The sequence below is a fragment of the Chryseobacterium piperi genome, from assembly GCF_002285635.2.
GTDB classification, from domain to species: Bacteria; Bacteroidota; Bacteroidia; order Flavobacteriales; family Weeksellaceae; genus Chryseobacterium; species Chryseobacterium piperi.
Window position 1 is genome coordinate 2,306,853 of record NZ_CP023049.2, and the last position, 230,686, is coordinate 2,537,538.

201 protein-coding genes, 10 tRNA genes, 3 rRNA genes and 1 pseudogene (2 of these 215 only partly in view) are annotated in these 230,686 nt (G+C 35.2%); 89 read left to right on the plus strand and 126 right to left on the minus strand.

Going from position 1 to position 230,686, the window contains the following annotated elements:
• The 3 genes in view from glmS to CJF12_RS10005 are tightly spaced (at most 23 nt apart) and all read right to left on the minus strand, a layout consistent with a single transcriptional unit that may run on beyond the window.
• Window positions 1–328, minus strand: the 5' end (the start) of a protein-coding gene (gene glmS, locus CJF12_RS09995; RefSeq protein ID WP_034682105.1) for a glutamine--fructose-6-phosphate transaminase (isomerizing). It extends 1,526 nt beyond the left edge of the window; 328 of the gene's 1,854 nt are visible here — the first part of the coding sequence; the start codon lies at window positions 326–328; its stop codon lies beyond the left edge, outside the window.
• A 23-nt stretch (window positions 329–351) separates the two neighbouring features.
• A complete protein-coding gene (locus CJF12_RS10000; RefSeq protein ID WP_051887187.1) occupies window positions 352–1,917 on the minus strand; it encodes a DUF4270 domain-containing protein in 1,566 nt (521 codons plus the stop codon).
• Between the two features lie 20 nt (window positions 1,918–1,937).
• On the minus strand, window positions 1,938–2,708 hold the full coding sequence (locus tag CJF12_RS10005) for a glycogen/starch synthase (protein ID WP_034682109.1): 771 nt from the start codon (window positions 2,706–2,708) through the stop codon (window positions 1,938–1,940).
• A 171-nt stretch (window positions 2,709–2,879) separates the two neighbouring features.
• Between CJF12_RS10005 and panC the strand changes: the two genes are divergently transcribed.
• Window positions 2,880–3,728, plus strand: coding sequence for a pantoate--beta-alanine ligase (gene panC / locus CJF12_RS10010; protein ID WP_034682112.1), 849 nt, complete (start codon window positions 2,880–2,882; stop codon window positions 3,726–3,728).
• Between the two features lie 98 nt (window positions 3,729–3,826).
• Here panC and CJF12_RS10015 read toward each other — a convergent pair.
• From CJF12_RS10015 to CJF12_RS10025, 3 genes are all read right to left on the minus strand, one after another.
• A tRNA-Lys gene (locus tag CJF12_RS10015) sits at window positions 3,827–3,899 on the minus strand.
• A gap of 56 nt (window positions 3,900–3,955) precedes the next feature.
• A tRNA-Leu gene (locus CJF12_RS10020) sits at window positions 3,956–4,038 on the minus strand.
• Window positions 4,039–4,073: 35 nt separating this feature from the next.
• Window positions 4,074–4,146, minus strand: a tRNA-Lys gene (locus CJF12_RS10025).
• A 115-nt stretch (window positions 4,147–4,261) separates the two neighbouring features.
• Here CJF12_RS10025 and CJF12_RS10030 point away from each other — a divergent pair.
• Window positions 4,262–4,777, plus strand: coding sequence for a shikimate kinase (locus tag CJF12_RS10030; protein ID WP_034682114.1), 516 nt, complete (start codon window positions 4,262–4,264; stop codon window positions 4,775–4,777).
• Here the strand turns inward: CJF12_RS10030 and CJF12_RS10035 are convergent.
• Window positions 4,772–5,215 carry an RNA-binding S4 domain-containing protein gene (locus CJF12_RS10035; protein WP_034682116.1) on the minus strand — a complete coding sequence of 148 codons (444 nt, stop codon included), beginning with the start codon at window positions 5,213–5,215 and terminating at the stop codon, window positions 4,772–4,774. The two genes, CJF12_RS10030 and CJF12_RS10035, sit on opposite strands and share 6 nt — an antisense overlap.
• A gap of 54 nt (window positions 5,216–5,269) precedes the next feature.
• On the opposite strand from CJF12_RS10035, the gene CJF12_RS10040 reads away from it, so the two are divergent.
• Window positions 5,270–5,998, plus strand: a complete 729-nt coding sequence (locus CJF12_RS10040) for a hypothetical protein (protein WP_034682118.1) — start codon at window positions 5,270–5,272, stop codon at window positions 5,996–5,998.
• 42 nt (window positions 5,999–6,040) lie between these two features.
• On the opposite strand, the gene CJF12_RS10045 is transcribed toward CJF12_RS10040, so the two are convergent.
• The 5 genes from CJF12_RS10045 to CJF12_RS10065 form a co-directional block, all read right to left on the minus strand.
• Complete coding sequence (locus tag CJF12_RS10045; protein WP_034682122.1) at window positions 6,041–7,558, minus strand: FMN-binding glutamate synthase family protein; 1,518 nt, start codon at window positions 7,556–7,558, stop codon at window positions 6,041–6,043.
• 52 nt (window positions 7,559–7,610) lie between these two features.
• A complete protein-coding gene (mtaB, locus tag CJF12_RS10050) occupies window positions 7,611–8,957 on the minus strand; it encodes a tRNA (N(6)-L-threonylcarbamoyladenosine(37)-C(2))-methylthiotransferase MtaB (protein WP_034682124.1) in 1,347 nt (448 codons plus the stop codon).
• Window positions 8,958–9,425: 468 nt separating this feature from the next.
• The gene (locus tag CJF12_RS10055) at window positions 9,426–10,022 is read right to left on the minus strand and encodes a hypothetical protein (RefSeq protein ID WP_034682126.1); all 597 of its coding nucleotides are present in this window, start codon (window positions 10,020–10,022) and stop codon (window positions 9,426–9,428) included.
• Window positions 10,023–10,308: 286 nt separating this feature from the next.
• The gene (locus CJF12_RS10060; RefSeq protein WP_034682128.1) at window positions 10,309–10,833 is read right to left on the minus strand and encodes a DUF1572 domain-containing protein; all 525 of its coding nucleotides are present in this window, start codon (window positions 10,831–10,833) and stop codon (window positions 10,309–10,311) included.
• Between the two features lie 113 nt (window positions 10,834–10,946).
• Window positions 10,947–11,744: a hypothetical protein gene (locus tag CJF12_RS10065; RefSeq protein WP_034682131.1), complete on the minus strand. Its 798-nt coding sequence runs from the start codon at window positions 11,742–11,744 to the stop codon at window positions 10,947–10,949.
• A gap of 200 nt (window positions 11,745–11,944) precedes the next feature.
• Between CJF12_RS10065 and glgP the strand changes: the two genes are divergently transcribed.
• Window positions 11,945–13,618, plus strand: coding sequence for an alpha-glucan family phosphorylase (gene glgP / locus CJF12_RS10070; protein ID WP_034682134.1), 1,674 nt, complete (start codon window positions 11,945–11,947; stop codon window positions 13,616–13,618).
• Window positions 13,619–13,797: 179 nt separating this feature from the next.
• Here the strand turns inward: glgP and CJF12_RS10075 are convergent, their stop codons facing one another.
• Window positions 13,798–13,983, minus strand: a complete 186-nt coding sequence (locus tag CJF12_RS10075) for a DUF6496 domain-containing protein (protein ID WP_034682136.1) — start codon at window positions 13,981–13,983, stop codon at window positions 13,798–13,800.
• A gap of 10 nt (window positions 13,984–13,993) precedes the next feature.
• Window positions 13,994–14,467: a hypothetical protein gene (locus CJF12_RS10080; protein ID WP_034682138.1), complete on the minus strand. Its 474-nt coding sequence runs from the start codon at window positions 14,465–14,467 to the stop codon at window positions 13,994–13,996.
• A 120-nt stretch (window positions 14,468–14,587) separates the two neighbouring features.
• On the opposite strand from CJF12_RS10080, the gene CJF12_RS10085 reads away from it, so the two are divergent.
• Window positions 14,588–16,717 carry a S9 family peptidase gene (locus CJF12_RS10085; protein ID WP_034682141.1) on the plus strand — a complete coding sequence of 710 codons (2,130 nt, stop codon included), beginning with the start codon at window positions 14,588–14,590 and terminating at the stop codon, window positions 16,715–16,717.
• A gap of 147 nt (window positions 16,718–16,864) precedes the next feature.
• On the opposite strand, the gene CJF12_RS10090 is transcribed toward CJF12_RS10085, so the two are convergent.
• Complete coding sequence (locus CJF12_RS10090) at window positions 16,865–19,339, minus strand: TonB-dependent receptor plug domain-containing protein (RefSeq protein WP_051887188.1); 2,475 nt, start codon at window positions 19,337–19,339, stop codon at window positions 16,865–16,867.
• 292 nt (window positions 19,340–19,631) lie between these two features.
• On the opposite strand from CJF12_RS10090, the gene CJF12_RS10095 reads away from it, so the two are divergent.
• The 5 genes and pseudogenes from CJF12_RS10095 (at window position 19,632) to recG (ending at window position 27,549) form a co-directional block, all read left to right on the plus strand.
• Entirely contained in the window at window positions 19,632–21,287 is a 1,656-nt protein-coding gene (locus tag CJF12_RS10095; protein ID WP_034682143.1) for a peptide MFS transporter, read from the plus strand.
• A gap of 134 nt (window positions 21,288–21,421) precedes the next feature.
• The gene (locus CJF12_RS10100; protein ID WP_034682145.1) at window positions 21,422–23,173 is read left to right on the plus strand and encodes a peptide MFS transporter; all 1,752 of its coding nucleotides are present in this window, start codon (window positions 21,422–21,424) and stop codon (window positions 23,171–23,173) included.
• Window positions 23,174–23,280: 107 nt separating this feature from the next.
• Window positions 23,281–24,754 (plus strand): annotated as a pseudogene (locus tag CJF12_RS10105) (peptide MFS transporter).
• A 44-nt stretch (window positions 24,755–24,798) separates the two neighbouring features.
• Entirely contained in the window at window positions 24,799–25,332 is a 534-nt protein-coding gene (locus CJF12_RS10110) for a thioredoxin family protein (RefSeq protein ID WP_034682148.1), read from the plus strand.
• Window positions 25,333–25,464: 132 nt separating this feature from the next.
• Entirely contained in the window at window positions 25,465–27,549 is a 2,085-nt protein-coding gene (gene recG / locus CJF12_RS10115) for an ATP-dependent DNA helicase RecG (protein ID WP_034682150.1), read from the plus strand.
• 598 nt (window positions 27,550–28,147) lie between these two features.
• Here recG and CJF12_RS10120 read toward each other — a convergent pair.
• The 4 genes from CJF12_RS10120 to dapA form a co-directional block, all read right to left on the minus strand.
• Window positions 28,148–28,597: a response regulator gene (locus CJF12_RS10120; protein WP_034682151.1), complete on the minus strand. Its 450-nt coding sequence runs from the start codon at window positions 28,595–28,597 to the stop codon at window positions 28,148–28,150.
• Window positions 28,590–29,171 (minus strand): helix-turn-helix domain-containing protein, encoded by a 582-nt coding sequence (locus CJF12_RS10125; RefSeq protein ID WP_034682153.1) that lies wholly within the window; start codon window positions 29,169–29,171, stop codon window positions 28,590–28,592. Before CJF12_RS10125 ends, CJF12_RS10120 begins: the two co-directional genes overlap by 8 nt.
• 292 nt (window positions 29,172–29,463) lie before the next feature.
• Window positions 29,464–29,970, minus strand: a complete 507-nt coding sequence (locus tag CJF12_RS10130) for a GNAT family N-acetyltransferase (protein WP_034682224.1) — start codon at window positions 29,968–29,970, stop codon at window positions 29,464–29,466.
• Between the two features lie 102 nt (window positions 29,971–30,072).
• Window positions 30,073–30,945 carry a 4-hydroxy-tetrahydrodipicolinate synthase gene (gene dapA / locus CJF12_RS10135; protein WP_034682156.1) on the minus strand — a complete coding sequence of 291 codons (873 nt, stop codon included), beginning with the start codon at window positions 30,943–30,945 and terminating at the stop codon, window positions 30,073–30,075.
• Between the two features lie 107 nt (window positions 30,946–31,052).
• Between dapA and CJF12_RS10140 the strand changes: the two genes are divergently transcribed.
• From CJF12_RS10140 to recO, 4 genes are read left to right on the plus strand one after another with little or no spacing between them, the layout of a single operon-like run.
• On the plus strand, window positions 31,053–31,808 hold the full coding sequence (locus CJF12_RS10140) for a 5'-nucleotidase C-terminal domain-containing protein (RefSeq protein WP_034682158.1): 756 nt from the start codon (window positions 31,053–31,055) through the stop codon (window positions 31,806–31,808).
• A complete protein-coding gene (locus tag CJF12_RS10145; protein WP_034682160.1) occupies window positions 31,808–32,755 on the plus strand; it encodes a bifunctional metallophosphatase/5'-nucleotidase in 948 nt (315 codons plus the stop codon). Before CJF12_RS10140 ends, CJF12_RS10145 begins: the two co-directional genes overlap by 1 nt.
• A gap of 1 nt (window position 32,756) precedes the next feature.
• Window positions 32,757–35,030, plus strand: a complete 2,274-nt coding sequence (gene porZ, locus CJF12_RS10150; RefSeq protein WP_034682162.1) for a type IX secretion system anionic LPS delivery protein PorZ — start codon at window positions 32,757–32,759, stop codon at window positions 35,028–35,030.
• Window positions 35,030–35,716: a DNA repair protein RecO gene (recO, locus tag CJF12_RS10155; RefSeq protein ID WP_034682163.1), complete on the plus strand. Its 687-nt coding sequence runs from the start codon at window positions 35,030–35,032 to the stop codon at window positions 35,714–35,716. The genes porZ and recO overlap by 1 nt, the downstream gene beginning before the upstream one ends.
• Before the next feature lie 267 nt (window positions 35,717–35,983).
• Here the strand turns inward: recO and CJF12_RS10160 are convergent, their stop codons facing one another.
• From CJF12_RS10160 to CJF12_RS10175, 4 genes are all read right to left on the minus strand, one after another.
• A complete protein-coding gene (locus CJF12_RS10160; RefSeq protein WP_034682165.1) occupies window positions 35,984–38,641 on the minus strand; it encodes an MGH1-like glycoside hydrolase domain-containing protein in 2,658 nt (885 codons plus the stop codon).
• A gap of 68 nt (window positions 38,642–38,709) precedes the next feature.
• Window positions 38,710–39,519: a glucose 1-dehydrogenase gene (locus CJF12_RS10165; protein WP_034682167.1), complete on the minus strand. Its 810-nt coding sequence runs from the start codon at window positions 39,517–39,519 to the stop codon at window positions 38,710–38,712.
• Window positions 39,520–39,593: 74 nt separating this feature from the next.
• Window positions 39,594–40,067: a GNAT family N-acetyltransferase gene (locus tag CJF12_RS10170; RefSeq protein ID WP_034682168.1), complete on the minus strand. Its 474-nt coding sequence runs from the start codon at window positions 40,065–40,067 to the stop codon at window positions 39,594–39,596.
• A 5-nt stretch (window positions 40,068–40,072) separates the two neighbouring features.
• Window positions 40,073–40,690: a DUF1684 domain-containing protein gene (locus tag CJF12_RS10175; RefSeq protein WP_034682169.1), complete on the minus strand. Its 618-nt coding sequence runs from the start codon at window positions 40,688–40,690 to the stop codon at window positions 40,073–40,075.
• Between the two features lie 138 nt (window positions 40,691–40,828).
• Between CJF12_RS10175 and CJF12_RS10180 the strand changes: the two genes are divergently transcribed.
• Window positions 40,829–42,409: a GMC oxidoreductase gene (locus tag CJF12_RS10180; RefSeq protein WP_034682170.1), complete on the plus strand. Its 1,581-nt coding sequence runs from the start codon at window positions 40,829–40,831 to the stop codon at window positions 42,407–42,409.
• Here CJF12_RS10180 and CJF12_RS10185 read toward each other — a convergent pair.
• Both CJF12_RS10185 and CJF12_RS10190 read right to left on the minus strand, forming a co-directional pair.
• Complete coding sequence (locus CJF12_RS10185) at window positions 42,406–43,272, minus strand: AadS family aminoglycoside 6-adenylyltransferase (protein WP_034682171.1); 867 nt, start codon at window positions 43,270–43,272, stop codon at window positions 42,406–42,408. The two genes, CJF12_RS10180 and CJF12_RS10185, sit on opposite strands and share 4 nt — an antisense overlap.
• Before the next feature lies 1 nt (window position 43,273).
• On the minus strand, window positions 43,274–43,675 hold the full coding sequence (locus tag CJF12_RS10190; protein ID WP_034682172.1) for a hypothetical protein: 402 nt from the start codon (window positions 43,673–43,675) through the stop codon (window positions 43,274–43,276).
• Window positions 43,676–44,597: 922 nt separating this feature from the next.
• On the opposite strand from CJF12_RS10190, the gene CJF12_RS10200 reads away from it, so the two are divergent.
• Window positions 44,598–45,038, plus strand: coding sequence for a hypothetical protein (locus CJF12_RS10200; protein ID WP_034682173.1), 441 nt, complete (start codon window positions 44,598–44,600; stop codon window positions 45,036–45,038).
• Between the two features lie 25 nt (window positions 45,039–45,063).
• Here CJF12_RS10200 and CJF12_RS10205 read toward each other — a convergent pair whose 3' ends face one another.
• From CJF12_RS10205 to CJF12_RS10245, 9 genes are all read right to left on the minus strand, one after another.
• On the minus strand, window positions 45,064–45,441 hold the full coding sequence (locus CJF12_RS10205) for a hypothetical protein (protein WP_034682174.1): 378 nt from the start codon (window positions 45,439–45,441) through the stop codon (window positions 45,064–45,066).
• A complete protein-coding gene (locus tag CJF12_RS10210) occupies window positions 45,441–48,119 on the minus strand; it encodes an RHS repeat domain-containing protein (RefSeq protein WP_131329497.1) in 2,679 nt (892 codons plus the stop codon). The genes CJF12_RS10205 and CJF12_RS10210 overlap by 1 nt, the downstream gene beginning before the upstream one ends.
• A gap of 20 nt (window positions 48,120–48,139) precedes the next feature.
• Window positions 48,140–49,057: a DUF6443 domain-containing protein gene (locus CJF12_RS10215; RefSeq protein ID WP_051887190.1), complete on the minus strand. Its 918-nt coding sequence runs from the start codon at window positions 49,055–49,057 to the stop codon at window positions 48,140–48,142.
• Window positions 49,058–49,061: 4 nt separating this feature from the next.
• Window positions 49,062–52,223: a hypothetical protein gene (locus CJF12_RS10220; RefSeq protein ID WP_034682176.1), complete on the minus strand. Its 3,162-nt coding sequence runs from the start codon at window positions 52,221–52,223 to the stop codon at window positions 49,062–49,064.
• A gap of 9 nt (window positions 52,224–52,232) precedes the next feature.
• A complete protein-coding gene (locus CJF12_RS10225; protein ID WP_034682178.1) occupies window positions 52,233–53,867 on the minus strand; it encodes a T9SS type A sorting domain-containing protein in 1,635 nt (544 codons plus the stop codon).
• A gap of 468 nt (window positions 53,868–54,335) precedes the next feature.
• Window positions 54,336–55,841: a malate dehydrogenase (quinone) gene (gene mqo, locus CJF12_RS10230; protein ID WP_051887191.1), complete on the minus strand. Its 1,506-nt coding sequence runs from the start codon at window positions 55,839–55,841 to the stop codon at window positions 54,336–54,338.
• Between the two features lie 205 nt (window positions 55,842–56,046).
• Window positions 56,047–57,135: an NAD(P)-binding domain-containing protein gene (locus tag CJF12_RS10235; RefSeq protein ID WP_034682180.1), complete on the minus strand. Its 1,089-nt coding sequence runs from the start codon at window positions 57,133–57,135 to the stop codon at window positions 56,047–56,049.
• Between the two features lie 10 nt (window positions 57,136–57,145).
• Entirely contained in the window at window positions 57,146–58,168 is a 1,023-nt protein-coding gene (locus CJF12_RS10240; RefSeq protein WP_034682182.1) for an LLM class flavin-dependent oxidoreductase, read from the minus strand.
• 153 nt (window positions 58,169–58,321) lie between these two features.
• Window positions 58,322–59,362: an NAD(P)H-dependent glycerol-3-phosphate dehydrogenase gene (locus CJF12_RS10245; RefSeq protein ID WP_051887192.1), complete on the minus strand. Its 1,041-nt coding sequence runs from the start codon at window positions 59,360–59,362 to the stop codon at window positions 58,322–58,324.
• Window positions 59,363–59,588: 226 nt separating this feature from the next.
• Here CJF12_RS10245 and CJF12_RS10250 point away from each other — a divergent pair, with 226 nt between their 5' ends.
• Entirely contained in the window at window positions 59,589–60,620 is a 1,032-nt protein-coding gene (locus tag CJF12_RS10250) for a peptidoglycan DD-metalloendopeptidase family protein (RefSeq protein ID WP_034682184.1), read from the plus strand.
• Window positions 60,621–61,050: 430 nt separating this feature from the next.
• On the opposite strand, the gene CJF12_RS10255 is transcribed toward CJF12_RS10250, so the two are convergent.
• The 5 genes from CJF12_RS10255 to CJF12_RS10275 all read right to left on the minus strand — a co-directional run bounded on the left by CJF12_RS10255 (window position 61,051) and on the right by CJF12_RS10275 (window position 64,979).
• Window positions 61,051–62,226 (minus strand): MBL fold metallo-hydrolase, encoded by a 1,176-nt coding sequence (locus CJF12_RS10255; protein WP_034682185.1) that lies wholly within the window; start codon window positions 62,224–62,226, stop codon window positions 61,051–61,053.
• Window positions 62,227–62,238: 12 nt separating this feature from the next.
• A complete protein-coding gene (locus CJF12_RS10260) occupies window positions 62,239–62,892 on the minus strand; it encodes an NAD(P)-dependent oxidoreductase (RefSeq protein WP_034682187.1) in 654 nt (217 codons plus the stop codon).
• 59 nt (window positions 62,893–62,951) lie between these two features.
• Window positions 62,952–63,362, minus strand: coding sequence for an Rrf2 family transcriptional regulator (locus tag CJF12_RS10265; protein ID WP_034682190.1), 411 nt, complete (start codon window positions 63,360–63,362; stop codon window positions 62,952–62,954).
• Window positions 63,363–63,429: 67 nt separating this feature from the next.
• On the minus strand, window positions 63,430–64,380 hold the full coding sequence (locus CJF12_RS10270; RefSeq protein WP_034682192.1) for a hypothetical protein: 951 nt from the start codon (window positions 64,378–64,380) through the stop codon (window positions 63,430–63,432).
• A gap of 164 nt (window positions 64,381–64,544) precedes the next feature.
• Window positions 64,545–64,979 carry an FKBP-type peptidyl-prolyl cis-trans isomerase gene (locus tag CJF12_RS10275; protein WP_051887193.1) on the minus strand — a complete coding sequence of 145 codons (435 nt, stop codon included), beginning with the start codon at window positions 64,977–64,979 and terminating at the stop codon, window positions 64,545–64,547.
• Between the two features lie 131 nt (window positions 64,980–65,110).
• Between CJF12_RS10275 and CJF12_RS10280 the strand changes: the two genes are divergently transcribed.
• The gene (locus CJF12_RS10280; RefSeq protein ID WP_034682193.1) at window positions 65,111–66,109 is read left to right on the plus strand and encodes a catalase family protein; all 999 of its coding nucleotides are present in this window, start codon (window positions 65,111–65,113) and stop codon (window positions 66,107–66,109) included.
• Window positions 66,110–66,342: 233 nt separating this feature from the next.
• Here CJF12_RS10280 and CJF12_RS10285 read toward each other — a convergent pair whose 3' ends face one another.
• The 6 genes from CJF12_RS10285 to CJF12_RS10315 form a co-directional block, all read right to left on the minus strand.
• Window positions 66,343–67,305, minus strand: coding sequence for a TerC/Alx family metal homeostasis membrane protein (locus CJF12_RS10285; RefSeq protein ID WP_262485059.1), 963 nt, complete (start codon window positions 67,303–67,305; stop codon window positions 66,343–66,345).
• A gap of 250 nt (window positions 67,306–67,555) precedes the next feature.
• Window positions 67,556–68,167: a TerD family protein gene (locus CJF12_RS10290; protein WP_034682195.1), complete on the minus strand. Its 612-nt coding sequence runs from the start codon at window positions 68,165–68,167 to the stop codon at window positions 67,556–67,558.
• 240 nt (window positions 68,168–68,407) lie between these two features.
• On the minus strand, window positions 68,408–69,328 hold the full coding sequence (locus CJF12_RS10295; protein ID WP_131329499.1) for a hypothetical protein: 921 nt from the start codon (window positions 69,326–69,328) through the stop codon (window positions 68,408–68,410).
• A 39-nt stretch (window positions 69,329–69,367) separates the two neighbouring features.
• Window positions 69,368–70,456: a toxic anion resistance protein gene (locus CJF12_RS10300; RefSeq protein ID WP_051887194.1), complete on the minus strand. Its 1,089-nt coding sequence runs from the start codon at window positions 70,454–70,456 to the stop codon at window positions 69,368–69,370.
• A 5-nt stretch (window positions 70,457–70,461) separates the two neighbouring features.
• A complete protein-coding gene (locus CJF12_RS10305) occupies window positions 70,462–71,016 on the minus strand; it encodes a TerD family protein (RefSeq protein WP_034682199.1) in 555 nt (184 codons plus the stop codon).
• A 711-nt stretch (window positions 71,017–71,727) separates the two neighbouring features.
• Entirely contained in the window at window positions 71,728–73,266 is a 1,539-nt protein-coding gene (locus CJF12_RS10315) for a SulP family inorganic anion transporter (RefSeq protein WP_034682202.1), read from the minus strand.
• A 577-nt stretch (window positions 73,267–73,843) separates the two neighbouring features.
• On the opposite strand from CJF12_RS10315, the gene CJF12_RS10320 reads away from it, so the two are divergent.
• From CJF12_RS10320 to CJF12_RS10330, 3 genes are all read left to right on the plus strand, one after another.
• Window positions 73,844–74,272 (plus strand): transposase, encoded by a 429-nt coding sequence (locus tag CJF12_RS10320; RefSeq protein WP_034682204.1) that lies wholly within the window; start codon window positions 73,844–73,846, stop codon window positions 74,270–74,272.
• 6 nt (window positions 74,273–74,278) lie between these two features.
• Complete coding sequence (locus CJF12_RS10325) at window positions 74,279–74,605, plus strand: hypothetical protein (protein WP_034682206.1); 327 nt, start codon at window positions 74,279–74,281, stop codon at window positions 74,603–74,605.
• A gap of 178 nt (window positions 74,606–74,783) precedes the next feature.
• Window positions 74,784–75,239 carry a VOC family protein gene (locus CJF12_RS10330; RefSeq protein WP_034682208.1) on the plus strand — a complete coding sequence of 152 codons (456 nt, stop codon included), beginning with the start codon at window positions 74,784–74,786 and terminating at the stop codon, window positions 75,237–75,239.
• Between the two features lie 451 nt (window positions 75,240–75,690).
• On the opposite strand, the gene CJF12_RS10335 is transcribed toward CJF12_RS10330, so the two are convergent.
• From CJF12_RS10335 to CJF12_RS10385, 13 genes are all read right to left on the minus strand, one after another.
• Complete coding sequence (locus CJF12_RS10335; protein ID WP_228379060.1) at window positions 75,691–76,791, minus strand: slipin family protein; 1,101 nt, start codon at window positions 76,789–76,791, stop codon at window positions 75,691–75,693.
• Between the two features lie 721 nt (window positions 76,792–77,512).
• A complete protein-coding gene (locus tag CJF12_RS10340) occupies window positions 77,513–77,902 on the minus strand; it encodes a cyclic-phosphate processing receiver domain-containing protein (RefSeq protein ID WP_051887195.1) in 390 nt (129 codons plus the stop codon).
• 23 nt (window positions 77,903–77,925) lie between these two features.
• Complete coding sequence (locus CJF12_RS10345; RefSeq protein WP_034682211.1) at window positions 77,926–78,411, minus strand: ribonuclease H-like YkuK family protein; 486 nt, start codon at window positions 78,409–78,411, stop codon at window positions 77,926–77,928.
• Between the two features lie 205 nt (window positions 78,412–78,616).
• Window positions 78,617–78,698: transfer RNA gene (locus CJF12_RS19920), tRNA-Cys, on the minus strand.
• Window positions 78,699–78,767: 69 nt separating this feature from the next.
• Window positions 78,768–78,839, minus strand: a tRNA-Pro gene (locus tag CJF12_RS19925).
• Between the two features lie 236 nt (window positions 78,840–79,075).
• Window positions 79,076–79,149 (minus strand) — tRNA-Lys (locus tag CJF12_RS10350).
• 5 nt (window positions 79,150–79,154) lie between these two features.
• Window positions 79,155–79,230: transfer RNA gene (locus CJF12_RS10355), tRNA-His, on the minus strand.
• A gap of 794 nt (window positions 79,231–80,024) precedes the next feature.
• The gene (locus CJF12_RS10360) at window positions 80,025–81,044 is read right to left on the minus strand and encodes a tetratricopeptide repeat protein (protein ID WP_034682213.1); all 1,020 of its coding nucleotides are present in this window, start codon (window positions 81,042–81,044) and stop codon (window positions 80,025–80,027) included.
• On the minus strand, window positions 81,037–82,692 hold the full coding sequence (locus CJF12_RS10365) for a hypothetical protein (RefSeq protein WP_034682215.1): 1,656 nt from the start codon (window positions 82,690–82,692) through the stop codon (window positions 81,037–81,039). Before CJF12_RS10365 ends, CJF12_RS10360 begins: the two co-directional genes overlap by 8 nt.
• On the minus strand, window positions 82,682–85,066 hold the full coding sequence (locus tag CJF12_RS10370) for a hypothetical protein (protein WP_034682216.1): 2,385 nt from the start codon (window positions 85,064–85,066) through the stop codon (window positions 82,682–82,684). Before CJF12_RS10370 ends, CJF12_RS10365 begins: the two co-directional genes overlap by 11 nt.
• Window positions 85,057–85,797 carry a hypothetical protein gene (locus CJF12_RS10375; protein WP_034682217.1) on the minus strand — a complete coding sequence of 247 codons (741 nt, stop codon included), beginning with the start codon at window positions 85,795–85,797 and terminating at the stop codon, window positions 85,057–85,059. The genes CJF12_RS10370 and CJF12_RS10375 overlap by 10 nt, the downstream gene beginning before the upstream one ends.
• A complete protein-coding gene (locus tag CJF12_RS10380; RefSeq protein WP_034682218.1) occupies window positions 85,770–86,903 on the minus strand; it encodes an AAA family ATPase in 1,134 nt (377 codons plus the stop codon). Before CJF12_RS10380 ends, CJF12_RS10375 begins: the two co-directional genes overlap by 28 nt.
• On the minus strand, window positions 86,900–87,550 hold the full coding sequence (locus CJF12_RS10385; RefSeq protein WP_228379061.1) for a hypothetical protein: 651 nt from the start codon (window positions 87,548–87,550) through the stop codon (window positions 86,900–86,902). Before CJF12_RS10385 ends, CJF12_RS10380 begins: the two co-directional genes overlap by 4 nt.
• Before the next feature lie 96 nt (window positions 87,551–87,646).
• Between CJF12_RS10385 and CJF12_RS10390 the strand changes: the two genes are divergently transcribed.
• Complete coding sequence (locus CJF12_RS10390) at window positions 87,647–88,405, plus strand: IS5 family transposase (RefSeq protein ID WP_095591055.1); 759 nt, start codon at window positions 87,647–87,649, stop codon at window positions 88,403–88,405.
• Between the two features lie 191 nt (window positions 88,406–88,596).
• Entirely contained in the window at window positions 88,597–89,307 is a 711-nt protein-coding gene (deoD, locus tag CJF12_RS10395) for a purine-nucleoside phosphorylase (protein WP_034687577.1), read from the plus strand.
• A gap of 232 nt (window positions 89,308–89,539) precedes the next feature.
• On the opposite strand, the gene CJF12_RS10400 is transcribed toward deoD, so the two are convergent.
• A complete protein-coding gene (locus CJF12_RS10400; protein ID WP_034687578.1) occupies window positions 89,540–89,962 on the minus strand; it encodes an ester cyclase in 423 nt (140 codons plus the stop codon).
• A gap of 644 nt (window positions 89,963–90,606) precedes the next feature.
• Between CJF12_RS10400 and CJF12_RS10405 the strand changes: the two genes are divergently transcribed.
• Complete coding sequence (locus tag CJF12_RS10405) at window positions 90,607–92,754, plus strand: outer membrane beta-barrel family protein (RefSeq protein WP_034687579.1); 2,148 nt, start codon at window positions 90,607–90,609, stop codon at window positions 92,752–92,754.
• A gap of 86 nt (window positions 92,755–92,840) precedes the next feature.
• Here the strand turns inward: CJF12_RS10405 and CJF12_RS10410 are convergent, their stop codons facing one another.
• From CJF12_RS10410 to CJF12_RS10480, 15 genes are all read right to left on the minus strand, one after another.
• Window positions 92,841–95,045 carry a prolyl oligopeptidase family serine peptidase gene (locus CJF12_RS10410; RefSeq protein WP_034687580.1) on the minus strand — a complete coding sequence of 735 codons (2,205 nt, stop codon included), beginning with the start codon at window positions 95,043–95,045 and terminating at the stop codon, window positions 92,841–92,843.
• Window positions 95,046–95,144: 99 nt separating this feature from the next.
• Entirely contained in the window at window positions 95,145–95,987 is an 843-nt protein-coding gene (locus CJF12_RS10415; RefSeq protein WP_034687581.1) for a thiopeptide-type bacteriocin biosynthesis protein, read from the minus strand.
• A 6-nt stretch (window positions 95,988–95,993) separates the two neighbouring features.
• The gene (locus CJF12_RS10420; RefSeq protein WP_034687582.1) at window positions 95,994–98,231 is read right to left on the minus strand and encodes a lantibiotic dehydratase family protein; all 2,238 of its coding nucleotides are present in this window, start codon (window positions 98,229–98,231) and stop codon (window positions 95,994–95,996) included.
• Between the two features lies 1 nt (window position 98,232).
• Window positions 98,233–100,437 carry a prolyl oligopeptidase family serine peptidase gene (locus CJF12_RS10425; RefSeq protein ID WP_034687601.1) on the minus strand — a complete coding sequence of 735 codons (2,205 nt, stop codon included), beginning with the start codon at window positions 100,435–100,437 and terminating at the stop codon, window positions 98,233–98,235.
• 98 nt (window positions 100,438–100,535) lie between these two features.
• Entirely contained in the window at window positions 100,536–101,411 is an 876-nt protein-coding gene (locus CJF12_RS10430) for a hypothetical protein (protein WP_051887394.1), read from the minus strand.
• The gene (locus tag CJF12_RS10435; protein WP_034687583.1) at window positions 101,411–101,986 is read right to left on the minus strand and encodes a hypothetical protein; all 576 of its coding nucleotides are present in this window, start codon (window positions 101,984–101,986) and stop codon (window positions 101,411–101,413) included. Before CJF12_RS10435 ends, CJF12_RS10430 begins: the two co-directional genes overlap by 1 nt.
• Window positions 101,987–102,199: 213 nt before the next feature.
• Window positions 102,200–102,511, minus strand: a complete 312-nt coding sequence (locus CJF12_RS10440) for a hypothetical protein (RefSeq protein ID WP_034687584.1) — start codon at window positions 102,509–102,511, stop codon at window positions 102,200–102,202.
• Window positions 102,512–102,664: 153 nt separating this feature from the next.
• The gene (locus CJF12_RS10445) at window positions 102,665–102,958 is read right to left on the minus strand and encodes a hypothetical protein (RefSeq protein ID WP_034687585.1); all 294 of its coding nucleotides are present in this window, start codon (window positions 102,956–102,958) and stop codon (window positions 102,665–102,667) included.
• 62 nt (window positions 102,959–103,020) lie between these two features.
• On the minus strand, window positions 103,021–104,271 hold the full coding sequence (locus tag CJF12_RS10450; protein ID WP_095591132.1) for an alpha/beta hydrolase: 1,251 nt from the start codon (window positions 104,269–104,271) through the stop codon (window positions 103,021–103,023).
• A gap of 10 nt (window positions 104,272–104,281) precedes the next feature.
• Window positions 104,282–104,695 (minus strand): PH domain-containing protein, encoded by a 414-nt coding sequence (locus CJF12_RS10455; protein WP_034687589.1) that lies wholly within the window; start codon window positions 104,693–104,695, stop codon window positions 104,282–104,284.
• 58 nt (window positions 104,696–104,753) lie between these two features.
• Window positions 104,754–105,695, minus strand: a complete 942-nt coding sequence (locus tag CJF12_RS10460) for a sporulation-delaying protein SdpB family protein (protein ID WP_034687591.1) — start codon at window positions 105,693–105,695, stop codon at window positions 104,754–104,756.
• Window positions 105,689–106,255: an SdpA family antimicrobial peptide system protein gene (locus CJF12_RS10465; protein ID WP_034687592.1), complete on the minus strand. Its 567-nt coding sequence runs from the start codon at window positions 106,253–106,255 to the stop codon at window positions 105,689–105,691. Before CJF12_RS10465 ends, CJF12_RS10460 begins: the two co-directional genes overlap by 7 nt.
• Window positions 106,239–107,069, minus strand: coding sequence for a hypothetical protein (locus CJF12_RS10470; RefSeq protein ID WP_034687594.1), 831 nt, complete (start codon window positions 107,067–107,069; stop codon window positions 106,239–106,241). Before CJF12_RS10470 ends, CJF12_RS10465 begins: the two co-directional genes overlap by 17 nt.
• Window positions 107,070–107,395: 326 nt before the next feature.
• On the minus strand, window positions 107,396–108,160 hold the full coding sequence (map, locus tag CJF12_RS10475) for a type I methionyl aminopeptidase (protein ID WP_034687596.1): 765 nt from the start codon (window positions 108,158–108,160) through the stop codon (window positions 107,396–107,398).
• A gap of 504 nt (window positions 108,161–108,664) precedes the next feature.
• Entirely contained in the window at window positions 108,665–109,678 is a 1,014-nt protein-coding gene (locus CJF12_RS10480; protein WP_051887395.1) for a hypothetical protein, read from the minus strand.
• A 1,165-nt stretch (window positions 109,679–110,843) separates the two neighbouring features.
• Between CJF12_RS10480 and CJF12_RS10485 the strand changes: the two genes are divergently transcribed.
• Window positions 110,844–111,683: a hypothetical protein gene (locus CJF12_RS10485; protein ID WP_131329593.1), complete on the plus strand. Its 840-nt coding sequence runs from the start codon at window positions 110,844–110,846 to the stop codon at window positions 111,681–111,683.
• Window positions 111,684–111,855: 172 nt separating this feature from the next.
• Here the strand turns inward: CJF12_RS10485 and istB are convergent, their stop codons facing one another.
• The 4 genes from istB to CJF12_RS10505 form a co-directional block, all read right to left on the minus strand.
• A complete protein-coding gene (gene istB, locus CJF12_RS10490; protein WP_034681199.1) occupies window positions 111,856–112,599 on the minus strand; it encodes an IS21-like element helper ATPase IstB in 744 nt (247 codons plus the stop codon).
• A 41-nt stretch (window positions 112,600–112,640) separates the two neighbouring features.
• On the minus strand, window positions 112,641–114,200 hold the full coding sequence (gene istA / locus CJF12_RS10495) for an IS21 family transposase (protein WP_034681614.1): 1,560 nt from the start codon (window positions 114,198–114,200) through the stop codon (window positions 112,641–112,643).
• 143 nt (window positions 114,201–114,343) lie between these two features.
• Window positions 114,344–114,844 carry a hypothetical protein gene (locus tag CJF12_RS10500; protein ID WP_095591136.1) on the minus strand — a complete coding sequence of 167 codons (501 nt, stop codon included), beginning with the start codon at window positions 114,842–114,844 and terminating at the stop codon, window positions 114,344–114,346.
• A complete protein-coding gene (locus tag CJF12_RS10505; RefSeq protein ID WP_095591137.1) occupies window positions 114,841–115,125 on the minus strand; it encodes a hypothetical protein in 285 nt (94 codons plus the stop codon). The genes CJF12_RS10500 and CJF12_RS10505 overlap by 4 nt, the downstream gene beginning before the upstream one ends.
• Before the next feature lie 138 nt (window positions 115,126–115,263).
• Between CJF12_RS10505 and CJF12_RS10510 the strand changes: the two genes are divergently transcribed.
• Window positions 115,264–116,022, plus strand: coding sequence for an IS5 family transposase (locus CJF12_RS10510; RefSeq protein ID WP_095591055.1), 759 nt, complete (start codon window positions 115,264–115,266; stop codon window positions 116,020–116,022).
• On the opposite strand, the gene CJF12_RS10515 is transcribed toward CJF12_RS10510, so the two are convergent.
• From CJF12_RS10515 to CJF12_RS10525, 3 genes are read right to left on the minus strand one after another with little or no spacing between them, the layout of a single operon-like run.
• Complete coding sequence (locus CJF12_RS10515) at window positions 115,982–116,881, minus strand: RHS repeat domain-containing protein (protein WP_051887358.1); 900 nt, start codon at window positions 116,879–116,881, stop codon at window positions 115,982–115,984. The genes CJF12_RS10510 and CJF12_RS10515 overlap by 41 nt on opposite strands.
• A gap of 9 nt (window positions 116,882–116,890) precedes the next feature.
• Entirely contained in the window at window positions 116,891–118,003 is a 1,113-nt protein-coding gene (locus CJF12_RS10520) for a hypothetical protein (RefSeq protein ID WP_034686446.1), read from the minus strand.
• 5 nt (window positions 118,004–118,008) lie between these two features.
• The gene (locus CJF12_RS10525) at window positions 118,009–119,475 is read right to left on the minus strand and encodes a hypothetical protein (protein ID WP_131329565.1); all 1,467 of its coding nucleotides are present in this window, start codon (window positions 119,473–119,475) and stop codon (window positions 118,009–118,011) included.
• A gap of 132 nt (window positions 119,476–119,607) precedes the next feature.
• Here CJF12_RS10525 and CJF12_RS10530 point away from each other — a divergent pair, with 132 nt between their 5' ends.
• The 7 genes from CJF12_RS10530 to CJF12_RS10560 all read left to right on the plus strand — a co-directional run bounded on the left by CJF12_RS10530 (window position 119,608) and on the right by CJF12_RS10560 (window position 125,267).
• On the plus strand, window positions 119,608–119,856 hold the full coding sequence (locus tag CJF12_RS10530) for a helix-turn-helix domain-containing protein (protein WP_034686448.1): 249 nt from the start codon (window positions 119,608–119,610) through the stop codon (window positions 119,854–119,856).
• Between the two features lie 168 nt (window positions 119,857–120,024).
• A complete protein-coding gene (locus tag CJF12_RS10535) occupies window positions 120,025–121,167 on the plus strand; it encodes a phage portal family protein (RefSeq protein ID WP_034686450.1) in 1,143 nt (380 codons plus the stop codon).
• Entirely contained in the window at window positions 121,151–121,834 is a 684-nt protein-coding gene (locus tag CJF12_RS10540) for a hypothetical protein (protein WP_034686451.1), read from the plus strand. Before CJF12_RS10535 ends, CJF12_RS10540 begins: the two co-directional genes overlap by 17 nt.
• 104 nt (window positions 121,835–121,938) lie before the next feature.
• A complete protein-coding gene (locus tag CJF12_RS10545) occupies window positions 121,939–123,816 on the plus strand; it encodes a sialate O-acetylesterase (protein ID WP_034686453.1) in 1,878 nt (625 codons plus the stop codon).
• A gap of 15 nt (window positions 123,817–123,831) precedes the next feature.
• Window positions 123,832–124,311 (plus strand): phage holin family protein, encoded by a 480-nt coding sequence (locus CJF12_RS10550; protein WP_034686454.1) that lies wholly within the window; start codon window positions 123,832–123,834, stop codon window positions 124,309–124,311.
• Window positions 124,280–124,837, plus strand: a complete 558-nt coding sequence (locus CJF12_RS10555) for a hypothetical protein (RefSeq protein ID WP_099668556.1) — start codon at window positions 124,280–124,282, stop codon at window positions 124,835–124,837. Before CJF12_RS10550 ends, CJF12_RS10555 begins: the two co-directional genes overlap by 32 nt.
• 4 nt (window positions 124,838–124,841) lie before the next feature.
• Window positions 124,842–125,267: a M15 family metallopeptidase gene (locus CJF12_RS10560; RefSeq protein WP_034686460.1), complete on the plus strand. Its 426-nt coding sequence runs from the start codon at window positions 124,842–124,844 to the stop codon at window positions 125,265–125,267.
• 155 nt (window positions 125,268–125,422) lie between these two features.
• Here CJF12_RS10560 and CJF12_RS10565 read toward each other — a convergent pair whose 3' ends face one another.
• The 6 genes from CJF12_RS10565 to mce all read right to left on the minus strand — a co-directional run bounded on the left by CJF12_RS10565 (window position 125,423) and on the right by mce (window position 128,752).
• Window positions 125,423–125,962 carry a DUF2335 domain-containing protein gene (locus tag CJF12_RS10565; RefSeq protein WP_034686461.1) on the minus strand — a complete coding sequence of 180 codons (540 nt, stop codon included), beginning with the start codon at window positions 125,960–125,962 and terminating at the stop codon, window positions 125,423–125,425.
• Window positions 125,963–125,969: 7 nt separating this feature from the next.
• Window positions 125,970–126,197, minus strand: coding sequence for a hypothetical protein (locus CJF12_RS10570; protein WP_034686462.1), 228 nt, complete (start codon window positions 126,195–126,197; stop codon window positions 125,970–125,972).
• 423 nt (window positions 126,198–126,620) lie between these two features.
• A complete protein-coding gene (locus tag CJF12_RS10575) occupies window positions 126,621–126,848 on the minus strand; it encodes a hypothetical protein (RefSeq protein WP_034686463.1) in 228 nt (75 codons plus the stop codon).
• A gap of 8 nt (window positions 126,849–126,856) precedes the next feature.
• On the minus strand, window positions 126,857–128,110 hold the full coding sequence (locus CJF12_RS10580) for a site-specific integrase (protein ID WP_131329567.1): 1,254 nt from the start codon (window positions 128,108–128,110) through the stop codon (window positions 126,857–126,859).
• Window positions 128,111–128,217: 107 nt separating this feature from the next.
• A tRNA-Ile gene (locus CJF12_RS10585) sits at window positions 128,218–128,291 on the minus strand.
• Between the two features lie 65 nt (window positions 128,292–128,356).
• Window positions 128,357–128,752, minus strand: a complete 396-nt coding sequence (mce, locus tag CJF12_RS10590; protein WP_034686467.1) for a methylmalonyl-CoA epimerase — start codon at window positions 128,750–128,752, stop codon at window positions 128,357–128,359.
• Window positions 128,753–128,843: 91 nt separating this feature from the next.
• On the opposite strand from mce, the gene rbfA reads away from it, so the two are divergent.
• The 7 genes from rbfA to CJF12_RS10625 all read left to right on the plus strand — a co-directional run bounded on the left by rbfA (window position 128,844) and on the right by CJF12_RS10625 (window position 136,743).
• Window positions 128,844–129,203: a 30S ribosome-binding factor RbfA gene (gene rbfA, locus CJF12_RS10595; protein ID WP_034686469.1), complete on the plus strand. Its 360-nt coding sequence runs from the start codon at window positions 128,844–128,846 to the stop codon at window positions 129,201–129,203.
• 3 nt (window positions 129,204–129,206) lie between these two features.
• Complete coding sequence (locus CJF12_RS10600; protein WP_034686471.1) at window positions 129,207–130,412, plus strand: ABC transporter permease; 1,206 nt, start codon at window positions 129,207–129,209, stop codon at window positions 130,410–130,412.
• A gap of 50 nt (window positions 130,413–130,462) precedes the next feature.
• Window positions 130,463–132,241: an endonuclease gene (locus CJF12_RS10605; RefSeq protein ID WP_034686473.1), complete on the plus strand. Its 1,779-nt coding sequence runs from the start codon at window positions 130,463–130,465 to the stop codon at window positions 132,239–132,241.
• Between the two features lie 58 nt (window positions 132,242–132,299).
• Entirely contained in the window at window positions 132,300–133,037 is a 738-nt protein-coding gene (locus CJF12_RS10610) for a shikimate dehydrogenase family protein (RefSeq protein ID WP_034686475.1), read from the plus strand.
• A 74-nt stretch (window positions 133,038–133,111) separates the two neighbouring features.
• On the plus strand, window positions 133,112–134,914 hold the full coding sequence (locus CJF12_RS10615; RefSeq protein ID WP_034686476.1) for a DUF349 domain-containing protein: 1,803 nt from the start codon (window positions 133,112–133,114) through the stop codon (window positions 134,912–134,914).
• 59 nt (window positions 134,915–134,973) lie between these two features.
• Window positions 134,974–136,005, plus strand: coding sequence for a bifunctional diaminohydroxyphosphoribosylaminopyrimidine deaminase/5-amino-6-(5-phosphoribosylamino)uracil reductase RibD (ribD, locus tag CJF12_RS10620; protein WP_034686477.1), 1,032 nt, complete (start codon window positions 134,974–134,976; stop codon window positions 136,003–136,005).
• A gap of 135 nt (window positions 136,006–136,140) precedes the next feature.
• Entirely contained in the window at window positions 136,141–136,743 is a 603-nt protein-coding gene (locus tag CJF12_RS10625) for an IMPACT family protein (protein ID WP_034686479.1), read from the plus strand.
• On the opposite strand, the gene CJF12_RS10630 is transcribed toward CJF12_RS10625, so the two are convergent.
• Window positions 136,740–137,450 carry a zinc metallopeptidase gene (locus CJF12_RS10630; protein WP_185097171.1) on the minus strand — a complete coding sequence of 237 codons (711 nt, stop codon included), beginning with the start codon at window positions 137,448–137,450 and terminating at the stop codon, window positions 136,740–136,742. The two genes, CJF12_RS10625 and CJF12_RS10630, sit on opposite strands and share 4 nt — an antisense overlap.
• A gap of 105 nt (window positions 137,451–137,555) precedes the next feature.
• On the opposite strand from CJF12_RS10630, the gene CJF12_RS10635 reads away from it, so the two are divergent.
• The 18 genes from CJF12_RS10635 (at window position 137,556) to CJF12_RS10715 (ending at window position 155,845) form a co-directional block, all read left to right on the plus strand.
• Window positions 137,556–138,686, plus strand: coding sequence for a hypothetical protein (locus CJF12_RS10635; protein ID WP_034686481.1), 1,131 nt, complete (start codon window positions 137,556–137,558; stop codon window positions 138,684–138,686).
• A gap of 184 nt (window positions 138,687–138,870) precedes the next feature.
• Complete coding sequence (locus tag CJF12_RS20030; RefSeq protein ID WP_165569125.1) at window positions 138,871–139,047, plus strand: hypothetical protein; 177 nt, start codon at window positions 138,871–138,873, stop codon at window positions 139,045–139,047.
• A gap of 121 nt (window positions 139,048–139,168) precedes the next feature.
• Window positions 139,169–139,540 carry an NADH-quinone oxidoreductase subunit A gene (locus CJF12_RS10640; protein WP_034686482.1) on the plus strand — a complete coding sequence of 124 codons (372 nt, stop codon included), beginning with the start codon at window positions 139,169–139,171 and terminating at the stop codon, window positions 139,538–139,540.
• Window positions 139,541–139,636: 96 nt separating this feature from the next.
• A complete protein-coding gene (locus CJF12_RS10645) occupies window positions 139,637–140,197 on the plus strand; it encodes an NADH-quinone oxidoreductase subunit B (RefSeq protein ID WP_034686483.1) in 561 nt (186 codons plus the stop codon).
• Window positions 140,198–140,202: 5 nt separating this feature from the next.
• Complete coding sequence (locus CJF12_RS10650) at window positions 140,203–140,697, plus strand: NADH-quinone oxidoreductase subunit C (RefSeq protein ID WP_034686484.1); 495 nt, start codon at window positions 140,203–140,205, stop codon at window positions 140,695–140,697.
• 72 nt (window positions 140,698–140,769) lie between these two features.
• Complete coding sequence (gene nuoD / locus CJF12_RS10655; protein WP_034686486.1) at window positions 140,770–141,993, plus strand: NADH dehydrogenase (quinone) subunit D; 1,224 nt, start codon at window positions 140,770–140,772, stop codon at window positions 141,991–141,993.
• Window positions 141,994–142,117: 124 nt separating this feature from the next.
• Window positions 142,118–142,627, plus strand: a complete 510-nt coding sequence (locus CJF12_RS10660) for an NADH-quinone oxidoreductase subunit NuoE family protein (RefSeq protein WP_034686487.1) — start codon at window positions 142,118–142,120, stop codon at window positions 142,625–142,627.
• A gap of 12 nt (window positions 142,628–142,639) precedes the next feature.
• A complete protein-coding gene (nuoF, locus tag CJF12_RS10665) occupies window positions 142,640–143,998 on the plus strand; it encodes an NADH-quinone oxidoreductase subunit NuoF (RefSeq protein WP_034686488.1) in 1,359 nt (452 codons plus the stop codon).
• Window positions 143,999–144,874 carry a hypothetical protein gene (locus CJF12_RS10670; RefSeq protein ID WP_034686489.1) on the plus strand — a complete coding sequence of 292 codons (876 nt, stop codon included), beginning with the start codon at window positions 143,999–144,001 and terminating at the stop codon, window positions 144,872–144,874.
• A 41-nt stretch (window positions 144,875–144,915) separates the two neighbouring features.
• Window positions 144,916–145,914: a 2Fe-2S iron-sulfur cluster-binding protein gene (locus CJF12_RS10675; protein ID WP_034686490.1), complete on the plus strand. Its 999-nt coding sequence runs from the start codon at window positions 144,916–144,918 to the stop codon at window positions 145,912–145,914.
• Between the two features lie 94 nt (window positions 145,915–146,008).
• Complete coding sequence (gene nuoH / locus CJF12_RS10680; RefSeq protein ID WP_034686491.1) at window positions 146,009–147,070, plus strand: NADH-quinone oxidoreductase subunit NuoH; 1,062 nt, start codon at window positions 146,009–146,011, stop codon at window positions 147,068–147,070.
• 100 nt (window positions 147,071–147,170) lie between these two features.
• The gene (locus tag CJF12_RS10685; protein WP_034686493.1) at window positions 147,171–147,728 is read left to right on the plus strand and encodes a NuoI/complex I 23 kDa subunit family protein; all 558 of its coding nucleotides are present in this window, start codon (window positions 147,171–147,173) and stop codon (window positions 147,726–147,728) included.
• Window positions 147,728–148,225, plus strand: coding sequence for an NADH-quinone oxidoreductase subunit J family protein (locus CJF12_RS10690; protein ID WP_034686495.1), 498 nt, complete (start codon window positions 147,728–147,730; stop codon window positions 148,223–148,225). Before CJF12_RS10685 ends, CJF12_RS10690 begins: the two co-directional genes overlap by 1 nt.
• A gap of 4 nt (window positions 148,226–148,229) precedes the next feature.
• Entirely contained in the window at window positions 148,230–148,559 is a 330-nt protein-coding gene (gene nuoK / locus CJF12_RS10695; RefSeq protein ID WP_034686496.1) for an NADH-quinone oxidoreductase subunit NuoK, read from the plus strand.
• A gap of 3 nt (window positions 148,560–148,562) precedes the next feature.
• Complete coding sequence (gene nuoL / locus CJF12_RS10700) at window positions 148,563–150,476, plus strand: NADH-quinone oxidoreductase subunit L (RefSeq protein WP_034686497.1); 1,914 nt, start codon at window positions 148,563–148,565, stop codon at window positions 150,474–150,476.
• Between the two features lie 2 nt (window positions 150,477–150,478).
• Window positions 150,479–151,972 (plus strand): complex I subunit 4 family protein, encoded by a 1,494-nt coding sequence (locus CJF12_RS10705; protein ID WP_034686499.1) that lies wholly within the window; start codon window positions 150,479–150,481, stop codon window positions 151,970–151,972.
• A gap of 121 nt (window positions 151,973–152,093) precedes the next feature.
• Entirely contained in the window at window positions 152,094–153,473 is a 1,380-nt protein-coding gene (locus CJF12_RS10710; RefSeq protein WP_034686501.1) for an NADH-quinone oxidoreductase subunit N, read from the plus strand.
• Window positions 153,474–153,547: 74 nt separating this feature from the next.
• Window positions 153,548–155,845 carry a hypothetical protein gene (locus tag CJF12_RS10715; RefSeq protein WP_034686503.1) on the plus strand — a complete coding sequence of 766 codons (2,298 nt, stop codon included), beginning with the start codon at window positions 153,548–153,550 and terminating at the stop codon, window positions 155,843–155,845.
• Window positions 155,846–155,973: 128 nt separating this feature from the next.
• On the opposite strand, the gene CJF12_RS10720 is transcribed toward CJF12_RS10715, so the two are convergent.
• Entirely contained in the window at window positions 155,974–157,149 is a 1,176-nt protein-coding gene (locus CJF12_RS10720; protein ID WP_034686506.1) for a Pycsar system effector family protein, read from the minus strand.
• Window positions 157,150–157,175: 26 nt separating this feature from the next.
• Here CJF12_RS10720 and CJF12_RS10725 point away from each other — a divergent pair, with 26 nt between their 5' ends.
• A complete protein-coding gene (locus CJF12_RS10725; RefSeq protein WP_034686508.1) occupies window positions 157,176–160,892 on the plus strand; it encodes a metallophosphoesterase in 3,717 nt (1,238 codons plus the stop codon).
• A gap of 187 nt (window positions 160,893–161,079) precedes the next feature.
• Here CJF12_RS10725 and CJF12_RS10730 read toward each other — a convergent pair whose 3' ends face one another.
• From CJF12_RS10730 to ruvX, 6 genes are all read right to left on the minus strand, one after another.
• Window positions 161,080–162,081, minus strand: a complete 1,002-nt coding sequence (locus CJF12_RS10730; protein WP_034683537.1) for an IS110 family RNA-guided transposase — start codon at window positions 162,079–162,081, stop codon at window positions 161,080–161,082.
• A gap of 590 nt (window positions 162,082–162,671) precedes the next feature.
• Complete coding sequence (locus tag CJF12_RS10735; RefSeq protein WP_034683538.1) at window positions 162,672–163,550, minus strand: NHL repeat-containing protein; 879 nt, start codon at window positions 163,548–163,550, stop codon at window positions 162,672–162,674.
• A complete protein-coding gene (mazG, locus tag CJF12_RS10740; protein WP_034683594.1) occupies window positions 163,550–164,323 on the minus strand; it encodes a nucleoside triphosphate pyrophosphohydrolase in 774 nt (257 codons plus the stop codon). Before mazG ends, CJF12_RS10735 begins: the two co-directional genes overlap by 1 nt.
• 303 nt (window positions 164,324–164,626) lie before the next feature.
• Complete coding sequence (locus CJF12_RS10745; RefSeq protein WP_034683539.1) at window positions 164,627–165,187, minus strand: DUF5606 family protein; 561 nt, start codon at window positions 165,185–165,187, stop codon at window positions 164,627–164,629.
• Between the two features lie 75 nt (window positions 165,188–165,262).
• Window positions 165,263–165,835, minus strand: coding sequence for a peptide deformylase (def, locus tag CJF12_RS10750; RefSeq protein WP_034683541.1), 573 nt, complete (start codon window positions 165,833–165,835; stop codon window positions 165,263–165,265).
• Window positions 165,832–166,248: a Holliday junction resolvase RuvX gene (ruvX, locus tag CJF12_RS10755; protein WP_034683542.1), complete on the minus strand. Its 417-nt coding sequence runs from the start codon at window positions 166,246–166,248 to the stop codon at window positions 165,832–165,834. Before ruvX ends, def begins: the two co-directional genes overlap by 4 nt.
• A 114-nt stretch (window positions 166,249–166,362) precedes the next feature.
• Here ruvX and CJF12_RS10760 point away from each other — a divergent pair, with 114 nt between their 5' ends.
• The 3 genes from CJF12_RS10760 to CJF12_RS10770 all read left to right on the plus strand — a co-directional run bounded on the left by CJF12_RS10760 (window position 166,363) and on the right by CJF12_RS10770 (window position 169,596).
• On the plus strand, window positions 166,363–166,842 hold the full coding sequence (locus tag CJF12_RS10760) for a SixA phosphatase family protein (protein WP_034683596.1): 480 nt from the start codon (window positions 166,363–166,365) through the stop codon (window positions 166,840–166,842).
• A gap of 251 nt (window positions 166,843–167,093) precedes the next feature.
• On the plus strand, window positions 167,094–168,146 hold the full coding sequence (locus CJF12_RS10765) for a T9SS type A sorting domain-containing protein (RefSeq protein WP_034683544.1): 1,053 nt from the start codon (window positions 167,094–167,096) through the stop codon (window positions 168,144–168,146).
• A 112-nt stretch (window positions 168,147–168,258) separates the two neighbouring features.
• Window positions 168,259–169,596, plus strand: coding sequence for an IS1182 family transposase (locus CJF12_RS10770; RefSeq protein WP_095591141.1), 1,338 nt, complete (start codon window positions 168,259–168,261; stop codon window positions 169,594–169,596).
• Window positions 169,597–169,773: 177 nt separating this feature from the next.
• On the opposite strand, the gene CJF12_RS10775 is transcribed toward CJF12_RS10770, so the two are convergent.
• On the minus strand, window positions 169,774–171,318 hold the full coding sequence (locus tag CJF12_RS10775; RefSeq protein ID WP_034686763.1) for a serine hydrolase: 1,545 nt from the start codon (window positions 171,316–171,318) through the stop codon (window positions 169,774–169,776).
• Between the two features lie 126 nt (window positions 171,319–171,444).
• Between CJF12_RS10775 and CJF12_RS10780 the strand changes: the two genes are divergently transcribed.
• The 4 genes from CJF12_RS10780 (at window position 171,445) to CJF12_RS10795 (ending at window position 173,829) form a co-directional block, all read left to right on the plus strand.
• Window positions 171,445–171,939 (plus strand): metallophosphoesterase family protein, encoded by a 495-nt coding sequence (locus CJF12_RS10780; RefSeq protein WP_034686760.1) that lies wholly within the window; start codon window positions 171,445–171,447, stop codon window positions 171,937–171,939.
• Between the two features lie 7 nt (window positions 171,940–171,946).
• Window positions 171,947–172,441, plus strand: coding sequence for a Smr/MutS family protein (locus CJF12_RS10785; protein WP_034686758.1), 495 nt, complete (start codon window positions 171,947–171,949; stop codon window positions 172,439–172,441).
• Window positions 172,442–172,459: 18 nt separating this feature from the next.
• On the plus strand, window positions 172,460–173,176 hold the full coding sequence (locus CJF12_RS10790; RefSeq protein ID WP_034686756.1) for a DUF3822 family protein: 717 nt from the start codon (window positions 172,460–172,462) through the stop codon (window positions 173,174–173,176).
• 74 nt (window positions 173,177–173,250) lie between these two features.
• Window positions 173,251–173,829: an RsmD family RNA methyltransferase gene (locus CJF12_RS10795; protein ID WP_034686753.1), complete on the plus strand. Its 579-nt coding sequence runs from the start codon at window positions 173,251–173,253 to the stop codon at window positions 173,827–173,829.
• A 62-nt stretch (window positions 173,830–173,891) separates the two neighbouring features.
• Here the strand turns inward: CJF12_RS10795 and murI are convergent, their stop codons facing one another.
• From murI to CJF12_RS10820, 5 genes are all read right to left on the minus strand, one after another.
• The gene (murI, locus tag CJF12_RS10800; protein WP_034686751.1) at window positions 173,892–174,722 is read right to left on the minus strand and encodes a glutamate racemase; all 831 of its coding nucleotides are present in this window, start codon (window positions 174,720–174,722) and stop codon (window positions 173,892–173,894) included.
• 60 nt (window positions 174,723–174,782) lie between these two features.
• Complete coding sequence (hemW, locus tag CJF12_RS10805) at window positions 174,783–175,907, minus strand: radical SAM family heme chaperone HemW (RefSeq protein WP_084675677.1); 1,125 nt, start codon at window positions 175,905–175,907, stop codon at window positions 174,783–174,785.
• Window positions 175,908–175,957: 50 nt separating this feature from the next.
• Window positions 175,958–176,905, minus strand: a complete 948-nt coding sequence (locus CJF12_RS10810; protein ID WP_034686746.1) for a PorP/SprF family type IX secretion system membrane protein — start codon at window positions 176,903–176,905, stop codon at window positions 175,958–175,960.
• Between the two features lie 51 nt (window positions 176,906–176,956).
• Entirely contained in the window at window positions 176,957–178,021 is a 1,065-nt protein-coding gene (locus CJF12_RS10815; protein ID WP_034686743.1) for an RluA family pseudouridine synthase, read from the minus strand.
• Window positions 178,022–178,092: 71 nt separating this feature from the next.
• The gene (locus CJF12_RS10820; protein WP_034686740.1) at window positions 178,093–179,205 is read right to left on the minus strand and encodes a PASTA domain-containing protein; all 1,113 of its coding nucleotides are present in this window, start codon (window positions 179,203–179,205) and stop codon (window positions 178,093–178,095) included.
• 155 nt (window positions 179,206–179,360) lie between these two features.
• Between CJF12_RS10820 and CJF12_RS10825 the strand changes: the two genes are divergently transcribed.
• The 4 genes from CJF12_RS10825 to CJF12_RS10840 are packed head-to-tail and all read left to right on the plus strand — an operon-like array spanning window position 179,361 to window position 181,890.
• Window positions 179,361–180,353 carry a D-alanine--D-alanine ligase gene (locus CJF12_RS10825; protein ID WP_034686738.1) on the plus strand — a complete coding sequence of 331 codons (993 nt, stop codon included), beginning with the start codon at window positions 179,361–179,363 and terminating at the stop codon, window positions 180,351–180,353.
• 1 nt (window position 180,354) lies between these two features.
• Entirely contained in the window at window positions 180,355–180,819 is a 465-nt protein-coding gene (coaD, locus tag CJF12_RS10830; RefSeq protein WP_034686736.1) for a pantetheine-phosphate adenylyltransferase, read from the plus strand.
• Between the two features lie 35 nt (window positions 180,820–180,854).
• Complete coding sequence (locus CJF12_RS10835; protein ID WP_034686734.1) at window positions 180,855–181,208, plus strand: four helix bundle protein; 354 nt, start codon at window positions 180,855–180,857, stop codon at window positions 181,206–181,208.
• A gap of 49 nt (window positions 181,209–181,257) precedes the next feature.
• Window positions 181,258–181,890, plus strand: coding sequence for a trimeric intracellular cation channel family protein (locus CJF12_RS10840; RefSeq protein WP_034686732.1), 633 nt, complete (start codon window positions 181,258–181,260; stop codon window positions 181,888–181,890).
• Between the two features lie 60 nt (window positions 181,891–181,950).
• Here CJF12_RS10840 and CJF12_RS10845 read toward each other — a convergent pair whose 3' ends face one another.
• On the minus strand, window positions 181,951–182,520 hold the full coding sequence (locus CJF12_RS10845) for a hypothetical protein (RefSeq protein ID WP_034686730.1): 570 nt from the start codon (window positions 182,518–182,520) through the stop codon (window positions 181,951–181,953).
• 75 nt (window positions 182,521–182,595) lie between these two features.
• Window positions 182,596–183,090: a dihydrofolate reductase gene (locus CJF12_RS10850; RefSeq protein ID WP_034686727.1), complete on the minus strand. Its 495-nt coding sequence runs from the start codon at window positions 183,088–183,090 to the stop codon at window positions 182,596–182,598.
• Between the two features lie 74 nt (window positions 183,091–183,164).
• Between CJF12_RS10850 and CJF12_RS10855 the strand changes: the two genes are divergently transcribed.
• From CJF12_RS10855 to CJF12_RS10875, 5 genes are all read left to right on the plus strand, one after another.
• Window positions 183,165–183,773: a LemA family protein gene (locus CJF12_RS10855; protein WP_034686725.1), complete on the plus strand. Its 609-nt coding sequence runs from the start codon at window positions 183,165–183,167 to the stop codon at window positions 183,771–183,773.
• A complete protein-coding gene (locus CJF12_RS10860; protein ID WP_034686721.1) occupies window positions 183,770–184,201 on the plus strand; it encodes a TPM domain-containing protein in 432 nt (143 codons plus the stop codon). Before CJF12_RS10855 ends, CJF12_RS10860 begins: the two co-directional genes overlap by 4 nt.
• The gene (locus CJF12_RS10865) at window positions 184,182–184,979 is read left to right on the plus strand and encodes a TPM domain-containing protein (RefSeq protein ID WP_034686719.1); all 798 of its coding nucleotides are present in this window, start codon (window positions 184,182–184,184) and stop codon (window positions 184,977–184,979) included. The genes CJF12_RS10860 and CJF12_RS10865 overlap by 20 nt, the downstream gene beginning before the upstream one ends.
• A gap of 136 nt (window positions 184,980–185,115) precedes the next feature.
• The gene (locus CJF12_RS10870) at window positions 185,116–185,637 is read left to right on the plus strand and encodes an NAD(P)H-dependent oxidoreductase (RefSeq protein WP_034686717.1); all 522 of its coding nucleotides are present in this window, start codon (window positions 185,116–185,118) and stop codon (window positions 185,635–185,637) included.
• A 14-nt stretch (window positions 185,638–185,651) separates the two neighbouring features.
• Window positions 185,652–187,538 (plus strand): monovalent cation:proton antiporter-2 (CPA2) family protein, encoded by a 1,887-nt coding sequence (locus CJF12_RS10875; protein ID WP_034686715.1) that lies wholly within the window; start codon window positions 185,652–185,654, stop codon window positions 187,536–187,538.
• Window position 187,539: 1 nt separating this feature from the next.
• On the opposite strand, the gene CJF12_RS10880 is transcribed toward CJF12_RS10875, so the two are convergent.
• Entirely contained in the window at window positions 187,540–188,358 is an 819-nt protein-coding gene (locus tag CJF12_RS10880; protein WP_034686712.1) for a head GIN domain-containing protein, read from the minus strand.
• Between the two features lie 59 nt (window positions 188,359–188,417).
• Between CJF12_RS10880 and CJF12_RS10885 the strand changes: the two genes are divergently transcribed.
• Window positions 188,418–190,559: a M3 family metallopeptidase gene (locus tag CJF12_RS10885; protein ID WP_034686710.1), complete on the plus strand. Its 2,142-nt coding sequence runs from the start codon at window positions 188,418–188,420 to the stop codon at window positions 190,557–190,559.
• A gap of 124 nt (window positions 190,560–190,683) precedes the next feature.
• On the plus strand, window positions 190,684–191,061 hold the full coding sequence (locus CJF12_RS10890; RefSeq protein WP_034686708.1) for a YchJ family protein: 378 nt from the start codon (window positions 190,684–190,686) through the stop codon (window positions 191,059–191,061).
• A 66-nt stretch (window positions 191,062–191,127) separates the two neighbouring features.
• Here CJF12_RS10890 and CJF12_RS10895 read toward each other — a convergent pair whose 3' ends face one another.
• Window positions 191,128–191,628: an FKBP-type peptidyl-prolyl cis-trans isomerase gene (locus tag CJF12_RS10895; protein ID WP_034686706.1), complete on the minus strand. Its 501-nt coding sequence runs from the start codon at window positions 191,626–191,628 to the stop codon at window positions 191,128–191,130.
• Window positions 191,629–191,737: 109 nt separating this feature from the next.
• Window positions 191,738–191,989, minus strand: coding sequence for a VF530 family protein (locus CJF12_RS10900; RefSeq protein WP_034686704.1), 252 nt, complete (start codon window positions 191,987–191,989; stop codon window positions 191,738–191,740).
• 204 nt (window positions 191,990–192,193) lie between these two features.
• On the opposite strand from CJF12_RS10900, the gene CJF12_RS10905 reads away from it, so the two are divergent.
• The 3 genes from CJF12_RS10905 to CJF12_RS10915 are packed head-to-tail and all read left to right on the plus strand — an operon-like array spanning window position 192,194 to window position 196,929.
• Window positions 192,194–193,399 (plus strand): metallophosphoesterase family protein, encoded by a 1,206-nt coding sequence (locus CJF12_RS10905; protein WP_034686701.1) that lies wholly within the window; start codon window positions 192,194–192,196, stop codon window positions 193,397–193,399.
• A gap of 2 nt (window positions 193,400–193,401) precedes the next feature.
• Window positions 193,402–196,440, plus strand: a complete 3,039-nt coding sequence (locus tag CJF12_RS10910; protein WP_034686700.1) for an AAA family ATPase — start codon at window positions 193,402–193,404, stop codon at window positions 196,438–196,440.
• Between the two features lie 48 nt (window positions 196,441–196,488).
• A complete protein-coding gene (locus CJF12_RS10915) occupies window positions 196,489–196,929 on the plus strand; it encodes an STM3941 family protein (RefSeq protein WP_034686699.1) in 441 nt (146 codons plus the stop codon).
• 78 nt (window positions 196,930–197,007) lie between these two features.
• Here CJF12_RS10915 and CJF12_RS10920 read toward each other — a convergent pair whose 3' ends face one another.
• Window positions 197,008–198,033: an LLM class flavin-dependent oxidoreductase gene (locus CJF12_RS10920; RefSeq protein WP_034686696.1), complete on the minus strand. Its 1,026-nt coding sequence runs from the start codon at window positions 198,031–198,033 to the stop codon at window positions 197,008–197,010.
• A gap of 158 nt (window positions 198,034–198,191) precedes the next feature.
• Between CJF12_RS10920 and CJF12_RS10925 the strand changes: the two genes are divergently transcribed.
• Window positions 198,192–198,998 carry a hypothetical protein gene (locus CJF12_RS10925; protein WP_095591236.1) on the plus strand — a complete coding sequence of 269 codons (807 nt, stop codon included), beginning with the start codon at window positions 198,192–198,194 and terminating at the stop codon, window positions 198,996–198,998.
• Between the two features lie 503 nt (window positions 198,999–199,501).
• Here CJF12_RS10925 and CJF12_RS10930 read toward each other — a convergent pair.
• On the minus strand, window positions 199,502–201,640 hold the full coding sequence (locus CJF12_RS10930) for a S9 family peptidase (protein ID WP_034686692.1): 2,139 nt from the start codon (window positions 201,638–201,640) through the stop codon (window positions 199,502–199,504).
• Window positions 201,641–202,015: 375 nt separating this feature from the next.
• Here CJF12_RS10930 and CJF12_RS10935 point away from each other — a divergent pair, with 375 nt between their 5' ends.
• Both CJF12_RS10935 and ygiD read left to right on the plus strand, forming a co-directional pair.
• A complete protein-coding gene (locus tag CJF12_RS10935) occupies window positions 202,016–202,528 on the plus strand; it encodes a YceI family protein (RefSeq protein WP_034686689.1) in 513 nt (170 codons plus the stop codon).
• A 76-nt stretch (window positions 202,529–202,604) separates the two neighbouring features.
• A complete protein-coding gene (gene ygiD, locus CJF12_RS10940; RefSeq protein WP_034686687.1) occupies window positions 202,605–203,432 on the plus strand; it encodes a 4,5-DOPA-extradiol-dioxygenase in 828 nt (275 codons plus the stop codon).
• 141 nt (window positions 203,433–203,573) lie between these two features.
• Here the strand turns inward: ygiD and CJF12_RS10945 are convergent, their stop codons facing one another.
• The 3 genes from CJF12_RS10945 to hutH all read right to left on the minus strand — a co-directional run bounded on the left by CJF12_RS10945 (window position 203,574) and on the right by hutH (window position 207,226).
• Window positions 203,574–205,052, minus strand: a complete 1,479-nt coding sequence (locus CJF12_RS10945) for a S8 family peptidase (protein WP_034686686.1) — start codon at window positions 205,050–205,052, stop codon at window positions 203,574–203,576.
• A 115-nt stretch (window positions 205,053–205,167) separates the two neighbouring features.
• Window positions 205,168–205,614: a GNAT family N-acetyltransferase gene (locus tag CJF12_RS10950; RefSeq protein ID WP_034686685.1), complete on the minus strand. Its 447-nt coding sequence runs from the start codon at window positions 205,612–205,614 to the stop codon at window positions 205,168–205,170.
• Window positions 205,615–205,738: 124 nt separating this feature from the next.
• Window positions 205,739–207,226, minus strand: a complete 1,488-nt coding sequence (gene hutH, locus CJF12_RS10955; protein ID WP_034686683.1) for a histidine ammonia-lyase — start codon at window positions 207,224–207,226, stop codon at window positions 205,739–205,741.
• 125 nt (window positions 207,227–207,351) lie between these two features.
• Between hutH and CJF12_RS10960 the strand changes: the two genes are divergently transcribed.
• Both CJF12_RS10960 and uvrC read left to right on the plus strand, forming a co-directional pair.
• Window positions 207,352–208,116, plus strand: a complete 765-nt coding sequence (locus CJF12_RS10960; protein ID WP_034686682.1) for a hypothetical protein — start codon at window positions 207,352–207,354, stop codon at window positions 208,114–208,116.
• 89 nt (window positions 208,117–208,205) lie between these two features.
• Window positions 208,206–209,996 (plus strand): excinuclease ABC subunit UvrC, encoded by a 1,791-nt coding sequence (gene uvrC / locus CJF12_RS10965; RefSeq protein WP_034686681.1) that lies wholly within the window; start codon window positions 208,206–208,208, stop codon window positions 209,994–209,996.
• Between the two features lie 60 nt (window positions 209,997–210,056).
• On the opposite strand, the gene CJF12_RS10970 is transcribed toward uvrC, so the two are convergent.
• Both CJF12_RS10970 and CJF12_RS10975 read right to left on the minus strand, forming a co-directional pair.
• Entirely contained in the window at window positions 210,057–210,875 is an 819-nt protein-coding gene (locus tag CJF12_RS10970) for an anti-sigma factor (protein WP_034686679.1), read from the minus strand.
• Between the two features lies 1 nt (window position 210,876).
• Window positions 210,877–211,446: an RNA polymerase sigma factor gene (locus tag CJF12_RS10975; protein WP_228379114.1), complete on the minus strand. Its 570-nt coding sequence runs from the start codon at window positions 211,444–211,446 to the stop codon at window positions 210,877–210,879.
• A 90-nt stretch (window positions 211,447–211,536) separates the two neighbouring features.
• Here CJF12_RS10975 and msrB point away from each other — a divergent pair, with 90 nt between their 5' ends.
• Window positions 211,537–212,073 (plus strand): peptide-methionine (R)-S-oxide reductase MsrB, encoded by a 537-nt coding sequence (gene msrB / locus CJF12_RS10980; protein ID WP_034686678.1) that lies wholly within the window; start codon window positions 211,537–211,539, stop codon window positions 212,071–212,073.
• Window positions 212,074–212,162: 89 nt separating this feature from the next.
• On the plus strand, window positions 212,163–212,732 hold the full coding sequence (locus CJF12_RS10985; protein WP_034686677.1) for a fasciclin domain-containing protein: 570 nt from the start codon (window positions 212,163–212,165) through the stop codon (window positions 212,730–212,732).
• A 145-nt stretch (window positions 212,733–212,877) separates the two neighbouring features.
• Here the strand turns inward: CJF12_RS10985 and CJF12_RS10990 are convergent, their stop codons facing one another.
• The 4 genes from CJF12_RS10990 to CJF12_RS11005 form a co-directional block, all read right to left on the minus strand.
• Window positions 212,878–214,215 (minus strand): IS1182 family transposase, encoded by a 1,338-nt coding sequence (locus CJF12_RS10990; protein ID WP_095591145.1) that lies wholly within the window; start codon window positions 214,213–214,215, stop codon window positions 212,878–212,880.
• Between the two features lie 143 nt (window positions 214,216–214,358).
• Window positions 214,359–215,117, minus strand: a complete 759-nt coding sequence (locus CJF12_RS10995; protein WP_034687952.1) for a hypothetical protein — start codon at window positions 215,115–215,117, stop codon at window positions 214,359–214,361.
• Window positions 215,118–215,128: 11 nt separating this feature from the next.
• Window positions 215,129–216,211, minus strand: coding sequence for a putative type IX sorting system protein PorV2 (locus CJF12_RS11000; protein WP_034687954.1), 1,083 nt, complete (start codon window positions 216,209–216,211; stop codon window positions 215,129–215,131).
• Between the two features lie 13 nt (window positions 216,212–216,224).
• Window positions 216,225–217,103 carry a DMT family transporter gene (locus tag CJF12_RS11005; RefSeq protein ID WP_034687959.1) on the minus strand — a complete coding sequence of 293 codons (879 nt, stop codon included), beginning with the start codon at window positions 217,101–217,103 and terminating at the stop codon, window positions 216,225–216,227.
• 194 nt (window positions 217,104–217,297) lie between these two features.
• Between CJF12_RS11005 and CJF12_RS11010 the strand changes: the two genes are divergently transcribed.
• Both CJF12_RS11010 and CJF12_RS11015 read left to right on the plus strand, forming a co-directional pair.
• Complete coding sequence (locus tag CJF12_RS11010; protein WP_034687961.1) at window positions 217,298–217,822, plus strand: GNAT family N-acetyltransferase; 525 nt, start codon at window positions 217,298–217,300, stop codon at window positions 217,820–217,822.
• Window positions 217,823–218,107: 285 nt separating this feature from the next.
• Entirely contained in the window at window positions 218,108–219,736 is a 1,629-nt protein-coding gene (locus CJF12_RS11015; protein WP_034687963.1) for an acyl-CoA carboxylase subunit beta, read from the plus strand.
• A 321-nt stretch (window positions 219,737–220,057) separates the two neighbouring features.
• Here the strand turns inward: CJF12_RS11015 and rrf are convergent.
• The 9 genes from rrf to CJF12_RS11060 all read right to left on the minus strand — a co-directional run.
• Window positions 220,058–220,165: ribosomal RNA gene (rrf, locus tag CJF12_RS11020) — 5S ribosomal RNA — on the minus strand.
• A 147-nt stretch (window positions 220,166–220,312) separates the two neighbouring features.
• A 23S ribosomal RNA gene (locus tag CJF12_RS11025) occupies window positions 220,313–223,076 on the minus strand.
• 208 nt (window positions 223,077–223,284) lie between these two features.
• Window positions 223,285–223,358 (minus strand) — tRNA-Ala (locus tag CJF12_RS11030).
• A 91-nt stretch (window positions 223,359–223,449) separates the two neighbouring features.
• Window positions 223,450–223,523: transfer RNA gene (locus CJF12_RS11035), tRNA-Ile, on the minus strand.
• 210 nt (window positions 223,524–223,733) lie between these two features.
• Window positions 223,734–225,250: ribosomal RNA gene (locus CJF12_RS11040) — 16S ribosomal RNA — on the minus strand.
• The 16S, 23S and 5S rRNA genes sit together here with 2 tRNA genes alongside, the layout of an rRNA operon.
• A gap of 766 nt (window positions 225,251–226,016) precedes the next feature.
• The gene (locus CJF12_RS11045; protein WP_034688261.1) at window positions 226,017–227,687 is read right to left on the minus strand and encodes a sodium:solute symporter family transporter; all 1,671 of its coding nucleotides are present in this window, start codon (window positions 227,685–227,687) and stop codon (window positions 226,017–226,019) included.
• A complete protein-coding gene (locus CJF12_RS11050; protein WP_034688260.1) occupies window positions 227,684–228,736 on the minus strand; it encodes a UDP-glucose--hexose-1-phosphate uridylyltransferase in 1,053 nt (350 codons plus the stop codon). Before CJF12_RS11050 ends, CJF12_RS11045 begins: the two co-directional genes overlap by 4 nt.
• Entirely contained in the window at window positions 228,729–229,907 is a 1,179-nt protein-coding gene (gene galK, locus CJF12_RS11055; protein ID WP_034688263.1) for a galactokinase, read from the minus strand. The genes CJF12_RS11050 and galK overlap by 8 nt, the downstream gene beginning before the upstream one ends.
• 25 nt (window positions 229,908–229,932) lie before the next feature.
• Window positions 229,933–230,686 carry the 3' portion of an aldose epimerase family protein gene (locus CJF12_RS11060; protein ID WP_034688258.1) on the minus strand. Its footprint extends 206 nt past the window's final position, so the window shows 754 of its 960 coding nt (coding positions 207–960); its start codon lies off the right edge, out of view — the gene reads right to left on this strand; the stop codon is at window positions 229,933–229,935.

The window sequence follows — 230,686 nt, forward strand, 5'->3', positions numbered from 1 at the left end:
TGGTATCATAATTCTCGATGATTCCATTATGGATGATTGCAATTTTATTATTATTAGATAAATGCGGGTGAGAGTTTCTATCACTTGGTACCCCGTGAGTTGCCCAACGTGTATGTCCCATCCCCATTTTCGCAGTCCCTTTCAGTTGACCAGATATATTAACAAGATCGTCAACCTTTCCTTTTGTTTTTTCAACTTCAAATGAATTGTTTGTATTTTCCAACACAATTCCCGCACTGTCATACCCTCTGTATTCTAGTCTTCTAAGACCATTAATAACTATTTCATAAGCGTCTTGAAAGCCTGTGTATCCAACTATTCCGCACATAATTTATTTGGTGTTTTCTATGTTTATTTTGTACCGTAAGTAACTCTTAACTTTATTTGATTGGCATTGCCTGCATCAGAACCAACAAAAACGGCTCTATCTCTTGAGAAAGATCTTGCTGTATATTTAGTCCCTAGGAATCCTGTATTATCTGAATTATTCAGGAAGCCTCCTAAATCAATTCTATAATATTTAAATTCATTACTCACTCCTGTTTCTACTAAGTCTTTCAAAGATTTAGTGACCGTAAACTCATAATAAGCAGGATTTTTATCTAAGTTAAATGTCTTATACATTGCATATCCCGGAGCACCTGCAAGCGTAGTCAGATCAGTAGTAAATGTGGTTTTAACCGGACTGCTTGCCGTCTCTTTATCCTTTTGCAAAAACGTAAAAGAGTTTGGTTTTTTATATTTATTATCCCATGCTGAATCATCAGTATATATTCTGATTTTAGCACTGATGATAGCGGCCTTATCATTTTGGTATAAGGTTTTTAATTTTTTAATTTCTGAATCCGGAATTTTCACCCCTATAGAAGGTCCTCCCATTCCCTGTGCATATAGTTTTTTATCACCTGTTTCTCTATTTCCAAGAGTAGATGAAGCTGTTTGCAATGGAGATCCTGTTCTGTCATACTGATATTGTCCAATATGGGTATTTCCATTTCCTAAATTAAATGTATAAGCTGTCTGCGGCCTCGTTGTAGTTCCATTTTCGACTTTGTCATTTTTATAATACATGATCAAATCCACATTAGTTGGAAGGAACTGAAACAAATATCCGTCTTCTTCCTGAACAGAAATTCTAAGACCTCTAAAGTGCCTGATAAAGTTCGAGGCATCCATAAGCTCAGGTTTCCCTTTTTTATCAATAATTTTTTCTTGAAATAGAGTTTTAGCATTATCCAATTGAATTCTTATCCCAGGCGTAGGGGTGGTAAACAATTCACTATTATCAGAATCTTTGGTAATTGTAACTGTGCTTACCTTACCATTAAATACCTTCGTACCAAGCACAGTAGAATTATAAGCAAATACAGCATTTGATTTAACGCTGTCAGTAGGTGATCTTAAGAAATCAGTGACTTCATTAACATTAATTGTCAATGTCTTTTTCGCCTTTCCAAATTTATCAAGAATGGGATATGATTTTATTTCCTTTTTTGCAGGTATACTTCCCTCTGGATAAATATAGTTTTCGTCCGTTATCGTCGTAAGAGAATCAGCGGCATACGTATTTTGAGGATATTTTATTACTAAAACTACAGAATCTACTTTAGCATTAGTACCAAAATCAGGATTGTATGAAGGTAATCTCACCTGGGTAATGTAAGAAGCCTTTTGCATTCCAAACTGATCTTCTTTAAAGGCTCCAAGGACTGCAGCAGCCAATTGCGTCGCATCACTTTTAATGCTGTCATTATTGATAATGTTAAAGGCAGTAACATCAAAAAGTTGCTCTTTGCCCTGAGCTGCATCATCTACAAACAACTGTTCTCCTAAAGAATCCGGATCCGGTTCACAATTATAAAGTAATACACTACCGAAAATTGCCAAAAAAATCATGGCAAAAGTTCTTTTAATCATATGAGTCATTAAATGTCTTTTTAATAAAGTTTGTTTATAGAATCTACATCAAGATATTCTGATTTAGGAGTTGATGTCTCGTTGAATGCTTTATCTAAATCTCCATCCAAAAATTCATCTCCTTTTACCACACCGTCAACATAGTTCATGCTTTCAATAACGAAGCTTTGAAAGCTTGGTTTATCTAACGCTTTTAATCCAGAAATATTGTCAAACTCTAATTTTTCTCCTATTTTTTCATTAAGAGGTGCGTCTTTCTCATTGTATAAGGAAAGAACAATTTTAGCGTCTTTAAAATAAGTATCGGATTTGTAGTACGTTTTGAGATAAATAGGGACAAAAGAAGCCATCCAGCCATTTAAGTGAATAATGTCCGGAACCCAGTTCAGTTTTTTGATGGTTTCTATTACTCCTCTTGCAAAGAATATTGCTCTTTCATCGTTATCATCAAAAGCAACACCTTCGTCATCAAAGTAATATTGTTTTCTTTTGAAATACTCTTCGTTATCGATAAAGTAGACCTGAAGTCTTTCCCCCGGAAGCGACGCTACTTTAATGATTAGAGGTTGGTCCAGGTCATTAATGATAATATTCATTCCTGAAAGACGGATCACCTCATGAAGCTGGAATTTCCTTTCACTTATTTGTCCAAATCTTGGCATAAAAACTCTTACATCATTGCCTTCATTGTGCATTTTAAGTGCCATTTTGTTTACCACAGTAGCCATATTTGTATCTTCCTGATATGGATACATTTCTGTAGTAATGTACAGTATTTTTTGATTCGGCATAAATTTCTATCTAATTTTTTGTAAAAATGCTTTAATGTGCAAAATTACAAAAAAACATCCAACATTATTTTAATTAACATTATTTTACGATAATTCCCTTTTCCAAATTATCAAAAACGCAGTTTATTATCTGATATTTTTAGTATTTTTGAATTGCTATTAAAATAAATTATGGAAGTTTTAAAAAATAAAAAAATACTTCAGGATTTCATTGAAAGACAGAAAGAAATGGGGAAAAGAATTGGATTCGCCCCTACTATGGGTGCCCTCCACAATGGACATCTTTCGCTGTATGAAATGGCCAGAAACGAAAATGACCTTGTAATTTCTTCAATTTTTGTTAATCCAACCCAGTTCAATAATCCTGAAGATCTTGAAAAATACCCTCGGGATATCAACAGAGATCTTCTTATTTTAGAAAATTCCGGATTGGTCGATGCTGTTTATATTCCGGAAGTAGTAGATATTTATCCTGAAAAAGCAGAAAGCAAACATTATGATTTTGACGGATTGGAAAATGAAATGGAAGGCAAATCAAGGCCCGGCCATTTTGATGGAGTGGGAACAGTAGTAGAAGAGCTTTTCAAACAAATACAGCCCGACAATGCTTATTTCGGAGAAAAAGATTTTCAGCAATTAGCCATTATTAAGAAAATGATTGAAAAAAAGCAGCTTCCTATTAAAATCACGGGAGTTCCTATCTACAGAGCAGACAATGGTCTTGCATTAAGTTCAAGAAACCAAAGACTTCACGAAGACCGAAAAGAAGCATCAAAAGTCATTTATGAAACATTAAAAAAAGTACATGATTGGTTTAGAGTGATTACCGTTCCTGAAATCAAAGAAAGAGTGATTGATATATTTGATGAGCAACAAGGCATGAAGCTTGAATATTTCATGATTGCTAATGAGAACACCTTAAAAGAGACTGATTTCTTTTATAAAGATCAGCCTTACAGAGCTTTTATAGTTGTGGTTGTAGATGGAGTAAGATTAATTGACAATATGCATCTCAATTAAGAATAGAACATAAAAAATCAAAGGCTTCCTGAGGGAAGCCTTTGAACACCAAATCACAAAATATTAATATGAAAAAAATTTACTTTTCAGTAAACTTGTGACCCGGCTGGGATTCGAACCCAGGACCCATACATTAAAAGTGTATTGCTCTACCAGCTGAGCTACCGAGTCGGCCACAAATTTTAAATCCCTAAAATAGGTGTTCAAAACTTATATTTTTTTTGCAGTGCCTGCGACTGGACTCGAACCAGCACATCCTTAGGAAACCACCCCCTCAAGATGGCGTGTCTACCAATTTCACCACGCAGGCAAAAAAATTACAAAATCTAGTAATATTTTTGCTAGTGACCCGGCTGGGATTCGAACCCAGGACCCATACATTAAAAGTGTATTGCTCTACCAGCTGAGCTACCGAGTCGGCCACTTATTTAAACAATTTTCATTTAAGTAATGTCCCTTGTTTTAAGTGGTGCAAAGATATAACTTTTTTTAATTTCTCAAAACTTTTTCGCAAATTTGTTTAAAAATATTTCATGATAATTTCACTGGTTGGATACATGGGTTGTGGCAAATCACACATTTCCAAAATTTTAAGCGAAAAAATTAATTTTAAATTAATTGACCTGGATAAAGAGATTTCTAGACGAACTCAATTAACTATTCCGGAAATCTTCGAAAAAAAGGGTGAGATCTACTTTAGAAAGCTGGAAAGGGAAGCATTGGAAGAAATTCTTGCAACGGAAGAAAATCTCATTCTAAGCCTTGGTGGAGGAACTCCTGTTTATTATAACAATATGGAGATTATTAACAACAACTCTAAAAGCATCTTTTTAAAAGCTTCTGTCAATACATTAACAGAAAGGCTTTCAAAACAAAAAGAAAAAAGACCCTTAATAGCCAATATTCCTGATGAAAGCCTCCCTGAATTTATTGCCAAGCATTTATTTGAGAGAAATGCATTTTACAGCAAGTCACTGATTAGTGTCAATACAGATTCGAGAGAACCTGAGGATATTGTAGATGAAATTATCGAAAAGCTTTATTTATAAATCTTTTTCATCTTCTTCTGCGTCATTATTCTCACCGAAAAAGTCATCCCAGTCTGTAAAATCTGAAGCAATATCATTACCTACATAATCGTCCATGTCCCTTCGGTCTTTTTTAGTAGGTCTCCCCTCACCTCTGGTTCTATAATAATCTTGGGTCATTTTGCGGAGTTTGAGCAATTCGTATTGCTCTTTGTCGGTGACATCTTTGATATGCAGAGGTACCAGCTTAGCCCCCATTCTGCTTTTAGGAATTTGAATGACTTTAATTTTGTAGTCGATCTGATTTTTACGGATTTTGATCACATCCCCTTCTCTTACCTCTTTAGAAGACTTGACAACAGAGTCTCCAATGGAAACTCTGTTTTTCTTAATCTCCTCTGTTGCAACCGTTCTCGTTTTATAAAAGCGAATGCTCCATAAAAATTTATCTATTCTCATAATTTTTTATACTTTTGCCGTTATATTATTTGTAAAGTAATTAAAGTTTTTGAAATGAAAAAAATATTTTTATATATCCTTGCCGGATCTTTGTGTTTTTCTGCATGTAAAAAAGATGATGATCCTCAAACCTTTGTAGAACCTGATGATGTTGCAGTTCGAAATACCTATGATGATCAAGCGATCCAAAAGTTTTTAAATGACAACTATTTGGATAGTCAAGGAAATATAAAAGCGTTTAGCGTTTCTGATACTATTGATGATCATGAGAAGAAATTATCCGAATTAAACCCTGTAAAACTTCCTTCAGGAGTAGTTTACGTGGTAAGGGCAGGTGCACAGCCTACACCAGGGAAAGCAATTGGTGGTACTGACGTCCTTAAAATGATGATAAGAACGAATCATTATCTTGCAACCAATACAGATGGAACCGTTGCTCTTAACAGCCCGGGTGTGTTTGTAAATACAATCAATAATTCCGGATCTCCGTTATCTGACCCTATGTGGTATTATGTTAAGGAAAAAACTATGACTGAGGCCAGTAAAGATAGAAGCTTTTTTGAAATTGAAGGATTTCAGGAAGGTCTAAAATACTTTAAAAGCTTTGTAGATAAACCAGATGGAGACCCTTATAACTTGCAAGGGGTAATCCTTGTTCCATCCCGAGCTGCTTTTGCAAGAAGTCCACACTATAATTATACCAACACTTCTCTCCAAAACAGAACATTTGTTTTCAACTTTCAAATCTACGACACTAAAACAAGGCTACAAAGCCAAGAGTAAAAATACAAACGCTTCAATCTACATTGAAGCGTTTTTTTATAATTAAATTCCTGCTTTTTCTTTCACATTTCCTAAAATATCCGGAAAATAAAGATCAGAAAGATGGTCGAATTCGTCTCCCCTCATAAACATAGAAGCATCTACTTCTTCGTATGAGCTTCTTCCGGCTGCTCCAATTAGCTCATTGCATGTATGCAACGTATTTTTATGGAAGTGATATACTCTTTCACTTTTATCGGTAACATCCAATCCTTTGACCAGCATCTTATCCTGAGTGGCAACGCCGGTAGGACAATTATTATTGTTACATCTTAATGCCTGTATACAGCCTAAAGAAAACATAAATCCTCTGGCATTGTTACACATATCAGCTCCCATTGCCACAGCTCTTAGAATATCCAGACTTGTCAGAACTTTACCGCTCGCAATCACTCTGAGTTTATTTCTTACATTGTAATTTTTCAATGTTTTGTTCACAAAAATTAAAGCCGGCTCTAGTGGCATCCCCACTCCATCTGAAAATTCCGGTGGCGCTGCTCCTGTTCCTCCCTCAGCTCCATCAATAGTAATAAAATCCGGATAAATTTTTAATACATTCATCTGGACGCAGATATCTTCAAACTCTTTGGTATCACCAATACATAATTTAAAACCAACAGGCTTACCTCCGGAAAGCTCTCTCAACTGCTCCACAAACCTCAACAGTCCTGCAGCATCTGAAAAAGAAGAATGAGATGGTGGTGAGATAACCGTCATCCCCGGAGTGACGTGACGGATTTTCGCAATTTCGGGGGTATTTTTAACTCCCGGTAATACGCCTCCATGTCCAGGCTTCGCTCCCTGAGACAATTTGATCTCGACCATCTTTACATTGGGAAGTGTAGCATATTTTGTAAATAATTCCGGATTAAATTTTCCTTCCTCATCTCTACACCCAAAATATCCGGTTCCAATTTGCCAGCATAAATCTCCTCCTTCCATATGGTAAGGAGAAATCCCTCCTTCTCCTGTATTGTGGTAAAAATTACCCTTTTTAGCCCCTCTGTTTAACGAAATCTGAGCCCTATCACTCAAAGCTCCAAAACTCATGGCCGAAATATTAAATAAAGAAGCATGATAAGGCTGTTTACACTGCTCTCCTCCTACCCATACTCTAGGCAGTTCTTCAGACGGCGATTTAGCATAAATAGAATGTTTAATTCCTTCATATTTTCTTTGATTAACTTCTAACTGTGTTCCAAAGGCCACCGTATCACTAAGATTTTTAGCCCTTCTGTACACTGCAGAACGCTGATTTCTTGGAAAAGGCTTTCCATCCGTTTCTCTTTCAATAAAATATTGCTGCATTTCAGGGGAAATACTTTCAAAAAAATACCTGAAGTATCCTAAAACCGGAAAGTTCCTTAGAATAGCATGTTTTGACTGATAGGCATTGTAAACACCTAATGCATAGATAGCGGATAAAAGAGTTGGGATCCAATAATGCGCTTCGATTAGTAAAGCTATCATCCATGTAGCAATTACTAATACAATTCCCCAAGATAAAAACTTATCTCTCATAGAATGTAGTATTTAAAGTTAAAATAAATTTAGTAGAAATTTTGCAAAGAGACTACGCCTTTGCTAAAAAACTTTCGTAAGAAGACTGCACAGAAACCGTGCCATCTGACAAGACTTTTTCTAAATTTAGAAATTCAATCTGATTAACGGATGCCTGATCAAAATCTTTTTGAACCCTCACATAGTTTTCTGTGAAGCCAAACATCTTTCCGTCTTTATTTTCATGCTCCCAAAGTACAGGGAGCGTCTTGCCTAATTGGGTCTGATAAAATGACATTTTCTTCTTTTCAGAAAGAATACGCAACATTTTATTGCGTTTTTTTCTTTCAGGAATAGGTACAACACCTTCCATATTTGCTGCTTCCGTATTTTCTCTTTCAGAATAAGTAAATACATGCAGATAACTGATCGGAAGCTCATTCAGGAAATTATAGGTTTCCATAAACCTTTCTTCTGTCTCACCGGGAAATCCAACAATTACATCTACACCAATAGCAGCGTTTGGCATTACCTCACGTATTTTATTGACACGATCTCTGTAAAGCTTCGTCAGATAACGGCGTTTCATCTTTTTCAATACATCATCACATCCGGATTGAAGCGGAATATGAAAATGAGGAACAAAGCTTCTGCTTTTAGAAACGAGCTCGATGCTTTCGTCTTTCAGAAGATTAGGCTCAATGGAAGAGATTCGTATTCTTTCAATTCCCTCAACCTGATCAAGTTCTGAAATTAAGTCTAAAAAAGTATGTTCGTGTCTTTTATTTCCGAACTCACCTTTTCCGTAATCCCCGATATTAACCCCTGTTAAAACTATTTCTTTAATATCTCTACCAGCAATTTCCCTGGCATTCAATAAAACATTTTCAATGGTATCTGAACGAGAAATTCCTCTGGCTAAAGGAATGGTACAATACGTACATTTATAATCACAACCATCCTGAACTTTTAAAAAAGCTCTGGTTCTGTCACCAATAGAATAACTTCCAATAAAGAAGTCGGTTTCTTCAATTTCACAAGAGTGAACAATTCCTTCTTTTTCTGACTTTTCAACATCATCAAGATAACTCAATATGTTAAATTTTTCTTTGGCTCCCAAAACCAAATCAACACCAGTAATCTGTGAAATTTCTTCAGGCTTCAGCTGTGCGTAGCACCCTACGATAACTACTAGCCCTTCCGGATTAGCTTTCATTGCTCTTTTTACGTGAAGTTTGCATTCACGATCTGCATTCTCAGTTACCGAGCAGGTATTAATTACGTAAACATCTGCTTTCTCATCAAAGCCTACCTTATCATAACCTGCATCTGTTAATTGGCGGGCAATAGTAGATGTTTCTGCAAAATTTAATTTGCAGCCAAGGGTATGAAACGCGGCAGTTCTATGAAAATTTGACATTTTTCCGTCCTAAATTTTATGGGTGCAAAGATAGTAATTTAAATAAAAACTCTAAATCGATTCAATCTATTGTTTATATTCGTTCTTAAGTTTCCATATTTGTTTCCAAGTTAAGCTTTACCTATCTATCAATTATATGTTTTCAAAACATTGTTTATAATAATCTTCAAGAATTTATACGATTGCATTTAATTTAGGTTTCTAATAATTTTTCATAAAAAATTATTTATTATTTTAACCCAAATTTCACACAAAAGAAAAAGCCCCATAATGAATGAGACTTAAATCAATGCGTATTTAAAAATTATTATGTTAATCTATTTCTCATTTCATTTTGGGTAATTAATAAAAGATAATTTATTTCAAGCATTTACTCTATTCAATAAGAAATAGATAAATTTAATATCGTGTATATTTTCAACAAAACCAATATCCTTAGTTTCTATAAACCTAAGGCATATTACTTTCTTAATTAATTCTAGTTCGAACATAAAAACCTATTCCTTCATATACCCATGCACTATTTCCATTTCCTAACTCATTAAAATTTGTAGTAAAAAAATGGTTACTACGACGACGGCCTCTATATCTATAGACAGGTGAATTCCCATCATAATCTGATCTTGCAGCCAAACCTAATACTCCTTCATTTACCCAGTCACTATTATTATCCACTTCATTACTCTGAGTAAGGAGCCGATCACCATTTCTTCTGTTATACCATCTTGTGATTTTATAATCAGGTGAATAAGCAGGCCATACACTCTTAGAATCCCCTACACTGCCTAGTACACCTCGATCTTCATAATTTAAATTGTTTCCTTCTGCCCGATCTAAAGTATAAAGATGATCAACTTTATTACTATTATAGAATACATATACTGGTATATTTCCTAGATTATTGGGTATTTGCGAAACAGAGAGAGAGTTTTGCTGGTTTTTTGTAAATGCAATGCTCTCATTATTTGGTGCTAAAGTAACATCATCATTCATTTCACTAGAGCAAGAGATAAGAACAAAGAATAGTGCCAAAATAGCAACAAAACCCATGTTGATTTTTTTCATAATACTGTATTTAAAAATTTTATATAATGGGCGTAAAATTATAAAATCTCTATAAAGTGACAAAAGGTTTTGTAACATAAAGAGCTATAATAGCTTATTTTTCTATCATTAAAATCTTATTTATTTTTTTTTAATTATTAGCTTTTAATAGGTTGATAATTTACTCTCTTTTTTATAATTTCAATCATTTTGACATACCATTATTACTCCAAATAATTTAATTCAAAAAAAATCAGGAAATAATTCCATCTTTTTTGTTTATTTTCTAATTTCAACTACGATTATCTTAATTTGTTCCTACAAACCTATTTTTTAATTCATCATTAAATTCCTGAGATTTATTTCTTGCGATAGAAAGCGTTTTCCACGCTTCATTCTTCATCATCTTGGCCATATAAACCAACTGTCCTATATGATAAGGATAATGAGCTAGCTGACGCAAAAAGGCATCAATAACTGAATGCGCTTCCCCTCTGATATAAATGGTTGCATATAGATTATCATCAGTGATTTGTCCCAAGGCATTAAAAAGACAACTCCACCCTTTTTCCCAAAAACTAATAACCTCCTGCTTCGTTGTAAATGTATTAATAAATTCTTCATCCCGGTTTCTTCCAGGTTTTTCACCATCTTCCGTTAAAAAGTTAGTCCATCTTGAAAGCATATTTCCTCCAATATGCTTAACTATAACAGCAATTGAGTTGCTCTCTTCATTAAATTGCCAGAATATCTGTTCGTCAGAAAGTTGTTCAAATGCCTTATCTCCGAGCTGTTTATAATATTCAAAACGTTTGATAAAAAGATCTTTCATACCATAAAAAAATAAGAACTAAGTTAATATTTTTCCAGTACATAGCAGCTAAATGTATTTACACTTTAGAATAAAAAGTATTTCATGAATTGTGGAACTAGTTATTACTTCTATTACTTGATGCTTGTAATATTTCCACAGAGGTTTTCAAGGTGAAATATTTTATGAAACGGACTTTTGACCTCATTCAGATGTTCTCTATCCTGGATAAAGGTATATCTGGAAGCAATGGAGTTCATATCTGAAACAATGACCAGCCAACACTCATCTACAGAGGTATCATAGTAAGGGAATTTTTCATTTTTCTTCTCGATCAGTTCTAAAATTTTCTCGGAACAAAGCTCATCAAACAGGTTCATATTATATTCATGGGTAATGAATACGTTTCTTCGATGAAAAGATTTTCTCAGACTTTTAACACACCCTACAGGTTTATTTCTTTTGATACTTTTATAGATGGAAAGAACATTTTCCTGTTGTTCTTCCGGAATATCAAATTTTATATTTGAATGAAATTCTAAAAAATAAACACCACGATATTTCGTAGTGTCCTCTTGTTCTAATAGTATTTCTGCCTGACGGAAAACCTTATTTAAATTGCTTTCCACCTTTTTCATTTCTAAATGATTGATTACCTCAGTAAGCTCTATCCCAATCTTTTTGTCATTAAAATTAGCAATAAAGTCGGGGCTTTCACAGGTAAGGTTTTCGAACTTAACTTCAGGAAAATGGTGCATAAAAGAATTGAGCAATAAAATTTCAGCTTTCTTCTTGTATTTTTCACGATCGTGAAGCTGAGATTCATCTATTTTACGGTGATACTTTTCTATCGGCTTTTTTTTCAAATGTCGATTGAGATAATATAAGTTTAGATTTTTGATTAAATCTTCATCTGAAAATACCTTTTTCATGTCTGCTTTTTTATTATGATTAAATAAAACGTGGACTCTACAATTTCATGTTAGAAGTTTTTGATTATCAAAAAATTACACTTAAAGGTAAGTAAAAAAAATATTCAATAGATACTTTTAAAAATAATTTATCAAATATTTAATGTAGGCTTTATTTTCATAATCGATACCTTTGCCTTTTTAATACAAAATCGTGATTCATGGATTTTAAAAATTTTAAAATACCTTTCAGCATCAACCCTCAATATTCTACAAAAGTTGCCTATTTTTCAATGGAATTCGCTATTGAACAGGTCTTAAAGATATATTCAGGAGGACTTGGCTTTTTGGCAGGATCTCATATGAGAAGTGCTTATAATCTAAAGCAGGATCTTATAGGAATTGGTATTCTTTGGAAGTTCGGGTATTATGATCAGGCCAGAAATCATGATCAGACTTTACAACCGGTATGGACTAAGAAAATGTACAGTTTTCTGGAAGATACAGGAATTAAATTCCAGATTGAGATCCACAGCGCACCGGTGTGGGTAAAAGTCTGGTATCTGGATCCTGAGATTTTCAATACCGCCCCAATGTTTTTTCTATCCACAGATGTTCCTGAAAATGATCACATCTCAAAAACAATCTGTCATAGGCTCTATGACGCCAACGAATCTACCAAGCTTGCCCAATATATTTTATTAGGAAAAGGAGGTGCCAGATTACTGGATGAAATGAATATCGAAAGAGATACCTATCATTTAAATGAAGCCCATGGTCTTCCTGCCGCATTTCATTTATTAAAAAAATACAACGGAGATTTAAATAAGGTAAGGGAAAAATTGGTTTTTACTACCCATACTCCGGAAGAGGCAGGAAATGAAAAACATAATCTCAAATTGTGTTATGATATGTCTTATTTTTCAGGGTTTAGCATGGAAGAGGTTAAATGTATTGAAGGGGCAGACGATGATCGTTTCAACCATTCTCTTTGTGCATTAAAGATGGCTAAAATTGCCAATGGGGTTTCTAAACTTCACGGAACCGTTTCCCGGGCAATGTGGAATAAATATCCGGGTATCTGTGAAATTAAATCGATTACCAATGCACAGGAATTCAAATACTGGGCAGACAAACGTCTTTACAATGCTAAAGATGAAAATGACGAAACGGTATTTGATTACCGTAAAAAACATTTAAAAAGGAGACTTTTCAAAATTGTTGCAGATCAGACAGGAAATTTATTCAATCCCAATATTTTCACCATTGTCTGGGCAAGGAGATTTGCAGGGTACAAACGTGCAGATATGCTGTTACATGATAAGGAAAGGTTTTACAGATTACTTAACCATCCGCAATATCCTGTTCAGATCATCTGGGCCGGAAAGCCCTACCCCATGGACTATTCTGCAATTTCCACTTTTAACACCCTTGTTGAAGAAAGTAAGAATCATAAAAATATGGCAGTTTTAACAGGCTATGAGCTTTCTTTAAGTAAATCTTTAAAGCAAGGTTCTGATCTTTGGTTAAACAATCCAAGAGTTCCAAGAGAAGCATCTGGAACTTCAGGAATGACAGCAGCGATGAACGGATCTGTCAATTTATCAACCGATGACGGATGGATTCCCGAATTTGCAAAACATGGAGAAAATTCTTTCGTAGTACCAAAGGTTGATTATTTAAACATGAGTATTTACGAACAAGACAACTATGATCTAAATGCCTTATATGAAATTCTTGAAAATGAAATCCTTCCTACGTATTATGATAATATAAACAAATGGAGAAAAATCCAATACAACTCAATGAATGATGTTAAGGATCAATTTAATAGTGATAGAATGGCTGATGAATATTATAAGGAGCTTTATACCTACTCAGGGATAGAATTGTAAAATTGTAGAATACGAAAGGGCAAAAGGGCGGAAAGGCCGAATTGCAAAACTGTGAAATCGTGAAATTGTAAAATCGAGGGAGGTAATAAGGAATTGAGGTTTTGTACTCCTTTGTGTATAAATATTTACAGATTAAAATAAACGTTGCCGGAAAAACTTTCCGGCAACGTTTATTTTAATCAATCTTTTTTCTTTTTAGGCACTTTGAGTCCTTTTTCTCTGGCTTCGGAAATACCTATAGCCACTGCCTGCTTTCTGCTTGTCACTTTATCTCCGGAAGAGGATTTTAATTTCCCTTCTTTGAATTCGTGCATTACTTTTCCTACTTTGTCCTGAGCTTTATCGGAATATTTGGTCTTGCTCATGATGTTATTTTTAAGATTTTGGTAGGGATACCCCTAGTTCATAAACTTTAGCATGCTTCAAATATTTTGAGCGCTCTCTTGAAGTGACCGATTCAAGGTGATCATTTTTTATCACAATAATTGGATCTTCCGTATTTTCAATTTCAAAATTGGCGAAATATCTTTCTTCAGGGCTGGTTTTATCATTTTTAGCCTTTATCTTTTGTAGTTCCTCTGCATATTTTTTAAATCCGGGATCGGAAGAATGGATAAATTTATATTCATCTCCCGCATCCACGTAATAATGAAGCTTTTTTTCAATCAGTCCGGCTTCATCGGTAATCTGTGGATTATCATTTCCATCTTTAAAGCTTACCTCTACTAAAGTTCCTCCTTTTTTCTGTGCACATCCTTCCGCATCTTTGAAACTTGAAAACCCCGTGTAAATAATTTGATCACTAAAAACGTAACGGTTCAGCTTCTGATTGTAGGCATTCGTTTCCATAATTATTATTTTAATTTGATTTATAATAATACATTCAATTTTTTTGCCAAAGCCTTACATTAAAAAGCTTTTTTGTGCATTTGATAAAATTATTATCTTTGAATCTCTTTAAAATTAGAAATGAAAAAATTCCTATTAACGCTTACTGTCGCTGCAGCTTTTCAAAATGTATCGGCACAAGAAATCACATTAGATAAAATATATTCAGGGTACTACCGTGGGAAAGGCATTGCCGGAATCTCCTCAATGAAAAACGGAGAAAATTATCTGGTTATAGAACAAGGCGGAATCGCAAAATATTCTTACAAAAATTCTCAAAAGGAAGGAAATATTGTAGACGGCCAATATCAAAGCTATGAATTTTCTGATGATGAGTCGAAAATTCTCCTGCTCAAAGAAAGCCAGCCTATTTACAGACATTCTTTTTTAGGAAAATTTGATATAAAAGATTTAAAGTCAGGAAAGGTCATCAGTCTGAATAACGGAAAAAACATTCAGGAGCCAAGATTTTCACCAGATGCTTCGAAAGTAGCATTTATCGCTGAAAATAATTTATTTTTCCAGGATTTGAATTCAGGAAAAATCACTCAGATTACTACTGATGGAAAGAAAAATTCAATCATCAACGGATTAGCAGACTGGGTATACGAAGAAGAATTTGGGCATGCAAGACAATTTGAATGGACCAAAAATTCTGACGCCATTGTGTTTGTAAAATCAGACGAAAGCCAGGTTCCTGAAATTTACATTCCACTTTACGGCAATTCATTGTATCCAACAGAAATGCGTTATAAATACCCTAAAGCAGGTGAGAAAAATTCATTGGTATCAGCACAATTGTATCGGATTGATTCAGGAAAAGCAGTGGCACTAAATCTGGGCTCTTTTAAAAATTATTACATTCCTAACGTTTTTCAAACTGCAAAACCGGACGAAATCGTTTTAATTACTTCTGAAAGAATTCAAAATGCTTCGGATGTTTTAAAAGTTAATACCAAAACAGGAGCTGTTCAGAAGTTATTTACCGAAACTGATGAAAAATGGATTGAGACAGACAGCCCTACACTGGAATTTCTTGAGGACGACTCATTCCTTTGGGGTTCGGAACGAGATGGACATCGGCATTTATATTGGTATGACAAAGATGGCAAGTTGAAAAAACAAGTTACCAAAGGAGATTGGGAAGTAACCGATTATTATGGCTACAATCCAAAATCTAAAGAAATTTATGTTCAGACGACAGAAAAAGGCAGCATCAACAAAGTAATTTCCAAGATTAACATTGAAAATGGCAAATCTCAGCTGATTTCTAATGCTGAAGGTAATAACTCAGCTAATTTCAGTAAAAATTATAATTATTTTATTGAAACCTCTTCTACTGCTTCAAAACCATATACTTTCGTATTAAAAGACGGAAATGGTAAAACAGTAAAAGAACTTCAGAATAATAGTGATCAACTTCAAAAACTCAAAGCTGACAATTTTATTGAAAAAGAATTCATCACCATTCCAAATGCAGCAGGCGACCAAATGAATGCCTGGATCATAAAGCCTAAAACCTTCGATCCTAAGAAGAAATATCCCTTATTTATGTTCCAGTATTCAGGGCCAGGTTCTCAACAGGTTTCCAATTCATGGGACAACGGGAATACTTTATGGTTTAATCATTTGGCGCAGAAAGGATATATTGTAGCTTGTGTAGACGGACGTGGAACCGGATACAAAGGTGCAAAATTCAAAAAAGTAACCTACATGAATCTTGGGAAATACGAAATTGAAGATCAGATTACTGCCGCAAAATGGTTTGGAAACCAATCTTATATTGATAAAACCAGAATTGGAATGTTCGGATGGAGCTTTGGTGGATATATGACAAGCTTAGCAATGACTAAAGGAGCTGACGTCTTCAAATTAGGAATTGCAGTTGCTCCGGTAACGAATTGGAGATATTACGATTCAGTATATACGGAAAGATTCTTGAGAACACCACAGGAAAATGCTGATGGATATGATAAAAACTCTCCGACAGAGTACGCCAATTTACTTAAAGGAAAATTCTTACTCATCCACGGTACAGCTGATGACAATGTTCATTTCCAGAATTCCATGGAATTCTCTGAAGCATTGATTCAGAATAAAAAACAGTTTGACTTTATGGCTTATCCGGATAAAAATCATGGTATTTTTGGAGGAAACACAAGGCCTCAGTTATATCAGAAAATGACCAACTTTATTGTAGAGAATTTATAATCTATTTATTATAAAATTTTAAAACCTTCCAAACGAGTTTGGAAGGTTTTTTATTGTAGTCAACTTATGAATTTAGCTTGCGGCCATAGTCTTTAGCCTATTGTGATGATGTAATTTATATCCCATTTATTAAGAAATATGATTATCTCAGAATTTTATATTATAGCCTAAAGTAAATCTGGTACCGAAGATGTTGAAATGCTGAGAATCATACGCCGCCTGAGGATATCGTCCATTAAAAGTAACGGCATTATATGCCTGATCATAATCCTCAGGAGATACATTCACGAGCCTCCATCTTGGAATAACATTAAAGACATTAAGCACACCTACATTAATGGTATTTTTATCATTGATATGAAAATTGATCATCAAATCGGTAGTCATTCTGGTTCTGAATTGCAGGTAAGCCATAACAGCTTCATTAGGAGCATTCCATCCAGCGTAGGCATCTGGAGAAGTTCCATCATTAACAAATTTAGCCGTTCCAAATATGGTATTATTTACCGAAAAATTCCATTTCTGGATAGTGTAGTCAATTCCAGCGACTCCTTTGAAAGCAGGGCGCGAAGTTGTTGTAAGTGCTTCTTCCATCCGATTAAAAAAAGGATCCTTCCCTTCTCTTTCCTGATTTAAAGTTTCAAGCATTCTTGATTGTCTTAAGATTTTGGAGTAATTCACATTCGCAGCAAGATTAACAGCCATTTTCCCTTTACCTAAAGCGATATTTCTGTAATTAGCTACCATATCAGCTCCAATCGTTTGGGTGTTAATACCATTGATAAAGAAACTTGCAGAAGCGACATTAGCTATTCCAAGATCTCTCATTCTTGAACTCAAAAGAATTCGGTCTCGAATAGTAATCCAATAACCATCAATCGTCACTGAAAAATTTTTGTTAGGCTGAATACCAAATCCTGATGTAAAATTAAGCGATCGCTCCGCAGTAAGCTTTGGAATCCCTACTTGAGTCGCTTCAGGACTAACATTACTGAATAATCCTTCTACAAATACGGATCCATTAGTAAAGGAAGCCTGATTCGTAGAAAGGTATATCTGCTGTAAAGAAGGAGCTCTGAAGCCTGTAGAAGCAGAAGCTCTAAAAATAAGTTTCTTTCCGATAATATCCTGCCTTAAACTACCTTTCCATACAAAAGCACTTCCAAAATCACTGTAATTTTCATACCGGACAGTAGCATTAAGAGCTGTTTTTTCTGAGAAGTCAAAGGCCGCATCTGCATACACTCCAATATTGGAACGGGAAAACTTTCCAGCAGAAGAAGCATTCATACCCGGGAATGAGATTGCTCCGGGAACCGGCATATAAGAAGCCAGATCACCAGCATATATTTCATACCATTCTCTTCGGGCTTCAGTACCAAAAGCAATGGCAAACAAGTCCGAAAAACGTCGGTTAACATCAATATTTCCTACCAGATTATTAAATCTGAAGCCACCAGGACTAAAGCTGGTAGGGCTATTGAGTCCCAGCTCAGGATTAAAGGTATTTCTTACCGTATATAAAATTTCGTTTCCTCCTGTTGTGGCACTGATATCAATAGCCCAATCGCTGAGGGTTTTGGTTTTAAAGCCTAAAGTTCCTCCGTAATCGGATATATTTCCCTCGAAAGTTGGACCGAAACCAATATAACCATCCATAGAATTAGGGACAGGAGCTAGAGGGTTATTTTCAGGCCCTACCCAATAGGATGGGCGATAATTGGCAAAGCTATTCACCTTCTTGGCAACATAAGAAGCATTTCCGTAGAACCTGCTTCTTTCAGAGACAGGAACCATCGCATTAGCCAAAATACTCATGCTTGTTTTTTGTGGCATTGCATTTTTATTTTGTGCATCGGGAAATCTGGTAAGGTATTCATCTACAGTAGCCTGAGGTACTCCAAAAGTTTGCGCTTCCCATTTGGCATTTACTCTGCCATTTCGATAGGCATAATTATTATTTTGCAAGCTTGTAGCAATAGTAATAAAACCTCCTTTTTTGAAGGTTGTTCCGGTAATAGCATTGAGATTTTGAGAAAAACCATCTCCCTTAGAATATAATCCTGCATTAAAATTAACCTCCGAAAAGCTGATATTATCTTTTAAAATAACATTCACTACGCCAGCAATAGCATCAGATCCATATTGAGCAGAAGCTCCATCCCGCAGGATTTCAATTTTCTTTATTGCAATATTGGGAATCGAAGAAAGATCTGCTCCTGTCTCTCCTTTTCCAATAGTATTTTGGGTGAAAATAAGGGAGGATTGGTTTTTTCTTTTGCCATTAACCAGAATAAGGGTTCTTGAGGATCCTAAATTTCTTATTTCATAAGGATCAAGTAAGGAGGTCGCATCTTGCACAGCAGCACTGGTAGAATTAAAGGAAGGGATTCTGTATTGTAAGGCCTGATCAACCGTGTTATAGCCCGATGACTGTAGAATGGTCGCATCAATAGCATCAATGGGAAGAGGAGTAGATATACTTGATCGAGGAGCTACTCTTGTACCGACCATGATCACTTCATCAATAGATTTTTCTTTGTTAAGACTGTCTTTGTTTTGTGCATAAAGAACGCCCATATTCCCAAGGAGGAATGTAATAGCAATTGAATATTGTCTCATACGCTTTGTATTTTTTTTAAATTATCGTTATTTCAAATAATTAACATTTTTAATAATTTTTAAGCGACAAACATACAATAAAAACATATTTATTATAAAACTTTATGATAATTTAACAAAATAAAATCAAAAATAACTCATTAATTAATTTTAGTAAAAGACATCACAGAGAAAATTAAATACTAGATTTTTAAACATCACTATTAATTTCATTAATCGTTTTGAGAGAATATTATTTATTTTATCAATTAAAATTAAAAACTTATTTTTGGGGAATTTGAAATTTGAATATATGAAGACTAAACATCCTAAGGGCCTGCCTTTTCTCTTTTTTACTGAAATGTGGGAACGTTTCGGATATTATTTGATTCTAGGTATTTTCGTCCTTTATGTCATTGAGCCCACAGGATTAAAAGGAGGCCTCGGACTTCCCGACAAAACAGCTGATGATATTTTCGGAACCTACATCGCTCTGACTTATCTTACCCCCTTTATTGGTGGTTTTTTAGCCGATAGAGTTTTAGGATACATTAAATCTATCTATCTGGGAGGAATCTTAATGGCAGCAGGATATATCGGGATGGGTATTTTCAAAGATCTGCCACTATTCTACACTTCTTTAGCATTAATTATCATAGGAAATGGCTTTTTTAAGCCAACGATTTCTACTCTTTTAGGAAATCTTTATTCGGAAGAACCTTATAAAGCAAACAAAGACTCGGGGTATAATATTTTCTATATGGGAATTAATATCGGAGCATTTATCTGTAATATTATTGCAGCCTTCATGCGTAATAAATTTGGCTGGGGAGAGGCATTCATTACTGCCGGAGTAGGGATGCTCGTCGGCATGGTCATCTTCACCATTGGAAGAAAGCATTATATCCATGCGGCACAGATGAAACCAGTTCAGGAAGGAGATACTAAGCTTTCAGAAATTTTAATGAAGGTATTTTTGCCTGCTATCATAGCCGGAATGATCGGATGGTTTATTCCTAATAATATTTTCGGAAGCGATAGTACCGACGCCTTCATATTTGCATGCCTCCCTGTTATTTATTTTTACGGATCGCTTTACTTCAAAGCCAAACCCGGAGAGAAAACATCAATTGGAGCTTTATTATCTGTATTCCTAATCAGTATGTTTTTCTGGGCAGTTTTTAAACAAAACGGAACAGCCTTAACAAGATGGGCCAACTATTATACTGACAGAAGCGTACCCGCTTCTATAGAAAAACCTTTGGAAAACATCTATATGGTGGACGGGAAAAGCTACAAAGACAAGGAGGTTCCTGCTTATGATGACCAGTACCAATCACAAAAAGACAAAGATGGTAAAACCATCAAAACAATCGGAAAAGATGTTTATTTTAAAAACATCTCTCCTGAACAACGGGCAACATTAGAGAAAAACCCTGAAAAACAGGTATTTCTTTACAATACAGAGTTATTCCAGTCTATCAATCCGTTTTGGGTTATTGCTCTAACCCCAGTTGTCGTTGGATTCTGGGCCCTACTTCGAAGAAAAGGAAAAGAGCCACTGACACCAACAAAAATTGTTTTAGGGCTATTTATCTCAGCTTTATCCTGCCTGGTGATGGTTTTAGCCGTAATGGCCGGAGATAACGGAGCTGTAAAAGTTTCCCCGTGGTGGCTGGTAGCCGGCTATGGAGTCATTACAGTAGGGGAACTCTGCCTTTCACCAATGGGGCTATCTTTTGTATCCAAACTTTCTCCACCAAGAATCACCGCATTAATGATGGGAGGATTTTTTCTTGCTAACTCTGTAGGAAATAAACTTTCAGGTATTTTAGCAAGTACATGGTATAATTATGATAATAAAATGAATTATTTCCTTGTCAATTTCGCATTATTAATTTTTGCAACATTATTAGGTCTTTCAATGTTAAAAAGATTAAATAGAATCATGAAAGAAAAAGGACATTAACGCTCCTTTTCAGATATAAAATTAAAGCCGTAGCTAAGTTCTACGGCTTTTTTATTTAAATATAAAATTAAAACCTTGCCAAAAACTCAAAAAAAACTATATTTGCTAGTCTTAACAAAAAATTAACAATAAGAATGGATAATATTGAAGCATTAAGTCCGAAACCGGATGAATTTGTAGAGAATAAAGGTTCCAGACATCCAAAAGGATTATGGGTTCTTTTCGGAACAGAAATGTGGGAACGTTTCAACTTTTATGGAATGAGAGCATTACTTACCTTATTTATGGTAAACTCTCTCTTAATGAAGGAGGCTGATGCATCTATTATTTATGGAGGTTTTCTTGCTTTATGTTATTTAACACCACTTTTAGGAGGTTTTATTGCAGATAAATATCTGGGAAATAGAAACTGTATTATCTTAGGAGGGAGCCTTATGGCCATAGGGCAATTTTTACTTTTCCTGAGTGCATCTACATTTTCTGAAAGTTTAGGGGGAGCAAAAACCTTTATGTGGTTAGCTTTATTCATTATTATTTTCGGAAATGGTTTCTTCAAACCGAATATTTCTTCAATGGTGGGAAGCCTTTATCCTAAACAAGAAAAATCTAAATTAGACTCTGCTTTTACCATTTTCTATATGGGTATTAACATTGGAGCATTTTTGGGTCAATTTATTTGTCCTTACTTAGGAGATGTTAAAGACTCTGAAGGAGTTAGAGATATTTTCGCTTTCAAATGGGGGTTTCTGGCTGCATCCATTGCAATGATCATTGGAACAGTAACTTTTTTCATCCTTAAAAATAAATATGTTGTAACTCCTGAAGGCAGACCAATTGGAGGATTGCCTAAAAATAGTTCAAGTGCAGATTTTGAAGAAGGAGAAACTCAAACTGCAAAATTCTCAGGACAGTCTATAGGAATAGCAACTGTATTATTTGTTGCTCTTTTCTTTGTATTCAGATATATTTTGGTAGGAGAATTTGGATTCAATTCGGTAGGAATGGGACAACTTATCAAAGGGCTTATTTATCCGTTTATTTATGCTGCAGGGATCTCTTTAGCATTTTTGATCATGAGCTCTGCTGAAAACAAAGTGGAAAGACAGAGAATCTGGGTAATTTATATCGTTTCGTTCTTTATTATTTTTTTCTGGGCTGCTTTTGAGCAGGCAGGTTCTTCATTAACATTTATTGCAGATAACCAAACAGACAGGAGTATTTTTGGATGGAACATGCCTCCATCAATGGTACAGATTTTCAATGGAATGTTTGTTGTAGCATTGGCGTTGCCTTTCAGTATCCTTTGGGACAAATTAAGAGCTAAAGGAAAAGAACCGGTTTCTCCAATGAAACAAGCGATAGGTCTAGCTTTAATAGCTTTAAGTTATTTTATTATTGCCTATAACGTAAAGGACTTAGGAAATACAGGCTTATTAGCGATCAAATGGTTAATGCTATTGTATTTAATTCAAACCATGGGAGAGCTTTGTTTATCACCCATCGGATTATCATTGGTAGGTAAGCTTGCCCCAAAAAGATTTGCGTCTTTATTATATGGAGTTTTCTTCATTTCTAACGCTGCGGGTTATGCTTTGGCAGGTTCTTTAGGAGCTATTATACCTGCTACAGGAGACAAGTTTGTAAAAGCAGAAAAACTAGGTGTAAACCTTCAGGATGTTTTAGACAAAAAAGTAACACTTACTCCTGAACAAATGGCATTATTTGAAAAAGAACAACTACCTATTGCCAATACAACTTTTGCTGGCGTAGAAATTCATAATTTATTTGAATTCTTCATGGTATTTGTAGTACTTTGTGGTATTGCATCGGTAATCCTTGCTATACTTTCAACAAGATTAAAGAAAATGATGCATGGCGTAGGCTAGTTTCATTAATAAAATACTATAAAAAACCTCTGCTAAGTCAGAGGTTTTTTTATAAATTAGCACGCTGTTTCAAAATGAAGTAGCCTATAGATTATTTTTCAATTACTATGTATACATTAGAAGAAATACAAAATTTTAAAGGAAAGTATCCTAAGCAGCTTTGGACGCTATTCACAGTAGAAATGTGGGAGCGTTTTTGTTTTTATGGGATGCGTGGAGTTCTTACCATCTTTATGGTAGATCAACTAGGCTTATTAGAAGATAAGGCCAACTTACAATATGGAGCCATACAGGCTTTCATTTACGCTTTTACATTTATCGGAGGTATTTTCGCTGACAAAATCCTGGGATTCAAAAAATCTCTGGTATTTGGGGGGGGCTTATTATGACGATAGGTAATCTTATCATTGCTTTATCTCCACATGATTTCTTTTATTTTGGAATTACTTGCTCTATTATCGGAACAGGATTTTTCAAACCCAATATCTCGTCAATGGTAGGGGAACTCTACAAAGAAGACGACCCAAGACGGGATGCCGGATATGGACTTTTCTATGCGGGAATTAATATCGGAGGACTTTTAGGTGGTGCATTATGTGTTTACCTGGGAAAATACCACTCATGGTCATGGTGTTTCCTTGCTGCTGCAGTCGTGATGATTCTGGGTCTGGCTACATTTTTCGCTACTAGAAAAACGCTAGGTCCTATTGGAGATTCTCCCTTACAAATTCTACCTAAGTCAAAAAGAACTTTACCTGAAGTAATGGTATATATTGGTGCGCTACTAAGTATGCCTCTGATTTTCATTATGGTAAAAAATACAATTATACTGACTATTTTATGTATTTAATAGGCATCGTTGCTGTTGGCTATTTTATCTTTGAAACACTAAAGCAAACCACACCTTACCAGAAAAAGCTTGTTGCCGCTTTCATATTTATTTTCATGTACTTTTTGTTCAACTCTATTTATGAGCAAAGTGGTGGATCTTTATCTCTATTTGCTAAAGACAACCTTGTCCATAAGCTATTAGGTTTTGGAATGGATCCCAATGTCATTAACAATAGTGCCAACTCTTTCTTCATCATTATATTTAGTCCACTTATTGGTCTGGCATGGGTAGGATTAAATAAAAAGAAACTGGAACCCAATACCATCAATAAATTCGGAATTGGATTTCTATTTCTTGCCGCAGGTTTCTTTTTATTCTACAGTTTAAGATTCTTTGCCGGTGCAGATGGAAAATCCTCTCTTAATTTATTTACCTTCACATGGTTAGTAATTACTTTTGGAGAGCTGTGTTTAGGTCCCATAGGAATGTCTATTATAACAAAATTATCTCCTAAGAAGATGTTTGGTATGATGATGGGTTTGTGGTTCTTAGCAAGTGCTTTCGGGCAATTTGCAGCCGGAAAAATCGGTGCCAGCTTTTCTGAAGCCAACGTAGGAAACACCAACATGAGTAAGCTAATTGCTTATACTGACGGATATAAGACTCTGGGTATTTATGCATTAGTAGCCGGAGTGGTACTGATTTTGATATCCTCATATGTCAGAAAACTAATGCAAGACGTAAAATAAAACATAAGCTTATTATGCTTATTTTTATTAATAATTAAAATTGTATGAAAAAAATACTAAGCATAATAAGCCTTTTATTAATAACCTTTAGTTTTGCCCAGATAAAATGGATGACCATTGAGGAAGCATTAAAAGCCCAAAAGCAGAGCCCCAGAAAGATCCTTGTTGATTTCTATGCAGACTGGTGCGGGCCATGCAAAATCATGGATAAAAAAACGTATGGACATCCCGTGATTGCTCAGATTTTAAATGAGAATTACTACCCTGTTAAATTCAATGCTGAAGAAAAGAAAGATATTCAAATTTTTGGAAGAACCTTTTCAAACCATAATAAAGACCAGAAAAAGGGAAAAAATTCTTTACATGATTTCACTCAATATATGAATGTCTCAGCAGTTCCGAGCACTGTATTTTTAGATGAAAAAGGAGGTCCTATCACTATTTTACAGGGAGAATTATCCGCTAAAGAGCTTGAACCTTATCTGGAGCTTATTTCAAAAGAGCTTTATAAAAAGATAAAAACAAGAGAACAATGGGAAGACTATCAGAAGAAATTCAAATCTAAAATAAAGGATTAACCGGAAATTTATGTTTCCACCTTCCAAAATACATAATTAAGACTTTCAATTTTTTGGAAGTTTTTTTTATTTTACCGAAATTCGGACTTTTATTTTTTCATTCACAAGTCAAAACCTGAATCCAAACTAAAATTGAATCTTGAAACTTCCATAGAATACGTTAAAGGAATCGGTCCTGAAAAAGCAAAACTCATTAAAAGTGTTTTGGGAATTTCGATTGTAGAAGATCTTCTTAACTTCTACCCTCTTCGCTATCTGGATAAAAACAAAGTATACAAGATAGCCCAGCTTCGGGAAAACAATCTCGATATACAGCTCAAAGGAAAAATCACCCATGTTCAGGAAATCCAAACTGGAAAAACCAAAAGACTTACGGCAAAGTTCAATGACGATAGCGGAACTATGGATCTGGTATGGTTTCAGTATTCAAAATGGCTTAAAGAACAATTACCCATTAACCGTGAAATTTACATTTTTGGGAAAATAAATATATTCAATAATCAGTTTTCCATGCCTCATCCGGAAATTGAGATTGAGGAAAAAAAAGAAAATGATAATCGGCTCAAGCCTATTTATCCAAGTTCAGAAAAACTAACCAAACGTGGATTAAATCAAAAGTTTTTTCAGAATGTTCTGAGAAATATCTGCAAAGAAATACCAAATCTTATTCAGGAAAATTTACCTGATTATTTAATACAGTCTTTTAAGTTCTTATCGAGACAGCACACTTATTTAAATATCCATTTTCCTCAAAATTTAGATTATTTTGAGAAAGCTAATTACCGGCTGAAATTTGAAGAATCATTCTTCTTTCAGTTAGGCTATGGCTTAAAAAAGCTTCATCATAAAAGCCAATCTTTCGGAAATCCTTTTCCTATTGTTGGGGATTATTTCACCAATTTTTATGAACATCATATTCCATTTGACCTCACCAATGCTCAAAAAAGAGTTTTAAAAGAAATTCGTTTGGACATGAAAAAGCCTATTCAAATGAATCGTCTTTTACAGGGCGATGTAGGCTCTGGAAAAACAATGGTAGCCCTTCTTACCATGCTCATTGCTATGGACAATGGTTTTCAGAGCTGTATGATGGCTCCAACAGAAATTCTGGCGCAACAGCATTATAACGGCATAAAGGAATTATTGGAAAAAACAGATATTAATATACGTCTGCTAACCGGGTCTACAAAAGCTGCCGAAAGAAAAATTATTCACCAGGAGCTTGAGAATGGAGAACTGTCTATTTTGGTGGGAACCCATGCCGTTCTAGAAGATAAAGTAAAGTTTAAAAATCTTGGGATCGCAATTATCGATGAACAGCACAGATTTGGTGTTGCTCAAAGAGCAAAACTTTGGGCTAAGAATAAGATTCCACCCCATATTTTGGTAATGACCGCCACTCCTATCCCAAGAACTCTTGCCATGAGTTTTTATTCTGATCTGGATGTTTCTGTGATTGATGAAATGCCTGTGGGAAGAAAGCCAATCATCACTGCCCATAGACGCGAAAAAGACAGGACCTTTGTCTATAATTTCTGTCGTGACGAAATCAGAAAAGGCCGGCAGATTTATTTTGTTTATCCATTAATTGAAGAATCCGAAACATTGGATTATAAGAATTTAATGGAAGGTCTAGACCATGTAATGAATTCTTTCTCAGATTATAATGTTACGATGCTTCATGGCAAAATGAAACCTGACGAAAAAGATGCTGCTATGAATTATTTCGCTTCCGGAAAGGCAGAAATTATGGTGGCTACCACTGTAATTGAAGTCGGGGTCAATGTTCCCAATGCTTCTGTTATGGTCATCGAAAGTGCTGAAAGGTTTGGATTATCACAACTCCATCAGCTACGTGGGCGCGTTGGCCGTGGAGCTGAACAAAGCTATTGTATTTTAATGACTTCCGATAAACTGTCTGCTGAAAGTAGAACCCGTATCAAAACAATGACAGAAACTAATGATGGTTTTAAAATTTCCGAGGTAGATATGCAACTTAGGGGGCCAGGTGATATTTTAGGCACCCAGCAAAGTGGTGTTGTAGATTTTAAAAGATTAGACCTGGTAAAAGATTCAGCCATTATCAAAACTACCAAAAAAGCTGTTGAAAAAATCCTTGAAACAGATCCTCTCTTAGCAAAACCTGACCATCAGATCATAAAAAATTATTACCTAAAATACTACAAAGGGAAAAATAAATGGAGCAAAATTTCATAAAAAAACCGCAAAAAGAAAATGATCTTTCCGCGGCCCCCTTATAAAACTGTTATTTAGAAGAAATTACTTTTTCCAATTAAAAAATTTATTTAGTAGAATGCTTACTGATGTTGTGAAATGGGCATGAATTGAAAATATTTATAACATCTGTCTTGCGCTATAAGCTGCTACTAAATAAATTGTAAAAAACAAAATGAATTATGTTTCCAACTTACTTATTATAAAAACTAACTGTGTTTGTTAAAGAATTTCAAGAAACGAATATAATATTCTCTAACTTTCAAGTTTTCATGATTGTACCGTTTTGTTTAAAGATCTTCTACGCTTTACGCTGGAAATTAATAATCCATTTTGTTTGACTAACATTGTGATTTACATAATTTAGTTTCCTAAACAGAAACAATTATTATTCACATTTATTATTGTCATTTATGATTAATTTGTGTTAGCTTTTTTGCTGATACAAATTTCATTAATTGAGGCTAATAAGCACTTATATGATTACATTGAATCGTTACAAAATTTTCACCTTTGTGTGAATATTATATATTATAAATATAAATTTATTGTTACAACAAGGCATTTTCCAGTTCCCTGTCTACCCAATTTTTAAAATAAAATTATCTTTATTAAGCCCTGATGTTTGATACTGCCAATTAAGAGTTATAACATCAGAAACCACTCTTTTTAAATCCTTATAATTATCCGGCTTTTTAATATAAATATTAGCTCCCTTTACGAGAATTCTTTCTATATCTTCTTCCGGTAAAGAATCAGAATATATTGCCGTAATCATATTGCTCAATCTCAAATCTATTTTTATCTCTTCCAGACATTCCAAACTACTTTTCTGAGAAATAGTATAGTTCATCATGATCATTTCAGGAATAAAAGCCTCAGCATTATTAAGATATTCCATCAAGTCCTTTCCATTTTGAAAAGATTGAACTTTCACGGCAATCTTTAAGTCTTTAAATATATTTTTAAATAAAATAATATTTCCTTCATCATCATCGGCAAGTATGACATTTAAATATTCTTTATTCATATAGCATTTTATTTGTGCTTCCTACACTTTGCTCTTTTCGTCTTTTTACAATAATCTTCTGAAACTGAGAAGGTGTAATTCCTGTGGTGTTTTTAAATTGAGTACTAAGATGAGCTACGCTGGAATAATTAAGTTTGTGAGCAATCTCAGTAAGATTAAGCTTATTATTAATAATCAGCTCCTTAGCATATTCTATTTTTTGTAAAATAATGAAGTTTTCGATCGAAGTATAGGCTACTTCAGAAAATAAGTTAGACAAATATCCATAACTATGCTTTAATTTTTCCGAAATATAGATTGAAGCTTTCACAGCTACAATATGATCTGAAAAAACCAATTCTACGATAGCATCTTTAATTTTTTGGACCAAAGCTATTTTTTGGCTTTCTATAATTTCGATGCCATAATCTTCCAGTTTCTTTTTGAAAATAGTATGCTGCTCCTGGGTGAATGATTCATAAAATTCTACTTCACCAAAATTCAGCAAGCGATATTTCAAACCTTGTTCTTTAAGTTTTTCATCCAACACTTTTTTACAAAGAGCATTGAAATCAAATTTCACATACATTTTCATCCCAGTATAAGTGTGTTAATTAATTTTGTAAATATAATATTTTATTTCATACAAAAGTGAAATAGCATAAAAAAATTAAAAAAACTTCATAAACGCAAAAAACTCCTGTATTTAAGAATACAGGAGTTTAAACACTAAGGATGAAAAAAATATACTGATAAAAAGCTAAGACAGCTTAAAACCAAGCATATGAATGTATTATTTTGAAGTGATTTGGTTCTATTGCAAATATGATTAAAAAATACAGTTCACTTGTTATAGAATTATAGGATAATGTTACACAATTATAAGTCTATAACTTGTGAATTATATACTCCATAAGAAAATCATCCATAACAAAGCCTCTTCCTATATCAAAAACGCCTTCATCATATACGGTATACCCCTGGGATTCATAGAATTTTCTTGCTGCGTTATGCTTATTCACATTAAGAATAATTCTGTTATTCCCACTCTCTAAAGTTTTCTGATTTAAAAAAAGAAGGGCTTCTTTTCCAAATCCTTTCCCTTTACTTTCAGGAACCAGATAGATCCGATGGAGCTTCGTCGTCCCATTTTCGTAATTATGTTCATATCCTATAAAGCCTTCAGGTGAGTCATCAGCTTCATCTATAATTAGATAATAATGGTAATGGGTACTTTGTAAATGGTTAGAAATTTCTTCTGTAGAATACATGGTGCTCAACATGTATTCCATCTGCTCATCAGAAAGTATATCTGAATAAGCATTTTCCCACGATCTTCGGGCTAAATCCTGAATTAAAGGGATTTCTTTTTCTGTTGCTTTAACTAATTTCATGATTTTTTGATTAAAAAAAGTGAAAAGCCGCAACCTTTCACTCATATTATTTATTTTTTAATAAATTGTGAATACAATTCACAATTTGACATTCAGGGTTAATTAAATCCCAGCCATTTCAGCTTTTATCTTGTTGTGCAGACCTTCGGATGCTACCACAAGAGGAAGTCTCAGATAGTTCTTGATGATTCCTTTCTCTGTTAAAATCACTTTAATCCCGCACGGATTTCCTTCAGCGAAAATCAGCCTCGTAATTTCCACAAGTTTATTATGAATTTCGTAAGCTTCTTTTACCTTACCATCTAACCCCAACTGAATCATGGTAGAAAATTCTTTAGGGTAGGCTTGTCCAATCACAGAAATAACACCATCTCCTCCTGCTAATGTAACAGGCAATGCAAATTCATCATCTCCCGATACCAAAGAAAACCCTTCTGGTTTCTTTCTCAAAATATCAAAGTACTGAAGAATATTAGGAGCTGCCTCTTTGATCATGATCAAATTAGGAAATTCCTTTGCTAAACGAATTGTAGTTTCAGCTTCTATATTCTGTCCTGTTCTCGAAGGAACATTATAAATAATGATGCTTTTCCCTGTAGAAGCAAGCATTTTATAATGCTGGTAAAGACCTTCCTGATTCGGTTTATTATAATATGGAGAAACAGATAAAATAGCTTCAAAAGATGATAAATCTGTTTCTTCAATTTGTTTTTTAACTTCCAGAGTATTGTTTCCACCGATTCCTAAAACCAATGGAAGGCGTTTATTATTTACCTTAATGATATGATCTACAACCTGTTTCTTCTCTTCTTTAGACAATGTTGCTGCTTCCGCTGTAGTTCCTAAAACTACTAAATAATTGGTTCCGTTATCAATGTTGTATTCAACAAGTTTTGTTAAACTGTCAAAATCAACGGATAAATTTTCATTAAAGGGTGTTACCAAAGCGACACCTACTCCTTTTAAAATGCTCATCTGTTAAAATTATTTTTTTCAAATTTAATAATTTACACCAAGAATTTATAATAAATAATAATGTTTTATTATACATATAATTATATTTGCATATACTTAAAGAAATTATGAAAAATAAATTCTTATTACTAGGAATTGCTTTGGTTTCGTTCACCTCTTGTAAAACAACTTCTTTACAAGTCGCTAATGTACAGACACAAAAAAATATTTCTATTAATAAAGAGCTGAAGAATGATGAGGCATTTATAAAAGTAATCGAGCCCTATAAACAAAAGCTGGATAAGGAAATGAACCAGAAAATTTCCCATAGTAATGTAGATCTTACCAAGCAGGGAGATAATAGTAACCTGGGAAACCTTTTAGCTGATTATACTTTTGAAGGAGCAGACGAATGGACAAAAAATCATCTCAAAAAAAATGTTGATGCTGCACTAATTAATATTGGCGGAATCAGGACATCGATTGGGAAAGGTGATATTTTGCTCAAAAACGTTTTTGAAGTAATGCCTTTCGAAAATGAAGTAGTTATTGTTAAAATGAAAGGAACTGACCTTCAGGGATTATTTCAATATTACGCAAAAAATCAGGTAAACAATCCTGTTTCTCATTTATATATAGAAACCAGTAACGGACAGCCAGTCAAAACCTTCATTAATGGCAAAGCAGTAAATCCTGATCAGGATTATTATATAGCCACATCCGATTATCTTGCACTAGGTGGTGACAATATGAGTTTCTTTGCAAAAGGAGAATCAATCCCAACGGGAATCAAAATGAGAGATTTATTCATTGATTATTTCAAGAAAAACTCAGAGGTTGTTCCGAATACAGATATTCGTTTAAATTTTATTGGTAAGAAGTAATGGACAGAAAAAGTTTTTTAAAAACAATAAGTGGTGGAACTTTAGCAATGGCTTTAGCACCCAATATGATGATGGCAGAGGATTTAAAATTAAATAGCTTATCCTCAAATAAACTTACTATCCTTCATACCAACGATCAGCACAGCAGAATTGAACCATTCGACGAAAGCTATACAAAAAATCCCAATCAAGGGGGATTTGCAAGAAGAGCAAGTTTAATCCAGCAAATCAGAAGCCAGGAAAACAATGTATTATTACTAGATTCCGGGGATATTTTCCAGGGAACTCCATACTTCAATTTCTTTGGAGGTGAACTTGAGTTTAAGTTAATGTCCATGATGAAATATGACGCTTCTACCATGGGTAATCATGATTTTGATAATGGGTTGCAAGGGTTTCTAAAGGTTTTACCTAATGCTCAATTTCCATTTATCTGTTCTAATTATGATTTTAAAAATACTGTTTTAGATGGAAAAACATCACCCTATAAAATCTTTAACAAAAATGGAATTAAAGTAGGAATTTTCGGAGTCGGAATTCAACTGGAAGGACTTGTTGGAAAAAAACAATACCAGGAAACAGTGTATTCAAATCCGATTGATGTTGCGCAACACTATTCAAACTTTCTGAAAAAAGAACAGAGATGTGATCTTGTCGTGTGTCTATCTCATATCGGTTATGATTATAAAGATGAACCCAACAAGGTAAGTGATAAAATATTAGCCGCTAACACAGAAAATATTGATATTATTTTAGGTGGACATACCCATACCTTCTTACCCGAGCCCCAAACTTTTAAAAACAGGCAAGGAAAAAATGTTCTGGTCAACCAGGTTGGATGGGCAGGACTTCTGCTAGGAAGAATAGATTTTTACTTTGACTCTAATAAAAACATACAACAAATCTCCTGGAATAATCAGGTTATAGACAGCAGCATAATAGCATAATATGAAAAAACTCTCTCTAATTTCCCTTGGTATTTTAGCATCCGTTCAATTTTTAAATGCCCAGATTATCTCTTCAAAAAAATGGTCGGATTTATTTTCCTACAATAATGTGATCGCCATGAAAGAGGATCATGGGAAAATAGTGGCAGCAGCAGAAAACGGAATTTTCTATTATACTATTTCAACAGGTGAAATTACGAAGTTATCCAAAGCCAATGGCTTACATGAAGTGAAAATATCGGCATTTGACTACAATCCACAAACTAAAATCGGACTGGTAGGCTATGAAAATGGATCTTTGGACGTCATTACCCAGAACGGAATTACTTATGTTGTTGATATTCCTATTGCCACCGGATACAACGGAAGCAAGAAAATCAATCATATTTCTATTACAGGAAACAAAGCTATTATTTCAGTTGGATACGGAGTTTCCATCTTTGATCTTAAAAAAAAGGAATTTAATGACTCTGCATTCTTTTTGTCAGGAGGACAGTATGAAGCGAGCAACGAAGCAACCATCCTTGATAATAAAGTCTTTTCTGTAACCAATACGGGATTGAAAAGTCATGAAATGAACACTACCTTCCCGGTATATTCTACATGGACAACGGAAATGCCCGGTACATTTACCCAGATTGATTCAGAGTCTGTACTTAGTTTTTCCTCGGCCAGTACAGTATACATTTATAACAATGGTACCTCTACCCCACTTTCTCAAACGTTTGGAAATGTACAAGATGTAGTGGTTAATGCAAATAACATTGTGGTAACGGACCAGAGCAGAATATATACCTTTAACACCAACGGAAACTATACTGGAGTGGCAAGTTTTGGAGAAGATTGTAATACCGCAACCACAGTAGGCTCTAAAATATATGGAGGAACAATATTTTCAGGGATTAAGGACGAAAGCAACAACTCATTTAAACCTGATGGCCCTTATTATAATTACGCTTACAAAATAAATTTATTTGGTGAAAACCAGCTTTTGATATCAACTGGTGGTAGAGAAGGAAGATTCAATACTCCTTTGGTAAATCTTAAAAATCCAGGGTTTTACTATTTCAATGGAATGCAGTGGATTTACCCATCTTATTTTATCGGAACTACTCAGAAATTCAGCATATTAGATGTAGTTGCCAATCCAAGCAATCCGGAAGAGATATACTTCACTAATTATAATTATACACTGGGAGGTCAGGGTATCTACAAAATGAAATATAATAGTAGTAAAAAAGACTTTGACTTCACAAAGCACTATAGCTTATCTCCTCCCCAAATTGCCCTACGACGTCCTGTTGGATTAACTTACGATGATCAGAATAATTTGTTCACGACCATTGCATTTATGGAAAATAGCTCTATCGCAGTCGCTGCTTATGACAAAGCTGCGGACGATTTTGTTATAAAAGACCTGGGAGTTTTAAGTAATGGTATTCAAAAAGCTTTATATTACGAAAATCTATTATGGGTTCCTATGCCAAGATCAAATAACTTTTTGGTGTATGATTATAAAAAAACACCAGCCAACATTTCGGATGATACTCCTTATATGTTAAGCCAGTCCAATGGTTTTCCAGCTAATTCGAACGGCTCTATTTCGGTTGCTTTTGATAAATCAGGAGATGCATGGATCGGATCGGATACAGGGTTGCGAATATTATCTAATGCCGCATCAGCAATCAGAGAGCCTAACCCTTCAGTAAAACCGATTATTATTGAACAAAATAACCTTGGAGAGGAACTTTTCCGTGATTCGCAGATTTTACAGATAGAAGTGGATGCAGGAGATTATAAATGGATCTCAGTAGATGGTGGTGGGGTTTATTATATGTCTTCAGACGGGCAACGAACAATAAAACATTTTACAAAAGAAAATTCGCCATTACCAACCAATAGCATTACCGATATAAAAGTAGACAGAAAAACCGGTAAGGTATATTTTGTATCTTATAGTGGAATTGTTACTTATCAGGGCGATGTTGCGGATGTGACTTCTAATTTTGGAAACGTTCTGGTGTATCCGAATCCCGTGGTCTATTCTAATTTTAAAGGAAAGGTTACAATTAAAGGTTTAGCAGAGAAAACCAACATCCGGATTACCGATACTGCAGGAAATGTAATCCATTCAGCAGTGGCAAGAGGTGGATATTATGAATGGTATCTTAATAATCAAAGAGGTGCAAGAGTAGCTTCAGGAATCTATTTTGTATTAATGACTAATGAAGATGGTTCTGACAAAGCTACCGCCAAAATAGCAGTAGTCAATTAATGAATTCGCAAAAGGGATTTTTACTCTCATTTATAAAGTATGGTGAAAATGACGCTATTTTGCATTGTTTCACTGAAGAAGATGGCTTCCAAACCTATTTTCTAAAAGGAATCTATTCCAAAAGAAATAAGAAAAAAGCATTATTACTGCCTTTGAATCAGCTTTGCTTTTCTATCAATTTGGGAAAAAGCAGCGGTATACCCTCCGTTTCAAAGTTTGAACTGGTAAAAAACAGTGACATCTATACGGATATCAGAGTCAATACCGTTATTTTTTTTATTTCTGACTTTTTAAATCAGATTCTTAGAAATGAACAGAAGAATCCCAATCTATTTTTCTGTATTAATGAATTTATTGATGAGCTTTCTTTAAAGAATTATCAATCCCATTTGATCTTCCTAATTAAGATTTTAAAAATCCAGGGAGTAGCCCCTCTAATTGACAACAATCAATATCTTGATCCGGAAACAGGGACTTTTTCACCTCATCAGGTTCACCAACTGTTCAACCTTGAGATTTCTACTATGTGGAGATGTATCGTTACTTTTGAAAATCCTTATGAAATGAAAATCCAATCGGCATTAAGAAAAGATTTTCTCGATAGTATTTTGGTATATTACCATTACCATATCACCGATTTCAGGATTCCTGCTTCTTTGGAAGTGATTCAACAGATATTTGGATGATTGTTGAAGCGTAAAATCGCAAAATCGCTGAATTGCTGAATCGCTTACTCACTGTTTTCATTTACAAATTCTCCGTTTTGATTTTATAGATAACTGTGCAATTGTAAAATCGATGAATCGTGAAATCGTATACGAACTGTTTTAATATACATTATTGGCCATTTTGCCCTTTAGCTAACTTTCCACATTCACCATTACATATCAAAAGTACTTATTTACAAAAATATCAACGATTCATCGATTGCACGATTTTACGGTTTTACAATCTCACGATTTTGCATCTTCCGGCATTTCCGTTTGAGATTCGGCAATTTCTTTTTTAGGAAACTTGGGTTGAAGAATTTTCGCAATTAATCCTGTCCACCCTGTTTGATGGGACGCTCCTACTCCACGGCCGCTATCTCCATGAAAGTATTCATAAAACAGAATATAATTTTTAAATTCAGGATCTGTTTGAAATCTTGGATATTGGCTATTAACCGGACGATTTCCATTTTCGTCCTTTAAAAATATCTTCGATAGCCTTTTACTCAAAGCATCTGAAATTTGCTCCAGGTTAAGATAGTTCCCACTGCCTGTAGGGTATTCCACTAAAAAATCAGGACTATAATAAAAGAAAAAGCTCTGCAGGCTCTCAATAATCAGAAAATTAATAGGAAACCATATAGGACCACGCCAATTACTATTCCCTCCAAAAAGACTGCTATCACTCTCTGCAGGAGTATATTTCACAGTGTAATCTATACCATTAAGATTAATGTTGTAGGGATGCTTCTCATATTCTTTTGATAAAGCACGCACCCCATAATCACTTAAGAATTCGTTAGGATCAAGCATTCTTTTCAGTAATCTTTTTAAACGATGTCCTCTTAAAAGTGAAAGCAAATGCTTTGAATCCTGCCCTTTGACTTCCCAATGAGAAACCAAAGCTGCCAGCTCAGGTTTATTTTCCAAAACCCAATGCATTCTTTTTTTAAAGTTAGGAAGCTTCTCAATCACCTCATCATCGATCACCTCAACCGCAAACATAGGGATCAAACCAACAATGGTTCGCAATTTAAGATACATATGGCTGCCGTCACTGGAAGAAATAGCATCATAGAAAAATTCATCTTCATCATCCCACAATCCAAAATTCTCATCTCCCATATTATCGAGGGAATGCGCAATCGCAAGAAAATGTTCAAAAAATTTCATCGCCATTTCTTCATACACATTATTGTATAAAGCTAATTCCAGAGCGATTCTCATCATATTGAGGGCAAACATAGCCATCCAGCTTGTTCCATCTGCTTGCTCCAATCGTTCTCCATTGGGAAGTACACAGTTCCTGTCAAAAACACCGATATTGTCAAGCCCCAAAAATCCTCCTTCAAAAATATTATTTCCGTTGCTATCCTTTTTATTTACCCACCATGTAAAATTCATGAGCAGCTTTTGGAAAGCACTTTCCAGAAATTGCAAATCCGGTTTTTCGTTCAGATATTCATCGATTTTAAAAACCTTGAAAACAGCCCATGCATGAACGGGCGGGTTAACATCACTAAAGTCCCATTCATAGGCTGGAAGTTGACCATTCGGATGCATATACCATTCGAAAAGAAATAGCTTTAACTGGTATTTTGCAAAATCAGGATCAATTAATGCAAAGCTAATGGTATGAAATGCCAGATCCCAGGTGGCATACCAGGGATATTCCCATTTATCAGGCATGGAAATAACATGTTCATTATTGAGATGTTTCCAATCATAATTTCTTATTTTCTCCCGGGATTTAGGAGGGGCTGGTTGTGCAGGATCTCCTTTTAACCATTTTTCAACATTATAATGATAGTACATTTTATTCCAGAGCATTCCCGCAAAAGCCTGTCTTTGAATCAACTTTTCATCATCAGACTTAATTCCTTTCTGAATTTCAGCATAAAATTCATCTGATTCTTGTTGTCTCTTATCAAAAACTTCCTTAAAGTCTTTAAATGGCTCTACTAAATCTTTATCAGAAATTCTGAACTCGAATATTTTTGTTTCTTTTCCTTTAAAACTTTCATCAATCAAAAAACAGGCTTTTGTTCCAATATGATTAGGGTTAACCGATGAGGAATTTCCATTAATCACAAAATCATTTATCCCGTCTTTGCAATATTTAGAATCGTTGGGAGATTGATATAGCCTTTGGTTATTTGTCTCATTGTCACAGAATAGGGTTTTTAAAGATTTTCCAGCATACACATTTTTTATTTCAAGATCTTTATGCCGGACTTTGATAGAGGTTTCTTCTTCCGAACTTAATTCAGGTTTGTAATTATCATATCCCCAGTTCCATGTATTTCTAAACCATACTGTAGGTAATATAACCAGCGGGCTCTCTTTTTCAGCTTTATTGGTAACCGTTATTTTTACCAGAATATCATTCTGACTTTCTTTAGCATATTCAATAAAAATATCAAAATATTCATTTTGATCGAAAATTCCGGTATCAATCAGTTCATACTCCGCTTCTTCCTTACTTCTTCCGGCATTGGCTTGTAATAAATCTTCATAAGGGAAAGCATTCTGAGGATATTTATACAACATCTTCATATAGGAATGTGTAGGGGTAGAATCCAGATAATAAAAGTATTCTTTTACATCCTCTCCATGATTACCCTGCCCATTGCCTAAGCCAAAGAAACGTTCTTTAATGATTTTATCCTTTTTATTCCAGAATCCAACGGAGAAAACCAGTTTCTGGAAATCATCACAAAATCCACAAATCCCTTCTTCCCCCCATCTGTATGTTTTGGCTTCAGCTATATCATGGTTCGTATAATTCCATGCATCTCCATCGGCACTATAATCCTCACGAACAAGCCCCCATTGTCTATTGCTGACATAAGGACCCCACTTTTTCCATGAAACGTCTGAAATTCTCTGTTTTTCGGTCATACGATGTATTTATGAGTAATGAGTAATAAATAATGGGTAATAAAGCTAACTACTGATCAGTATTAGAATTATCCTCCTGTAGAAAAGCTTTCAAACGTGGTCATTCCACCATCTACAAAAATGCTTGTACCTGAAATATAGTCAGCGAGATCACTTGCTAAAAAGGCAGCCAGATTTCCGATATCTTCAGGTTGTCCTATTCTATTATAAGGAATCAGGTCAAGAAGAGCATTCAGAGCTTCGGGAGTATCCCAAGCATTTTTATTGATAGGAGTCTGAATGGCTCCCGGACAGATCGAATTAACACGTATTTTATCTGCTCCGTATTCCTGAGCCAGAGTCTGCATCAGCATTCTTATTGCTCCTTTACTGGAAGCATAGTTAACATGACCTGCCCATGGAATAATTTCATGAACTGAACTGATATGAATAATCTTTCCACAAGCTTTAGAACGGGACAGATCTATCCCACGACGTAAAAATTCTTTAATGGCTTCCCGTGAACAAAGGAACTGCCCTGTCAGATTGATTCCTATCACCGTGTTCCATTGATCAAGTGTCATTTCAGTAAACTTAGCATCTTTCTGCACACCGGCATTATTGATCAGAATATCCACCGTTCCGAATTCAGCAACCACATCCTGAAACATTTTAACCACCTGGTCCTCTTTAGAAACATCACAGGCATACGTAATTCCTTTTCCTCCTGCATCAGTAATTTCTTTTAGAACAGCTTTGGCTTCATCAGTCGATCTTTCTGAAGAATGATTAACAATAACTGTTGCTCCAGCTGAAGCTAATGATTTTGCAATGCCACTACCTATTCCACTTGACGCTCCTGTAACGACAGCTATCTGATTCTGAAGGGATATTTCCATAAGTTTTGTATTTGGTGTTACTCAAAGTTAGTGGAAAGATCGCGTCAAGCAGTAAACTTTGCTTTAAAATTTTCTTAAAGTTTTTTATACATGAGGTATTGTGTTCCGCTCCTTCCCATTCTGGTCTTCCCATCAAAAGAATAGCCTACCTTGAGGTAAAGATCGTATGCCGATGTATTGTTTTGATTCACTGCCAGAACAATTTCATCACAATCTTTAAAGTTCTCCCTAACAAAATCATCTACTTTTATCATGGCTGTTTTTCCTATTCCCCTACCCTGAAGTTCAGGATTTATAGATAATGACCGTAGGAGTGCCGAATTGGGATTATCGGTCAGTTCGAGCTTATCATCTCCGAAATCCAGCACAAAATATCCAGCCGGTTTTTCATCTTCAAAAATTGTTACAGAAAACCCCTGACCGTCATTTCTTTCTTCGATTCTTTGTAAGGCAAATTCAGCCGTTGATGTATATTGCGATTGTTGTTCGTCCAAAGTATAATTAACTCCGGAAAAATCTTCAGGCTTATAGAAGTGTAAACTAACCATACTTTTTAATGATGATAAATGTCGTTGTACATCACTCCTGCCCGGATTTCTATAGGGAGTTTATTCTCATCGGGAACGATTGGGCAGTTGTAATCGTAGGCATTGTAGGCACAATAAGGATGGTAGGACTGATTGAAATCCAGAATAATTGTATTTCCTTTCGGAATTTTTAAGTCCATATACTTGCCTCCTCCATAAGTTTCTTTTTCATTAGTAGCATCACGAAACGGAAGGAAAAGATAGTCTTGATATTTTTTCTGCTTCAGTAAATCCAAACTTTGATATAATGTTAGCGTATAGGGCTTCCCGTCCAGTTCAAAACTGGCTTTCCCATACTCTTTATATAGTTTTGTTTTTCCGGATGAAGTAGGAATTTCAAAGGGTTGCGCATTTTCAGTTCTGATCAGTTTTGCATTCACCCTATACTTCATATCAATTGGGAAAAAGGGATGTTCTTTAAAATTGGTAAGGTTATCTCCACGTAAAGGTGATTCTTTAGGATTTAAATACTCAGCATTCAGCTCATCCTGAAATTTTTTAACCTCTCTTTCTTCTTTTGACATTGTCTTTTGAGAAAAGACAAGTAATGGCAGCAGAAAGAATACTACAATATATTTTTTCATGAATATCAAATTAAAGAATAAAACTATGAATTTTTCCGGATATGAATCTTAAAATTATACTAAAAACTTCCGCTTTATTTTCAATATAATTTATGAGTTTTTTTGTTTTTCTAGCATACTTTTTGAGAAATAAGGAATATGGATAGAAAAAAATTCATTACCACCAGTGCCTTAGGAATATCAAGTCTTTATTTCTTAAGCAGTAACCTCCTTTTCGCGTCCCGGCCGAAAGCTTACCGGCAAAAGGATCCCATAGAAACTCCCGTCATTATAATTGGCTCCGGATATGGTGGTGCTGTGGCAGCTTTACGTCTTTGTGAAGCAGGAAAAAAAGTACTCATGCTGGAAATGGGATTGAATTGGGAAAAGTCAGGAATTCCTTATTCCAATCTATTAAAGCCAGGAAAAAGTGCAGCATGGCTAAAAAAGAAAACCATAGCTCCTTTTATGAACATTTTCTCTTTAACCCCTTTTACAGGGACTCTTGACCGATTGGATTTTGAAAACATCAACATTTGGGTAGGAAGAGGTGTCGGAGGAGGATCTATTGTTAATGGTGGTATGGCCGTGACTCCTAAAGAAAGTTATTTCAAAGAAGTTTTTCCGCAATTGGACACTGAAAAATTCTATCAGTCCTATTTTCCGTTAGCCAGAAAAGAGCTGAAAGTAAATACTATTGATGAACAGTTTTTAAAGGACTGCCCTTATTATAAATTCACCAGAGTTGGAGAAGAAGAAGCACATAAGGCAGGTTTTAAAACAATCAGAGTTCCGAATGTATATGATTTCAAGTATATGGAAAAGGAGTTTAAAAATGAGGTCCCCCGTTCAGCACTTAATACCGAAGTTATTTATGGGAATAATTATGGTAAAAACAGTTTGGATAAAACCTATCTGAAAAAAGCATTAGATACCGGAAACCTTGAAATCCTTGACCTTCATTATGTCGATTCTATTCAGCTTAATCCTGATAAAAGCTATACCCTCAATGTTCAAAACATCAATACATCAGGAAATGTAGAAGTTGAAAAAGTCTTTCATTGTCAAAAGCTGATCCTGTCAGCCGGTACAATGGGAACTTTAAAACTACTGATGCGTTCTAATGAACTGAACCAGCTTCCTATTGAAAAAAGTGTCGGAAAAAACTGGGGAAACAATGGGAACTTTATGACGGGAAGAAACTGGGTGAGACCTTTATCAGGAGGTACCGGTGTACAGCAATCCACAATTCCCGTAGGAGGTGTTGACAACTGGGATGACAAAGACCACCCTTTCTTCACAGAGATTGCACCATTACCCATGGGGATGGATGTTGCCACTGCATTGTATTTAATGATCAACAGAGTAGATAAAAAAGGAAAAGTTTCCTATAATGGAAAAACCCAACAGCTTGTTCTAGACTGGGATGTTTCCAACACACAAAAAATGAGAGAAAATGCAGATTATTTTATCAAAAAAATGAATAAGGCTAACGGTGGAACGAGAAGTCATTTTCTTTTCAAAAATGGGTTTGGACCTAATGTATGCTATCATCCTTTAGGAGGATGTGTGCTGGGTGAAGCCACCAATGCTTACGGGAAATTAAACGGTCACGAAAATCTTTTTATACTGGATGGGTCATTGATTCCCGGAACAATTGGAGTAAACCCTTTTGTCACTATTGTTGCCATAGCAGAATATTGTATGGAGAATTTAATTCAGCAGGATGAGTTTACTTAGTATTTCTCTTTTATTTCATTAAGGTATTTTCTAACTTTATTTTCCATTTCCAACGGATATGGAGAACCAATTTTCTTAGCAAGGAAAGTCCCTACTTCATGTACCAGATCTGCACATGCAAATAATGCATTCCAATTGTCCTCAATACTACTTCCTGAAAAAGTAGCTTCTACTTGCTTCCAAAGTTCAGGGGAGAGATATTTTTTGAAAAGCCTTCCATGCTTATTAGTCGTGATATTATTCCATTCTTTTTCACTGGCAATATACCATTCAAGCATAGGAACTAAATAATCTGTTCTGATAACATCTTCCATCATGAACTTTGCATAAAAAATGTCATCACGTTTAAGACATTTGGCCACATAAGTCGTATCCCACCAAAAATCATTGATCAATTGCTGAAACCTTTGTTCCGTAGGCTTCTTTATCATGATAGACTGATGTGTAGGAGGTTTGAGTTCTTTTGTCAGATCATCTTTATCTATCAGCACTTTATAACCTACATCCCAATCTTCAGGAAGTGTCTCTCCATCAACTTCCTTAATAAATTCGGACTTTTCGTAGAGCTTAAAATCTACTTTAACATGGTCTTCATACAATACCATTTTCATAGCATGTTTCCCGTCAAAAAAAGTTTCATCCTCTTCTACCATAGAAATAGGCGTTCCAAAGCATTCAATCCATTTTTTATCAGATTCATAAGGCTTCATACCTTCAAAAACCAGCTCAACATCCAGATCGCTAAAATCATCTACAGGAGCATAGGGATTCACCAATGAACTGGTCAATAAAACAGTACGGATATCCGGATTCTCTTTCGCCCAGTTTATAATCTGCTTCAGCTTCTCTTCTCTTGCCTTCATGTTAATAGGATTCTGAAATTTTCACTCTATAGACATCCATGGCATTTCTTTTAATCGATTCTACAAAAAAACCGCCTTCTTCAGGAATTACTTCCTTCAGATCAAAACTCTTACAATCTTTGGGCAAGCCTGAGAATATCAAGGTAAACCAAAAGTCCCGCATAAAAGGAACAGGAGTCCAATTGGGAAATATGGTAATATTTTCAGCGTGAATGAGCTTACTTTGATGCTCTGATTGGTTATCAAGAAGATACGTTGTATTCCAGATCCTGATCAGATTCCCCAAAAATGGTGATGCCGGGAAACAACAATGCACAATGACCTGTTTCTCTTCTTCTACATTCGTTTTAAGAGATTCCAGAAGCTCTTTAGCAATAATAGGCTTTACAATTATTTCTTCCACGTTTCTTTTATAAGTGATGGGTAATCAGTAATGAATAATATCCTGCAAATTTATTTAATTTTAAGTTGATATGGATCTATTGATTGAATTATGATTATGTTAAGGATTTTTTTATCAACTGGTTTTTATAGTTGACTAACCAAACTCTGATATTTTACATGTCGTATATTATCTATAAAAAGTTTATTATGCTTTTTGTTTTTATCTGGTGATTATGTATTAAAAAAGTAAGCCACTAAACTATAAAAGAGTCCTTTTATGATCAGCTCAAAGTCAAGGACTTTGCACGATTAGAGTTTTTTAAATAACAAACGATCGCAAATTGCGACCGTTTTGTTTATTATTCTATTTGGACACGATCGAGACGATCGCGCCAGCTAGGGGAATTGTTCCGAATTATAACCCATCTCTATTTTGCTAAAGTCCAAGCCCTTTTTTGCAAGTAATCTTTGGCAGGTTTGCTATGTCAAACTCATTTGACAAACGCACATATTCCTTTTCATTCAAACAACAAACTCGTATTTCTTTTATCAAATTATTTTGACTACATTTGTACATATACAGTAAAACCAATTGACTTTAAGCAATTATTATGTTGAACATTGGAGAACGTATCATACAATTTAGAAAACAGCAAAATCTTTTCCAAGACGATCTAGCAAAGAAGGCGGGAGTATCCCGTACCATTAATTGGTAATTACGAACGTAATGCCAACACTCCTTCTATTGAGGGAAGTTAGCCAAGATCTTTAATGTAACTGTGGATTTTATGATTGGTGAAGGCGAACTGGCCGCTCTGGATAGGCATCTGCTAAAACATATTGAAGATATCGAAAAATTGGACGAAGACACGAAAAAACACCTGTTCTTCATCATTGATAACATCATACAAAATTATAAAACCCAAAAAGTTTTTAAATAAATGAAAAAGATTATACTTTCTTCTCTTCTTCTGACCGCTTCTTTTACTCTAGCTCAGGAACTAGATCCTCCCCCACCTGCAACCCCTACAGTAGAAAACAAAATTTTCATTGATGAACTAATCAAAGTAACCAACTTTGAAAAATATTTTTACAATTATTGTAAAAATAAAATTGAACAAACTGCTAAAGAAAACAATTGGGACGAGAAGAAAAAACAAGAGATAATTAAGAGTATCCATTTTGAACAATTTAATAACACAATCTATAATACATTCGCTTTATATTCTAAAGAAGAACTTATGAATATAACAGGTCTATTTAAAAGTTTAAATAATAAAAGCTATCCTCAATTAGTTCCTATGAGTTATGTTATTCAACATAATTTGGAAGGATTTGTAATTGATTTAGCACAAGGTGATTACTTATTTTTAAATAAATAAAAGCCGCATAAAGCGGCTTTTATTATTACTTTATTGCCCAACTAGGCAATTCTTTCCAGTCTCCTGGTGGAGGTGATTTTATATTATCGGGAACAGGAATGTCAATTAATATTTTCGCATTCTTAATATTTAAACTATCATATTTAACTAAAAACCTTTTTCCCAAAAATTGCTCTCTCTCCCCATCTCTTATTATTCTAGTATAAGAACTTATGAGGTTTCCGTGAAGATAAAAACTACAATCTGACCAATTTTTACCTCCCATTTCAATACTTTCGATTTTTGCTATTGAATATTTTAGATTCTTAGTAAGGGATTCTTCTCTTTTATTATTTCTTAAAACAAAATAAGCAATAAAAGCAATAGCAGCGATAATCCCTATTCCATTAATCACATATTTCATTATTTCGTTTCTTTAGGTTTTAAAGTTTCATTTACAAATCCTTTTGTTGTTTGAACTGTATATTCACTTACATTTTTTATAACAGTTTCTGTGGCTCCAGTAGTTTTTAATGAATTTGAAATACCTTCGCTAGCCTTTCCTGCTGCAGCTCCTAATAATATATCCATTATAACTGATCTTCCACTTTTATTTCCTGTAATACCATATATGTTATGCTCTCCCGTTTTTAAACTATAGTCAGCTAAACCTCCTACGAGATTCCCAGCTCCTGGAGTCATAAAAGTATCTGCTCCAAAGTCATATAAATCTACATCCCCTGTCGAAGCCGCTTGAGAAGTAAGACTAATAGTCGCTTTTGTAAATATTGCCTCTGTTGAAAACAGAACAGGAAGAGCCTCCAAATACAAAGGAAAAGCTGTAAAACCTGCCATAAATTTACCAAAGTCATTTACAGGCTTCATATTTACAGGTGCAGTATCGGGAGCTATTTTTGAAATACCATCTATTGTATAATTTCTATTCAAACCTAATACAACTTCTTGACTACGTCCAATACCAGAACCATTACTTCCTAAATATGTTGTATAAATATTATTTGTTCTGCCATTGGAATAATCAGAATATCCAGCCGTCATTGCCTGTCTTTTTGAAGTAATGTCACTCCTCCAATGCCACCCCCAAGAATCTTTCACCCAATCGTACGGAGCACGTCCATCAGGATCCATATAACGAAGCGGATTATTAAAGCTAAAGGTGTATGGCGACCAGCTTGTCATCTTCTCAGCTAGCGGATCCACAACTCCCCATCTTCCAATATCTGCCATATAAAATCTCGCTCCATAATCATACATCCCGGTTTCAGTTTGTAACTCTTTCCCGCTGTACTTATATTGATAAGCAGAATTCCCTCCTACATTATTATATCGTTCATGCTTGAGTCCAAATGGATAATAATTATTTTCCTCTATTGCTTCTGCTCCCGAGCCATTATTGGTATAGCTTAATCTTATATTTCCTAAATGATCAGTATAATTGTAAATATACTTATTTTTTGCAAAATCATAATAGCCTTCGGCTGATGGAACAAATTGCAATACCCCGTCTTGGTATTGGAATCCATCTAGATATTCCGTTTGACTCACCTTTGGGCTTACACCTCCAGAGATCTGCTTTCTCACCTTAACTCCATCTGCACGATAAATATAATTCGTTATTTGGCTTAATGAGCCTGTACCCATCATTAAATTATTAGGTAAATTCAGATAATTATAGACGATCTTATTGATTCCTTTGTCCAACTGATTAATCATTCTGCCATTGTTGTCATAGCTAATGGTATTACCCAATGCATTATATCCGGAGGGATTATTTGCAATATTTGATGGTAAAGTAATACTTGATAATCTATTACTTTGATTATTGCTTTCATAATTATAAACCAGATTATCAATAACTTCAGCAGTCAATCCTGAAGCAGGCTTAGAATTTCTTTTCAGCGTGGTAATATTACCATTAAGATCATAAGTCAGCTCTTCATTAAAAAATTGATTTTGAACAACAGAGGAATAAGGCTCTGAATAGAGTCCTTTGCTCAATCGGTTTAATCCATCATATTGATAATTATACCTTCTTAATACCCCATCATTGAAAGTCGCCCAATCTACTTCTGAGATATTTCCATTGAACCTTCCTGAACCGCTTGCAGGAAACTCAGGACTATTGTATTTAATAGAATACCCAAACAATCTTCCGTTAAGGTTATGCGGATCATTAATATGAGTCATCCAACCCCGGATATTGTATTTATAATCCATTTGCTCAAGGGGATTAGCAATAGCTACACCTCCTACTCTTTTAGATTGCAATTGAGACAGCTCATTATAATCATTTTGAGCTAAGATTTCTTCCGGTCTGTTGTCAACCTTATGTTTATGAATTTTTAATCGGTTCTGATGGTCATACGTGAAGGTTTCTGCGATGACTCTTTTAGCATCAGTGGTAAGTCTTTTATGTTCTGTAGTGACCTTTTGCGGAACACCTGCAAAATCCAGTTGAGAATCAGTTTTGGTATACCCTCCTAAATGATTAATAGAATAGGCACTAATAACTCTCCCTCTATTATCATAATAACTATAGTTTTTAGTCCAATTATCATCTTCAATATTTTTAACCAGAGTCATGACAGGGAGACTCTTCGTACTCACTGAATTGGCTGTTGCATTATCTGTTATAGCTGTGGAAGGTCTTGGCGGATTAAAGCTATAAGGAGGATACGTATCATAATAATTAACACTTAAAAGCTGGCTAATAGCATTAGGATAACTGGATGATCCATTATCATAATATACTGCCATTCCATTTTGGGTAAATCCTACCGTAGTGTTAGGAGTTCTTGTAACATTGTTACCTTCCTTTGCATCTGCCAAAGACTGCTCAGCAGCCCTTCCCGCAAGTCCATAGGCTTGAGAAGAAGTATAAATCCCGGTGTATGCTACTCTCCCAAACGCGTCATACTTGGTAAACAGCCATTGTTTAGAAGCTCCCATCATTGCATCCTGGGTCATAATCAATCGATCCCGTTTGTCATATATCATATACTCCCAGGCTTTACCAGGAAGTTTCTTAAGAACAAGCCTGCCTCTTCCGTCATACCGGTATAAATAGCATAAGTTCCCCATCACAGAATTTACATTGGCTATCACAGCTGCCTGGGTGGAATTACAAAAGCCAGCTGGTTATATTCATTATATACATAATACGTATCTGCATTTTCTGAAGCATTAATACTCATTCTGCTTAGAATAAGCTGCCCCTGCCCGTTTTTGAATTCTATTGTTTTATTTCCATCTTCGTCGGTCACTATATTTTTATATAACTGCCCAACTCCATATGTCCCTGATTGACTAATAGCAGACGCAGTAGCTCCATTTGACCAACTTGTGGTAGTCACATATTTTTTAACTTCACCAGCAATATTAGCATCATATTGAAAGGTAACGGGCTTATTGGCCCATGCAGTTCCTACTTGCCTTTGTTCCAGTATTCTGTCCAAAGGAGAGTTTTCTAAGATTTTTTCAGCATAAATCTTTTCTTGTCCATAAATACCGGTTTGAGTAGCATTCGCTAAAGGATTAGAAATTATAGCTCCATTGGAAGTACCGGATTGAGGAACAGGAAGGAAGTCTTTCACCTGTCTTCCGAATCCATCATATTCAATATGAGTTACTACATCTTTTCCTGTGGGGGAAGCTTTGATATTAATAACTTGTTTTGGCCTTCCCAAACCATCAAAATATTGAATGATTTCTGACCTTTTAGTACAATTAGCATCCAGACACCTGGTAGTCAATATATAATTTTCGGTAGAATTCATCCCTATGGCAGGGGTTGGATCTACAGGAGTAATTCCACCTCCGGGATTAGGGGCAGAGGCTATATATGCCCGAAAAGTGCCTATATTGGCAGAATTAGCCATAAAACCCGATAAAAGTCTTATACTTGAAGGTGCTGTTACTACTTTATTCTGTTCTGTAACAACGGTATTTAATATTCTTTGAGAATGAAATACAGAAGTTCCCAAGAACAAGATTACCCATTGAAATATCTTTTTCTTCATTCTCTTAGTTTTTATAATTGTATTTGAATTCTTTTACCAGATTTCCTGTTTTGGAATCCTGTCTTATTTCTTTTAATCTATTGGCTGCATCGTAGACATACACTTCCCTGATTCCTGATGGAGGGGTAATGCTGGTCACTCCGATTAAAGGGTCGTAAGTATACGTCGTAATCTGATAATTGAATAAACCCGAATTCTTTCTGAAGTTGTCTAACGCGGTAATCAGGGCTCCTTCTTTACTCGGATCAGCTTCATCATCATTAGAAGCATTCACAATGGTAGTGATCAAGGATTGAGTAATATCAGATAACTTAGCACCTTCTATTTTAGCGATAGGCTGGGTTTGGTTATATCCCCAGATAATGGTTGTTGAAACTCCAGCTTTTGTGGTATATTGTTGTAAATTACCTTTGGGGTCATATAGATCATAAATAACTTCATTAAACCGTTCGTTAGCAGAAGGAAGCTCTGTAACCCCAAAACCATTTGCAGGCGGAGCAAATGTCTCATTTTCGTAATATAATAGACTTCTTTTAGGTAAAACCAAAGTTGTTGTAGAATTATACTCATAAAGCGACTGTATTCTATTTTGAAATATATTATTCTTATAATTGGTTGTAACAATAGGAATTCCCGACATATTTTTTAAAAGCATAAAAGAAAGAAATGGATAAGGTCCAACATTCTGTTGTGGTTGATTACCATGTCTTAAATCTCCTGCATATTGATATTTTTTCTCCAAAACGTCTCCTTCAGGGTAAATTATTTTTTCTTTTGTTAGATTTAAATGATTATTACCTTCATAAAACATTTCAGTGATCGTTTTTGAGTTTGAAGTCGGAAAAATATCTTCAGATTGATTTTTTTTAGGTACGAATGATCCTCCCAATTGTTTAAAAAAGTATTTTGTTCTTAATCGATCTGTTACATGTGTAACATAATTACCTGGTATTGTTTCAGCAATATCTGTAAATTCTGTAGTAGAGGTTTTTAGTTTAACAAAATTTTGGTCATAAAATTCCTGCTTGTATAATTTACTCCTCTTATAATTATTAGATCGGTAAGGTAGATTAATATTTCCTATATTAGCCGGAGCAAAAGTAGTAGGATCAACATTATTATCTACTTCCTTAAAAATCTGACTATCAGGATGAGTTTTAAAATCTGTAAAATAATATTTTGTATATCCTTTATTATTTTCTATTTCTGTAACCTCAGAATATAAAACAGGAGAAGAATTCATTGTAGTTTCAATAAGATTATCCGAATACACTTCTACATTTTCAGTTGTACTATATCCATTTTGGTTTCTATGATAGATATAATTCCTATAATAATTGGATAATATTCCACTTGATTTTGTATTCAAGCTGTTTGGATTATAGTTACTTATATATTTATATTCTTGAGTTCCTACTTGAGTTCCATCATTAGAATAATTAAAGATTTTACTAATACGTCCTCCGCCTACAATATCCTCTGACTGGACTAGCACGTTTTTAAATTGGGATGCATAATTTCGGTCTAATTTTTCACTATATTTTTGAGGTTCATATACAAATTCACTTTTCCCTTTGGTAGGGTATACAATCGATTTTAAAAGTGTTACAGAACATAAGTCAGGGTTTGCATCCCAAGTATTTCCTGTAAATGTAAACTCACCGGTATTTCTATTCACCGTAAAGTTAGGAATAGGTCTGGGCTTCGGTTTATTATTCCAATACCCCCAATAGTCAGTAGTCCCAATATTTTCGACAGGAAGATTATCTTTGTTATAGTAATCAAAACTATATTCTTGTAAAAAATCCTGTGATAGTGGTTCTTTTCTAAATAGTTTAATTTTATCTAAAAAGAAATAATTTTTATGTCTATAATAATTCAGCTCTACTTCTTTTACACTTTTCCCTGCATTATCATAAAAAGTAATCGTTTTTAATTTCAAAGAAGGAATTGTATATCCTAAATATTGATCAAATCTTTCGAATTTAAACTTCACAATTTCCTTACCATCTAATACAATTGAGCCAGGCATACTCTTTTTAGTTGCAGAAAAACTATTGGTTGCTCCACTACTGACATGAGAACCATTCCCCCAATAAATTGTTCCATCCCAAAATACAGTATGTCCTGTACTAGTATTATAATTATAATTAGATTCCTGAATATAATGCCTAGTGATATGGTGTTGATCAAACATCAATAAAAATGGTTCCTGGACGCTACCTACTAAGTTTCCGGTTCCTCCATTACAAAAGCTCCTTTCACTTAGTTTCATATTCGAAGGAAGATATTTAATTTCCAATACCTTGGAGTTTGGGTATTCTATCTTGTACAAGTTCCATGAAGTAATTGTAAAAGGAGAATCTAACTGAGGAGAATCTTGTAAGAGATTATAGGAAACCTCAAGATTATCATATTCTCCTCCAAAATAATATTTTATGCCTCTACCATCTGTAATTGTTATAGTTGTTAATTTAGTTTTACAACGATTTATATCAATCTTTGAAGTATATTGTTTAGATTCTAGTCCTGAAATATCTATTTCTAAATTTGGAGTATCTGAAATAATGATAGGTTTCTGATTATTTCCAATAAAAAAATACCCACTCACTCCCATAAAGTTAAAATTAAACTTATCTGGTTCAAGCTCATAAGAATATGCACCACATTTAATACCTTTCCCACCATTTCCTATAGGAAACATGGAATAATTTTGATTATAAATATCTGTATTTAACTTATTACATATTCTTACCCCCTCCAAATATCCAAGTAAATTATTCGAAGGAGTAAATGGCCAGTCCGAAGCTAGGTCGTCAGCAACTCCTCTTACCTCTCGACTTATGCTTCCTCCAAAATATAAAGACCAATCTAGTCCTACATAATTTGATTGTTTTGAAGGCATAAACCCTGTTCCATAATATTTTATGTCAATATCCAATCCGTTCTCATTATAAATATTTCCATAGCTAAATAAATTGATATCATATGAAATATTCCCTGTATTTAGACTTACAGGAACATTTCCAAATCTTTCCATATCATTGGTTTGAGGAGATTTGACTACGGGCCCCTGAGGAATATTAAGTATTTTTATTTCTTGTGCCTTACAAAAAAGAGTTAGCAAAACCAAAAGACCTAATAGTATTTTATTATTATTTCCCATATTTCTTATTTATTTCTTAATCAGTTTAGCACTTGCAGTTTTATTAGTATCCGTTTTTACAGTAACCAGATAAGCTCCCTGAATTAAATTCTGGGTATTCAGCTTGGTTACTCTATTCTTAGTTTTAAGGCTTTGTAATTGTCTTCCGCCCATATCGTATATGCTAATCTCAGCCTCAAACAATCCAGCTTTTAAGCCTTCAAATCCAATCTCCACATACGCGAAGTCAGATACCGGGTTCGGATAGATTTTAATGTCTTGCTTTTCAATTAACTGATCAAGTTGTTTATCTCCCAACTTGACAATCTTCCAATTCTCCTTTCCTAATTCCTCTGCGCTGGTTCCTGCTAAAATGATCGAACCATCTTTATTCAATTTTAAATCTGAAAGTCTTTCCTCTTTTTTCCTCTCTTTTCCCTTAACATGCTTTCTCCACTGTTCATTTCCATCCTGATTCAGGTAAAGCATCCAAAAGGTTTCATCATTGGATTCTATTCTTCCTTCTGCCTGGGTATATCCACCCAACAATATTCCTTTATTAGTTGCTGGTTGAGAGTTGCTAGTTGAGAGGTTACCAATAGTATTCATACTCATTAGAACGTCTCTGTTTCCCAAATTGTAAGATTTTTGCCATTGTTCATTTCCTCGTTCGTCTAATGAAACTAGCCAAAGATCGGTTCCTTCTTCAATCCCTACGGTCTTGTTTCCTGATCTCTCAGATCTGGATTCTCCACCAATTATATATCCGTTTGATGTTAAAGCAAGGGTTCTTACATGATCATCTCCCTTTCCTCCAAGATTCTTTTCCCATTCGACTTTTCCATCTTTGCTCAACTTTATGATCCAGTAATCACCTTCTCCGAAATTCTCAGTGGTTTTGGGGTAACGAGATACGGGATTCGAGTTCGTTGAGCTTTGACTTTCGGAACCCGAAACCCGAAGCTCGGAACTCCTGGAATATATCCCTAACAAAGCACCTCCATCTTTCGTAGGAATCATTTTTTCTACTTCATCCAATCCTCTTCCACCTAAAATGAGCTGTGAAATTTCTTTTCCGTTTTTATCGAGTCTGGTGATCCATACATCTTTGGAACCGTAACCTTTAGAGGCATTTTGTACATTACCAGCTACAAAGAATCCTAAATCTGTGGTTTGAATAACAGATCTGGCTTCTTCATCAGAACTTGTTCCTAATGTTTTCTGCCATAATTCATCTCCGAATTCATTGATTCTAATCAGCCAGATATCAGATCCTCCTTTGGAGTCTTCTTTTTTATCAAGACCTTTCCCAGAGTATGAGGTTCCAGCTAAAAGCGCTCCTCCTTCCTGAGTATTAACCGTTGCAGAAAGGTAATCATGGTTGTTTCCTGAGAAGTATTTCTCCCAAACCTGTTCTCCCTGCTGATTGAGTTTCACCAAATGAAAATCGTAACCGTTGTTTTGGGTAGAACTTCCAGCAGCCATCTTCTGGCTTCCAGTCTGAATCGAACTTCCTGTAATTAAATATTGCTGATCAATGGTTGTCGTTACCTGGCTTAGAAAATCCTGACTAGAGGATTTGATATTTTTTTGCCACAGTGTTTCCTGACCGGATACAGTCAGAATGGTACATATCGAAAATGCACTCAAGTAGAATTTCTTCATCTATAAATTTTTGTGCTTTTTTAACTTTTTTAATTTGTCGTAAAAATAAGCTTTTTACTTCACCATCAAAAGATCTACTCAAATATCCCATGCGAGTTTTATCATTAAAATATAGCATAAAACCGTCTTGCAGTAAAAAGTTGTATAATAACAGTCGTGAATAAAAAAATATGTGTTGTAAATAACCTGAGTTCGGGATAAGAGTGTATATCGTCAGATCGAGTATTTTTTGTAATACAGACTGAAAGTTTCCGAATGTAGTTCAGAAGAAAAATATATCGAGATCTGTTAGAGTAAAGGTTTCTCGATACGGTTTTTTACAAAAACCTACTCGAAATGACACCATTATCATTCAACAAACCTTAACCCGAACTCAGGTTAAATAAAAAAATCTCCTCCGTCAAAATTAACGAAGGAGATCTTAGCTATAAAGAAAAAGAGCTTTATCAATAAAATCTTTTATCTATCCTAATATTCCAGTTCAAGCTTTTCCTTTGTATAATTTCTCACTTTTTGTGTCAATTCAGGATTACCGGATAACTTCTGTCCATAAGAAGGAATCATTTCCAGCAATTTATCCTTCCACTCTCCGTGAAGTTTTTCAGGGAAACATTTTTCTAGGACATCCAACATAGCATATACAGCAGTGGAAGCACCTGGTGAGGCTCCTAATAAAGACGCAATTGTCCCTTTTTTGTTGACTACCACCTCTGTTCCGAATTCCAGTTTACCTCCATGTTTGTCATCTTTTTTAATAACCTGAACCCTCTGTCCTGCTACTTTCAGTTCCCAGTCTTCTTCATTTGCATCTTTGATGAACTCTCTTAGATGTTGTATTCTTTGAGCTTTAGTCATAGCTACCTGTTGAATAAGGTACTTCGTCAATGGAATATTATGCCACCATGCACCGAATAATGATCTCAGGTTTTTGGTATTCACACTTTCCGGAAGATCAAGATAGCTTCCCTCTTTTAAGAATTTGGTTGAGAAGCCTGCAAATGGTCCGAAAAGAAGTGCTTTCTTACCATCAATAATCCTTAAATCAAGATGGGGAACGGACATAGGCGGGGCGTCTACTGTTGCCTGTGTATATACTTTAGCCTGATGTTTTTCTACCAGCTCCGGATTGTGGGTTACCAGCCATTGACCGGAAACCGGGAAACCGCCGTAACCTTCACTTTCTTTGATATCTGAACTCTCCAGTAAAGGAAGTGCATAGCCTCCTGCTCCAATAAAAACAAAATCTGCAACGACTTCCTGCTTATGATTATGAATTCTGTCTTTAACCTTCATTTCCCATTGTCCATTTTCTCTCGGATCAATATCTTTTACTTCATGATACAGGAAAACCTCAACATTGGAATCTTGCAGCAGGTGTCTGCCCATTTTTCTTGTAAGACTTCCGAAATTGACATCAGTTCCTAAATTCATTTTAGTGGCCGCCATTATTTCAGAAGTATTTCTTTTACTCATTACCAAAGGAATCCACTCTTTCAGTTTTTCATGATCGGTTGAAAATTCCATTCCTGAAAACAAAACTGATTCTGTCATGGTATCGTGGCGCTTTTTAAGATATTCTGCATCGTTCTCACCAAACACCAGACTCATATGTGGACAGGAATTGATAAAGTCTTTAGGATCCTTGATATAGCCTTTTTGAAGTAAATAAGACCAGAACTGCTTTGAAATCTCAAACTGTTCTGCAATACTTTCTGCTTTAGAAATATCAATAGTCCCATCTGCTTTTTCAGGCGTATAGTTTAATTCGCAAAAAGCTGAATGCCCGGTTCCTGCGTTATTCCATGCGGCAGTACTTTCCTTGGCAAACCTGCCCAGTCTTTCGAAGATGGCGATCTCTAAATTAGGATCAAATTCATGGAGTAATGTGGCTAAAGTGGTGCTCATGATACCACCACCTATGAGTACAACGTCGTATTTTGGTTTAGGCGTTCTGCTTGTAAGCAAATGTGACATAACATTAAATTTATTACGAATTTCGGGAAAAGTTTTAAAAACAGAAACGTGTTTAAGTATTTTAACATAAAAAATATTAACAAGATTTAGACGGTACCTGCATTAGAAAAAAGGTGAAATTTGGGATTCAATTTTGATGGAATTTAGATGTATTCACCAACATATTGATGAAATTATTGTATAGATTCCATTGGTAGATGAGAATCTATACAATAATCCCTAGAGTTCTAACCAATTCTCTTGCTGCAGCACTTCCTGCTCTGTTCGCTCCAATCGTTGAAGCAGAGGGCCCATAACCTACTAAATGAATTCTCGGTTCTTTTGAAACCTCGGTTGCCAGTCTTCCAGACATGATGATACCACCTCCTTCTTCTTTAGGCAAAACAGCATCTAAATGGGACAATGACCAATGGAAACCTGTATTCCAAAGAATAACATCTGCTTTTTCTTGCTTTCCATCTTCCCATTTAACGCCTTCTTCAGTGATTTCGCTAAACATTGGAAATCGTTTAAGAACGCCTCTTTTTTGCATGTCTTTAATTTCATCAGTAACAGGTAATCCCGTTACCGAAACCACCGACGTTGGCAGTAATCCGCTTCTTACCCGTTTATCAACCATGGAAACAGCCAAACTCCCTGCCATATCATCAAAAGGCCCTTCCCGGAATTCCGGAGGCCTTCGTGTAACCCATGTAGTGGTGGTTACTCTTGAAATTTGATCCAGCAATTGAATCGCAGAAATACCACCACCCACAATGATTACATGTTTTCCTTTGAAATATTCCACATTCTTAAAATCCCGGGTATGCAGTTGTTCACCCTTAAAAAGCTGAGCACCCGGATATTCCGGAATGTAAGGGTTTTCCCAGGTTCCTGTAGCATTGATAATACCTAATGCAGAAAATCCGGTAGATGATGTATCAATATAGAACCTTTCACCATTCAAATTTACTTTCTCAACTTTCACCGGCCGATACACCTGTAATCCGAACTCTTTCTCATACAAATCATAATAATGCGGAACGGCAACATTAGCCCGGACTTCAGTCTCATCTCCTTCAATAGTTTCTTCGAAAGACATTCCCGGCAAATCATGAATACGATTTACCGTACCCAAGGTCAATGAATCCCAACGGGATTGCCACGCGCCACCCGCAGAAGGTGCGCCATCCAGAATAATAAAATCCTGACCGATTTTCAATCCCATTTTTTTGAGATGATATGCAGTAGAAAGTCCGGCTTGTCCTGCTCCGATAATTGCAATTTTTGTTTTATACCAAATTTTCCCTGCCATTTGACCTTTTTTAGCGCCAGCCCAATTCAGGAGCAATATATTTCAAAATGGATTCAAGTACATGTACATTGTAATCCACTCCCAATGTATTAGGAATTGTCAACAATAAGGTATCTGCTTCCTGAATTGCTTCGTCTTGTGCCAATTCTTTAATGAGTTGTTCTGGTTCAGCGGCATAACTTCTCCCGAAAATAGCACGTTGGTTCCCTTCTAAAACCCCTATTTGATCTGTTCTATTGGCCTCTTGCCCGAAATAAGATCTGTCCTGGTCATTGACTATGGCGAAAATGGATCGGCTCACAGAAACTCTTGGTTCACGTGTGTGTCCCGCTTTTTTATAAGCTTCTCTATATAAGCGGATTTGTTCAGCTTGCTGAATGTGAAAAGGTTTTCCGCTTTCGTCAAATTTTAAGGTAGAACTCTGCAAATTCATACCAATTTCTCCTGCCCATACTGCGGTAGCATCCGAAGCAGAGCCCCACCAAATGCGGTCACGTAATCCTTCGGAATGTGGTTCTATCCGTAACAATCCGGGTGGATTGGGAAACATTGGATTGGGATTGGGCTGTGCAAAACCTTCTCCTCTTAACAAGTCAAAAAACTCCAACCCCTTAAGGCGTCCCATATCTACATCTGTTTGGCCTTCTTCCAAATCATATCCGAAATATTTCCAACCATCAATAACCTGTTCAGGTGAACCTCTACTAATTCCTAATTGTAACCGACCTTCAGAAATCAAATCTGCAGCACCGGCATCTTCTACCATATAGAAAGGGTTTTCATAACGCATATCAATTACCCCTGTTCCTATTTCAATTTTTTGGGTTTTGGCACCAATAGCTGCCAACAAAGGAAACGGTGAAGCCAACTGATTAGCAAAATGATGTACCCGAAAATACGCTCCATCAACCCCTATTTCTTCTGCAGCTACTGCTAAATCTATGGATTGTAACAGCGTATCACTTGCTGTCTTGGTGTCATACGAAGGATGACTTCCCCAATGTCCGAACGATAAAAATCCTATCTTTTTCATTTATCTAATTTACAAAATGTAATCTCCCGGAATATTATCATATGTTAAGTTTGAAATAAAACTGATTCTTGCTAACTGTATTTAAGAAAGTAATATCCTAATAAAAAACATCAGCAGATTTGCTGATGTTTATATTCTAATTTTTAAATCGTTTTAATTCAGTTTTGCCGTCAATTTTTTAAATTGTTTCTCAGCATTCTTTCCTTCATATAAAATAGCGTAGATCGTATCTACAATCGGAAGCTTAAGGTTTTTCTGTTTTGCAGTCTTATAGATAGAATTTGCTGCGTAATATCCTTCCGCAACCATATTCATCGACTGAATTGCAGATTTTACGGTATATCCTTTTCCAATAAGGTTTCCTAAACTCCGGTTTCTTGAGAATAATGAATACGCCGTTACAAGCAGATCTCCTAAATAAGCACTTTCGTTAACATCTCTTGGGGCTTCATAAATTGCTTCCAGGAAAGTTTCCATTTCACGGATGGCATTTGAAACAAATACCGCAGTAAAATTGTCACCGTATCCTAACCCGCTTGCAATCCCTGCTCCGATGGCAAAAATATTCTTAAGAATAGCGCTGTATTCATTTCCTAAAATATCTTTACTGGAATGAACCTTAATAAAGTCTGAATTGAAAACATCAACCAGCTTTTCGGATATTTCATCTTCTACCGTTGCTATAGTCAGGTAGGAAAGTCTTTCCATTGCCACCTCTTCTGCATGACAAGGTCCTGCAATCACTGCCTGATTCCTGAAACCAATCTGAAACTCATCCCTAAGGTAATGTGCTACTACATCATTTACTTTCGGGATAATACCTTTAATGGCAGAAACAAAAATTTTGTCTTTGTAATCACAGGTCATTTTATCCAATGTATCTGAAAGATAAATCGATGGTGTTGCCAAAACCACCACATCGCATACTGAAACCAGCTCATTGATATCTGTGGTTAGCTTTAAATTTTTAAGATTAAAATTAACGGCAGTTAAGTAGGTTGGATTATGTCCCCGAAGCTCAATCGCTCCTTTTACAAATTCACTTCTTACACACCAGTGTACTACTTTACAGTTTTCAACAAGCATTTTTACGATCGCAGTTGCAAAACTTCCACTTCCTACCACCCCTACGGAAACCTCATTTTTACTCTTTTTCGGATTTGAAGATTCTGAAATTGTTTTCTTTTTCGCCATAATTGAAATGTGAACTGCAAATATATTAAAACAAAGAATTATCAAAGCTTTTGTCCCCATGATAAAATCCAATTTTCTGAAAAAATTAACACTTCAGTACAATTAAATAAAGAAATCAACGTTAAATATTGAAATAAATAAATTTTAATTAAAAATAAATCACAAAGCTTATTTTTAATTAAATTTGCAATCTTTGAACCGTTTTTTAATACTAAGTGAAAGAAATATGAAGAAATTTCTAAGCAGCAAAAAGAACGTAAATATCCTCTTAGGAGGGCTTTTACTAGTAGTTTTTGCACAAGGCATTTTTATAGCCAAGTTATCTTCTGAAAAGGATGACAAGATGTATGAAGTGAATCTTGTAAAAATTAACACTGAAAGAGACAGTGTCGATTACTTAAAAATGAAAACAGATCTCACTTTAGTGGATCAGACTGTAGCACAGCTTAATTCATTCCTAAAATCAAAAGATGTTTCGAGTGAAAAGCTGATGTTTCTAAGCAAAGACAGTATTTCCAATTCTGTCTATCTCGCCAAGCAGGCCAACAGATACAGCCAATATTTAATGGATTTACAGAAAAAGCTGATGCAGGTTCCTTTAGGAATGCCTACTGATGGTTATATTTCATCCAATTTTGGAATCAGAAAAAATCCGATCCCCTTTAAAACGGTCTACGCTTCAGTCAGAACCAATGCAGTAGAGGCAAAACCAACTATTGCTGCCACTCCAAAACCTGAGGTAAAAGCTGAACCTGTAGAGAAAACTATTGAACTCACGGACAGCTATGGAAATAAAAGAGAAGTAAAAGTTATGGTAACTCCTAAAACGGCTTCTGCTCCGGCAGCTTCCACAGTTCCCAATTCTACAAAATCCATTGCCACAACAAGTACTCCATCTAAATCAGCTCCAATGGAAAGAAATAATCCACCTGCAGAAGCCGATCAGATGCAGTTCCATAAGGGACTTGACATTGCAGTTGCTTATGGTTCTGATGTAAGAGCCTCTGCCGCCGGAACCATTATTTTTTCGGGGCAAAAAGGAGGTTATGGAAACTGTGTGATCGTTTCCCATGGAAATGGTTTGGCCACCCTATACGGCCACTTATCCGAATTAATAGCAAAAGTGAATGACAAGGTAAAAGTGGGACAGGTAATCGCCAAATCAGGAAACTCCGGACGTTCTACCGGGCCTCATCTTCATTATGAAGTACATAAAAACAATACTCCGGTCAATCCAAAATTGTTTATGAATCTATAATAAAAAACGGCTATCTTTTGACAGCCGTTTTTTATTTTCCAGAAGAGCATATACTCTTTTTAAATTGTAGTAAAGAGATCTGAATAATCTACGAGAGTCTTACACACGCAAAGATTTATTTTCTACCTTCTCAATTTAAGTAAGCAAAGAGAGAAGATCAACAAGTTGATCCGATAAAGCTAATGATAACAATGTATCTTTTAATGAAAGGATATATACTATTAAATTTCACCTTTTTAAATGCAGTAAAAATATCTGCGTAATCTGCTAAATCTGCGAGAGTTTTATATATACAAAGATTTATCTTCTATACTCTCTATTTAAGTAAGCCAACGATAGATCAACCTGTTGATTTGATAAAACTAATGATTACATTATCTCTTTAATTAAAAAACTTGGCTGCCATCTGGCAGCCAAGTTTTTATATCTATTATTTTAAAATTTTGAATGGAACTTTGAAATGATTGAATGATCCATCTTTACCAGCGATATTCGTATAGATGATATTTTTATTATAATCCTGAATATGAGTAACATTTTCTCCGGTCTTCGGTTCATGCCAGTAGACCATGAATATATTTTTCGCTATTTCTGTAGCCGTATACTGAACCGTATCGGAAATTCCTTTAAAGCTCCCGGTTCCTGTAAAAGACATCGTTTGATTATCTTTATAATCCAATACAAATTTTCCTTTTCCGAAATCCACGTCAACTTTTCGTCCGATAGCCGGATAAGGAGATTTTAAATCCCAGTTCATCTCACCCAGAAATACCTTTACCCCCATTTCCAACTCATCTTTTCCCGGAAGATCTGGATATTGCTTAACCATGTATTGTACAATGGTATCTGAAGTTTTGTTTTCCGTGACTGCTTTCTTATAATTCTCCAGGTAATTCTTAACGAAGTCCAATGATTGCGGACTCAGGTTCTCTTTTGCAAAATGAGAGGGAATGACCTGTTGTGGTTGTAATACCTTCATCGCATCAATTTGACCAATCCATTGATCCAGCGCTTCTTTATTCTGTGTATCTGCCATCCATAGGTGGGAATCAATGGAAACGGAGATTCCACCTGCTATTGTTTTTAATGATGGAATCCAAAGAAAACCGTGAGCCGGATCTTCAGGGTTTTGCTTAATCTCAATTTTATTCCCTTCCAGATCAGGAATGGTATTGACGGCTTCCGGAATGATAATTTTAGAGGGTGCATCTGTTTTCAACTGCGGCTTCCATACTGCTAATTTATCATCCTTTGATGCTGAAATCAGATAAGCAGTTTGGGCTGTGGATATAATTTTCACATTAGGAAATGCTTTTTTAATAACATCCAATCCAAAATAAAAATCGGGATCACTATGTGAAATAAAAACTGTTTTCAGATTTTTACCCGTCGCTTTGATTTCCTTAACTAACTGCTCTGCATATTGCTTTTGAAACTGGGCATCGATCAGCATGGCATCCTTATCTCCATAAACTATAGTCGATGTGATCGGAAAAATAGCTTTAGTCCCCGGATTATAGACCTTTATCTTCAGCGTTCCTGCTAATCCAAAGCTTATAAAACCCATTAAGGTAAGTAATGATAATAATTTCTTTCTTAACATCATTCTATATCTTAATTAATATGCAGCAGTAAAACGTTCACGGATGTGATTATTTTGCTCCAATTCGTCTACCAAAGCTACCGCTACATCTTCTACTGAAAGAATGCTTCTTCCGTTTTCATCAAAAACCGGAGTTTCTAAAGAAGTTCTGTATTTTCCTGTTCTGATTCCTACATTGGCCTGATTCATTTCGATGGCCGGACTAAAGAACGTCCAGTCTAATGTGTTGTTTTCTTTGATCTTATTAAGATAGTCTCTTGCTGCCGTTGCTCCCGGTTTATACGCTTCAGGGAAATCTGGAGTATCCACAATTTGAACATGATCTGGTGTATAAAGACTTCCTGCCCCACCTACAACGATCAATCTTTTTACGCCTGATTGCTCAACAGCTTTTTCAATATTTTCAGAACCTGTCAGAAAATCGTGGTAAAGGTTTGGATTGGTCCATCCTGCATTATATGTACTGATCACCGCATCGGCCCCTTGTAAACCCTCTGCTAATTGACCTACATTATTTACATCAATGCTTTTTGCTTTTACTTTTTCATTCTGCTCAACTTTAGAAGCGTCTCTTACAATAGCTTCAACCTCATATCCTCTGTTTTCTAATTCTTTCACAACATGCGAACCTACAAATCCTGTCGCACCAATTACTGCTACTTTTTTCATAATATTTATTTTTAAAATTAATTGTAATAAAGTTCGTTACATTTAAGGGTAAAAAAATTTTATTTGAATTGATCACAAAATTCCTGCAATGTCTTATCTCCTAAAAATTGAATTACCAACTCTTCTGTTTCATTGAATAATGTATTCAAATGATTATTAATCTCCTTTCCTACAGTACACGCAGGATTGGGATTTTGATTTTTCTTTCCGAGGACTTCAGTATTTTTTACTGCTGAATAAATTTCGGAAATACTAATTGACTGTGCACTTCTGGAAAGCTGGCTCCCGCCTTCTTTTCCTTGTCTGCTAATGACCAAACCGGCTGCTCTTAAAACACCTATTTCTTTACGAACGACTACAGGGTTGATATTAATACTCCCTGCCATCCATTCAGAAGTTAACCACTCCTGAGGACTTTCAGCCAATAAGGTCATAATATGTACTGCCGTAGCAAATCTTGTATTGTTCATTGTAATTACATGACAAAGGTAAAACAAATTTTTAACTGTAACAAATATTATTACAGTTAAATTTTTCTTAAAGAATCAATTTGTCTAAATCCAGCAAAAGATAATTGATATTTTGATTAATCGTTCGTGTTGCAGACTGCATTTGATTCAGCATGGCAGCCCGATTCTGGAGATCATCTGCACGGTAAAATCCGCCATCACTAAAAATTACAGAACTATCCGCCGCATTTTTATTGTCATCAAACTGATAATGCAGCCATCGTTGTTTCATATTCCGGATAATGGAAGAAGCTTCTTTATTGGAAAATTTCTTTTCGGTATACATGTACCAAATAAACGGTGGGAAATTCGGAGACTCCAGTTTCTCACGCCAGATGTCGCGCAGCAGATTCCGCTGATGAATAAATTCAACCTTTTTCCCTTTAGGATTAAGTGTTGCCAAACCAAAACCAGCTCCTAAAGCACCCCCGCTAATATCTATAGCACTACTCCATCCTTGGTCTTTCACTATCCCACCCGCAATAGATGCTGCAGCCCCTGCGGCAATAGAGTATAAGATAAGTTTGTTATTTCTGGAAGCGTTGAGATTATCCACATAACTTCCTATCTGCGCCACCCGCTCTCCTTCACAATCAAATTCTGCGGCTACTGCATCCAGCTCTGTCAGTGCAATGGTAATCTTACTATTGATTTTCGTTTTTAGCTGTAACACCCTAACCTGGGCACTTAATGAAGAATCTTTTTTAAGTTCCATAATTTTATTCACCTCATCGAGATTATCCAAAGCATTTAAAATAAGAATACTTTGATCAGAAAACGTGCTTTTAAGCTCCTTATTAGCGGCTAAAATAGAGTCTGAATTATAAGATGGAAGTTTCTTGGTATAATTATATTGGAATGGCGCTTTGCAATAGCTGTCCTTTAATGTGAGAATATTCTGCTTAATGGCCTGATTTTTCTTTGAAACACATGAAGTTATGATGCTAAAAATAGCAAAAAGGTAAAGTAGCTTTTTCATTCAGTCTATTTTGTGCAATAGGTTAATTACAAAAACACAGCAGATTATGGTTTAAAATAATCTCCAAGCTGTTCAATCAACTTAAATCTAAAATACGAATTTAATATAAATAAAAAAATTTACCCGAAAATCAGGTAAATTTTAAGCTTTATTTAATAAGATCATTATTTGATCCCCAACAATTCAACTTCAAAAATAAGTGTACTATTAGGTCCTATTTCTTTGCTGATCTGTTCTTCACCATAGGCTAAATTTGGAGGAAGAAATAATCTCCATTTGCTTCCTACAGGCATCAGTTGAAGCGCTTCCGTCCATCCTGAAATAACACGGTTCAATGGAAATGATGCAGGAGTTCCTCTTTTTACAGAGCTGTCAAAAACATCACCATTAATTGTAGTTCCATGATAATGGCATTTAACCGTATCCTTTGCCTTGGGTTGCGCACCATTACCTTCCGTAATAATTTCGTATTGCAAACCGCTTGGTAATGTTACAACTCCCTCTTTTTTAGCATTTTCTTCCATGAAAGCTTTTCCAGCATTCAGGTTCTTTTCAGCCAATTCTTTTTTGCGTTTAAATAACATATCTGCTACTCCCATTACTTATTTTTTTACAAAGATAAACTTTCTAAAAACATTGAAACAATCCTGTTAAAGAAGATGAAACACTAAAATAACATTATTTTAACATGGAATCCAAAACTTGGTGTTATAATTGAATTTAAAAATTAATGCCAAGTCCAAAATTATATAATAAGCAATTTAATGAACTGACCGAGGAGGAAAAGGAACTCCTTGAAATTAACAAAAAAAGTATTTCGGATTTTGTTGAACAGTCATCTACCATCAGTGATGTGAATTATGCTACAAGGAATGCCCATGCGAAAACCTATGCTGTCTTAAAAGGAACGTTTAAGGTGAATTCAGAAATCCCCGATGCGCTTCTCCCTTTTTTCGATAATGAAAAATACGAACTGATTATCCGTCTTTCCAATGCACAAATGAAAATAAAGAAGTCTAAAAAAGACTTCCCTGCTTATGGCTTTTCAGTGAAGATAAAAGATGAAAACGGAGAGTTATTGGCCAATTATCCATTAGTAAATTTCCCTTTATTTCCTGTAAATTCAGTCAGTACCTTTTTAAAATTATTTACTTCACTTAATCATTTTTTCATTAACAAATGGAGTAGTTTATTTCCATTAATGATCCAAATGATTAAAGCAATACCATCCGTATTCACTTATTCCTTTTTAAAAAATACATTCCGACTGATCGGTAAAAGAAATGACTTTTTTCTATCATTCGATTATCATTCTGTCGGGGCTTATCGTCTGGGCGACTACATGATCAAAATAAAACTCAAGCCAAGATCTCCTGAAAAGAACTTTGGAAAAAAAATAAGTACAAAGGAGGCTATTGAAAGCTATTTTAGCTCACATGATTATACAGCAGATGTATTGATCCAGTTATGCTATAATTTGAAAGATCAGCCTATCAATAAACTCAATCGTGAATGGAAAAACTCACCTTTTATAAAAATCGGAGAGGTGAAAATCGAAAAAAATACATTATCAGATCCCCTTACCAGCGATAATGAACTGCTATCTTTTAATCCGTTTGAAAGCAAAACAATTTTCCAGCCTGTAGGAAAAATACAAAAGCTACGTGATGAAGCGTATAAAGTTTCGGTACAGACCAGACGAAAAATCAATAAATTGTTACATGGATAAGTTTGTGATTATTTATGATTCAAGGATTCAAGGATTCAAAGATTTAAAAATTAAAAGATTAGAACCATTTTCCTCTTCTACTTAGAAATTAAAACATGAAAACTCATGTTAAGTAAAATTTTTGGCCACCAATACACCAATAAATGAATTCCTGCATTCGTGGCTAAAACAAAAAAGAAGCGATCTCACTGTTGAGACCGCTTTCTTTTATTATTTTCTTTTCTATAATATTATTATTCTCCTAGCTTTTCTTTTTCATCTTCCTCCTTATCCGGGAATATCAATGACAAAACAACTGAGATGATCAATACCCCACCAACAATTCCTAGCGAAATCGGAGACGAAATATGAATCCACGGTGCTATCAACATTTTAACTCCAATGAAAGTTAAGATAATAGCTAAACCATATGGCAGCTTGCTGAACATATGAATGAAATTCGCCAATAGGAAATATAATGATCTAAGTCCTAAAATAGCGAAAATATTAGAAGTATAAAGAATAAACGGATCATCGGAAATAGCAAAGATTGCAGGAATCGAATCTACCGCAAAAAGCACGTCTGTAAACTCAATTACTCCCACCACAACTAAAAGTGGTGTTGCCATTTTAATTCCATTTTTAACAGTGAAAAATTTATCCCCGTCATAATTATCTGAAACTTTCCAGAAACTTTTGATCAGTTTCGCTCCTGCTGTATTACTGAAATCTTCATCTTCATCATCACCTCCGTCGCCCCATGATTTAATACCTGCATACACAAGGAATAAACCAAACAACATCATCACCACATTAATATGCACTCCTTTACCTAAAATGTGCATCTCAGGCAGATAAGTCAGGTTGATAAGACCAACTCCGGCAAAAATAAATATGGCCCTGAATAATAACGCCCCAATAATTCCCCAAAACAAGACTTTGTGGTGCAAATATTTTGGAACTTTAAAGAAGCCAAAAACGAGAATAAATACGAATAAGTTATCTACAGAAAGAGCTTTTTCAATCCAATAGGCAGCCTGATATTGAGTAAATTTCTCTATTGCCAGGGCATGGCCATCCGACTGGTTGAAGACCCAGTATACAATTCCTGAAAAAATCATGGATAATGAAATCCATATCACTGACCATATCGTAGCTTCTTTGGATGAAACCTCATGGCTCTTTTTATTAAAAACTCCTAAATCCAGAAGTAACATGACAACAACTGTTATCGCAAATCCCCACACCAGCCCGGGATGCAGCTCTAAAATACTTTGATGTTTTTCCACTTTTTATTATCTGTTATTATACGATAAAAGCAATAGCTGCACAAAGTACAAGTATTGCTATTTTTTACTATTGCATAAATACAATTAATTTCAATAATAAGTCAATTCCATCTTAACCAATTTTAGAAAATCGTTCAGATTTTTTGCCTCTTGAATATCAATTGTTTATTCTATATTGTTATAAATATTTTTGCTGAACTGTTTGAATAGTCTGTTCCAGTTTTCTGTCAGCAGTAGGATCTCCAACAGCATTGAACTTCCATTCTCCATTTCGCTTATAAAAGACACCCATTACCATAGCAACATGCCCGCTAAAAGATTTGTCGTTCCCAATATCATATTTGGCAAAAACTTCTTTTACATTCGTAGGTGTTCCCTCGTAGATACGGATCGAAGCAAAAGGAATGGTTCCGAAGTCCTGCCCCCTGTAGCTATTAAGCACCAAAGCAACATGCTCAACACTAGTATCCAATTGATTGAAATCCACCATAATCACTTCATTATCAAGTCCATCATCACCATCTACATCACCAGTTAAATCATCTCCGCTGTGTCTTACTGAACCATTTCTAGATTTCAGGTTTCCAAAGTAAATAACTTCAGTCGGATTTTTATTTGAATCATATAAGATACAGCTCGCATCTAAGTCTACTGCCTCTTTTTTAGTTCCAAAGAAGAAGCTTTTTTTCTCGATCGCCCCCCAGTTTATTCCAACACAAGCTTGGGTAAGGGTCGTTCCGTTTTCCTTTGTCAGGTTAATTCTTTGACCTTTTTGTAAGTTAATAGCCATCTTTATATTTTAGTTATTTTTTTAATAGCAAAATTGCTAAACTGCTGAATTGCAAAATCGCTTTCTATTCTACCTTATTTTGATGGTAGTGGTTTTTAATTATTTTATGAATGTTAAGTTGCTAAATTGTTAAATCGCAAATTTGCAGAATCGTTACAATGAAATACTCCCTTTTATAATTAGCAGTATTTAAACGATTTTACAGTTTACCAAATTCGCAATTCCGCCTTTTCGCCCTTATCAATTATTCAAATTCAAATTAAGCATCGCCCGAAGAATATTGGTTTCTTCGTTGACGTCAAATATTTTACTCATGATATCAACACTTTCTAAATTTCGCAGATAGTCCTTTAAAACAGACTCCACATCTTCCGGTAAGCTTCGCTTTCTTTCACCAATACTTTCTTCCAGTTCTTCATTCTTCTTTTTCAACTGATTCATGATTAAAACCTGATTGGATTCATTTCCCGATGTATCCAAAGAAGCAAGTTCTTCACGAATCAGATATAATCTCTTTTCTTCAACATTAAAAATAAAATGCTCATCAGACTGAAAAAATCTGAACAGTTCATATTCGTTCTTATCAATAAGATACCCGCATATGAAACGAACTTTAAAATTCTGAATATTAAGTTTACCCAAAAGCTTTCTTTCGATTGAATAGTCCTGATACTGATAAGACGGCGCCTGTGGTAATTTCAGCTTTGACTCATCAGCTTCGGTTCTGTAAAATTCTGTTGCATATCGCTTATGAAAATACAAAACATCATTCCAGTTTAATCTGGATTGATCTTCTGTAAGATCCTTGTACAGGTTTCTTAAATGCTGGGAAAATATACCACTGTAGATTTTCCGGTCTGTTTCAAAATGATCAATCTTCTTTTCTTCAAAAGACGAAATGTATTGATTGTTGATATTAATCTCATTAATAATAGCCAGCAAATCGTTTTCCTTTTTCTTTTTAATTTTGGTCAACAATTCTATCAGGCTGTCCGTATATTGCAGGTGGAATAACTCAAGCTTCTGATAATCCAGTGTCTTGTTTTCGTTAAATAAGTTATGTATAATATCTGTTTTGATGTAAATGGATATTATATCAACATTTTCAAAGAAATTTGAAAGAAGTTTAAGTCTTGTTAATCTTCTTTTACTTTGAGACATTATGATTACTGCTTCATCATCCACTGGTATATTCTGTTATTAACCTCTAATATTTGCTTTCAATTCACTTTCCAACGTCTGAAGATCCTGATCCAGTTTTCTTCTGTTTTCCGCTCCCTGTTTCTGGATCTGTTTAACTTCATTCAACGTGTTAATAAGCATTGACGTCGTTTCTTTCAATGTTTCAGCAGATACGATGGTTTGCTCATTGGCCTTCGCCACATTTCTTGAGTTCTGTCCAAGACGTTCAGCATTCTTTCTCAAAATCTCTTCTGTTGTAGAAGATACTTTCTGCTGAATTTCTATATTTTGTTGCTGTCTGTGCATCGCCACTGCCAGTGAAAGCTGATTTTTCCACACCGGTAAAGTCGTGGTAAGAATAGTCTGCGCTTTCTCTGCAATTGAAACGTTATTATTCTGTACCAATCTGATTTGTGGAAGAGACTGCATTATAATCAAACGAACCACTTTAAGATCTGCCATTCTGCGGTCTAATCTTGCAATAAAATCTCTTTTATCAGCAATCTGATAATCGGCATAATTCTCAACATTTGCTTCCATTTCAGCAAGCTCTTCAGAAGCTCTTTGCATTCTCAGATTTCCTGCAATCACAAGATCTTCAATCTGCTTGATAGAGTTTACATTACTGTCAAAAATTGTTTGTAATACAGCATTATCTTTTGTAGAAGTGATAATTCCTGCATTCACTTTATAAGAGATTTGGTCAATATTGTTGACAATCTTATCGTATTTGGTAAATAGATTTTCTACCTGCGTCATCATTTTCTTCATGAATGGAAGCCTGCTCAAAAAGCCTTTGACTTTATTTCCATTCAATTCATCTACATCTACATAGTTAAGTTCGATCAATAAATTATTAATCAGCTCACCTACTTCTCCTGAATTTGATCTTCTGACATTTCCTAAAAAGCTATCACTCTGGTTGGCTAATGTTTTTTGAAGTTCAGATCCATAATTAACAATAGAGCCGGGATTGGTCTCATCAATAGAATTTGCCATCATTTCATATTTCTGGCGCTCTTCTCCTGCTAATTTTTCTAAATTCACGTTTCCATCTCTATCGACTAAACCGGGATTGGGATTGGGGATTGGTTGAATATCTGACATAATTATTATTGATAAATTGATACAAACTTCTCAAGTCCCTCTCTTTGCCCATTTCCTACTGCCTCAAACTTCCATTCTCCGTTTCTGTTATAAATTCTTCCGAATTCAACAGCCGTTTCAATAGAGAAATCTTCATCCAGTTCATATTTTAAAAGCTCTTCATTCGTATCCGAATTAAAAATTCTGATAAAAGAATTTCTTACCTGTCCAAAATTTTGTTTTCTTGATTCAGCTTCATGAATTGTAACAACAACGATAATTTCTTTTACAGCAGGATCAATTTTCGTTAAATCAATTTTAACCTGCTCATCATCGCCATCGCCATCACCTGTTAGGTTATCACCTGTATGAAGTACTGCTTTATCAGGAGACTCAAGGTTGTTATAAAAAACAAAATGATTGTCTGAAACCAATTTTTTGTTTTCTCCTAATAAAAATAAAGAAGCATCTAAATCAAAAGCTGCTCCTGTAGAAGTGTTATTAGTATCCCATCCTAAACCTACAGTAAATTTTGGTGCATTTATATTTTCTCTTTGTCCTTTTTGCAAATTAATAGCCATAATATAATTCTGTTTGTGTTAAAGTGTTTATGTTATATTTCCGTATTCTTTTATATTAAATAATAATTGCTGATTGTCAATTCCAGCTGATCACCCATATGTTCTCTTTTAGTATAGACGTAAGATATTCAAAATTACTTGAACTCAGGATGAAATTTTATTAGGGTAAGCCAAAGATCAAAGGAAAAATGATGATAGCTATGGATGTCGATATCTGTTTTCAAAATGATGCTCATTAAGTTTTATATAAAGCTTTTCTTGAAAACGATCAATTACATGGATTCATGTTTTCATCATTAGCTTTTATCAATATTTTTCAATTCCACCCAAAGATAATTTTTTTAAAATTAATGCCTCTTTTTTTATAACTTTTTAAGATTTCAGTCTTTAACTTTTAACTAAAAAAACATATTTATTTTGAAAGATGTTTCATCAATTTTGCATTTTACAATTAACCCAAAAACAGAAAGACAAACTTTTAATAAGTTTGTCAATGTAATATTTCAATTATGATCTCGAAATTATTGAAATGCTTGTTTAGTCAGAATATTTAAAATAACGTGACTTCGGATTAAAGATCTTTGAATCTTACTACGGTCATTTCGAATAGGCTTTTGTTCTGAACTACGTTTGCAGACTTTCAGTCTGTATTTCGAAAATATTCGATCTGACCACTCCCTCTCTTATCCGAATTCAGGTTAAAAAATAGCCTCACCTTTCAGGCATTACTTTATAGGTAGGGTCATCCTGGATGCTCACATCAATGACTGCTTCTGCATTTTTCAGGATCTTTCTACAGTCTTCACTTAAATGGCGCAAATGCAATGTTTTATTGTATTGGTGATAGCGCTTAGAGAGTTTATCTAACGCGTCAACGGCACTCATATCAACAACCCTGCTCTCCTTAAAATCTACGATTACCTTATCCGGATCGTTGGCCGGATCAAACTTATCTGCAAATGCAGTGACAGAGCCAAAAAATAAAGGCCCAAATATTTCATAATATTTGACCCCGTTGTCATCAATATATTTTATCGCCCTGATTCTCTTTGCGTTATCCCATGCAAAAACCAAAGCAGAAATCACTACGCCAACTAAAACAGCCAAAGCAAGATTGTGTAATACAATCGTTATTAAAGCCACCGTTATCCCAACAAATATGTCAGACTTAGGCATTTTATTGACAATCCTAATGGAAACCCATTGAAAAGTACTTATGGCAACCATCATCATTACCCCCACAAGAGCAGCCATTGGTATCTTCTCAATAAAGGGAGCTCCAAATAAAATAATACCCAGAATCGTAATGGATGCAATAATGCCTGATAATCGGGCTCTGGAGCCGGCATTGAGATTAACTAAAGTTTGTGCCACCATGGCACAGCCTCCCATCCCTCCAAAAAAACCATTGGTCATATTAGCAATTCCCTGGGCTATGGATTCCCGGTTCGCATTCCCTTTGGAATTGGTAATTTCATCAACCATAGATAGGGTAAGTAAAGACTCTATTAATCCTACACCCGACATGATCAAAGCATATGGAAAAATAATATTTAGTGTTTCTAATGAAAAGGGAACTTTCGGAATATGAAATTGAGGCAGATTTCCACTGATATGTCCTATATCCCCCACGGTCTTGGTATGAATACCTAATCCAAAAACCAGAGCAAATACAATGATGATAGCAATTAAAGAAGCAGGAACCGCTTTGGTAATCTTTGGAAAAAAATAAACAATACCAATAGTTAGAGCTGTGAGTCCGGCCATATTATATAAAGAAGCACCCTGCAGCCAGCTTACCACTCCATTACTATCTGTCATTTTAAATTGTTCAACCTGAGCCATAAAAATAATAACCGCCAAACCATTTAGAAATCCATACATAACAGGTTGAGGAATTAAACGGACAAATTTCCCCAGCTTAAAAACACCTACCAAGATCTGGAAAATTCCGGCAAGAGCTACTGCTGCAAACAAATATTCCACTCCATGAGATTTGGCCAAAGCAATCAACACTACCACTGTTGCACCGGCACCACCGGAAACCATTCCTGGGCGTCCACCAAAAACAGCCGTAATCAGCCCCATAAGAAAGGCAGCATATAGTCCTGTGAGGGGCGATAAACCTGCCAGGATAGCGAATGAAAGAGATTCTGGAATCATCGTCATGGCTACGGTAAACCCTGCTAACAGTTCATTCTTATAATTTATTTTTTTAGAGAAACTAAAAATATTTGTATAGGTATCCATAATTCTGAGCAAAGGTAAATACTTGAAATATTACAACTAATCATCAAATTTTCAAAATTGCATAAACGAATAAGCATTATTCATAATAATTCACAAATAAAGTTATATTATTAAAAACACAAAGGATTAAAACCTTAATTTTTCCGTAAAAAACATTTTTTAACAATATTTTTCGATTTATCTTTTGGTTCGATTTCTATTTTTTCTATATTTGGGAGCTAATAGGTTGATTATTTCTTATATATCTTTAATTTGTAAATAATATTTGAGCAAATTGACCTAAATGTTAAAAAATTAATCAACCATATTCAATAATATAAAGAAAAATTACATGAAAAAGCTTTAGGTGATATATTATTTCTACTTATAGATATATACAATCTGAAATACATCACATACTAAATAAAGACTACATAACTGACCGAGTTATCGATAAAGCTGTAATGAACAATTACTTTGCAAAGTTTTTCAAACTCTAAGTTTTGCTATTCTAATGCCTATTTCAAAATATATCAAACAGGAGAACATAATCTTTCTTAATGCCCCCATTATTAATATTAAAATTTTTATTTAGTAAATGTTATACAAAGATATACATATAGGACAATTCATTAAAGAGCGTGTTGAAGATAAAGAAATTACCATCGAAAGGATTTGTAATTTTTTAAATAAAGACGAAGAGTTTGTTGAAAAGGTTTATGTCAGCAAATCAATAGACACTGAGGTTTTACTGCGTTTTAGTAAATTACTGGAATATGACTTTTTCAGACTATACAGTTCCCACCTTATTTTATATGCACCTCCAGCTGCAGTTAATAAAAACACTGAGAAATCAGAGAAAATTCCTTATTTCCGAAAAAATATCTACACTCAGGAAATCAAAGAATTTATTATCAAACGAATTCAATCTGGAGAAATGAGCCTGGGTGAAGTCATCAAAGAATATTCTATTCCTAAAAGTACGCTTCACCGCTGGATGCAAAAAATTGATACACCTAATAAATAGAATATAATGCGACCTAATTACAGTAAAATTTATCAGGACATGCTCCAACTGGAGTACCCTGATAAGCTGAAGGAGCCAAAGATTAAAGAATTACTCAAAAAACTTAATACCACTGAGGATGTACTTAACCTTAATGAAAGACTTTTTGAGCAATCCAGAGAAAGGGCTCAAAACAATCAGAAGCTAAAGACTTATGATAAAAAAACAATGCTTAAGCTGTTACAGTACCAGAAAAAGCATGGGTTTTCTACTAGCTATATGTCTAAAACATACAAAATAAGCAGAACCACAATTGCTAAGTGGAGAAAAAACTTCGAGGAGGAAATCAACTAATACAAAGCCGATAAATGATTTATCGGCTATTTTAATGCTTTAACTTAAAATATCTATAATTCACTTCGTATAAAGGAATCACAGGTTAAGCATCTTTTCAGAAATGCTTCTTATTTTTGTATTCCATTACAGGTAGCCCGACCTATCTTTATCCTCATTAACTTTAAATAAAAGCATCATGATCAAAGGATTATATGAAACACATATTCAGGTAAGCAATTTAGAAAAGTCTATCCAGTTTTATACTGAAGTGCTGGATCTGAAACTCGCTCACTTAGATGAAACCAGACCTATTGCCTTTTTATGGATTGGAGATGGTAAAGGTTTTATGCTCGGATTATGGGAACAAAAAGAGAATATACAGCCCAGACACTTTGCTTTTTCCTGTGAACAGGAGGATATTTTAAATTATTCAGAAGAGTATTTAAAAAGCAGAAATTTAAAACCATACAATTTTTTAAAAGATGGAATGAGCCAACCCATGGTTTTTGCCTGGATGCCTGCTTTAGCTATATACTTTAATGATCCCGACGGCAACCAACTGGAATTCATTTCTATTCTGGAAGGAAAATCAAAACCTGAGCTAGGGGTCATATCTTATGAAGAGTGGATTAGCAAACAACACGAGAATTAATTTAGCCACGAATTCACGAATGATTTTATGAGTAATCTATTAACTGTTGGGCTTTTTTGTTAATTTGTTCCGAAGGCATATTATCTTTAGTGAAAAAGTTTCCAATTTATTCTTGCATTCATTGCTAAAACAAAAAAAGAAGCGATCTCACTTTTGAGACAACTCCTTATTTTTTATAGAATATATCTTCAATATTTACTGTAGTCTTGACCGGATTCGAAACCGTATTCCCTATTGGCATTACGGCTATAAATACGCTTCCCTATTTTCCCTTACAATTTCGATGCATCTGTAAACTCTACCCATTAGTCCGCGTGGATTTAACCGGAATATCCGTAAACTCCACGTTCAGAAATTTTAACGCAGGCTTTTCCTTTTAAGCTACAAGACTTTTTTAATAAACCGGCTTCGTTTTTAATGAAGCCAGTCTTTATAATAAAAGCTATTGGTTTTATCTTGCAAAAATTTCTTTCAGCTGAGAAACAATACTACTGTTTCCGGAAACCGTAATATCTCCGATTTTATCTGCAATCTTCTCCATATATTCCATTTCCTTCAACTTCCATAATACTTCGTTTTCTTCCATCAGTTTTGCAGTATTCAGTAAACTTCTGGTAGAAGCTGTTTCTTCACGGCGCATAATGCTGTTGGCCTGAGCTTTTTTCTCAGCAATTAAAACCTGATTCATAATCTCCTTCATTTCACCGGTGAGAATGACATCCCTGATTCCTGCATCTGTAGCTCTCAACCCAAGGTCATCAGCTTTGTTACCCAGATTATCCAGAATTTCTTTTCCTACACTATCTTTTTTCAATAGCAACTCATCCAGCGTCAAAGCCCCTACAAATTCACGCAAAGCCAATTGCATTAGGATATATAATTGCTTATCATATTCTTTATTGTCCATCAATGCTTTCATAATATCTTCCACCTGATAGCGTACATAGAAATTGATGCGAAGCATCGCCTTGTCTTTTGTTAAAAGTTCCTGGCCTGCAATTTCCATTTGTTGCATACGGGTATCAATGCTTTTAACTTCAACAGAGTCTTCATTCACCCAGAAGTAATACGTTCCTGCTTCAAGAATTTTTGCCATCTTTCCATCGATAATCAACAATCCTTTAGACTGATTGGTAATCACAAATTTTCTGACAAGATTTTTCAACTTTGCATTTTCCAAAATCGTTTTAGAAATTTTTTCTGTAATCTCAACTTTCGTCAAATCAATTCTTTGAAATGATCTATTCATCACGCCTTTCCAAGCAGCATATTGCCCTACATGCAACACTTCTTTAAAGATCCCATTTTCATATACCAACACAAGCTCGCCATCTTTCACTTCAATAAGATCCAGCATAGCATTCAGTTCTTCATTCTTTAATAAAAGAAATAAATCATCATTCACTTGTAATAGGGTCTTCATTTCATAAATTTCTACAGCCTTACGACCCAAAATCCAACGATTCCCTTCTTTTAAAATTTCAATCAGATTCCTGTTTTTAAAAACCAGACCTACCTGATAGGCTTTAATTTGTACATTTCTAAACATCATATTATATTTTTAAGGTTATTCAATTATAAAAAGGGAAAAACTGAGTGTTTCTCTTCCAAAAAACAGCGGAAACAAAGTATTTCAGAAAAAAAATCCAATTCAGAATAAGTATTTTAACTCACTTTCTAAACATTCAGGTTTTTAGCATATTCTCCCGTCATCATTCACGCAAAAACTCTATTCTTTTTAGAATATATGGCTAATCCTCATTATTCATTCACTGCATTTTTATTTCAGAAAATATCTTTCTTACAGGCTTTTTCAAAATGTTGACTGAACAACTGAAAAAACTCAGATTTTTCCATAAGGAATGTTTTTTAAAGAGAAACATTAACTCTGTCAAAATAGATTTTGAGTCTATTTAACCTACGTTAAAAGTGTAGTGCTCTAACCAACTGAGCTATCTCATTCGAAGTGAGAGTGGGAATCGAACCCTCGCAAAAATGCTATTACTCTAACCGAACTGAGTTATATTCCCAAAAGAAATAGAAGGATTCGAACCTTCGACCCATAGCACATGGTAGAAATTTTTTGGAAAACTCCTCAAACCTTCAAGTCAAGCTGAACAGAATACAATCATGTTTCTCAACAAATTATTCTGCAATGGTGCTATACTGAAACACTCAACAAGACTTCCCTGATATTTTGATTAAAGTTTGTTTTTCGAAACTTTAATATCGTTTCATTTTGATAATGCAAAGGAATTACTCAAGTACGTAACCTATCTGCGTAATAAAATTTTTTGATGATTTTTAAAATTTTCCAATAAATTCATCATATTATCCCTGCCTACCGGATTCATTGAATGACTATAAAACTCCGGTAAATTCATCTGATGGTCCATGCAATATTCAATCAACCATTTGGCACAATCACATCCGGTTTTCTCAGCAAATTCTGAAATATCAACATCGAAATAATGTATATCAGCCAGATCATGATCAAAAGAGATCATATCAGGAAGGCCATCTTCTAAGATTCTCTTAACAAACTCTTGGTAATTCCTAACAATATACCAGTCTTCACGAAGGAATATTTCCTGATTTGTATAGTCATAAACTTCACTTGGAAATCTGATATCATCGAGAAACAAAAGCTTTATCATTTTCATAAAGTAGATATTAAAACATTATATTAAACCATCATATCAGCGCAATTGGAACTCGCAAAAGCATACGGTTTAGCTTTGAATACATAGCCCATTCCTAAAATATAGCCCATCGCATCCTTTAAGGCGACATTGGATTTAAAATCAGGATCAGTATTGATATCTGCGTGTACCTCCATTTCCACTCCATACGTATCCAAAACAGAACAGATAGCATAAGCAATTTCCACAGACTTATTTACCTCATTGAGCATCCGTTCCTTAATGCTGATAGTTTGTATTTCCTTTTGTTTTCTAATAAAGGTAAACGCTCCTTTTCCCTCGCGAATAATTACTACTGCTGTAGCATAGCTGATGATACCTCCATAGACATGAGAATCTGATCCCACACAAACTTTCAGTCGGTACCCATTAGCTTGTTCACGGATGATGGCTTCTTCTATCAACTGTATGATAGGTCTGTGGAAAAATTTTCCAGTCATATTTTGCCATATTTCTTGTTGCGTTTCCATTTTTTACATTTTTAAATTCTATATTTTTTTATAATTGATAACTATAATTGATGAGTAATCAGTCATGTTTGGCTTTTTGTTTTGAAATAGCCTTTCTTTTTTGGAGTCAGAAAAAGCTTGTCTGAATTTTTTTGTTTGATATAAGAACTTCTACGCTCGACAAACTTTTGCTTTTCTCCGGAACTAATCTCATCTTAGTTATTTGAGATGGTTATGGGATTTGAACCCACTCAGCTTACGCAACGGTTTTGCAGACCGCCCCGACTCTCCCACTTCGGCGAACCATCAGATTTTGTTAAATGATTATTAACAATTGACCTGGAATTTATCTAGTCTTTTTTACATGAACTCAATTGTCTGGAAAGCAAGATTCGAACTTGCAACCTCCCGCGTCCAAGGCGGGTAAACAACCATCGTTATCTTTCCAGTTTTAAGGCTCAGTTTCCAATTTCTTTTCCGAGAGACAGTCGGAGCCAAAATCTTCCATGAACCTTTTGCCGCCTATGTGAGAATCGAACTCACAGTTCCCAACAAATGCCGGACAGGTTAACCATTACCTCAATAGACTTTTTTGCGGAGAGCAAAAGAATTGAATCTTTACTACTGTCGTAAAACTTTTTAGCAGTAAGCCTCAACAAACCAATATTTACCTGCTCTCCTTTTGTAATCCCAGAAGGAATTGAACCTTCAACCCCCGGTTTAAAAGACCGGTGCTCTAACCAATTGAGCTATGAGATTATTTTTGGGGGTATCTTCGGGGATCGAACCCTGTTCTCCGGTGCCACAAACCGACGCTTTACCAAATAAGCTAAAGAAACCATAAAAAAAGCACCTCTTTTTGGGAGGTGCTGTTGTATATATTAAACGTACTGAATCATTAGCTGATCCATGTATATAAGCACCTTTTATTTATCAATTCACTATTAAGAAGACACGCGCATTTTTTCGGCTCCTGTCCTTGTAATCTTGAATGCGGATTAAATATGTAATGTATTTGCTTCATTATATTTTCGTTTTTAAAGACTCTTAAAATTCTGAAAACTTGTTGTTTTCAATTTTCGATTGCAAAGTAACTATGATTTTTTTAAACTCACAAATAAACACAAGATATAATTAACTGAAAATCAATTATTTAAACCAAATAAAAAGAAATAGAAATTCCTGTCCGCAAAATCTTGCAGATACTTAATTGACCTAAATGACTGTCTCTCATCGGTTTGCTTATCACACTATTTTATGGTATTAAAATTTCATCGTTAATTAAAAAATTTCATTTTTATACTTATTTTTTCCATTCTAAATAATTTTCACCTTAAAAACACAAAAAACGCCTCGATAGTCGAGGCGTTTTTGCAGTATGTTGATTAAATATTTTACAAGTTTATAGTAAATAATTAACAAAGTCAGCATATTTCGCCCCATATCCTATCTTACATTCATAGCTAAACAACCTCCCTATTGAAGGCGCATTGGATAGATTTTTGTTGGTATGTATACTTTGTTTTGTCATAATTTTAATGCTGCAAAGATAGTATTTTCACTTATACAATCACGATTCTTAAAACTCCGAACCATTTTATTGATCAGAAAATTAATAGAAAAATCTTTTAATCTTAATACCTAAACATCTTATTCCTTCCCGTCTTATATCTCGAAATATCTTTTAAAATAACCTGATCATCTGGATTGAAATATTTCAATTCATTAACGATTTCAGAGCGGGTATCTATTTTCTCTGCAATAATTTCATAAGCAATATTTCGTGTAGTAGCATGAAGTTCCGGGCTCCTTTTAAATTCAAGTTTCATAGCTTCCAGGTAAATGATTTTTTTATCAGCTGGAGTATGTTCGTATAAAGTCCGAATCTGGTTTTCTAATTTTTTGATATCAAAAATATTGGCAAAATAATTATTAAGACAATTGAATGCATCTTTATTTTCTTCCCAGCCTTTTAATAATACTTTTTGCGCTTCATCCGGAGTTTCCATTTTTTTTCTATAAATCAAAGAAGCCTTTACCATCTGGTTATTATCAACATAATCATCTGCAACCATTTGATAGTAGATACGGGCATTTTTTACATCATTCATCTCTTTATATAAATCGCCAACTTTTTCTTTCTGCTCTAGTTCTTTATAAAGATCGATAGCTTTACCATATTGTCTGGCTTTTTCATAACATACCGCTGCTCCAGATCTGTTATTAAGCTTTTTGAGATAAATCACGGCTGCTTCATTATAGAACCCGTTGTCTTCTAAAGTTTTTGCAGCCCGGTAATGGTCCTGTAAAAGATTCATATACACTTTGGCAGCTTTTTTATATTCTTTTTCGGCAATGTATTTTTCGGCAAGTTCTTCATATTTATTCCTGATCCTGTCGAAAAGTGAGGTTTCCAGATAGAAATTACCTCCTCTACTTCCTCTTTTTCCAGAACTATTGTTACCTCGCTCTTTATCTCTTAAACTGATCATCACCAAAAAAATCATGACAGCCACTACCATAAAGATCACAAGTGTTCCTATAACACTCCAGAAACTCTGATGGAAAAGCTGCGCCAATATCCCTAAAATTTTCAGAAATACCAGAATAAAGAAAGCTCTTATGAATTTGTCTATAAATTTCTGCTTATTCATCTTCATCTGATTTTAAAATCGTTTTATCTTCACTAAACAGCCTGTAAACAAGAAAAACAACACAAACAATAAATATCCATACAAACCAATTATATCCAAACATTTCAATCAATGGATAGAAAAGATAGATAAGCATAGCAACCAATACAATGACTAAAAAGATTTTAATCCCATTAGGCACATTGCTTCCTCCAACGTTTAGAGATCTTTTCCTGAAAAAATAGGAATAAAGACCTACCCCTCCCACTATAAGAAGAATAAGCAAGATAATTTCAGAGAAAGAGATTTTTTCAGAATCAGAGTTCCCGGAGCCCTGTGTTTTTTGAGTATTGGTATTTCGATTATTTGATAAATTAGAATCAATCTGGTCAATGGTTCCATACAAACGTCCTAAAGAATCTTGCATTAAAACCTGCTTTTTCCTCCAGATACTTTTTACAATACCATTATTAAGGGGCTTATTCGGATTGGCTTTTTTGAGAGAATCAGAAATTTTACGGTGAACCGCTTTTGATTTATCTTCAATATGCTTTTCTATTTTTTTCTTGTAAATCTTCTTAAGAAAATCTCTGGTCTGATTTTCTTTGGTTCTGTATTGTTCAACTTTTTTTTCTACTTCGGCTAACTTTTCTGTTTTCGGATCTTTAGAAGCTGCAGCATATTCATTCATCAATGCTCTTCTTTCGCCCTGGTACAGAGAATCGATTTTCATATCAATTTCTGTAAGGCCAGATTCAAAAGCCAGCTTTTTAGGTTGCTGGTTTTTAAGCATATCCTGTGAAATTACTTTTCCTGAGGAAACAGCATCGGTATTTTTTTCAGCCTGAGAACCTGTAAAACCGATCACGACCCTTCCAATAATAATCACAATCCAAAACGCCCATAATACCCATCGATAATCTCTTGTCCCGGTATTCCCACCAAATAATCTTCCCAGCCAGCTATTATTGAATCTAAATCTCCCGAATCCATCTCCGCGAGAAGTTCCCATAATATCCAAAGGGACCCCCAGATCTACGGCTCTATCAGGATATTTTTCAATATATTTTAAATATTTTTCAATTTCTTTTTTATTACCTGCCATCACTTTTTTCATATCAAAAGGCAGATTCTTCATCCACTCTTCTTCTTTCTGTGATTTCTGAAGCCCTTCTATCACCTTTTCATCGTCCATGTCTACAACATAGCGCTCGATTTTCTTAGGAATTGTCACCCCATTCAAAGGTTTTCTGACAGTAAACCCCGCTTTTTCAGGCTCTTCAAGTAATGAAATCCAGTTGATTGGCTCCGAAAGCTTTACAAGTCCAAATTCGGGATGCATAATCAGAAATTCAGCGTCTATATTTTGCCAGTCTTCCTGTTGTACCTTCGGATAGAATATGGTATTTTCAGGAATGAACAACCGGTCATCTACAGACTGGAAATAGGAGTTTTGCCCAATTGCTTGAGGAGCCTGATCAGAAAAGACCACCAGACAGCCATACAGCAAATTCGGTTCGGCAGAAGGAATAGCAAAAGTTCTTACTTGTGTAATATTAATCTCCAAGGCTTCCATCTCATAAAGCCAGGTGGAAGGAGAAGCGCCTTTGATGAAAATCGCTTTTTTAGGATACGTATTTTTAGGAAATGGTTTAATTCTAAGTTCCATATTCCAAAATTTGATTAATAAATGGCTCTAAACAATCAGAATACATATCCTCCATTTTCTTCATTTTAAGCAAGGTCGTCTCCGGTAAATAATATTCTGCTCCACCAAAACCGGTATTAGTTGCCAGAGATAGCAATTCGTATTCTGAGGAAGGGATGTAAAAGACAGGGATATTTTTATTACTGCTTATAAAGGTTAGCATCCCACGGACATCAGTAATCACCTCGCTTCCATCTGAAAAAGTAAATTTATTTTTATATTGGCTGGCTAAGGTTTTTATAGCATATTTATTTCTGACCAGAGTAAGTGAATTTTCATGTAATCTGGTTATTCGGTTACTTGAAATAACAAGGTCATTTTCTGAATTGATCCCCACATTACTGAAATTATTTAAAATCCTAACTCCTGTGTCTCGTAGCTTATCAATTTCAATCCCAACCTTAGAATCATTTTTGGCAATTTCTTTATCATTTTTTACCGATTCAAAAGAGAGGCTTCCATCGATATTGATTTCATAAATCCAGGCAGCTTCCGGATGATACAGGTAGAAGTGCTTATCAAAATAAACTAGTTTATAATCTTCCGGAATATTTTTTCCGGTCAGGTTAAGCTCAGAATACTCTTTCGTATCCAGATTAAGTTTAGAAATTAATTTTTTATCCTGCTGATACTGACATAATATAAAATGCTGCTGTTTATTTCTCGCCAGTGCAAACTGCCCTCTTGGTTTCACAGAAATATCTTCTATCAAGACTTCACATCCGCGATGTATTCTGTAATGATCATAATAGTCTTTATTGTAATAATTATCTGAAAGATAGGTTCTGAGTAACTGCCTTTTATTGCTTAAAATAAAAAATTCCCCTTCATATAAAAAGGTCGCAATCTTTTTAATCGGAGTGGGAAATAATATGGGATAATTCTTCGGAACATCGGTCTTTTTTCCGTGTGCAGACTGATGATCTGTTTTTTGTTTCCGCTGTGGAGGATTTGCCCATAGTTCTTGTAAAGGAAGGACAATCTTCTGAATATGCTTCCGGGTTCCTTTATAGTGTTTATAAAAATGAAGTACTCCGTCCGGTGAAGTGGTCACTAAAAATTTCAGCCGGTCTCGGTTTTCATGAATGACTCGCTGGAGGCTTTCATGAGCAAGATTTTCTTGATTGGTAATGAAAAATACTTCAAGATCCTTTTCTGTATGCTCTTCCTGAAAAAACTTATTCAATGTCTGTGAAATGTCTAAAACAGGGCTGACCAGATTCAGTCCTTCGACTACATCTTCTATCTTGTCCAGTGAAACAGAAGTAGCCGTTTCACCCAAAGTAAATACTTTACATGCTGAATGAGCTTTCGGATGTTTAATCACAGCGAGCGCTGACGCAAAAGCTAAAACTTTAGGTGTTCCCCAGTTTTTAAGGGATGTATCGATCAAAATAATCCGTTCGAAAACATTTTCTTCAGGAGGTATTTCACGTTGAATATAAAGGGTTTCATTATTAGCAATCCGGTTCATAAAAACCTCATCTTCATTCGCAAATTCAGACAAAAGCATTCTATGGAATTCTCCTTTATTCGTCATATCTGATATTCCCCCTATAGGCTGTTCTCCCGGAGACAGGTGGCGCATCGGAATTTTAAGCCCACTCCAGATTCTCTTCACAAGGCTTCCTATCTGAAATGTTCTGGGATCATCAATCAATTCCCTGATAAAATCGTTTCCGGTTTCTATGGTTGTTTCTTCTTCTATCACCTCATCATTCAGTTCAGGCTCATCAATAAAACCTTTCATCGCTCCAATGATAGATTCTGTGGTAGGAAACTTCTCGTTCAGCCATACCAGAATCCGGGTATCCCGAATTACATATAATGCTTGCAGAGGTATTTTATCTGCACATTCGGAAAGGGCGTGAGGTTTCCTTGCAAACTTCTTCAATAGAAGCTCTGCTCGCTCCGGTGCAATCCGGTTATGTGAATTTTTAAATAAAGTTTGCAAAAGACCAATTTTGTTTTGACCTTTCTTATATGATTTTCCAAGTCGGTTCAGGTTTTCAAGAAATTGTAAAATAGTATCAACCTCCAGACTGGCATTTACCTTTTTTTCTATTTTTTTCAGATAATATGCCAGTCCGTCAAAATTCAGATATCCCTCCTGTGTAGCATAAAGTACCAAAAGCAAAGCCCCGAAAGGAGGAAGACCCTGAGGCTGTAATTCCTTTAAAACTTCCATTACATAAGGCCTGTATGCGATTGCCCCTACATTAGGGATAGAAATCAGATTATTTTCATGGTATCCTGAATCATCATGGATGTCCTCATCTGTGATCCACTCCCAGAAGTATTCCTGATACGATTGAAAATATTGATTCAATTCCATTCTTTTGCTTTTTCAGTGAGTCGGAATGAGCTTACAGAAAGTTTCCGGAAATCATCTTTAGATATGGGCTGATAATTGCCACTTTCAGTCCATAGCAGCCATTGCTTCAATTCAGGGTTATATTTTTGCTGAAGAAGAATACTTAGGTTTTTAAATTCAAAATCAAAACCAGCAGGTAAAAGATGCCCATCTCTTTCCCAATAAGCTTTCCCGGGAAAACTTAGCAACGGAGTTCCAAGAAACAATGCATAATCATTGATAATAATCCAATCTATTTTATTCAGCTTAAATTGGGGAGTAGCTGCAATGCGATCTTTAATATCAGATACCAAACATAATAATGCTACAGCAGATTGTTCTTCTTCGCTTGATTTTAATTTAACTTTCACCTTTTCATGAATTCCAAAAAAATTCTGATTAGATGGTGGAAAGGTAAGTCGTAACGCTTTATCAATTGGAGACCACAGCAAAGCTGTTGGTACTTTTTTACTTGGAATCAAAGCTCCTCTCCTGAACAATAGCCCATCTCTCAATTCATAAAGTAAAAAGTTTGGCAATTGCTTCAGGTCCGAAGAATCTGCCTGCTCATCTGCAAACCCTTTCAGCCAGATCGTCTCAGCATCTAAAGCAATCTGACCCCCTTTCCAATCACGGATCGAACCCAGAAAATCTTCATCAGCACGAGGCAACTCAGCCCAAAATACTATACACTTTGAAGAATCTTTTGCCATAGACTTTCAATTTCTTGTTGAATAAATTGTTTCTGTTCCTGGTTTTTTATCCAGTCACAACGGGTTTGAAGATATCTTAATTTATCTTTAATCACATTCTGCTCTTCAAAACTTAATGTTCCGCTATTCCATTTTTCAATCAGAATGGTAACATCTTTCATAACTTCTTCAGGATTGGGCGTTCTATTTTGTAAAGCCTGTGGATGGGATTTTTGATGATCATCTTTTTCAATCGTCCTGTTGATGATCCCCTCTAAAATTTCTATTTGTTCTTCCGTATCCCAAATGTGCTTTAATACCCATAGATCGGAAAGAGTTGCTTCATTTCGTCCACAAATCAGAGCGCTCGCAGCAATAAGGTTCTGCAGCTTTACAGCTCTACGGTCAGAAATAGCAATTCCTGTATTCCGGAGATTGATGATCGTATTTAAATACACTTCATAAATCGGTTTCAGATCAATTGTCCTGCAAAGACCTTGCAGTGCTATGATCTCTTCGGTGAGGATTTCAGGAATTTCAGTTTCAATAGTATTTTCTAACTTTCTTCCAGCCAAAAGTACCTGCTGAAGAAGCTCCGGATTAACATAATCAACATTGATCCTGATCAGAAAACGATCGAATAACGCATTTAAGGCTTCATCTTCCGGAAGAGCGTTACTCGCTCCTACAAACATCAGCGCCGGTAAATGTTTTGTTTCTTTTCCACGTTTAAAAATCTTCTCATTTAATGCCATTAAAAGGGAATTCAAGATAGCAGAATTAGCATTGAAAATTTCATCCAAAAATACCAATGAAGCTTCCGGCATCATTCCTTCGGTATTGGTCAAAAGCTCACCTTCCTTCAGCTTTCTGATATCAAAGGGACCAAAAATTTCGTTCGGTTCGGTGAAACGCGTTAATAAATACTCGAAATTTTTACCGTCTTTTACCGTTTGCGCCAACGTTCTTACAATAGCAGATTTTGCGGTTCCCGGAGGTCCATATAAAAAAGCATTTTCTCTTGCCAAAAGGCATATTCCCAGCAAATCAACCACGTCATTTTTCCCTACGAAAGTATTTTTTACATAGTCGAGTACCGTATTGAGTTTTGTAATATTCGGGATCATTTATTTTTTTCGTTAATTATTTTTAGCTCTCGCCAGAACTCATTTTTATAGATTCCGAATTCCGCGATAAGCAATTGGTTAATATAAGGGATCTCAGCCAATTGATAGGCTCTTTTTTCAACAATCCTTTCCAGATATAATTTCTGGTAAGTTTTATCTTCTAGCTCCTTTTCCCAATCTGTTTTTTCAAGATTAAGATCATACCCTATGCCTGAGTAATGAAACTCAGACAAAATATTTTCCAGCAGTCCGATCAAAGGATCCTCAGAATCTAAATCCCGGAGTGCTGTAATGATCTGAGGCAAAAATCGCAACGTTAGATCTGCAGATAGGATGGAGCTAACATTCCTTATCCAACTAAACTGAGGAAACAGCTGGCTTAAATCTTTAGCCGTATTCTCTCTGACTAAATATAACTGTGCAGCATGATAAAGAATCTTCGCCGACCAAATTGCAGCGTCTTTATGATAATTGATGCTCTGTGATAAAAATTCCAGTCTTTCTTTTTCAAATTCAGATTCAAAATAATCTACTGCATCGGCTTCTTCTTTTTTTGATACGGTATACCTATCTGAAAAAATAGTAATGCATTCTTCTTTACGAAGAAGAAATAGGGTATCTAAAAAGGAAGATTTATTTTCCAACATCTAAGAGCCTGTTTAAAAAAGTAATAATAAAAAATAGTAAGGGTTAAAAGTTGCATAAAAATTGTCATTTTAGAGTTGCAAAAGAAAAAAACATCAATGTATCCAACAGACTTAACCCAAACTCAGTGGCAATTTATAAAAAAAGCATTAGATTTTGATGACAGAAAACGAAAATATGATTTGGTTGTCATTTGGAATGCTATCAGTTATTTAGTAAAAACAGGCTGTCAATGGAGACTTTTACCTCATGATTTTCCCAAATGGCAATTGGTTTATTACTATTATTCAAAATGGTCAAATCTGGAGATTTTCGATTTATTATTATCAAAATTGAGAGAGGAAGTACGACGAAACAGGGGTCAGAAAGCGCAGGCAAGTTTAGGAATTATTGACAGTCAAAGTGTTCGTTGGGGAAATAACCGTTCACTCAATGGCTTTGACGGAGGTAAAAAAATAAAAGGAATCAAGAGACACGTTGTGGTAGACAAAAATGGTTTTTTGTTAGCCGTAATGGTAAGTGTAGCCAATGTTCATGACAGTAAGGCTGCATTGTTACTGATCAAAACACTGCGATATTTACTAATTCCGCTTCAGGTAATCCTGGCGGACGGAGGTTATAGAGGAGAGATTATTGAGGAAATAAGAATTAAGTTTAATTATATCATTCAGATCGTAATGCGGAGTGACAAAAAAGTAAAAGGGTTTGAGCCAATTCATAAACGATGGATTATAGAGCGTACATTTGCTTGGTTTGATAACGATAGAAGATTATGCAGAAATTATGAACTCTTAATGGAATCCTCTGAAAACATGGTCAAATTATCCGCCATAAAATTATTACTGAATAAAATTTAAACAGACTCTAACAAAAATAAAATTATTTCTCTGAGAATAAAATTTTTATATGCATGATTCATCATTAAATATCATTTGTTCCTCAGGCTAAATTCAAAGATAAAAAAGAACAGGAAATGAATCCTCTTATTCCTCGGAGTGGGATTGTCAATCTAAAAGTTATTATCTTTGCCCTCATTCAAAATAATATTATGAGTATTCACATTAGTGCAAAAAAAGGAGAAATTGCTAAAGTTGTATTGCAGCCGGGAGATCCGCTTCGCGCACAATATATTGCAGAGAACTTTTTAGAGGATGCAAAATTAGTCAGTAAAACAAGAGGTATCTTGTATTATACGGGACTTTATAAAGGAAAGGAAATTACAGTTGGAGCAAGCGGAATGGGCTTTCCAAGCATTGGTATTTATTCGTACGAGTTGTATACAGAATATGATGTAGAAACTATTATCCGAATCGGTACCTGTGGTGCTTACACAACAGATTTGAAAGTTTTTGATATTTTAAATGTTGAAAAGGCAGCGAGTGAGAGTACGTATGCAAAATATGCCTGGGAAATTGAAGGCGATATTCTTTCTCACCAGGGAAGTATTTTTGATGCTATTAATACAACTGCAGAAGAACTTTCATTAAAAACCAAAGCAGTTAATATCCACAGTAGTGATATCTTCTACAGAAAAGATCTAACTACTCCAGCAATTGCAACAGAATATAATTGTCCGGCTGTTGAAATGGAAGCTTTCGGATTATTCGCTAATGCTCAGCATTTAGGGAAAAACGCAGCTACAATTCTTACGGTAACGGATATTATTCCAACACACGAAAAGATTTCAGCTGATCAAAGAGAAACAGCATTGAAACCAATGATCGAGCTAGCGTTAGAATCTGCTTTGAAAGTGGTTTAATAGCTACGAAGGCAAAAGGCGGAATTGCGGAATTGCAGAATCGCAAATTTGTAAAATCGTAAAATCGTTTAAATATGGTAAACTATAAAAGAAAGTATTCTATTTAATGTTTTTAACAGCTCATAACGATTCAACAGTTCAACAATTTTAGCCATTTAGCCAAAATAATAAAAAGAGCTCACTTAATCAGTAGGGCTCTTTTTTAATGGTTGAAAACAAGATTTTCAATTGACTATTCATTATTTCTCAACTGCGTTAAAACAGCTGATAAGTTGTTAATTCCCCAATGTTCAACATACTTACCATTTTTAAGACGGACGATATCAATAACATCGATGCTTATCCTTCTGCCAGATGGTCCAATTCCCAGAAAGTCTCCGGTATGCGTTCCTGAAATATTCTTTCTCGTGGTCACCAGATCATCCTCTGCAACCTGTTGAAGAATCGTAACCTGAATATCAGGCATTGCAGGCCGTAAAACGGAATTAAAAGTATGAATCATACCCTGTTTTCCATTATCAGCCCCCTTTGGGGCAGAATGGTTGATAAAATGCTCATCCATTAACTCTTCAAAGACCTCAACATTACCATTTTCAATCACTTCCTTATTAAAACGTTTTACTATTTCTTTATTTTTATCACGGTTAAAATTCATATCGCAATTTATATATTAACATTTTTCGTAAATATATAGATTTACAATGAAAATTTTACCAGCCTCATGGAGAATACAAAAATGGATTCCGTATTATATTCCAAGAATAATTAGGGAGCTTCTGTAGCTATTTTATTAGCTGAAATTGTAATTTCTACAATGTTTCTTAATCATTGACAAATATTTGCAGTAATCTGCAGGAGCGCTACCGGCATGTTTTTAAAAAAATAACTAAAAATGTTCAGGCGTACTGAAAGAAAGGCCGTATCAATGATATTTCTTACAACAAAAGAGAGGTTTCATACAATTTTTTAATCTTTATAAAAGATAAGTTTGCCTTGTCAAAATTTACCGAAGCATATATAAATAACTGTTTTGTTAAAACAGTTATTCGTCTACAGGATTTACCCTGATTCCGATAAATCATCCGGAACCTGAGTGGTTCCATTTTTTATAATAAGGGAAAGCCTGCTCTACGAGCAGGTTTTTTTTACAATTCTTTGCAAAAATAAACTTCACTCTTCTTTTTCATACTATTTCATTTTCATTATACTGTCTTTATTTTATTTTCCTGTTTTTTCACCATTCGGTGTAACACATTTACGGCGATAATTGTCTTACTAATTGAAACCCCTTATATTATAATGAAAAGACTAATATCTACTATCGCTATATTAACCGCTCCTTTAGCTTTAGCTCAGGTAAAAAAAGATACCATAAAGCAAAAAGACATTGAAGCCGTTTCTATTACAGTCAGGAAACCGACTGTTGAATCTAAGACAGACAGAACTGTTTTTAATGTTGCGAACAGTTCTATTCTGGCTGGAAACACAACTTGGGATGTCCTTAGAATGACCCCCTTGGTCAGCATTGATAATAATGATGCGATCAAAGCAGAAGGTGAAAAAGTCACCGTCTACATCAATGACCGAAAATCTGTTTTTACAGGAAAGGAATTAAAAGAATATCTGGCTACTATTCCTGCAGATAATCTAATGAAAATTGAAGTGATCACCAGTCCTTCTTCACGTTATGAAAGTGCGGGATCAGTCATCAATATTGTTTTGAAAAAAAGAGATGATGAAGGAATGAAAGGTAGCGTTACCTTAAACAACAGACAAAACAGAAAAAATTCTCAGTATACCAATTTTAATCTAAATTATCATAAGAAAAAATTTACTCAAACCTTTATTGGTAGCTACAGTGACAACACCTGGGCTCAGAATAACTCGAATATTTACAATTTATATGAAAATAATGCGGTCAGAGATTTTACTACCAAAAATATAGATCGGAGCAAAAGTCCTTCTTTATCTTCTACATCAGAATTTGAATTGAATGATAAGAATAATGTTGGAGTTATTCTTGAATATTACCAAAGCAAAAGGTCTTCTTTCTCAGATGCGGAAGGGACGAATTATGCCAATGATATGTTTCAGGATTCCTATAACAGGATTCAGGATTTAACCGGATTAAGCCGTACGTTAGGAACCAATGTCTTTTATAAATACTATGATAAGGAGAAAAACAAAATTTTAGATATTAACCTTGGAACTAATTACGATTCTCAGAAAGACATGAGTGACCTGACCACCAGTACAACGACCACTACCGGAACAACACCGGGTCAGATAGGAATCGATTCCCATAATCAAACCCGTAATTATTATCTAAAAGTAGATTACACCCAGCCTTTGGGTAAGTCAGGAGGAACTTTTGAGGTAGGAGGTAAAATGGATTTCAATAATAATGTAGCTCCATATGATCTCTCTGTACTTACGAATAATGGTATTGTACGAACTTATGATAACTTTCATTATGAGGATAATATCAGCTCTCTTTATGCCACGTACAGCAAAACCTTTTTCAAGAAGCTGGAAACCAGAATAGGGCTACGTTATGAATACATTACCTTCAAAGTAAGGCAAGATGTGGCCCGTACCTCACGAAAAGATTCTTATGGTACTTTTCTTCCCAATATATTGTTGAAATACAACTTTTCAGACAAGTATGACCTGAGTCTTACTTATAACCGTAATATCTGGCGTCCATGGTACACGGAATTCAATCCATTCCTTTTACCCAATAGTGATGGGTTTTACTCCAGAGGAAATATCGACTTGCAGCCTAACCCAAGTGACAGGCTTTATATGAAATTTGGAATTTTAAAAAAATACTTTATTTCCGCAAGGTATATGTATACGGATCAGGATTATTGGACTACTTATGCTACTGAAAATGGAAGAACCGTTACCTACCCAGGGAATTTCAGTGGAAAGGTTCAAAAGTATTATGTTTTTGCAAACATCAACCAGACATTTTTGAAAAATAAACTAAGTGTCAATGTTGGCTTTGGCTGGTATTATATTGATAACAGTGATTTTAACGAAAAGAATAAACTGGAGGGCGATAAATACATCAGCTATTGGGGTGGATCGACCAATATCTCGTATACCAATCTTTTTAACAAAAATATTAACCTGAGTGCATGGGTAGAGGTGTCTAATCAGAACAATGGAAATTCTTATGCTAACAACACCAACGTTTTCCATAATATTTCTGTGACCAAAATATTCCCGAAAACCCAAATGGAAGTCAGCTTCCAGCTGATGAATATTTTTAAAAGGCCTAATTTTGATTCAACAACTTTCAGTCCTGCCGGAACTTTTAGAAATTCCACACAATCAGACTGGTATGGTTTTTCCCTTTCATTTGTAAAACGATTTGGAAATCAGAAAGTAAAGACCAACACCAAGACGGATGTCGAGAAAAACGGCGGCGGCGGAAAGTAAAACAGACCATGTTTCCCATATTATAAAAAAGAACTTTTTGAAATTTCAAAAAGTTCTTTTTTATAATAAATAGTTTCAGTCTATTTTTATTCTTTTATTTTTTCTGTGGGCTGATACCCCGGAAGTCCCAGCTGCCACGCTACGAAAGCAAAAATACTTCCCATATTAGCGTAAGCACGTGCAAGATCAGCACCGCCTATATGTCCTCCTTCGTAATCTATTTTTAAAAGTATCGGGTTATCAGAAGCATCATTTGCCATTAATTTGGCCGCAAACTTTGCAGGCATCCATGAAACAACACGACTATCATTGATTCCTGTTGTGATCAAAGTAGCAGGATATTTTTCTCCTTTTTTAATATGATGGAAAGCATCCATTGCTAATAAAGCCTTGAACTCATCCGGTTTTGTTACCGTTCCAAATTCAGGAACATTCCCGGGACCATTAGGAGCGATTTCACCTCTGATAGCATTGGTAGATCCTACATCAACGACCGCAGCCTTAAACAAATCAGGTCTTTCCATAATAGCCATTCCCGAAGTAATACCACCTGCACTACCTCCCCATATCGCTACCTTTTCCTTTGAAGTATAGCCTTCTTTAATCAGGTATTCAGTACAATCTATTAAATCTCTCCAGGTATTGGGTTTCGTCTGTTTGTAACCGGCTTTATGCCAGCTTTCTCCTTTTTCCCCACCACCTCTTACATGGGCAATAGCAAAGATACCTCCTTTCTTAGCCCACATCAGATAGCTCCTGGCAAAGAAAGGGGCAGATAAAATTCCATAACTGCCATATGCCTGTATAAAAACAGGAATATTCCCTGTCTTTTTAAGGTTTTTATCATAAATCAAGGTCAAAGGTACTTCTACTCCATCCCTTGCTTTAATGATTGCTTCTTCAACAACAGCACCGTCAAATTCAGGATAAGCAATCAACGGAACCAGGTTTTCTTCTTCGAATCGGTTCGTTTTTAAATCATATTTTAATCGCCTCGTTTCATTCGCCCATCCTGAACAATAGATCCAGACATCTGAATAGTCCTTTCCTTTAGTCTCTATCGATATACTCCCGACAACAAATGGTAATGGAATAGGAATATCTTTCCCATTTCTGTAAAGATAAAACCGGGCATCAACTCCATTTTTCGTAGTGGTATAATATACCCCATCTTTTGTGACCTCAAAGCTCTTTATCGTCTCCTCTTTTTTCTCCGGAACTAAAATTTCAGGATTTTTGAAATCCGGTTTTTCAAGATTGGTTTTACAAAGTTTAAAATTGGGAGAATTATATCCCGACATAAAATAGACTTCCTTTCCCACAGGTTCTTTATCGTATACTTTGTCTGCCTTATAGTACAGAGGCTTCCAACTTTTAATACCTTTATCAAAATCTTTTCTATCAATAATAAACGTATCAGTAAAAGCATCTACATCACCCAAATTTCCAATAAAATAAGGGTCTCTCTGATTGAACTGTACGATACCCGGAAATCGGCCTTCATCTATATCCAATTCCGGATTATTTACTCTTGAAAAAACATTTTTCCGTTTTTTGGGATCTTCTCCTAATCTATAGAGAGTTACTTCTGTATTTTTTGTGTACTCCGGCGAGTCTGAATCTATCACCGGAAAGTAGGTATAAAAAAAGCTGTTATTATCTTCCAGCCATTTTACCTGTCCCACTGAGGTAGGTTCAAGGTTAGTAATTACCTGGGGATAGATATGTTTTGTTTTAACATCCATAATGATCACTTCAGAAGTTTCTTTTCCATTTTCGGATAAAGAAATAGCAATCTTACTTCCATCCCAGCTTGGACTTAGAAAATTAATCGTGAAATTATGCTTCTGTTTTGATGTGGGATCAAATGAGGAAATAAAAGCAGCCGGATCATATAAAAACTCTTCTTTTCCTTTAAATCCTTTTCTGTAATATAATTTATGAAATTTTTCGTCTCCTGCTTTTTTCAAATAGAAATACAAATCTCCACCTGTTATTTTTAGATTAGATACCTGATACCCGCTTCTTTTGTCAAATTTAAGTCTTTCATCAACAAAATACTTTTTGTAAGGTAGCTTATCCAGTATGCCATCGGCATAATCTGCCTGAGATTTCATCCAGTTTATCGTAGCCGGATCCTGTAGATCTTCCAGGTTTCTGTATTCATCAACTATTTTCGTTCCGAAATATTCATCAGTAACCGGTTTAGAAGGTGCTAAATTCGATTTTTGTGCTTGAACGAAGGCACAAGAAGCAAAATAAGCGAGGACTATAACATATGCTCTTTTCATTTATTTTTTTAACTGGAAATTTGTTTTTTTAATCTTTTATTTGGGATATATTCAATATCGTAAGGCAAAAGTAAATATATCCCATCAGATATCGAAACCCTAATTAGAAAGCCTGTAAGCAATACTCTTATAATATCTCAGCATATAATCATAAACGATCATTTCAAACAATCTTTGATTAGAGATAAACAACCTGTTGATACTCATATGAAAGATACTTTGGAAAAAACTCTGCATCGATAGCCCCAAAGATTGCTCTTGATGATGATTTAGAATACTCTGTAGTACTTCACTACTTTCTTCGATATTAGTGATAATCTCATCCCGTTCTTCTGAAAATTCTTCAGATTCTATAAATTTTAAAAACTTTGGTTTGAATTCTCTATATTTTTTATCCAGCTGGCTATTCAGTTTTTTGTCGGCATTAAACTCATTTTTAAAAGCATTATTGGAATATTTGATCCATTCCAGCCTTTCCTCAATGGTAAGGTGTAGTCTATCCAGCATTGTATCTATATAAAATAGACTGACCATAATTTTTTCTACATCTTCATAATACAGACATTGCAGAACCCATTCACTGTTTTTATGAAATAAGCTTTCAGCATCTTCTATGGTATTCTCACCATATCGTTCAATTTCCTTAGTATAAGTGTCAATTAAAACATTTGATATCTCACCGCTGTCTATATATTTTTTCAGGACCTTGTTAACCTCTTCAAGTACTGTATCATAGTATTCACTTCGGTTGAGCTTCAGTCTAAATCTCAGATGTGGCTTCGGATCATTATAACGAATAAAAAACCACTTAGAAATATAATTTTTCTCTTGAAGTGTTTGTATTAAGGAACTAAAAAGCTCTTCCAAAATAATGTCGGCCATTTTTATACCGGTATATATTTTCAGGTATAACCACTCGCTTCCGGGAATAAATTTTCTCATAGCTTCTTAATTTTCTTTATACATCGGAAAAATAAACTGGTGCATAAAATCACTGTTTTCATTATATAGAAATTCTTCAATAACAATCGATTTCAGATTTTTTATGGTATCAACGAGGACTTTGGCCAGATCATAATTTTCAAGATTAATGGTAAGTTTATTATCCGACTGCACCCATTGTATCCATTGCGGGATGTTTCTTTTTGCTCTCCATATTCTTAATTCTGACAATAGCTCCTCTTTATTATCAGCTTCGTAGCTTTCAAATATTGAAGATTGGGCGATTTCTTTTTCTGTAATTTTCCACCAGGCTTTGGAGAGAATCGCATTTTTATATTCAATTCTAGGCAAAAATTGATATATGTCTTTTAAATCCCCCCAATTAAAATAAAGTCCAGGTCTTTTATTCTGAGAGTGCAAATCACATAGGAAATGATAAACCGGTAAAGAGTTAGCCGAATAATTATGTGCATTACTTAAATACGGCTTGATCTCTTTGTTTAACCGCTTAGATCGTAAAACAATCCTATTATTTTTCAAAGAAATATACAGGTCACTGACAGGTATTTGGTGGTCGTCAGCTAGGACTGATTGGGCAAGGTATGGAATTTCATACTGCCTTAGCATAGGCCTTCTGATCACATTTCCTATTCGTGCTTCGGGCAAATGAATCACCTCAGCCAGGATACAATCAGGGTTCAGCTCTTCTTCTTTTATAGCAATTGTTTTTGTAAGGTTTTGTACTTGTGATTTTTCAGAACAAAATCTTGCAATTAAATTAGCAGCATTGCCTGATCCCAAATCTACTACCAGCTTTTCCTGATTATTTTCTGAAACCATCTCTGCAATAAAAGAAATGGTATCCGGTAAATCATCCCATTTTGCTTCAAAGTCTTTGAAATCTTCATCAAAAAGTTCAATGGAATATTTACGGTCTACCCAATTTTCCTGCAATTTTTCATTTAAAATTTGTTGGAAAGGATTAAGCTGAATTTTTACAGGTTGTTTTTCCTGAGAACCGGGCAGTACTAAGTCTTCTAAATAGGGATGAACTCCCTTGATCGGATGATCCTGTCTGTAACCTAATCCTACCTCGGTATCCAGAACATAAGCTAAAGGCATCTCCTGATTTTCAAATCTCTCCTGGAATGCTTTTTTAAACTTGTCTAAATAAGTTTCTTTTTGGGATAAGGTTATTTTGTTTAAAAATACGATGGTTTCTTTTAATCTTTTTTTCCATTCAGAAGATAAGGTTAATGTATCTCCGAAATAGAGATCGGTCTGAAAAAGATATTTTTGCTCGTATTCAATTTGGGTTTGTCCTTTCGAAATTAAAATCGATTGAATCAACTTTTCAATTTCATGATAATCTGAAGTTGAATTTCCAACATTTAAGTCTAGTTTATTTAAATGCTCTCTGATTAAAACTAAAATCTGGGTTATTTCTTTTTCTCCTATTTTGTTTAAAACAGCAATCAATACTTCTAAAAAATCAATACCTGACACATTAGGCTCCAGCTCGCTTACCAAAACCTGATTGTCTATCAGCTCTTCTACAAATTCTATAGCTTCTTCCTCTGTTATTTCTTCATTAACTAAAATAGCGGCAAGCTGCGAAATGGTTTTGCCTTGTTTTGAAAAATCTAAAATGGACTTTAATTCCTCAGAGAAAGGGGCAGAAGAAATAATATAATCTCTTTTGCCTTCAGCATACTCATATTCTATATACCGAATAGTATCACCAACGGTATAAATACTATTATTGGAATAAAATAACAGTTGATTCTTTATCGTCGGAACATTAGTAAAACAATCGGATAAGCTCACTAAGAAATGCATATCCAGTTTAGTATCTCTAATAATATTATCCTTCAATAATCGCTGTTCTTTAGCGAATGGATTGAATGTTTCCTGAGCAAACCTCCCTAATCCCACTCCGGTAAACAGACCGAAAGGAATGGAGCGTGTGCTCATTCTAATATAGTATTTTAATAGGCTATTTTTTAGCTTTTGTGATTTTTTAGGTAAGTGTTCTTTTTCTGAATTGAGCCAATCCCTGAGTTCTCCATGTAAATATGGAGAAGCAAGATAAATAGCTTCCTGAAAAACAGGATGCGTATATATTTCTTTTAAATCTACATCAGAAATCTCGTCTTTATCTGTATTCTCATGAAATTTACTGCGTGAAAATAGTGGAGTTCGAAAAATATACTCCTCGAAAAATTGATAAGGAATACGTGACATTTTATTTCTTGTTATGTTTTTTAGGTTGGTAATCGGGGTGTCCTAATTGCCAGAAGGCAAATGCAAATATATCGGACACGTTTGCATATCGTTGAACCACCGGAATATCTCCTCCATGTCCTCCCTTATAATCTATATTTAATAAAGAGGGGTTACCAGATGTATTGCTCGCTAATAATTTTGCAGAAAATTTAGCTGACTGCCATGGCGCTACTCTCGGATCATTAATTCCCGCTAATATAAGGGTGGCAGGATATTTTTGTCCTTTCTTAATATGCTGATACGAATCCATTTCCAATAATGCCGGAAATTCCAAAGGAACAACAGGATTTCCATACTCTTTCATACTCGTTTTCTGAATACCATTATTATCAAATCTGATCGTATTCAGTACTCCTGATTCCAAGATGGCCGCTTTGAATAGCTCAGGCTTTTCCGTTATCGCTCTTCCAATAGCGATGCCTCCAGCACTTGCACCCCAAATGGCAATTTTCTTTGATGACGTCAACTTCTGATCTATTACATATTCAGCACAAGCAATCAGATCTTTCCAGGTATTAGGCTTTTTGTCCTTTTGACCATCCATATGCCATTGAACTCCCTTCTCTCCACCTCCTCTTACATGGGCAACTGCAACGACACCACCCTGGGCGGCCCATAATAAATAGCTTCGGGCAAAGAAAGGTACAGCCGATTGTCCAAAGGCTCCATAACAATCTATAAGCAATGGGTTCTTTCCATTCTTTTTAAGATTTTTATTATAAATTAAAGATATTGGAACTTCTGTTCCATCATAAGACTTCACCGAAATTTCTTCTACTATAACATCTTTAAATTCAGGATATTCAATAACAGGTGCAAGATCTTCCGGTTGAAAGGTATTCGTGGAAAGATCATATTTAAAACGTTGTTCCTCATTAGCCCATCCGGAACATGTTACCCATATATCAGAAGAAGATTGTCCTTTTACCTGTAAGTCAACACTCCCTGAAGCATAAGGAAGTTTTATTAAACTATCTTTCCCGTTTTGATATAAATATAATTTTGCTTCCACCCCATTTTTAGTCGTTACATAATAAATACCATCTTTCGTAATGGCATATTGCTTCATAACCTCATCTTTTTTTTCAGGAACCAATATTTCCGGATCTTTAAAAGCTCTCGTAAGAATGTTTGTTTTGCATAGTTTATAATTAGGAGAATTATATCCTGATAAAAAATAAACATCATTTCCGGACAGTTTGATAGAGCTTACTTTACTTTCTTTATCATATAGTGGCTTCCAACTCTTTTTTCCCTGTAATAAATCTTTCTTGTCAATAAAAAACGTTTTTCTAAAGTTTTCCGCATCTACCAATATTCCAATATAGTATTGATCATTAGAATTAAAAGTCAGTACGGCAGGATATTCATCTTTACTGATTTTTAAATCAGGGTTGTTAAGATTTGAAAATACATCATGCAGATCACCCGGATTTTCACCTATTCTATAAAGAATAGACTGGGTATTTTTTCTAAATTCTTTGGATTGTAAATCAACATCCGGATAATAAACATAGAAAAAGCCGTTGTTATCATCCAGCCATTTAATTCCTCCAATATTAGAAGGATTCGTATTGATAATGGTTTGCGGATACACATATTTCTTATCAACATCCATTATAATCACTTCTGATAATTCTTTTCCTCCCTGGGTTAAAGAAATAGCGACCTTACTTCCATCCCAACTAGGACTTATAAGATTGATAACAAAGCTCTTTTTAGAGTCGTCTATTGACTTTTTTGAAGAAATGAAATTTTCCGGATCATAAAGCAATTCTTCTTTTCCATGAGCTCCGTTTTTGTAATACACTTTTGCTTCACCATCCGCAACATTTCTTTTTAAATAAAAATATCGATCATTATTGGTTATTCTTAAATCATAGACAAAGTAACCCTGTCTTTTATCAAACTCTATTCTCTTGTCTGAATAGTAGCTTCTATTCGGTATAGCAGCTAAGACAGAATTGGTATAATCCGACTGAGATTTCATCCAGCTTATGGTAGCCGGATCTTTTAAATCTTCTAAATTTCTATAATCGTCTACTATTTTAGTCCCAAAATAATCATCAGTATCCGGCTTGGAAAGTGCTAAATTTGTTTTTTGTGCATCAATAAAAGTACTAGAAACAAACTGAGCGAAAATAATAAAATGTATTCTTTTCATGTTATTTAACTCACCATACAAAGAAAGGAAATATTCTTTGACATTGACAAGAAAAAAGGCCATAGAAATGGCCTTTTTAAAAGTATATAATGTAGATCTTAATAATTATTGCCCGCCAGCTGTTTTCTGACATCATAGGCTTCCTCATTATTAAAGCTAAACATCAAAGTCAGATTCCATATGATCATGATGGCACTAAAAAAATATAGATTCAGTATAAATGCAATTCCTACATGCATCAGTATCGTTAAATATATCCAGTATTTAGAAGTTTTAGATTGCCATACAAAAAGCGGATAAGCCAGCTCTAAAATAACCGTTAGCAATCCACAAATTGTTAGAAAAATAGGATAATCCCCTAAAAAAGTAATATTATAGTTATTCGTTGCGAATGGAAGGTTGATTGCTTTCCATATATTCTCTCCATTCCACCAGTTCAGCCCGATGATCTTATCAAAGCCTGCAAAAAAGTAGACGATAGAAATATGGATTTGAAATAGCCTTTTAAAAGGCGACAAAGCTAAAGATGATACTTTAGATGGAATAATAATAAGATAAAAAAGAGAAATACTCGTAAAGTAATCAATACCATAGGTATAGTAAACATTACTCTTAGCCAATGCAATTTGTAAAAATAATAAGATGAGTGCAGACATATTCTGTTGATACCCCAATAATAGAATTCCAGCAAATAGTAAAAACGCGATTTTAAAAGATATAATTGTTATGCCGGGATCAATACCCATCTGATCAAAAAACATGATCATTTTAGGAAGGTTAATGACGTAATCCGGTATGTAAATATCAGAAACCCTATATTCAATTACTCCGTCATTGATAGAATATAGATTATTAAAATCAGGTAGTATGGACAGGAAATGAACAATCACCAGCAATGATATTGCAACTCTGAAAAATACCAGCCAAAAGTTATTCTGTTGCTTTGTGAAAAAAAAAGAGAAAATTCTGTCCATTATTTTACGTATTTCATTTCATTCGTTAAATAGAGTTCTGTTTTGTTTTTACCCCGTAAATATTCTTTTAATGTCGGATAATGATAGAGATAAACCTTGAGGTGTATATTGTATTTACCATCGTACTTATTATAAATATATTTTGATATTTCTTTTAGGACGATATCCACATACTGATCAAACATTTTATTCTTTTCATTCGTAAGTTTGTCCAGAAATAGTCTATTCAAAGAAGTAAACCTGATACTCGCCTCTTTTGTATTTAATTTAAATTTCTGAGTATCAAATATTCTTCCGTCCTTATCACAAAGGTCATACATGATAACAAAATCACTTGACACATTAGTTCCAAAAAAGCCATATCCGGTTTCAAAACCGGTATAAGAGTTAAAGACTCTTAAGGGCTTCATTTCATAAAGATGACTAATCGTATTATTTATGGCAGTATTTTTATCATATTCTTTATAATAACTGTAGAAACTATCCAGTGTTGTTTTTACGGCTGACAACAGGACTATACATATTATTGAAAGAGTAATGATTAAATAGACTCTCTTCTGTAAAATTGAATTCATATTTTTTTATAAACATCTTTATAACATAATATTTCCCGAACAATACATCTCTTTCACAAAGAATCTATTATCCGGGAAAGTATAGTAGGTATATCATTGATATTGAAAATAAACGATCATTTTGTTTCCAATTCATACTAATCAAGCTCCCATGAAAGTATGTGTTGAGAACAATACTATTTGCAATACCCGGTTATCCTTGTAAGGTTTTGATTATTTATAAGTATTAATTAGCTTTTCAAGCTTTGTCATCTTTCCGGTTCCTGTACCGGGATCTGACACAATGATTACCTGAGCATTCGTTTCAACTGTAACCTGATTATTTATAGTTCCTGGAAAAGCTGTTGCTGAAGAACCTAGTACAATAGTACTTTTATACCCTCTTAGTTCTTTAACATTCCCAGAATTAGCCTGATTGGTCATTTGAGAATTCAGGTCATCAAGTCTGCTTGAGTTCGCCTGTGTAAATGAAGACCCTACCACTACAGCTAAAGCTGCAGAAAATAAAATTGTACTTTTTTTCATGGTTAATTTAATTTTTATCCGAACCAGAATCTTGATCTCTGTCCGGTATTTTATATATTAATATTATTTAAAAAATTGAAATAAGTATTTTGCAATTCAGCAACCCTCCGGACAAGAATATTTTTATCATTCTGCCCCTTAGATTATTGCAGCCTACTTATAAGTTTTAATTAGTTTTTCAAGCTTTGTTGTCTCTCCTGTACTCGTAGTTGCATTGATCGCATAATTCTTTGTAACAAGCACACCTGCTTCAGCGGTTGCTAAAACTCCATCTATTACAAGGTTTAGATATTGCCTATAGCCCTTTATGTCCTTGGAATAATGAAACTTCCCTTTAGGTGTCGTATTCAAATCCAGATCCTGAAGTTTACTTGAATTGGCTTGTGTGAATGAAGAGCCTACAATCACTGCTAAAACAGCAGAAAATAAAATGGTACTTTTTTTCATGGTTATTTTATTTAATTTTACCTACTTTCAGTTTTTTCGTCGCTGTTTCGGTATTTCCGACATTAATTTAGAATGAAGTTTTTTAGATCTGTTAAAAACAAAGGATCAACATTTCCTTTTATCTCATAATCCTTCGGGGAAGGAATTCCTGAACCGCTAATAAATAAATGGCTTAGGCCGGGATAAAATTTAAACATGGCGGACTTATTATTTTTCAACTGATTCTTCCAAAGTGTAAAGTCTTTTTCCGTTACCTGATAATCTCTTCCCCCTTGTGCAAAAAACATAGGAACTTTTATGGATTGTACAGCTTCGAGCGGTTTATAGTCAACAAGATATTTCCAATATGTAACTGACCACCCCATTGGAAGTTCCTCGTTTGAAGCTTTTAACGTAAATTTATCCGAATTCAAAAACTCTACTTCTTTTTTCATATTATACACATCCCGATCAGAAACTGATGTAGGATCGATTTTATGAAGATATTCAAATTGCTCAACGATCAGGTTTTGTAGTGGTGTTGCATTTCCGGACATGAAAATATATTTCGAAGCACGGGCTCTCTTAGCTATTTCAGGCATCAAATAAGCACCTTGACTGTGTCCTAAAATAATAATCTGGTAATCTTTAAAGTTTTTGTTATTTTTAAAATAGTCCGAAGCATTTACAGCATCATTAATCGTTTCCTGCTCTACCGTCGACTGATCATTAAACGTTTCCGGATTCGAATATGTTCTTTTATCATATCGGTAGGAAGAAATCCCATTATTAAAGAGGTATTCAGCAATATCCTTAAATGGTTTATTTTCACCAATTGTTTCATCTCTGTCCTGAGGACCGGAACCGTGAACAAAAATCACCAGCTTCTTCTGATTGTTCTGAACAGGCTGTAAAAGAGTCCCTTTTAACTCAATACCGTCACTTTTTATATGTAAAGAATTTAAATCATCTTTTTCAAATGTTTTATGCGGAACAAAAAAGAGACCTGATATTTTATTCTCACCATCAAAGCTGATTTGAATATCCAATTTAGATTTTTCAAATTCTGAATAGTAGTAATAAATAGCATTGTCATTATTTACTTCAATCACTTTTCTGAAAGCACCAAGTTGTCCCTGCATTTGTTCAGCAATGGATTTCAGCCCTTCCGTTGAAATCTGACCTGAGACTGTAGCATTAAATAAAGAGTATGCCTTTTCAGCATTTTTTTTAATAAACAACTCTTCAATAAAAGTATTTCCAATAGCTTTTCTGTCTTGTGAAAAAAATAATACTGGCAACAGTATGAAGAGGGTCTTAAATAAATTTTTCATACGGATACAATTAATAGTTACCGTTTACTTTTATTTGTGGATTGAGATTTAGCAGATCGGCAATTAATTCATCATTACTTTCCGGGGCAATATAAATGGTATCATATCGATACTGTATGATCAATCCTTTTTTTGCCAAAGCAGGTTTATTTCCCGCCCACATCGTCTTTCCAACAGTGATTTGGCTTATATCATCAATATTTATGCTTCCCCTCAGAAAGCCTGAGCGATAAAATAACCGATTCCCTTCGATTTTATAGCCGGTATCAAAGTAAATCCACAGCAGCAAATACAAAGGAATAGCTAAAATAAGAGTGTTAAGAATTCTATCATCTTCTGATAAATAACACCCTATTACAGGAATCAAGACAAAAATTATAATGATATATATAAATCCTTTTTTATTAGCCTTATAAACTTTCATATTCTTATTTTTAACTATAACTGGTGATCAAGTCAGTATAAAGACAAGCCGTTTAATATTAATCAGCCGTACTTACTTTTGATCTATTGAATACCAGCATGAGGCGCTTAAAATTTTTAAATCTAAAATCCCGATAGGTAGGATAAAGATATAATATTAAGCCTGCACTAATTGAGAAGAAAAAGGAAAAAATTCCATGAGAGAGGATAATCATAAAATGAAAAACCAATGCTATCGCTAAAACAGTTTTCCGGTATCGCTCACTGGCAAATAAACCTAAAAACAATGATAGCTCCAGAATCAGCACGCCATACGTTAATCCACTTACGAAAAAAGAATCCTTTAAAAAATAATTAATAAAATCCAGATAGGCCGGAACTCCAAAAAGAGAATGATTAAGCCAATAATATAGCGCCGTTCCGTCTACCCATTCATTATTATCAAATTTCCCTACGGCCGCATGAAAATAGATGATCGCAACCTGAAGGCGAATTATATAAATAAAGCATATCGATATCAGATTAGTCACTTTCGCTTCTTCTTTTTTATGTTGCCAATGATTCTTTCTATTATCAAAAAAGCAAACCGGAATTAAAAGAAAAGATAAAATGCTCGCTATCTGATCACCCCCATCAATAATGGCTGCTGAATGGATAAAGCTAAAGGATATCCACCAGTGCAACAGTGAGGTAATCTTAATAAAATAGCCACTGATAACCAATGCCAGACATACAATTGCACAGCACTTCATTAGCATTAAATGATTTTCACCAAACAGATAGAAAAAACTGATTTTACTGGAAAAATCACTCTTAAGAATAGGAGCAATAAAGACTCCGGAAACTTTTTTGATGAAGATCGTGTCAACAGGGTTGATGAGAAGGGTTAGTAATGTTCCTAAAGCCATTAAACTTCTTGAAAATCCTACAACATTGGTATATGGAGAATTCTTTGCAGAAAAAGACCTAAGCTTATTTTCTATATCATTTATTTTCAACATTTCACTTTTAATTTAATAACTCTTGCAGGCATTTTAATTTTCTTTTTGGATTTACTCCAGGCCCACGGTACTATAGAATGATAGACAATTACATAATCCCCACACAAAACAGGAGTTTCTATTGGATTTTTAATTTCGATAAATCTTTTGGGAATTTCTCCCAAAAGATTTTCATTATAATTCCATGTGGTTGCAGAAAAGTTTTTCTTGTCTATAAGATTAGTAAGAACATCTGCCTCAAGGCCCAGCTTTGATACCTTCCGCGATAAACCTATATAATTCTTTATATCGGCATGCCTCTGATCAATTTTCATTAACTTATTGTTCTCTATCCGGTAAATGTAAACCTGTTCCTCTCTTGAATCTCTGGTAAAAAATGCCCATCCTTGAGGAGCATACATTAAAACTTCTTTAACGTAATCAAGATTGGACTGAACCGGGTTAAAGGGGATACTTGAAATAAAAACAATAAAAACTGTACTAAAGCCAAAAAGAGATATAATTACAGAAAAAATGATGTATTTAAAATCTGATAACTTATTCTTACTTTGTTGAAGCATCTGCAATTTCTTGGATAAACATTTCAAATTTCAATAAGTCATTGTCCATCATGCTTATGCTCTTCCCTTTCTTGTAGCTATCCAATTTTGGACCCCATAATGCAGTTTTAAAGTAAACAGCAGCTACAGCAGCGATATTAACAGTTGCACCCACTGTATTATGAACAGCTAACGCAAAATAAGCTGCGCATACTACCGCCCAGCTACAACCTGCTACTTCCATGTCATAGTTATCAGCAAGGAATCTAGCATACTTCTCATTGATCACTTCCATATCTTCCTGAGTAATCTCACGATCTCTTTCATTCAAGCTCTTAATATCCTCATCGTTCTCAAACTTATCAAGAAGAGGTTTAAGCTCTGGTGATATAATCTCAATATTGTTGTATACTTTATCCGAACCTTCAAGGAAAGCATTTTTAATCTGTGCATTATCGCCACTTAGAACCTCTTTTTTAAAGCGCTCAAAAAACTCAGGATTGTCTTTGCTTACACTAGCTGCAAATTGTTCAAATCTGTCATTAAAAATTTTGTGCTGAGCATCCGGTGCTGCAGCGATCGCCTCCCCTATGGCATCATAAGAAGAAATATTTCTTGCAAAATCTCCGTATCCGAAGAATACCGATTTAAACAATTCTTCGCCTGAATACTCCTGAGCACTTCTGGAGGTCATTCCATTAGCTACTTTGCCTACTTTCTCATTGTGATTAGTGCTGTCCATAGCATTTTCAATGTCACTAGAGCAAGATGCTAAAAATAAATTCAATGTTAACAAAACAGAAACTGTTCTCATGTTTGTTCTGATTTTTTTCATGGTAAAAATATATTATTAAATAGTTTTTTTAAGAATCGGGCAAATATATATTTTTATTCAATATACCGCAATATATATCATTAAAAAATGAATTAAAATTAACAAAACACATAATAAACACGCTTTAAACTAAATACAACCTACATTAAATTATTTATTTTTTTATAAAAACACAAATTACAATTTAAATTTTACTAAAAATAAGATCAAAACAATGAAAATAAACAACAAAAATCCGCTCACTATCTCTCATTATTTTTAATCAATAAAAAACCACTTACATTTCCGTAAGTGGTTTTTTATTGATTCCTATTTTGGAAATATTCTTAATTTAAGATTCCATTCATTTCTGTTAAAATAATTGGTTTTCCATCAGTCACAATAATCGTATGCTCATGTTGTGCCATGTATCCGCCCTTATTACCTACCATAGTCCATCCGTCTTTCAATTCCACAGCAATACTGGAAGAAGTGGAGATAAATGTTTCAATAGCCACCACAGAATTTTTCCTGAATCTCCTGTGATCAAAACGATTTTTATAATTCATCAATTCATCCGGCTGTTCATGCAGACTCCTTCCGATACCGTGCCCACCAAGGTTTCTGATAACCTTAAACCCTCTTTTCTTCGCCTCCGTTTCCATCAGCCAGCCGATATCTGCTATTTTTACACCTCCTTTGATATGATTGATCGCTTTTTCCAAAATATCCTTTGAAGCATCAACTAATTTCTGATGCTGATTAATATCTTTTCCAATGATAAATGAACCTCCGTTATCAGCCCAGAACCCATTCAGCTCTGCTGAAACATCAATATTAATCAAATCTCCTTCCTTCAGAATCCGTTGATCTGTCGGAATACCGTGACAAAATTCATTATCCACGCTGATGCAGGTCCAGCCTGGAAATCCATAAGTGAGATAAGGCGCTGATTTAGCCCCAAAGTCATCCAGTATTTTTGCTCCGTACTCATCCAGATCTTTTGTCGTCATACCTGGCTGAGCATAACGAGTCATTTCCTTTAAAGTATAGGCAACCGCCTCACTTGCTTTTTGCATTCCGATTAATTCGGATTCGTTGGTTATTGACATTCTTATATTTTAATTGATATCAGTTTCCAGTAATCTGGTAAGTGTTTTACCATAACGACTGGAAACTACAAAGTTAGTGATTTAAATATTTTATACATTAAATTAAGACAACCCTCCAAACAATACCGCAATCTTAGAGTCTGTTTTAAAAATTAAATAATAGAGAGTTTCCTTTTTGCTTTTCTCTCAGATCATACAGATTTAGCAAATGATATATGTTTTACCAAGCAATGAAAAAATTTGTGTATTCGTAGCTAAAAAATAGCCATAATGCTTTCGAATTACAATAGCCACGAATGCACGAATAAGACCATAGCCATACGAAGATTTAATTTTAGAGCTTTATAAGCTCCAAAATTAAAATTAGAATGAGCAACCACCTGTCAATAAAACAAGGAAGCTACCTCATTAATGAGGCAGCTTCCTTTATTTCCGGGTTTTCTATGATTAAGAAAATCCATCTTACGTTGTAATGGATGTACTTGTTATAGTAACACCTTTTACCTATGCTTCAGTATCTTCAACGACTACTACTGTAGCTCTTTGCTTATTTCCGGCAATCCCTGCACCAATAGCAGCACTAACAGCACCCAATAAAAGTCCGAAGAATGAAAACAATGCAAATTTAGAAAGACCTGACGCTACATCTTCTCCTACTTCTTTTGCTTTTTGTCCCGCTTCTTCTTTTACTTCTTTAATTTTTGCTTTAGCTTCATTCGTCACCTTTACCCAATTATCAACAATCTGCTCAGATTCAGCTTTGGATTTTCCGGTTCTGTGCATCACGATATTCGCTAGAGCATCACGATCAACAGCTTCAAAAGTAGCATCTCCTGATTTGAAAAGTTTTGAGAATAATGAGTCAAGTTTAGCCTGACTCTCCTGAGGGTTTTCCATAATGGAATTCGCAGTCCCTTTTACTTTTTCAGAAGCATCTTTTGATTTACTTTCCAGATTTTCAGGTCTCAATTGTTTTTTATCGGTTTGTTTAAGCAATGTTTCAGCCTCCGTTTTTAACTTCCCGATTGAAGTTTCGTTGATGTTCAGCTGATCATTGATCATATCTCCCGCTTGTGGTGCTACTGCTTTCACACCTTCACCGGCAATATCAAACCCTTTGTTGATCACAGAACCCACACCACCTACAATTTTACCTACCGAAGCGGTAATGATGTAAATATTTAAAATGGTAAGCAAACACCATGTAATAAGGCCATGTAGGGCTAAATCTGTTTTATTAACCTGGTTGGAAAACCAACCTGCAACCCAGCCACCACAAAATAAAGAAATCAACATGGTGACAATCCACCATATCAAAGCTCCCGTACCCAGTCCACTAAAAGGTTTTGCTTCTTCCAAAGGATTAATGCTTCCCAGACCAATAGCCAGCCCAAGTAAATTCAGTAATAACTGAACAGCAACGGCAATAATAACACCTGCGAAAATTGAAGTCCAAGACAGACGGTTTACAATCTCCATGAATGATCGATCATTAGTAGTTTTAATAGTTTGTTTCATAATATTTTTGTAAGGATTAATAAAAAATTTAATGTATGATTACATTAAGCTTGTTGTATTTTAAAATGAATTATACATACCGGACAAAGCCGGTAAGATTTCGTACTTTAATAAATGAGATAGACCTATATATAAATATAATATAAGGTAATAACTATGTGTTTTGTCCTTTTAGAGTACATGGTTTCAATACCTACCTCTTCACATAATAAGGACATTAAATTACATCAGTAAAAGTAATGTATAAAAAGTCGACAATTTTTTGAAATTCACTATTTATTTTAAATATGATTTAAAATATCAGAAACTCTTATCCGTTTCTTGATAGCGTTTGAATAATATATTTTTGGTTCTTACGTAAGTAGAAAAATGATGTAATTGTTATAATTAAAACAATATCTGTACCAAAAAATTTTGCAATTAATAAATATTGGCTGTTTTTTTTCAAAAAATGCAACGAAAAATATGATATTCATATATTATATTTTTTGAATTATTTATAAAGAAAAATTATAAAATCAACAACCCATAATTTATAAACTGATTCAATCAAAACATAATAAAAACCCTGCAATCCACCTGAGCGTAGTAGTTCAGGCATTCCATTATATCCATTTAAAGTTCTCTAAAAAACAAACCTTGGTTCGATTATACCAATTAAAAAAGTCAGAATATCATCTCAAAATTGACACAATTTATAGCAATTTTGAATACAGAGAAAAAAAATAAATTTTACTATTAAATACGACATCTCATGTCACTCATCATGAATATTTTAGTAAACAGAATTACCGTAACAATGATTATTATTATAAAAATCCCATCAATATATTTCTCTAATTAATGATAAAAATCTATTTTAAAAACCAGAAATGGAGCAAATATGATGAAAATATAACAACTCGGTTGATGGTATTGGTAATCTTCTTTATTTCTCCTTACTCATTATAAAGTTCTACAGTATAGAAATAAAAAAAGCACTCAAAAGAGTGCTTTTCTGTGGTCCCACCTGGACTACATGCTTGTATTTCTAATAAATAGATTATCAATTACATACAAAATGAAATTTATAACAGTGGACACTATAGAGTACACTTTTAATAAATCTATCCCTTTTTGTTTCAACAAATTTACTTATTTTGTAAGAGACAACAAAATCATTCTATTGAAAAAGCTTATTACCATTTTTAGCTTCACTAAGTTATTTCATGAAGCATATCGACAAAACTCACCTCTTGATAATTTCTTAGTACAGTTACAGGAATTAATCAATATTGATATAATTGAACTTATAGAAGCTAACAAAGCTAGAGCAAGTGAAAAGGCTAATGCATGGCAGGAAGAAGCCTATCGTAATTTTGAAAGAATAGGTAAAATAGGAATTGAGCATTCTAATGGGTTAAATTTGGACATTGAACCCAATCCATTATGGGATTGTAGTTTCATGAGGGCTCTTAGAACATTTAATGAAAGAAATTTTTATGTTGCTAATTGCTTATCTAATAAAAAAACTTTTGGAGACAACGACAATCTAATAAAATCTCAAATGAGATTAATGGTTTTTAAAAATGTTTCATTGATATTACCTTCTGATAAACCAGTAAAAGAGTCAACTAATAATACGGATTTCAGTACTGAAAGTAAAGAACCAAAATTTAGCCCAAAAATTCAGGAAAAATATTTGGATAGATTTATCAGCTCTCTTATAGTAAACACTCTTGATAATAATTCAAAAGACAATTTGATAAAACTTTTAAAAGGTGGTGATATTAAAGAACCTATAGTATTTTCATGTTCTGCTAATTCTGTTATCTATTTTTTCAGACAAATGCATGAAGAAGGAATAATATTAACCACTAAATCCATATCAAGGAAATTCATACAACAACATTTTATGTTTAAATGGAGGGGCAAGTTGGCTTTTCCAAAAGATGACAGTATCAAAAACTACCTTACACGAAGAGAACCTTCTTCGGTTTCTCATAAAATTATTTTAGTCGACTAAATACTAAAGTTTGTTAATTTTTATAACTCATACATAACACCACAATAACACTGTATTGATGGTGTCTGTAAATTCCAGTGATATTGACCACCTAATTCCTGATTAAATTGACCACTAAGAATGAAGTCAAAAAAGGTGTCTAAAAGATGGTTTAAAAATATAAAATAAATCTTTACTCTGAGCTGATTTTCTGATCAGCTTTTTTTCTTCTCATCGATTCTCCTTTAAGGTCTATTCTCAGGGAGTTGTGAACCATTCTGTCAAGTATTGCATCGGCTATTGTTTGTTCCGCAATGACTTCATGCCAGGCACTTACAGGCAGTTGCGAAGCAATAATAGTGGAACGTTTTCCGTGTCTGTCTTCTATAATCTCCATAAAATCCTGACGTTTAAGATTATCCAGGGATTGTAATCCAAAATCATCAAGGATAATAAGATCCTGCTTTTCTATTCGGTCTATCTCTTTAAGGTAAGATCCGTCTGCCTTAGCCATCTTAAGCTTTGAGAAGAGTTTGTTGATGCTGAAGTACATGACTTTATATCCCATTGTACAGGCTTTGTATCCAATGGCAGTTGCGATAAAACTTTTTCCAACTCCTGTACTGCCTGTAATAAGAATATTCTGTTTCTGTGATATAAAATCGCAGGAAGATAATCTTCCAATAGTATTCTTATCAATATTTCTGGAAGAAGAGGCCGTAATCTCTTCCATAAATGTCCTGTATCTGAACTTAGCTGTGGTAATCAATCTTTCTACCTTTCTGCTTTCCCTGTCGTCATACTCGGATTCAATCAAGTAGGCTATAAGTTCATCATTGGTATAGGAGATACTTCCTGTTTCCATTGTTGTGGAAAACGCCCTGTGCATCCCGTGGAGCTTTAAATGTTTCATTTTTTCTAATGTTGCCTGATTCATAGGTTTTGTATTAATGATTTAATTGTTAATGATTGTAGATGTTACTGATAGTATTTTCCGCCCCTTATGTTTTTGTGTTTAGGCAGTTTCTTTTCTTCAAAAAATGCATCGTCATCGGTTAGATTATCCAGCCCTCTTTCCAGAATACTTTTAATCATGGCAAGGCTGTATTTTTCATATCCCAACGCTCTTTTACAGGCATTGTCAAGTCTTATGTTGCCGATCTTTTTTGATAATGAAAGGATTCCCAGGCAGGTTTTATAGGACTGCTCAGGATGCTGTTTCTTTTCCAGGATTTTGATGATGTACTGCTCACAATATTCCCCGACAGACCTTCCCCAAGAGATAAACCGGGAGGGATTCCATTCAGTCATAAACTGATAAGATGAAGGCATATGTTCTTTTACAGTCGTATACTGATATTTAGCCAGGATTCTGTTATGGAATGCTATTCTGCGCTGGTCATAGTAAATCTCGACTGTATTTTTACTAAAAATAATGTTTACTTTTTTACCAATATAGCTGAACGGAACACTGTAATAATGCTGGTCTTTACTTAAATATACATGGCTGGTCTTATGAACGGTAGCACGTGCAGAATGCTTGAGCTGGTACATCATAGCTGGTAGTGGGGATAATGCATGTCTTTCAACCTCACGGAAAACATCAGCCCTGGAATACTTCTTTCTTTTCATGGGAGCTTCATTATATCCTTCCAGCAGGTTTTCTATAGCTTTGTTCAATGCTTCCAGGCTAAAGAAGTGATCTTTACGCAATGGAGCAAAAATGCGGGTATACACAATGCGTACCGCATTTTCAACCAAAGCCTTATCCTTGGGATGATAGGTACGCGTAGGAAGTATTGTAGTGCTATAGTGGGAAGCAAAATCCAGAAGAGAATCAGTGATGACAGGTTCGTACTTATGGCTCTTTTTTACGGCTGTACGCAGGTTATCGGTAACAATAGCTGCGGGAACTCCTCCATAATAATGCAGGGTTTTGGTAAGACTTCCAAGAAAATCTTCTTTCCCCTGGGTTCTTGTAGCTTCTACGAAGGTCATGCCACTGGCTCCAAGTATGGATACGAAGACCTCAACTTCCTGTTGTTCTCCTGTTTCTTTATTAATAATGTGAAGTTTTTTTCCTGTATAATCCACAAAAAGTTTATCCCCAGCCTTATGTTCAATATGCATGGAAGGGTTCACCTTTTTACACCATTCCCGGTAATGATGGCAAAAGCGGGAATATTGGTAGCCTGAAGGGTATTTATCTATGTATTCTTCCCATAGCAGATAACGGGTGACCCCAACACGTTTTAGTTCTTTGGATATGTAAGGAAACAACGATTCAAGTTGTTTTTTAATATTGGCCTTATCCCTTATATCGGTTGGCGGAGTCTCGAATAAATCATCTAAATCTTCATCACTCAGCTCTATCAGCTCGTCATATGTAAGCTGGTGTTCATGGAACAGGCTGATATACTTTTTAGCAGTATTGCGTGAGATACCCAGTTGTTTGCTTATCCGCAATTTACTTACCCCCTGGGTGTATAATCGTAATAATTGTTTAATGTTCAACATGTCTATTCTTTTGTTAGCCATTTGGTATTTTTTGGCTAAGTTATTCAAGACACGTTTTCTGACTTTTTTTTGGGGGTCAATTTGCTCAGGAATCAACTGATCATTTGCTCAGGATTGAGATGGTCAATTTTGAAGGATTCTACATCTGGTTATCAATTAAAGTATTAAGGCTTAATATTACAGTCATATGGATAGCATTTTTCTAATTTGCCATTTGAGTCAAAATTCAATATCCATGTTTTAGGGTCATAATAGTTATTAGAATCAGTAGAGTGTGATTCTGAAACCTTATTTATTTTTATGGATTTTAAGAAATCAGCTTTACTATCCTTGTTAAATATACAGAATATGTTACTTCTTGTCTTGTAAACATTGAAGTTTTTTACAAATTCATTTATTTGATATTCATTCTGAAATTTATAAATAGTTACTGTAAAACCTTCATATTTGTTTTGATTAGAAATGCTATTTTCAACTTCTGTTACTAAAGGCATTTCTTGGAAATATATTGCAAAAGTAGATTTATAGGAATCTGTATTTATATGTTTAGAAAATTGATTTGTTAGATTTTGAATTAAATTTTTATCATAGATTGTATTAATCTTTGTTTGAGCTTTACATGAATTCAATAAAGTAAAGCATATAAGTAATATTAGGTTTTTCATCTATTTAATTTTCCTTCATTAGTTATTGAAATAATTTTTTCACTGTCAAAACGTATTCTAAGTGCCCCATCTTTATAATATGGTGAATATAGGATAAATTTGGTTGCAGGATTGTTACCAGCAGCTTTAATATCACCTGTAGGTAGTCCCTTACTGTAAGTGAAATTTCCTGTATCCTTAAAATAGTTAACATTAAAACCACTTGGCCAAAAGGTAAAAGGGTCGGGATGACTATGTTCACTTTCAACTAAGTTGGCTCCTAATTTTACAAGAGGAACCATATCCTCAAGATGTGCTGTTCCTACAAAACTAAAATTATCATTTTTAGAGCCTGTTTAAAAAAGTAATAATAAAAAATAGTAAGGGTTAAAAGTTGCATAAAAATTGTCATTTTAGAGTTGCAAAAGAAAAAAACATCAATGTATCCAACAGACTTAACCCAAACTCAGTGGCAATTTATAAAAAAAGCATTAGATTTTGATGACAGAAAACGAAAATATGATTTGGTTGTCATTTGGAATGCTATCAGTTATTTAGTAAAAACAGGCTGTCAATGGAGACTTTTACCTCATGATTTTCCCAAATGGCAATTGGTTTATTACTATTATTCAAAATGGTCAAATCTGGAGATTTTCGATTTATTATTATCAAAATTGAGAGAGGAAGTACGACGAAACAGGGGTCAGAAAGCGCAGGCAAGTTTAGGAATTATTGACAGTCAAAGTGTTCGTTGGGGAAATAACCGTTCACTCAATGGCTTTGACGGAGGTAAAAAAATAAAAGGAATCAAGAGACACGTTGTGGTAGACAAAAATGGTTTTTTGTTAGCCGTAATGGTAAGTGTAGCCAATGTTCATGACAGTAAGGCTGCATTGTTACTGATCAAAACACTGCGATATTTACTAATTCCGCTTCAGGTAATCCTGGCGGACGGAGGTTATAGAGGAGAGATTATTGAGGAAATAAGAATTAAGTTTAATTATATCATTCAGATCGTAATGCGGAGTGACAAAAAAGTAAAAGGGTTTGAGCCAATTCATAAACGATGGATTATAGAGCGTACATTTGCTTGGTTTGATAACGATAGAAGATTATGCAGAAATTATGAACTCTTAATGGAATCCTCTGAAAACATGGTCAAATTATCCGCCATAAAATTATTACTGAATAAAATTTAAACAGACTCTTAGAATTGGTAAATAAATTTCTATTAAATTCAACATTTGAATTAGAAGATAAATAATCAAAAACATTTTGAGCTTTTTCAGTATTACCTCCAAATTTAATATAATCATAAGTAACAGTTTTAAGGCTTCCAAAGATTTCTGCTGTTACTTGCTCTGAAACAGAGTTTTTAGCTATGTAGCCTTTCTCACCAACTTCAACACCTCCATCATTGTTAGCATTAAGATTTCCATTCTTATCAAAGTTTTTCTCAGCATATATAACATCAGTTTTAGACTCTGCCATCCAAGTGAGATTACCAGATTTATCTAATTTATAAATATCCGTTGCCTGCCTTCCATCAGGGTCAATAAACCTTAAAGGATTATTCATAGCATAATTATAAGGAGACCATCTTCTAAACTCTTCACTTAAAGGGTCTGGTGAAAACCATCTACCTGCTGTATCTAAATAAGGCTGTGCATCTGGGTCACTCAAATCTATTTCTCTGAACTCTGTTATCTCCTTGGTTTTTCGATTGTATTTTACAGAACCAATATTAACAACAGCATCCATATCATGGAATTCTAAGTATTTCCCTTTGCTCAGTGTGGCAATTTTAGGATAATAACCACGGTCTTTAAAAGGATTTCCAATAGCAATATTTTTCCTTCTTCTTTCAGCTTCTTCAGGAGTAATGGAATCTCTGGTTTTCAAAACCTCATCCATATAAGGTCTCTTTCTCTCTTCTTTAGTTAGTTTAACAGGATTTACCCATTTCTTTTCAGCTTTTGGCTTAGCTTGGGGGTTCTTGACTTGAGCTTGTGTAATTCCTGCCAGAAGTACAAAGCCAGTAAGTATAATTCTTTTCATTGTCATTTGTTATTTCGTAAAGTTATTCATTAATTTTTTATTCTCATATTTCTCTCTCTCTGTTCTTAGAGAAACAAGCCAGTCTAAATACATTTCCTCTGGCATTTGTCTATATCCGATGTCATAAATATGCCCATATTCCTTTGTCATAAGCTCCATGAGTTCTTTGGCTTTTGGGTCCTGTTGAGCCTTTTTAATGTTTTCAGGATTAGTGGAACTCAAATTCTGTTTATCCATCAGCTTTTCAAACTGTGCTTTGTGTGTTTCGGCTTTCAGAATTAAGGCTTTGGCAAAGTTTGGATAAATCTCTATTGCTCTGTTTATCGTTTTTAATACAAATTCTCCATCATTATCAGGGAAATTTCTATTATATGCCTGCGCTAAATCAAATAGACATAGAGCAAGGCTTTCTTTGCTGTTCAGGGCTTTCATAAACACTCCATTTTTGATAGCATCCAAATGGATATAACCTGATGCCATCAACCACGAATCCTGAGGAAATATGCCACTTGTAAGCTCTGTATTATACCAACCATCCGATTTAATTTGATGTTTGATATAAACGTGGTTTGGTGCTAATGCCAGATTAGCCTCAACACCCAATTCCTCTGCCAGTATCTTATATAGGTATGGCATAGAATTACAGTTTCCTTTTTTAGTAGCCAGAAGTTTAGATACAAATAAGTTAGTAATATCTTTATGACCAAATACATCCTCAAAATCATAATTGAAAGGTTTGTACTGGATTACGGTATCTTTAATAGCAATTGGCAAAGTCTGGCACATGATAGAATAGACTGCTGCATATTTACTTACTTTATCCTTATCTGACTGTTTATAGGTCAAATCTCTGCTCTGAACAATATTATTTGCAAAACTCTTTAGAAAGGCTATTTCTCGGTTCAACTTGTCTGTATCTAACTTACCTTGATAGTAAGCATTTTCTACACTAAAAACAGCCTCTTTGAAACTGTATTGCTGTTTGTCATTAAGCATATTATCAATAGTTTGATAAGCATCGTTATAAAATTGGTTGCTTTGTGCCCTAACCGTTCCTGTACCAAGCCATAGAAGCAACACAGATAAAAGGTATATAGTTTTATGAGAGAAATATTTTTTCATTGCTGTTATAAATGTTTTGGGTCTATTGGGAAATACTGGGCTTTCTCGTTAGACTGCTGAGATTCTTTTTTCTTTTGTTCCTGAGCTTTTCTTAAAACTTCCTGTTGTTTCTGCTTTTGCTTTTCAGCATTAATCTGTTTCATTCTTTCAGCAAGAGCTTCACTTTTCTGCCTGTTGGCTTCACCTTTCATATTTCCTAACCACTCTTCATAAGCACCCTCAGGCATAGAAACATAACCTAAATTGTCAATATTATTAAATTGGGCTTTTGTTTCCTGTAATAGAGTCAATGCTCTTGGATAAAATCTAATGTTTTGTAGTTCCTCAGAATTTTCAAGGTTTTTAATACCTAATTGCCCTGCTACATATTCCAGTTTAGCCTGTTGAAAAGTTGATTTTAGGAGATTTGCATAAATGTTTTTGGGTGAGTATTCCAGTGCCTTGTTTAAAGTCTTTCCTACAAATTCATCCATTCCGTATTTGTGGGCATAACCATTGGCTAAATCTGCATAGAACTGGGCTAATAGCTCTTTTTTGCTTTGCTCCTTCATATAAATATCATTCTGCAAAGCTTCTGATTTTATATAGCCTGATTCCAGAATCATAGAGCTTGTAGTAAATATTCCATTGGTAAGCTCTGCATTTTGCCATTCCCCCTCTTCATCCTTAAACTTCACATAAGTATGGTTTGGAGCAAAGGCTAAATAAGATTCTGCATTCATTTCCTCTGCCAGCATCAAATAATACAAAGGCATGGAGTGACATTGTCCAGAGCCTGTTTTAAGGAGTTTGGAAACAAACATTTTGCTCCAATCCTTTGCACCCATATAATCTTCAAAATCATACTTGACAGCTTTATGCTGAACTCCTCCCAGCTTCATTCCTTTAGACAGGTATTCAAAAATCATCAAGTTTTTATCTGTATTGCTTTCAGTATCCTGCTTTCTCTCTTTCATTTTCTGTAAGAGCTGTTTTGCTGTTTTCTGAATTCCAGATTTAAACTGATTGTAATTTTGTTTATTCCCGTAAAAAGCATTCTCCACAATGAAATTGGCTTCACTTATAGAGTAATTGTCAGTATTGAGTGAGGCTAATTGATTGTAAGCATCATAATAAGATTGTGTGCCTGCCTTTCCTGAAAATGAGGGGAGGTTATAATAAGAATCTTCTAAGGCTTGTTGTCTGTAATAGTTCTCCTGTTTATTTCTGAGCTCCTCTTCCTGAGCCACCTTTCTAAAGTCTTCTTCCATCATTTTTGCATTCTGCTGCTGAATCTGTGAGCTCCTTTGATTGGATAAGCCACCATGAGGAACAGAGGGAGCAACAGACCTTGCTTCACTTCCGTAATTTGGATTTGAAAAGTTACCCAGATTGCTTGGTGCAGAAGCTTGGGAAGTAGGGAAATTTGGAATCTGTCCCAATCCATAAATACTTATACACAGCAAAGGCAAAAGCTGTAATTTTTTCATCATAGATATTAATAATTTGTGCGTTTTGGTGGTAGCAATTTTACAAAAATTTCTACAAAAGTAAAAACGGTTTCCCATCACCGTAAACATTAATGTTTACCCACTGAGCAAATATAAAAGATAATATTGACATCAATGTCAATAGACCCTAACAAATTTACATCCTATCAAAAGAATCTGGGAGAGAGGCTTAAAAGCATCAGAGAATCCAATGGGTATTCTTTGACTGACTTGGCTTCTCTATGTGATTTGGAGAAAACTGCTATTTCCAGAATTGAAAATGGCAGAACCAACATCACCTTTAAGACTGCCATTGTTCTTTGTACAGCTTTAAAAATCGAGCTTAAAGATTTTTTTGACATTTCAATAAATCAAGACCTTTAATTAAGTTCTTTTTTTCATATAATTTATTTTATCCAAATGTAGATAAGGGTAACGACAAAACTTGTCGTGTTACTAATTAATTTAAGTTATTATGAAATGATTTTTTTTCACTTCTTCTCAAACTCTCCTTTAACTTCATTCTTAGTGGTCAATTTAATCAGGAATTAGGTGGTCAATATCACTGGAATTTACAGGTTAACTCTAAAAGATGCTACAGATTCAGAATTAAAGGCTTTTAAAGACCTTCAAAAGCGTATCAATAACAAGCGTCAAAGTATGGGTAAAGTACTTGATGGACTATTTAATAAATACTTTAGGGTAGGAAACGATTTCATTGAGATTATTAGATCCAAAGTTGGAGAGACAAAGAAAGTGATGGCTTTTCCTCGAAAATTCCTTGAGTGTAGATTGTCTGAAGCTGACGAAAATGATGTTTCTCAAAGCGTTTATATTTCAAAAAAATTTAGAAATATAAAAGACGACTGGTCAATTGATGTTGAAAAAGACGCAATTGAACTTCCTATATATGATGGGGAAGATACTAACTGGTACATTCACCCTACTCAAGGAACAGAACACTGCCTAATTCATATTAAAAATGAAATGCCTGGTTATGACTACTATGGAATGCCAGAGAACGTTGCTTCTTTACCTCAACAGATCTTAGAATACAAAGCAGCCAGGTATAATATTGACAACTTTGAAAACAACCTTGTGATCGGAGGTCTCGTAGTGCTTGAAGGGAACCACACAGATGATGAGTTAAATAAAGTCGCAAGAAAAATCACAGCTCAACATACCGGTGATGGTAAGAGAGGTCGTTATGCATTTGTTTCTAATAAACAAGGTACCGCAGTAATTCATGATATGAAAAAACAGACAGATGGTGACTTCTTAGCAATGGATGAAAAAGTTGAACAAAAGATAATTAGCGCTAATAATTGGGATGCAGCACTATTCGGACAGAACATAAGTAAGGGAATAGGAAATGGCGGGAATGCTTACGTACGAACCATTTTTGATATCAAAAATAAAACAGTTATTGAACCTACTAGGGAAGTTATCATTGAAGATTTCATTATCCCATTTTTTGAGATATATGATGATTGGATGGGTACTAATTGGAGCGAAAAAGAATTTTCTTTCATTCCTGTAGTTCCAGAAAGTTTCGCTGGTGATATCGATTCTAATGCAATTCTTACTGTAGATGAAGGACGCCAAATATTAGGTAAGGATCCTTTACCTAATAATGAAGGATCTGTAATCATTTCAACTAATCAGAAAACACAAAAAAATGTACAGGATAAATAATACAGGTAGAAATACTTTGATTACTCCAGATGAAGTCAAATTCCATTCTCCCTCTGACGGTAGTGAAGGAGAAAGACTGATTTTACAAAATATTATCGTTGCTGAAGAACGTTGGATTAAATCTGAATTGGGGTATGAATTTTATGAGGATTTCATCAATAAGAAAAATATTGAAGTAACTGCACTAAATAAAGATGATCTTTTACAAAAAATTAAAGATGATTACTCTCAAGACAATACAGAATTTCCTGACCAGCTTCTGAAGGTTGGTAAAATTATTAACTCATTAGAATTTATTACAAATGACTGGTATAATAAACTTTGGAGACTGTATTTATGGAAAATTACCGCAGAATGTGTTGATGCAATGTCTATTGTTCCTAGTTGGCTTGAAACTACTAATGCAGGGCAGCAGTTCAAAAACCCTAATTCTATAGGAAGTACTGCCGGATCAGCAAGTGGGAGTGCTAAAGACGTAAAATTCAAAATGGATAATGCGGTCTTAGAAAGAATAAACCCGCTTTTTATTGCAATGCATGAATGGCTTTGTAGAAATAAAAATCATTTTCCCTTGTACAAAAAAGAGTGCCCTGGCGGCTGTAGAGATTATGAGGTAAAAACCTCAACTGTTAATGTTGGATGGGGATTAAATATATACGATGACTAATGAGCTATTATGATTATTATAAACTTGTTTGTAAGTGTGTTATAAACATTTTAAAAGGTGGGTTTTCTGATGACTTCTCCGATGACTTTGATATATAATAAATTATGACTATACAAGATATTTTAGCTTTAATTGGAATAAAGCTGCCTGATAACAGACAAAAAAGAATTACTGCTAAAGATATCAGAGATTCTTTTCAATTAATAGGTTCAAAAGTAGAAGCAGTTTCATCTGGATATAAAGACTATTTGAAAATTGCTAATACACCACCAACCAGTGGTTGGGCAAAAGGATTATACAAATTATTAGAGATTGGTGATTATATAAATCTAACACCTGCAGTTGATAATAACGGAAATCCAACAACTATAAAAGGTGAAAGTGGTAAGATTAATGAAGCTTATTTCAATGGGAGTGTTTGGACTAAATCAGAAATACAGTTACCAAAATCGGAAAATAAGATCGACACATGGCTGCCTATTTCATATACTTCAGGTAAACAAGTTATAAGATCACAAGACAATGCAATTTATGAAGCTTCTCAAAATGTGACATCTAGTGATGTTCCTGGAATCTCGCCTTTATGGATTAAAAAAGTTGGAGTAAACGTATCTCCAACTTTCAACGCAACATCTACAACTGAAGCACAAAGTGGTGAACAAATAGCGAAAAGATATGATAAGACTTTGGCTGTATTAAAATATTTTATTTCTGGTCAAGATGTTTTAGAAAAAGTATACAAAGCCTCGGATACTGATAAAAATATATTTGGAGTGGGATCAGACACAACGGGCCAACTCTTAAAAAACAATACAATTTCACCTGACAATTCCGCAGCATATTTTTCGTGGAAAAATATACCATTAAATTCATCCACAAAAAAAATCACAAAGATTGAACTAAAAGTGGTGAGATTTGGAGGCAATATAGGTGCTAATTTGTTAGGCATAAAAGACGACGGTGCAATAGACGTATTAGTAGGGGCTATGGGAACACCTTCCGGTCAGTTGGATACTTACACTTTTGATGTTTCTTCGTATAAGTATGTTTCTTATAGTTATTTCATTTACGCCTCATTTCCCGCAACAAATAATAATGAAATTAAATTTTTTTCAACAGAAGAAAAAGGTGCGGCGGCAGCTGAAAATGCTGTTATAAATTATATTAACAATGAAATTTACAAGATTGGAACTACAAGTTTTAACTGCCGTATCTCTATTGAAGGCCAAAGTAATGCTTATGGGTACGGAACAACCAACGATCTTTTAACACAATCTCCGTTTTCTTCCGTGTCTTTTGATTGGTTAAAAGCCTTTTCTCGTGTCTTTATATGGAATCCTAACACCAATTCATATGAAAATCTAAAACTAAAGACAAACAACACTGGATACTTCCAGCCGTCAGAAATAGATTGGTTTGGAGTAGAAATCGGAATAGCTTTAACGTGGTTGCAAACTCATAAATTTGGCAATCTATATATTGATAAACATTGTGAAAACGGCCAGGCAATCGCCTATTTTCAAAAAGGAAGTTCATTTTATACGTCCAGATTATTGCCCAGAAAATCAGCAGCGAATCAATGGCTGAAAGATAGAAATATAAGCGTTAATGATATTGCTTTTGTATGGATACAGGGAGAGTCGGATATGAATAATTCGCAAGCTTATTACCTCGGAGCATTAAAGAAGCTTATTTCCGATCGAATGGAAGATAAATTGATCAAAGTATCAACCAATATCATTCTTGCACAGGTTAATCCTCAAAACAAAATGTATTCAGCAAATGTTGCTACTGCAAAAGATGAATATATAGCCTTTAATAAACAAGCGAAAATTATCACATATCCAAATCTCACCTGGGACGGTGTACATCTTACAGCAGCAGGGCAGGTGGATCTAGGTTTGCAGGCGGGTTATAGTTGCTTGGAAACTGACAAATATCTTATCGGTGATATTGATGATAAAAAAAACTGGAACATATAATCTGAATGGTAAATAATGGAAAAAATAATTATTAATCTCTGGATTTTATTTGCACTCAATATGGAGGTTTTTCTCATCGTAATGGCTGACTTATGGAGTGGAGTAATGAAAGCCAAAAAAAACAATGTATCACGGTCTAGTTACGGATTCAAACGAACAGTTGAAAAGTTAGGAAGATACTATAATGTCATGTTTGCATTAGTTGTAATTGATTCTATGCAAATGACATGTATTTGGTATCTCAACGAGTTTCACAAATATAATATTCCCTTCTTTCCATTTTTAACTCTATGTGGCGCCATTGGATTAAGTCTTATTGAATTAAAATCCATTTATGAGAAGGCGGAAGATAAACAACGTTTTCATGAAGCCGGGGCTTTGATTAGTGCTATAGCCAAAAATAGAAACTTTGACCAGATTGCTAGAGACGTTAATGAATATTTGAACTCACAAAAACAAAAAAATGATGAAGAGCCTACTACTCCTACTGATTAGCATAATCTTACTTTCTTGTGGTTCCAGACTGAAGAAAATAGAGAAAAGAGAAATTAAAAATGAAAGTCAAATTTCTCTAAATAACACTTCTGAAGCAAGTTCTAAAATTACTAGAAAAGATTCTGATTTTCAAGTGTCAGATTTGACAAAAACAAGAATTTCAGTAATTCCCAGAATAGATAAATGTAATGAGTCAACCAGATCTGATAATCCAGTTAATCCCAGAACAATGACAATTAAGGATTCGAAGGGAAATGAAACAAATATTCCGGTTGATGAAAATTCAGAGATTCGCTTTGAAAATACATCTGCTCTTGATACGAGGTTAAAGAATGCAGAGCTAGAGCTTGCGACCAGCGAGAAAGAAAATATAAATCTTCAGGCTAAAAACACTGAGCTACAAAAGGAGTTAAGATCTTCTTTGGAAAGTAACAAGCCTTCATGGTGGTTATACGCTCTAATATTTATTTCAGGCGTGATATTCATCCCCTTGATAAAATACATAATAACAAAAAGAAAGATTTAAAACTATGGCATATTTTTTAGGAAAAAGAAGTTTATCTAGCCTTGAAGGAGTTCACCCTAACTTGGTAAGATTAATCAAAGAATCAATTACAAATAGTCCGGTAGACTTCACCGTAGTTGAGGGGGTGAGAACTCTAAAAAGACAGCAAGAGCTTTTTGCTCAAGGGAGAACACGACCCGGCAAAAGGGTAACTAATGCAGACGGGGTTAGAAATAAATCTAATCATCAGGTAAAGCCGGATGGATTCGGGCATGCAGTGGATATATATCCTTTTTTCTTAGGACAAGTTCAAGTCAATCACCGAGATACAATTAAAAATTTGAAATTGATTTCTGATCATATTAAAGCCACGGCTAAAAGATTAGAAATACCAATAACATGGGGAGGTGATTGGAGAAGACCTTACGATCCTCCACACTTTCAATTATAATGTCTAATTAAAAAATGAGATGTATTATCTAAAAAGCCCCCTATAAAAGGAGGCTTTTTTATTTATTAGATTAGTTTTCTTACTTAAAGACGGTTAGATTCCGTCATACTCTTTTTTTTGTGACATTGTTTTCATACGAGATGTTTCAGAAAATTTTATTCAGGTTCGTTATTGTTATTAGGAAACTGCGCGCTCTTACCTAAAACGTATACTGTAACTAATCCAATGACTGTTGTAGTTGCTAAAATTCCTCCTAACCACGGCTGGTCCAAAAGGCCTAGTGAAATAGCTCCTCCTATACAAATTAAGGAAATTACCAATCCAAAGATTTGTCCTTTTGCAGATTGTTTATTATCAGAATCTATAACTTTATTTTCCATCGATCTTCTATGTGCGCTTTGCAGCTCTGCCTCTTTCATAATTCTTTCAGCGCCATTAGGAATGATCATGTTGTATTTTTCAATATCTTCTGGTCTTGGAAGAGGACCAGAATGCATGGAAGCCTGTCTTATTGAGATAGTCCTAACTAGACTCAAGAATTTTTTCCTTTGCTCAGGAGGTAAATCATCTAAAAATTCAGGCTCTATTTCTTCTATATCCTCTTGTATTTCCTGTAAAGATAAGTCTTGTTCACTTTGGTGTTGAGTTCTTTGATCATCATGAGTCTCATTTATTTTTGCGTTTTTTGGTGTCATATGTTTTTTAATAGCAGCTTTCTAATTTTTGCTTAGCATTTCTAAGATCTTGTCCTATCATTTCCCAGTCATTTTCAATAGCTCTACGATCTGCAATTTTTTCTGTAACAGATGTGTCATAATCAAAATAACTACCTCGAAGGTTAAAGATACTTCCCATCCCTACAATAAAATTTCTTCTTGGCAATAGATAGGAGGTTTTTACTTTTCGATTGTTAAATCTTACTTTTTTCATAATATTTTGAAGTTTTTTCTACATAAATGTTCACACATTTATACAAACAAATATACAAATAGTATGCAAATTTCCAACTTTTTTGTTGCGTTTTTACTTTAACAAAGAAGGAGCCCTTCAATTGAAAGACTCCTTGGTAGTTGTTATTTTAATAATGATGATTTTCAGTAAAACTTCCCAATTAAGGGAAGTGATGATAGGATGAACATCAAATTTAAAAAAAATAAGTATAAAGGCACAAGTTTTGTTTAGTTATTTAATATTTTTTTTCACAATTCATTTATAAATTTTTACTTTCAATTTAAGATCTACAATTAATTTGTAGGTTTTTTTATTAATATAATTTTATTATATTTAAATAAATAATTTTTAGTAAAGTTGTTTTTTTTATAGGTCGCCCCTCTATGTAGGGGCTTTTTTATTTTAGAACCCTTCTTCTAATTTTTGAATTTCTTCTCTTGAAAACTCTTCCATTTCTTCAATGATCTTTTCCCTCTCATGCTTATTTAAAAACATAGCATGCTCTATTTCTCTCGACAGCATAATCGGATTCACTTGGTCAACTTTAAAAAAGAGTTCTTTCCCGGCTGATCTGTACAATACAAAATATTGCTGTGTTTTTATTTCGTAAAATAGCTTTAGTGTTTTCATGGTACAAATTAAATTATCAATTTTATTCTTTTTAAATCAGCATTTTTTCTGGAAGTCTTCCCTTTAGTATAAATATTAGTTGTATTTTCAGTAGTATGATTTGCCATTCTTTGTGATGGACTTTCAATCGGGATAATTGGGGCTGTGCTCATTTCATCTAATTTATCTAAAAATAAATGTTTTAAGCTATAGAAATCTTCAGTTACTTCAATGATTTCTCCATGGTCATCTTTTATAACCTTATCTTTAACGTGTCTTTTCCATCTTATAGAAATTTGTTTAGCACTTATAGCCACCGAACCCGGTTCTAAATTTTTTGAAAATAAAAAATCATCATTATCTTCACACAGATCAATCACTTCTTTCCAATAAGAGTAAGATGCAGGAATAATCACTTTTTTCACCCAAGTATATTGCTTTCCTTTTTTTATTAGAACTTTATACTCTTGGTTTATTAAATCGACATGCTTTTTCTGCACCCTAAACAATTCAGTTGTACGACCTCCAGAATAAAAAAATATTTTCCCATATCTGAAAAAAGTATAATATTTATCTTGAAGAAATTTAAAAACATATTTCAATTTATTTTCCGAAATAACTTCTCTTATTGTTTCTTCTTCAATTTTTTTGGAAACTCCATTAACAGGATTATTTTCACAACATCCATATTGAGTAAGTTCTTTAAAACAAGCTTGTAAATAACTTCTGGATTTATTAAAAACAGAATTAGTCAGTTCTAATTCATCCAAAATGGTTTTGATATGCCATGTTCTAACATCACTAATTAATAGTTCTGAGAAATCTAATTTATCTTTAATATTATTAACATGACCTATACATCTTTTAACTTCTTTAGCATGATTTTTTGACCAACTCGATTTAAGATTATCGTAAGCTTTTTCGAGAGCCTTTACAAATGGCATATATGGATGAAAGTAAGTTTTTCTTTCAGTCATGTAATTTTTAGATATTGGATTGAATTTCTTTTCATCCAACATTTTTTCCATTTCTTCCTTAAAAAGTTTAGCTGTTAATTTTAAAACTTGGAGATCATCACCAGAAAACTTTTTGCGATATTGAAAGCCTTTAGGATATGGATAAGCTTCTTTGTATTCTGGATCATAAAATCTGCATTCTACAAACCAGTTGCGTGGAAATTCTGAATTTGCTTTCAAAAGTAAGCAATCTTTTGGGGAAAAATAAACTTCAGTTCTTGAACAACCGTTAAGAAGTTTGATTAATTCTTTTTTTCTTTTTCTCATAATGGTAGATTTAATGTTGACGGTCATGTTGACTTTTGAACATTTTCTACCTTTGTTAAAGCTGAGTAAAAACTCGGAAACCCAATGTGGAAAAGGCTTCCGAGTAGTGGTCCCACCTGGGCTCGAACCAGGGACCACCTGATTATGAGTCAGGTGCTCTAACCAACTGAGCTATAGGACCTCAAAACTTGGTTAAATTTTGTGCTTGCAAAAATAGTAAAATTTCTTTCACTACAAAACTTTTTATTACTTTTCTTGACAAAGTTCTACCAGTACTCCATTGGTAGATTTGGGATGCAAGAATACAACTAATTTGTTATCAGCACCTTCTTTCGGCTCTTCGGAGATAAACTGAAAGCCTTCTTTTTTTAATCTTTTTATCTCTTCAAGAATATTTTCAACACCAAAAGCCAAGTGATGGATTCCTTCCCCTTTTTTACCAATGAATTTTGAGATCGGACTTTCGGGATTACTGGCTTCCAAAAGTTCTATCTTACTTTCTCCGGTTTGATAAAATGAGGTCACTACCCCTTCCCTTTCCACGGTTTCTTTTTTATAAGAGGGTTTTCCCAGGAGCTTTTCAAAAAGTTCATCTGAAACTCCTAAAGATTGTACGGCAATACCGATATGTTCTAACTTCATACGTAAAATACTATAATTAAATCGTAAATTTGAGTCACCCATCAAATTTCAAATGAGCAATTCAAACAAAAGTACTAAATTTGCATAAATTATGGAAAGTAACAGACAAAGAAAAGTAGCACAGATTATACAGGAAGATTTCGCAGAATTATTCCGCAAGCAGGCTGCAGACAGCAAACAGAACTTTTTAGTTTCCGTTTCTGATGTTAAGGTAACTGCAGACTTAGGAATTGCAAAAATCTATTTAAGCATTTTCCCTCAGGAATTCCGTTCTACTATTATGAAGGAAATCGAGGAAAACAAAACCCAATACAGAAACTTTATCGGTCAGAAAATGGCAAAACAGGTTCGTATTATTCCACAGCTTAATTTTTATCTTGACACCACTCTTGACGATGTTGAAAAACTGGAAAAAGAATTAAGAGGTGAAGGTGACAATCCTGTATTATAGATTTTGAAAAACATTGCATTTTATATCGCTTCCCGATACCTTTTAGCTAAAAAAGGGAGCACTGCGGTTACTTTTATCACATGGCTATCCGTGGGAGCTATGATGGTTGCCGTGACTGCAATGTTTGTCATTATTTCAGTTTTTTCGGGTCTTGAAGACCTTAATAAAGATCTGATCTCTAATCTTCACGCTGATCTGACGATCAAAAGTTCATCAGGAAAAACCCTGAAGAATTTACCTACAATTGAAGATGTCCTTAAAAAAAACAAAGATATTGCCAGCTTTTCAAGAGTCATTGAAGAAAAGGTGTATATCAATTATAATGGTAAAGGAGATATTGCCTATCTGAGAGGCGTTGATTCTGCATATACCATTGTCAACCCTATTGATAAAGATGTTTTCTATGGTAACTATCCGAGCTTTGAATACTCGAACGAAGTTTTAATGGAGAACTCACTGGATAACAGATTATCTATTCCCGTTGCTTCTTCAAAGGATTATGCAACGATCTTTATGCCGAAACCCGGACTGGGAATCATCAATAAAGAAGAAGATATTTACAACAAAAAAGATATTCTCGTTACCGGTATTTTCCCCGGAAAAGACCAATTGGACAGCTATATTATTTCCCCTATTGAATTAACCGAACAATTGCTGAATCTTCCTAAAAATTCAGCCTATCAGATTGTCGTTAAATTAAAAAATCCGGAAAATGCTGATGTGATGAAAGATAAGCTTCTTTCCACATTGGGCAAAAATATTGAGATCAAAACCAAAGAAGAAGAGAATGCAGCTTTCTGGAAAATGATCAATACGGAAAAGCTTTTCATTTATCTAATTTTTGCATTGGTCATCTTTATTACGACCTTTAATCTGGCAGGAGCAATTATTATCCTTCAGCTTGATAAAAAGGAACAGGCGAGATCATTGATCTCATTAGGTTTTCCATTAAGCCATTTGAGAAGAATATATTTTTATACCGGAGCTCTTATAGTGATATCAGGGATTATTTCGGGATTAATTCTGGGAACAGCACTATGCTATTTCCAATTTTACACAGAGTTTTTTAAAGCGAACGAAACACTTCCGTTCCCGGTAAAGATTGTGGGGAAAAATTACCTCATTGTATCCGTTACCGCTTCCCTATTCGGAATCATTATTTCATGGGTGTTTTCAAAGATCAGCAAAGAGTATATTACTAAAAGTTAATACTGGTAAAATTCGCTTTTTTGTACCTTTGTTTGATAATTCACAAACAAATGAAACAAATTTTATTATCTTTTTTATTGGCATTGACATGTACTCATGCATTTGCACAAATTCCTACAGGATATTACGATGGGACCACCGGATTAACAGGAACTGCCCTTAAATCAAAATTAAACCTAATTATCACCAATGGCCATCAAGATCATGGATATAATGGATTATGGACAGCCTATCAGACGACTGACCGTGATTATTTTTATGAAAATGACGGAACTATTCTGGATATGTACTCTGAAAACCCCACTGGCCCAGACCCATATAATTATACCTACGGAACAGACCGATGTGGAACCTACAGCAACGAAGGAGACTGCTACAATAGAGAGCATATTGTCCCCCAGAGCCTTTTCAATCAAGCACTACCCATGAGATCCGATATCCATTTCGTCCCTGCTACTGATGGTAAAGTAAATGGAATGAGATCCAACTATCCTTTTGGAAAAGTAGAAACAGCGTCCTACACCTCTCTGAATGGGTCTAAGGTAGGCAACTCTGCTTCTCCGGGATATTCAGGAATTGTATTTGAACCTATTGATGCTTTTAAAGGCGATATTGCCAGAATGATCCTTTATTTTGTAACAAGATACGAAACTCAACTGGTAGATTTCAGTAGTGGAAATATGCTTGGAGGTTCCCCATTTCCGGGACTTCAAACATGGGAGCTTAATCAATTATTAGCCTGGGATATTTTAGATCCTGTTTCACCGGCAGAAATTGCGCGAAACAATGCAGCCTATGATTATCAGAAAAATAGAAACCCATTTATAGACAATCCTGAATATGTCGCCTTAATTTGGGGAGCACCGGTTGTGGATACTCAAGCTCCAACCGCACCCACTGATTTAACAACCAATAATCCAACAGCCAGTTCAATTTCTTTGAACTGGACTGCAGCTACGGATGATATCGGAGTAACCGGATATGATATCTATATGGATAACACTTTAAGAACTTCCGTTTCAGGAACTACTGCTGTTATTTCAGGGTTATCTCCTTCTACAACATATAACTTTTATGTAATTGCCAGAGATGCCGGGGGGAATTCTTCCCCACAAAGCAATATTGCTACAGGAACTACTCTTGAAGAACAGGCAGGAGGAAGTTGCGGAACAGAAACATTTGAAACCATTCCAACAGCCAATGCCAACTCGTACACGAATAGAACATGGACGAATAACAGTATTTCCTGGAATGCCACATCAGCAAGAACGGATGAAACCATCAACGGAAAAGCAATCACCATCAGAAATGGAAGCCTTACAAGTTCTACCATTTCCGGAGGAATTCAAAGCCTTACTTTAACGACGCAGCGGAAATACTCTGGAAGTTCAGGAATGCTAAACGTCGAAGTGAATGGAAACATTGTAGGAACCATACCCTATAGCACAGCTATAACTACCACAACTATTGACAATATTAATGTTTCCGGAAACGCCGTCATTAAAATAATCAACCCGTCAGCAACCAATAGGGTAGCTATGGATGATCTTAGTTGGACCTGTAATTCAACATTGCGAACTATAGACGTAATGAAAAGCCAATCCGATTTCCTTGTATATCCTAACCCTATTAAGAACAATGAGCTTTTTGTAAAAGGTGATAACCTGAGCAAAATTTCAAAAGCAGAAATCTATGATCTTTCAGGAAAACTGATTGAAGTAATTGCCAATCCGTTCAAAAACGGTAATAGAATTAATTTAAAAGGTCTTACAAAAGGCAACTACATCCTTAAAACAGATGATATTTCTACGAAATTCATTGTAGAATAACTTAAAATATTTTTAATTAAAAGGCCGATTTATTCGGTCTTTTTTTTATTTTTGATAGATGGATTCCAATAAAAAATTAGGCTTAATAGGAAGAAATATTTCTTATTCTTTTTCTAAAAAATTTTTCGAAGATAAATTCCAGAAACTTATGCTGAAAGGCTTTTCTTATGACATTTTCGATCTCGGTGAGATGGAAGAAGTAGAAAGCTTATTCACAACACCAGAGCTTTTAGGCTTTAATGTAACCATTCCTTATAAGGAAAAAATCATTGACTATCTGGACGAATTAAGCGAAGAGGCACAAGTAATCGGAGCCGTGAACTGCGTATTCATCCAAAATGGAAAAAAAACCGGATACAATACGGATGCTTACGGATTTGAAAAAACCTTACTGCTTCATAAAAAACCGCATCATACATCTGCATTAATTCTTGGAAACGGAGGTGCCGCAAAAGCCGTAAAGTATGTTTTGGATAAAAATGGGATATCCTCGGAAACCGTCTCGAGGAATTCAATATTAAATTTTGATAATCTTGATGCAGAAGCTGTTCAAAAGCATAAACTCATTATTCAGACCACGCCGGTAGGTACCTTTCCCAATGTGGAAGATTGCTTAAAATTCCCATTTGAGGGACTTTCTCAGGAACATCTTATCATCGATTTAATATACAACCCTAACTACACACAATTCATTATTAATGCCTCGGAAAAAGGAGCAAAGACTGTGAATGGTTTTTACATGCTTGAACAGCAAGCAGAAAAAGCTTGGGAAATTTGGAATTTTCAAAAAAAATAACATAAATTAGTGCATTAATTGGCTTTTTAGCTATATACAACAGATATTAACGCCACTCACATAAAAGATTTGCTATGACAACAGAAAATAACCTTTCTGAAAACGAAGAAAAGAAGAATCCTATCGAAGTATCCCAAGAAGAGACCTCGGAAAACATTGTGCCTCAAGAAGAAAATCAGCATGAAGAAGCTGAGTCTATTGAAGAACATGCTGATACCGATATTTCTTTAACTGATGCCTTAAAAGAAATGGAAAAAATCATCAACACTCCTAATGCGGGTGAAGATGTAAAAAGATTCAACCAACTCAAAGAAAAAGCAAGTCATTACATCCATGATGAAGTGGAAGACAAAAAGCATGAATATGTAGAAGCTGGAAACGCTCCTGAAAATTTCAGCTTTGAGCATCCTTTACAGTCAAGACTTTCTGCACTCGTTAATATTTTCAGAGAAAAACATGACAACTTCCAAAAAGGTCAGGAAGAAGAGCAGAAAAAAAATCTGGAACACCGCCAGACCATCATTGAAAGACTTAAAAATCTGTATACCAACTCAGAACCGAACACTAACCTTTTCAAATCTATTCGTGAGATCAAAGAAGATTGGTCTAATGCAGGACAGGTAGCTAAATCTGAATTTAAAATTCTTAACAATAATTATTTCCATCACCTGAATCAGTTCTATCAGATGCTGGATCTGAATAAAGAGTTTTTGGAGCAGGAATATGGGCATAATCTTGAAAAAAGACAACATATTATTGCCCGCGCCAAAGAGTTGGAAAATGAGCCGGTAATTCAAAAAGCACTTAATGAATTACAATATCTTCATAAGCTTTGGAAAGAAGAAGCTGAGCCGGTAGCAGAAGAATTCCGCGAAAAGACATGGGAAGAGTTCAAAGAGATCTCCAATAAAATCCACGAAAGAAAATCTGAACTTTCGGCTGCTATAGAATCTGAGCAAACGGAAAACCTTGAAAAGAAAAACCAGATTATTGCAGAGATTAAAAAATTATCTGAGCCTTCTGAAACTCCTAATCATAACTATTGGCAGAATGCCATTAAAAGAGTGGAAGATTTACGTTCTGATTTCTTAAAAACAGGAAGCGTTCCAAGAAAGCTTTCCAACCAGAACTGGAATGAATTCAAAACAACGCTTAGAGGTTTTAATACAACAAAGAACAATTATTATAAATCTTTAAAAGGTTCTCAGCAAACTAACCTGGAGGAAAAATTAAAATTAATCCAGACTGCTCAGGACAATATGAATAATGAGGAGTGGGATATCGCTGTTCCTTTGTTTAAAAAGCTACAGGAAGACTGGAAAAAGATTGGCCACGTTCCTAAAAGCATGACCAATAAAATCTGGGACGAATTCCGTGACGCATGTAACACTTTCTTTAACAACTACAGAGAGAAGAGCAACGCCTCTACCGATAACTGGAAAGAAAACTATAAAAACAAAAGAGAGCTTCTCGAAGAATTGAAAACCATTTCCAATGACGAAGGAAGTATCGAGAAAATTGAAACGATCAAAACTGCCTGGAATAATATCGGGAAAGTTCCAAGAGATAAAATTTCAATCAACTCTGAATTCAATAAAACATTGAGAGAGAAGCTGAAGCTTAATAAAATCAATGAACTTGAGCTGAAGGAAGATGGCCTATCTGAAAATCAACTCACAGACAAAGCGAGAAAGATCAAGAGTCAAATTTCTGATTTAGAATCTGAAATTGTAAAATTAGAGAACAACTTATCATTCTTCAACAAGCCATCCAGAGACAATCCTTTGTTAACGGATACGTTCAATACAATCGATGAAAAGAAAGCTCATCTGGAAACTTTAAGACAAAACCTCCACAACATTATTGTTGGAGAATAATCCATAAAAAACAGTAAAAAGCGGAGCAAAGAAATTTGACTTCGCTTTTTTTTCATATCATGCAGGACGAATTATATATTAAAAGGTGTATTGAATTAGCCCAAAAAGCTTTGGGCAAAACCTATCCCAATCCTTTAGTAGGAAGTGTCATTGTACACAATAATACCATCATCGGGGAAGGCTACCATCACAAAGCCGGAGAAAGCCATGCTGAAATCAATGCCATCAATTCCGTGGCTGATCTATCGCTTATTCCGGAATCAACCATCTATGTTTCACTGGAACCCTGTGCTCATTATGGAAAAACACCTCCATGTGCTTTAAAAATCAAGGAGCTTGGATTTAAGAAGGTTGTGATTGGAGCAATGGACTCTCACGATAAGGTTAACGGAAAAGGTAAAAAAATTATTCAGGATGCAGGAATAGAGGTAATTTCCGGAATTTTAGAAAAAGAATGTATCGATCTCAATAAACGATTCTTCACCTACCACGAAAAGAAGCGTCCCTATATTATTTTAAAATGGGCAGAATCCGGGAATGGTTTTCTTGATAAAAATTTTAAACCGACTTCAATTTCGAACGCTTTAGTCAATCAGTTTGTTCACCAGCTAAGAGCAGACGAACATGCCATTTTAGTAGGTACCCAAACGGCACTTAATGACAATCCAGGTCTGACCGTCAGAAATGTTGAGGGCATTAACCCCGTTAGAGTTCTAATCGACTTTGATTTAAAGGTACCTCGTGATTTTAAGATATATAATAATGAAGCAAAGACTTTGGTCTTTAATACTATCAAAGAAGCCAGTGAAGGAAATATCCACTGGATTAAAATTGAAAAAGAACATTTCCTTTCAGATCTCATGAAAGCTTTATATCAGGAACAGATTCAGTCTGTCATTATAGAGGGTGGACGCTTTACTTTACAACAGTTTATTGATGATGATCTATGGGACGAAGCGATAGTCATCAAAAATGAAGATCTAAAACTTGGAAATGGGACAAAAGCTCCTGATTTCAGTTTTAAAGCACATACGACAGAAAGCTTCAGAGATAATACAGTATCTTTTTATTTATCAAATACAGGCAAGTAAATACTGGAATTTTAGAAATAACATTGCTCTGCATTTAAAATAACTTTACCGCCCATATGGACGGTATTTTAGACATTCTTTTTCATTTAATAAATCATTTAATACTTTTGCCTAGATAAAGCAGGTTCAACAATGATGCACGAATACAAAACCATAGACCAACCGGTCGAAAACACTTTAATAAAAGAAAAAGGGAGCAAGTTTATAGGATTTGCATACCCTGTCAATAACGAAGATGAGCTTAAGGATGCTTTGGAAAAGGTTAGAACAGAACACCCCAAGGCAACCCACCACTGCTATGCCTTCAGGATCGGTCTCAATGGAGAAAATTATCGTGCGAATGACGACGGAGAGCCTTCCGGTAGTGCCGGACTTCCGATCTACAATCAATTACTGGCTCATGAAATTACCAATGTTCTGGTTATTGTTGTCCGGTATTATGGAGGAACGAAATTAGGAGTTTCCGGTCTGGTTAAAGCTTATAAAGAATCTGCAAAATTCACCCTTGAAGAAACAGCTATCATTACCCGCGAACTGGAAACGGAAATTGAAATTCAATTCAGTTTCAGTCAACAGAATACTATCTTCACCTTACTCTCTAAATTTGATGCAAAAGTTTTAAATTTTGATGCAGATGAAAACTGTATTCTCACAGCCTCTCTGAAACTGGCTCAAAAAGAAAACATCTCAGATAAATTATCTGAGATGCAATATGTTTCTTTTGAATTTAAAGACTAATTTCTTCTTCCTCCCATCAGGATCGATACCCAATAGAGAAGTTGTGCCAGCGACCCAAGAGCTGCTACTACATACGTTCTTGCAGCCCATTTTAGGCTATCCTGTACCCCAACATATTCTTCAGGCGTTACTGTCCCTGTATCTTTCAGCCATTTCATAGCTCTGTTACTTGCGTCATATTCTACCGGAAGCGTTACAAATGCAAAAAGTGTTGTACATGCAAACAAAATAACTCCGATTGCTAAAACCGTTGTATTTCCGTTAGGATTTTCAATACTTCTGCTTGCTGCCATAATGGCAATACCTGCAATAAGAACAAACTGCATTAAATTAGAACTGATATTCACGATAGGCACTAATCTTGAACGAAGCTGCAGCATGGAATATCCTACTGCATGCTGTACCGCATGGCCACATTCGTGTGCTGCTACTGCCGCCGCAGCTGCATTCCTCTGCATGTACACTCCTTCTGAAAGATTAACTGTTTTATCGGCAGGATTATAATGATCTGTCAGTTGCCCGGGAACCGAAATTACCTGAACATCATGAATTCCGTTATCTCTTAACATTTTTTCAGCTACTTCTTTTCCTGAAAGGCCATTTCGAAGGTGTACATTGGAATAATACTCAAATTTGGACTTCAACTTTGATGAAACATACCAGCTCACCAGCATTGAAATTCCAATAATTACATAATAACCAATCATTTTAATAAGATTTTATAGATATTTTTACCCTGTAAGATGTAAAAACTGTGCCAAAGTATTACATTTTATTATTTATCTTTGCCTTTTAATTACCCCTACACAACTATGTCTAAAGTTTCAGTTCTTGAAGTAAAAACCCCGAACGAATTAAAGCAATTTGTAAAGTTCCCAATGGATTTATATAAAGGCAATCCATATTATGTTCCGTCTTTCATAAAAGATGAAATCAAAATTTGGGACGCTAAAGAAAATCCGGCATTACATTACTCAGAATCAAAACAGTATCTGGCAAAAAAAGACAATAAAATAGTAGGGAGAATAGCGGTAATTATCAATCATAAGGAAGAAAAAGAATTAGGAATCAAGAAGGTTCGTTTCGGCTGGATAGATTTTATTGATGATGAAGAGGTTTCCGATGCATTAATTCAAAAGGCAATCGAATATGCAAAGGAACACAACATCGATATGATTGAAGGGCCGATGGGATTTACCAATCTTGATAAGGCAGGAATGCTGACTATGGGGTTTGACAAATTGGCCACAATGATTGGGATATACAATCATGAATACTATCCGAAACACATGGAAAGACTAGGTCTTACCAAAGAAAAAGAATGGGTAGAGTATGAAATGAATTTTCCTAAAGTCTTACCTGAAAAAGTAGAGAAATTTAGCGGACTGATTGCTCAGAAATACAAGCTTAAGGTTTTAAGATTTAACTCGAAAGAAGAGATCTTACCTTTTGTAGAACCCATGTTTAAGCTATTGGATGAAACATACAAACATCTCTCCACTTACACTCCTATTTCGGATGAGCAGATCAAAACCTATAAGGAAAAATACTTCCCTTTCATCGACAAAAATTATGTGATTTGTGTCGTAGATGAGAACCAGCAATTGATTTCCTTTGCGATTACAATGCCTTCTTATTCAAAGGCTTTACAAAAAGCCAAAGGTAAATTATTCCCTTTTGGATGGTGGCATTTCCTTCAGGCCGGCAAGAAGAATGACCGTGCTAATTTTTACCTTATCGGCATCCATCCCGAATACCAGAGAAGAGGGGTAACCGCCATTATTTTTAAGGAGATTTTTGTTCGTTTTACCAGTATGGGAATTAATTTTGCAGAGACCAACCCTGAGCTGGAAGAAAATAAAAGTGTACAGCTTCTTTGGCAAGATTACAACCCGGTTAATCATAAAAGAAGAAGAACATACTCATTGATGATTAATAAATAAGTTGCGGGATGCGGGTTAAGAGTTTCGAGATACGAGATACGAGATGCGGAATGCGAGTTTATCAGTATCATGAAAATATTGAAAATATGACCAACATAAACCTTCTACTAATTTCAACGCGAATCACGAACCTCGTACCTCGAAACACGAAACCACGAACCCCGAATCTTGTAACCCTCTTCACATGAAACCACATCTTATTATCTTCGCAATTTTAATCGCAGGATTTATTATTTACAACTTCTTCCTTCAGTCTGAAGATGATAAAACGAACACCGTAATCAACATTCTGTACGCAAGTATTCTCTTCGGTTATATTTCATTTATGGCCTACTCTCTCCTCAAAAAAATGCGTAAATAAGCGTTATTTTTATTAATTCTAAATTACCGGTTTTTCCTATTTTAGACCTACATTTAGGCTTATTAATTTCATGCTTTCTTGTTTATTCGCTAAATTTGCAAATTGAGATAATAATGCAAAAATGAATTTACCTGAAAGTTATATTCCAATCTTAATCCAAGCCGGTGTTGCCATTGCTTTTGTAGCGGTTTCATTACTTGGAGCACATTTCTTGGGCCCACGCCAGAAGAAAGGAAATTCTGTGAAAAACCAAAGCTGGGAGTGTGGAGTTGCTGTGGAAGGAAACGCAAGAACCCCCTTTTCCATTAAGTATTTCCTGACTGCTGTATTGTTTGTCCTTTTCGATATTGAAATCGTATTTTTTTACCCTTATGCGGTTAACTTCCGGGATTTCGGATTTGAAGGATTTCTAGCCGTACTTACATTCGTCGCTATTTTCTTTGTAGGATTTATCTACGTTTGGAAACGTGGCGCGCTAGATTGGGATAAATAAAATTTTAACATTAAAAAGATTAAATGATTGAGTGGTTTTAAAACGTTATGTTTTTCAAATTTTCAAATTTTTAGTCTTTAAATATTTAATAAAAAAATGTCAGATCAAAAACCAATAATAAGAACAGATGCACCTGCTCCCGAAGGATTTGAAGGAGAAGGATTTTTCGCAACGAAACTGAGCAGTGTAATCGGGATGGCAAGAAAATTTTCTCTTTGGCCGCTACCGTTTGCGACCTCTTGTTGTGGTATCGAGTTTATGGCTACCCTGAATCCAACATTTGATGCTGCAAGATTTGGTATGGAAAGAAACTCTTTCTCACCAAGACAGGCAGACATGCTGATGGTTTGTGGAACCATATCCAAAAAATTAGGACCAGTCCTAAAAGAAGTATACACTCAGATGGCAGAGCCGAAATGGGTGGTTGCAGTAGGAGCTTGTGCTTCCAGTGGTGGTATTTTTGACACCTATTCCGTATTACAGGGAATTGACAAAATTATTCCGGTAGACGTTTACGTTCCGGGATGCCCGCCAAGACCAGAGCAGATTATTGAAGGTGTAATGCAGGTTCAGGCTCTCGCAGAAAGCGAAAGCATCAGAAGAAGAGATATGCCTGAATACCAGAAACTATTGGATTCTTATAATATAAGCAACTAACGGAAATGACAAACGAATTTGTATTAGAAGCAATAACCAGAGAATTTCCGGAGTCTGTAATTTCAAGTTCAGAGCCTTATGGAATGCTAACGGTAGAGATTAAAAAAGAGGATATCAAAAAGGTAGTTCATTACCTTAGAGATTCATCTCTTGAAATTAATTTTCTAACTGATATTTGTGGAATTCATTATCCTGAATTCCCGGAAAAAGAAATCGGAGTCATTTATCACCTGCATAATATGATGGCCAATTTCAGAATACGTCTTAAAGTATTTATGCCGAGAGAAAATGTAGAAGTTGATTCTTTAACGGAATTATATGCCGGAGCCAACTGGATGGAGAGAGAAACTTTTGATTTCTATGGAATCAAATTTAAAGGACACCCGGATCTGAGAGCTATTCTAAATATGGAAGATCTTGGATACCACCCAATGCTGAAGGAATATCGTCTTGAAGATGGTACAAGAACAGACAAGGACGACAGCATGTTCGGAAGATAAAAAAGGAATATAAATGATTAATGATGATTGGTTAATGATCAATTATCGCTTATCAATTATCAATTATATATTATGAAAGATAACTCATTATCTAATATACTTAACCAATACGAAAGTAAGGAACAGATTGATGGTCAATTATACACCCTCAATTTAGGACCTACCCACCCTGCTACGCATGGGATTTTCCAGAATGTCTTAACGATGGATGGAGAAAGAATCCTTCATGCCGAGCAAACAGTAGGTTATATCCACAGAGCATTTGAAAAGATTTCTGAAAGAAGAAATTTCACTCAGATCACTACCCTTACCGACCGTATGAACTACTGCTCTGCTCCTATCAACAACTTAGGATGGCATATGACGGTAGAGAAACTAATCGGGATTGAAGTACCTAAGCGTGTAGATTATATCCGTGTAATTCTTATGGAATTAGCAAGAATCGGAGATCACTTAATCTGTAACGGGGTAACAGGTATGGATGCCGGAGCCATTACTGGTCTTACGTATATGTTCATCGAAAGAGAACGTATCTATGATATTTATGAACAGATCTGCGGAGCAAGGATGACAACCAATATGGGAAGAATCGGAGGTTTCGAAAGAGATTTGACCCCAAAATGTCATGAATTAATCAAAGATTTCCTTAAAACATTCCCTAAGAAGTTTGCTGAATTCGGTCAATTACTGGAAAGAAACAGGATCTTCATGGACAGAACGATCGGCGCAGGAGGAATTTCTGCAGAGCGTGCTTTGAGCTATGGATTTACAGGTCCTAACCTACGTGCAACAGGAGTAGATTATGATGTAAGAGTAGCACAACCGTATTCATCTTATAACGATTTCGACTTTATTATTCCTGTAGGAACTTCCGGAGATACTTACGACCGTTTTATGGTTCGCCAACAGGAGATTTGGGAATCCCTTAAAATAATCGAGCAGGCATATAACAATCTTCCGGAAGGAGATTTCCATGCTGATGTTCCTGATTTTTACCTTCCTGAAAAAGCTGATGTATATACCAAAATGGAAGCATTGATCTACCATTTCAAAATTGTAATGGGAGAAACTGAAATCCCTAAAGGTGAAGTATACCATGCCGTGGAAGGAGGAAATGGAGAGTTAGGATTTTATTTAGTGAGTGACGGAGGTAGAACACCTTACAGACTACACTTTAGAAGACCATGTTTTATCTACTACCAGGCTTACCCTGAAATGATTACAGGTTCTGTAATTTCAGATGCGATTGTAACCATGTGTAGTATGAATATTATTGCGGGAGAATTAGACGCATAATAAGAAGTTAGAATAAAGATGAAAGAATAAAGACTTTCATCAACCCAATATAAAACGAATTTAGAATATTGAATTTAAGAATCTTTTTTCTTTGTTCTTTACTCTTTAATCTTAGAGATAAAAAATGAGCGAAACAATAGCTTTTAAACCGGAAAGTTTAGAACAAGTACATAAAATTATCGCAAGATATCCCGAAGGAAGACAAAAGTCTGCTCTTCTTCCTGTTCTGCATATAGCACAGAAAGAATTTGGAGGCTGGCTTGATGTTCCTGTAATGGATTATGTTGCAGAATTGTTGAGTATACAGCCAATTGAAGTATATGAAGTAGCTACTTTTTATACGATGTTCAATATGAAACCAGTTGGTAAATATGTTTTAGAGGTTTGCAGAACCGGACCTTGTATGGTTCGTGGAAGCGAAAAAATTCTGAATCATATCAGAACTAAGCTGAACATTAAGGATGGAGAAACTACTGAAGATGGTATGTTCACATTAAAGCCGGCTGAATGTCTGGGGGCATGCGGATATGCACCGATGATGCAGTTGGGGAAATTCTTTCATGAAAATTTAACGATAGAAAAGGTAGACGAAATCCTGGATCTTTGCAGAGAGGGACGAGTAGCTTTGGATTAATTAAAATATACGATGAGTAAAAAGCTTTTACTTAAAGACGCACATATAGAAGGTATTCGCTATTTCGAAACTTACCGTAAACACGGAGGTTATGAAGCAGCAGAAAAAGCCTTGAAGATGACACCCGAGGAGATTTTGGAAGAAGTAAAAACTTCAGGACTTCGTGGTCGTGGTGGCGCAGGGTTTCCTACAGGGATGAAATGGAGCTTTCTGGCAAAACCAGAAGGAGTTCCAAGACACCTGGTAGTGAATGCAGATGAATCTGAACCCGGAACTTTTAAAGACAGATACCTGATGGAGTTTCTTCCTCATCTTTTGATAGAGGGAATGCTTATTTCATCTTTCTGTTTAGGTTCCAATACATCTTACATCTACATCCGTGGAGAATATTCATGGATTCCGGATATTCTGGAAGAAGCCATTGAAGAGGCTAAAGCAGCTGGATTTTTAGGTAAAAACATCTTAGGAACAGGTTTCGATCTTGAAATTTATGTTCAAAGAGGTGGTGGAGCTTATATCTGTGGAGAAGAAACAGCATTGCTTGAATCCCTTGAAGGTAAAAGAGGTAATCCTAGATTAAAACCTCCATTCCCTGCTGTAAAAGGACTTTGGGAAAGACCTACAGTGGTAAATAACGTTGAATCTATTGCAGCTGTAGTTCCGATCATTAATATCACCGGAGCTGAATTTGCTAAAATAGGCGTTGGAAGATCTACAGGTACCAAGTTAATTTCTGCATGCGGAAATATTAACAAACCCGGAGTGTATGAAATCGATATGACGATCACCGTTGAAGAGTTCATTTATTCAGATGAGTATTGTGGAGGTATTCCGAACGGAAAAAGATTAAAAGCCTGTATTCCGGGTGGAAGTTCTGTTCCTATCGTTCCTGCTAACTTATTACTGAGAACCGTAAACGGAGAACCTAGATATATGAATTATGAATCCTTGGCTGATGGTGGTTTTGCTACCGGAACAATGATGGGTTCAGGAGGTTTCATTGTTTTAGATGAAGACCAGTGTATCGTGGAACATACCATGACTTTAGCGAGATTTTATAATCACGAAAGTTGCGGACAATGTACACCTTGTCGTGAAGGAACGGGATGGATGTATAAAATTTTAAAGAAAATTGAAAACGGACAAGGGAAAATGGAAGACATCGATTTACTTTGGGATATCCAGAGAAAAATCGAAGGAAACACAATTTGTCCTTTAGGAGATGCGGCAGCATGGCCTGTAGCAGCAGCAATACGCCATTTCAGAGATGAATTTGAGTGGCACATCAAGAATCCGGAATTAAGCTTAACGCAAAACTATGGATTGGCTAATTATGCAGATCCTATTCCAGTTGTTGAAAAAAACGCATAGATGAAAAAATTATTTGTTGTTGGCTTAATGATGTCAAACTTTGTTTTCGGACAAAAAGAGAAGGACACTGTACTGGTAGAAAGAAGCTTAGAATCGTTTACCACTCCTAAAAAACAAAAGCCTGAACCACTATCCAAAAAAGGTCAGATGTTTGTTTTCTTTGGATGGAACAGAGCAGCCTACAGTAAGTCTGATATCCGTTTCACTGGAAGTGACTATAATTTCCAGTTGAATAACGTATCAGCTCAGGACAGACCTACAAAATTTGGGATTGTTTATATAAACCCTGCATGGTTTACTGTGGTACAGTATAATTTCAGAGCAGGTTACTTTATCAAAGATAATCTTGCCCTTGTTTTGGGAATTGACCACATGAAATATGTAATGGATCAGAATCAGACCGTTAATTTCAAAGGCCATATCTCAGATCCTAAATATGCAGGAATGGTAGAGAACGGACAGGTAAACCTGGCAGATGAGCAGTTTCTTACTTTTGAGCATACGGATGGACTTAATTATGAAAATTTAGGTCTTGAAAAATATCAAAGCCTTATCAACAAGAAAAACGTTGACTTGGTTTGGTCTTATGGAGCCGGAATCGGATTTATGTTTCCGAAAAGTAATGTAAAGCTTTTTGGTAATGAAAGAAGTGACCGTTTTCATGTAGCAGGGATGGGAACCGATGTAAGAGCCAGTCTTAACTTAGTTCTTTGGAACCACTGGATGGTAAGATTAGAAGGAAAAGCCGGTTATATTAATATGTGGGATATTAAGACTACATTAAATAATAAGCCAGACAAAGCCCAACAGGATTTCGTTTTCGGACAAGTCCTTGCAGGAATTGGATATACATTTAATACGAAAAAATATAAATAACAAAGCCTATTGCTTAATGCATAAAGCTTAAAGCATACAACATGAGCGAAGAAGTTAAAAAATTCAAAATAACTATAGACGGACAGACTGCTGAAGTTTTTCCTGGGACTTCCATTCTGGAGGCGGCCAGACAAATCGGTGGGAAATCTGTACCTCCAGCAATGTGCTACTACAGCAAATTGGAAACAAGCGGAGGTAGATGTAGAACATGTTTAGTGGAAGTTTCTAAAGGATCTGAAGCAGATCCGCGTCCTATGCCTAAATTAGTGGCAAGCTGCAGAACTAATGTAATGGATGGGATGGAAGTAAAAAATCTTACTTCTGACAAAGCTCAGGAAGGTAGAAAAGCGGTTACTGAATTCTTATTGGTCAACCACCCGCTAGACTGCCCTATCTGTGATCAGGCCGGAGAATGTCATCTTCAGGATCTGGGATATGAACATGGAGTTGAAGGAACCAGAACTGAGTTTGAAAGAAACACATACGAAGCTGACGACCTTGGTCCGAATATTAAATTGAATATGAACCGTTGTATTCTTTGTGCAAGATGTGTGCTTACTGCTAATCAGCTTACTGAAACAAGAGAGCACGGAATTCTTTTCAGAGGGGATCACGCTGAAATTTCAACATACCTGAATAAAGCGTTAGATAATGATTACATTGGAAACATTATCGATGTTTGTCCGGTAGGAGCTTTAACAGACAAAACGGCTCGTTTTGCAAGCAGAGTATGGTTTACAAGCCCTATGAATGCGACTTGTAAATGTGAAAAATGTTCAGGAAAAGCTGTTCTTTGGATGAAAGGTGACGAAATTGTAAGAGTTACTGCAAGAAAAGATCAGTGGGGAGAAGTTGAAGAATTCATCTGTGATACTTGTCGTTTTGATAGAAAAGAATTAAAATTCTGGAATATTGAAGGACCTAGACATATCGACAGACATTCTGTGATTTCATTGAACCATTATGAAAAACCTAAGGATGAGCTAAGAGTTTTAGACAATCCGATGGCTAAAGAAATCAGCGAAAAAGACGAAAAATAAAATTTGAAAATTTGATAATGAGTTAGTTAATATGTTAAAAAGACTTTTCATCTTCTAACATTTAACCTCTACTATCTAACATCTAATATAAAAAATGGATTTACTTACATTTAAAGTGATACTTGTACTAGCGCTTTTCTTACTTTCATTAACGATAGCAGCCTACTCTACCTGGGCAGAAAGAAAAGTAGCCTCTATTATGCAGGATAGAATCGGGCCTAACAGAGCAGGACCTTTCGGATTATTGCAGCCACTTGCTGACGGTGGTAAATTCTTCTTTAAAGAAGACTTTACTCCTGCCAATGCAGAAAAATTCCTTTTCGTAGTTGGACCGGCATTGGTTATGTTCATCTCACTTATTACAGGAGCAGTTATTCCTTGGGGTAAAAGCTTAAATATCGGAGGTGTCTCTTATGATCTTCAGGTTGCGAATATTGATGTGGGTGTATTATTCATTATCGGGATGGCTTCAATCGGAGTTTACGGAATCATGATCGGAGGTTGGGCTTCTAACAATAAATACTCATTATTAGGTGCGATCCGTGCTTCTTCACAGATGATTTCTTACGAATTGGCAATGGGATTAGCTTTACTTTCTATCATTATGATGTCAGGAAGTTTAGATTTAAAAGTAATTACTGAAACTCAGACTACAGGGAAACTTTGGGGGCTTATTCATATCGACGGGATGAACTGGAATATTTTCTACCAGCCGTTAGCCTTTCTTATTTTCATGGTAGCTGCGTTGGCAGAAACCAATAGACACCCTTTCGATTTACCTGAGTGTGAATCTGAACTGGTAACCGGATATTCTACGGAATATTCATCAATGAAGCTGGGATTGTATATGTTTGGGGAATACGTGAACATGTTTATTTCAAATGCGTTTATGGTTGTTCTTTTCTTTGGAGGATATAATTATCCGGGAATTGAATGGGTAACCGAGCATTGGGGAGAGAACACTGCCGGAATTTTGAGTATTGTAGCCTTTTTAGCTAAAACAATTATCGGAATCCTTATCTTTATGTGGATCAGATGGACACTTCCAAGATTCAGATATGATCAGCTGATGCACTTAGGATGGAAAACATTAATTCCATTGGCAGTATTGAACCTAATTGTTACCGGTGCTTTAATTTTAGCATTTGGACACTAAAAAATTTGATAATTTGAAAATGAGTTGATGTGATAATGGTGATGATGTCATATAACATCTATCTTCCGGCTCCATCTTCTAACATTTAATAATAAAAAAAATGAAACTTACTAATAGATCAAAAGTTGTTTCTAACAAAGAAATGACCCTTGCTGAGAAAATCTATTTACCTGCGATTTTCAAAGGTATGGGGATTACATTCAAGCATGCTGTAAGAACCGTGGTAAAGGGTGCTCCTGCCGTTTATGCATATCCGGAAGTACAGAAACCAAGAGCTAAAGTATGGCGTGGTCATCATGTTCTTAAAAGAGATGAAGAAGGCAGAGAAAGATGTACAGCTTGCGGACTTTGTGCTGTTGCATGTCCTGCAGAAGCCATTACGATGACCGCTTCTGAAAGAACTAAAGAAGAAAAACACCTTTACAGAGAAGAAAAGTATGCTTCAGTATATGAAATCAATATGCTAAGATGTATTTTCTGCGGAATGTGTGAGGAAGCTTGTCCAAAGTCAGCCATCTATTTAACAGACAGATTGGTGGACGTGGAAACTAACAGAGGTTCTTTTATCTATGGAAAAGATAAATTAGTAGAAAAGATTAATGAAAGGATTGACATTACAGCAAGACAATCCGAGAAACAAAAAAATGCGGTAAAATAATGGATCAGTTTTTATTTTTCTTGGTGGCTTTCTTAGCAGTAGCAAGTGCGGTTTATTTTGTATTTGCAAAAAATCCTTTATATGCTATTTTGTCATTAATTGTTACAATGTTTTCAATTGCCGGAATGTACATTCTTTTGAATGCCCAGTTCCTGGCAATCATTCAGATTATAGTATATGCCGGAGCAATCATGGTATTATTCCTTTATATCCTTATGATGCTTAACCTTAATAAAACAGACGAAAGTAAAAAGAACAATACTTTAAAATTTGTTGGAGTTTTTACTGCCGGTCTTTTATTAATAGGGATCTTAGGAGTGTTCAGAGGAATACAGGACAATCATATTGTACTGGAAAATGTGGACAGAGGCGTTGGTCTTACTAAAACTCTGGGTAGACTTTTGTTTAATGAATATGTTTTACCGTTTGAGCTTGCTTCCATCCTTATTTTGGCAGGTATTGTAGGTGCGGTATTAATCGGTAAAAAAGATTTATAAAATTATGGGAGAAGTAAATACATTTATACAAAGCGTCCCTCTGAATTATTTCATCATTCTTTCTTCAGTATTATTCTGTTTGGGAGTGTTGGGAGTATTGCTGAGAAAAAATGCTATTGTAATTTTGGGTTGTGTAGAGCTTATGCTTAATTCTGTAAACCTTTTATTGGCTGCTTTTTCAGCATATAAAGGAAATAGCGACGGACAACTTTTAGTTTTCTTCATTATGGTGGTTGCTGCTGCGGAAGTAGCAGTAGGTTTGGCAATTATTGCTATGCTATATAGAAATACCCGTTCTGTAGATGTGAGTATATTTAATAAATTAAGAGGATAAGGAATGGAAAATTTAGTGTATGCAATAATACTTTTACCACTTTTAGGGTTTCTTATTAACGGTTTATTTGGGAAGAATCTTCCAAAAATATTGGTAGGTGGGTTAGCAACTGCGGTGGTCTTCGGATCTTTCTGCATCGCTGTCAGCCTTTTCATGAATTTCAATTCTGAAAGCCAGCCAGTAATCGTAAAAGCTTTTGAATGGTTTAGAGTCAACGGAGTTCAAATCAATTTTGGATTCCAGATCGATCAGTTATCGTTAATGATGATTATGATCATTACAGGTATCGGATCATTAATTCACCTGTACTCTATCGGATATATGAGTCATGATAAAGGGTTCTATAAGTTTTTTACTTATCTGAATCTTTTCATCTTCTCCATGTTACTTTTAGTAATGGGAAGCAATTACCTGATCCTTTTCATTGGATGGGAAGGGGTAGGTTTATGTTCTTACCTGTTGATCGGATTCTGGTTTACAAACGAGGAATATGGTAAGGCAGCAAGAAAGGCATTCATCATGAACAGAATCGGTGACCTTGGTTTACTGATCGGTATTTTCATGATTGCTTCTCAAACCAATGCTATCGATTATCTTTCAGTAGCTCAGAATGCTTCAAAATTTGAATTAGACGGAACAGTAATTATCTTTATTACAGCGAGTTTATTTATTGGTGCTACCGGTAAATCTGCTCAGGTTCCTTTATATACATGGTTACCGGATGCGATGGCAGGTCCGACACCGGTTTCTGCGTTAATTCACGCAGCAACGATGGTTACGGCAGGGATTTATTTAGTAGTAAGATCTAACTTCTTATTTACTTTAGCTCCAACTGTTCAGGGCGGAATTCTATGGATAGGATTCTTAACTGCAGCATTGGCAGGTTTCTATGCACTTCGTCAAAACGACATTAAAAAAGTATTGGCTTATTCTACAGTTTCACAACTAGGATTTATGTTCATTGCTTTAGGATTAGGTGCTTATACAACAGCCATGTTCCACGTAATGACACACGCATTCTTCAAAGCTTTATTGTTCCTGGGTGCAGGTTCTGTAATCCACGCAATGAGTAATGAGCAGGACATGCGTTTCATGGGAGGGTTAAAAAAGGTAATTCCTATTACCCATGCTACTTTCCTTATCGGAACATTGGCAATCTCAGGATTCCCGTTACTTTCGGGGATGATCTCTAAAGATGAAATTTTAGTAGCAGCTTTTGCTAAAAACCCGATCTACTGGGTAATGCTATTTATTTTAGCAGCAATTACAGCTACTTATATGTTCAGATTATACTATCTTACGTTCCATGGAGAATTCAGAGGAACAGAGGAGCAGAAACACCACTTACATGAAAGCCCAATGAATATGACATTACCACTAGTGGTATTGGCTATCTTTTCTGTAATTGGAGGTTTTATTAATCTACCTCACTTTATCGGTCACGGTCATTATGCAAAATTAATGGAGTGGTTAAAACCGGTATTTACCGAGGAGAGTTTCAACCAAATGGAAGCGTTGCTTTCAGGGGTTGATTTTAAAACAGAAATGATACTTTTAGCAGCAACAGTGATTATGTTCTTCAGCGTATGGTTCATCGTTAAAAACACTTATGTGAATAAGAAAAAGATGGCACTTCCTGAAGACAGTTATACCGGTTGGGAAAAACTTTCTGCTAAAAAACTATATATTGACGAACTTTACAATGCATTAATTGTAAAAACTGTTGAAGGATTAGGACGTGGGGGAAAAATGTTTGATAAGGGTATCTTAGATCGCTTTGTAGACTTTGTCGGCGAAGGCGCGGAAGATAGCGGAAGATCTATGAAACGTATTCAAAATGGAAATGTTGAGACTTACATTCTTATCATGTCTTTAGCTGTGGGAATTATACTGATTGTTAACTTTATATTACAATAATAATGTCTTGTTTATTATTAACATTATTACTTTTACCTCTAGTAGGTTCGGGACTAGTTTTTGCCTGGAAAAATAAATCCAGCAAATATTTGGCGCTAGGAATTGCATTGATACAAATGCTTCTTACATTTTATATACTATCGGATTTCGATTTTACTCCGACGGTAGATAGTGTATTGCAGCATGAAATCAATTATCCTTGGTCACAATTTATCAAGAGCTCTCTGCATTTCGGAATTGACGGAATGAGCATGCTGCTTTTGTTATTGACCAATATCTTAACGCCTCTAATTATTTTATCTTCGTTCAACGAAAATGTGAGCTACAGAAATTCTTTCTATGGTCTTATCCTGCTGATGCAGTTTGGGCTTGTAGGAGTTTTCACTGCTCTAGACGGTTTACTGTTCTACATTTTCTGGGAGGTAACTCTTATTCCAATCTGGTTCATTGCCGGGCTTTGGGGTCAGGAAAATAAAAGATTTGAATTTACGACGAAGTTCTTCGTATATACATTTGTAGGATCGTTATTCATGTTAGCAGGATTGATTTACGTTTACAATCACTCTGCATCATTTGCTTTAACCGATCTATACAATGCTTCGCTTAATGAAACTCAGCAAACGGTAGTATTCTGGTTTATATTCTTTGCATTTGCAGTGAAGTTACCGATATTCCCTTTTCATACATGGCAGCCGGATACCTATACCTACTCTCCCACCCAGGGATCGATGTTGTTATCAGGGATCATGTTGAAAATGGCCGTGTATGGAGTTCTCCGTTACTTATTACCTATCACTCCGATTCCTATTATGGGAATCTCAGGACAAATCGTAATTATCCTGGCTATTGTGGGTATTCTTCACGGGGCATTGATCGCTATCATCCAGAATGATATGAAGAGAATCATTGCTTATTCTTCTTTCTCTCACGTTGGATTGATGATCGCAGGTATTTTTGCTTCAGCTGTTTTAACCCTGAGAGGAACATTTACTGTTGAAGGAGCTGAGGGTGCTTTGGTACAAACTTTTGCTCACGGTATTAACGTAGTTGGTTTGTTCTATTGTGCTGACATTCTTTATAAGAGATTTAAATCAAGAGATATCAGACAAATGGGAGGTTTAGCGAAAGTAGCTCCTAAGTTTGCCGTATTATTCCTTCTTATCTTGTTAGGTTCAATGGGTGTTCCATTAACTAACGGATTTATCGGAGAATTTATGTTGATTAAATCTGTTTTTGATTTCAATGTTTTAGCGGCTATAATTGCAGGTTTAACTATTATCCTTTCTGCAGTATACTTATTGAGATTCTACGGAAAAGCAATGTTTGGAAAAGGAAATGAAGCCGTATTAAGTACAGCAAAAGATCTATCAGGTGTAGAGTTTTCTGTACTGGCAAGTTTAGCGGTTTTTGTGATTTTACTAGGTATTTTCCCACAGCCGGTAATTGACATGGTGAGTAGTTCGGTGAAGTTTATCTATGCATCTTTGATTAATTAAAAGATTGAAAGATTCAAAAATTTAAAGATTAAGTAAATAATTTAAAAAATTAAGAGAGTATGAAATTGAGAAGTCAGTGTTTTTACCTTAAGTCTCAAATCTCGAATCTCGAATCTATATTATGAGTGTTTTAATTATTGTTTTCCTAACTGCAGTTGCTGCGTTGTTTTCAGGAGTTTTCGAACAAGGGAAATTCGCAAGATACATTGGGATTTTGGGGTTAATCATCGCATTATATGTGAGCTTCATGCCTGAATGTTCATTCTTCGACCACTATAAAAATATGTATGAGTATGGCCCTAATACTGCCCTATTCACTAAAATTTCAATTGTAACGACTTTATTGTTGTTCTTCCTTGGAGGTTTTGCATTCAGTAACCACAGAAGCCATCAGTCGGAATTATATGCATTGATGCTATTTGCTCTTTGTGGAGGGATTGTTCTTTTCGGATACCAAAATTTGGTTACCTTATTCTTAGGTATCGAAATTTTATCTATTCCTTTATATGTAATGGCCGGAGCCAACAAAACTGATTTGAAATCAAATGAAGCTTCAATCAAGTATTTCCTGATGGGTGCATTTGCAACAGGTTTCCTGTTGTTTGGTATCGCATTTATTTATGGAAGCACCGGAAGTTTCGATTTATATAAAATTCATGATTTTGGAACGGCTAATCCTAAAGATGTCATGTTCATCTTGGGCGTTATCCTTATGTTGTGTGCTTTGGCATTTAAGGTAGCTTTAGCTCCTTTCCATATGTGGAGCCCGGATGTATATTATGGTTCTCCGTCACTGATCACTGCTTTTATGGCAAGTGTTGTAAAAATTTCAGGATTCTTTGCATTCTTCAGATTGATGACCATTGCCTTTACGGGAGTAACTCATGAATGGATTAATGTTTTAGGAGTATTCCTGATCATTACTTTACTTCTAGCCAATGTAATGGGTCTTGCACAGACCAATGCGAAGAGAATGCTGGCGTACTCATCAGTATCTCATGCAGGATATATCGGTTTGGTTTTCTTTGGAATGACTAATCTGTCTACCTATAACCTTGCATTTTATCTATTTGCCTATTCGCTATCTACAGTAGGAGTATTTATGTGCCTGATCTGGGTAGAGAAATTAAAAAGAGAAACTTCTTTCGGAGCGTTCAAAGGGTTGGCTAAATCTGAACCTTTATTGGCTACTGTGGCAGCTATCTCGATGCTTTCAATGGCAGGGGTTCCACTAACAGCTGGTTTTATGGGTAAATTTGCCTTATTCTCCCAAGCAATGAATGGTGCCGCTTTCTTAGTTTTAGTAGCGGTTCTGGGGTCTGCAATTTCAATTGCTTACTACCTTAGATTAATCATTGCCATGTTTTTCTTTAAAGAAACAACATTTAAAACTTCAGAAAAAGTAACACTTACTTATAATATTGTTGCGGTATGTATTATTGCCTCAATCATTATTTTAGGAGTATTTCCAGATATGTTTGCAAGACAGTTTGGCTTATAACAATTAATATAAATATAAAGAAGCACAACACAAAGTTGTGCTTTTTTTATAACTTTACTTTATAATTTTCAGTTTTGGCAAATCTTTATAAAAAAGACGCTCCATTTCAGGTTTACATATCATTCAAAAAATATTTGGATGTCCTTGAGCATATCCGATATAATGACCGGTTAGAATATCGGGTAAACTATGCTGAATCTCTTATTGATAAAACAAAAAATTTTCAGGAACTGAGAGATGGCTTTCAGGATTTTTCATTATTAGAAAAGTACGAAGACCTCATCAGACTTCTATTGGCTGATTTATTTCCAACCGGATTAACCACCAATGAAATAAAAGCAGCAAGCATTCCTCTTTCCAACATTACGTTTAATTATACTGAGAGATTTAAAAATATCCTTAAAGATGCAGGAAAGGATTTTGAAATACAACTCAGAAATATTGACGATAATGAATATTATGTATTCTGCTGCTGTGTGATCATTCAAAGGTACTTTAAAAGAGATATCAAGAGTACACTCCCATTATATTATGATATCCCGAATAAGCAGGGAATCATGAAACATTATAAAATCACCATTAATGCAGATTTCTTAGATATTTACCCTACGGAAAAAGCTAAGATTCCATCTGATGATGTGATCGATATGTTGCTGGAAAATTTAGATGATTTCAGACTGTGGAAAAAATATTTCCCTTCGGAATCATGGGTTTTAAATGGTTTTACCATCATTTCTTTAATAGACTGTACAACAGAAGTTGCCTTGTCTGATTTGAAATCAAGTATGATCAGAATAGACCCGGAAAACCTGACTCCTGATGAAAATCTTGTTGAAATTTTTAAATCCTATTTTGATGTTGCTGAGCTTAATTTTGGATTAATGCTTTTTAACAATAAAGATCAGAGATTGGAAAAAGTTCCGATTTATGAAAACCTATTTACCAATCATATCCTTGATTTCTGGATCAACACTTTTGATGAAGAAACAAGAAAAATTACCTTCAGTAATCTCAATAACAATTCTAAGGCAATCGTTGTTTCCAATGTTGACCATCTTGATCAGGAAATAAAAAATCAGCCCTCTTTTAGTATTTTAAAAGAAAATGGTATCAAAAGCTTTATGGTCATTCCCATCATGAAAGATAATGAGCTGTTAGCTATTATGGAGTTTACCTCTCCTATTCGAAACAGCCTGAATGGATTAAAGCTTAAAAAGCTTGAGTTCTTCACGGATATCATTCTCTTTTCCCTCAATCGGTTTAGCTTTGAAAAAAACTATCAGATTGAAGCTATTATCCAGCGGGAATATACTTCCATCCATAATAGTGTGGTATGGAAGTTCAGAAATGAAGCGGAAAAGTATTTTAATGCATCCTTATCAAAAAAGATGTATAGCTTAAAGGAAATTTCCTTTAAGAACCTTACTCCCCTATTTGGATTCTCAGACATCCGGTCTTCTTCCGATAAGCGTTTTAACCTGATGTTGGAAGACCTCAACCAGCAGATCGACTGCCTGCATGACATTTTCTCTATCATCAATTCAGACTCAGAAAAATATTTACTCGCTTTAGATATTTTTGAAAATGAATTTAATAATGAAATAAAAGCAGATACTGAACAACGCTTTCAAAGATTATTGAGAGAAGATATTCACCCTTACCTTCAGGGGAAACTAGAAGTCGGAACTACAGAAATAAAAGCGAAGATTGCAGACTATTTTTCAAAAATTTTCACTCAAAACGATTTGTTTTATAGCAGCAGAAAAAGCTTGGATGATTCCATAACTTTAGTCAACAGAAAACTCGCCGATATACTTGATGAAAGACAGATTAAGGCGCAACAAATCTTTCCTCATTACTACGAAAGGTTTAAATCGGACGGTATAGAACATAATTTATATATAGGGCATAATATTGCTCCGGACCTTCCTTATTCTTCAAAAGTAGTTCATGAGTTGAGATACTGGCAGTTGAAAACAATTTGCAAAATGGAACAGGAATTTCAGAGCTTCAAAAAAGACCTTCCTATTCCTTTGGATATTGCTTCGCTGATTTTTGTATATAACGAGAAAATAGATATCCGTTTCAGAATGGATGAAAAGCGTTTTGATGTAGATGGTGCTTACAATTCTTATTATGAGATTATCAAAAAGAGACTGGACAAAGCCCATGTTAAAAATTCAACCGAAAGAATTACCTGCCCGGGAAAAATTACGATAGTCTATTTCGGAATGGAAAACCAGAAAGAATACCTTCAGTACATTCATAGACTTCAGAAAAAAGAAATTCTGCAGTCTGATATTGAATTTCTTAAAGTGGAAGACCTGCAAGGAATTACCGGTTTACTGGCATTTAGGGTTACTCTGGTTTAGATAGTTGATAGTTGATAGTTGATAGTTGAAAATTATGAACCATCTGTCGTATATGATAATCTTTTATCTTTTATCTTTTATCTTTTATCTTTTATCTTTTATCTTTTATCTTTTTATTATTAAATCATTTATAGACTAAGAAATGCGTAGGCAAAAGAGAGTACAGAAACAATAATACCTACCATAAAAATCTTATAGGTTATTGATAAAAGCTTATATTTTCTATCCAGTACTTTTCCCAGATAATATAAATCTTTTACCATAGAATCATAAATATAATCTCTGTCTTTTATCAGATCACGCATCGCATTATGGTAATCATCAAATATCATCTGATGAAAGTTTCCAAAGAACAGAAGATTTACCTTTCTGTCAGCCACATCCTGATTAGTGAATCTTGTTTTAGTCACATTAGGCTTGGTTGAGAGTATGGCAAAAATAATAGTCATTACACTTGACAACAACAAAATAAAACTCGGAATAATAAGATGTGAGTTTTTAGGAGCATCCAGTTTCGGTACCAGAACAGAAAGACATACGGAAATAATTATAGCATTTACTGAAAGTAAGATGTTTGCTTTACTATCTGCAATATCACTCAGTCGGGTATGATTATTCAAAGTTATTCTGAATAAAGTATCAACGCTTCTGTCCGATTTAGGCTCCTTTTTATTCTCTTTGTCTTTACTTTCGGAACTCTCTTTTTTATCCTCTTCTTTCTCCAACTTCTTCTCGATTTTCTTAATATTCTTTTTCTTTAATGGTTCCCAATTTTCCTTGGCATAATCGGTATAATAATGATGTTTGTTCTTGAGCATATCTATATTTCCGGCATTCCATTCATCATTGGAAAAACATTTTACGTTCGTAAGTTCCCATTCTTTTCTCAGTGCATCAGAGATATCATTATAATCGTGGCTGGCAAAATGACTACAGTCTGCATCTTTAACTATTTTTTCCAATAAATTCTGAGGCTCATAAGTAATTTTTGTGGCTAAAATCAGCTTTGAAACATCTTCAATATAATTTTCAGGATAGTTTTCATTTGTTAGAAAATTTTTCAAAATCTCAACTCCTTTCTCTTCATGATTCTGAGCGCAATCAATATAGCCTGTATCATGAAACCAAAGAGCCAATAAAACTTTTTCCTGATCTTCTTTAGAGACAGAAGTATGCTTCATAATTTCCTCGGCTTTATTGACCGTATAGGTAGTATGAATAAAATTATGGTAGAAATATACAGAAGATAACTTATCTTTGAATAAGATCTCGACATAATTTTTAGCTTTGTATAAAATATCCATTCCTGAATTTTTGTTAATGTAAATTTATGAATTTATCCGTTAAAACGCTTCTAAAAAAAATTTCTATTCCATTTAGATTATTGCTGGTATCAGGACTACTTTATTCTTGTGCTACCTATAACGTAAAAAAAGGTAAAAACTTACAGGAAGTAAAAAATTCTGATATAAAATCTGAAAACGACTTTAAAATTTTCTTAGTTGGAGATGCCGGAAATGCGGATGAAATTCAATCGCAGCATACCTTAAACTTTCTTAAAAATAAACTAGATTCCGCTGATCAAAACTCAATGCTGATTTTTCTCGGAGATAATATTTATCCCTTAGGAATGCCTAAAGAGGGTGATAAAGATTATGCTCTGGCCAGGCAAAAAATGGAAAACCAGCTGGTCATTACAAAAAATTTCAAGGGAAAAACATTAGTGATACCTGGAAACCATGATTGGTATCACGGACTGGAGGGGTTAAAAGCCCAAGAAGAATTTGTAAAAAATTACCTGAACGATAAAAAATCTTTTTTACCCAAAAATGCCTGCCCTATTGATGACATCAGCCTTACCAAAGATATTAAATTAATTGTCATTGACAGTGAATGGGCCTTGGTTAACTGGGACCGCTATCCGGGGATCAATAAAAACTGCACCATCAAGACACGCGAAGATTTCTTTGATGAGTTTAAAGATTTAATCACTAAAAACCAGGATAAAAGAGTTATTGTTGCGCTCCATCATCCAGTGATCAGTACGGGAACGCACGCAGGTTACAACTCTGCCAAATCACATCTTTTCCCGCTAAGAAGTACCATTCCGGCACCCGGAGTAGCTACCGCTCTTAACTTGTTGAGAAATACTTCAGGAGCTAGTATAGAGGATATTAACAATCAACATTATGCAGATCTGGCCAACAGATTGAAAAGTATCGTTCAGGATAAAGATAACGTCATTTTTGTTTCCGGTCACGATCATAACTTACAATATCATGTAGAAAGAAACATCAGGCAAATCGTAAGCGGAGCAGGATCTAAAACAGATCCGGCAACAATTGCCGAGAAAACTGACTTCTCCTATGGAGGCAGTGGTTTTGCGGTACTCAACATCAGAAAAGATGAGAGTGCAGATGTTGAATATTTTTCTACCAAAGGAAATCAATTTAAAAAACTGGCCCATATCAGTGTTATTCCTAAAACGACTGACTTGGCCAATAGCTTCTCTAATTCTTTTCCAAGCACGATCACATCGACTGTTTACCCTGAGGAGTTAACGGAAAAAAGAAAATTTTACAGATGGCTCTGGGGCGATCATTACAGAAAATATTACGGAATACCAATCGAGGCCAAAACAGCCAATATTTCTGAACTTGATGGTGGTTATACCCCTTTCAGAGAAGGTGGCGGAAATCAATCTAATAGCTTAAGATTAAAAGCCAAAAACGGTCAGGAATTCGTCATGAGAGGTGTTAAAAAAAGTGCAGTCCGTTTTCTGAATAAAATGGCTTTTAACAAAAGTATTTTGGGAGAAGAATTAAATAATACATTCCCTGATAAATTTCTTCTGGACTTTTATACAACCAGCCATCCTTTTACTCCATTTTCGGTAGGAAATCTCGCTGATAAGGTACATATCTTCCATAGCAATCCAAGATTATACTATATTCCAAGACAGCAGGCATTAGGAGCTTACAACGAAAATTATGGTGATGAAATGTATATGATTGAAGAACGTTTTTCTGCTGATCCGGCAACATTACAATCACTTGATAATGCCAGTGATATTGTATCCACAGAAGATGTTCTGAAAAATTTCACCAAAAACTATAAATACTCAGTCGATAAAGAATCTTATATCAGAGCAAGAGTTTTTGATATGCTGATCGGAGACTGGGACAGGCATTCCGATCAATGGAAATGGGCAGAGTACAAGGATGGAGATCATACCATCTACAAGCCTATTCCAAGAGACCGGGATCAGGCTTTCAGTAAATATGATGGATTTGCTTTTAAAGTGATCATGAATATTCCGGCAATCCGCCATATGAAAACCTTTAAAGAAGATATTAAAAATGTAAAATGGCTTAATATGGAACCTTATCCATTAGACTTAGTATTCTTAAAAGGAGCAACACAGGAAGAATGGATTGCCCAGGCAAAATATATTCAGGAAAACCTGACAGATACAGACATTAATGAAGCTTTCAATAACTTACCTAAAGAGGTAAAGGATGAAACCATTGCAGATATTCAAAGAAAGTTGAAAATCAGAAAACAAAAGCTTCAGGATTATGCAGCCCGTTATTATGATGTTTTACAGGAAAAAGTTCCTATTGCAGGTACTGTAAATCCCGATAAATTTGTCATTACAAAAAATGGCAATACCGTTAACGTAAAGCAATATAAGCTGGATAAGAAAAAAGAAAATCCTGAACTCGTTTTTGAGAAGACTTACGATGACACCAAAACAAAAGAACTTTGGATCTATGGTCTTGAAGATGATGATATTTATGAAGTATCCGGAGATGGAAAACCTAAAATGAATATCAGACTGATCGGAGGCTATAATCACGATGTTTATAATGTAGCCAATGGAAGCAAGGTAAAGATCTACGATTTTAAATCTCAAAAGAATACCTATAACGCTGATACTGCTACCAAAAATATCTCCGACGATTACGATATCAATTCCTATAATTATAAGCATCCTAAATATAATTTCTTCGCAGGATACCCGAATGTGGACTTCAATCCTGATGACGGTTTAATTATTGGAGTTCTGGCCAACTATACAGTCAATAATTTTATCCGAGATCCTTATACTCAGAAACACAGCCTAAAGGCTAATTTTTATACTGCTACTGCAGGATTTAGTCTGGCGTATCAGGGGATATTTAAAAAGGCGATTTCAGGATGGGATTTTAACCTAGATGCATCTTACACCACTCCCCGCTTTGCTGAAAACTTCTTTGGATTATCGAATGAAAGCGAGTATGACAAGCCACATACTGAACGAAAGTATAACAGGGCTAGAATTTCAAAATTCAATTTTGCTCCTTCCATCTCTAAAAAGAGCTGGCTTAATTTGGAGCACCGATTCCAACTGACCTTTGAAGATAATAAAGTACAGAGAAACGGTGACCGTTTTGTAGACCTGTCTCCGGATGTAAACCCTCAAGTGTTCAACAGCCAGCAGTTTGCAGGAGCCAATTATACATTCAGCTATAAAAACTTAGATAATAACGCTTTCCCTACCTTAGGAATGATATTTATTTTAAATGCAGACTGGAAAACCAATCTTTCCGATTTCAACAGAAACTTCCTAAGTTTAAGCGGAACTTTAACTGTAGATCATAGAATCGACAAAAGCGGAAAATTTGTATTTGCCAATTCCAGCAATACAAGATGGATCAATAATAACAATTTTGAATTCTACCAGGCAGCAAGTATTGGTGGGAACAACGGCTTAAGAGCTTTTAGAAATGATCGTTTTTCCGGAAAGTCTTATTTTACTAATAATTCTGAAGTCCGTTGGGACTTTGGAAGAGTGAGAAATAATATTGTTCCGGCTAATATGGGCGTTTTAATTGGTTACGATATCGGACGTGTTTGGAATGACAATGAAAATTCTAAAAAATGGCATCAGGCTGCAGGAATCGGTTTCTGGATGAGTGTCGTTGAAATGTTTTCCGCTAGATTAAACTATTTCTATGGTTCCGATGGAGGAAGGGTTTCAGCAGGAGTAGGAATGAATTTCTAAGAATATTATTACACAAAAATAAAACCACAAAAGTCACAAAAGTCTTAAACACTTGAGATATTGAAGTTCAATAGATGTTGTATATAAAGAACACAGAAGTTTATAAAAATCTCCGATTTTTATAATCTGCGTAATCAGCAAAATCTGCGAGAAAACCAACATTAACATCTGTGTTAATCTGAGTATTCTAAGACATATGCAAATTATATCTTGTTAAATTTACAAAAGGTTCTTCCCTTTTTACGACAGCAAATATTCTATATACAATTTTACAGCATACAGCATTGATAATAGAATTATGTGCTTTTCCCTGTTGTTTTTTTCTTTGGTAATAAGATTTTAATTCTTCATCATAAATTACGGCAGAATTAGCACCATTAAAAAGAATCGTTTTAATTCTTTTATTTCTAAGTTTACTTGTTTTAGTTTTGCCTTGAACACTTGTTCCTGATGTATGCTCAAAAGGAGCAATCCCTGCATAACAGTTGAATTTCCTTGGGTTTTGAAAACTTGTAAAATTATTCGTTAATACAATCATATAAGCTGCTGTGAGGAATCCAACCCCTTTCACTTTGGTTATTTTTTCAAAGTTTCGGTTGAGGTGTTGTTGATTATGGATTTCCTGTTTTATTTTTTCTTCAACTAATGCTATATTTTTATCCAGTTGCTGTATATGGCCCATAATATCATTAATTTCAAAACTTACATCAGCTATTTTATTGATCTGATAAAAAGCTTTTATCTCATTCTTGAACTGTGTTCTTACCTTTATCAAATGATTTCTGTAGGTAAGAAGATTTTTTATCTTAAGCAGTTCTTTACTGGGAAGGAGATAAGGTTTAAGTTCTTTGCAATATGTTTTTGCATACTTGGCAATCCTCCAGGCATCAACTCGATCATTCTTTCCTCTTTGTATTCCCTGACTTAATTTTATTTCGAGAGCCGGGACCTGATAATAGCTTATTTCTTGGCTTTCCAATATCCTGGCAAGGAGCAGCCCATAATTTCCTGTATTTTCAAAGCAATACCACAATTGAGCATTCTCTGGGATGTTTCTTGAAATCATACTTTCAATTCCTGATAGAGTATTTTCAACTTTAAAAAAAATGTCTTTCTCTTCAGAATCACTCATGATACAAACATCCAAGGTATCTTTGGAAATATCAATTCCTATAAAATAACTTTTCATAACTTTGGATTTAGGATTTATCCTGAATGAACCATTTTGAATAATGCTAAAACCTTTAATAAGCCTTAATGCTTAACATTCTAAATGGCAGATATTCAAAAGAGAAAATAAAGTCTGATACTCAGAATAGTTCTGTTCTGGAAATCTGTTTAGTTCACTTTATTTTCTCTGGTTCTTCAGAATATAATTATTATCTAATTTAATACTAATTCATTGTGTAAATCTAAAGGCAATCTGTGGGAAAAAATAAAACCATAAAAGTCACAAAAATTTTAAACACTTGAGATATTAAAGTTTAATACATCCTGCATAAGAAGTACACAAAAGTTTATAAAAAAATCTTTGATTTTTTTATAAACTGCGTAATCTGCGAGATAAAAATATTCCCTCACAGGTTTTATAGATTACATAATATTGGCAATAATGAAGCTCAGGAAATATCTATATATGGATAGCGAGCTTAGATTCTTCCAAAAATTAAAAGTTCGACGAAGTCAATGACAAATAGGATGAAAAGTCAATGAAATAAATTGCCTCATTGCAGTAAAAAATGTCACATACATTAAAGCAGAGCCTATATTGGTTACAATTTAAAAAGAAAATTGATATACTTTTCCACCTGTTGCTTTATCCTTTTCGTCTGCAATTAATAATGTTCTATCGTTTAGAAAGACAACAGATTCTTTCTGTGAATTATGATTTAATGGAACTTTTTCAATTTTAGCTGTACTGAAGTCATCAGAGGTAAATCCGGTAAGAAGATGAATATTCTTATGACTCAATAAGACAATCTGATCCTGTTTGCTGTTAATGGCTGCAGAGGTAATAGCTGCATCGCTATACTTTCCATTAAGTTTTAGCCTTCCAATAAGCTTAGCTTCAAAATCTCCTTCTGCATTAGGAACTTTGAAAACAAGAAAAGTCCCGTCAAATCCTTTGCTTCTGTTTTTAGTAAAAAGATAAAAACTCCCATTCATTTCTATGAACGCTTCACAGTCGTATAACCAGTTTGACTTTTTTGGTGGGAATTCCGTTTGTCCTTCGTAACGAAATTTTGTGGTTTGAATTACCTGTGTAGTTTTTTGAGATGTGTCCTTTAGATCAAGTTTTAAAATAGCAAGATTCTGCCTGTCATTATCATTATTTCCAAAATCACCAATGTAAATATTTCCTTTTGTATCCTTAGTAATCTCTTCCCAATCGTTATTTTCACCATTCTCAACAAGAACATCTGCTATCAGATTTCCTTGTCTGTCTAATCCGTACACCACATTTTTATTCCCCTGGTCTTCTATTGCCCAGATGGTCTTCTGGTCATCAGACAAGGCAATCCCCGAGATTTCTTTTAATTTTTTAGGTAATGAAAATTCCACTTTTAAAGTATCCTCTTTAGGTTGCTCACTTTGTGTTTTCGGATTGCATCCAACTAACAAAAGAGAAGTTATTGCGCAGACTATATACATTTTCATTAATTTTTATTTAATAGTTTAGCCTCATCCCAAAGAAGATCCATCTCTTCTAAAGACATATTCTCTAATTTTAAATTTCTCTCTAGAGCCATTTCTTCCATCTTTTGAAATCTGGAAATAAACTTCAGATTGGTTCGCTCCAGAGCAGAATCAGGGTTGATATTAGAAATCCGGGCGTAATTGATTAATGAGAAAAACACATCACCCAGTTCCTGTTCTTTTTTTACCAAATCAGTTTCTGCATGGAATTCCGCCAATTCCTCATCTACTTTTTTCCAGGCATCTTCAGCGTCATGGAATTCAAAACCAATTCCCTTTACTTTATCCTGAATTCTATAAGCTTTTACCATACTAGGTAGGCTTTTAGGAACTCCTCCTAAAATCGATGTATTACCTTCTTTTAATTTTAGTTTTTCCCAATTCTTTTTTACTTCTTCTTCATCTTTAACTTCTGTATCCCCGTAAATATGGGGATGACGGAAGATAAGCTTTTCGTTCAAAGAATTAATAACATCTGCGATATCGAAACTACCCTTCTCCGAACCTATTTTAGAATAAAAAACCAAATGAAGCAAAACATCCCCCAGTTCCTTTTTTATTTCCTGCAAATCTTCCTGAAGGATCGCATCAGAAAGTTCGTAGGTTTCTTCAAGTGTCAAGTGACGGAGCGATTGTAAAGTCTGTTTCTGATCCCATGGACACTTTTCACGTAAGTCATCCATAATATCCAATAATCGGCTGAAAGCTTCTAGTTTTTCTTGTTTAGTATTCATAAGTAAATGAGAATTCAAACTCATACAAATGTAAGGGTTATTTTAACTTGGGTGCAAAACTTCGGATGAAAAGTTGAGGAGTTAGAAGTTAGAAGTTAGAAGTTAGAAGTTAGAAGTTAGAAGTTAGAAGTTAGAAGTTAGAAGTTAGAAGTTAGAAGCAAAATTACAGATTATGTATATCTATCAATTTATTCTTTATTCTTTATTCTTTATTCTTTATTCTTTACCCTCTTCAAATAACCGCACAAAAAAGCCTTGTCGAGAAAACGCTCAACAAGGCTGTATTTTAAATTCAAAAATGAATTATCCTTTTTTAGTATGGGTACTTTTCGGAGCTGCTTTAGCTGCTGAAGTAGCTTTTACTTTCGGAGCTGCTGGCTTTTCAGCTTTTGGAGCCGCTTTTTTAGGAGCTGCCTTTTCAGCCAATTCTACTTCTGGGTTTGCCGGATCCAATGTTTCAGGTTCTGCCTTCACAAAGCTTTCAGGAGTAATATATCCTGCCTTATGTAAGATGTTATACCACTGTGCTAATTTCTTGATATCTGAACTGTATACTCTTTCAGTATCATAATTAGGAAGGGAAGCTCCCATGAATTCCTTTAACTCAGCGTCTGAAGATTTATGAGAAATTGTTTCCTTATAATCATGGTTTTTAGCAACATTTTCAAAAACTTCAAATAAAGGAACTTCCTTATCAAATGTAAACATCGCAATATTATCCAACAAACTCACCTGGCTTGAATTTCCAATACTTACTTTCTTCTTTGTAGTTACATCTTCAATAATAAATCCGTTTCTTAATTGAGAAACTAATTTATAAAGCCCTGGTTTTCCAGCAATTGAAATTATTTTTTCTAACAACATAATTTTATTTTTTTAATTTTTAGTAATCGGCCTGGACCTTTTACTGCGTATTATTTTTATTTTACTTATTTAACTCTATTTCGGAAATCTCATCTTATAATTGATGCTTACATCACCTTGAGATATTTTTGACAGCTTACCTTTCACCAATTTCTTTTTCAAAGCACTGAGATGATCAGTAAATAACGTTCCTTCAATATGATCATATTCATGCTGAATTACGCGGGCTCTAATATCGGAAAAAGTTTCTTTATGCTTCACAAAATTTTCGTCATAATACTCAATCAAAATTGTGCTTTTTCTCTTCACATCCTCCCTTACGTCAGGAATCGAAAGACAACCTTCATTAAACTTCCATTCTTCTCCGGATTCTTCAAGAATTTGAGCATTGATAAAAACCTTTTTAAAATTTCTCAGCTCATCCTGGATATCCTCGTAATCTTCATCTTCAGCCAACGGAGTTACATCGATAACAAACAAACGAATATCAAGACCAATCTGCGGAGCAGCAAGGCCAATTCCGTTCGCACTGTTCATAGTTTCGAACATATTATCTATAAGTTCTTCTAAATCGGGATAATTTTTGTCTATATCTTTGCCTACTTTTCTTAAAATAGGATCCCCAAAGGCTCTTATTGGTAGAATCATCTTGTTCTTTGTTCTAAAAAATTCTGCAATATAATAGTTGCACTTACTTTATCTATTAATCCCTTTTCCTGTCTCTTTTTTTTATTCTTCCCACTTTGGGATATAAAAAAGGAAGCCATTTTGGAAGTGAATCTCTCATCAAAACGGTGAACGGGAATGGTTGGAAATTCTTTTTTAAATTCTTCTATGAATTTTAAAATATCAGTTTCCACTTCGGAAATATTTCCTTTTAAATCTACAGGAAGCCCGACCACTACATCATCAACCTTATTTTCACTGGTATATTTTTTCAAAAAAATCAATAAAAATTTTGTTTCAACAGTGTCCAGACCACTTGCAATAATCTGCATATCATCTGTTGCAGCGATACCACAACGCGCCTTTCCGTAGTCTATTGCAAGGATTTGTCCCATAGGTTTGCAAATTTAGTAAATTTTAATGATTTTATTCATAACGTAGTTTTTTTTATAAATGATGTTTCATTCCATATTTTTTTTTATAATTTTAATCTTCCAAAAAACGAAATTATGAAGAAACTCATTCTAGTGAGACATGCAAAGAGCGACTGGCCGGAGGAAACAGAAGATTTTGACAGACCTTTGGCAGACAAGGGATTGGAAGACGCTATGAACATGTCCAGATTCTTAAAAACCAATAATATTGCAATTGATTATCTGGTATCCAGTCCGGCGGTTCGGGCATTGAATACATGCAAGATTTTCAATCAAACTTATCAGTTGAATTTTATGACTGATGAGAAGCTTTATAATCCATCGGAACGAAATTTTGAATCTGTAATTTACAACCTGAATGACGACCACAGCTCAGTAGCTTTCTTCTCACATAATAACGGAATCTCTAATTTTGCGAATTCTATTTCCGAAGATATTTTTCATTTTCCAACCTGCGGAGTAGCCGGGTTTGAGATAGACTGCAATTCGTGGTCTGAATTTGATGGAGCCAGCAAAAAGCTTCTGTTCTTTTATGAACCTAATAAAATTAAGTAGTATTCATAAAATAACTATTGCATAGTTTTTCTTCCTTTTCTTCTTTTTATATTAAAAGAGGAAACATTTCTATTTTAGCACCTTTGCATCATTTTGTCATCAACCTTTCCAACCATCACCTGGAAAACTCAGTTTTTAAATTAAATAAAATTGATTTTTAACGGGAAAATATCATGTTTCTCTTCTTGTCATTGTTTTTAGAATAAAATACTTTTGTATTATATATATAATTATTCTAAATAAAAATAACAATGAAGAAACAATTTTACTTCTTATTTTTTTTGCTTGTATTAGCAGGAAACACAGTGAATTCACAGACAACTGCCAACCTCTTTATAGGAAATTTAAACGCTCCTAACCCTATGATCATAGATGGCAATGAAATGTATATTGGCATTTACTATCTCGACAAAGTTATCAAAGTCAGTATTGATAATCCTACCGCACCACCTGTTGACGTGGTAACAGGGGTAAGCAGGCCTTATGGACTGGCATTAAAAGATCATATATTATATATTTCAGAATATGGCGCGGATCGAATTTCCAAGATCAATCTTAATGTTCCAAATCCAGCTCCTGAACTTGTTATCAATAATGTAAGCAGTCCTCTTGGTCTTGAGTTTGTTGGAAATGAATTATATATAGCTGCTAATACGGCTAACAAAATTCAAAAAATAGATATCAGCCAACCAGCACCCCAATTGATAGATGTATGCCCCGCAATACTTCCGTTTGAAATTGAAATTATTGGCAATTCACTTTATTTCACAGAGCGAATGGATGGCAGAGTCTCAATGGTTAAATTAAATGATACCGCGCCACCTACTGTGGTTGTACAAGGATTAAGCTATCCATCAGGTCTCACTTCTTACGGTAAAGAACTATTTATTAGTGAGGCAGGGGCTGCCAAAATTTCAAAATTCAATATTACTGAATCTAATCCTACAGTATCAGATGCCGTTATTTCTAGTGAATTCAATTATCCTTCAGGATTAGCTACAAAAAACAGCACTCTGTTTATTACTGACCTTTTTGCAGGTTCACTGTTAAAAGCAGATTTAACATCATTATCTGTTTCTGATTTAAACCTTAAGAATACAACATCATCCATATATCCTAATCCTGCAAAAGATGAGTTAACAATAATAAATCCGTCATCCAAAGATTATAAGATATTTGATATGGTTGGAAACCTGATTCTTTCGGGAAAAATGGAAAGAAATAGAATCGATATAAGCCAGCTTGTAAAAGGCGCTTATATCATTCAGTCCGGAGACCTGATTAAAAAATTCATCAAAGAATAAAACTTTCAATAGATCATCAATAAAAAGAGGCTGTCTCAAAAGAGATAGCCTTTTTTATGCAAAAAGGAAAGCTTTCGCTTTCCTAATAGTTGCAAATTGATTAATTTGCATTGTGTTAAGTACGTCAAAAGTAGTCTTTAAAGATTACACCCCCAAAGAAAATCTGCTTTTTCCTCCCAATTTATCGGAGTTGATTGATGAGCGACATCCTGTGAAAATTGTTTCAAACATTATTGATGGCTTGGATATCAAAAGCTTAATTAAAACCTACAAACCTGGCGGAACATCTTGCTACCACCCGAAAATGCTTTTGAAAGTTTTGATTTATGGCTATTTAAGCAATATCTATTCAAGCCGCAAAATGGAGCAGGCCTTGAAAGAAAACATCCATTTTATGTGGCTCTCTGCAATGAGCCGTCCCGATCATAACACCTTAAACAGGTTCCGTAGTGAACGATTGAAAGGTGAGATTAAAGCTATTTTCACACAAATTGTTCTTCTTTTGGAAAAGGAAGGTTTGGTAAGTCTGAAAACCACTTTTGTAGATGGCACCAAGATAGAAGCCAATGCCAATCGCTATACTTTTGTTTGGGGAAGAGCTGTCAAAAAACACAAAGAAAGGATTGCAGAGCAATTAGAAGAGCTTTGGAACTATGCAGAAACAGTTGCCAAAGACGAGCTTGAAAATACAGAAAGTATTGATTTTAAAGAAGTAGATTCTGAAAAAGTAACTCAAACCATCGAAAAGATCAATGAAGTTTTGAAAGATAAAAAAGTAGCTTCAAAAGTTCGTCAGAAACTGAATTATGCTAAGAAAAACTGGGCAGATAATTTAGAGAAATATAAAAAACAGCAAGAATTATTAGAAGATAGAAATTCCTATTCCAAAACCGATACAGACGCTACTTTTATGCGAATGAAGGAGGATCATATGCGAAACGGACAACTAAAACCCGCTTACAATCTACAAATTTCTACCCATAGACAATTCATTTTACATTATTCAATTCATCCCAACCCAACAGACACCAAAACATTAGCGACTCATTTACTGGGTTTTGAAGAAAGCTATCATAAAGCTCCCAAAGAGCTTGTTGCTGATGCTGGTTATGGCTCAGAAGAAAATTACAACTTGTTAAAATCTAAGAAAATAAAAGCTTATGTTAAATATAATTACTTCAGAAAAGATCAGAAATCGGGACAAATAACCACTTCACAAAACAATCCTAAATTGGCAAAAATCAGAGAAAAGGTTTTCAAACTTCTTAATACCAGCAAGGGCATCAAACTCAGAAAACAAAGATGCCATGATATTGAACCTGTTTTTGCAGAGCTCAAACACAACAAAAATTTTAAACGATTCATGCTTCGGGGAAAAAATAAAGTCGAGGTAGAAATCGGCATACTCGCAATTGCCCACAATCTAAAGAAAATGTCAAAAGCAGCCTAAAACAGACTGCTTTTTTGACTTATATCTTCTTTTTTCCAAGATATTTTTTTTATTCAAAATATCGAAATCTTTTTTCAATGAAATACTAAAAAGAGACTGTCCTTTTGAGACAGCCTCTTTTTTTATTTAACATGCTAGTATTTAATTCAGAGACACAAACTCTATGTTTTAGATTTGTTATTTTCTTTGCAAATCCAGATCATCAAAATCGAAACTAAAATCTGTAACATCGGAAATAGGTTTTAATCTGGCTGATTCCGCTTTACCATTTTCGTCATAATTAAAAATAATATAAGCATCTGCATCATAGCTTCTGTCATCCCATTTAATGATGAAGCTATTATTGGAATAAGGTAATAATTCACCTTTCAACCTCGGTGAATTTTTACATGAAATTCTATAGCTATTTCCTTGCTGAGCAATTTCAACATCACCAAACCAGACATCATTATATGTCCCTACAAACTGCTCTGCTTTAGGCTGTAGGTTTTTATCTTTTTTAAACGAATCAGATTTGGCAAATGCTTCTTTCTTTTGCTTCTCATATTCAGCGTTCATTTTAGCCATCCTGTCTCCATAAGTTTTCAGCCAGTTTCTATCTGAAACTCCCAAATAAGAGTCTTTTACAGTATTGGTAACCGTATTAAAAGCCGCTCCTGACTGTTGGTTGGTCAATACAACAATACCCAATTTCAAATCCGGAATTAAGGTAAACTGAGTCACAGTCCCGATCAGGCCACCCGTATGCTGAATTTGCTTATGTCCTTTAACATCACTTAAAAACCATCCCATTCCGTATCCGTAGAAGCTCGTATCATATGGATTTTTCATAGCTACTCCACTAGGAATCTGCAAACTCCAAAGTTGTTGGACTTGTTTATCTGAAACTAATTTCTTCCCATCTTTTGTTGTAAAATTATTCAGAAGACATTCTGCCCAGGTAGTCATATCTTTGATATTACTCATAATACCTCCAGCCGCATTTCCCGTTTCATTCCAGTCATGAGGGACTGCTATTACTTTTCCGTCTGCCGGCGCGTGGGCATCAATTTTATTATTGATAGATTTAGCCCTGTTATAGCTTCCGAAACTCGCAGTCATTCCTACAGGCTTCATGATTCTTTGTTCAACAAACTCTGCCCAGCTTAATCCTGAAATACGGTGAATCACCTCACCCGCAACGATAAACATAATATTATTGTAATCTAAAGTAGTTCTGAAAGGATTTTCAGGCTTCAGATATCTGACATTATGAACGATGTCATTGACCGTTAAACTACCTCCTTCAGGAAAAAACATTAAGTCTCCCTGTCCCAGACCTAATCCGGCTCTATGAGTAACCAAGTCTTTTATTGTAACATTTTTTGAAACGTAAGAATCATACATCTGGAATTCCGGAATGTATTTTGAAACTTTATCGTCCCAGTTCAGCTTACCTTCATCAGCTAAAATAGCCAGCGCGGTACAGGTAAAGCCTTTGGAATTGGAAGCAATACCTACTAAAGTATTTTCATCCATGGGCTGTTTCGTCGTTAAAGAACGTACACCAAATCCTTTTGAGTAAATTAATTTTCCGTCTTTGATAATCCCTACAGACATTCCCGGAACTTCAAAAGTTTTTATGGTATTCTGGATTAATTCATCAAGCTTTTTTTCTTCAACCTGAGCACTGAATAAGCCGACTGTGAATAGAAAAATGAGAAAAGAAAGTTTCTGGTTCATTATTTTTTAAATTTTCTCAAAGTTAATCAATTCGACATTTATTAAGTAAATTTGAACTTTAAATTAAAAACAGGATCACTAATCCGGAATTTAGTAAATTACTATTTATATAATCGAACAAAAAAAATGACAAAAGTCCTTCTCCTTTCAGACTCTCACTCCTATATTGATGATCGGATTTTAGAATATGCCAGACAGGCAGATGAAATTTGGCATTGTGGTGACTTTGGAAGTTTTGAAATTATCGAACAACTAGAAAAAATCAAGCCGCTAAAAGGAGTCTATGGAAATATTGACAATGCGAAAATCCGTTCTGAGTTTCCTGAAGTAAATCGTTTTTTCTGCGAAAACCTGGAAGTTTTAATGATCCATATCGGTGGTTACCCCGGGAAGTATACACCTTTGGCCAAAAAAGAAATTACAGAAAAGGCGCCAAAATTATTTATATCAGGGCATTCCCATATTTTAAAAGCCATGTTTGAATCTAAAAATAACCTGCTCCACCTTAATCCAGGTGCTTGTGGAAAACAGGGATGGCACAAAACGAGAACGATGATGCGCTTTGTAGTAGATCATGACGAAGTAAAAGATCTTGAGATCATTGAATTAGGACCGAAATAAAGAAAGAATGAAAATCGGTGATAACGTTTCTGTAGTAGACGAAGATTTAAGCGGAGTAATCACTTCCGTAAATGGAAATATAGTCGTATTAAAAGATGAATACGGTTTTACCCATCAATACCCCAAAGAAAAGCTGGTGCCTAAAAACTCCTCTTTGTATGAAAATATCAAAGTGGTGAAAAAAGCAGAACCCCAAAAAACGATTTCGAAAAAACATCAGAAAAATGCTCTGATCTTAGATTTACATTTCCATAACCTGGTTAAAAACCCCAATGATTATGATGGCTTTGAAAGACTTTTTATTCAAAAGGAAAAGCTCCTGGAAGTGATTGCCTTTTGCAGAAAAAACCATATCAAAAGACTTGAAATTGTTCATGGAATTGGAGATGGTGTTTTACAGAGAATGGTTTTTGACGTTTTGGAAAGTCAAACACAGCTTGATTTTTATAATAAGGAAATACTTCACCATCAATCAGGTGCGGTAATGGTAGAATTTCACTAAATTTGCATCAATTGAATTATGAACGTACTTAATTTACTTTTTACCAAAGATGGATTAATCTACCAGATTGCGAGAAATAAAAGCATTTTGGAAGAAAAATCTTATTTCGTTACTGAAGAGTCTCCAAAAGATTTCATTGCTGACAAATTGGAGGAAGTTTTAATCAAGCAAAGATTTGATGAAATATCTGTTATCTCTGCTCTCAATCACTTTACATTGATGCCGGAAGGATTTTCGGATCATGAGGCCGGATATGACCTGATTGCATTCAATGCACCCGTTGATAAGGAAAATGAAGAGCTGATGCTTTCTCTTAATAAGAAATTCAGAGCACAGTTTTATTACACATTTCCCAAAGATTTCTACAAAAAAATAAAAGAGCTGGCAGTTCCCGTTCATTTCAATTTTTCAGGAGAAAAGTTTCTGAATTCAATTAACAACAAAAACAATAAAGAAATTCACATTAACCTTTATCACAATCAGTGTGAGTTTTTTGCTATTGACAATAAAAAGCTTATCCTATATAATAATCTTGATGTCAATTCGGAAGTTGACTTTCTGTATTTCATTATGTTTACCCTGAGTAAAATTGGTTTTGGAATTAATGAAACCTATTTTTATGCATATGGAGAAACAACCGAAAATGAGACCTTCATCTCTGAATTGCAAAAGTTCGTTAAGAACCTGAAAATTGTATTCGATAATATTCCTAATAAGAATTTCATATTAAATTAGGTCGCAGGTTGCAGAAGATAGGTTTTCGTTCCTGAAACTGCTACCCATTACCTACAATCTAACACCTAAACAACATGTATAGAATCATCGCAGGCAAATGGAAAGCCAAAAAAATAGCTGCTCCCAGAAACTTTGACGTAAGGCCAACAACAGACTTTGCAAAGGAAGCTCTGTTTAGTATTTTGGAAAATAAATACGATATGCAATCAATTTCAGTACTGGATCTTTTTGCAGGTATCGGCTCTATTTCCCTGGAATTTGCTTCAAGAGGATGCAAGGATGTAACATCTGTAGAAATGAACCCTAAACATACAGGATTTATTAATTCTACAGCTGCAGAACTGGACATGACTGTGCAAATTAATGTACAAAGAGGTGATGTCACAGACTGGTTAAAAAAATTCAGAAATAAAAAGTCCTTCGAAATTGTTTTTTCCGATGCCCCTTTTGAGACGGAGGAAAAAAAATATTACGAGATCATTTCTCTGGTACTGAACAATAAATATCTGAAAGAAAACGGAGTTCTGATTGTAGAGCACCAGAGTCGTCTAAAGTTTGATCATCCTAATCTGATCGATACCAGAAAATACGGAAATGTCAGTTTCAGTTTTTTTGAACCTAATAAAGAGGAAACCAACAATCAGGAAATTTAATTCTTGTATGAATTGGAGTATATAAAAAAAAAGCTGTTTCAAATTTTGAAACAGCTTTTTTTTTATAATACTTTTAGCTCGAGATCGATACTTTTCCCAAAAAACTTCTTAGATATCTTCTCAAAGTTTTTGGTAAGATCCGACAGATAAAAATGATAGTTGGGTTTTGCATTCTGATCATTCAATAGATTATATTTATCCAGAATAATCTTCAAATGATTAGCAACAATATTAGGGGAATCAATAACACGTACACGGTTTCCATAGTACTGCTTAATCTCATCAATCAATAGTGGATAATGCGTACATCCCAGAATTAATGTTTCAATATTTTTTAATTTACTATTGCTTAAATAATTGTAAATAATAGCATGGGTAATAGGATGATTTTTAAATCCTTCTTCAATAGCAGGTACCAATAAAGGCGTGGCCAATTCATCTACTTTAATCCATTTGTTATGTTTTCGGATGCTCTTTTTATACAACCCTGAATTAACAGTGGCTTTAGTAGCAATCACGCCTACATTATTATGAATTTCATATGACACTTTTTCAGCTACAGGATTAATAACATCAATCACCGGCACTTTTCCGGCAACCGACTGCATTACCTCATTCAAAGCATTCGCCGTAGCCGTATTACAGGCAATAACAATAGCTTTACAATTTTGCTCCAGCAAAAAATTAGTAATTTTTGTAGAATACTCAATAATAGCCTCCCGTGATTTCTCACCGTAAGGAAGATGCTTGGTATCTCCAAAATAGATGAGATCTTCATTAGGAAGAAGTCTTTTTATTTCTTTAGCGACCGTTAAACCTCCCACTCCACTATCAAAAATTCCGATAGGCTGTTTGGGTGAAAGATGAGAATAGTCTTGTTTCTTCGTTTTCAAATGAGTTGAAATTTTATACAAAATTAATGAATTTTATGAGTATTTCACCAAGACTTTATATCAAATCAAGAACAAATCTGAAGCAATCCCGTCTGCCATAAACCAATGTTTTTCAGGAATTTTTAAATGATTATTTTCAACGATTAAAATACCCTCTGATATTTTCTGTTGAATTTCATTTTGAGATTTTTGTAAAAACTCTTCCGGGAACTTGCTGTTTAAACTCCCCAGATCTACGCCCCACATTGTCCTCAAACCGATCATCATCATTTCATTAAACTGGTCTTCCTGGGAAAGGATTTCCGATTCCTTAGCCAATAGGTTTGAATTCAATTTTTTAATGTATTGCTGATTATTAGCAACATTCCAGCTCCTTACATCATATCCGTTATAAGAATGAGCAGAGGGACCGATTCCTAAATATTCTTTGTACTTCCAATACGAAGAATTATGTCTGGAATAAAAGCCTGGTTTTGCAAAATTAGAAACCTCATAGTGATCAAATCCGTGATCTTTTAAAAAGTCTGAAAGATAATAGAACTCTTTGTTTTGTTCTTCTTCCTTGGGATTGGCAACTTTCCCTTTCAAAATCCAGTCATTTAAGGCAGTTTTAGGCTCTACCGTCAATGCATATGAAGAAATATGAGGAACTTCCAGAGCTATGGTCTTATTTAAATTTTCTTTCCAGATCTCCAGGTTAGAGGTCGGGGAACCATAAATCAAATCAATACTTAAATTTTCAAATCCAAAATCCTGTGCCCTTTTAATAGAACCTTCGGCTTCTGATGCATTATGAGCACGATTCATTAGTTTAAGATCTTCATCAAAAAAGCTCTGCGTCCCAATTGACAAGCGATTAACAGGCGATTTGGACAAGTCTTTAAGAAAGTCCTTATCTAAATCATCCGGATTCGCCTCCAGTGTAATTTCTATATCTTTTTCAAAACTAAAATATTTCAAAACCTCATCGACTAAGGAGTTGATTTCATCACCTGAAAGAATAGAAGGAGTCCCACCTCCAAAGTAAAGAGACTGAAGAGTTTTATTCTGCAGTTCATCTTTTCTCAGAAAGATCTCTTTCTTCATAGCAGAAAGCATTTCATCTTTAGATTGCAAAGATGTGGAGAAATGAAAATTACAATAACTGCATTTCTGTTTGCAGAAAGGAATGTGAATATAAATCATAAAAAAAGCTCTGAAAAAATCAGAGCTCAAATTTATTTAAATTAAATTGATTAATATCTATATCCTCTATGATTAATGAAGTTATCAAAATTATAACCCAGTCCAATCATAAAGCTATTACCACCATACGTCTGAATATCAGATAATCCAAGGTTATAGGTAGCTCCTACCATAAACTTATTAAATCTCACTTTCACAATCGGTGAAATACTTAACTGCTGGTTGTCAAATCTGTTTTGAACTGTTCTATAGCTTACCCCGAAAGAGAATGAGTTGATATCATTAAAAAACGTTGCCATTAGGTTACCATCAATTGTTCTTGTAGAATTGGTATTTAAATTAACCAACACAGACGGTGTTACATACATATTGTCTGCAAAATGCCAGTCATACCCTAAGTTTAAGAAGAATTTAATTGGCGACGGCTCACGTCCGTTAACAATAGATTCATCATTCGTCAAAGCAATATCGTTAACAGAAACTCCTCCGAAGAGATTTTTAAAGGTAGCCGCCAAACCAAAGTTAGCATAAGCCATGAAAATATTTCTTTCTCCTTCTAATAATGGGTCATATCCATCCTCTGTGTGAAGTTTTGAATAATCAAAGTTCATATTATAAAAACTAACGCTTGTACCAAAAGAGAACTGGTCTTTTCTTTCTCCCTCGCTACTTAATGGGATAAAATAAGAAGCACCCGCTGTAATCCCACCTGCAGAAATAGGCCCATTACTATCTCTAAAAACAGATATCCCTGCACCAACTCTGTCAAAAATATTAGCATTGATCCCTATTGATTGTACATTAGGGGATTCGTTAAATTTTGAAAATTGTTGTTGATAGTTAAGGTTGAGCTGAACATAGTCTGTTTTACCGTATTGTGCCGGGTTGAACAGAAACTCACCATCTAAAAGATATTGTTGATAATATGGTAATGTTTCTTGTGCTTTGTATGCATTTGACAAAAGAGCCAAACACACTATAGCATATAGTTTTCTCATAACAAATCTTGATTTCAATTCAACAAATATAAAAAAAATCTCAATATATTTTTAGTTTTCTAAATATTTTCTCCATTTTTTTACGGCATCCGCCATATCTTGAGGCATTGGGCTCTCAAAATATAATTCCTGTTTTGTCGTCGGATGTATAAATCCTAAAGTGTGGGCATGAAGTGCATGTCTAGGAAGAATTTCGAAAACATTTTTAATAAACTGCTTATATTTCGGTAAATTAACCCCTCTTAACGGCGTATGTCCTTCATATCTTTCATCATTGAATAAAGTGTGGCCGATATGTTTAAAATGAGCTCTGATCTGATGGGTTCTTCCGGTCTCCAGTTTACACTCTACCCAGGTCATATATCTGAATCGTTCGAGAACTTTATAATGGGTAACGGCATGCTTCCCATGACTTCCATCTTCATAAACCGACATCTGCATTCTATTCTTAGGATGTCTGCCTATATGTCCTTTTATGGTTCCTTCGTCTTCCTGTACATTACCCCAGACAAAAGCCCAATACAATCGCTTGGTCTTTCTTTCAAAAAATTGTTTTGCGAGGAAGCTTAATGCATATTCGTTTTTAGCAATTACCAACAGTCCTGAGGTATCTTTATCAATACGATGTACAAGCCCTACTCTATCTAAATCTGATTTTTCTCCATTTTTGGCAAAATGAAATGCCAAAGCATTTACTAAGGTACCATCCCAATTTCCAAAGCCCGGATGTACCACCATTCCTGGCTCTTTATCTACCACTGCCAAATCATCATCTTCATATATAATATTAATAGGAATATCCTGAGGAATAATTACATTTTCTCTTGGCGGATGAGCAAGAAGAACGGAAATCTGATCTCCCGGTTTTACTCTGTAATTTTGTTTTACCGGAATTCCATTAACTACTACATTTCCAGCTCTGCAGGTTTGAGAAATTTTATTTCGTGAAGAATTTTGTCTGTAAATTAACAGGAACTTATCTATTCTTAAAGGCTCCTGGTTTTTGTCAACAGTGATATTAAGATGCTCATACAATCCTTTATTTTCCTCATCAATATCAATATTGTTGGAATCTAATAATTCTTCATCTAAAAAATCTTCGTTATCTTCTGTCATGATTTTTACTTTTTACACAAAAGGCTTCAACATAATAAGTTGAAGCCTATATTTTTTATAATAAATAACTTTTATTCTACTACGACTTTCTTAGCTTTAGGCTTTTGAGCCGGTTGTTGCGCAGGACTAGTAGTCGCTGCCTTATTGTTACTTCCCGTATTATTTCCCGAAGGAGTACTGGTAGAAGTTTTAGGTTTATTGTCCGTCGTTTTAGGCTTCGCTTCAGTAGTTACCGGTTTTGTTGCAGCAGCTTTTGGAGCTTCCGTCTTAGCCGGTTCTACTTTAGGAACTTCTTTTTTATGAATTGGCACCGGAGCTGGTTCATAAACAGGCTCCTGATGAATTGGAACTTCCTGATATTGTATCGGAGGAAGAGAAGTATCCACTTTCATACGATATATCGAGTTCAATTCTTCAATCTTGAATCGAAGTTCAGCAGGTGTTTTCTTACTAGCCCAAAGGTCGATCTGCATTCCCTGGTCCCTTACATCTCCCGAAGCAGGATCCTGATAATAGATAATATCAGATTCATCCTTACTTCCGTCTTCATGTTCTACCAATCCTACTTCAAATAAACTTCTGGCAATAACTGCACGGGCATCTTTCACAGTATACCCCACCACATTAGGAATGGTAATATTTCTCATAGGTCCGGAACCTACTACCAGGTCAATGGTAGAAAATCTAGGAATCAACGATCCCGGCTTCACTACATTTCCTTTAAATAATATTCTAAGTATAGCATCTTTCTGGATACTAGGTTCAAAAATAGTATCACCTACCTTCAAACCAACCTGATCTATTCTCTGGAAGGCTAATCCTGAATATTTATTAATAACATCTGGAACTGCGACAGGAGCCCAGCTTCTAGGATTTACCATTAAATGAATAGCCCGGCCATCTTTTACATGAGAGCCAGGTGATGGTGACATTTTAAGAACCTGAAAAGGTCTGTATTTAGGATCATAAGTAGCACTATCTACCTCATAACCAAGTCCGGCATCATCTAATATTTTGACAGCTTCGTGTACAGATCTATTAACAACATTGGGAACCGGTATTTCCTGACCGTGATTGGTGTGATATTCTAACCAACGAAACGTAAGCCATACCAACCCCACAAAAACACCGATGGCTACTAACAAGTTCAACAAAACTTTCCAATTGAAAAGTGATTTAAGCATACTTAAAAATACTTTAATTATATGGCAAATATAGCTAATAATTTTAGAATGTACTTTTTATTTAACACATTTCATATTTGGCTTCAAAATTTTGAATTTTCCCTTATTGCATTACATAAAATGATTAAATTTGCCTTAATTGATACTATATGGTTATGAGCAAAAAAAGTGTTGCCGTAGTTATGGGAGGCTATTCTGATGAATATGTCGTTTCTTTAAAAAGCGGTCAATTAATTTATGACTCTTTAGACAGGGATCTATATGATGTTTATAAAGTAGTTGTTTTAAAAGAAAAGTGGTATTTTCTGGATCAAAATAATAAAGAATACCCTATCAACAGAGGTGACTTCTCTGTAACATTAGAGAATAATGAACAATTAAAATTTGATGTCTGCTTTAATATTATCCACGGGACACCGGGTGAAAATGGCATCCTCCAAGCTTACTGGGATGCAATAGGCCAAACCTATACCGGATGTAGTTTTTATCAGAGTGCTTTAACATTCAATAAAAAAGATACCTTAGCTGTATTGGCAAAATATGGAATTCCTTCAGCAAAAAGTGTCTATCTGAAAAAAGGAGACCCTATCAATGCAGATGAAATTGTAGATGTTCTTGGCCTTCCATTATTCGTTAAACCTAACCAATCAGGATCTTCCCTTGGAATATCCAAAGTGAAAGATAAGTCTGAATTGCTGCCAGCTACTGAAATTGCTTTTAAAGAAGATCAGGAAATTTTAATTGAAAGCTTCCTCGATGGAATGGAAGTTTCTGTGGGAGTAATCGATTTTAAAGGAGAAACTATTGTTTTAGGGATTACAGAAATTGTTCCTCAAAATGAATTCTTTGATTATGAGGCTAAATATGAAGGCGCATCAGAAGAAATTACCCCGGCAAGAATTGATGAAGCTACGACAAAAAGAGTAGAGGAAATTTCAAAACGGGCATATGACTCTCTTGGGATGAGCGGTTTTTCGCGTAGCGAATATATTTTAATGGATGGCATTCCATATATGCTGGAAATGAATACCAATCCTGGATTCTCTCCGGCAAGTATTTTACCTCAGCAGGCGAAACATTATGGAATTTCCATTATGGATCTTTGTGGAAATGAAGTTGAAAAAGCATTAGCGAAAAAATCGAATTGATATGAAAATTGCTGTTTTTCCAGGATCTTTCGATCCTATTACCCTAGGACATTATGACATTATAGAAAGAGCAGCTCCTCTTTTCGATAAGCTGATTATTGCTATCGGACAGAACTCTCAAAAGAGATATATGTTTCCTCTAGAGAAACGGATGGAGTTTATTCAAAATTCGGTTTCAGAATTTCCCAATGTGGAGGTAGATTACTTTGAAGGCCTTACTGTAGATTACTGTTTTGAGAAAAATGCTCAATTCATTCTCCGTGGTCTCAGAAATCCCGCAGATTTTGAATTTGAAAAAGCGATAGCTCATACCAACAGAACCCTGGCTCATAAAAAATTAGAAACCGTATTCTTACTTACCTCATCAGGAAAATCTTTCATCAGCAGTAGTATTGTAAGAGAAATCATTAACCACGGAGGTGAATATGAACTACTGGTTCCGGATTCAGTAAGAGTAGAAAAATAAGTAATGAGTAATGGGCAATGAGTAATAATAGTAGTATGGACTTTAACCAAACTTTTAGAGAAAGAACTAAAGATTTTTCAATTGCTATTATTAAATCACTTTCTTCATTACCTTACGCAGATGACATTGCTGTTATCAGAAAACAGATTATAAGATCGTCTACTTCAGTTGCTGCCAATTACAGAGCAATGTCAAGAGCCAGATCTGAAAAAGAAAGATTTGCCAAAATATGTATTGTTGTGGAAGAGATTGATGAAACACAGCTTTGGCTTGAAATCATTGAAGAATTAGAATATTTAGATTCAGAAAAAATTTTATTATTAAAATCAGAATGTGACGAATTAGTAAAGGTTATGACAAAATATAAATTCACTTTATCTCAAAAATAAATTACGTATTTTCTATTACTTATTACCAATTAATCATTATTCATAGTATATGCACGAACAGCTCAACTTTATTATAGAAGTGCTTGGAACCATTGCCTTTTCGATGTCGGGAAGTTTTGCGGCCATGCAAAAGCGTCTTGATCCTTTCGGGGTTCTGATTATTGCGTTTGTAACTTCTGTGGGAGGTGGAACTGTAAGGGATTTGCTTCTTGATCTACCGGTATTCTGGATGCATGATCTATTAACCTGCGCTGTTATTATCATCACCAGTATATTCACTATGGTTTTTAAGTCTTTAGAAAAGAATTTCCGGGTGACCTTATTTATTTTTGACAGTTTCGGGCTTGGATTATTTACCATTATTGGTGTCCAAAAAGGGTTAAATGTGAATATTCACCCCTTAATCTGTATTGGTTTAGGAACTATTACCGGTTGTTTTGGGGGAATTATCAGAGACATCTTACTCAACAGAATTCCTTTGATCTTTAGAAAAGAAATTTATGCAACAGCATGTATTGTTGGAGGTGCAGCTTTTCTGTTAATGACCAAATATACCAATATGTCCTACACTTTCATTCAGATCTTTACTATTCTACTGATTGTAGGAATACGGACTTTAGCTGTAAAATACCATTGGCAGATTCCAAAGTTTTATGGTCATGATCAAAACTCAGAAATGTAAATTATAGAATATAAAAAAAGCACCTTATTCAGGTGCTTTTTTATGTATTTGAATTTCTCGTTAGAAAAATTTCCCTCTTTGTCTCATATTAGGATTATGCATATGTTTTTGCATAGAAGGCATTTTCAACTGATCTTTCATCATTTTGATCTGATCAGTCATCATTCCTGCTGTATCTAATCTTTTAGCTTCTTCCAATAATTTTTGTCCCTCTTGTTTTCTTCCTTTGGAGATTGCAGAAGCAGCAAGATTTAATGTAGCCATTGCTCTGTCATGCTTCATGTTCAATCCATATTCCAATGCTTTTTTCATTAAAGGCTCTACCTTGGTAGGGTGTTCCTGAGCTAAAGTTAACCCTTGCAGATAATGGAAATATCCGTATTGTGATTTGTGTAATTGATTTTGATAGTTGGTAATTTTATTCAAATGGGTTACCGCTTTTTCCATATTCTGTTTTCTCAGTTGCCAGAATGCCAAAAGGATATATTCATTTTTAAAGAAAAGAAAAATAGGCAATGCTGCTAGGAGAAATATAACAATTCCCCAACCTAAACTTCTTGTAAAGAACATCAGATAAAGACCTGCGATAATAAGAAGTGCTGCGATTACAATTTTTACGTACTTATTCATTATTAAAATTTAGAAGTGCAAAGATAAAGAATTTAGAGATGAGAAGCTAGAAGTTGGAAGCTAGAATTTTCACAACTACTCGCTCTTAATTTTTTCAAAAGTCTGAAAGCAAAAATCATATTGATTTTTTTCGTCTTTTTCATGGCAGATCTCATCCACTTTCTTCCAGACCTTTCCATTGATTTTTGGAAAGAAAGTATCAGCTTCAAGATCAGCTTTTACTAAAGTTATCTCCAGCCTGTCTGCCATATCTATTGTCTGTTCGTAAATATTTCCACCACCGATAATAAAGACATTTTCATCAATTTTCTTAGCGAATTTCACAGCTTCTTTAATGCTTCCGACAATTAGAATCCCTTCCTCAAACCAGTCCTTCTTTCTTGAAATTACAATATTGGTACGATTGGGAAGCGGCTTTCCGATACTTTCATAAGTCTTTCTTCCCATGATGATCGGATGTCCCGAAGTTAAATCTTTAAAGTGCTTTAAATCCTTAGGAAGATGCCAAAGCAACTGGTTGTTAAAACCAATTTCATTCTTCTCTCCCATTGCTACCACAATTGTTGTCATTAAAATTATTTTCTGCAAAATTAGCACATAATTTGTATATTTGATTAGCACAAAAAATTTAAAAAAAATAAACTATGAAAAATAAAGGCTGTTTGAGCGCTGGAACTATCGGTATTGCTCTCCTTGTTATTGTTGCCGTTCTCTTCTTCTGGGGAAAAAGCGGATATAATAATTTTGTAACCAAAGAACAAAACGTTAATACCAAGTGGTCTAACGTGGAAACTGTTTATCAGAAGAGAGCCAACTTAATTCCTAATCTGGAAAGAACAGTAAAATCTTATTCAAAATTTGAGCAGGAAACATTGACCAAAGTTGTAGAAGCACGTTCTAAAGCAACCTCCATTAATATTGATCCTACCAATATGACTGAAGCAGATCTTGCAAAGTTCCAGGCTGCACAGGGAGAATTATCAGGAGCCTTAAGCAGATTAATGGCTGTTGTAGAATCTTACCCGAATTTAAAAGCGGATCAGCAGTATATCAACTTCCAAAGAGAATATACAGCTATTGAAAACAGTATCAGAACAGAAACTGTTTACTATAACGGAGCTGCACAAGATTACAATACATCGATTAAAACTTTTCCAAATAATATTTTGGCGAATTTCACAAACTTTAAAGAAAAGCCTTACTTCAAGGCAGAAGCAGGAGCTAATAAAGCACCTGAAGTTTTCTCTGAATGATGAGCAAATTCCTAACAAATCAGCAGATAGCTTCCCTTGTGGAAGCTATTCAGTCTGCGGAAGAAAATTCCACAGGCGAAATTAGAGTGCATATTGACTCCAATACGGAGATCCAGCATGCAGAAACGGCATTGGAGGTTTTTAAAAAACTAGATATGCATAAAACTGCGGAAAGAAATGCGGTTCTTTTTCACGTCAATTTCGAACAAAAGTATCTTACCATTATTGGTGATATTGGAATTCATGAGAAAGTACAACAGCAATACTGGGATCATCTGCATGATTTTATTACTTCTGAATTTGCAAAAGGAAATTATCATAAAGCTTTAAAAAGTGCCATTCTTGAAACTGGTCTTGAACTAAAAAAATACTTTCCTATAACAGGAGAAAACCCCAATCAACTCCCCAATGAAATTACGTTCTCTTAAAATAGTATTTTCATTTTTATTCATTTGCTTTTACAGTATTGTATCAGCACAATACAGCATTCCTAAAAAACCTGCAGTTTTATATCCGGTTTATGATGAAGCTAACCTTCTTTCACAACAGGAAAAAGATGCGCTTAATAATAAGCTGATTAAATTTGCAGATTCAACCTCAACGGAAATTGAAGTCATTATCATTCCAAGCACCAAAGGACAGGACATCAACTTCCTGGCAACCATGTTTGGTGAACAATGGGGAATTGGTAAAAAAGGAGTAGATAACGGTGTCGTTTTTCTTATTGCCACGCAAGACAGAACCATGTCTATCCAGCAAGGAAGAGCAGTAGAACAATATCTGACAGCATCGGTCTCCGGGCAAATATTAGATTATATCGTAACCCCAAAATTCAAACAGGGCCTATGGTATGAAGGTATCAACGGTGGTACCTCAGCTATTATGGAAGCGGTACAGGGAAAGTTCAAACCTGTAGCCAATCAATCCGGTGGAAGTGGAAGCGTTTCTAAAATTATTATCATTGCGTTTGTGATCTTTATTATCCTGGTAATTTTATTTGGAAATAAAGGTGGCGGTGGCGGAAACAATGACGATGATGACGTCATCATTACAAGAAGAGGACGTAGAAACTATCCTGGCGGATTCTTTCCGTTCCCGGGAAGCTTCGGCGGTGGCGGATTTGGTGGCGGCAGTTCCGGAGGTGGATTTGGCGGCTTCGGAGGAGGTGGAAGTTTTGGAGGCGGTGGCGCTTCCGGAGGATGGTAAAAAAAGTATATAAATATAAAACAGTCATCTCTTTGGCTGTTTTTTTATTTAACTTCTACAGAGAAAAATCTATAAAACACACTGAAAACTATGGGTAATCCATTATTTTTTTAATATATTTACTGAAAACAGGGTTATGAAAAAGACTTTGGTGGTTTTTGCACATCCGTATCTGGAGCACTCTAATTCGAATGTAGAGCTAATTAATTTCTATGTTCGCCATCAGCATTTTACCCTTCGTGATCTTTATGAAGACTATCCGGATTTTCACATTGCTGCATTCAGAGAAAGAAAACGACTGAACAGCTATGACCGTTTCATCTTCCAGTTTCCTATCATCTGGTTTGGAATGCCTCCCTTATTGAGATTGTGGATCGATGAAGTTTTTGATCGTGACTGGTTGAAAGAAGGAGAATATAATCCGTTGGAAGGCAAAGAAGTGTACATCCTGGTAACAACAGGAGGGAAAGAAAGATCCTTTACCAAAACAGGAACTTACCAATATACCATTGATGAGCTCATCAGTGGGTTGATTGTTTCTCTAAATGTTTTTAAAGCCAATATCAAAAATATAAAGATTGTTTACGAAGCCAATAAACTGACCAAAAAAGAAATTATCCTTCATAAGAAAGAATTTATGGAGCTTCTGAATCAATAGAATTTAAAATACACATGGAATCTACTCTAGCAATGAATACCTTACTTTTTTTGGGTGTAGCCATTATCATGGTTCCATTAGCAAGGAAATTTGGGTTAAGTTCAGTAATCGGATATATTGCCGGAGGAATTATCATCGGTCCCTATGTGCTTAAACTTACCGGAAAGAATGTTAATGACATTATGCACGCCAGTGAATTCGGGGTTATTATGCTTCTATTTTTAGTTGGACTGGAACTGGAACCTAAAAAATTCTGGGAAATGCGAAAAAAGATTGTGGGGCTGGGCCTTACTCAAATGTTGCTGACTATTTCTCTTTTATTCCTGGTCTTTATCAGTGTCGGATGGCAATTCGAAAGAGCCATTGCCATAGCCATGTGTTTTGCTTTATCATCTACCGCAATTGTTTTACAAACTTTACAAGAAAAGAATAACCTGAAAACAACTGCAGGTGAGGCTTCATTTTCAACTTTACTGTTTCAGGATATCGCAGTCATTCCTATTCTCGCCATTCTTCCTATTGTAGCCCATTATAAAGTAGATCATGAAGATAATGAAATACAGGTTATTATTCACAAGCTTCCGGAATGGATTCAGGCGGGTACCGTACTCTTTGGCGTAGCCTTTCTTATCTTGTTGGGAAGATATGTATTTGTTCCGTTTTTAAGATATATTTCAAAATCCGGAATGACGGAATTACTGACAGCCTCTTCCTTATTTTTGGTTATAGGTGTTTCAGAATTAATGATTCTTATTGGTCTCTCTCCTGCTTTAGGAGCATTCCTTGCCGGAGTGATGCTAGCCAACAGTGAGTTTCGTCATGAGCTGGAAGCGCAAATTGATCCGTTCAAAGGATTGCTACTGGCAGTCTTCTTTGTCAGTGTAGGTTCGACCATGAACTTTAATATCATCCAACAGGATCCCATATTCATTTTCAGTACCGTATTTGCTGTTTTATTTGTAAAATTTTTTGTGCTCTATGGAATTGGAAAGTTTTTCAAGATTGATACGCCACAGAGCCTATTTTATGCTTTTGCGCTCTCTCAGGTAGGAGAATTCGCCTTTGTCCTTATCAACTATACTTCGGATCTGTATCTTTTAACTCCCGAACTCAATGCTCAAATGATGGCGGTTACAGCTATTACCATGTGTATTACTCCTCTACTCCTGATTATAAACGATAGATTTATTACTCCTAAATTCATTAAAGAAGTACCGGAAGAAGAGCATGATTTTAATATCCTTGACAGTGATGTCAGCCAAAAGAAAATCATCATCGTCGGTTTTGGTCATTTTGGAAGTACGGTAGGACGTCTTCTTAAGGCCAATAAAATTCCTGCTACCGTTTTGGACAGGGATTCTGACCGGGTAAAATTATTAAGGAGCTATGGATTCAAAGTATATTACGGGGATGCCACCAGAATTCCGACTTTAAGAGCTGCCGGTATTGAAGACGCCGAAGTACTCGTTCTTTGCCTCGATGATGCCAATGACAATATGTTTATCGCTGATCTGGTTCGGGAGCATTATCCTAAAGTAAAGATCTTCGTAAGAGCAAAAAACAGGCTCGATGCTTATACTTATCTCAACAATGGCATTGATCATATTTATCGTGAAACATTGGGAACAGCGGTAGATATGGCTATTGATGTACTTCATGAAACAGGGATGAGAAAGTACGCAGCCAGACGTCTCGGTCAACGATTTATGGCCATTGATAAAGCTTCCATCCGAAAGCTGGCTAAAGCCAAAGAAGAGGATGAAATTCTCCAATTTACGACAAAAGAAATCCTCCAACGTGAGGAGGAATTACTGGCATATGACAACCTTAGATTTGACAATAAGGATTGGGAAGGCTCCCCATCAACAGAGGAAGACGAAGATGAGGAACCTGAAATTTAATTTATTGAATATTTACACTTCCACCGCTACTTTCCTCTTTATTCACGGATGTTACATTTCCTTTTTTATAAACGTCAACACTTCCTCCTGAAGAAGCATTCGCATCAACTTTAGTTGTTGCACTGACTTGTACGCTTGCTCCACTGGAAGCTTCAGCTTTCACATTTTCCGCCATAACATCTTTTGCTGAAATGCTACTGGCTGAAGAAGAAGTAAATTCAGCATTTTTTGCTTTTCCGGAAATACTGATGCTTGCAGCTGAAGAGGCTTCTACATCTAGATCAACAGCCCATATCTTGCCTTCAAAACTACTGCTGCTGTCTGCGTTTATATCCAAACTGTTAGCCTCAATATCTCCGTTAATACTTGCAGCACTGGATAGCTCTATGTTTGTCTTTTCCTGAGTAAATTTATCTTTAACCGTGATTTTTCCAGCTGAGTTGGCAATAAGCTTGGTGAAATCTTTCGTATAAATTTTCGCCGTGACATTATTGGTATTCATCACCCTGATTCCTGGCTTATAATGGATATGTAATTTTCCACCATTATTTTCTACTAAGACCTCATTAATAATAGCCTCCGGCGCTGAAATAACGACCCTTTCCGTTTCAGACTTGATCACTTCCGCATCAATAGCCTGAGATACTTCTATTTCATCAAAATCACCTTTAAATTCCTTTTCCTGAATAGGTCCTTGATCTTTATTCGTTATCTTGGAAGATACCCAATCACTTTTTTCATTGATTTTTCGCTCATACTTGCCATTACACGAGGATAGAATTGCAAAGGCTGAAAAAATAAAAAGAGTTGTTGTTTTCATGTTTTATCACTTTATAAATTAAGTTTTTAATATCTTTATACTTTAATAACAACTAATTTATGAAAAATATTACATCAGTATTATTAATTTCTGCTTTAGCATTTAATTACTCATGTACGACAATGAAAAAAAACGATACTCAACAGGAAATTCCTACACCCGATCCGTCCTTATCATCCAATCCTTTTATGAAAAAAAGCAAGCTTCAGTATGAAGCTCCGGAGTTTGATAAAATTAAGAATGAGCACTTTAAACCTGCTTTTGATTTCGGATTAAAGCAGCAAGACGCTGAAATTATTAAAATTGCTAATAATCCTGATGCCCCAACTTTCGAAAACACTATTGTTGCTTTGGAAAAAAGCGGTGAGGTTCTGAAAAGAACTTTAATTGTATTTTCAAATTTAACAAGTGCCAATACCAATCCTACACTACAGGCTTTAGATGAAGAATATGCACCAATCCTTGCTGCACATTCAGATAAGATGTATCTGAATGACAATCTTTACAAAAGAATACAAGCAATCAAAGAAGACGGTCTGGATCCGGAAGGAAAAAGATTGGTACAGTACTATAAACAGAACTTTGAAATCGCAGGAGCTAATCTTTCAGCTTCTGATAAAGAAAAGCTGAAACAAGTCAATCAGGAATTGGCTTCACTTTCTACTCAATATTCAAATAAGTTGTTAGAAGCAAGAAAACAGGGCGGCGTTTTCTTTTCTGATGCCAAAGAGCTGGACGGGCTTTCTGCTGATGAAATTGAAGCAGCAGCTACTGATGCAAAAACGGCCGGCCAAACCGGTAAGTATCTTTTAGCATTACAAAATACAACACAGCAGCCTTTACTACAAAACCTTAAAAACAGAGCTACCAGAGAAAAGCTCTTTAAAGCATCATGGTTAAGAGCTGAAAAAGGAGATGCTAATGATACAAGAGAAACGATTGAAAAGCTGGCTAAATTAAGGCTTAAGAAAGCTCAGATCTTAGGTAAAAAAAGTTTCGCAGAATGGAAGCTTCAGGATCAGATGGCTAAAACTCCCGAAGCAGCAACTAAATTAATGAATCAAATTGCGACACCTGCTGTAGAAACAGCAAGACGTGAAGCAAAAGATATACAGGATTTAATTGATCAGCAAAAAGGAGGCTTCAAAGTAGAACCTTGGGACTGGAATTTCTATTCCGAGCAGGTAAGAAAAGCCAAATTCGATTTAGATGAAAACCAGATCAAACCTTATTTTGAAATATCTACTGTGTTGGAAAAAGGAGTTTTCTATGCAGCAGAAAAATTCTATGGGATTACCTTCAAGAAGAGAACCGATCTTCCAACATACCATCCAGACGTAGTAACGTATGAGGTTTTCGACCATGATGGAAAATCAATCGCTATTTATTATTTAGATTTTTATACAAGAGATTCTAAAAATGGAGGTGCGTGGATGAGTAACTTTGTTGAACAATCTTATCTGTTAGGAACAAAACCAGTAATTGTAAATTGCTATAATTATCAAAAACCTGCTCCAGGAAAACCATCTTTAATAAGTTACGACGACGTTTCTACGATGTTCCATGAGTTCGGACACTCTATTCATGGAATGTTTGCAAGTCAGAAATACCCTTCTCTTTCCGGAACAAATGTACCGAGAGATTTCGTGGAATTTCCATCACAGATTAATGAGCATTGGGCTTTAGACCCTATTATTCTAAGGAATTATGCCCTTCATTATGAAACGAAACAACCTATTCCACAAACTTTAGTTGATAAAATCAAAAAAGCAGGAACGTTCAATCAAGGATATATGACAACAGAACTGGTTTCTGCTGCAGAGCTTGATATGGACTGGCATACCGTTACGAATGAAAGCCAGCTTATTCCGGTATTGGATTTTGAAAAACAATCTTTGGCAAGCCATGGATTTACTTTAGCTACCGTTCCGCCAAGATATCATACACCTTACTTCGCACACATCTGGGGTGGAGGTTATTCAGCCGGTTATTATGCCTATTTATGGTCTGAGACCCTTGACAATGATGCCTGGGAATGGATTGAAAAGAATGGAGGCTTGACAAGAGAAAATGGAGACCGATTCAGAAAGTACATTCTTTCTGTAGGAAATTCTATTGACCTGAATCAGGCATTCAGAGATTTTACAGGACATGATCCGGATATTAAACCTTTATTGAGAAACAGAGGTTTTATAAAATAAAAAAATAAGCATCCAATCCAATGGATGCTTATTTTTTTTGAATACCGAGTATCCATATAAAACTTATCCTTAAATGAATGCATCTCAAAAACTTTTACGATTTTTGTCATTCAAAAAGTAAAAAATGAATTGTCCCTGTTGCTCCGGTAAATCGTATGAAGAATGTTGCCAACCTTATCATACAGAAGAAAAACATGCTCCTACTGCAGAAGCTTTAATGCGTTCCCGCTTTTCCGCATTTGCAATACCTAACGGTGTGTATTTAATGGAAACTACCCTTCCCGGAAAGCGCAAACTTCATAATAAAGAGGATTTACAGGAATGGGGCGAAATAAATCAATGGACGAAGTTAGAGATTGTGAAGACTCCGGCATTAAACCAGGTTGAATTCAAAGCTTATTATATTGACGAAGAAGGAAATCCACAGATTCATCATGAGTTTTCCATCTTCCAGAAAATGCATGACCGATGGTATTATGTCTCCGGTGAATTTCTGGATTAAATACTCCTCAGCAACATTGATACTACAAAAAAAATGTCCGAAAAAATCGGACATTTATATTATTTTTTAGTGAGCGTCTGTACCGTCAATTCCATGAGAATGCCCATGTGACAATTCTTCTTCTGTCGCCGGACGAGTATTTAAAATTTCTACCTGGAAATCTAATACTTTCCCCGCCATTGGATGATTAAGATCTGCAACTACAACTTCTGGTGTTACTTCTACTACCACTGCCTGGAAATTATTCCCTTGGTTATCAGATAAAGGCAAAATAGCTCCTACAGGAGGCATTCCTGATTCTTTAAACATATCAACCGGCAATTGAGCAATAGCATCAGGTTGTCTTTCACCATAAGCTTCTTCAGGCTGTATTGTAAAGGCTACCTTATCACCAGCTTTCAAGCCAAGGATATTTTGTTCAAACTTTGGAATCATCATTCCTACTCCGTGCAAAAATGTTAGTGGATTTTCTGCTGTTGTTTCTTCTACAAGAATCTTACTTCCATCTTCTTCGATTGTGTGAAGTATGTAACTTACAGCTACAACATGATTGTTTTCGATTGTCATATTTTTTCTTTTTTTCGTGAGTGTTTTTCACGATTAATACTACAAATATACTGTTTTTGATTATTTAGAGAAAAACTGCTGAAGGAATCTTAAAGCAATATTCCGTCTTCTACTTCCTGTTCTTTGTTTCCTCGCGTTTTTTCTGTCTCAGCACAAATAGATACAAACTCTCGACTTTGGTTCTTGCCCATGGCGTTTTACGTAGAAATTTCAGAGAAGAATTGATGCTTGGATTATCTGTAAAGCATTTTATATTGATTTGTTCACCCAGCTTTTCAAAGCCTTTATAATACTCCACTAGTTCCTCGAGAATAGCATCAAGTCTTTTTCCGTGAAGGGGATCTTTGGACTGCTGTTCCATATTTTTTCTGTAAAAGTAATAATAAGCCTTTAATATAATGTTATAATTTATGAATTACCACCTCGTCAGTTCGAGTGAAATGATTCGCAGTAAAACGAAGAAGCATTTTGTATCGAGAACGGACTACTGATATTATTACTAACTGCAACACGAAAATCGTATCCTAAATTTCACTTTCCCTTTTTTGTTTCTTACATTTGAAATATGAAAATTCTGCATACAGCCGACTGGCATTTAGGCAAACGTTTGGATCGTTTTTCGCGTCTGGAAGAGCAAATCCAGGTGATGGATGAAATTGTTCAGATTGCTGATGCTCAAAAAGTCGATCTTATAATTGTTGCCGGAGATTTGTTTGATAATTTCAATCCCAGCGTTGAAGCGACTGAACTATTCTATAAAACATTAAAACGTTTATCATTAAATGGGAAACGACCTGTCATTACCATTTCAGGAAATCATGATTCGCCTAATTTAATTGATGCCCCTGATCCTCTGGCTCGCGAGTGTGGGATTATATTAATTGGCCATCCAAAAGCTAAAGTTAATCCATTTGAGCTGGAACATTTTGCTATCTCGAATTCTGTGGAAGGGTTAATTGAATTACAAATCCATCATTTGGGTTTTCCTATTCGAATTATACATACTCCATATGCCAATGAAATCCGGCTTAAAGAATATTTAGGAGAGCATAAGGAAGAAGAGCTCAACAGGGTTTTAGGGGAAAACTGGAAGAAACTTTCTGAGGAATTTTGTGATGAAAATGGAGTCAATATCCTGACTGCCCATTTATATATGAATAAAAAAGGAACTGAACTTCTTGAGGAACCTGAAGGTGAGAAGCCTATTAAAATAGGAGCTGCAGATCTTATCTATTCGGACATCATTCCGGATCAGATCCAATATACCGCTTTAGGACATCTTCATAGTTTTCAGAATATTGGAACTCCGGAAAAGCCCGCTATATATGCATCTTCGCCTTTGTGTTATAGCTTTAGTGAAGCCGGACAGACAAAATGCGTTAATATCATTGATGCAGAGCCCAATAAACCGGTTACATTTGAAAGAATTGCTCTAAAAAAGGGGAAAACCTTAGTAAGAAAAACTTTTAATTCAATAGACAATACCGTACAATGGTTACAGGAAAATCCTGATACTTTAGTTGAGCTTACTCTGGAAAGTGAAACATTTTTAAAAGCGGAAGAAAGAAAAAAACTCTATCAGTCACACCAAGGCATTGTTCACCTTATTCCCAAGGTTAAAAACCAGGACAGTAATGAAAGTGAACTGCGCAACATCGATTTAAATCAGGATATCCAATCGTTGTTTAAAGATTATTTCAAATCTAAGAATGGAGGTCAGGAGGCCAATGAAGATCTAATGAATTTGTTCAATGAAATACTAAACGAATAACAATGATTCCGATTAAACTAACAATAGAGGGACTTTATTCTTATCAGGAGCGGCAGACAATAGATTTTAAAAATCTTACAGAAGCTGGCTTGTTTGGAATCTTCGGGTCCGTAGGATCCGGAAAGTCTTCAATTCTTGAGGCAATTTCTTTTGTTTTATATGGAGAAACTGAACGTCTGAATATGCGTGACAAAAGAGCTTACAATATGATGAATCTGAAATCTAACAGCTCTTATATTGAATTTGATTTCGTCAGCCATGAAAATAAACTTTTCCGGGTAGCCAGAGACTTTAGACGAAACTCCAAAAAGTTTGATGACGTAAAGCCTTCTTCTGTTACTTTCTATGAAAACATTAATGAAAAATGGATTCCTCTGGATCATTCTAATGCAGAACAAATTATAGGACTAAGCTATGCTAATTTCAAACGTACGATTATCATTCCCCAAGGCCAGTTTAAAGAATTCTTAGAATTGGGGGCTGCAGAGCGAACCCATATGATGAAAGAAATTTTTAATCTTCAGCGCTTTGATCTGCAGAATAATGTTTCTGCCTTATATGCCCGAAACAGATCCGAACTTGATCAGTTACAAGGGGAGTTAAAAGGTTTTGAAGAAATAAATGAAGAACAGCTTAAGTCCCAAAAAGAAAAACTTAAAGAAGAGCAGCAAAAATTTGATGAGGTAAAAAAAGAGCATCTTCATATTTCAGAAAAATACCAACAGCTAAAGAATCTAAAAACTGATTTTGAAAATCTTCAGCAGAAGAAAGAAAACTTTCTGAAAGTATCTTCTGAAAAAGAAAAAATCGACGAATTAGAGAAGAAAACCAATCTTTATGATACCGTATACAGGGTTTTTCATCCTTTATTACTAGAAAAAGATAAGCTGTCAAATGAAATTTTATCCAAGAGAAAAGATCATGAAAGCCATACAAAATCATTACATGAAACAGAAAAAGTCTTCAATAAAATACAAGAGCAGCTTCACCTCATCCAACCCAAGTTTGAGGCTTTAAACGTAACCAAAATACAAGAAAGCGACCTCAACCTGATTCTTCAAATAATGAAATTTTCAAAAGAGATCAGTACGCTTGAAGAAAGAACTAAAAAAGGATCGGAAAAGGTAAATGAAGTAAAAGAGAAACAACAAACTATTCAAAAGAAAGTAGATACCTTATCTAAGGAGCTGGAAGCACTAAAGCCTCAAAAGCTAGATGCTAACCTATTACTTAATGTTGCCAATTGGTTTGTTCATAAAAAGAGCCTGATCTCTCAGCAGCAAAAGCAGACTCAAAAGCTTATTGTGCAAAAAGAGTCTATTCAAAAGATTACAGACGAGCTGAAACTACTGGAGGTAGACACTGATACTTTTAGAGAGAAATTTAAAATAAAATCTGACGCTTTAGAAGCTAATAAAAAAGAATTATCTCAGAAACTTGACCATTTAAAATTACAAAAAGAACTATCCCGTTTTGCCAGCGAATTACATGCAGGAGAATCCTGTCCGCTTTGCGGTTCCCTGGAACATCCGAATATTATAGAATTTCATGATGTCAATAAAGAAATCCAGGAAATTCAGGAGAAAACACAATCTATTGAACATGAGATTTCAAAAATTCAGAACCAAAAGACAGATATTGAAAAAATTCTGGATCGGAGAAATATATTTGAGGCTCAGCTGCAATCGGAGCAAAGTGTTTTAGAAATTCTTCAGAATGAGCTTAAGGATCATTACCAAAAATTTGTTTGGTTAGATTTCAATGCTGACAACGAAAGCGAGTTTGAAGCCAAACGTCAACAATCGTCTGTTATAGAAAAACAAATTGAAGAAATCAACCACCAAATTTCGCAAGAAAGAGAAGCCCTTGAAAAGGAACGGGAAAACCTTGAAAAATATAATAAAGCTTTAGAAGAGTTTAAACTTGAAGAAGCAAAAAAAGAAGAACAAATCAATACCAACCGTTCTAATTTAAAAAACTTAGACTGGAATGAATACAAAGAAAAAGAATATTCTGAAGTTGAAATCCTGTATCAGCAGTTAGCTCAATCTAATATTGAAACAGAAAAAAATTACTTAAGCCTCACTCAGCAGGAAAAAGAAACCTCTCCCAAACTGACAGAACAGCAAACCATCGTTACTCAATTAAACAACAGGATTTCAGAGTTAGAAAGAGAAATAGCTTCTCATAATCAAATCCTGGAAAAAGCTTTATCAGAAAAAAGCTTTCATTCAATAGCTGATGTTCAGGGTATTTTAAGCCAGGAAATTTCAGTTCAGGAGACAAGAAACCAGATTCAGGCATTCAGGATTCAGTTTGAAACTTTAAAAAACAGCATTCATGAATTAGAGACAAAACTTAAGGATTTTTCTTTTGATCAGGAGCAGTTTGATAAGATTGAAAACCAGTTTAAGAGTGTCGAGATAAATCTACAACAAACCAATGATGCAGTGGTAAAAGTAATTTCTGAAATTGAAAGACTGGAAAAAGAATTCCTGAAAAAAGAAAGTTTGCTGAAAGAGCTTTCTGAACTTCAAAAACGGTCTGAAAATTTAAAAGTGATTACTAATCTATTTAAAGCCTCCGGTTTTGTACAATATGTGTCATCTATTTATTTGAGGCAATTATGCGATCATGCGAATGTCCGTTTTCACAGAATGACCAGAAGCCAGCTGAGCCTTCAGCTTAATGACAATAATGATTTTGAAATCATCGATTACCTTAATGAAGGAAGAAGCCGAAGTGTAAAAACATTATCCGGAGGGCAGGCTTTCCAGGTATCACTAAGCCTCGCATTAGCTTTGGCAGAAAGTGTACAGGCTACTACAAAAGCTGACAAAAATTTCTTTTTTATAGATGAAGGATTTGGTACCCAGGATGTAGAGTCTGTAAACGTTGTTTTTGAAACATTAATGAGTCTGCAGAAAGAAAACAGAATTGTAGGAATCATCTCACACGTAGAGGAGCTTAAAGAAAAGATTCCTGTTTCTTTGAATATCATAAAAGATGAAGAACGTGGAAGTTTAATAGAAATAGTTTAGCACATTCTTTTTAAATGGTTTTAATTGCTTTTGAATTTTAAAATAATTATGCAGAAACTCCCTACTACCCTCTATCCAAGCAAACTAAAACAAAGCCTTTTAATTATAATCAGTTTAGCCTTTGTCACCTTAGGATTTGTTATTATTAAAAGTAATTTCTGGATTGGCCTATTTAATATTATATTTTTTGGGCTATGTCTGTTTACTTTTATTATTACGCTTATTCCCAGCGCTTCTTATCTCAAGATTGATGAGAAAGGATTTGAAATGAGGACTTTATTCAGATCTACATTTATTCCCTGGCATGTCGTTAATAGCTTTTCAACTAAAAGAATTTTTATCAATACTATGGTGATGATTGATTTCAATCCCCAGTACATTGATACTTCTAAATTAAAGTCTAAAACAGGAGCTTTCCCAGATACTTATGGAATGTCGGCAAAAAAACTGGCCGAACTTATGAACAAGTATAAGGCACAAGCAAACTAGAAAGTTGTTTATGAAAAGTGACTAAGTTTATATCAAGAATAAAAAACTCCGTTGAATTTCTTCAACGGAGTTTTCGTTTTATAGAGATTTAATTTTCGGTAATACTTCTTTACCAAATAATTCGATCGATTTCATCATGACTCCATGTTCAGGATCACCAATATCCATATGTCCGATAAATCTTGTAATTCCAAAAATTTCTTTCATATAAGCGATTTTATCAGCTACCTCAGCAGAACTTCCAATAAACAGTGCTCCGTCTTTGCTCCTTCCTCCATCATATTGGGATTTTGTATAAGGAGGCCATCCTCTGGATGCACCGATCCTGTCCATCTGTGATTTATAGTTGTTAAAATAACCATCTATCACATTTTGATCATCGCTCACAAAAGTATGAGAGTGAATCGCAAGCTGCATTTGAGAAACATCATGTCCGGCTTTTTGATATTCCTGCTTATAAAATTCTATCAAATTTTTAAACTGTATAGGCATGCCCCCAATGATGGCTACAACTAAAGGCATTCCCAATTTTGCTGCACTTAAAACAGATTGGGGAGTTCCACCAACTGCTCTCCATATAGGTAGTTTTCCTCCGTTCTTTGCTCTTGGATAAACGGTTTGATTCTGCATCGAAGCACGAAGCTCTCCTGACCATGAAACGTTCTCTTCAGTATTGATTTTTAGCAGTAATTCAAGCTTTTCATCAAACAGCTGCTCATAATCATTTAAGGAGTATCCATAAAGCGGAAAAGATTCAATAAAACTTCCTCTTCCTACAAATATTTCGGCTCTTTCATCAGAAATTAAATCCAATGTTGAAAAGTCCTCATATACTTTTACAGGCTCGGATGAGCTCAAAACGGTAACACCACTTGCCAGTTTTATATTTTTAGTAATGCTTGCAGCCGCAGCTAATACCATTTCCGGTGAAGAAACAGCATAATCTTCACGGTGATGTTCACCCATTGCGAATACATCTATACCTAGGTCATCCATTAACTTAACCTGTTCAAGAATTTCTCTTATTTTAACGCCTGCATCTCTATATTTTCCGGTAGCCCGATCAAAAGCCAGGTCACCAAACATTCCAATTCCTAATTCCATATGTGTTGTATTTTATATAAATCAAAAGTACAGAAGTAGCGTATCAAAAACATTGATGTTTGTTAAGAACGGAATCCCATTCAAACAAGTTAAATACAGCAATCTTTTTGTTTACCAATACAATCTTATTTATATTTGAGAACTATAACTTTATGAAAATGAGATATCCACTAGCACTTTTTCTATTTTTGCTCACTAATTTTTATTTTTCGCAAAACAAAACCAAAATCTATGTAATCGGAAATATACATGACAGTGTTCCGAATTACCATCCTGTCATATTATTTGGAATGCTTGAAAAAATAAAACCAGATATCATCCTCCATGAGGTTGACAGCAAGGGAATGAAAGAATATGAAACGGATAATACGTCTAAAGAAAATGAAATCACTGCAACCAATCTGTATCTTAAAAAACATTCCGACATCCTAAGATTCCCTTTTGATTTTGAAGGTAGAAATCAATACCGGAAAGATAAAGGCATGGTTCCTACGGACAACTTGTCTGTAAAGTTGATTGACAGCTTATATAAAGTTAAGCAACTTTCACCTGCCGAAACAAAACTGTATGAGGATTTTCTCGACACCACTAAGGAGCTGATGAAAATCGCTGAACAATCGCCGGAGCATTTCAATAATAAAGCAACGGATAAAATTTCTGAAAAGAGGCAAAATATGCAATATTCAGGATTAATAAAGATTACAGATCAAAGGCCGGAATTCGCTAACAGATATGTGACAAAGCCGAATGGTGAAAACATAAGTTACAGAGACGGTTTTAAATTAATGTCCGGGTTCTGGGATCTTAGAAATCAAACTATGGCAAAAAATATTTATGCTATTGCTGAAAAGTATCCTCACAAAAAGATTGTTGTTCTGACAGGATTTTTACACCGGTATTATTTGCTTAAAGAACTGAACAGATTGAATAAGGGTAATTATGTGATCAAAGAGTTTTATGAGTAACTAATTGATTATATTCTTGGAAAATGCAAAGGCGAAGATCTTTAAAAGTAATGCGTTTTTAAGGGACAAAGGCATTTCACTTAGCAAAGAAGAGGGAAAATAGTTCTATTCCCCACAAGATTGCCATTAGAAACAAAGCCTAAGCGAAGGAATCTAACCATATTAACATTAAGTGAAGAATGAATGCTGATAAAATCTATAAGTTCTATTTAGATTTTGGATTTTATTTGGAGTATAGATTTTGTTATTTCTTTGTTTAGATTCCTACGGAATGACAAAGAATGTGGTAATGACTACGATTTGTCATTCAGAACGTAGTGAAGTGAAGAATCTCAACATATAGTTAAACGCAAAGATTTCATCTGTAATCTATCTAAAAAATAACATTATCGCTCACTGATTTTGCAGATGACACAGATGTTTGCGGAAAAAGCTATTTAATCCGCTATGTATACGAGATGCAAAATAAAAAAGCTATCTCTAGGTGAGATAGCTTTTTGTCATTATTTCTTTAGAAACTGATCAAAATAATCGGTAATCTTTTGTATCAAATGGACTCTGTCTTTCCCGATAACATTATGAGGATGTCCCGGATAAACAAAATAATCCAACTGAACTCCATTGTCCACAGCAGATTTGATGAATTTTATAGAATGTTGCCAAACCACCACATCATCCTGTGCACCATGTATCATCAACAACTTCCCTTTTAAGTTCTGAACCTTATCTAATAAGTTGGCAGTTGCATATCCCTGAGGGTTTTCCTGCGGTGTATCCATATATCTTTCACCATACATAATTTCATACATTTTCCAGTCGATAACAGGTCCTCCTGCAACACCTACCTTGAAAACATCCGGCTGGCGAAGCATAAAGCTGGTCGTCATAAACCCTCCGAAGCTCCATCCGTGAATACCCATTCTTTCAGCATCTACATAAGGTAATGATTTTAAATACTCTACTCCTTTCATTTGGTCCTTCATTTCTGTCGTTCCAAGGTTTCTGAAGACTGCCTGCTCAAACTTTAGACCACGGTTTGAAGAACCTCTTCCATCCATTGTAAAGATGATATATCCGTTTTGTGCCATATATTCATACCAAAGGTTTCCTGAAGCAGGAAAAGTATTCGTAATGAGTTGCAAATGCGGACCATTGTATAAATAAACAATAACCGGGTATTTTTTATTAGCATCAAAATTCGTTGGAAGAATCATCTTTCCATATAAAGGTGTTCCGTCATCAGCTTTTAAGTTTACATTTTTAATTTCAGGTCTCTGATAATTTTTCAATGTATTTTCAGCAGTCAGAATGGTATTATATTTCAGATTATTGGTATTGATAATATTAGCAATTCTAGGTGAATTTGCATTGCTGTACATATCAAACAGGTAATTTCCGTCATTGCTTAAAACTCCTGAATGCACTCCTTCTGCGTCATCCAATCTTTGCATTTTGAAATTGGTCCAGTTGATTTTATACAAATGCCTTTCTAAAGGAGTTTCTTTGGTTGATACGAAATAGATTTCTTTTTTCTTCTCATTAAAGCCTAATATATCAGTCACCAGCCAGTCTCCTTTTGTGATCTGAGCTACCAACCCTTTCTCTAAACTATAATGGAATAAATGGTTATATCCGCTTCTTTGGCTTTGCCAAATAAAATCAGTATTGGATTTTGGGAAAAATACAAGTGGATGCTGAGGTTCTACATATTTCTCATTAGCTTCTTCAAATAAAGTCTTTACAAGGTTTCCGGTTACAGCATCATATTGATTCATTTTCATATGGTTCTGCTCCCTGTTTAATACTCCTACAAAAATATATTTTGAATCAGGACTCCAGGTAACAGCCGTTAGATACTGGTCTTTTTCTCCTTCAACTTTCAAAAAAGTAGTGGATTGATCTTTGATGTTGTAAACACCTAAAGTCACCTGATGAGAAGCCTGCCCTGCCATTGGATATTTCATATTGTGATTAATCGCCGGAGTTACAGACCAGTCAATCACCGGATAATCTGCAACCATGGTTTGATCCATTCTATAGAAAGCGACAGATTCAGAATTCGGTGATGGAAATATTCCGGTATCAATTCCGAATTCATTTCTATGTACCGCCTGCCCACTGATGATATTCTCATCTGAGTTATTCGTTACTGCTACAGATTTTCCGTTTCTATTGATGTATAAATTATTTTTAACCGTATAAGCTAATGTTTCATGATCTCCGAAAACCTTTATATTGGATGCGTTTTCATTCAATGGAGCTTTATTTTTTACTTTCCAATCATTTCCGGATCTTTCAATCCAATACATCTTATCGTTTGCATTAAAGTATCCATGGCCACTGTTAATAAATTTAATCGGGGGAACTGCTTTCAGCTGATCCGCTGAAAACTGTCTGTTTAATTGGGTTAATGATACCAAAGTATCCTGCTTATTAGTCTTTAAATCAGTAATCAAATATCCTCCTTTTACAGCCTGAATATAGAATTTACCATCTTCTGACCATGAAAACTGAGAAATGCTTTTTACTGCTAAATTCGTTCTTAAACCATTTACAGCCTCCGCCATTGTAAATTTTTGCGTCTGAGCAAAAACAGAGCCGCCCAAAACCACCATCAATAAAGTAAACTTATGTAATTTCATTATATAAAATTGAATCCATCAAAAATAAGAAATAAAAGTCACTTGTTAAGAAATGTTAAATTAAAAACATTCATAAAATGATCGTATTATGTTAATTAAATAATTTCTTAACTTAATGTCGTGGTTTTCGATGATGATATCACTATTATTTTTGAGATTGTTCCCGTATTGCTAATAATGACAGATAAACTAGCCCCGATAGTAACGGTTACCCCGCAGCACGGAACGGGATAGCTCTGGAGCGAGGAGTAAAAGTGGATAGCGGGAAATAGCTCCAAAAAAATACTTCTATGCATTTCTTATCCTATATCAATGACTTGTACCTGAATGTTACCGTAGATTTGCTTTATCAATAACAATAAAAAATACAATACAATGGCTACAAAATGGAATTTAGACCCAACACACAGTGAAATTACTTTTAAAGTAAAACACATGATGATTTCCAACGTAAAAGGAAGCTTCAGAACATTCAATGCAGAAATTGAAGCTGATGACGATACATTTAAAAATGCAAAGACTACTGCAACGATTCAAACAGATTCAGTTTTCACCAACAATACAGACAGAGATAATCACTTGAAATCTGCTGAGTTTTTTGATGCAGAAGCTCACCCTACAATTACTTTTGAATCTCAGGCATTAAATGATGAAATCACAGGAAACCTTACGATCAATGGAATTACTAAACCTATTACTTTAGAGGTTGATTTCGGAGGAATCAATAAAGATCCTTGGGGAAATACAAAAGCAGGATTTTCTTTTGAAGGAAAAATCAACAGAAAAGATTTTGGATTAAACTGGAATGCTGCTCTTGAAGCTGGAGGCGTAATGGTAAGCGACGATGTAAAAGTTGCAGGCGAATTACAATTCGTAAAGCAAGCTTAAGTTTTTAATAACATACTATACCATAAGGTTCAGGGATTTTCTAAAAGCCTTGGACCTTTTTTCTAATAATAGAGTTATGAACCTCAACGATTTACAAAATATCAGTGATCATTTTAACAATACACAGCGAATGCCTGTTCTATTTCTGGGACATGGTTCGCCTATGAATGCCATTGAAGAGAACCAATTTGTACAGGGGTTCAGAAAGGCAGGCGAAGAGATTCCAATCCCTAATGCTATTTTGTGTATTTCAGCTCATTGGTATACTCCAGGGACTTTTGTCACCGCAATGGATATGCCCAAGACCATCCATGATTTCTCTGGTTTTCCAAAAGCGTTGTTTGATGTGCAGTATCCGGCTCCGGGAAGTCCTGAATTAGCCCATGAAACTGTTGAATTATTAGCTCCGGTTTTGGTGGAAGAGGATCATAATTGGGGACTTGATCATGGTGCATGGTCTGTAATCAGACATATGTATCCGAATGCTGATATTCCTGTTATTCAATTAAGTATTGATTATAGAAAACCTCCGCAATACCATTATGATCTGGGCAAAAGGTTAAATAAACTACGAGAGAAAGGTATTTTAATTATTGGAAGTGGAAATATTATTCATAATTTACGGTTAATTGACTGGAGAAACATCAATACTGTAGGTGCTGGTTGGGACTGGGCAGTAGAAGCCAGAGAAAAAACCAATAATTGGCTTCTTGACGGAAATTTCCAGAATATTATAGATTATCAAAAACAGGGAACTTTTTTACAATATGCGGTTCCTACTCCAGATCATTATCTGCCTCTTATTTATACTTTAGCATTAAAAGATCAGACTGAAGAACTTGCCTTATTCAATGACGAGCTTATTGGTGGCTCATTAAGTATGACCAGTCTTAGGATTGGCTAGAAAATTTTAGTCGTTCTTTATCCGGATCATATATTAAAAAAGGAAATACCATCAATCCTATTTCATTGAAAAGAAACCTTAATTCTATGACAATGAATTGAGATACTGACGATATTTCCTTTATTATTGATGATTATTTTGTTATTGAACAGCAGTTAAAACATTAATATTCCCATAACCATAATTAGCATCCGGGGTCGAATAGGTTGCAGACTGTCTCATTTTGGTCAGTACCTGATCTCTCGTCCATGATAGATTTTTAGACCATACCAAGGCTGCAATTCCAGCAGTCGCAGCTGTTGCAACCGAAGAACCGCCTACATAATCAGTCTGTCCGTTATAATAACTTAAAACAGGAACTGTACTTCCCGAAGATCTTTCCATTTGGAATGTGAAGCTAATCTGTTTTCCGGAATGACATACACCACATCTTTGATTGGAGGTATCTTCTTTCACACCTGTTATCGCCTGAGTCTCAGGCATCCATGCAGGGAAAATAACCCCCACAAAACTGGTAAAGCTGGTAGAAGTACCTCCAGCACAGAAAATCAGTTTTCCTTTGGAATAGGCATATTTTACTCCATCTTCAATCTTCCCTACCGAAAAGATATGTCCCATGGACATTGAAATGATCTTTACATTGGTATTGTTACCTAACTCTGTAAATGCTGTTTTCACTCCATCCTGTTCGGCTGAAGTATCCAGCACAACGTTAGCAGCAGCACGGTACGTGATTAAATTAGCATTATAGGCAACTCCTACAGGCATTCCTGCATTATTTCTTGGTGCTGCCATTACCGCAGCCATCTTGGTTCCGTGACCACACTGATCAGCTGAACCATCTCCATTATATACTCCAAATTTACTGATTGTTCTTCCGGATGAAGCTCCATTATTAAAGCTACCTCCAAGTAAAGTCTGCTCAGGAGAAACCCCTGTGTCAATCAATCCGATTGTAACTCCTGCACCTGTACTATAGTTCCATGCCTGCGGAATATTATGCTTGGAAAAAGCCCATGGAATCTTAGAACTTGGAGTGGATGACGTATAATCTGCTGCATTCAGTGGAGTGGATGAAAAACCACATCCCGAAGAACCACTGCCTGAAGATTTTGCAGCTGTATTGAATTTGCGCTCATTTTCAAAATAACGGTAATCTCCCGGTTCAAGATATCGGAGCGTTTTCATCTGACGAAGGGCAGTAATGGTTTCTTCTTTTTCAATAATGACATCCAGCTGATTGAGGTATTTATCCGAACTAAGAAAAAATTCCCGCTCCCCTTTTCCTTCATACTTTTTGATTACTGATAGAATCTCTTTTTCCATGTCAGCGCTGTTCGGAGATTTACTTCTGTCAAAATCATCCATTCCTGAACCAAATCCAATGGATGCCATCCTGTTTCCACGGAAAATGGCACTCCATAAAAAGTAATCTGTCTCTTTACTCCATTTAAAAGAGCCGTCCGTTTTAATAGATTGATTAATCCTTTCATTGATCTTCTTTTCCGTCAATGGATCCTTTCGGGATAATTCTGTTGGAGTTTCATTTTGTATATCTTCTCTGTTACATGAAATAACAAAGAACAATAAGACTAAAAGGTAAAATACATTTTTTCGCATATTTTATAATTTTGGTTGTAATTACAATTATAACACTTTATTGTGAATTACAATCTGCGAAAAAATAATTTAGTATTATATGAATATTAATTTCACGTGAATGATTACCAATAACTTATAGTACCTTTTCAAAACAGATACTATTTTCAACCCCGCTGTATTGCCCATAATTGAGAATTCTCCTGTATCCGGTTTTTTCATACAAAGCAATAGCTTCAGGCTGCTTAATCCCCGTTTCTAAAATACACTTTTTATAACCGCTTTCTTTTGCCCAGGCTTCCAGCTCATCCAATGCTTTCGACGCAAGCCCTTTTCCTCTGTATTGAGGATCTGTATACATTCTTTTAATTTCAACAGTATCTTCCGAGAATGGCTTGAAAGCCCCACAAGCTACTGCTATATGATCTACATAGACAACCACACAATTCTTAAGAGTATCAATTCCGTTAAATTGATGATAAAATGCATGGTCATCACCATCGCGAACAGCTAAATCCGCGTCTAAAAATTTTACAAGATTATGAAAATCGAGATGGGAAGAGTCTATTCTTTTTACGTCCATTATTTTTTTTTAAACAAATATAGAGGTTAAGAGCTTGAAAGATTGAATATCATTTAGAGATTATATAATTAAAAAAGCTTCCATTATTAGGAAGCTTTATATTATGAGTCAGTACAATGTATTCTTAATTTACGATGAACTTTCTTTCATTAATTAGTTCAGCAATAGCCAACATATCTTTTCCTATTAATCTGTCATCCTCAAGTTTGGCTACTTTGGAACGAAGAATAGCAAAATTCTCTTCAATAATTTTTGAACATGTAGCGGGTCTTCTGAATTCTAATCCCTGCGCAGCAAACATCAACTCCACAGATAAAATATTGACTAGATTCCCCAGTACCTGGTTGAATTTCCTTCCTGAAATACTTCCCATGGAAACATGGTCTTCCTGGCCTAAACTTGTTGGAATAGAGTCTGCAGAAGCAGGGAAGCATAACGTTTTATTTTCTGTCACTAAAGCTGCAGAAGTATATTGTGGAATCATGAATCCTGAATTTAAACCTGAGCTTTCGGTCAACAATCTTGGAAGTCCGTATTTACCTTCTAATAGTAAATAACTTCTTCTGTCGGAAATATTCCCTAATTCAGCAGCTGCCAGAGTTGCATAGTCTAGTGGTAGAGCCATTAACTGGCCATGAAAATTACCTCCGGAAATAGATTCCTCTGCACTTAATACAATAGGGTTATCCGTTACTGAATTCAATTCAGTTTCTGCCATCAGTTTCAGGTGCTCAAATGCATTTCTGCTCGCTCCATGAACCTGAGGGACACATCGCATAGAATATGGATCCTGAACTCTTTCACAATCTTCATGCGCCTTCATGTTTTCTGAATTCTTAAGGAATTTCAACATTCTTGCCGCCACCTTTTTGCTTCCTTCAAATGGTCTTATCTCGTGAAGTTCTTTTTTAAATGGACTTTCAGAACCTCGGTATGCTTCAAGGCTCATTGCAGCAGTCATATCTGCAAGATCCAGTAAATATTCAAACTTTTCTAAACCTTTGATTGCATGAGCCAGGATAAACTGAGTTCCGTTAATCAACCCCAACCCTTCTTTAGGGCCTAAAGTTAAAGGTTCAAGCTGATGCTCTTTTAAAATTTCAGCTGTTTCAAAAATATCTTCTCCTACCCAAACCTGTCCAAGTCCTAAAAGGGGCAGTACCAAATGTGCCAAAGGAGCTAAGTCACCTGAAGCTCCTACAGAACCCTGCTCAGGTACCACAGGAATAATATCCTTTTCAAGCATGACAATAAGTCTTTCAATAACATCCAGAGAAACTCCTGAAAACCCTTTTGACAACGCATGAATTTTAGAAATCATCATGATTTTGGAAAATTCCTTATTGATCGGTTTTCCTACTCCTACTGCATGAGAGATAATAAGATTATACTGTAACTGAGCTGTTTCATCAGCAGAAATTTTAGTATCACAAAGAGGACCAAATCCTGTATTGATCCCATATACGCATCGATCTGATTCTACGATTTCTTGTACATTCTTCTGGGATTTTAAAATCTGATCTTTTGCTGCTTTATTGAGTTTCGCTTTATTTGGTTTTTTACAGATTTCCAATACATCATGGAAACTAAAAACATCTACACCGTATATCATTTCTAAAAATTTCCTTAAAATTACACATTTAACGATAATTGTAAAAGCTAAATTTCAACTTGCATTTATTTTACTGATAATTCGTTTTATTTACTATTTTTACGCCTTTAACAAAACAATAACCTATGAAATTCAAAACTCTACTTCTTGTATTATGCTTTGCAAGTACTGCATCTTTTGCACAAGACAAAGTAAAATACACCAAGGATCAGATTAAAAAGATGGAAACTTATCTTTTTAATGAAGGCTTTAATGCACCATCACCCAGAAAAACATCTACTATTATACTAAAGGATGGAAGCTCTCATAAAGGATTTTGCAATAATATCGAAACTAAAAAAGGTCAGATTTACGAAGTTTCCATTAAAGACAGTATTTCTAAAAAAGGTATAACTTTTAATGCAGATCAGATTAGCGAGATGTATGTATACCCAAGCAATGTTGAGAAAATTGCAAAAGTGGCCAAGTATATGGGAAACATCAGAAATTTTGGAACTAAGAAATTAACCAAAAACACAACGAGCGAACGCATTCATTTTGTTAATCAAACGGTTTCATTAAAAAATAAAAAGGATGATAAAGAATTTTTAATGCAACTGATCAATCCTGATTTCAGTGATATTATTTCTGTTTATCATGATCCTAGAGCTAAGGAAACCGGTGGGTTCTCAGTAATGGGCTCTCCACAGTTAGGAGGAGGAGTTATTAAATCATATTATGTAAAAAAGGGAGATAAAATTATATGGCTTCATAAAGATGATTTCGAAGACAATTATGATTTCCTTTTTGGAGATAATCCTGAATTCATGAAAAAATATCCTAAAAAATCTGCTGAATGGGATTATTTCAGCTTTTTAGTTCATGAATACACGGAAATGAATAACGGATAAGATTATTTACTTATAGAAATAAAAGCTGTAGAAAATTCTACAGCTTTTTTATTCTTTTAAATCACAATTCTATTCCGTAATTTTGTTATATGAATCCTTCTTTAGAATTACAACTCAAAACTTTACCTTCTGAACCTGGCGTTTATCGTTATTATGATAAAAACGATCAATTATTGTATGTAGGCAAAGCCAAAAACTTAAAGAAAAGGGTACTTTCTTATTTTAATAAAAACCTTCCGGGATATAGAACAAGAATAATGGTCGGAAAAATCCAACGATTGGAAACCACCATTGTTAATAGTGAATATGATGCTCTCCTATTGGAAAACAATCTGATCAAAGAACATCAACCCTTTTATAACGTCATGTTAAAAGATGACAAAACTTATCCCTGGATTTGTATTAAGAATGAAGATTTTCCGAGAATCTTTCTGACAAGAAACAAGATCAGGGACGGCTCGGAATATTACGGTCCCTATGCGAAGGTACGTCCGGCAAAAATTTTATTGGATACCATTAAGCATATTTATAAACTCAGAACATGTAACCTGAATCTGGCTCCTAATAAAATTGAAAACGGAAAATATAAAGTCTGTCTTGAGTATCATATTAAAAACTGTGAAGGACCCTGTGAAGGACTTGAAAGCAAAGCAGAATATGATGAAAAAATAGATTCTATCCGTGGAATCGTAAAAGGAGATTTCCGAAAAGCCAAAGATTACCTGGTTAATCAAATGATGAAACATGCTTCTAATCTTCAGTTTGAGGATGCACAGATCATTAAAGAAAGATTAGACATCCTGGAAGACTACCAGTCTAAAAATACTGTAGTAAATCCTAACATTGATGATGTAGATGTTTTCGGAATGACCAGTGATGAAACAGCAGCTTATGTAAACTTCTTTAAAATAAGAAACGGAAATATCATCCAAAGTTTCACTACAGAAATCAAAAAGATTCTTGAAGAATCTGATGAAGATATCATGGAAGAGGCATTAATAGAAATCCGTCAGAAATTCGGTTCTGATTCAAAAGAAGTTTTACTTCCCTTTCATTTAACTGTCGAAATTCCCAATGTAAAGCTGATTGTACCTAAAGTCGGTGATAAAAAACGAATCGTTGAGCTTTCTGAAAAGAATGCAAAAGAATACCGTCTGGAAAAACTAAAGCAGGTACAGATTGTAGATCCTGAAAGACATACCAACCGGATTATGGCTGAAATGCAAAAATTATTGCGAATGCCTGTAGAACCCAGACATATTGAAGGATTTGATAACTCCAATATTCAAGGTACAAATCCTGTTTCAGCTTGTGTCGTTTTTAAAGATGGCAAACCCAGTAAAGCAGATTACAGAATCTTCCATCCCAAGACAGTAGAAGGAGCTAATGATTTTGCAACGATGGAAGAAGTAATCTATCGTCGTTATAAAAGGTTATTGGATGAAGGAGACAGTCTTCCACAGCTTATCCTTATTGATGGGGGAAAAGGACAGTTATCTTCTGCAGTTAAAAGCTTAAGATTACTGGGATTATATGGAAAAATTACCATTGTGGGAATTGCTAAAAGATTAGAAGAAATATTCTTCCCTGAAGATCCTATTCCGTTGTATCTGGACAAAAAATCTGAGACCCTTAAAATTTTACAAAGAGTACGTGATGAGGCCCACCGTTTCGGGGTAAAACATCACAGGACAAGAAGAAAAAATTCTACGATAAAATCTGAACTTGAAGAGATTCCTGGAGTTGGTGGAAAAACTATAGAATTGCTCTTATCGAAACTCAAATCTGTGAAAAGAATTAAAGAGGCTAATCTGGAAACTTTAGAAGAAATATTGGGTAAAAGTAAAGCCAAAGTAATCTTTGAATATTTTAATGACTAAAAACAAAAAAAACTCTCTTACGAGAGTTTTTTTCAATATTAAGATTAATCATTTAAGAAATTAAATTTCTCCCATTACATACATGTTTTCCATGGTAGGCGTTTCACTTCCTCCTTTTTTCTCAAGGGTTATCGCGAAGGCTTGCGCCTTAGGTATGTTGGAAAGTGCTATTTTACTGTCTTTTTCTTCTGTGTACATGCCTGCACTTACAGGTTTCCCATCCGCAATCGCCCATAATTGATATTGCATCCCTTCAGGCGCTTTCGGCAAATCTTCTGCATTCAGATATACTTCTTTGGTTTTTTTGTCCCAAAAAACCATTGCCTTAGAATCCGGATGTTTTTCTACTCCCTTTAATACAACCATCTGCATTTCATCACTGGATAACATCCGCCATTTTTCATTCATCTTTTGCAGCGCCAAATCCTTAGATTGTGTCTCAGTATTAAGTTTTGCAATTGTTTCTTTATTTTCTGACTGATTCTTCATCCAAAATATATTCCCCGCAACACTTACTAAAAACAGTACAGAAGCTGCAATAGCATAAGTTTTCCATTGGGTGTTTTTCTGAATTTTTATTTCTTTTGAATCCTTTTCTTTTTCAAAGATGGAATTATCCTGCTCCATTGCAGGTTTTACTTCTTCAACAACCTGTTCTTGCTGAATCTTATTCCAGATTTTAGATTTTAGATCTTCAGGGGGAGCTACAGCTTGTACTGTTGCAAGATCCTCCAAAGTTTTTTGTGCTTCTTCAAAAGCAGTTTTTACCTCTGCATTATTTTTCATCACACACTCCAAAATCCCTGCCTCCTCGGGAGAAGCAAGACCTAGAATATAGGATTCTATAATTCCGGATGATATGTATTCCTTAGTGTTCAATTTATTGATAATCTTTTAACAAATCCTTTAATTTTATCAATGCGTTCCGCATTTTTGTTTTTACAGTACCCAAAGGTATTTTCAATTTCTCAGATATTTCATTCTGTGTATATCCCTGATAATAAGCTAAATTAATAAGCTCCTGTTTATCAAAATCCAAAGTTTCAAGCACATTATTAAAACCAATGAAATCAGATTCATTGTTTGTGGTTGAAAGTTCCGCACTATTATATACGAAATCCGGAATTGATTGGTTTTTTAATTCGTTTTGAAAACCTTTAGATTTTAAATAATCGATTGCAGTATTTCTGGCAATATTAATCATCCATGTGTAGAACCTTCCCTTACTGGTATCATATTGATGGATAGAGTTCCAGATTTTCATGAAAACATCCTGAATAATTTCTTCAGTATATTCCTTTGATTGCACAATTCGGAGTATGACACCATATAATGCACCAGCATAATGGTCATACAAATGATGAAAGCCAGCCTCGTTTTTTTCTTGTAGTAAAACGATAAGTTCCTCTTCCGAATAGTTTGTCTTAATGGCGATTATTTTTCTATTCAAATGTAACAAAATAAAACAAATTATCAATCAAATCTGAAATTTGTTTTATATCGTATATGAATTTAAGTAAAAAATTTAAAATCCAAGAATATGAAAACAATGTTAGTAAAGGCAATTCTTGTCTTTCTTTTAATAATAATCAGTGGAAAATATGCGGCCCAATCATCCAATTTCAAAACAAAAAACCCTTATTATTCCCGTACAGTAACTACCCCTCTGCATGTAAGCAATGCTGAATGGAAAAAAATCCTTTCGCCGGAACTTTACCAGGTTGCCAGAGAAGGAGCTACGGAAACAGCTTTCACAGGCAAGTATGATGAGTTTGATCAAAGAGGTACTTACTATTGTGCCGTATGTGGAAATGCCTTATTTCTCTCTACATCAAAATTTGCAACAACCTGTGGCTGGCCATCTTTTTATCAACCTGTTCGTACCAATAGTGTGAAGTATAGAAAAGACACCTCTCATAATATGGTCAGAGCTGAGGTTCTTTGTGGCAGGTGTGACTCTCACCTGGGGCATATGTTTGATGATGGGCCTAAACCTACCGGTAAACGCTTTTGTATGAATTCAGTTTGCCTGGATTTTGTTCCCAATTCAAAGTCACCAGCAAAAAGTTTAAAATAAATTAAAATCTTTTAAATCTAAAGTCAAACCAATATCGTAAATGATGATAAGAATAAGAATCAAATACTATTAATTTAAAAATCAAAAAAATGAACACAAGATCAAAAATCGCAGTATTCGGAATGGTAGCTTTATCATTCGTATTTAGCGGGAAGGTAACTGCACAAACGATGAAAGAAAAAACAGTAATGGTAGGCGGAGCTCCTATGTATCCATCAAAAAATATCATTGAAAATGCTGTTAATTCCAAAGACCACAAAACATTGGTTGCAGCGGTAAAAGCAGCAGGATTAGTAGAAACGTTACAAGGGGCAGGTCCATTCACCGTACTGGCTCCTACTGATGCAGCATTTGCTAAACTTCCAAAAGGAACTGTAGAAAACCTGGTTAAACCAGAGAACAAACCAACACTTACAAAAATCTTAACCTATCATGTTCTACCCGGAAAGTATAGTGCTAAAGAAATTTGGGCTGCTGTAAAAGCAGGAAACGGAAAAAGCATGATGAAAACTGTTGAAGGAGAAGATGTAACCTTCTGGACAAAGGGTAAAGATCTGTATATAAAAGATGCTAAAGGAAACAGTGCAAAAGTTACAATAGCTGATGTAAATCAATCTAACGGAGTTATCCATGTAATAGATACTGTTCTGATGCCATAGTTTTTAATTTTTTATGGTTTAATTAAAAGAGGCTGTCTCAAAAGGACAGTCTCTTTTTAGTATTTCATTGAAAAAAGATTTCGATATTTTGAATAAAAAAAATATCTTGGAAAAAAGAAGATATAAGTCAAAAAAGCAGTCTGTTTTAGGCTGCTTTTGACATTTTCTTTAGATTGTGGGCAATTGCGAGTATGCCGATTTCTACCTCGACTTTATTTTTTCCCCGAAGCATGAATCGTTTAAAATTTTTGTTGTGTTTGAGCTCTGCAAAAACAGGTTCAACATCATGGGATCTTTGTTTTCTGAGTTTGATGCCCTTGCTGGTATTAAGAAGTTTGAAAACCTTTTCTCTGATTTTTGCCAATTTAGGATTGTTTTGTGAAGTGGTTATTTGTCCCGATTTCTGATCTTTTCTGAAGTAATTATATTTAACATAAGCTTTTATTTTCTTAGATTTTAACAAGTTGTAATTTTCTTCTGAGCCATAACCAGCATCAGCAACAAGCTCTTTGGGAGCTTTATGATAGCTTTCTTCAAAACCCAGTAAATGAGTCGCTAATGTTTTGGTGTCTGTTGGGTTGGGATGAATTGAATAATGTAAAATGAATTGTCTATGGGTAGAAATTTGTAGATTGTAAGCGGGTTTTAGTTGTCCGTTTCGCATATGATCCTCCTTCATTCGCATAAAAGTAGCGTCTGTATCGGTTTTGGAATAGGAATTTCTATCTTCTAATAATTCTTGCTGTTTTTTATATTTCTCTAAATTATCTGCCCAGTTTTTCTTAGCATAATTCAGTTTCTGACGAACTTTTGAAGCTACTTTTTTATCTTTCAAAACTTCATTGATCTTTTCGATGGTTTGAGTTACTTTTTCAGAATCTACTTCTTTAAAATCAATACTTTCTGTATTTTCAAGCTCGTCTTTGGCAACTGTTTCTGCATAGTTCCAAAGCTCTTCTAATTGCTCTGCAAGCCTTTCTTTGTGTTTTTTGACAGCTCTTCCCCAAACAAAAGTATAGCGATTGGCATTGGCTTCTATCTTGGTGCCATCTACAAAAGTGGTTTTCAGACTTACCAAACCTTCCTTTTCCAAAAGAAGAACAATTTGTGTGAAAATAGCTTTAATCTCACCTTTCAATCGTTCACTACGGAACCTGTTTAAGGTGTTATGATCGGGACGGCTCATTGCAGAGAGCCACATAAAATGGATGTTTTCTTTCAAGGCCTGCTCCATTTTGCGGCTTGAATAGATATTGCTTAAATAGCCATAAATCAAAACTTTCAAAAGCATTTTCGGGTGGTAGCAAGATGTTCCGCCAGGTTTGTAGGTTTTAATTAAGCTTTTGATATCCAAGCCATCAATAATGTTTGAAACAATTTTCACAGGATGTCGCTCATCAATCAACTCCGATAAATTGGGAGGAAAAAGCAGATTTTCTTTGGGGGTGTAATCTTTAAAGACTACTTTTGACGTACTTAACACAATGCAAATTAATCAATTTGCAACTATTAGGAAAGCGAAAGCTTTCCTTTTTGCATAAAAAAGGCTATCTCTTTTGAGACAGCCTCTTTTATATTTTAGTTCATAGAATATATAATACTGTTATTCTATATATAGATATTTAACTATTTACCTAAAAAGACCTCTTTAGAAAATCCTCCGTTAGCAGTTGGAACTTCTATGATGATGCTTCCATTTTCAAAATATCCGATTGTAGATTCTCCATTTTCAAGCTTAACTCTGAAAACATCTTTTTTTGTAGATTCTTTAAAAGTGGCGTAAGGAACAGAACTATCCGATTTAACAAGAATAAACTGACTATTGTCAATCTGTACTTTTTGTAAATTCAGCTTTCCATTACTATATTTTGTAGCCGTTTTATTTTCTGAGGAAGATGGAGTACTTTCAACAACGGCAACTGGTTTTACCGGTTCATTGACTTGGGTTTCAACCTGAGTCTTAGCCAGCATAGCAGTAGGATAAGAAACGGGAACTGCTATCAAACTCTGTTTTAGAGCATCCTGAAAACCCTGCTCATAATCTTTAATATTTGAGCTTCCTTTCGCTTCCTGCAAAACTTTATCATTACAATCTTTAAACTGTAAAATAACCTTGTTTCTTAAAAAACCACTATCATCAATAACATCCGCTTTTAAAACATTACAAGAATTATCTTTTGCCTCTGCAGGCCATTCATCTTTGCTCACTGGCAACGTAACATATTTTTTACCCTTCAGAGATTTGTCCAGAAATTTACTTAAGCCAAAGTTTTCTTTGAAAGTGCTAAAATTCTCCGGAATAATAACATATTTGTAATCTGCTACCTTCTGAGCAAATGCCAACATTGACCAAGTCGTTAGTATAAATACTGATATTTTTTTCATCTTTTAAATTTTTAATCATTTCTAAATGTACCCATATCTAACTTAAGAGAAAAGAAGTTAGAATAAAAATTAGATCCTCCGATTCCGGAATTGGTAATCGCATAATCAAGAGTAAGCCCTCTATATCTGATACCTATACCGGCACTTGGCTGAAAAGATACTTTTCTTTTTAAATCTTCGATATCTGTAATAGATTGAAAACGGTTAACCCCCAATCTCACAAAAATCATTTTCTGATACCCTAATTCAGCACCCGCATAAGGCGTAATACTAGCAAAATCTGTAGAAACAAGAGCCGCAGTTTTAGCAAAATCTATATTTAAACCTGCTTCCGGCAAAACATATACACTGCTATTAATTTCAAATATTTTACTGGCTCCTACATTCAGTTTAGGCATCGTTAATTCCATTTTATCCTTGGGAGCGGGGTTAAATTCTTCCCCATTAACAACAGTTGATAATTCTTTCTGATTGATACTCCAGAAATTAACGGTTGTCGTAGCATCCCGAAGCATCCCTCCAAATTTCCATCCATTATCTCCTTTATAAATTGCTCCGATATCAAATCCAAACCCATAACCATTAGCAAATTTACCTACATTTCTGTATACTATTTTCGCATTGACTCCAACATCTAGTTTGGTATTTCCCCCAGGGTGAAATGCATAAGAAAGAATAGCCGCATAATCAGATTGTGAGAATTTTGTTATTTTATCATAATCGATATTTCCTTCCGCATCGATCATTTGAGTTGTGTTCAAAATATTATCTACTCCTAGCCGTACTACAGAAACACCAAAAACACCCTCTTCCAAAACCTTTGCATAGGCCAAATAATCATATTTTGCAATAGATTCAAAATATTCAGCATGCATTGCTGCTCCCTGCCAATCTCTTTCAATCGCCATTAATCCGGCTGGATTCCACATCGGTGAATAAACATCGTCCTGGTTGGAAACCACTGCGCCTCCCATTGCCAATCCTCTGGCTCCAGCTCCAATATTTAAAAATTCATTGGAATATTTTCTAATAATCTGAGAATGAAAGACCCCAAATAAGAGGAAAAATAAAAATAAAAAATATTTTTTTATCATATAAATAGGATGCTTAAGTAGTTTTTTTTGTTTTTCTGGCTTTTATCAACCCATTGACTATAATAGCCATTATCATAACAAACGATGCAATATAAAATATAGGACTCATATGCTCTGATTCGCCAAAGATAAAAAAAGCAAGTATAATTCCGTAAACAGGCTCTAAATTAACTGTTAAAATTAGTGTAAATGGAGAGATATACTTCATTAAATTTACTGATTCCAACATTGGAAAAGCTGTAAAAACACTTGCTAACAAGCATATTAACGCAAGATCTCTATAATTTATTTCATTAATTTGAAAAATCTGTCCGGAAAACAAATAAAATAGCATCAAAACAGACCATCCACAGAAAATTTCATAAAAAATAATGTTTCCGGAACTTGTTTTTCCAAACATTTTTCCATTAAAAACAGAAAAGATAGTCCCAAATACGGCACACAGAACTCCATAAAAAATCCCTTCCTTATATTGAAACTCTGTTTTGAAAATTAGTAGTATACAAGCTACGATGACCATTCCCATCACCACCTCAGAAAGATCCACTTTCCTTTTAAAAATAACAGGTTCTAAAATAGATGCAAAAAGAGTAGATAATGATAAACAGCTTAAAGCTATAGAAACGTTCGAGACCTTAATGGAATAAAAGAAACAGTACCAATGGAGAGCCATAGCAGTACCTATGGCGGCTAATTGAAAAAATAGTTTTTTTGAAACCTTTATACTTTCTTTTTTATAAATCCTTATATAGGCATATAAAAAAATAGCGGCGAACAACATTCTATAAAATACAAGGATCTGCGCATTTGCATGAATTAGTTTTCCTAAGATGGCTGTAAATCCCCATAAAAATACAATTAAATGTAATCTGAAAAGCGCTAATTTTTGCATAATCTACCTACTTCAATTTTTTTAATGTGCAAATTTACAAATAGGCTTTTACAAATCTTATAAAAAATCTAAATTTACTTTAATAATGAATAAAGTTTTTGCTATTTTCTCTTTAATCCATGATCTATTCTATTAATTTTTGAAAAAAAGTTCAAAAGAGGAGAAAAACAATGCTTTTTATTTAAAGAATATATATGAGATTAAATAAAAATATTAAAATCAAAACCGAACGTGCCACCTTACGGGCTGTTGAAGACTTATATATAGATGATATTTTGGAACATTTTACAAATGAGGTCACCAGATATATGCCCTTTAATCCACAAGGTAACAGAAAAGATATTATCAGCTTTATCAATGAATCTAAAAGAACTTTATCACAAAACACGGACTTAGTGATGGTTTCCTTAGATTCAAATGGTAATTTTATTGGATGCTGCGGTATCCACAATATAACAGCAGAATCTGTTGAATTGGGATTATGGTTAAAAAAGGACTCTCAGGGGAAAGGATTAGGGACTGAAATCATAACAGCACTTATCGAATTTCTGGAAAATAATTTTACTTTTAAATATATTTTATATCCTGTAGATGAAGAAAATATAGCCAGTAAAAAAATTCCGGAAAAACTGGGCTTTGTTCCTTTTAAAAAATATCAGAAGAACAAGAACTCAACAACGAATCTTAATATAGTAGAGTATAGAAAATATTATTCATAATTCTAAGCTGCTACTCCGCATAAAAAACCCCGAAAATTTGGTCAACTTTCGGGGCTTTCAAATAATAAACTATTAAAAAAATAAACTAGGAACTTAGAGTATTTATATAGAGAATATTATCCCTATTACTCTTTTGTAAAGTTAGCAAAAATCTCAATTATCCAAAAATAATTTTTTGTTAAATATTTCACAATTTTCTGAAAACCAACCTATTAAACGCTTGTTTTACTAAAAGTAGTATTCCTTTTAAAAATAGTATCTTTAGACGTAAAAAATTGAAATTTTATGGATATTGAATTCAACAAACGGGAAGATCAAAATAGATTAAAATTATCTGAGATAAATCGTTTACTTGCTGAAATAAAAAAAGGAGGGGGAGAAAAGAAACTTCAAAAATTACGCGATGAAGGTAAAATGACCGCAAGGGAAAGAATCGATTACCTTCTTGATAAAAATTCAGATTCCATAGAAATAGGAGCATTTGCCGGTTACGAAATGTATGAAGAGCATGGTGGATGCCCAAGTGGTGGGGTCGTTGTTGTGATGGGTTACGTTTCCGGAAGACAATGTATCGTTGTAGCTAATGACGCTTCTGTAAAGGCCGGTGCATGGTTTCCTATTACAGGAAAGAAAAACCTGAGAGCTCAGGAAATCGCTATGGAGAATAAACTCCCTATTATTTACCTGGTAGATTCAGCAGGAGTATATCTTCCTATGCAGGATGAAATTTTCCCTGACAAAGAACATTTTGGCCGAATTTTCAGGAATAATGCGAAAATGAGTTCCATGGGAATTATACAAATCTCTGCAGTAATGGGCAGCTGTGTTGCAGGTGGGGCGTATTTACCTATTATGAGTGATGAAGCTATGATTGTAGATAAAACAGGTTCCATCTTCTTAGCCGGAAGTTACCTTGTAAAAGCTGCAATCGGAGAAAGTATCGATAATGAAACCTTAGGAGGAGCAACTACACACTGCTCAATTTCCGGAGTTACCGACTATAAAGCTAAAGACGATAAGGATGCTTTAGACAGAATTAAAAATATTATGAAATCTATCGGAAGTACTGAAAAAGCAGGATTTGATAGAATTGAAAGCTTCCCGCCTAAGGAAAACCCGGATCATATCTTTGGAATCATACCTGTTTCCAGAGCAGACCAGTATGATACTTATGACATTATAAAATGTTTAGTAGACAATTCAGAATACGAAGAATATAAACCAGATTACGGAAAGACGATTATTTGTGCTACAGCAAGAGTTGATGGGTGGTCTGTAGGGATTGTAGCCAATCAAAGAAAGTTGGTGAAAAGTGGAAAAGGAGAAATGCAATTTGGAGGAGTTATATATTCAGACTCAGCCGATAAAGCTACAAGATTTATTGCCAATTGTAATCAAAGAAAAATTCCGCTGATCTTTTTACAGGATGTTACCGGCTTTATGGTAGGTTCAAAATCTGAACATGGAGGAATCATTAAAGATGGCGCAAAAATGGTGAATGCAGTAGCTAATTCTGTAGTTCCTAAATTTACAGTTATCACCGGGAATTCTTATGGTGCCGGTAATTATGCAATGTGTGGAAAAGCTTACGATCCAAGATTAATCGTAGCATGGCCATGGGCTGATCTGGCTGTAATGGGGGGATCTCAAGCGGCAAAGGTTTTGGCACAAATTCAGGAATCTACTTTAAAAAAACAAGGTAAAGAAATTACAGAAAAAGAACGTCAGGAAATTTTAGATACCATTTCTAAAAAATACCAGAAACAAACAGAAGCTACTTATTCTGCAGCCAGATTATGGACTGATGCTATTATTAATCCTACAGATACCAGAAAATGGATTTCTATGGGAATTGAAGCAGCTAATCATACTCCTATTACAGAGAAGTTTAACCTAGGAGTTATCCAGGTCTGATATATTAATAATATACATTATATAATGCCTCTCTTTTTAAGGGAGGCTTTTTTATTACCTATTCTTTCTTTTTCCTATTTAAAGTTTTCTCAGATTGGTTTTGATATATAGCGCTTAAATTAAGGCAAAAATCCCGTTAACTTCTATGCTGGTTGCTAGTTTTTAGTTGTCAGTTACTTTCCATTTACCTAATCCCTCCTGCCACCTATTACCTATCATCTGCAACCTTATATGTATGTAGTATTACTAGTAGTAGTAGTTCGTCTATGTCTATAACGAAAAAAGTCTCATACAAATAAATGTATGAGACTTTTTAATAAAAACTGGCGGCGACCTACTCTCCCGCTTTCGCAGTACCATCGGCGCTGGTGGGCTTAACTTCTGTGTTCGGAATGGGAACAGGTGAGCCCCACCGCTAAAACCACCCTAAAGGCTTTATATAAGAGGTTAGACTTTAGTCATTAGAGGTTAGATCATTCTCTAACTTCTAAATTCTATTTGCTAACTTCTGGTTTTAATCGATAAAAACGTTCACAAAGACAAAACCTTTACTGCGCAACTAAGTGCTGCCAATTAGGCTATAAATCTACGGGTAATTAGTACTACTCGGCTATGCTGTTACCAACTTTACACCTATAGCCTATCAACGTGGTCATCTCCCACGACCCTTAAAAGATGTCTCATCTTGAGGCGAGTTTCGCACTTATATGCTTTCAGTGCTTATCTCTTCCAAACGTAGCTACTCAGCGGTGCACCTGGCGGTACAACTGATACACCAGAGGTTTGTTCAATTCGGTCCTCTCGTACTAGAATCAAGCCCTCTCAAACATCTAACGCCCGCAATAGATAGAGACCGAACTGTCTCACGACGTTCTGAACCCAGCTCGCGTGCCACTTTAATGGGCGAACAGCCCAACCCTTGGGACCTTCTCCAGCCCCAGGATGTGACGAGCCGACATCGAGGTGCCGAACCTCCCCGTCGATGTGAGCTCTTGGGGGAGACTAGCCTGTTATCCCCGGAGTACCTTTTATCCTATGAGCGATGGCCCTTCCATACGGAACCACCGGATCACTATGTCCTGCTTTCGCACCTGATCGACTTGTAGGTCTCACAGTCAAGCACCCTTATGCCATTACACTCTACGCACGGTTACCAAGCGTGCTGAGGGTACCTTTGAAAGCCTCCGTTACTCTTTTGGAGGCGACCACCCCAGTCAAACTACCCACCACGCAATGTCCTTCTAAAAGAAGTTAGGCTCCAAGTAAGTAAAGGGTGGTATTTCAACGTCGACTCCACCAACACTAGCGTGCCAGCTTCATAGTCTCCCACCTATCCTACACATTACTTACTCAAAGTCAATACGAAGTTATAGTAAAGGTTCACAGGGTCTTTTCGTCCCATTGCGGGTAATCGGCATCTTCACCGATACTACAATTTCACAGAGCTCATGGTTGAGACAGTGCCCAGATCGTTACACCATTCGTGCAGGTCGGAACTTACCCGACAAGGAATTTCGCTACCTTAGGACCGTTATAGTTACGGCCGCCGTTTACTGGGGCTTCAGTCAAACGCTTCGCTTACGCTAACGCCCTTCCTTAACCTTCCAGCACCGGGCAGGTGTCAGACCCTATACAGCATCTTTCGATTTAGCAGAGTCCTGTGTTTTTGATAAACAGTCGCCTGGGCCTCTTCACTGCGGCCACCATTGCTGATGGCGTCTCTTCTTCCGAAGTTACGAGACTATTTTGCCTAGTTCCTTAACCATGATTCACTCTAGCACCTTAGGATTCTCTCCTCGACTACCTGTGTCGGTTTTGGTACGGGTTGCTTCACTTCGGCTTTTCTTGGAAGCACTTTCCCTGCAGCAGCTTCGCCCGAAGGCTAGGCCTTGACTATTCCGTCAGTCTCCAGCAAGTACGGCACTCCGTCCCCTTTTTAGTGTGAGCAAGTATGGGAATATTAACCCATTGTCCATCCACTACCCCTTTCGGGTTCGCGTTAGGTCCCGACTAACCCTCAGCTGATTAGCATGGCTGAGGAAACCTTAGTCTTTCGGTGAGGGGGTTTCTCGCCCCCTTTATCGTTACTTATGCCTACATTTTCTTTTCTATCCGCTCCACAATACCTCACGATACTGCTTCGGCGCAAATAGAATGCTCCCCTACCAGATATAATTCTAAATTATAAATCCATAGCTTCGGTAATATGTTTATGCCCGATTATTATCCATGCCGGACCGCTCGACTAGTGAGCTGTTACGCACTCTTTAAATGAATGGCTGCTTCCAAGCCAACATCCTAGCTGTCAATGCAGTCCAACCGCGTTGCTTCAACTTAACATATATTTGGGGACCTTAGCTGTTGGTCTGGGTTCTTTCCCTCTCGGACATGGACCTTAGCACCCATGCCCTCACTGCCGTAGAACATTTATTAGCATTCGGAGTTTGTCAGGAATTGGTAGGTGGTGAAACCCCCGCATCCAATCAGTAGCTCTACCTCTAATAAACTTATATACGACGCTGCACCTAAATGCATTTCGGGGAGTACGAGCTATCTCCCAGTTTGATTGGCCTTTCACCCCTACCCACAGGTCATCCGAAGACTTTTCAACGTCAACCGGTTCGGTCCTCCACTCTGTGTTACCAGAGCTTCAACCTGCCCATGGGTAGATCACAAGGTTTCGCGTCTAATCCTACTAACTATGCGCCCTATTCAGACTCGCTTTCGCTCCGGCTCCGGACCTGAAGTCCTTAACCTCGCTAGTAAAATTAACTCGTAGGCTCATTATGCAAAAGGCACGCCGTCACCCAACATGTGGGCTCCGACCGCTTGTAGGCGTACGGTTTCAGGTTCTATTTCACCCTTCTATTCGAAGTGCTTTTCACCTTTCCTTCACAGTACTTGTTCACTATCGGTCTTTCAGGAGTATTTAGCCTTGGAGGATGGTCCCCCCATATTCAGACAGGATTTCACGTGTCCCGCCCTACTCATTTATCATCAAAATATGCCTTTCAAATACGGGGCTATCACCCTCTATGGCTGTTCTTTCCAGAACATTCTTTTAAACATATAATGACTTTTGGGCTAATCCGCTTTCGCTCGCCACTACTTACGGAATCTCTTCGATTTCTTTTCCTCCGGGTACTTAGATGTTTCAGTTCTCCGGGTTTGCTCTCTAAATAAATTTAGAGTGACATGTCTTCAACATGCCGGGTTGCCCCATTCGGACATCTGCGGATCAATTCGTGTGTGCCAATCCCCGCAGCTTTTCGCAGCTTACCACGTCCTTCTTCGCCTCTGAAAGCCTAGGCATCCGCCATACGCCCTTAACGATTTCTTTCCTAATTATTAATTAGTTTAGTTTTTTTTATGACATATTACTATGTCAAAGTATTTTTGTAAACTCAAACGCTTAGTTGCGCTCGGTTTTCTCTTTGTGATATTTTTACCGTTAATGTCAATGATCTTAATGTCTTTCTGCTTGTATGATAAATGGATATTTGTTTTGGCTCTATCCATTATACTTTTAAATCAAACGCGCAAAACTGTGGAGAATAAGGGAGTCGAACCCTTGACCTCCTGCGTGCAAGGCAGGCGCTCTAGCCAGCTGAGCTAATTCCCCCTCTAGTTGAGTTGGTGAATGATTGTGTTAGAAAGTCCCGAGCGTTAACTCATTCTCTCTAATACTCTCAAACTCCTATACTCAAAATTAGTAGTCTCGGGCAGGCTCGAACTGCCGACCTCTACATTATCAGTGTAGCGCTCTAACCAGCTGAGCTACGAGACTCTTTATGAGTGATGGGTAATGAGTAATTTAGTAATCTATATACTGCCTTATCATTGTTCTCTCTATCGCTCCCTTCCCGTTTACTAATTTCTAGTGGGTTTGTATTTTTTTATATATAATCAACCAAATAAAAAACTAAAGCTTCTCTTTAAGTAAGTACATGGTACATTGAAGTACCTTAATTTTGTTTATCGTCTTTAAGACGCTCTAAAATGAGATGTTCCAGCCGCACCTTCCGGTACGGCTACCTTGTTACGACTTAGCCCTAGTTACCTGTTTTACCCTAGGCAGCTCCTGTTACGGTCACCGACTTCAGGTACCCCAGACTTCCATGGCTTGACGGGCGGTGTGTACAAGGCCCGGGAACGTATTCACCGCGCCATGGCTGATGCGCGATTACTAGCGATTCCAGCTTCATAGAGTCGAGTTGCAGACTCCAATCCGAACTGAGACCAGCTTTCGAGATTAGCATCCAGTCACCTGGTAGCAGCCCTCTGTACTGGCCATTGTATTACGTGTGTGGCCCAAGGCGTAAGGGCCGTGATGATTTGACGTCATCCCCACCTTCCTCTCTACTTGCGTAGGCAGTCTCACTAGAGTCCTCAACTTAATGGTAGCAACTAGTGACAGGGGTTGCGCTCGTTGCAGGACTTAACCTAACACCTCACGGCACGAGCTGACGACAACCATGCAGCACCTTGAAAATTGTCCGAAGAAAAGCCTATTTCTAAGCCTGTCAATTCCCATTTAAGCCTTGGTAAGGTTCCTCGCGTATCATCGAATTAAACCACATAATCCACCGCTTGTGCGGGCCCCCGTCAATTCCTTTGAGTTTCAAACTTGCGTTCGTACTCCCCAGGTGGCTAACTTATCACTTTCGCTTAGTCTCTGAAGCCGAAGCCCCAAAAACGAGTTAGCATCGTTTACGGCGTGGACTACCAGGGTATCTAATCCTGTTCGCTCCCCACGCTTTCGTCCATCAGCGTCAGTTAAGACATGGTAACCTGCCTTCGCAATTGGTGTTCTAAGTAATATCTATGCATTTCACCGCTACACTACTTATTCCAGCTACCTCTACCTTACTCAAGACCCGCAGTATCAATGGCAGTTTCATAGTTGAGCTATGAGATTTCACCACTGACTTACGAGTCCGCCTACGGACCCTTTAAACCCAATAAATCCGGATAACGCTTGCACCCTCCGTATTACCGCGGCTGCTGGCACGGAGTTAGCCGGTGCTTATTCGTATAGTACCTTCAGCTTCCCACACGTGGAAAGGTTTATCCCTATACAAAAGAAGTTTACAACCCATAGGGCCGTCGTCCTTCACGCGGGATGGCTGGATCAGGCTCTCACCCATTGTCCAATATTCCTCACTGCTGCCTCCCGTAGGAGTCTGGTCCGTGTCTCAGTACCAGTGTGGGGGATCACCCTCTCAGGCCCCCTAAAGATCATAGACTTGGTGAGCCGTTACCTCACCAACTATCTAATCTTGCGCGTGCCCATCTCTATCCACCGGAGTTTTCAATATCAAATGATGCCATCTGATATATTATGGAGTATTAATCTTCCTTTCGAAAGGCTATCCTCCTGATAAAGGTAGGTTGCACACGTGTTCCGCACCCGTACGCCGCTCTCAATTATCCGAAGACAATCTACCGCTCGGCTTGCATGTGTTAGGCCTCCCGCTAGCGTTCATCCTGAGCCAGGATCAAACTCTCCATTGTATGTTTGTCTGACTCACTCAAAGTTTTGACGCTTTAGTTTTTCCTTACTTGGTTGTTATATTGTATGTCAATGATCTTTATATCTTCCGCTTTTTAATGAAGCAATCTATCTGTCAGTGTCGCTCCATATTTGCGAGTGCAAAAGTAATTAATTATTTCCAAATGACCAAATGTTTTTTAAAGAAATTTTAAAGTCTTTTTTTCTAACCCTAAACTCTTTCTAAACCTTAACCACTCTTCTTCTGCGCTCCCTTAATTGGGATTGCAAAGATACAAACTTTTTCTTATTATCAAAATAAATTCTCATTTATTTTTTAAGCCTGTTTCCTAATGTTTACCGTTCTCTGCGCTACCTACTATCTCTCGTTTTCAGTGGTGCAAAATTACCACTATTTACCCCACCCTTCCAAATCTATTTAACATAAAGTTTACTTTTAATTCATATTTATTCTTAACTCATTGAAATACAGTTTTAAAAATTTAAACATTTATTTAAGAGAATCAAGGGAAACAGAATGGCACAAGGAAGAAAGGCTTAGGAACTAGGGAATGAAGAGGGAAGAGAAAAGGTTTTGGGAGATAGAGAATCGTGGAAAAAGCAGGAGCTTGGGTAATTTACCTGCTATATATGGTATATAAATACAAGTAAACCGGCATAAAGCCGGCTTATGTGTGTGACACTACTATATATGATACCTTAATAGTGGTGTACTACAATAATATATAGATTAAACATTTTAAGACAATTAGAAATGTTTGAATTCTTTTACCAAAAACTAGTATATAAAGTAATAAGGATTAATAGTATTACTATACTCCATATCGTAAATGCGCGACTGGTTTTAAACATAGAAGCATCAATTTCCAATCCTTTCCTTGGTAAACCATTTTTAGTTTCACGAATACTGATCCAATACATTCCCAGCACACAAAACAAAAATACCACAGCCATTCGATCGATAAACGCCATTTCATATACACCATTAGCATTAGGAACTGCAAAACCGATAGGATATAAAAAGGATAGATCCATCACCAAAGGAGCAAATTTAAGCATGACTGAAAAAATGAATCCCGCTACTATAGCAAAAAGAGCTGCCTTGGCAGTAGTCCTTTTCCAGAAAAAGCCTAAAATAAACATGGCAAAAATACCTGGACTCACAAAACCTGTGTATTCCTGAATATACTGGAACCCTCCTTTTTTATCTATTCCTAAAAATGGTGCAATAATAATAGCCATTAAAACCGAAGCTACTACGGTTAACTTTCCGACCCGTACCAGATTCTCTTCTGAGGCATCTTTATTAATATACTGTTTATAAATATCTAATGTGAAAATTGTAGCAATACTATTTGCTTTTCCAGCAAGAGAGGCGACTATAGCAGCTATGAGTGCGGCAAATGATAATCCTTTCATTCCGGAAGGCAGCAGGTTGAGTAAAGTCGGATAAGCACGATCAGGATTAAGAACACCATCCTGAAGCATTTCTTTCTGAAATAAACCTTGCTGATACAAAACATAAGCTGCAATTCCTGGTAATACAACGATCACCGGCATCAAGAGCTTTAAAAAAGCTGCAAATAAGATTCCGTTACGTGCGGTTTTGAGATCAGCTCCAAGTGCTCTCTGAGTAATATACTGGTTACAGCCCCAATAATTAAGGTTAACAATCAGCATTCCTCCAATCAGAACAGAGATTCCTGGGAGATCAATATAATAAGGATCTGTTTTCTTAAAAATCATGTGGAAATGATCACCTGCAGCCTCCTTCATAGAGGTAAGTCCTGTCCAAAAACCTGTTATTCCTTGCTCTCCGGATACCAAAGTAATTGCAAGATACGTTGTGACCAAGCCTCCTAGTATCAGAAAAAAAACCTGAATAACATCTGTATAGCCAATTACTTTCATCCCACCTAATGTGATCATAATGGCAAAAATTGCAAGAAAACCCATACACAATGTGAAATTGAATCCAGAAATACCATTAATAGCCAGTGCTCCAAGATATAGAATCGACGTAAGATTAACTACAATGTAAAGCATTAACCAAAAAATGGACATAATCAACGCTACCTTTTCATTATATCTCTTATGAAGATATTGCGGCATGGTATATATTTTATTTTTCAGATAAACAGGAATAAAAAAAACAGCGACAATAATAAGTGTAAAAGCAGCCATCCATTCATAGGTAGCAATTGCCAATCCCATACTGAAACCACTCCCACTCATTCCAATGAATTGTTCAGCACTAATATTGCTCGCAATAAGTGATGCCCCGATAGCCCACCAGGTAAGAGATCCTTCCGCCAGGAAATAATCTTTACTATCTGCAACCTTTTTTTTATTTCGTCTAAAAATATAGATTCCATAAATGATGATAATGATAAAATATATTATAAATACAATATAATCCGTAGCTGTTAATTTATTCATCGTTTGTGTTTATAGTGGGTTACTGGTAAACTTTTCAAAATTTCAGCACTTTGTTCAGGTGTAATATCACGTTGGCTTTCAGCAAGCATCTCGTAGCCTACCATAAATTTTTTCACATGAGCAGACCGTAACAAGGGCGGATAGAAATGCATATGAAAATGCCATTCATCATATGCCTTTCCATCAGTAGGTGATTGATGTATTCCTGCAGAATAAGGAAAAGGAACCTCAAAGAGATTATCATATTTACAGGTAAGCTTTTTTAAAATATCAGCAAATAATCTAGTTTCTTCAACGTCAAACTCCGTAATATTCCTTAATTTTCTTTTACTGATAATCATCGTTTCATAAGGCCAGATAGCCCAAAATGGCACTACTACAGCAAAGGCATCATTTTCAAGTATCATTCTTAATCCAGCATCAGATTCCTGTTGAAGGTAATCTTCTAGCAGAGATCTACCATATTTTTGAAAATATTTTTTAAGATTCTCCTGAGTTCTTATTACCTGTGAAGGAATAGAGGACTGAGCCCAGATTTGACCGTGTGGATGTGGATTACTGCAACCCATAACGGATCCTTTATTCTCAAAAATCTGTACATGATTGATATAATCAAGATTTCCTAAAGTCTTATATTCTTCCTGCCAAACTTCAACTACTTTTATTATATCTTCTACATCCATTTCCGGAAGAGACAGACTATGATCATCGGAAAAACAGATAACCTTGTTGATTCCTCGTTCCGGTTCTATCTTAAATAGCTCACTATTATGTTCTTCAAAAGACACTTCTTCTTTTAACAGAGCTCCAAAATCGTTATCAAAAACATAGACTCCTTTATATTTGGGATTATTTATCCCATTTACTCTCATATTTCCGGAACACAGATAGCAATCAGGATCATATGACCGGACAACTTCTTCAATAATTTTTTCTTCCTGACCTTGCCAAGGACGCTTTGCCCTCTGAGGAGAAACGAGTATCCATTCATTCAAAAGCGGATTATACCTTCTGTGTGGATGATCTTTTTGGTTAAATGTTCTATTCATCTTCTTTATATTCTTTTGTTCCGTCTGAAATACTCACTTTATAAACCTGTAATGAAAGCCCATGTATCTGTTTATAGCGTGATTTTATATTATCAATGACTGCGTCTACTTTTCCATTTTCAATGAGGTTAATAGAACATCCACCAAATCCACCTCCCATCATACGTGAACCTAAAACACTTTCCTGGCTCAGAGCTTCATCTACTAAAAAATCAATTTCCGGACAGCTTACTTCATATTGCTTTGAAAGGCCATAGTGGGTCTGAGTCAAAAGTTCTCCTAATCTTTTTAAATCTTTATTTTTCAAAGCAGATGCAGCCTGTGGTACTCTATTGATTTCTTCAATTACGTACAAACATCGTTTATAAACTATTTCACCCAAATCATTTTTTAATTCGTCCAACATTTCAATTGTACATTCACGAAAAGATTTTATTTCAGGAAAATGTTTTTTAATTATTTCCTTTCCTGTTTCCATTTCTTTACGTCTTTCATTATATCCAGAAGTCGTATGCGTATGCTTAACGCGGCTATCAAATAAAACAAGACTATATCCCTCTATCTCTGCGTCATAATATTGATAATCCAATGAATTACAATCCAGCATAATTACTTTAGATTTCTTTCCAAAAACAGATGCAAACTGATCCATAATTCCACAATTGACTCCTACAAAATTATTTTCTGATCTTTGACCTATTAATGCAATCTCTTTTTTGGATAGTTGTAGATTAAAAATAGTATCTAAAACAAAGGCAAATCCACATTCCAAAGCTGCCGAAGAAGAGAGGCCTGCTCCCATTGGGATATTTCCTTTAAAAATAATGTCAATTCCCCCAATACTTCTCCCTAATTGTCTGATTTCTTCAGCTACGCCTAGCAGATAGCCAGCCCATGTAGGCCATTGACCAATTATCTCTACATTGGTTTCAAAAGAAAATGTTTCGTTAAAGTCTTCGGCGACAATATTACAAGCAGAAGTCTGTTCATTTTTTCGGACTGCAAAGCAAATATATCTATCAATAGCAGCCGGGAGTACAAAGCCGTCATTATAATCTACATGTTCTCCTATAATATTAATACGTCCCGGGGATAGAAATATATGGTCCGGAGTTGTTTTAAAATGTGCTTTGAAAGCATTCTTGGTTTGAGAAACAAGTTCTTTTTTCATCATAGTCATTGTGAGTCTATAGTATTTAAAGTGAATTAGAAGTTTTGAATTGATAGGCAATTTCATTAATGTATTGTTCTCCTTTTCTCAATATGCCATTTTTAAAATTGCTATGATTAGGAGAATCCGGAAAATTCTGAGCCTCAAAACAAATTCCACTTTTATTATGGTATTTAGCATTTTCTTTCCCTTGAATGGATCCCGTGCTTCCACCAATATATACATGAACAGTTGGTTGATTAGTAAAGACTTTAAGTACAAGACCATTTTCTTTGTCTCTTAAAATTGCAGCAGGATGTTTTCCTTTAAGAATAAATGATGTATCAATTTCAGAGGGGCAATCACGGAATTCAGAAAAATCGAAGAATGTATTTTCAATCGGAAGAAACTTTCCGGTAGGAATCAAGTCCTCATCAATTTCCAGAATCTCTAAAGCTTCAATTTTCATTTCTAAATTGGTAATATCTTTTTTATGCCCTGCAAGGTTGAAATAAGAATGTTGTGTAAGATTGATCAGTATATCAATATCTGTCACGGCACTTAACGTTACATATAAAGTTTCTGAACTCAAAAAATATTCTGTCCTGAATTTTGTTTGTCCATTATTGACAGAAAATTCGAAGACCACTCTATTATCTGATATAGTAGTCAGTTCCCAAAATTGATTACTTAAATTGAAAGTACCCCCATGAAGATGATGCCCTTCAAAATTTTTATCAAGCTGAACTTCTTTTCCGTTGTCAGTATATCTTCCCAGCTTTAATCTTCCGGCATGTGGC

Excerpts from the sequence above, each read along its gene's own strand:
- CJF12_RS10000 (WP_051887187.1), bottom strand. The coding sequence starts at position 1,917 with ATGATTAAAAGAACTTTTGCCATGATTTTTTTGGCAATTTTCGGTAGT.
- CJF12_RS10005 (WP_034682109.1), bottom strand. The coding sequence starts at position 2,708 with ATGCCGAATCAAAAAATACTGTACATTACTACAGAAATGTATCCATAT.
- panC (WP_034682112.1), top strand. The coding sequence starts at position 2,880 with ATGGAAGTTTTAAAAAATAAAAAAATACTTCAGGATTTCATTGAAAGA.
- CJF12_RS10030 (WP_034682114.1), top strand. The coding sequence starts at position 4,262 with ATGATAATTTCACTGGTTGGATACATGGGTTGTGGCAAATCACACATT.
- CJF12_RS10035 (WP_034682116.1), bottom strand. The coding sequence starts at position 5,215 with ATGAGAATAGATAAATTTTTATGGAGCATTCGCTTTTATAAAACGAGA.
- CJF12_RS10040 (WP_034682118.1), top strand. The coding sequence starts at position 5,270 with ATGAAAAAAATATTTTTATATATCCTTGCCGGATCTTTGTGTTTTTCT.
- CJF12_RS10045 (WP_034682122.1), bottom strand. The coding sequence starts at position 7,558 with ATGAGAGATAAGTTTTTATCTTGGGGAATTGTATTAGTAATTGCTACA.
- mtaB (WP_034682124.1), bottom strand. The coding sequence starts at position 8,957 with ATGTCAAATTTTCATAGAACTGCCGCGTTTCATACCCTTGGCTGCAAA.
- CJF12_RS10055 (WP_034682126.1), bottom strand. The coding sequence starts at position 10,022 with ATGAAAAAAATCAACATGGGTTTTGTTGCTATTTTGGCACTATTCTTT.
- CJF12_RS10060 (WP_034682128.1), bottom strand. The coding sequence starts at position 10,833 with ATGAAAGATCTTTTTATCAAACGTTTTGAATATTATAAACAGCTCGGA.
- CJF12_RS10065 (WP_034682131.1), bottom strand. The coding sequence starts at position 11,744 with ATGAAAAAGGTATTTTCAGATGAAGATTTAATCAAAAATCTAAACTTA.
- glgP (WP_034682134.1), top strand. The coding sequence starts at position 11,945 with ATGGATTTTAAAAATTTTAAAATACCTTTCAGCATCAACCCTCAATAT.
- CJF12_RS10075 (WP_034682136.1), bottom strand. The coding sequence starts at position 13,983 with ATGAGCAAGACCAAATATTCCGATAAAGCTCAGGACAAAGTAGGAAAA.
- CJF12_RS10080 (WP_034682138.1), bottom strand. The coding sequence starts at position 14,467 with ATGGAAACGAATGCCTACAATCAGAAGCTGAACCGTTACGTTTTTAGT.
- CJF12_RS10085 (WP_034682141.1), top strand. The coding sequence starts at position 14,588 with ATGAAAAAATTCCTATTAACGCTTACTGTCGCTGCAGCTTTTCAAAAT.
- CJF12_RS10090 (WP_051887188.1), bottom strand. The coding sequence starts at position 19,339 with ATGAGACAATATTCAATTGCTATTACATTCCTCCTTGGGAATATGGGC.
- CJF12_RS10095 (WP_034682143.1), top strand. The coding sequence starts at position 19,632 with ATGAAGACTAAACATCCTAAGGGCCTGCCTTTTCTCTTTTTTACTGAA.
- CJF12_RS10100 (WP_034682145.1), top strand. The coding sequence starts at position 21,422 with ATGGATAATATTGAAGCATTAAGTCCGAAACCGGATGAATTTGTAGAG.
- CJF12_RS10110 (WP_034682148.1), top strand. The coding sequence starts at position 24,799 with ATGAAAAAAATACTAAGCATAATAAGCCTTTTATTAATAACCTTTAGT.
- CJF12_RS10120 (WP_034682151.1), bottom strand. The coding sequence starts at position 28,597 with ATGAATAAAGAATATTTAAATGTCATACTTGCCGATGATGATGAAGGA.
- CJF12_RS10125 (WP_034682153.1), bottom strand. The coding sequence starts at position 29,171 with ATGAAAATGTATGTGAAATTTGATTTCAATGCTCTTTGTAAAAAAGTG.
- CJF12_RS10130 (WP_034682224.1), bottom strand. The coding sequence starts at position 29,970 with ATGAAATTAGTTAAAGCAACAGAAAAAGAAATCCCTTTAATTCAGGAT.
- dapA (WP_034682156.1), bottom strand. The coding sequence starts at position 30,945 with ATGAGCATTTTAAAAGGAGTAGGTGTCGCTTTGGTAACACCCTTTAAT.
- CJF12_RS10140 (WP_034682158.1), top strand. The coding sequence starts at position 31,053 with ATGAAAAATAAATTCTTATTACTAGGAATTGCTTTGGTTTCGTTCACC.
- CJF12_RS10145 (WP_034682160.1), top strand. The coding sequence starts at position 31,808 with ATGGACAGAAAAAGTTTTTTAAAAACAATAAGTGGTGGAACTTTAGCA.
- porZ (WP_034682162.1), top strand. The coding sequence starts at position 32,757 with ATGAAAAAACTCTCTCTAATTTCCCTTGGTATTTTAGCATCCGTTCAA.
- recO (WP_034682163.1), top strand. The coding sequence starts at position 35,030 with ATGAATTCGCAAAAGGGATTTTTACTCTCATTTATAAAGTATGGTGAA.
- CJF12_RS10160 (WP_034682165.1), bottom strand. The coding sequence starts at position 38,641 with ATGACCGAAAAACAGAGAATTTCAGACGTTTCATGGAAAAAGTGGGGT.
- CJF12_RS10165 (WP_034682167.1), bottom strand. The coding sequence starts at position 39,519 with ATGGAAATATCCCTTCAGAATCAGATAGCTGTCGTTACAGGAGCGTCA.
- CJF12_RS10170 (WP_034682168.1), bottom strand. The coding sequence starts at position 40,067 with ATGGTTAGTTTACACTTCTATAAGCCTGAAGATTTTTCCGGAGTTAAT.
- CJF12_RS10175 (WP_034682169.1), bottom strand. The coding sequence starts at position 40,690 with ATGAAAAAATATATTGTAGTATTCTTTCTGCTGCCATTACTTGTCTTT.
- CJF12_RS10180 (WP_034682170.1), top strand. The coding sequence starts at position 40,829 with ATGGATAGAAAAAAATTCATTACCACCAGTGCCTTAGGAATATCAAGT.
- CJF12_RS10185 (WP_034682171.1), bottom strand. The coding sequence starts at position 43,272 with ATGAAGGCAAGAGAAGAGAAGCTGAAGCAGATTATAAACTGGGCGAAA.
- CJF12_RS10200 (WP_034682173.1), top strand. The coding sequence starts at position 44,598 with ATGAAAAAGATTATACTTTCTTCTCTTCTTCTGACCGCTTCTTTTACT.
- CJF12_RS10205 (WP_034682174.1), bottom strand. The coding sequence starts at position 45,441 with ATGAAATATGTGATTAATGGAATAGGGATTATCGCTGCTATTGCTTTT.
- CJF12_RS10210 (WP_131329497.1), bottom strand. The coding sequence starts at position 48,119 with ATGGGGAACTTATGCTATTTATACCGGTATGACGGAAGAGGCAGGCTT.
- CJF12_RS10215 (WP_051887190.1), bottom strand. The coding sequence starts at position 49,057 with ATGAAGAAAAAGATATTTCAATGGGTAATCTTGTTCTTGGGAACTTCT.
- CJF12_RS10220 (WP_034682176.1), bottom strand. The coding sequence starts at position 52,223 with ATGGGAAATAATAATAAAATACTATTAGGTCTTTTGGTTTTGCTAACT.
- CJF12_RS10225 (WP_034682178.1), bottom strand. The coding sequence starts at position 53,867 with ATGAAGAAATTCTACTTGAGTGCATTTTCGATATGTACCATTCTGACT.
- mqo (WP_051887191.1), bottom strand. The coding sequence starts at position 55,841 with ATGTCACATTTGCTTACAAGCAGAACGCCTAAACCAAAATACGACGTT.
- CJF12_RS10235 (WP_034682180.1), bottom strand. The coding sequence starts at position 57,135 with ATGGCAGGGAAAATTTGGTATAAAACAAAAATTGCAATTATCGGAGCA.
- CJF12_RS10240 (WP_034682182.1), bottom strand. The coding sequence starts at position 58,168 with ATGAAAAAGATAGGATTTTTATCGTTCGGACATTGGGGAAGTCATCCT.
- CJF12_RS10245 (WP_051887192.1), bottom strand. The coding sequence starts at position 59,362 with ATGGCGAAAAAGAAAACAATTTCAGAATCTTCAAATCCGAAAAAGAGT.
- CJF12_RS10250 (WP_034682184.1), top strand. The coding sequence starts at position 59,589 with ATGAAGAAATTTCTAAGCAGCAAAAAGAACGTAAATATCCTCTTAGGA.
- CJF12_RS10255 (WP_034682185.1), bottom strand. The coding sequence starts at position 62,226 with ATGATGTTAAGAAAGAAATTATTATCATTACTTACCTTAATGGGTTTT.
- CJF12_RS10260 (WP_034682187.1), bottom strand. The coding sequence starts at position 62,892 with ATGAAAAAAGTAGCAGTAATTGGTGCGACAGGATTTGTAGGTTCGCAT.
- CJF12_RS10265 (WP_034682190.1), bottom strand. The coding sequence starts at position 63,362 with ATGAACAATACAAGATTTGCTACGGCAGTACATATTATGACCTTATTG.
- CJF12_RS10270 (WP_034682192.1), bottom strand. The coding sequence starts at position 64,380 with ATGAAAAAGCTACTTTACCTTTTTGCTATTTTTAGCATCATAACTTCA.
- CJF12_RS10275 (WP_051887193.1), bottom strand. The coding sequence starts at position 64,979 with ATGGGAGTAGCAGATATGTTATTTAAACGCAAAAAAGAATTGGCTGAA.
- CJF12_RS10280 (WP_034682193.1), top strand. The coding sequence starts at position 65,111 with ATGCCAAGTCCAAAATTATATAATAAGCAATTTAATGAACTGACCGAG.
- CJF12_RS10285 (WP_262485059.1), bottom strand. The coding sequence starts at position 67,305 with ATGTTACTTCTGGATTTAGGAGTTTTTAATAAAAAGAGCCATGAGGTT.
- CJF12_RS10290 (WP_034682195.1), bottom strand. The coding sequence starts at position 68,167 with ATGGCTATTAACTTACAAAAAGGTCAAAGAATTAACCTGACAAAGGAA.
- CJF12_RS10295 (WP_131329499.1), bottom strand. The coding sequence starts at position 69,328 with ATGTCTCAAAGTAAAAGAAGATTAACAAGACTTAAACTTCTTTCAAAT.
- CJF12_RS10300 (WP_051887194.1), bottom strand. The coding sequence starts at position 70,456 with ATGTCAGATATTCAACCAATCCCCAATCCCAATCCCGGTTTAGTCGAT.
- CJF12_RS10305 (WP_034682199.1), bottom strand. The coding sequence starts at position 71,016 with ATGGCTATTAATTTGCAAAAAGGACAAAGAGAAAATATAAATGCACCA.
- CJF12_RS10315 (WP_034682202.1), bottom strand. The coding sequence starts at position 73,266 with ATGGATACCTATACAAATATTTTTAGTTTCTCTAAAAAAATAAATTAT.
- CJF12_RS10320 (WP_034682204.1), top strand. The coding sequence starts at position 73,844 with ATGTTATACAAAGATATACATATAGGACAATTCATTAAAGAGCGTGTT.
- CJF12_RS10325 (WP_034682206.1), top strand. The coding sequence starts at position 74,279 with ATGCGACCTAATTACAGTAAAATTTATCAGGACATGCTCCAACTGGAG.
- CJF12_RS10330 (WP_034682208.1), top strand. The coding sequence starts at position 74,784 with ATGATCAAAGGATTATATGAAACACATATTCAGGTAAGCAATTTAGAA.
- CJF12_RS10335 (WP_228379060.1), bottom strand. The coding sequence starts at position 76,791 with ATGATGTTTAGAAATGTACAAATTAAAGCCTATCAGGTAGGTCTGGTT.
- CJF12_RS10340 (WP_051887195.1), bottom strand. The coding sequence starts at position 77,902 with ATGAAAATGATAAAGCTTTTGTTTCTCGATGATATCAGATTTCCAAGT.
- CJF12_RS10345 (WP_034682211.1), bottom strand. The coding sequence starts at position 78,411 with ATGGAAACGCAACAAGAAATATGGCAAAATATGACTGGAAAATTTTTC.
- CJF12_RS10360 (WP_034682213.1), bottom strand. The coding sequence starts at position 81,044 with ATGAATAAGCAGAAATTTATAGACAAATTCATAAGAGCTTTCTTTATT.
- CJF12_RS10365 (WP_034682215.1), bottom strand. The coding sequence starts at position 82,692 with ATGGAACTTAGAATTAAACCATTTCCTAAAAATACGTATCCTAAAAAA.
- CJF12_RS10370 (WP_034682216.1), bottom strand. The coding sequence starts at position 85,066 with ATGGAATTGAATCAATATTTTCAATCGTATCAGGAATACTTCTGGGAG.
- CJF12_RS10375 (WP_034682217.1), bottom strand. The coding sequence starts at position 85,797 with ATGGCAAAAGATTCTTCAAAGTGTATAGTATTTTGGGCTGAGTTGCCT.
- CJF12_RS10380 (WP_034682218.1), bottom strand. The coding sequence starts at position 86,903 with ATGATCCCGAATATTACAAAACTCAATACGGTACTCGACTATGTAAAA.
- CJF12_RS10385 (WP_228379061.1), bottom strand. The coding sequence starts at position 87,550 with ATGTTGGAAAATAAATCTTCCTTTTTAGATACCCTATTTCTTCTTCGT.
- CJF12_RS10390 (WP_095591055.1), top strand. The coding sequence starts at position 87,647 with ATGTATCCAACAGACTTAACCCAAACTCAGTGGCAATTTATAAAAAAA.
- deoD (WP_034687577.1), top strand. The coding sequence starts at position 88,597 with ATGAGTATTCACATTAGTGCAAAAAAAGGAGAAATTGCTAAAGTTGTA.
- CJF12_RS10400 (WP_034687578.1), bottom strand. The coding sequence starts at position 89,962 with ATGAATTTTAACCGTGATAAAAATAAAGAAATAGTAAAACGTTTTAAT.
- CJF12_RS10405 (WP_034687579.1), top strand. The coding sequence starts at position 90,607 with ATGAAAAGACTAATATCTACTATCGCTATATTAACCGCTCCTTTAGCT.
- CJF12_RS10410 (WP_034687580.1), bottom strand. The coding sequence starts at position 95,045 with ATGAAAAGAGCATATGTTATAGTCCTCGCTTATTTTGCTTCTTGTGCC.
- CJF12_RS10415 (WP_034687581.1), bottom strand. The coding sequence starts at position 95,987 with ATGAGAAAATTTATTCCCGGAAGCGAGTGGTTATACCTGAAAATATAT.
- CJF12_RS10420 (WP_034687582.1), bottom strand. The coding sequence starts at position 98,231 with ATGTCACGTATTCCTTATCAATTTTTCGAGGAGTATATTTTTCGAACT.
- CJF12_RS10425 (WP_034687601.1), bottom strand. The coding sequence starts at position 100,437 with ATGAAAAGAATACATTTTATTATTTTCGCTCAGTTTGTTTCTAGTACT.
- CJF12_RS10430 (WP_051887394.1), bottom strand. The coding sequence starts at position 101,411 with ATGGACAGAATTTTCTCTTTTTTTTTCACAAAGCAACAGAATAACTTT.
- CJF12_RS10435 (WP_034687583.1), bottom strand. The coding sequence starts at position 101,986 with ATGAATTCAATTTTACAGAAGAGAGTCTATTTAATCATTACTCTTTCA.
- CJF12_RS10440 (WP_034687584.1), bottom strand. The coding sequence starts at position 102,511 with ATGAAAAAAAGTACAATTTTATTTTCTGCAGCTTTAGCTGTAGTGGTA.
- CJF12_RS10445 (WP_034687585.1), bottom strand. The coding sequence starts at position 102,958 with ATGAAAAAAAGTACCATTTTATTTTCTGCTGTTTTAGCAGTGATTGTA.
- CJF12_RS10450 (WP_095591132.1), bottom strand. The coding sequence starts at position 104,271 with ATGAAAAATTTATTTAAGACCCTCTTCATACTGTTGCCAGTATTATTT.
- CJF12_RS10455 (WP_034687589.1), bottom strand. The coding sequence starts at position 104,695 with ATGAAAGTTTATAAGGCTAATAAAAAAGGATTTATATATATCATTATA.
- CJF12_RS10460 (WP_034687591.1), bottom strand. The coding sequence starts at position 105,695 with ATGTTGAAAATAAATGATATAGAAAATAAGCTTAGGTCTTTTTCTGCA.
- CJF12_RS10465 (WP_034687592.1), bottom strand. The coding sequence starts at position 106,255 with ATGCTTCAACAAAGTAAGAATAAGTTATCAGATTTTAAATACATCATT.
- CJF12_RS10470 (WP_034687594.1), bottom strand. The coding sequence starts at position 107,069 with ATGAAAAAAATCAGAACAAACATGAGAACAGTTTCTGTTTTGTTAACA.
- map (WP_034687596.1), bottom strand. The coding sequence starts at position 108,160 with ATGTCAATAACCAACGAATCCGAATTAATCGGAATGCAAAAAGCAAGT.
- CJF12_RS10480 (WP_051887395.1), bottom strand. The coding sequence starts at position 109,678 with ATGAAACAAACTATTAAAACTACTAATGATCGATCATTCATGGAGATT.
- istB (WP_034681199.1), bottom strand. The coding sequence starts at position 112,599 with ATGAATCAGGCAACATTAGAAAAAATGAAACATTTAAAGCTCCACGGG.
- istA (WP_034681614.1), bottom strand. The coding sequence starts at position 114,200 with ATGGCTAACAAAAGAATAGACATGTTGAACATTAAACAATTATTACGA.
- CJF12_RS10500 (WP_095591136.1), bottom strand. The coding sequence starts at position 114,844 with ATGAAAAACCTAATATTACTTATATGCTTTACTTTATTGAATTCATGT.
- CJF12_RS10505 (WP_095591137.1), bottom strand. The coding sequence starts at position 115,125 with ATGGTTCCTCTTGTAAAATTAGGAGCCAACTTAGTTGAAAGTGAACAT.
- CJF12_RS10510 (WP_095591055.1), top strand. The coding sequence starts at position 115,264 with ATGTATCCAACAGACTTAACCCAAACTCAGTGGCAATTTATAAAAAAA.
- CJF12_RS10515 (WP_051887358.1), bottom strand. The coding sequence starts at position 116,881 with ATGAAAAGAATTATACTTACTGGCTTTGTACTTCTGGCAGGAATTACA.
- CJF12_RS10520 (WP_034686446.1), bottom strand. The coding sequence starts at position 118,003 with ATGAAAAAATATTTCTCTCATAAAACTATATACCTTTTATCTGTGTTG.
- CJF12_RS10525 (WP_131329565.1), bottom strand. The coding sequence starts at position 119,475 with ATGATGAAAAAATTACAGCTTTTGCCTTTGCTGTGTATAAGTATTTAT.
- CJF12_RS10530 (WP_034686448.1), top strand. The coding sequence starts at position 119,608 with ATGTCAATAGACCCTAACAAATTTACATCCTATCAAAAGAATCTGGGA.
- CJF12_RS10540 (WP_034686451.1), top strand. The coding sequence starts at position 121,151 with ATGTACAGGATAAATAATACAGGTAGAAATACTTTGATTACTCCAGAT.
- CJF12_RS10545 (WP_034686453.1), top strand. The coding sequence starts at position 121,939 with ATGACTATACAAGATATTTTAGCTTTAATTGGAATAAAGCTGCCTGAT.
- CJF12_RS10550 (WP_034686454.1), top strand. The coding sequence starts at position 123,832 with ATGGAAAAAATAATTATTAATCTCTGGATTTTATTTGCACTCAATATG.
- CJF12_RS10555 (WP_099668556.1), top strand. The coding sequence starts at position 124,280 with ATGATGAAGAGCCTACTACTCCTACTGATTAGCATAATCTTACTTTCT.
- CJF12_RS10560 (WP_034686460.1), top strand. The coding sequence starts at position 124,842 with ATGGCATATTTTTTAGGAAAAAGAAGTTTATCTAGCCTTGAAGGAGTT.
- CJF12_RS10565 (WP_034686461.1), bottom strand. The coding sequence starts at position 125,962 with ATGACACCAAAAAACGCAAAAATAAATGAGACTCATGATGATCAAAGA.
- CJF12_RS10570 (WP_034686462.1), bottom strand. The coding sequence starts at position 126,197 with ATGAAAAAAGTAAGATTTAACAATCGAAAAGTAAAAACCTCCTATCTA.
- CJF12_RS10575 (WP_034686463.1), bottom strand. The coding sequence starts at position 126,848 with ATGAAAACACTAAAGCTATTTTACGAAATAAAAACACAGCAATATTTT.
- CJF12_RS10580 (WP_131329567.1), bottom strand. The coding sequence starts at position 128,110 with ATGAGAAAAAGAAAAAAAGAATTAATCAAACTTCTTAACGGTTGTTCA.
- mce (WP_034686467.1), bottom strand. The coding sequence starts at position 128,752 with ATGAAGTTAGAACATATCGGTATTGCCGTACAATCTTTAGGAGTTTCA.
- rbfA (WP_034686469.1), top strand. The coding sequence starts at position 128,844 with ATGGAAAGTAACAGACAAAGAAAAGTAGCACAGATTATACAGGAAGAT.
- CJF12_RS10605 (WP_034686473.1), top strand. The coding sequence starts at position 130,463 with ATGAAACAAATTTTATTATCTTTTTTATTGGCATTGACATGTACTCAT.
- CJF12_RS10610 (WP_034686475.1), top strand. The coding sequence starts at position 132,300 with ATGGATTCCAATAAAAAATTAGGCTTAATAGGAAGAAATATTTCTTAT.
- CJF12_RS10615 (WP_034686476.1), top strand. The coding sequence starts at position 133,112 with ATGACAACAGAAAATAACCTTTCTGAAAACGAAGAAAAGAAGAATCCT.
- ribD (WP_034686477.1), top strand. The coding sequence starts at position 134,974 with ATGCAGGACGAATTATATATTAAAAGGTGTATTGAATTAGCCCAAAAA.
- CJF12_RS10625 (WP_034686479.1), top strand. The coding sequence starts at position 136,141 with ATGCACGAATACAAAACCATAGACCAACCGGTCGAAAACACTTTAATA.
- CJF12_RS10630 (WP_185097171.1), bottom strand. The coding sequence starts at position 137,450 with ATGATTGGTTATTATGTAATTATTGGAATTTCAATGCTGGTGAGCTGG.
- CJF12_RS10635 (WP_034686481.1), top strand. The coding sequence starts at position 137,556 with ATGTCTAAAGTTTCAGTTCTTGAAGTAAAAACCCCGAACGAATTAAAG.
- CJF12_RS20030 (WP_165569125.1), top strand. The coding sequence starts at position 138,871 with ATGAAACCACATCTTATTATCTTCGCAATTTTAATCGCAGGATTTATT.
- CJF12_RS10640 (WP_034686482.1), top strand. The coding sequence starts at position 139,169 with ATGAATTTACCTGAAAGTTATATTCCAATCTTAATCCAAGCCGGTGTT.
- CJF12_RS10645 (WP_034686483.1), top strand. The coding sequence starts at position 139,637 with ATGTCAGATCAAAAACCAATAATAAGAACAGATGCACCTGCTCCCGAA.
- CJF12_RS10650 (WP_034686484.1), top strand. The coding sequence starts at position 140,203 with ATGACAAACGAATTTGTATTAGAAGCAATAACCAGAGAATTTCCGGAG.
- nuoD (WP_034686486.1), top strand. The coding sequence starts at position 140,770 with ATGAAAGATAACTCATTATCTAATATACTTAACCAATACGAAAGTAAG.
- CJF12_RS10660 (WP_034686487.1), top strand. The coding sequence starts at position 142,118 with ATGAGCGAAACAATAGCTTTTAAACCGGAAAGTTTAGAACAAGTACAT.
- nuoF (WP_034686488.1), top strand. The coding sequence starts at position 142,640 with ATGAGTAAAAAGCTTTTACTTAAAGACGCACATATAGAAGGTATTCGC.
- CJF12_RS10670 (WP_034686489.1), top strand. The coding sequence starts at position 143,999 with ATGAAAAAATTATTTGTTGTTGGCTTAATGATGTCAAACTTTGTTTTC.
- CJF12_RS10675 (WP_034686490.1), top strand. The coding sequence starts at position 144,916 with ATGAGCGAAGAAGTTAAAAAATTCAAAATAACTATAGACGGACAGACT.
- nuoH (WP_034686491.1), top strand. The coding sequence starts at position 146,009 with ATGGATTTACTTACATTTAAAGTGATACTTGTACTAGCGCTTTTCTTA.
- CJF12_RS10685 (WP_034686493.1), top strand. The coding sequence starts at position 147,171 with ATGAAACTTACTAATAGATCAAAAGTTGTTTCTAACAAAGAAATGACC.
- CJF12_RS10690 (WP_034686495.1), top strand. The coding sequence starts at position 147,728 with ATGGATCAGTTTTTATTTTTCTTGGTGGCTTTCTTAGCAGTAGCAAGT.
- nuoK (WP_034686496.1), top strand. The coding sequence starts at position 148,230 with ATGGGAGAAGTAAATACATTTATACAAAGCGTCCCTCTGAATTATTTC.
- nuoL (WP_034686497.1), top strand. The coding sequence starts at position 148,563 with ATGGAAAATTTAGTGTATGCAATAATACTTTTACCACTTTTAGGGTTT.
- CJF12_RS10705 (WP_034686499.1), top strand. The coding sequence starts at position 150,479 with ATGTCTTGTTTATTATTAACATTATTACTTTTACCTCTAGTAGGTTCG.
- CJF12_RS10710 (WP_034686501.1), top strand. The coding sequence starts at position 152,094 with ATGAGTGTTTTAATTATTGTTTTCCTAACTGCAGTTGCTGCGTTGTTT.
- CJF12_RS10720 (WP_034686506.1), bottom strand. The coding sequence starts at position 157,149 with ATGGATATTTTATACAAAGCTAAAAATTATGTCGAGATCTTATTCAAA.
- CJF12_RS10725 (WP_034686508.1), top strand. The coding sequence starts at position 157,176 with ATGAATTTATCCGTTAAAACGCTTCTAAAAAAAATTTCTATTCCATTT.
- CJF12_RS10730 (WP_034683537.1), bottom strand. The coding sequence starts at position 162,081 with ATGAAAAGTTATTTTATAGGAATTGATATTTCCAAAGATACCTTGGAT.
- CJF12_RS10735 (WP_034683538.1), bottom strand. The coding sequence starts at position 163,550 with ATGAAAATGTATATAGTCTGCGCAATAACTTCTCTTTTGTTAGTTGGA.
- mazG (WP_034683594.1), bottom strand. The coding sequence starts at position 164,323 with ATGAATACTAAACAAGAAAAACTAGAAGCTTTCAGCCGATTATTGGAT.
- CJF12_RS10745 (WP_034683539.1), bottom strand. The coding sequence starts at position 165,187 with ATGTTGTTAGAAAAAATAATTTCAATTGCTGGAAAACCAGGGCTTTAT.
- def (WP_034683541.1), bottom strand. The coding sequence starts at position 165,835 with ATGATTCTACCAATAAGAGCCTTTGGGGATCCTATTTTAAGAAAAGTA.
- ruvX (WP_034683542.1), bottom strand. The coding sequence starts at position 166,248 with ATGGGACAAATCCTTGCAATAGACTACGGAAAGGCGCGTTGTGGTATC.
- CJF12_RS10760 (WP_034683596.1), top strand. The coding sequence starts at position 166,363 with ATGAAGAAACTCATTCTAGTGAGACATGCAAAGAGCGACTGGCCGGAG.
- CJF12_RS10765 (WP_034683544.1), top strand. The coding sequence starts at position 167,094 with ATGAAGAAACAATTTTACTTCTTATTTTTTTTGCTTGTATTAGCAGGA.
- CJF12_RS10775 (WP_034686763.1), bottom strand. The coding sequence starts at position 171,318 with ATGAACCAGAAACTTTCTTTTCTCATTTTTCTATTCACAGTCGGCTTA.
- CJF12_RS10780 (WP_034686760.1), top strand. The coding sequence starts at position 171,445 with ATGACAAAAGTCCTTCTCCTTTCAGACTCTCACTCCTATATTGATGAT.
- CJF12_RS10785 (WP_034686758.1), top strand. The coding sequence starts at position 171,947 with ATGAAAATCGGTGATAACGTTTCTGTAGTAGACGAAGATTTAAGCGGA.
- CJF12_RS10790 (WP_034686756.1), top strand. The coding sequence starts at position 172,460 with ATGAACGTACTTAATTTACTTTTTACCAAAGATGGATTAATCTACCAG.
- CJF12_RS10795 (WP_034686753.1), top strand. The coding sequence starts at position 173,251 with ATGTATAGAATCATCGCAGGCAAATGGAAAGCCAAAAAAATAGCTGCT.
- hemW (WP_084675677.1), bottom strand. The coding sequence starts at position 175,907 with ATGATTTATATTCACATTCCTTTCTGCAAACAGAAATGCAGTTATTGT.
- CJF12_RS10810 (WP_034686746.1), bottom strand. The coding sequence starts at position 176,905 with ATGAGAAAACTATATGCTATAGTGTGTTTGGCTCTTTTGTCAAATGCA.
- CJF12_RS10815 (WP_034686743.1), bottom strand. The coding sequence starts at position 178,021 with ATGACAGAAGATAACGAAGATTTTTTAGATGAAGAATTATTAGATTCC.
- CJF12_RS10820 (WP_034686740.1), bottom strand. The coding sequence starts at position 179,205 with ATGCTTAAATCACTTTTCAATTGGAAAGTTTTGTTGAACTTGTTAGTA.
- CJF12_RS10825 (WP_034686738.1), top strand. The coding sequence starts at position 179,361 with ATGAGCAAAAAAAGTGTTGCCGTAGTTATGGGAGGCTATTCTGATGAA.
- coaD (WP_034686736.1), top strand. The coding sequence starts at position 180,355 with ATGAAAATTGCTGTTTTTCCAGGATCTTTCGATCCTATTACCCTAGGA.
- CJF12_RS10835 (WP_034686734.1), top strand. The coding sequence starts at position 180,855 with ATGGACTTTAACCAAACTTTTAGAGAAAGAACTAAAGATTTTTCAATT.
- CJF12_RS10840 (WP_034686732.1), top strand. The coding sequence starts at position 181,258 with ATGCACGAACAGCTCAACTTTATTATAGAAGTGCTTGGAACCATTGCC.
- CJF12_RS10845 (WP_034686730.1), bottom strand. The coding sequence starts at position 182,520 with ATGAATAAGTACGTAAAAATTGTAATCGCAGCACTTCTTATTATCGCA.
- CJF12_RS10850 (WP_034686727.1), bottom strand. The coding sequence starts at position 183,090 with ATGACAACAATTGTGGTAGCAATGGGAGAGAAGAATGAAATTGGTTTT.
- CJF12_RS10855 (WP_034686725.1), top strand. The coding sequence starts at position 183,165 with ATGAAAAATAAAGGCTGTTTGAGCGCTGGAACTATCGGTATTGCTCTC.
- CJF12_RS10860 (WP_034686721.1), top strand. The coding sequence starts at position 183,770 with ATGATGAGCAAATTCCTAACAAATCAGCAGATAGCTTCCCTTGTGGAA.
- CJF12_RS10865 (WP_034686719.1), top strand. The coding sequence starts at position 184,182 with ATGAAATTACGTTCTCTTAAAATAGTATTTTCATTTTTATTCATTTGC.
- CJF12_RS10870 (WP_034686717.1), top strand. The coding sequence starts at position 185,116 with ATGAAAAAGACTTTGGTGGTTTTTGCACATCCGTATCTGGAGCACTCT.
- CJF12_RS10875 (WP_034686715.1), top strand. The coding sequence starts at position 185,652 with ATGGAATCTACTCTAGCAATGAATACCTTACTTTTTTTGGGTGTAGCC.
- CJF12_RS10880 (WP_034686712.1), bottom strand. The coding sequence starts at position 188,358 with ATGAAAACAACAACTCTTTTTATTTTTTCAGCCTTTGCAATTCTATCC.
- CJF12_RS10885 (WP_034686710.1), top strand. The coding sequence starts at position 188,418 with ATGAAAAATATTACATCAGTATTATTAATTTCTGCTTTAGCATTTAAT.
- CJF12_RS10890 (WP_034686708.1), top strand. The coding sequence starts at position 190,684 with ATGAATTGTCCCTGTTGCTCCGGTAAATCGTATGAAGAATGTTGCCAA.
- CJF12_RS10895 (WP_034686706.1), bottom strand. The coding sequence starts at position 191,628 with ATGACAATCGAAAACAATCATGTTGTAGCTGTAAGTTACATACTTCAC.
- CJF12_RS10900 (WP_034686704.1), bottom strand. The coding sequence starts at position 191,989 with ATGGAACAGCAGTCCAAAGATCCCCTTCACGGAAAAAGACTTGATGCT.
- CJF12_RS10905 (WP_034686701.1), top strand. The coding sequence starts at position 192,194 with ATGAAAATTCTGCATACAGCCGACTGGCATTTAGGCAAACGTTTGGAT.
- CJF12_RS10910 (WP_034686700.1), top strand. The coding sequence starts at position 193,402 with ATGATTCCGATTAAACTAACAATAGAGGGACTTTATTCTTATCAGGAG.
- CJF12_RS10915 (WP_034686699.1), top strand. The coding sequence starts at position 196,489 with ATGCAGAAACTCCCTACTACCCTCTATCCAAGCAAACTAAAACAAAGC.
- CJF12_RS10920 (WP_034686696.1), bottom strand. The coding sequence starts at position 198,033 with ATGGAATTAGGAATTGGAATGTTTGGTGACCTGGCTTTTGATCGGGCT.
- CJF12_RS10925 (WP_095591236.1), top strand. The coding sequence starts at position 198,192 with ATGAGATATCCACTAGCACTTTTTCTATTTTTGCTCACTAATTTTTAT.
- CJF12_RS10930 (WP_034686692.1), bottom strand. The coding sequence starts at position 201,640 with ATGAAATTACATAAGTTTACTTTATTGATGGTGGTTTTGGGCGGCTCT.
- CJF12_RS10935 (WP_034686689.1), top strand. The coding sequence starts at position 202,016 with ATGGCTACAAAATGGAATTTAGACCCAACACACAGTGAAATTACTTTT.
- ygiD (WP_034686687.1), top strand. The coding sequence starts at position 202,605 with ATGAACCTCAACGATTTACAAAATATCAGTGATCATTTTAACAATACA.
- CJF12_RS10945 (WP_034686686.1), bottom strand. The coding sequence starts at position 205,052 with ATGCGAAAAAATGTATTTTACCTTTTAGTCTTATTGTTCTTTGTTATT.
- CJF12_RS10950 (WP_034686685.1), bottom strand. The coding sequence starts at position 205,614 with ATGGACGTAAAAAGAATAGACTCTTCCCATCTCGATTTTCATAATCTT.
- hutH (WP_034686683.1), bottom strand. The coding sequence starts at position 207,226 with ATGATATACGGTGTAGATGTTTTTAGTTTCCATGATGTATTGGAAATC.
- CJF12_RS10960 (WP_034686682.1), top strand. The coding sequence starts at position 207,352 with ATGAAATTCAAAACTCTACTTCTTGTATTATGCTTTGCAAGTACTGCA.
- uvrC (WP_034686681.1), top strand. The coding sequence starts at position 208,206 with ATGAATCCTTCTTTAGAATTACAACTCAAAACTTTACCTTCTGAACCT.
- msrB (WP_034686678.1), top strand. The coding sequence starts at position 211,537 with ATGAAAACAATGTTAGTAAAGGCAATTCTTGTCTTTCTTTTAATAATA.
- CJF12_RS10985 (WP_034686677.1), top strand. The coding sequence starts at position 212,163 with ATGAACACAAGATCAAAAATCGCAGTATTCGGAATGGTAGCTTTATCA.
- CJF12_RS10995 (WP_034687952.1), bottom strand. The coding sequence starts at position 215,117 with ATGAAAAAAATATCAGTATTTATACTAACGACTTGGTCAATGTTGGCA.
- CJF12_RS11000 (WP_034687954.1), bottom strand. The coding sequence starts at position 216,211 with ATGATAAAAAAATATTTTTTATTTTTATTTTTCCTCTTATTTGGGGTC.
- CJF12_RS11005 (WP_034687959.1), bottom strand. The coding sequence starts at position 217,103 with ATGCAAAAATTAGCGCTTTTCAGATTACATTTAATTGTATTTTTATGG.
- CJF12_RS11010 (WP_034687961.1), top strand. The coding sequence starts at position 217,298 with ATGAGATTAAATAAAAATATTAAAATCAAAACCGAACGTGCCACCTTA.
- CJF12_RS11015 (WP_034687963.1), top strand. The coding sequence starts at position 218,108 with ATGGATATTGAATTCAACAAACGGGAAGATCAAAATAGATTAAAATTA.
- CJF12_RS11045 (WP_034688261.1), bottom strand. The coding sequence starts at position 227,687 with ATGAATAAATTAACAGCTACGGATTATATTGTATTTATAATATATTTT.
- CJF12_RS11050 (WP_034688260.1), bottom strand. The coding sequence starts at position 228,736 with ATGAATAGAACATTTAACCAAAAAGATCATCCACACAGAAGGTATAAT.
- galK (WP_034688263.1), bottom strand. The coding sequence starts at position 229,907 with ATGAAAAAAGAACTTGTTTCTCAAACCAAGAATGCTTTCAAAGCACAT.